General features: G+C 43.7%; 170 protein-coding genes, 2 tRNA genes, 1 pseudogene, 5 riboswitches and 2 other annotated features (1 of these 180 only partly in view). Of the genes and pseudogenes, 47 read left to right on the forward strand and 126 right to left on the reverse strand.

The annotated features are described in order from the left end of the window. The 3 genes from NV379_RS19255 to NV379_RS19265 all read right to left on the reverse strand — a co-directional run. Positions 1–677 carry the 5' portion of a dihydrodipicolinate synthase family protein gene (locus NV379_RS19255; RefSeq protein ID WP_258208963.1) on the reverse strand. It extends 217 nt beyond the left edge of the window, so only the first 677 of its 894 coding nucleotides appear in the window; its start codon is at positions 675–677; its stop codon lies beyond the left edge, outside the window. Between the two features lie 69 nt (positions 678–746). Further along, a complete protein-coding gene (gene rpoN / locus NV379_RS19260; protein WP_258208964.1) occupies positions 747–2,060 on the reverse strand; it encodes an RNA polymerase factor sigma-54 in 1,314 nt (437 codons plus the stop codon). Between the two features lie 100 nt (positions 2,061–2,160). Then, positions 2,161–2,661, reverse strand: a complete 501-nt coding sequence (locus tag NV379_RS19265) for a GyrI-like domain-containing protein (protein ID WP_258208965.1) — start codon at positions 2,659–2,661, stop codon at positions 2,161–2,163. A 292-nt stretch (positions 2,662–2,953) separates the two neighbouring features. Here NV379_RS19265 and NV379_RS19270 point away from each other — a divergent pair, with 292 nt between their 5' ends. Beyond that, positions 2,954–4,360, forward strand: a complete 1,407-nt coding sequence (locus tag NV379_RS19270) for an FAD-binding oxidoreductase (RefSeq protein WP_373426137.1) — start codon at positions 2,954–2,956, stop codon at positions 4,358–4,360. A gap of 292 nt (positions 4,361–4,652) precedes the next feature. Here NV379_RS19270 and NV379_RS19275 read toward each other — a convergent pair whose 3' ends face one another. Next, positions 4,653–6,536 (reverse strand): heavy metal translocating P-type ATPase, encoded by a 1,884-nt coding sequence (locus NV379_RS19275; protein ID WP_258208966.1) that lies wholly within the window; start codon positions 6,534–6,536, stop codon positions 4,653–4,655. A gap of 587 nt (positions 6,537–7,123) precedes the next feature. Between NV379_RS19275 and NV379_RS19280 the strand changes: the two genes are divergently transcribed. Both NV379_RS19280 and infC read left to right on the forward strand, forming a co-directional pair. Beyond that, on the forward strand, positions 7,124–7,618 hold the full coding sequence (locus NV379_RS19280) for a metal-dependent hydrolase (RefSeq protein ID WP_258208967.1): 495 nt from the start codon (positions 7,124–7,126) through the stop codon (positions 7,616–7,618). A 54-nt stretch (positions 7,619–7,672) separates the two neighbouring features. Next, on the forward strand, positions 7,673–8,158 hold the full coding sequence (infC, locus tag NV379_RS19285; protein WP_258208968.1) for a translation initiation factor IF-3: 486 nt from the start codon (positions 7,673–7,675) through the stop codon (positions 8,156–8,158). An 84-nt stretch (positions 8,159–8,242) separates the two neighbouring features. Here infC and NV379_RS19290 read toward each other — a convergent pair whose 3' ends face one another. From NV379_RS19290 to NV379_RS19310, 5 genes are all read right to left on the reverse strand, one after another. After that, the gene (locus NV379_RS19290) at positions 8,243–10,615 is read right to left on the reverse strand and encodes an NPCBM/NEW2 domain-containing protein (protein ID WP_258208969.1); all 2,373 of its coding nucleotides are present in this window, start codon (positions 10,613–10,615) and stop codon (positions 8,243–8,245) included. Between the two features lie 226 nt (positions 10,616–10,841). Continuing rightward, positions 10,842–11,600: an ABC transporter permease gene (locus NV379_RS19295; protein ID WP_258208970.1), complete on the reverse strand. Its 759-nt coding sequence runs from the start codon at positions 11,598–11,600 to the stop codon at positions 10,842–10,844. Continuing rightward, entirely contained in the window at positions 11,593–12,357 is a 765-nt protein-coding gene (locus NV379_RS19300) for an ABC transporter ATP-binding protein (protein ID WP_258208971.1), read from the reverse strand. Before NV379_RS19300 ends, NV379_RS19295 begins: the two co-directional genes overlap by 8 nt. 26 nt (positions 12,358–12,383) lie before the next feature. Continuing rightward, positions 12,384–12,941, reverse strand: a complete 558-nt coding sequence (locus NV379_RS19305; protein WP_258208972.1) for a GNAT family N-acetyltransferase — start codon at positions 12,939–12,941, stop codon at positions 12,384–12,386. Positions 12,942–12,950: 9 nt separating this feature from the next. After that, on the reverse strand, positions 12,951–13,385 hold the full coding sequence (locus tag NV379_RS19310; protein WP_258208973.1) for an RrF2 family transcriptional regulator: 435 nt from the start codon (positions 13,383–13,385) through the stop codon (positions 12,951–12,953). A 177-nt stretch (positions 13,386–13,562) separates the two neighbouring features. Between NV379_RS19310 and hmpA the strand changes: the two genes are divergently transcribed. Beyond that, on the forward strand, positions 13,563–14,774 hold the full coding sequence (gene hmpA / locus NV379_RS19315) for an NO-inducible flavohemoprotein (protein WP_258208974.1): 1,212 nt from the start codon (positions 13,563–13,565) through the stop codon (positions 14,772–14,774). A gap of 60 nt (positions 14,775–14,834) precedes the next feature. Here hmpA and NV379_RS26110 read toward each other — a convergent pair whose 3' ends face one another. Continuing rightward, entirely contained in the window at positions 14,835–15,845 is a 1,011-nt protein-coding gene (locus tag NV379_RS26110; protein ID WP_308860311.1) for a protoglobin domain-containing protein, read from the reverse strand. Between the two features lie 185 nt (positions 15,846–16,030). Between NV379_RS26110 and NV379_RS19330 the strand changes: the two genes are divergently transcribed. Next, the gene (locus NV379_RS19330; protein WP_258208975.1) at positions 16,031–16,246 is read left to right on the forward strand and encodes a hypothetical protein; all 216 of its coding nucleotides are present in this window, start codon (positions 16,031–16,033) and stop codon (positions 16,244–16,246) included. Between the two features lie 87 nt (positions 16,247–16,333). Here NV379_RS19330 and NV379_RS19335 read toward each other — a convergent pair whose 3' ends face one another. Continuing rightward, positions 16,334–17,140, reverse strand: coding sequence for a DUF817 domain-containing protein (locus tag NV379_RS19335; RefSeq protein WP_258208976.1), 807 nt, complete (start codon positions 17,138–17,140; stop codon positions 16,334–16,336). Positions 17,141–17,218: 78 nt separating this feature from the next. Between NV379_RS19335 and NV379_RS19340 the strand changes: the two genes are divergently transcribed. Beyond that, positions 17,219–18,262, forward strand: a complete 1,044-nt coding sequence (locus tag NV379_RS19340; protein ID WP_258208977.1) for a M15 family metallopeptidase — start codon at positions 17,219–17,221, stop codon at positions 18,260–18,262. An 88-nt stretch (positions 18,263–18,350) separates the two neighbouring features. On the opposite strand, the gene NV379_RS19345 is transcribed toward NV379_RS19340, so the two are convergent. The 6 genes from NV379_RS19345 to NV379_RS19370 all read right to left on the reverse strand — a co-directional run bounded on the left by NV379_RS19345 (position 18,351) and on the right by NV379_RS19370 (position 24,846). Beyond that, positions 18,351–19,010: a bifunctional 2-keto-4-hydroxyglutarate aldolase/2-keto-3-deoxy-6-phosphogluconate aldolase gene (locus tag NV379_RS19345; protein WP_258209129.1), complete on the reverse strand. Its 660-nt coding sequence runs from the start codon at positions 19,008–19,010 to the stop codon at positions 18,351–18,353. Positions 19,011–19,032: 22 nt separating this feature from the next. After that, entirely contained in the window at positions 19,033–19,986 is a 954-nt protein-coding gene (locus NV379_RS19350; RefSeq protein WP_258208978.1) for a sugar kinase, read from the reverse strand. A gap of 21 nt (positions 19,987–20,007) precedes the next feature. Then, complete coding sequence (kduD, locus tag NV379_RS19355) at positions 20,008–20,763, reverse strand: 2-dehydro-3-deoxy-D-gluconate 5-dehydrogenase KduD (protein ID WP_258208979.1); 756 nt, start codon at positions 20,761–20,763, stop codon at positions 20,008–20,010. 17 nt (positions 20,764–20,780) lie between these two features. Then, positions 20,781–21,536 (reverse strand): DeoR/GlpR family DNA-binding transcription regulator, encoded by a 756-nt coding sequence (locus NV379_RS19360; protein WP_258208980.1) that lies wholly within the window; start codon positions 21,534–21,536, stop codon positions 20,781–20,783. Beyond that, on the reverse strand, positions 21,536–22,369 hold the full coding sequence (gene kduI, locus NV379_RS19365) for a 5-dehydro-4-deoxy-D-glucuronate isomerase (protein ID WP_258208981.1): 834 nt from the start codon (positions 22,367–22,369) through the stop codon (positions 21,536–21,538). The genes NV379_RS19360 and kduI overlap by 1 nt, the downstream gene beginning before the upstream one ends. A 161-nt stretch (positions 22,370–22,530) precedes the next feature. After that, positions 22,531–24,846, reverse strand: a complete 2,316-nt coding sequence (locus NV379_RS19370) for a glycoside hydrolase (RefSeq protein ID WP_258208982.1) — start codon at positions 24,844–24,846, stop codon at positions 22,531–22,533. A 189-nt stretch (positions 24,847–25,035) separates the two neighbouring features. On the opposite strand from NV379_RS19370, the gene NV379_RS19375 reads away from it, so the two are divergent. Then, the gene (locus NV379_RS19375; protein WP_258208983.1) at positions 25,036–25,818 is read left to right on the forward strand and encodes an S-layer homology domain-containing protein; all 783 of its coding nucleotides are present in this window, start codon (positions 25,036–25,038) and stop codon (positions 25,816–25,818) included. Between the two features lie 65 nt (positions 25,819–25,883). Here the strand turns inward: NV379_RS19375 and NV379_RS19380 are convergent, their stop codons facing one another. Next, positions 25,884–26,324: a hypothetical protein gene (locus NV379_RS19380; RefSeq protein WP_258208984.1), complete on the reverse strand. Its 441-nt coding sequence runs from the start codon at positions 26,322–26,324 to the stop codon at positions 25,884–25,886. 109 nt (positions 26,325–26,433) lie between these two features. Next, positions 26,434–28,329, reverse strand: a complete 1,896-nt coding sequence (locus NV379_RS19385; protein WP_258208985.1) for a PrkA family serine protein kinase — start codon at positions 28,327–28,329, stop codon at positions 26,434–26,436. A gap of 241 nt (positions 28,330–28,570) precedes the next feature. Here NV379_RS19385 and NV379_RS19390 point away from each other — a divergent pair, with 241 nt between their 5' ends. Further along, a complete protein-coding gene (locus NV379_RS19390; protein WP_258208986.1) occupies positions 28,571–29,440 on the forward strand; it encodes a DUF2161 family putative PD-(D/E)XK-type phosphodiesterase in 870 nt (289 codons plus the stop codon). Positions 29,441–29,549: 109 nt separating this feature from the next. On the opposite strand, the gene NV379_RS19395 is transcribed toward NV379_RS19390, so the two are convergent. Next, complete coding sequence (locus tag NV379_RS19395) at positions 29,550–29,714, reverse strand: hypothetical protein (RefSeq protein WP_258208987.1); 165 nt, start codon at positions 29,712–29,714, stop codon at positions 29,550–29,552. 156 nt (positions 29,715–29,870) lie between these two features. On the opposite strand from NV379_RS19395, the gene NV379_RS19400 reads away from it, so the two are divergent. Next, the gene (locus tag NV379_RS19400; protein ID WP_258208988.1) at positions 29,871–30,302 is read left to right on the forward strand and encodes a hypothetical protein; all 432 of its coding nucleotides are present in this window, start codon (positions 29,871–29,873) and stop codon (positions 30,300–30,302) included. Beyond that, positions 30,299–31,369: a phosphodiester glycosidase family protein gene (locus tag NV379_RS19405; RefSeq protein WP_258208989.1), complete on the forward strand. Its 1,071-nt coding sequence runs from the start codon at positions 30,299–30,301 to the stop codon at positions 31,367–31,369. The genes NV379_RS19400 and NV379_RS19405 overlap by 4 nt, the downstream gene beginning before the upstream one ends. 289 nt (positions 31,370–31,658) lie before the next feature. Here NV379_RS19405 and NV379_RS19410 read toward each other — a convergent pair whose 3' ends face one another. Both NV379_RS19410 and trmL read right to left on the reverse strand, forming a co-directional pair. Beyond that, the gene (locus tag NV379_RS19410; RefSeq protein WP_258209130.1) at positions 31,659–31,913 is read right to left on the reverse strand and encodes an AbrB/MazE/SpoVT family DNA-binding domain-containing protein; all 255 of its coding nucleotides are present in this window, start codon (positions 31,911–31,913) and stop codon (positions 31,659–31,661) included. 169 nt (positions 31,914–32,082) lie between these two features. Continuing rightward, positions 32,083–32,547, reverse strand: coding sequence for a tRNA (uridine(34)/cytosine(34)/5-carboxymethylaminomethyluridine(34)-2'-O)-methyltransferase TrmL (gene trmL, locus NV379_RS19415; RefSeq protein ID WP_258208990.1), 465 nt, complete (start codon positions 32,545–32,547; stop codon positions 32,083–32,085). Positions 32,548–32,706: 159 nt separating this feature from the next. On the opposite strand from trmL, the gene NV379_RS19420 reads away from it, so the two are divergent. After that, a complete protein-coding gene (locus NV379_RS19420) occupies positions 32,707–33,432 on the forward strand; it encodes a response regulator transcription factor (protein ID WP_258208991.1) in 726 nt (241 codons plus the stop codon). Positions 33,433–33,506: 74 nt separating this feature from the next. On the opposite strand, the gene serC is transcribed toward NV379_RS19420, so the two are convergent. Further along, positions 33,507–34,595 carry a 3-phosphoserine/phosphohydroxythreonine transaminase gene (gene serC / locus NV379_RS19425; protein ID WP_258208992.1) on the reverse strand — a complete coding sequence of 363 codons (1,089 nt, stop codon included), beginning with the start codon at positions 34,593–34,595 and terminating at the stop codon, positions 33,507–33,509. 175 nt (positions 34,596–34,770) lie between these two features. Between serC and NV379_RS19430 the strand changes: the two genes are divergently transcribed. Further along, positions 34,771–35,208 carry a Dps family protein gene (locus tag NV379_RS19430; RefSeq protein WP_258208993.1) on the forward strand — a complete coding sequence of 146 codons (438 nt, stop codon included), beginning with the start codon at positions 34,771–34,773 and terminating at the stop codon, positions 35,206–35,208. 142 nt (positions 35,209–35,350) lie between these two features. Beyond that, complete coding sequence (locus NV379_RS19435) at positions 35,351–36,496, forward strand: acyltransferase (RefSeq protein ID WP_258208994.1); 1,146 nt, start codon at positions 35,351–35,353, stop codon at positions 36,494–36,496. A gap of 68 nt (positions 36,497–36,564) precedes the next feature. On the opposite strand, the gene NV379_RS19440 is transcribed toward NV379_RS19435, so the two are convergent. The 4 genes from NV379_RS19440 to NV379_RS19455 all read right to left on the reverse strand — a co-directional run bounded on the left by NV379_RS19440 (position 36,565) and on the right by NV379_RS19455 (position 39,641). Beyond that, entirely contained in the window at positions 36,565–37,212 is a 648-nt protein-coding gene (locus NV379_RS19440; protein ID WP_373426138.1) for a response regulator, read from the reverse strand. A gap of 13 nt (positions 37,213–37,225) precedes the next feature. Beyond that, complete coding sequence (locus NV379_RS19445) at positions 37,226–38,482, reverse strand: sensor histidine kinase (protein ID WP_258208996.1); 1,257 nt, start codon at positions 38,480–38,482, stop codon at positions 37,226–37,228. A gap of 145 nt (positions 38,483–38,627) precedes the next feature. Next, positions 38,628–38,990, reverse strand: coding sequence for a CcdC protein domain-containing protein (locus NV379_RS19450; protein ID WP_258208997.1), 363 nt, complete (start codon positions 38,988–38,990; stop codon positions 38,628–38,630). Positions 38,991–39,059: 69 nt separating this feature from the next. Continuing rightward, the gene (locus tag NV379_RS19455) at positions 39,060–39,641 is read right to left on the reverse strand and encodes a nucleotidyltransferase family protein (RefSeq protein WP_258208998.1); all 582 of its coding nucleotides are present in this window, start codon (positions 39,639–39,641) and stop codon (positions 39,060–39,062) included. A gap of 154 nt (positions 39,642–39,795) precedes the next feature. On the opposite strand from NV379_RS19455, the gene NV379_RS19460 reads away from it, so the two are divergent. Beyond that, a complete protein-coding gene (locus tag NV379_RS19460) occupies positions 39,796–40,308 on the forward strand; it encodes a hypothetical protein (RefSeq protein WP_258208999.1) in 513 nt (170 codons plus the stop codon). 49 nt (positions 40,309–40,357) lie between these two features. Here NV379_RS19460 and glnA read toward each other — a convergent pair whose 3' ends face one another. The 25 genes from glnA to metA form a co-directional block, all read right to left on the reverse strand. Beyond that, positions 40,358–41,782, reverse strand: a complete 1,425-nt coding sequence (glnA, locus tag NV379_RS19465; protein WP_258209000.1) for a type I glutamate--ammonia ligase — start codon at positions 41,780–41,782, stop codon at positions 40,358–40,360. A gap of 257 nt (positions 41,783–42,039) precedes the next feature. After that, positions 42,040–43,083, reverse strand: coding sequence for a 3-deoxy-7-phosphoheptulonate synthase (aroF, locus tag NV379_RS19470; RefSeq protein ID WP_258209001.1), 1,044 nt, complete (start codon positions 43,081–43,083; stop codon positions 42,040–42,042). A 151-nt stretch (positions 43,084–43,234) separates the two neighbouring features. Further along, on the reverse strand, positions 43,235–43,768 hold the full coding sequence (locus NV379_RS19475; protein ID WP_258209002.1) for a DUF2062 domain-containing protein: 534 nt from the start codon (positions 43,766–43,768) through the stop codon (positions 43,235–43,237). Between the two features lie 25 nt (positions 43,769–43,793). Further along, a complete protein-coding gene (locus tag NV379_RS19480) occupies positions 43,794–44,747 on the reverse strand; it encodes a 4-hydroxy-3-methylbut-2-enyl diphosphate reductase (RefSeq protein WP_258209003.1) in 954 nt (317 codons plus the stop codon). A gap of 56 nt (positions 44,748–44,803) precedes the next feature. Then, positions 44,804–46,288 carry a sensor histidine kinase gene (locus NV379_RS19485; protein ID WP_258209004.1) on the reverse strand — a complete coding sequence of 495 codons (1,485 nt, stop codon included), beginning with the start codon at positions 46,286–46,288 and terminating at the stop codon, positions 44,804–44,806. A gap of 2 nt (positions 46,289–46,290) precedes the next feature. After that, positions 46,291–46,980: a response regulator transcription factor gene (locus NV379_RS19490; protein ID WP_258209131.1), complete on the reverse strand. Its 690-nt coding sequence runs from the start codon at positions 46,978–46,980 to the stop codon at positions 46,291–46,293. A 161-nt stretch (positions 46,981–47,141) separates the two neighbouring features. Beyond that, a complete protein-coding gene (locus NV379_RS19495; RefSeq protein ID WP_258209005.1) occupies positions 47,142–48,689 on the reverse strand; it encodes a S1C family serine protease in 1,548 nt (515 codons plus the stop codon). A gap of 200 nt (positions 48,690–48,889) precedes the next feature. After that, a complete protein-coding gene (locus NV379_RS19500) occupies positions 48,890–49,018 on the reverse strand; it encodes a hypothetical protein (protein WP_258209006.1) in 129 nt (42 codons plus the stop codon). A gap of 59 nt (positions 49,019–49,077) precedes the next feature. Next, positions 49,078–49,926 (reverse strand): 3D domain-containing protein, encoded by an 849-nt coding sequence (locus NV379_RS19505; RefSeq protein ID WP_373426133.1) that lies wholly within the window; start codon positions 49,924–49,926, stop codon positions 49,078–49,080. A 118-nt stretch (positions 49,927–50,044) separates the two neighbouring features. After that, the gene (locus tag NV379_RS19510; RefSeq protein ID WP_258209007.1) at positions 50,045–50,758 is read right to left on the reverse strand and encodes a KDGP aldolase; all 714 of its coding nucleotides are present in this window, start codon (positions 50,756–50,758) and stop codon (positions 50,045–50,047) included. Further along, positions 50,758–51,870 (reverse strand): DgaE family pyridoxal phosphate-dependent ammonia lyase, encoded by a 1,113-nt coding sequence (locus NV379_RS19515; RefSeq protein WP_258209008.1) that lies wholly within the window; start codon positions 51,868–51,870, stop codon positions 50,758–50,760. Before NV379_RS19515 ends, NV379_RS19510 begins: the two co-directional genes overlap by 1 nt. A 71-nt stretch (positions 51,871–51,941) precedes the next feature. Beyond that, positions 51,942–52,598 (reverse strand): DUF4310 family protein, encoded by a 657-nt coding sequence (locus NV379_RS19520; protein WP_258209009.1) that lies wholly within the window; start codon positions 52,596–52,598, stop codon positions 51,942–51,944. A gap of 1 nt (position 52,599) precedes the next feature. Further along, positions 52,600–53,385: a DUF4311 domain-containing protein gene (locus tag NV379_RS19525; protein WP_258209010.1), complete on the reverse strand. Its 786-nt coding sequence runs from the start codon at positions 53,383–53,385 to the stop codon at positions 52,600–52,602. Between the two features lie 30 nt (positions 53,386–53,415). After that, positions 53,416–53,754, reverse strand: coding sequence for a DUF4312 family protein (locus NV379_RS19530; protein ID WP_258209011.1), 339 nt, complete (start codon positions 53,752–53,754; stop codon positions 53,416–53,418). 12 nt (positions 53,755–53,766) lie between these two features. After that, on the reverse strand, positions 53,767–54,132 hold the full coding sequence (locus NV379_RS19535) for an SFCGS family glycine-rich protein (RefSeq protein WP_258209012.1): 366 nt from the start codon (positions 54,130–54,132) through the stop codon (positions 53,767–53,769). Between the two features lie 24 nt (positions 54,133–54,156). Further along, on the reverse strand, positions 54,157–54,516 hold the full coding sequence (locus tag NV379_RS19540) for a PRD domain-containing protein (RefSeq protein ID WP_258209013.1): 360 nt from the start codon (positions 54,514–54,516) through the stop codon (positions 54,157–54,159). Continuing rightward, complete coding sequence (locus NV379_RS19545) at positions 54,504–55,637, reverse strand: amidohydrolase/deacetylase family metallohydrolase (RefSeq protein ID WP_258209014.1); 1,134 nt, start codon at positions 55,635–55,637, stop codon at positions 54,504–54,506. The genes NV379_RS19540 and NV379_RS19545 overlap by 13 nt, the downstream gene beginning before the upstream one ends. A 49-nt stretch (positions 55,638–55,686) precedes the next feature. Beyond that, entirely contained in the window at positions 55,687–57,585 is a 1,899-nt protein-coding gene (locus NV379_RS19550) for a BglG family transcription antiterminator (protein ID WP_258209015.1), read from the reverse strand. Between the two features lie 258 nt (positions 57,586–57,843). Beyond that, positions 57,844–59,787 (reverse strand): threonine--tRNA ligase, encoded by a 1,944-nt coding sequence (gene thrS, locus NV379_RS19555; protein ID WP_258209016.1) that lies wholly within the window; start codon positions 59,785–59,787, stop codon positions 57,844–57,846. A 498-nt stretch (positions 59,788–60,285) separates the two neighbouring features. Next, entirely contained in the window at positions 60,286–61,224 is a 939-nt protein-coding gene (ytxC, locus tag NV379_RS19560) for a putative sporulation protein YtxC (RefSeq protein WP_258209017.1), read from the reverse strand. A gap of 280 nt (positions 61,225–61,504) precedes the next feature. Continuing rightward, complete coding sequence (gene map / locus NV379_RS19565; protein ID WP_258209018.1) at positions 61,505–62,254, reverse strand: type I methionyl aminopeptidase; 750 nt, start codon at positions 62,252–62,254, stop codon at positions 61,505–61,507. A gap of 182 nt (positions 62,255–62,436) precedes the next feature. Beyond that, entirely contained in the window at positions 62,437–63,570 is a 1,134-nt protein-coding gene (gene mqnC / locus NV379_RS19570) for a cyclic dehypoxanthinyl futalosine synthase (protein ID WP_258209019.1), read from the reverse strand. A gap of 260 nt (positions 63,571–63,830) precedes the next feature. Then, complete coding sequence (locus NV379_RS19575) at positions 63,831–64,985, reverse strand: trans-sulfuration enzyme family protein (protein ID WP_258209020.1); 1,155 nt, start codon at positions 64,983–64,985, stop codon at positions 63,831–63,833. Between the two features lies 1 nt (position 64,986). Beyond that, positions 64,987–66,150, reverse strand: coding sequence for an aminotransferase class I/II-fold pyridoxal phosphate-dependent enzyme (locus NV379_RS19580; protein ID WP_258209021.1), 1,164 nt, complete (start codon positions 66,148–66,150; stop codon positions 64,987–64,989). Next, positions 66,150–67,094, reverse strand: a complete 945-nt coding sequence (gene metA, locus NV379_RS19585; protein ID WP_258209022.1) for a homoserine O-acetyltransferase MetA — start codon at positions 67,092–67,094, stop codon at positions 66,150–66,152. Before metA ends, NV379_RS19580 begins: the two co-directional genes overlap by 1 nt. A gap of 100 nt (positions 67,095–67,194) precedes the next feature. After that, positions 67,195–67,317: riboswitch (SAM riboswitch) on the reverse strand. 313 nt (positions 67,318–67,630) lie between these two features. On the opposite strand from metA, the gene corA reads away from it, so the two are divergent. From corA to NV379_RS19605, 4 genes are all read left to right on the forward strand, one after another. Continuing rightward, a complete protein-coding gene (gene corA / locus NV379_RS19590; RefSeq protein ID WP_258209023.1) occupies positions 67,631–68,569 on the forward strand; it encodes a magnesium/cobalt transporter CorA in 939 nt (312 codons plus the stop codon). Positions 68,570–68,655: 86 nt separating this feature from the next. Continuing rightward, entirely contained in the window at positions 68,656–69,102 is a 447-nt protein-coding gene (locus NV379_RS19595; protein ID WP_258209024.1) for an RrF2 family transcriptional regulator, read from the forward strand. 97 nt (positions 69,103–69,199) lie between these two features. Beyond that, positions 69,200–69,844 carry a nitroreductase family protein gene (locus tag NV379_RS19600; protein WP_258209025.1) on the forward strand — a complete coding sequence of 215 codons (645 nt, stop codon included), beginning with the start codon at positions 69,200–69,202 and terminating at the stop codon, positions 69,842–69,844. 152 nt (positions 69,845–69,996) lie between these two features. Continuing rightward, positions 69,997–70,497 carry a hypothetical protein gene (locus NV379_RS19605; protein ID WP_258209026.1) on the forward strand — a complete coding sequence of 167 codons (501 nt, stop codon included), beginning with the start codon at positions 69,997–69,999 and terminating at the stop codon, positions 70,495–70,497. Positions 70,498–70,602: 105 nt separating this feature from the next. Here NV379_RS19605 and NV379_RS19610 read toward each other — a convergent pair whose 3' ends face one another. Beyond that, on the reverse strand, positions 70,603–71,631 hold the full coding sequence (locus NV379_RS19610; protein ID WP_258209027.1) for an HRDC domain-containing protein: 1,029 nt from the start codon (positions 71,629–71,631) through the stop codon (positions 70,603–70,605). A 224-nt stretch (positions 71,632–71,855) separates the two neighbouring features. Between NV379_RS19610 and NV379_RS19615 the strand changes: the two genes are divergently transcribed. Next, entirely contained in the window at positions 71,856–72,149 is a 294-nt protein-coding gene (locus NV379_RS19615) for a DUF3055 domain-containing protein (RefSeq protein ID WP_258209028.1), read from the forward strand. A gap of 98 nt (positions 72,150–72,247) precedes the next feature. Here NV379_RS19615 and NV379_RS19620 read toward each other — a convergent pair whose 3' ends face one another. The 12 genes from NV379_RS19620 to NV379_RS19675 form a co-directional block, all read right to left on the reverse strand. Then, on the reverse strand, positions 72,248–72,763 hold the full coding sequence (locus tag NV379_RS19620; protein WP_258209029.1) for a phosphatase PAP2 family protein: 516 nt from the start codon (positions 72,761–72,763) through the stop codon (positions 72,248–72,250). Positions 72,764–72,943: 180 nt separating this feature from the next. After that, complete coding sequence (locus NV379_RS19625) at positions 72,944–73,321, reverse strand: RidA family protein (RefSeq protein ID WP_258209030.1); 378 nt, start codon at positions 73,319–73,321, stop codon at positions 72,944–72,946. Positions 73,322–73,374: 53 nt separating this feature from the next. Next, entirely contained in the window at positions 73,375–74,709 is a 1,335-nt protein-coding gene (locus NV379_RS19630) for a CoA-disulfide reductase (RefSeq protein WP_258209031.1), read from the reverse strand. A gap of 16 nt (positions 74,710–74,725) precedes the next feature. Next, positions 74,726–76,129 (reverse strand): L-cystine transporter, encoded by a 1,404-nt coding sequence (locus tag NV379_RS19635; protein ID WP_258209032.1) that lies wholly within the window; start codon positions 76,127–76,129, stop codon positions 74,726–74,728. 77 nt (positions 76,130–76,206) lie between these two features. Beyond that, a complete protein-coding gene (locus tag NV379_RS19640) occupies positions 76,207–77,502 on the reverse strand; it encodes an L-cysteine desulfidase family protein (RefSeq protein WP_258209033.1) in 1,296 nt (431 codons plus the stop codon). Positions 77,503–77,515: 13 nt separating this feature from the next. Continuing rightward, complete coding sequence (locus tag NV379_RS19645) at positions 77,516–78,190, reverse strand: helix-turn-helix transcriptional regulator (protein WP_258209034.1); 675 nt, start codon at positions 78,188–78,190, stop codon at positions 77,516–77,518. 137 nt (positions 78,191–78,327) lie between these two features. Next, positions 78,328–79,383 carry a 4-hydroxy-2-oxovalerate aldolase gene (gene dmpG, locus NV379_RS19650; RefSeq protein WP_258209035.1) on the reverse strand — a complete coding sequence of 352 codons (1,056 nt, stop codon included), beginning with the start codon at positions 79,381–79,383 and terminating at the stop codon, positions 78,328–78,330. Next, a complete protein-coding gene (locus NV379_RS19655) occupies positions 79,376–79,798 on the reverse strand; it encodes a hypothetical protein (protein ID WP_258209036.1) in 423 nt (140 codons plus the stop codon). Before NV379_RS19655 ends, dmpG begins: the two co-directional genes overlap by 8 nt. Positions 79,799–79,879: 81 nt before the next feature. Beyond that, entirely contained in the window at positions 79,880–80,617 is a 738-nt protein-coding gene (locus tag NV379_RS19660) for a 2OG-Fe dioxygenase family protein (RefSeq protein WP_258209037.1), read from the reverse strand. Positions 80,618–80,633: 16 nt separating this feature from the next. Next, entirely contained in the window at positions 80,634–81,830 is a 1,197-nt protein-coding gene (locus NV379_RS19665) for an aminotransferase-like domain-containing protein (protein ID WP_258209038.1), read from the reverse strand. A 270-nt stretch (positions 81,831–82,100) separates the two neighbouring features. Next, positions 82,101–83,195, reverse strand: coding sequence for a hypothetical protein (locus NV379_RS19670; RefSeq protein WP_258209039.1), 1,095 nt, complete (start codon positions 83,193–83,195; stop codon positions 82,101–82,103). A gap of 243 nt (positions 83,196–83,438) precedes the next feature. Next, on the reverse strand, positions 83,439–84,113 hold the full coding sequence (locus tag NV379_RS19675) for a hypothetical protein (RefSeq protein WP_258209040.1): 675 nt from the start codon (positions 84,111–84,113) through the stop codon (positions 83,439–83,441). A 389-nt stretch (positions 84,114–84,502) separates the two neighbouring features. Between NV379_RS19675 and NV379_RS26170 the strand changes: the two are divergent. Further along, positions 84,503–84,622 (forward strand): annotated as a pseudogene (locus NV379_RS26170) (IS3 family transposase); the annotation flags it as partial. Between the two features lie 590 nt (positions 84,623–85,212). On the opposite strand, the gene NV379_RS19685 reads toward NV379_RS26170, so the two are convergent. The 39 genes from NV379_RS19685 to NV379_RS19875 all read right to left on the reverse strand — a co-directional run bounded on the left by NV379_RS19685 (position 85,213) and on the right by NV379_RS19875 (position 130,957). Beyond that, the gene (locus NV379_RS19685) at positions 85,213–85,818 is read right to left on the reverse strand and encodes a hypothetical protein (RefSeq protein WP_258209042.1); all 606 of its coding nucleotides are present in this window, start codon (positions 85,816–85,818) and stop codon (positions 85,213–85,215) included. Positions 85,819–85,839: 21 nt separating this feature from the next. Continuing rightward, complete coding sequence (locus NV379_RS19690) at positions 85,840–86,208, reverse strand: hypothetical protein (RefSeq protein ID WP_258209043.1); 369 nt, start codon at positions 86,206–86,208, stop codon at positions 85,840–85,842. A 38-nt stretch (positions 86,209–86,246) separates the two neighbouring features. Next, on the reverse strand, positions 86,247–87,143 hold the full coding sequence (locus tag NV379_RS19695; RefSeq protein WP_258209044.1) for a LysR family transcriptional regulator: 897 nt from the start codon (positions 87,141–87,143) through the stop codon (positions 86,247–86,249). 52 nt (positions 87,144–87,195) lie between these two features. Continuing rightward, positions 87,196–87,639, reverse strand: a complete 444-nt coding sequence (locus tag NV379_RS19700) for a hypothetical protein (RefSeq protein ID WP_258209045.1) — start codon at positions 87,637–87,639, stop codon at positions 87,196–87,198. Between the two features lie 133 nt (positions 87,640–87,772). Then, a complete protein-coding gene (locus NV379_RS19705; protein WP_258209046.1) occupies positions 87,773–88,180 on the reverse strand; it encodes a GlcG/HbpS family heme-binding protein in 408 nt (135 codons plus the stop codon). A 233-nt stretch (positions 88,181–88,413) separates the two neighbouring features. Further along, entirely contained in the window at positions 88,414–89,289 is an 876-nt protein-coding gene (locus tag NV379_RS19710) for a 5'-3' exonuclease (RefSeq protein ID WP_373426139.1), read from the reverse strand. 81 nt (positions 89,290–89,370) lie between these two features. Next, complete coding sequence (locus NV379_RS19715; RefSeq protein WP_258209048.1) at positions 89,371–90,681, reverse strand: MFS transporter; 1,311 nt, start codon at positions 90,679–90,681, stop codon at positions 89,371–89,373. Between the two features lie 166 nt (positions 90,682–90,847). Next, positions 90,848–94,063 carry a glycosyltransferase family 39 protein gene (locus tag NV379_RS19720; protein WP_258209049.1) on the reverse strand — a complete coding sequence of 1,072 codons (3,216 nt, stop codon included), beginning with the start codon at positions 94,061–94,063 and terminating at the stop codon, positions 90,848–90,850. 166 nt (positions 94,064–94,229) lie between these two features. Continuing rightward, a complete protein-coding gene (locus NV379_RS19725; protein ID WP_258209050.1) occupies positions 94,230–94,379 on the reverse strand; it encodes a DUF3934 domain-containing protein in 150 nt (49 codons plus the stop codon). Positions 94,380–94,522: 143 nt separating this feature from the next. Beyond that, positions 94,523–95,695, reverse strand: a complete 1,173-nt coding sequence (locus NV379_RS19730; protein WP_258209051.1) for a DNA sulfur modification protein DndB — start codon at positions 95,693–95,695, stop codon at positions 94,523–94,525. Further along, the gene (locus NV379_RS19735; protein WP_258209052.1) at positions 95,695–96,831 is read right to left on the reverse strand and encodes a DNA sulfur modification protein DndB; all 1,137 of its coding nucleotides are present in this window, start codon (positions 96,829–96,831) and stop codon (positions 95,695–95,697) included. Before NV379_RS19735 ends, NV379_RS19730 begins: the two co-directional genes overlap by 1 nt. 339 nt (positions 96,832–97,170) lie before the next feature. Then, positions 97,171–98,298 carry a site-2 protease family protein gene (locus tag NV379_RS19740; protein ID WP_258209053.1) on the reverse strand — a complete coding sequence of 376 codons (1,128 nt, stop codon included), beginning with the start codon at positions 98,296–98,298 and terminating at the stop codon, positions 97,171–97,173. 48 nt (positions 98,299–98,346) lie between these two features. Further along, the gene (locus NV379_RS19745; protein WP_258209054.1) at positions 98,347–98,712 is read right to left on the reverse strand and encodes an arsenate reductase family protein; all 366 of its coding nucleotides are present in this window, start codon (positions 98,710–98,712) and stop codon (positions 98,347–98,349) included. After that, entirely contained in the window at positions 98,713–99,675 is a 963-nt protein-coding gene (locus NV379_RS19750) for an RluA family pseudouridine synthase (RefSeq protein ID WP_258209055.1), read from the reverse strand. Next, complete coding sequence (locus NV379_RS19755) at positions 99,672–100,241, reverse strand: cob(I)yrinic acid a,c-diamide adenosyltransferase (protein ID WP_258209056.1); 570 nt, start codon at positions 100,239–100,241, stop codon at positions 99,672–99,674. The genes NV379_RS19750 and NV379_RS19755 overlap by 4 nt, the downstream gene beginning before the upstream one ends. Position 100,242: 1 nt before the next feature. After that, complete coding sequence (locus NV379_RS19760; protein ID WP_258209057.1) at positions 100,243–101,916, reverse strand: cobyric acid synthase; 1,674 nt, start codon at positions 101,914–101,916, stop codon at positions 100,243–100,245. Then, positions 101,913–103,001, reverse strand: coding sequence for a threonine-phosphate decarboxylase CobD (gene cobD / locus NV379_RS19765; RefSeq protein WP_258209058.1), 1,089 nt, complete (start codon positions 102,999–103,001; stop codon positions 101,913–101,915). Before cobD ends, NV379_RS19760 begins: the two co-directional genes overlap by 4 nt. A 44-nt stretch (positions 103,002–103,045) precedes the next feature. Further along, a complete protein-coding gene (gene cobS / locus NV379_RS19770) occupies positions 103,046–103,849 on the reverse strand; it encodes an adenosylcobinamide-GDP ribazoletransferase (protein ID WP_258209059.1) in 804 nt (267 codons plus the stop codon). Beyond that, on the reverse strand, positions 103,834–104,811 hold the full coding sequence (cbiB, locus tag NV379_RS19775; RefSeq protein ID WP_258209060.1) for an adenosylcobinamide-phosphate synthase CbiB: 978 nt from the start codon (positions 104,809–104,811) through the stop codon (positions 103,834–103,836). Before cbiB ends, cobS begins: the two co-directional genes overlap by 16 nt. A 619-nt stretch (positions 104,812–105,430) precedes the next feature. Beyond that, positions 105,431–106,111 carry a bifunctional adenosylcobinamide kinase/adenosylcobinamide-phosphate guanylyltransferase gene (locus tag NV379_RS19780; protein WP_258209061.1) on the reverse strand — a complete coding sequence of 227 codons (681 nt, stop codon included), beginning with the start codon at positions 106,109–106,111 and terminating at the stop codon, positions 105,431–105,433. A 28-nt stretch (positions 106,112–106,139) separates the two neighbouring features. Next, positions 106,140–107,189 (reverse strand): nicotinate-nucleotide--dimethylbenzimidazole phosphoribosyltransferase, encoded by a 1,050-nt coding sequence (gene cobT, locus NV379_RS19785; RefSeq protein WP_258209062.1) that lies wholly within the window; start codon positions 107,187–107,189, stop codon positions 106,140–106,142. Between the two features lie 57 nt (positions 107,190–107,246). After that, complete coding sequence (locus NV379_RS19790; RefSeq protein WP_258209063.1) at positions 107,247–108,041, reverse strand: ABC transporter ATP-binding protein; 795 nt, start codon at positions 108,039–108,041, stop codon at positions 107,247–107,249. A 10-nt stretch (positions 108,042–108,051) separates the two neighbouring features. After that, positions 108,052–109,083: a FecCD family ABC transporter permease gene (locus NV379_RS19795; protein ID WP_258209064.1), complete on the reverse strand. Its 1,032-nt coding sequence runs from the start codon at positions 109,081–109,083 to the stop codon at positions 108,052–108,054. A gap of 3 nt (positions 109,084–109,086) precedes the next feature. Next, positions 109,087–110,079 (reverse strand): ABC transporter substrate-binding protein, encoded by a 993-nt coding sequence (locus NV379_RS19800; RefSeq protein ID WP_258209065.1) that lies wholly within the window; start codon positions 110,077–110,079, stop codon positions 109,087–109,089. Positions 110,080–110,254: 175 nt separating this feature from the next. Next, a riboswitch (cobalamin riboswitch) is annotated at positions 110,255–110,473 on the reverse strand. Between the two features lie 114 nt (positions 110,474–110,587). Further along, positions 110,588–115,213: an S-layer homology domain-containing protein gene (locus NV379_RS19805; protein WP_258209066.1), complete on the reverse strand. Its 4,626-nt coding sequence runs from the start codon at positions 115,211–115,213 to the stop codon at positions 110,588–110,590. Positions 115,214–115,246: 33 nt separating this feature from the next. After that, positions 115,247–116,062 carry a carbohydrate ABC transporter permease gene (locus NV379_RS19810; RefSeq protein ID WP_258209067.1) on the reverse strand — a complete coding sequence of 272 codons (816 nt, stop codon included), beginning with the start codon at positions 116,060–116,062 and terminating at the stop codon, positions 115,247–115,249. Next, the gene (locus NV379_RS19815; protein ID WP_258209133.1) at positions 116,059–116,910 is read right to left on the reverse strand and encodes a carbohydrate ABC transporter permease; all 852 of its coding nucleotides are present in this window, start codon (positions 116,908–116,910) and stop codon (positions 116,059–116,061) included. Before NV379_RS19815 ends, NV379_RS19810 begins: the two co-directional genes overlap by 4 nt. Positions 116,911–117,054: 144 nt before the next feature. Then, positions 117,055–118,371 carry an ABC transporter substrate-binding protein gene (locus NV379_RS19820; protein WP_373426134.1) on the reverse strand — a complete coding sequence of 439 codons (1,317 nt, stop codon included), beginning with the start codon at positions 118,369–118,371 and terminating at the stop codon, positions 117,055–117,057. Positions 118,372–118,691: 320 nt separating this feature from the next. Then, a complete protein-coding gene (locus tag NV379_RS19825; RefSeq protein ID WP_258209069.1) occupies positions 118,692–119,813 on the reverse strand; it encodes a putative sodium/potassium/calcium exchanger in 1,122 nt (373 codons plus the stop codon). Between the two features lie 191 nt (positions 119,814–120,004). Continuing rightward, entirely contained in the window at positions 120,005–121,033 is a 1,029-nt protein-coding gene (locus NV379_RS19830; RefSeq protein ID WP_258209070.1) for a LacI family DNA-binding transcriptional regulator, read from the reverse strand. Positions 121,034–121,154: 121 nt separating this feature from the next. Next, positions 121,155–121,421, reverse strand: coding sequence for an aspartyl-phosphate phosphatase Spo0E family protein (locus NV379_RS19835; RefSeq protein WP_258209071.1), 267 nt, complete (start codon positions 121,419–121,421; stop codon positions 121,155–121,157). Between the two features lie 102 nt (positions 121,422–121,523). After that, the gene (locus tag NV379_RS19840) at positions 121,524–122,711 is read right to left on the reverse strand and encodes an aminotransferase class I/II-fold pyridoxal phosphate-dependent enzyme (protein WP_308860312.1); all 1,188 of its coding nucleotides are present in this window, start codon (positions 122,709–122,711) and stop codon (positions 121,524–121,526) included. Positions 122,712–122,729: 18 nt separating this feature from the next. Beyond that, positions 122,730–123,221: an Lrp/AsnC family transcriptional regulator gene (locus NV379_RS19845; protein ID WP_258209072.1), complete on the reverse strand. Its 492-nt coding sequence runs from the start codon at positions 123,219–123,221 to the stop codon at positions 122,730–122,732. Between the two features lie 113 nt (positions 123,222–123,334). After that, positions 123,335–125,143, reverse strand: a complete 1,809-nt coding sequence (locus tag NV379_RS19850; RefSeq protein WP_308860313.1) for a glycerophosphoryl diester phosphodiesterase membrane domain-containing protein — start codon at positions 125,141–125,143, stop codon at positions 123,335–123,337. A 91-nt stretch (positions 125,144–125,234) separates the two neighbouring features. Beyond that, positions 125,235–126,158 (reverse strand): cysteine synthase A, encoded by a 924-nt coding sequence (gene cysK, locus NV379_RS19855; RefSeq protein WP_258209073.1) that lies wholly within the window; start codon positions 126,156–126,158, stop codon positions 125,235–125,237. 87 nt (positions 126,159–126,245) lie between these two features. Then, the gene (locus tag NV379_RS19860; protein ID WP_258209074.1) at positions 126,246–127,253 is read right to left on the reverse strand and encodes a TDT family transporter; all 1,008 of its coding nucleotides are present in this window, start codon (positions 127,251–127,253) and stop codon (positions 126,246–126,248) included. Between the two features lie 245 nt (positions 127,254–127,498). Next, positions 127,499–128,011, reverse strand: coding sequence for a hypothetical protein (locus NV379_RS19865; protein ID WP_258209075.1), 513 nt, complete (start codon positions 128,009–128,011; stop codon positions 127,499–127,501). 144 nt (positions 128,012–128,155) lie between these two features. Further along, complete coding sequence (locus NV379_RS19870) at positions 128,156–128,563, reverse strand: DUF350 domain-containing protein (protein ID WP_373426135.1); 408 nt, start codon at positions 128,561–128,563, stop codon at positions 128,156–128,158. 27 nt (positions 128,564–128,590) lie between these two features. Next, a complete protein-coding gene (locus NV379_RS19875) occupies positions 128,591–130,957 on the reverse strand; it encodes an endonuclease MutS2 (protein WP_258209077.1) in 2,367 nt (788 codons plus the stop codon). Positions 130,958–131,147: 190 nt separating this feature from the next. Here NV379_RS19875 and NV379_RS19880 point away from each other — a divergent pair, with 190 nt between their 5' ends. Further along, a complete protein-coding gene (locus tag NV379_RS19880; RefSeq protein WP_258209078.1) occupies positions 131,148–131,528 on the forward strand; it encodes a phage holin family protein in 381 nt (126 codons plus the stop codon). A gap of 172 nt (positions 131,529–131,700) precedes the next feature. Beyond that, positions 131,701–132,072 carry a cupredoxin domain-containing protein gene (locus tag NV379_RS19885; RefSeq protein WP_258209079.1) on the forward strand — a complete coding sequence of 124 codons (372 nt, stop codon included), beginning with the start codon at positions 131,701–131,703 and terminating at the stop codon, positions 132,070–132,072. A 79-nt stretch (positions 132,073–132,151) separates the two neighbouring features. On the opposite strand, the gene zapA is transcribed toward NV379_RS19885, so the two are convergent. The 3 genes from zapA to pheS form a co-directional block, all read right to left on the reverse strand. Beyond that, a complete protein-coding gene (zapA, locus tag NV379_RS19890) occupies positions 132,152–134,419 on the reverse strand; it encodes a cell division protein ZapA (protein ID WP_258209080.1) in 2,268 nt (755 codons plus the stop codon). A gap of 109 nt (positions 134,420–134,528) precedes the next feature. Then, positions 134,529–136,976: a phenylalanine--tRNA ligase subunit beta gene (pheT, locus tag NV379_RS19895; protein ID WP_258209081.1), complete on the reverse strand. Its 2,448-nt coding sequence runs from the start codon at positions 136,974–136,976 to the stop codon at positions 134,529–134,531. Between the two features lie 21 nt (positions 136,977–136,997). Continuing rightward, a complete protein-coding gene (gene pheS / locus NV379_RS19900; RefSeq protein WP_258209082.1) occupies positions 136,998–138,032 on the reverse strand; it encodes a phenylalanine--tRNA ligase subunit alpha in 1,035 nt (344 codons plus the stop codon). A gap of 258 nt (positions 138,033–138,290) precedes the next feature. Continuing rightward, positions 138,291–138,567: a binding site (T-box leader), on the reverse strand. Positions 138,568–138,734: 167 nt separating this feature from the next. On the opposite strand from pheS, the gene NV379_RS19905 reads away from it, so the two are divergent. From NV379_RS19905 to NV379_RS19925, 5 genes are all read left to right on the forward strand, one after another. Next, positions 138,735–139,847, forward strand: a complete 1,113-nt coding sequence (locus NV379_RS19905; RefSeq protein ID WP_258209083.1) for a PdaC/SigV domain-containing protein — start codon at positions 138,735–138,737, stop codon at positions 139,845–139,847. A gap of 609 nt (positions 139,848–140,456) precedes the next feature. After that, positions 140,457–140,897: a hypothetical protein gene (locus NV379_RS19910; RefSeq protein ID WP_258209084.1), complete on the forward strand. Its 441-nt coding sequence runs from the start codon at positions 140,457–140,459 to the stop codon at positions 140,895–140,897. 174 nt (positions 140,898–141,071) lie between these two features. Continuing rightward, complete coding sequence (locus NV379_RS19915) at positions 141,072–142,058, forward strand: alpha/beta fold hydrolase (RefSeq protein WP_373426136.1); 987 nt, start codon at positions 141,072–141,074, stop codon at positions 142,056–142,058. 4 nt (positions 142,059–142,062) lie between these two features. Further along, entirely contained in the window at positions 142,063–142,734 is a 672-nt protein-coding gene (locus NV379_RS19920) for a response regulator transcription factor (protein WP_258209085.1), read from the forward strand. Continuing rightward, entirely contained in the window at positions 142,731–143,717 is a 987-nt protein-coding gene (locus NV379_RS19925; RefSeq protein ID WP_258209086.1) for a sensor histidine kinase, read from the forward strand. The genes NV379_RS19920 and NV379_RS19925 overlap by 4 nt, the downstream gene beginning before the upstream one ends. 360 nt (positions 143,718–144,077) lie before the next feature. Here the strand turns inward: NV379_RS19925 and lysS are convergent, their stop codons facing one another. The 4 genes from lysS to NV379_RS19945 all read right to left on the reverse strand — a co-directional run bounded on the left by lysS (position 144,078) and on the right by NV379_RS19945 (position 146,884). Then, positions 144,078–145,538: a lysine--tRNA ligase gene (gene lysS / locus NV379_RS19930; RefSeq protein ID WP_258209087.1), complete on the reverse strand. Its 1,461-nt coding sequence runs from the start codon at positions 145,536–145,538 to the stop codon at positions 144,078–144,080. An 87-nt stretch (positions 145,539–145,625) separates the two neighbouring features. Continuing rightward, positions 145,626–145,893: a binding site (T-box leader), on the reverse strand. Between the two features lie 94 nt (positions 145,894–145,987). Continuing rightward, a complete protein-coding gene (gene pcp / locus NV379_RS19935; protein ID WP_258209088.1) occupies positions 145,988–146,635 on the reverse strand; it encodes a pyroglutamyl-peptidase I in 648 nt (215 codons plus the stop codon). A gap of 71 nt (positions 146,636–146,706) precedes the next feature. Continuing rightward, positions 146,707–146,780 (reverse strand) — tRNA-Gly (locus NV379_RS19940). 27 nt (positions 146,781–146,807) lie between these two features. Continuing rightward, positions 146,808–146,884: transfer RNA gene (locus tag NV379_RS19945), tRNA-Pro, on the reverse strand. Positions 146,885–147,050: 166 nt separating this feature from the next. Here NV379_RS19945 and NV379_RS19950 point away from each other — a divergent pair. The 3 genes from NV379_RS19950 (at position 147,051) to NV379_RS19960 (ending at position 149,553) form a co-directional block, all read left to right on the forward strand. Then, the gene (locus tag NV379_RS19950; protein WP_258209089.1) at positions 147,051–147,971 is read left to right on the forward strand and encodes an aldo/keto reductase; all 921 of its coding nucleotides are present in this window, start codon (positions 147,051–147,053) and stop codon (positions 147,969–147,971) included. A gap of 102 nt (positions 147,972–148,073) precedes the next feature. Next, complete coding sequence (locus tag NV379_RS19955; protein ID WP_258209090.1) at positions 148,074–148,883, forward strand: lipid II flippase Amj family protein; 810 nt, start codon at positions 148,074–148,076, stop codon at positions 148,881–148,883. An 82-nt stretch (positions 148,884–148,965) separates the two neighbouring features. Then, entirely contained in the window at positions 148,966–149,553 is a 588-nt protein-coding gene (locus NV379_RS19960; RefSeq protein WP_258209091.1) for a TVP38/TMEM64 family protein, read from the forward strand. A gap of 98 nt (positions 149,554–149,651) precedes the next feature. Here the strand turns inward: NV379_RS19960 and NV379_RS19965 are convergent, their stop codons facing one another. Continuing rightward, positions 149,652–150,632: an ABC transporter substrate-binding protein gene (locus NV379_RS19965; protein WP_258209092.1), complete on the reverse strand. Its 981-nt coding sequence runs from the start codon at positions 150,630–150,632 to the stop codon at positions 149,652–149,654. A 152-nt stretch (positions 150,633–150,784) separates the two neighbouring features. Here NV379_RS19965 and NV379_RS19970 point away from each other — a divergent pair, with 152 nt between their 5' ends. From NV379_RS19970 to NV379_RS19980, 3 genes are read left to right on the forward strand one after another with little or no spacing between them, the layout of a single operon-like run. Beyond that, the gene (locus NV379_RS19970; RefSeq protein ID WP_258209093.1) at positions 150,785–151,804 is read left to right on the forward strand and encodes a FecCD family ABC transporter permease; all 1,020 of its coding nucleotides are present in this window, start codon (positions 150,785–150,787) and stop codon (positions 151,802–151,804) included. Between the two features lie 3 nt (positions 151,805–151,807). Then, complete coding sequence (locus tag NV379_RS19975) at positions 151,808–152,854, forward strand: FecCD family ABC transporter permease (protein WP_258209094.1); 1,047 nt, start codon at positions 151,808–151,810, stop codon at positions 152,852–152,854. 19 nt (positions 152,855–152,873) lie between these two features. Beyond that, positions 152,874–153,713, forward strand: a complete 840-nt coding sequence (locus NV379_RS19980; RefSeq protein WP_258209095.1) for an ABC transporter ATP-binding protein — start codon at positions 152,874–152,876, stop codon at positions 153,711–153,713. Between the two features lie 67 nt (positions 153,714–153,780). Here the strand turns inward: NV379_RS19980 and NV379_RS19985 are convergent, their stop codons facing one another. The 3 genes from NV379_RS19985 to NV379_RS19995 form a co-directional block, all read right to left on the reverse strand. Next, positions 153,781–154,305, reverse strand: coding sequence for a CcdC protein domain-containing protein (locus NV379_RS19985; protein ID WP_258209096.1), 525 nt, complete (start codon positions 154,303–154,305; stop codon positions 153,781–153,783). Positions 154,306–154,417: 112 nt separating this feature from the next. Beyond that, positions 154,418–156,127 (reverse strand): copper resistance CopC/CopD family protein, encoded by a 1,710-nt coding sequence (locus NV379_RS19990; RefSeq protein WP_258209097.1) that lies wholly within the window; start codon positions 156,125–156,127, stop codon positions 154,418–154,420. Positions 156,128–156,138: 11 nt separating this feature from the next. Then, positions 156,139–156,540, reverse strand: coding sequence for a DUF2203 domain-containing protein (locus NV379_RS19995; RefSeq protein WP_258209098.1), 402 nt, complete (start codon positions 156,538–156,540; stop codon positions 156,139–156,141). 169 nt (positions 156,541–156,709) lie between these two features. On the opposite strand from NV379_RS19995, the gene NV379_RS20000 reads away from it, so the two are divergent. The 5 genes from NV379_RS20000 to NV379_RS20020 all read left to right on the forward strand — a co-directional run bounded on the left by NV379_RS20000 (position 156,710) and on the right by NV379_RS20020 (position 159,760). Beyond that, positions 156,710–157,030 carry a YbjQ family protein gene (locus tag NV379_RS20000; protein ID WP_258209099.1) on the forward strand — a complete coding sequence of 107 codons (321 nt, stop codon included), beginning with the start codon at positions 156,710–156,712 and terminating at the stop codon, positions 157,028–157,030. Further along, positions 157,030–157,272, forward strand: a complete 243-nt coding sequence (locus NV379_RS20005; protein WP_258209100.1) for an HD family phosphohydrolase — start codon at positions 157,030–157,032, stop codon at positions 157,270–157,272. The genes NV379_RS20000 and NV379_RS20005 overlap by 1 nt, the downstream gene beginning before the upstream one ends. A gap of 78 nt (positions 157,273–157,350) precedes the next feature. Then, on the forward strand, positions 157,351–158,154 hold the full coding sequence (locus tag NV379_RS20010) for a sensor histidine kinase (RefSeq protein WP_258209101.1): 804 nt from the start codon (positions 157,351–157,353) through the stop codon (positions 158,152–158,154). Next, positions 158,151–158,831, forward strand: a complete 681-nt coding sequence (locus NV379_RS20015; protein WP_258209102.1) for a response regulator — start codon at positions 158,151–158,153, stop codon at positions 158,829–158,831. Before NV379_RS20010 ends, NV379_RS20015 begins: the two co-directional genes overlap by 4 nt. A gap of 290 nt (positions 158,832–159,121) precedes the next feature. Next, positions 159,122–159,760 carry a YcnI family copper-binding membrane protein gene (locus NV379_RS20020; RefSeq protein ID WP_258209103.1) on the forward strand — a complete coding sequence of 213 codons (639 nt, stop codon included), beginning with the start codon at positions 159,122–159,124 and terminating at the stop codon, positions 159,758–159,760. A gap of 98 nt (positions 159,761–159,858) precedes the next feature. On the opposite strand, the gene NV379_RS20025 is transcribed toward NV379_RS20020, so the two are convergent. The 8 genes from NV379_RS20025 to NV379_RS20055 form a co-directional block, all read right to left on the reverse strand. Then, positions 159,859–160,350: a dihydrofolate reductase gene (locus tag NV379_RS20025; RefSeq protein WP_258209104.1), complete on the reverse strand. Its 492-nt coding sequence runs from the start codon at positions 160,348–160,350 to the stop codon at positions 159,859–159,861. Next, the gene (locus NV379_RS20030) at positions 160,347–161,141 is read right to left on the reverse strand and encodes a thymidylate synthase (RefSeq protein ID WP_258209105.1); all 795 of its coding nucleotides are present in this window, start codon (positions 161,139–161,141) and stop codon (positions 160,347–160,349) included. Before NV379_RS20030 ends, NV379_RS20025 begins: the two co-directional genes overlap by 4 nt. A gap of 51 nt (positions 161,142–161,192) precedes the next feature. After that, positions 161,193–163,526 (reverse strand): histidine kinase, encoded by a 2,334-nt coding sequence (locus NV379_RS20035; RefSeq protein ID WP_258209106.1) that lies wholly within the window; start codon positions 163,524–163,526, stop codon positions 161,193–161,195. Positions 163,527–164,068: 542 nt separating this feature from the next. Next, complete coding sequence (gene kdpC / locus NV379_RS20040) at positions 164,069–164,674, reverse strand: potassium-transporting ATPase subunit KdpC (protein ID WP_258209107.1); 606 nt, start codon at positions 164,672–164,674, stop codon at positions 164,069–164,071. 50 nt (positions 164,675–164,724) lie between these two features. Beyond that, a complete protein-coding gene (kdpB, locus tag NV379_RS20045; protein ID WP_258209108.1) occupies positions 164,725–166,755 on the reverse strand; it encodes a potassium-transporting ATPase subunit KdpB in 2,031 nt (676 codons plus the stop codon). Positions 166,756–166,776: 21 nt separating this feature from the next. Continuing rightward, the gene (kdpA, locus tag NV379_RS20050; protein ID WP_308860315.1) at positions 166,777–168,456 is read right to left on the reverse strand and encodes a potassium-transporting ATPase subunit KdpA; all 1,680 of its coding nucleotides are present in this window, start codon (positions 168,454–168,456) and stop codon (positions 166,777–166,779) included. Between the two features lie 48 nt (positions 168,457–168,504). After that, the gene (gene kdpF / locus NV379_RS26175; RefSeq protein WP_373426140.1) at positions 168,505–168,582 is read right to left on the reverse strand and encodes a K(+)-transporting ATPase subunit F; all 78 of its coding nucleotides are present in this window, start codon (positions 168,580–168,582) and stop codon (positions 168,505–168,507) included. A gap of 146 nt (positions 168,583–168,728) precedes the next feature. Beyond that, positions 168,729–168,928: riboswitch (cyclic di-AMP (ydaO/yuaA leader) on the reverse strand. 27 nt (positions 168,929–168,955) lie between these two features. Beyond that, positions 168,956–169,148, reverse strand: a riboswitch (cyclic di-AMP (ydaO/yuaA leader). A 224-nt stretch (positions 169,149–169,372) separates the two neighbouring features. After that, positions 169,373–169,774 (reverse strand): hypothetical protein, encoded by a 402-nt coding sequence (locus NV379_RS20055; RefSeq protein ID WP_258209109.1) that lies wholly within the window; start codon positions 169,772–169,774, stop codon positions 169,373–169,375. A 14-nt stretch (positions 169,775–169,788) separates the two neighbouring features. Further along, positions 169,789–169,975: riboswitch (cyclic di-AMP (ydaO/yuaA leader) on the reverse strand. A gap of 254 nt (positions 169,976–170,229) precedes the next feature. Between NV379_RS20055 and NV379_RS20060 the strand changes: the two genes are divergently transcribed. Further along, positions 170,230–170,793 carry a hypothetical protein gene (locus tag NV379_RS20060; RefSeq protein ID WP_258209110.1) on the forward strand — a complete coding sequence of 188 codons (564 nt, stop codon included), beginning with the start codon at positions 170,230–170,232 and terminating at the stop codon, positions 170,791–170,793. An 81-nt stretch (positions 170,794–170,874) separates the two neighbouring features. On the opposite strand, the gene NV379_RS20065 is transcribed toward NV379_RS20060, so the two are convergent. Beyond that, entirely contained in the window at positions 170,875–172,047 is a 1,173-nt protein-coding gene (locus tag NV379_RS20065) for an anti-sigma-I factor RsgI family protein (protein ID WP_258209111.1), read from the reverse strand. Beyond that, positions 172,040–172,849 carry an RNA polymerase subunit sigma gene (locus NV379_RS20070; RefSeq protein ID WP_258209112.1) on the reverse strand — a complete coding sequence of 270 codons (810 nt, stop codon included), beginning with the start codon at positions 172,847–172,849 and terminating at the stop codon, positions 172,040–172,042. Before NV379_RS20070 ends, NV379_RS20065 begins: the two co-directional genes overlap by 8 nt. Positions 172,850–173,149: 300 nt before the next feature. On the opposite strand from NV379_RS20070, the gene rsgA reads away from it, so the two are divergent. Beyond that, complete coding sequence (gene rsgA, locus NV379_RS20075; protein WP_258209113.1) at positions 173,150–174,250, forward strand: ribosome small subunit-dependent GTPase A; 1,101 nt, start codon at positions 173,150–173,152, stop codon at positions 174,248–174,250. A 62-nt stretch (positions 174,251–174,312) separates the two neighbouring features. Here the strand turns inward: rsgA and NV379_RS20080 are convergent, their stop codons facing one another. Then, a complete protein-coding gene (locus NV379_RS20080; RefSeq protein WP_258209114.1) occupies positions 174,313–174,774 on the reverse strand; it encodes a hypothetical protein in 462 nt (153 codons plus the stop codon). Positions 174,775–174,968: 194 nt separating this feature from the next. On the opposite strand from NV379_RS20080, the gene NV379_RS20085 reads away from it, so the two are divergent. The 7 genes from NV379_RS20085 (at position 174,969) to NV379_RS20115 (ending at position 183,585) form a co-directional block, all read left to right on the forward strand. Further along, positions 174,969–175,184: a KTSC domain-containing protein gene (locus tag NV379_RS20085; protein ID WP_258209115.1), complete on the forward strand. Its 216-nt coding sequence runs from the start codon at positions 174,969–174,971 to the stop codon at positions 175,182–175,184. Between the two features lie 106 nt (positions 175,185–175,290). Next, positions 175,291–177,189, forward strand: a complete 1,899-nt coding sequence (locus tag NV379_RS20090; protein ID WP_258209116.1) for a glycosyltransferase — start codon at positions 175,291–175,293, stop codon at positions 177,187–177,189. 68 nt (positions 177,190–177,257) lie between these two features. After that, complete coding sequence (locus tag NV379_RS20095) at positions 177,258–179,219, forward strand: glycoside hydrolase family 15 protein (protein ID WP_258209117.1); 1,962 nt, start codon at positions 177,258–177,260, stop codon at positions 179,217–179,219. Between the two features lie 309 nt (positions 179,220–179,528). Further along, positions 179,529–179,825, forward strand: coding sequence for a DUF2089 family protein (locus tag NV379_RS20100; protein ID WP_258209118.1), 297 nt, complete (start codon positions 179,529–179,531; stop codon positions 179,823–179,825). 2 nt (positions 179,826–179,827) lie between these two features. After that, positions 179,828–180,112, forward strand: coding sequence for a hypothetical protein (locus tag NV379_RS20105; protein WP_258209119.1), 285 nt, complete (start codon positions 179,828–179,830; stop codon positions 180,110–180,112). Between the two features lie 434 nt (positions 180,113–180,546). Next, positions 180,547–181,587, forward strand: coding sequence for an IS4 family transposase (locus NV379_RS20110; RefSeq protein WP_258209120.1), 1,041 nt, complete (start codon positions 180,547–180,549; stop codon positions 181,585–181,587). Between the two features lie 546 nt (positions 181,588–182,133). Continuing rightward, positions 182,134–183,585, forward strand: a complete 1,452-nt coding sequence (locus tag NV379_RS20115; protein ID WP_258209121.1) for a serine hydrolase domain-containing protein — start codon at positions 182,134–182,136, stop codon at positions 183,583–183,585. The last annotated feature ends 344 nt before the right edge of the window (positions 183,586–183,929 follow it).

Here is a 183,929-nt window from a genome sequence, read left to right on the forward strand (position 1 = left end):
GGCAATTTACCTTGTTGTGCCCATTCGAATACGTCTACGCTTTCTCTTGGCATCGCATTAACGAAGCCCGCAATCCAACCCGTTGCTCCTGCAATTGCGCCTTCAAGTGCTAGATCATCAACACCTACAAGAACTTCAAGATTCGTCTCACGAATCACATCGTGCATACGGCGAATGTCGCCGGAGAATTCTTTTACCGCAACAATGTTATCGAACTCCGCTAACTTTTTCAGGACACGTGGTGTCAAATCAATTGGATAATCATGCGGATTGTTATACACGATAACTGGCAATCCAACATTTGCTATCGCTTGGTAATGCGCAATAACTTCTGCTTCGTTCGCCTTGTAGTTAATTGGCGGCAATGCCATTACACCTGCAGCACCTTTTTCCATGGAGAAACGAACCCAATCTGTCGCTTGCTTCGTAGATGGAGCCGCAGAACCTACAACAACTGGCACACGTCCAGCCGCAGCTTCAATAGTCGTCTCAATGACTTTCGCGCGCTCTTCTGACGAAAAAGTTGCATATTCCCCTAAAGAACCTGTCGGAATAATTCCGTGTACGCCTTGCTCGATCAGCCAATTCACATGATCATGCAAACCTCTGTAATCGACCTCATAGTCATTTGTAAATGGGGTAATTGTTGCTACATAAACACCTGGAAATTTTGGCATTTGATAATCTCCTCTCAATTATGTGGTGAAACGCTCACCTTCTGTATTGCAAGAAGCATACCTACTTTCTCAAATTGCCTTCATTTTTCGTAAAGAAGAGGATAATATTTTTTCTTCTTCTCGGTATTTGGCGACCGTCCGTCTTGAAATTTCGATTCCACTCTTCTGAAGCATATTCGCAATAATCTGATCCGATAGCGGTTTACGCTTATCTTCCTCATGAATGTATGCACGAATAGTGCTCTTAACAGCCCTTGACGAAATATCTTCACCTTTAGCAGTCTGAATTCCGTTTGAGAAGAAGTACTTCAGCTCATAAATCCCCCTCGGTGTATCAATAAACTTGTTCTTAATCGCACGACTTACTGTCGATTCATGTATGCTTAGCGTGTCAGACAAATGCCTTAGATTCATCGGTCTAAGATTACCATCCTCCCCTTCGAAGAATGCCATCTGCTCCTGTACAATCGCATAGATCACTTTAAAAAGCGTATCATTACGGTACTCCAGACTGCGAATCAACCACTGAGCTGACTTCATTTGATCTTGAATGTAGCTGGCAACTTCCTCGCCTTGAGCGCTTTTGACTAGATCGACATACTCGCGATTAATCGTGACTTTGGAGCAAGTACTTCGTTTCATTTCGATTACTAAATTGTTATTTGCAAAAGAAACTTCTGCATCTACAACGATATTTTCTTTCTCATGACGACCGTAACCAAGTCCTGGACGCGGGTTTAACGTACGAATGTAGTCCAGAATTTTAGGCATATTTTTCTCATTTATGTCTAATTCTTTAGAAATTTTGTCGTATTTACCTTTTGCAAGCTCAGACAAATAGTAAGTTACAACTTCAAGTGCTCCAACCGGCGCATCTTCATCACGCTTGATCTGAATGGTGAGACATTCTTGTAAGTCTCGTCCTCCAATGCCTGCTGGATCGAATGTGTGCAGCTTAGCGAGCGCATTTTCAACATCATCATAAGTGAGATGCAATGCCTTAGCCGTTTCTTCAACCGTTATAGCTAAATACCCCGCATCATTCAAATTTCCTGCAAAATATGAGATCGCCTTGAACTCGGCTAAATTATAGGAAGTCATCCTCAGCTGCTGCATAATCCAATCTTCCAAAGTATCAACATGAACAGCTAAACTACCAAGCGAATCAAGATGGCTATATTTTTCATTAAAGCGCTTACTTTTTATTGAAAAAGGATCTTGCTTCCACTCCACTTCAATCAGTGGATTTTCACTTGCACGTTCTTGCACATAAGCATTCAGTTCTGCGCTTGAGAGTTGAAGAATATGAATAGACTGCTTAAGCTCAGGTGTCATGTATAATTTGATATGCTGTTCCTGACTCAAGCTATACGTCATGTTCATGCGAACTCACCCTTTCTCAGCGTTGTTTAATTCATTATATGCAAGAATCATGCCAAGTTTAACTTGGAAGTTTGCGGATTGTGGAGTGAAACATCGCTTTTTATATCTTTTTCACCGGACAATAAATGTTAACCTCATTCTTCACCGTATCGTTATCCCTGATTGTTAACTCATCGTATCTCTCAAAATAATAAGCAACATCATCATACGCATAGCCATTTTCACTCAACCATTTTGAAGTATAATCATAAGCGGTTCCCGTCAGACTACTAGGTCCCACATAATGGGTTAGTGAATATAGTCGCGGTAGTAAGTGAATATGTACCATGCCGTGAGGCAAATTTAACATCGGTTCCACTTCATAACAACAATAGAAATCAATAACTCTTGTGTTCCCTTTATAGTTTGGCGGGGTTATACCGTAGGTGACAGTCGGGTTCGTTATATGACGGATCTCATCTTTTCTTCGCTCTAGCTCCATGAATGCCTGATTAACACTTTCACCCATGTTAAAAAAATTAGCAGTTGCTCGAATACCTACATAGGTTGTGATTTCTTCGGTATCTATTATTTCGATATGCATCGTAACTACCTCTTTCATCACGACTTCGTTTTAACTAAACCTGTACGCCTGCTCTTCATATTCCTTGCTGCTCGTGCTCCGATCTGTGATGCCTCCAGTCCACTGAAATAATTATCTAGTGCCACTTTGTTGTTAAATTAAATCTTTCTGTTCATAAATGACCTTTTTTAATGTTTATGTAAAATAATACAAGTAATATTCGTGAACCAATTACTTGATCCCTTTTTTAATAGAATAAGAGGTTTCACCTATGCCAACAGGCAGGCGTATGCCGTTACCCGGTCAGCTGTCCCTACATAGGTATAAGCAGATGGGAAAAACGTACGCATTGAACGAGGATGGTGAAAATGAGTTGGTACTAAAGCGAAAGAAACTCGGCACTCAATTGACTGGAAGAATCGTGATACCCGGAAACCCTACTTACAATGCAGCCAGAATGGAGTACAATCGACGGTTTTCTAAATTTCCACGGGTCATCGTTTTTTGTAGACGAAAACAGGATGTGATAAACGCAGTTAAATGGGCTCGTGAGCATGGTGTTCGACTTCGTGCACGCAGCGGTCGACACAGTTATGAGGGGTTTTCAGCTGTTAATGGCGGAATCATCATTGATGTGAGCGAAATGAATAAGATTCAAGTGAATCGCAAGAATAGAATCGCACGCATACAGACAGGCAATCCCCTTGCCCGCGTGTATCAGAAGCTATGGAATAAGCGCCTCGCACTTCCAGCTGGAACAGCTCCTGATGTTGGCGTTGCTGGACTTACCTTAGGTGGCGGGATTGGTCTTTTGACACGTAAATATGGATTAACCTGCGATAATCTCAAACAAGTGGAGATGGTCGTTGCATCCGGGCAGCAAAGCGCGAAGTCGATCGTAGTCAACAAGAACAAACATAGCGACCTCCTCTGGGCCTCCAAAGGTGGCGGAGGAGGAAGTTTCGGCATTGCGACATCGTATACATTTGGCGTGCAACCTATCCAGAATGTTTCAATCTACAGCATTACATGGAAATGGCGTGATCTAGAGAAGGTATTCCCAACTTGGCAGCGCTGGGCACCTTCTGTTACGAATCGCCTAACTTCCACCATAGAGGTAGCCGCTAAGGAAGTAGGGACGATACTTTCTACCGGTCAACTACTAGGCAGTGCAGAGGAACTCCGACAATTAATTAAACCATTGCTTCAAGCAGGAACCCCTGTGAAAGTCATGGTGCGAACCGTATCCTTTATTGAAGCAACTCAATTTTTTGCTGAATCCGACCTCAATCTAGAACCCAAGTTTAAAATATCTGGAGCTTACGGTTATAAGCCCCTGCCACGGGCTGGCGTACAGATCATCCGTGATTCCCTAGCCCATGCGCCCAACAAGCACTCTACCGTATGGTGTCAAAGCTTAGGCGGTGCAGGAAGTGCGGTGAGCCGAATATCTCCGACCGCAACAGCCTATCCGCATCGGAAGGCAGAGACTATCTATGAACTATCCGCACGTTGGCGAAACGAAAACGAAGGACAGAAAAATATAAAGTGGGTCAAGCGATTCCGCAAAGCGCTGCGCCCTTTCGTCATTGGCGATTATGTAAACTTCCCTGATTTGCAGATTAAAAACTGGCCTAGGGCATATTACAGTGTCAACTTCCCAAGACTTAAGCGTGTAAAACGAAAATACGACCCACATAATGTGTTTCGCTTCGCCCAGAGTATACCGGTGAAGTGATTAGTTGACCAGAATTGATACCCCCATAATTAGATATTTAAAGGTTAAAAAAACAAACCCAGTCCTTTTACAGACTGGGTTTGTTTCATTTCTTTTCCTGCCTCCCCACCCAACGTGGTAAGGGGAGCGAAGGAGAATGATGTACCGGAAGAGCGATAGCGGTCGCCTTGATGCCGGAGTGTCCCTACCTATTTACCCTTACATTCAGGGGACACGGAGTCATAGCGACTGAAGGTATATCATTCACCGTAGCGCCACTCCCCCCATATCCCTTCATTCACCGTAGCTTCCCTTACCTAAGCAACCTCAACCCATTCAATATCACCAAGATCGTACTTCCCTCATGTCCAACAACTCCAAGCGGTAGCGGCACACCGATCACGAAGTTCGAGATAATGAGCGATGCAATAATCGTCAGCGCAAAAATCATATTTTGCTTTACAATCTTTTTCAATCGTCTTCCCAATACAATCGCTTCATGGATTTTATTCAAGTCATCATTCATCAGGATAATGTCCGCTGTCTCAAGTGCTGCGTCACTACCCATTACACCCATCGCGATACCAACAGAAGCTGTTGCAAGTGCAGGTGCATCATTCACGCCATCACCGACCATGCCGACTTTGCCATGTTTCGCTTTAAGCTCATTAATTACGTTCAGCTTATCTTCTGGAAGCAGCTCTGCGTACACCATATTCGCGTCAATGCCTGCTTCTTCGGCAATCGCATGTGCTGTCATCTTCTGATCGCCTGTCAGCATCGCTACCCGAACGCCGCTTTCTCTAAGCTTCGCAATAAAGCTTTTTACTTCGGGACGTACACGATCCTGCAATCCAATAATACCCGCAATCCCTTGCGAATTTTGAAGAGCAATAACCGTCTTACCTTGCTTCTCAAGTGTACGAATCTGCTGCATCACTTGCGGATCAGCCTTCAAGTTCTCTTCCACAAAGCCAGGCTTACCAATTTTCCAAGAGTCGATACAATAACTAGCTTCGATCCCCCAACCGGTATGCGATTCAAAGTCCATCGGTCTTCTAATTTCTAGCGACATATCTTTTGCTTTTTGCACAATCGCTTTGGCAATGGGATGCGCGGACAAACTTTCAAGTGACGCCGCAATTTGAATAAATTGTTGCTCTGTATACCCTTGGAAAGTATGAACATCTGTCACGGCAAGCTTACCTTGTGTTAATGTACCTGTCTTATCGAATGCAATCACGTTCACTTGTGCCAAATTCTCAATGTGTGCACCGCCTTTGAACAAGAGACCTTTTCTAGCTCCATTGGAAATTGCGGACAACACGGCCGGCATAATCGATGCGACAAGCGCACAAGGTGATGCAACAACGAGGAATACCATCGCTTTATAGAACGTATCATTCCAGCTCCAACCAAAAACATAGTGCGGCAAGAACATCAATACAGCCGTAACTAGCAAGATCACTCTTGCATAAACACGCTCGAATTTCTCCATGAACACTTGAGATTTCGGCATTTCACTTTGCGCTTCTTGAACCAATTTAATAATTTTCGAAAATAAACTGGACTCACTCGTTTCCTTCACTTCGACGAATAATGCACCTTGACCATTGAGTGTTCCAGCGAACACTTCGCTACCTGCCGTTTTATCTACGGGCAAAGACTCTCCTGTAATGGACGCTTGATCAACCGCAGAAACCCCTTCTTTTACAATCCCATCAGCTGGAATGCGCTCACCTGGTTTTACAATCACAATCTGACCAATCTCTAGGCTGCCAATCGGCACTTCTGTCTCTTTACCATCTTGAAAAAGAATCGCTGTCTCCGGTTTTAATCCCATGAGTGCAGACAAATCCTTGGAACTGCGGTTCATCGTGAATGTCTCAAGCGCACCGCTTAATGCGAAGATGAAGATCAACATCGCACCTTCTGCCCAATAACCGATACATGCAGCACCAACCGCTGCGAGCAGCATCAATAAATTCACGTCGAGGTCTTTCTCTTTCACTAACGTGATCAAACCTTCTTTCGCCTTCACATATCCCCCAATGATATAAGCGGCTAGGTAAATTAGATACACGGGTCCATCTGTATAATGTCCTAGAATCCATGCAATCGCCATGAGCACACCACTTGCTAGTGCGCCTGTAATCTCTCCGTATTGTTCCAAGAAATCTTGTAGTCTTTGTTTCATTGAGACCCCCTCTTCCCTTTTTACTTTTGCTGAGTCATTCATACTGGATACCGTCTGGCTCATCATAATCTCTCCCTGTATTTGAATTTGAATTTGAAGTTAAATGTGAATGATAATCGTTATTAATACCCTAAAAATGGCTCATGCTGTTCCCCCTAAGAGGAACAGCATGATTGAGAATGATATTCATTTTTACGATGGGCATAACTTTTGTATATAGGAAACTTTATAATAATTATTATAATCTAGAAATTACTCTAAATCAATATACATTCGCCTATTCCCCGCAAAATATTCATTCCCCCTTCTAATCCATTAACAATGATAATCGTTATTACTACCCTAAATATAGCTCATGCTGTTCCCCCTAAGAGGAACAGCATGATTGAGAATGATATTCATTGTTGTTTGTATGCATAAATTTTGTGTGTAGGCAACTTATGATAAAAGTATAGGTGACAAACGAATTTCCGTCAACTATTTATTACATGCAATCTCGAATAGATATGAGATCATATGTTTGCTATAATGGATTGTTGCTTCACTTTTGCAAGGCGACAGCTAAGATCAACTTGGAGGAAATCATTATGTTACAGAAAACCCATAGCCTTGCTGGCTTACTTGCGGCTGAAGGTGTCATACTTTCAATGCATGTTCCCTTATTATCTTGGGAATCTGCCGCCGCACTCATGATCGGATGTATCGCTGGCCCAATGGCTGATGTCGATAAACCAGGCTCTATAATGGCTAAAGTATTGTTCCCGCTCGCTAGCTTGCTTCGAGCCATTAAGATACGCCACCGCACAATGACGCATTCCATTTTATTTCTAATTGCAATCGGACTCTTACTTTCACCTGTGCCTGATCTATTCAAGTGGACGTTCTTAATCGCCTATGCATCGCATCCCACACTGGATCTTTTCAATATACAAGGTGTTGCGTTATTATGGCCTATGAAAAAGAAATTTCGCATACTCCCCAAATCTTTATCAATTGAAACAGGCTCCGCGGGGGAACTTATTTTCCGAGGTATTCTCATCGGCTTCATGGTATGGATGCCAAGCAGTCATCTGTTTAATTAAAGGATTAACGACATGTATACTTCTACATAAGAATCCACAGGAGGTCTAGCTCATATGATCATGAATGAGAAAATCAAAGCATCTGAAGTCGCCTTAACTGGTGTAGATGGCGAGGACTTAGGAATTGTAGCAACGACAGAAGCGCTTCGTCTTGCCAAGGAATTGAAGGTCGACCTGGTCTGCCTATCCTTAACTTCAAGCCCTCCTCCTTGTAAGCTCGTTAGCCGCGGTGACTACAAGAATGAGAAGAACAAAGAGAAGCAGCAGGAACGTAAAGCGGCTAAAGGGTTGAAAGTCAAAGAACTCAAGCTCTCTCCATTTATTGAAGACCATGATTATGATACGAAAAAACGCCAAGCTGAGCGCATCTTAAGTGCTGGCGACGCTGTACAACTTATCATTCAAGTAGAGAAGAAAAAGACAGACCCGTCCAAGCAGCTTGCTCAGCAGCTCGTTAACGATCTAGCTCCGTTAGGTAAGACAGAAACAGGACTGCAAATTAGCGGCAAGCATGTCATTGTCGTCATTAAACCAAGCTAGATTTGCCCAGCTTAAAGTACTCAACAAGACCACAAAAGAGGTATCCCTCTACTTCAAGTAGAATGAGATACCTCTTTTTCATGATTAACGGTAAAGCTTCACCTCAGCCCAATCGGCATGATCATTAGTCATATTGTCCCCGCCGTCTGTTACGACTAGCTTCAACTGGGAAGCACCACTTAAATCAACATCGACTTTGCCAGGTGATCCACCACCAACCATTAAACCACTATCATATTGCTTCACACCATCAACGAATACTTGGAAAACGACAGTCCCATATGGACCAACTTCATCATCCACACCAACAATTGAAGTAAAGCGCTTGTACTGTCCGTTTAGTTCATACACAATTTCACTATTTGCGTGTGTACCCAATCCCTTTCCATACGTTGTGCCCTGCAGCTTCAGCGGATGTTGATCCACACTCTTGTCATCAGCAACCGTCCGATACCCAACAGTTGTGGAGATTGGATATCCGTCACTTACATAATGCCATGGATAAATCAATTTAGCATCTGCCCAGTCAGCATGATCCGAATTGATCCCATCGCCGCCATCTGTAGCAACAAGCTTTAACTCATTCACATTGGCTACGCTTACATTTACGAGTTGTGTAGGGCTTGTCGGAGTCATCACACCGCTGTCGAATAGCTTAACCCCATCGCCGTAGACTTGGAATACAACAGTTGATGGGCCTTGATCCTGCACATCATCATCGATACCTACTTCAGCAGTGAAGGACTGATATTGACCATTCAGATTGTAAACGACTTGACTTTTCGCATGCGCGCTGATCCCTTTTGTATACGTCTTCCCGTTTAATTTTATTAAATTCCCTCCATAATTCTTGTCTTTCTGAACGACTCCCGAGTCCGTAGTTGCACTCACCCAATTCAGATCACTTACATAATCCGAGAAGTTAGAAATTACACCTGGTACTTTTACTATTGCTTCACTGCCCGATTGCACAGGAACACTAACATAAGAGATCGCCTTGCCATTCAAATCTTTGTGACTTGCCGGTACACGATTGCCATTAACAATTAACTCATTATAATTGCCATAGAATTGCGCTTCCCATGTCATGGATTCACCAGCATTGTTCTTCAAAGTTGTCTTATTATTCCCATCATGACGAACAGTTAGGTCATTGCCGCCAATGCGTACATGATCCGCTTGAACCCAAGGAACATCATTCACAAGTCTTGGCACTGTGTATACGGTATGGTTCGGTGCATCTGGACGAACCCCCATTAAGCCATTAATCGTATTGGATACAATCATGAATGAAACTTCAGGGTACGTATTTCTGCTATTCATCACATTCACATGCCATTGCCATGCTTTATCGTTCTCGCCATGCATATAGAATAGCTCCGGCAAGTAAGTTGTCGCTTCAATTCCGAGCGGCTGCTGCACAACGGATTGATGAATAAAGTTCAGATACTCTGCTGTCTTCGGACCTTGATCGGTAATGAGCTTCAGCGGCATAAAGATGCTATTCTCATGTCCCCAGCTCGTGAGACCCACTTTGTTGTGATTCGCATCATAATGGAACGCTCGAATGTAACGTCCATCCGCATCTGAATACCAATTCGCTTCAAAATAATTGCGCAGTGCTGCTGCCTTCTGTTCATAAACAGCCGCATTTGCCATATCTCCTCTTGCTTCTAATATCTTCGCATAAGATACCAATGCTTGATACTGACTGCCGATCGAGTCGCCTGCTTCAAATAACTTCAAATTTACATCTTCCCAATACGTAGCTAATTGCTTCGTCTCATCCGCTACCCCATTGTGATCTTCATCTTGCAAATTCATAAAGTTTGTATGAATGTTCTCATAATACGTTAATAATTCCGGGTCATTAATCCACTTCGTGTCACCAGTCCACAAATATTGTTCATACGCTTTCTGCACAATTTCGAAGGGTACTGGAAGCTCACGCCAATCCGAATCCATATAATAAGGATCACCCATGAAATCATAGGACCATTTGGGCCAATACGGGTTCGCAGGATTGTTATTTGCCCCCTTCGCGAATGTACGCAGCATTGAGAATGTCTGCTCATCCATATTTAGTAAATGTCCAGCAGCAGACTGATGTGCAATATCTCGGTCGCAGAATGCTTCTCGATTCGTGTAAGAGCCCCAGTAAGCAGGGATAAGTGGTTTGACAGCGTACTTATCTTTGACTCGCGGATCTTCGCATCCACCTGCTTGCATGCAGCCAATACTTTCTCGAACTGCCTGGATATTATCCGTTGTGACATCCATACCTAATGCTCGGTTCTTCGCCCACTCAAAGGAATCCTGTAATAACTTACTTCCAGAGGTCAAGGTAAGGTTGCTGCTTGCGGCTTCAACCGACTTCGATGGAAAACTTGTGAACAATCCAGCCGATAAAGAGAAGAGCATTAACAATGATTTCGCCTTTTTCGCATTTGGTAACATCGAATAATAGCCTCCTTAGCCAATAATAGGATCAACCTCTGCATCAGTTGAAAGCAAGCCAATCTTTTATGTACACGCTTTCAATTCAGATCCGACACAAGGATTTAGTTAAATTTTACTGAATATTTTAATAATTTGCAATAAGATTTAGTAAATATGTTTTAATTTATACAAAAAGGGTGCCCAAAGTTGGCACCCTTACTTAATCGTGTTAGGACATACATGTCTATGATTTCAACGTCTGTCTGAGTCTTGTATCGGCTGTGAACCACAAGCGATCACTAAGGAAGCTTAAGATCATACTTGCAATTGCAGCAGATGCCGATAGACTAAATACAATCAACAATTGATAGCGGACCGCCTCGACTGGATTTGCCCCTGCAATGATCATTCCCGTCATCATACCCGGGAGTTGAACGATTCCGACTGTTTTCATCGTATCAATTGTAGGGATCATGCTGAACTTTACAGAGCGTTTCATTACAGGATGTATCGCTTGCCGCGTTGTTGCTCCTAGCGCTAAATAGGTCTCAATCTCACCGCGCATCGATTCGACCTCCCGTTTCATCTGGTTTAAGAACAGCCCACAAGCGACCATTGCATTACCGATAATCATCCCACTAAGTGGAATCATATAGCGTGCGGTTGGCTCAATAATTTGCAACACAAGAAGTAAGCCTAACGTAATGATCTCGGTGCACACAATCGCGACCGCAATACGCCAGAATACCCCTGTCACCCCTTTCGCCCGCTGCGCGGCATTCCACGTCGCAACCAAGATCATAACCCCAATGATGACAATAACGAGCAGCACCTGCTCAGTCGCAAACACGAATTGTAAGACATAGCCGACCGCAAGCAATTGCACAGTAGCTCGAATCGTTCCAATGAGAATATCTTTCTCAAGACCAAGCTTTTGCTTCATAGAAAGTAGCATTGTAATACCAACAAAGACCAGCGTTAAGACTAGTGCGAGATTAGACATAATTAATGCCCTCCCCACTCCACTTTCTTTCACGTACACTTTGGATCCCTAGAAACTTTCTTCCTGGTTGCGTCCGTGGCTCTTCGAAGAAATCTACCGTCGATACATCTTCTAGAATTGTCCCCTCCGCCAGAAACCAGAGCCGACTGCTACATTGCCTAGCTTGATCCATATCATGAGTTACCCAGATCAGTGTCGTTTCCTCTTCTTCATGCCAATCCATTAACATCATCTCAATTAACTGCTTACTATGCATATCAAGAGATGACGTCACTTCATCTAATAGTAAAATGGCAGGGCGAAGCAGCATCGACCGTACGAGTGCAAGTCGCTGCTTCTCCCCACCAGATAGATCACTTGCCGGTTTACTCCATGCCATCTCCGTCAGGCCCGCACGCTCCATTAAGCGCTTAGCTAGCTTTTCATCGAATACACTCTGATGCAGTGTACTGACAACGCGTAAGTTATCTTCAATCGTCCCTGCCAACATTACAGGTTGCTGTGCAACATAGCTCGCTTGCTTGCGCCACTCCCGTGGCACCCACTTGCTTCTATCTTTCCCTTGCAGCAGAACCTGCCCCTGATCTTCACGATCCATGAATCCGATGATGCGCAGCAGCGTACTTTTCCCCTGACCTGATGCACCGATCATGCAAATTCGAGTCGGCTCCTCAATCGTAGCGGAGACATGAGCAAATAAAACTTGCTCCTGCTTACCCGAATGCATTTTGCCAAGCTCATCAACTTGTAGTATCACGTATGAATTCTCTCCCCACAACAAAGCTAAACGGGCTTCACCATATGCGTGTACTCATGTTCACAAACGATTAGTTTGCCGTCTGCACGATATCCCATCTTCTCGTAGAGCGCATAAGCACCAAGTTTATCTTTTTCAACAATAAGTGCCACTTTATCATGACCTTCTTCAGCTGCTCGCACTTCAAAAGCTTTCATCAGCTCTTTACCGATGCCCTGGCCTTGGTACGCATCATCCACAGCAAGCGAATCCAGATAGTATTCGTCATCGCGGCATTCTTTTTCCAAGATCACATCTGGATTTCCGGTCACTTCAATTAAATGCTTAATAATCGGCTGATCCAGCTCGTCCATCTTACCACCGTCATAAGAAAGCACGAAGCCAACCACTTTGCCATCTATTTCTTTAACAATGGTATTTCGATAACTTAAACGATTATCCCCCTGTTCGAAAAAGGTTTCTAGCGCCTCGTACATGCGCGCTTCATCATCATATCCTGAAAGCTTATTCGCAATATTATCAATTGCAGAGTGCAATAATGGAATAACTCTTTTACTGTCAGATGCTCTTGCTGCTCGTATCATGCTGCTCACTCACTCCTGTAATAAAATTTGAATGGTAGACGGATCTTCCACAATATCTGCCAATGTGTATTCATTAAGTTTATTTAAATATACTTGAAGTGCAGAAGCAAGTAAGTGTTTAAGTTTACATGATGAAGAGAGCTTGCACGTATTGGTCAACACATCGAAACATTCAACTAGATCAAAGTCCTTCTCTGTTTGGCGCACAATATCTCCAATTCGAACCGACTTCGGGTCAACAGCAAGTTTAATACCGCCACCGCGCCCCCTTGAAGTGGCAATAAGTCCAAGCTTACCAAGCTCATGCACCACTTTGATCAAATGATTCTCCGATATCCCATATGACCTTGCAATGTCTCCAATACTCGATTTCTGACCCTCTTCCAGCACGGCTAAATACATCAGAACGCGAAGCGAATAATCTGTGTAGTACGTCAATCTCATCGGTCATTCCTCCACTCTTCATATAGATTAAGCCATTGCATCCCATTTCACAAATTGTAACACGCTTGCCACATAAGATGTATTAATAATGTATCTTTAAAGGTGTATTTGTGTTATAACTTTAATTGTAAGATCTATTACAACTGATTCATTACAATCGTACGGAGGCGAGTAAACATGCTAGATCAGTACACACGTAACATTATTAAATCGACCGTTCCTGTACTTGAAATGTACGGCAATGAAATTACGAAAACTTTTTACAAACGGTTATTCGAAAAACACCCGGAACTGCTAAATATCTTTAATCAAGCCCATCAAAAAGCAGGTGACCAACCGAAAGCACTAGCTAACACGGTCTATGCAGCTGCTGTTCATATCGATCAATTAGAAGCCATTATCCCTGTCGTGAAGCAAATCGCTCACAAACATGTATCCCTTGGCATCAAAGCTGAGCATTATCCAATCGTTGGAGAAAATTTGCTAGCCGCTATTAAGGAAGTACTTGGCGATGCTGCAACACCTGAAATTATCGAGGCATGGGGCAAAGCATACGGCGTAATCGCCGATATTTTCATTCAAACAGAAGCTAATATGTATAACGAATCTTTACAAAAAGAAGGCGGTTGGAGCGATTTCAGACCCTTTGTTATCGATCGCAAAGTCCGTGAATCAGCAAGTGTATATGCCTTCTATCTCAAACCACAAGATGGTGGGGCTATAGCAAAATTCCTACCTGGTCAATATGTGTCTATCAAAATAAACGATGGTCATTACGATCACATTCGTCAGTATTCCCTTACGTGCTGTCCATGTGACGGCCACTATCGCATTGGTGTGAAGCATGAACGTGGTGGCAATCATGCCGATGGCGTTGTATCCACTTACCTGCATAAACAAGCAGATGTTGGTGATGTCTTACTCTTAACACCGCCACAAGGTGAGTTTGTTCTCGATAAAGAAAGCAAGCGACCTGCTCTTTTATTAGGGGCCGGTATCGGTATTACGCCGCTGCTCTCGATGATACGTCCACTAGCTAAGAAGTCTCGCACAGTTTCCATCGTACATGCGGTGTTAAATGGTGAGCAGCATCCTTTTGCAGCAGAAATTCATGATTACGCTCAAAAAACACCTGATGCTCGTGCCATTACGCTGTATGAACAGCCTACTTCTGAAGATCGTGATGCACAAAACTATGATTATGAAGGTCGCATCACACTTGAGATCTTGGAATCCGCTCTACCTGCAACAGATATTGAAGCTTACATCTGCGGCCCAGTACCGTTTATGGAACAAGCCTGTACGATGCTCAAGGAGCTTGGTGTTCCTGCTGACCAAATTCACTATGAAGTATTCGGTTCTGCTCAAGCATTCGGCAATTTACGTTGATATAAACACACCCCGTCATCCCCCAATTGTTTGGTTCGGATTACGGGGTGTGTTGGTTAATTAAGAAATTCCTTTTAAATTTTCTAAATCAAAAGTTACACGCTCGATCATCGAGACGAAAGAAGCGAGTTCCTCCGAATGAGCTGCCTGATTCCTTGCATTGTTAGCCGTTCCCTCTGACTCTACTTGAACTTGCGCTAACAAAGATGTAATCATCTCTAATTTATCCTGAATTTCAGACAACGCTTTCTTCGAGTGTTTCGCAAGCTTACGAATTTCATTGGCAACCACTTCAAATCCACGACCATCTACACCTGCTCTTGCTGCCTCAATTGCTGCATTAAGACCTAACAGATGAGTCTGATCGGAGATCTCTCTCATTAAATCGCCCATTTCATGAATGTGCCCAACCTCATCGTTAAGGGAGGTCACTAAGTTGTTCGCTTTGTCTTGTGACTCTGCCGTACTCATCGCAGTAGTTGCAATCGATTGGGTATTTACAGTTAATTCAGACATCATGGAAGCTAGTTCTTGAACGGCTGCCGATATCCCTGTTAGCATATGCTGTTTCTCATCGGCAATCCTTTGAATTTTGAGCTTCTCATCACGCTCATACGCTTCAAGTACGAGCTGTGAATCCAGATTGAACATCTTCGTAAGCGCATGAATAACGCCTGGCCACTGATCAGGCAGCAACTTCTTAAATTCAGCAATTGCAATGTCTAGATAAATCATATATGTACCCAGGTACCAATCCGTTGTCAGACCAATTCGGGAATGAATCGCTCCAATATGTAATCTGCGCTCAATAAACGATTCATCAATATTTCCTGTTGCGAGTGAAAGAAAATACCAGACTTGCGTTTCCTTCAAGCGATCCAAGCTGCTATGCTTCTCGATAATGCTGCGAAGCTCGTCCTTCTTAATGATTTGTGCATACAATTCATCTACTACAGCATGTACAATTTTCTTAAAAGTTGCTTCATGACTTTGTAGCAATTGCAGTTCTTGATTCGTAATACCGATATACTGAATTTGTTGCAATCTTCTCTGGTCGATGATTGAGATCATTGTTACTCCTAGCCCCCTATTGACACTGTTTACTAAATATTCACAACTCTTTCATTGTAATTCAGAAGCTAGGTGAATCCAATCCTTAAACCTATGAATATGGATTTGTTTTTGAACATATTATGAACCGCGTAGACATTGACATTTTGTAGCAGTACAATTGGGCTATATTCGCAATTTTCATAATGAAAGGAATGTTCACTTTGGACGCAGCTGTCATTGATCCATCGATTACAATGCCTCAATTTTTCATCATATTAGTATTCGTACTTTTGATCGGTTCCTTGGTCTCCCTTGGAATCCTGAGATTTTTCCAAGCCAATAAAAAGTCAGGAACGACCTTCATTGGATTATCGGCTGTAAGTGCGGCAGTGTTTATATTTGTCGTAAATTTATTTTAACAAACAGCAAAAAGACACCCCTCCGTCACAAAAGCGTACCAAATGGTGCGTTTATAGGTGATAGAGGGGTGTTTTTCTTATGTTTATCTAATTCGACAACTTCCTATTCCTACTGGTAGAATGTTTGATGTGATTCCTATTCTTCACATGCTTGAGATTGGCAACGATGATGAAAGAGACAATCACGAGCAGGAACCAAGACGATATTTTGCTAAATGATACGAGTGCCCAAGCTTCACGTTGATTCGGGTACTGCCATGCGCCAAGCGCTGTCGCGATATTTTCGCCAATCCAGATGAAGAAACCGATGCAGAAGAAGGACGCAATAAGCGGCATTCGAAGCCTTGTCTCTCCCAATTGGAACGACACATACGTGCGGAAGTAGAGAATAAACAAGATACCCGTTAACCACCAGCGCATATCCCAGAGCCAATGGTGGGTCATGAAGTTCAAATATATCGCAATACCGAGTGTCATCGACAAAGCTGGATGCGGATAGCGATGCAGTTCAAGCTTCATTAGTCGCCACGATTGGCACAAGTAACTAGCAACTGAAGCGTACATAAACCCGCTGTATAGCGGCACACCGCCGACTTTCGTCCAAGCTTCTTGTGGATATGACCATGAACCCATATAAACCTTAAACAGTTCGAGTGCAAGTCCGATCAAATGGAATAGACCAATCACTTTCACTTCGTCCCACGACTCGATACCTGTTCGATACAAGATATACTGCGCTAGCAAACATACGATCAGCATCATGTCATAAGTCGATATATACGGCACCTTTACAAATTTAAATAAGAACAGTGCACCAAATATAAGGACAGGGAACAAGCACGACTGCGCTTCCAGCCTTGTAAATGTCCATAATAACTTTATCTTTTGTAGCATTTCATCCTAGCACCTTTCTAAGTCTTACTATTCATTTACAGAATTATATCATACTAGTAAAAATAAGGAGTACACATCATGAACATGAAACATCGAAGACTCGCAATTGCAAGTGGATTACTAGCCTTATCCATCGCTTTAAGCGGCTGTTTTGGCGGCTCATCTAGCGGCGACACAGGAACTGACAAAAGCGTAGAATCTGTTAAGCCAGATAAGCTCAAAGACTTGAACGTAGCGGGCGAACTCATTGTAAGCCCAGGTACCGTGCAATCTTTACTCGTCGAAGGCATTATGACGAATGACAAGAAAGAAAATGTCAGCCAAGCGAAGGGAATCAACTACCAATCGAGCAATCCTGAAGTAATTGCTATAGACGAAACTGGTTTGATGAGAGTATTCGACAAAGATACGAACGGCAAATCCGTCACGATTACCATTTCACTTCATGGAAAAATCAAACAAACCTTCGTGACCGTCAAAGCTTCACTTGAAAGCACAGCTAAAGCAAATGGTAGTAGCTCTGTTGTAACGAACGCAATCGACCGCATGGTCGTTGTAAATAAACAGCGTGCATTGCCAGATGGTTATATCCCACCAGATTTGGTTTACCCGAATGTGCCATTCTCCTTCAACGATAAAATTGAAAAAAGAATGATGCGCAAAGAAGCTGCAACTGCGCTAGAGCAACTATTCGCCGGTGCAGCCAAAGAAAACATTAAGCTCGTAGGTATATCTGCATATCGCTCTTACGAAACGCAAAAAGGTGTATTCGCCCACAATGTGAAGACACAAGGTGAAGCGAAAGCTGCTCAATTCAGTGCACGCCCCGGACAAAGTGAACATCAGACTGGACTTGCAATTGATGTATCCAGTGCAAGTGCCAAATACCAGATTGAGCAATCATTCATAAATACAGTAGAAGGCAAATGGCTTGCGGCTCATGCCCATGAATATGGATTTATTATTCGTTTCCTCAAAGGTAAGGAAAGCATTACAGGTTACGAATATGAACCTTGGCATATCCGCTTCGTCGGTATCGATGCTGCCAAAGAGATTCATGCCAAAGGGTTAACACTGGAAGAATACTTCCAAGATGCAGTGCCTGTTCAAGGTGGGAAATAATACAAACTATATCCTAATAGCATTAAGAAAAAGACTTGTTGCCTCCCTCACGAATGTTAAATTCGTAAGGGACGCATACAAGTCTTTATTATCTATATTTCGCAAACTCAGCCATGTACTGCTCCGCTTTGCGTCTAACATGTGTGTAATCACCTGTTTCCAATGCATCTGCAATAAGGTCTGAGCCAATGCCTACAGCGAATGCACCTGCTTTGATCCACTCGCCTAGATTCACCACATTCACACCACCAGTTGGCATGATGTTCGCATACGGAAGCGGTCCCTTGATGTCCTTAATCGTACGTGGACCATACATATTGCCAGGGAACAACTTCACAACATCCACACCAAGTTCAAGTGCAGTCTGAATGTCTTGAATCGTCATCACACCCGGCATGATTGGCACACGATATCGATTACACAATTGAACCGTTGCCGGATTTAATGAAGGTCCAACGACAAACTCCGCACCTGCCAGTATCGCCATTCGTGCAGTTTCTGGATCAAGTACCGTGCCGACTCCAATAATCGCATAATGCTCAGGTTCTGTCGCTGTACTCGAGTAACGTTCACGTAGCGCTTCAATCGCTTTAAGTGCATGAGGTACAGTCATCGTCACCTCAATCACCTTAATGCCACCTGTTATCGCTTCAACTGACATCTCGACAACTTGCTGCCAATTGTCCCCACGCATCACGGCTACAACACCATGCTCATGTATCGCTTGAATCAATTTCAATTTATGCATATTAGAAGTCCCTTCTTCTTCCTTATCTTTCCACATGCACCGCAAGGTTCAACTTCGCTTGTACTTGCTTCCAAGTAGGCAGTCCTTGCCAATCTCCTTCAACTTGAATAACCATCGACCCAAGAAGATTACCAAGGCGAACGGCTTCCTCAAGGGATTCGCCCTTAAGGAGACCACTTAGAAAGCCTGCGCAGAAGGCGTCCCCCGCTCCAACCGTGTCGATAACATGCTCGACATGGATGTATGGGACAGCGCGCACAGCGCCTTGTTCCACGAGGTACGTCACGTTGTCACCGCCTTTGACAACGGACACATTACCAAGCTCATGCAGCTTGTCGAAGATGACACCTTCATCTTCGGTATCATACAAGAGCTTCAGCTCGTCCATGCCCGGCAGGAAGTAATCCGCTTGCGCTGCCAGCGGGAGCAGCATCTTGCGGGCTTGTTCCACGCTCCAGAGTTTCAGCCTAAGGTTCGGATCAAAGCTGACCCGAACCCCATGCTTCTTCGCTAGGCGAACTGCTTCATACACGAGCTCGCAGCAAGGTTCACTTAATGCAGGCGTAATGCCTGTAATGTGCAATATTTTACAAGAAGCGATATAGGATTCATCCAAGATTGCCTCAGTCATCCGGCTCGCAGCCGAATGCGCCCGATAATAATACACGGAAGATTTTCCTGCTACGACTTCACGTATGATTAATCCAGTTGGAACCGTAGTAGAGAATTGTACTCGAGATACATCCACACCTTCACCACGAATGGTTTTGACAATTTTGGTGCCTATCGGATCTTCACCGAGCTTAGAAAACCAACCCACACGATGCCCAAGTCGAGAAAGGCCAATAGCAACATTGCTCTCCGCTCCGCCAAATGAACATTCCATCGTACTCGTGTATTCGATACCTTTACTGCTAGTCGGCATCATCAGTCCCATCGTTTCGCCGAACGTAATAACCTCTAATAATTGATGCATCGTAAACACATCCTTATCCTCTTATCGGTTCATCCATCCGCCATCCACGCACAGGACATGCCCATGCATATAGTCCGAAGCGTTAGAAGCTAAGAATACGACTGGACCTTGCAAATCCTCCGCTCTTCCCCAGCGCCCTGCAGGAATTCGATCCAAGATCGACTTATTACGATCCTCATCTGCCCGAAGTGCTGCTGTATTGTCCGTTGCCATGTAGCCCGGTGCAATTGCGTTCACATTCACACCTTTACTTGCCCATTCATTTGCCATGGCTTTCGTAATCCCTGCCACTCCATGCTTAGCAGCCGTGTAACCTGGTACATTAATCCCACCTTGGTACGTTAACATGGATGCAATGTTGATGATTTTACCCGAACCTTGCTTGATCATCTCACGACCCGCATATTGACTAAGGAAGAATACACTATTCAGATTCAGATCCAGTACATCGTGCCAATCGGATGCAGCGTGGTCTGCAACTGGTGTACGTCGAATGATCCCTGCATTGTTCACTAGAATATCGATTCGTCCCATTGCTTGAACCGCTTGATCCATTACGCTTTGCAAGATGCTCTCGTCGCTTAAATCTGCTGTGATCGTATAAGCTTCACGACCCCTTGCTTGAATTTGACCCACCACATCGTCCGATGAACTATGTGTCGTCACAACCGTAACATCTGCACCTGCTTCCGCAAGTCCAAGTGCAATTCCCGCTCCAAGACCACGTGCCCCACCTGTCACAACTGCCTTCTTACCACTTAGATCAAATAAGTTCATAACCGTCACCCCGTCGATTATTGTATAGGCACACCTGCACCCTGATAGCGATTACGCATCGCTGCATCCAATCCTGAATCCGTAATGATTGCATCCATTTCTGATAACTGTGCAAATGTCATGAGCGCGTACTTATCGAACTTCGAATGATCCGCAACACAATAACGATATTTCGCGCATTCGATGAGTGCCTGCTTCTGCTCTGCTAGATCAGACGTATAGATCGTCAGACCGTAATCCAAGTGAAGACCTGTCGTCGATATAAACACTTTCTGCACATTTAACTTTTTCAAAAAAGAAAGAGATTCTCCGTTCACAAGCAAGTTTCGCTTCTGATACCCACCCGGAACGACCAAGTGAATCTGGTCTTTATGAACCAATTCACTGATGATAAACAGATCGTTCGTAATAACTGTAAGTGGCGCATTCGGTAAGCGTCTTGCCATCTCAAGTGTTGTACTGCCGCCATCCAGCGCAATAATGTCGCGTGGTTCGATACGCTCTAGCGCCTTGGCTGCCAGCTCACCCTTCTGCTGTAAGCAATTCGTCATTGCTGCGCGACCAGGGAATGAGCCTACATGACCGTCATTCTTCGGAACTGCACCACCGTGTACGCGAGACAATAATCCTTGCTCTTCAAGCTTCTCTAAATCTTCACGAATGGTCTTACCTGTAACACCCATTAACTGACTTAGCCCTGCACTTTTCACTTCTCCATCCTGAAGCAAAAGTTCCATGATTTTCTCGTGTCTCTTAATTACCGATAATGACATTACTTCAAATCCCTCATTGCAACGCCATCCATGTCGCCGAATTCTTGATTTTCACCAGCCATCCCCCAGATGAACGTATAATTGCTCGTACCTACACCGCTATGGATGGACCAACTCGGGGAAATAACAGCTTGTTCATTACGCATCACCACATGGCGCGTCTCTTCAGGTTCACCCATCAAGTGGAACACAGCTCCATCTTCTGGCATGTCAAAATAGAAGTACACTTCCGAGCGACGCAAATGCGTGTGGCACGGCATCGTATTCCACATGTTGTTAGGCTTAAGCAGTGTCATGCCCATTACAAGCTGACAGCTATGCACACCTGCCGTATGGATATACTTATAAATCGTACGTTCATTAGAGGAAGACAATTGACCATTATGTGCGGGTTCTGCCTCTGTGATCGCAACTTTCGTAGTTGGATAAGCTTTATGCGCTGGACAAGAATTGAAGTAGAACTTGGCAGGGGATGACGCATCTTCACTTTGGAAGAAGACTTCTTTCGCACCGAGTCCAATGTACAAGCAATCACGGAATTCCATCATATATGTCTCACCATCGACAAAAACCGTTCCTTTTGCCCCAACGTTAATGATCCCGATTTCGCGACGATTGAGGAAATACTCTTCACCAATGTCTTGCTTACTTGCTTCAAGTTTCACCGATTCTTGGACGGGTAGCACCCCACCTACAATAAAGCGATCTACGTGGGAATAAGTCATCGTTAATTGCTCAGGGACGAATAACGATTCAATCAGGAATTGTTCACGCAATTGTGTTGTATCCATTCCTTTTGTTTCTTTTGGGCTTACTGCATGTCTAATTTGCATGGGGTAACCTCCAAATATATGATTTATTTTAAATATTCAAGTTCCTTTTCTTCTATTTGATTATAATATGAACGTTCATTTATGTACATATATGTTTATTTAATAACACAAAAAAAAGTACTGTCACAACATTTACGTTGCAACAGTACCACAATTTCATCTTAATTGTATTTTTTCACTTCAAATGTTGTCTTACCATCTTTACTGCTAATTAATGCAGACTTCGCCTTTATAGTCTCGCCTTTATAGTCAAAATCTTGATCCGAGAAATTAGCGATTATCGACATGTCATTGCCATACATCGCAATTTGCACTTTGCCATCTTTAGATAGAACTTGATAGCCGGTCATTTCTTTCTTCACCGCTTGTTCATGGAAGGGTGCCCATACTTTAAGATAGTCCGTGATCATCGCTTTGTTCTTCTCCCAATTCTCAGGGTCGAGATGATACATGGGTGGTACATTATACAGCAGTTCTTGCAGCATACGATTGCCTACTTCACCCTTAATCTTGAGGCTATCCCATTCCCAATGGTGTGTCGTAATAACAGAATCGTTGTACACGAGCTTGAACAAAGGAACCGAATACGTCGGATCAATGTAGATCGGCTTGTATGCATCTTTAATCGGCACCTGCTTGCTGTAACGTTCAGGGATACCGCCAGTTGATGAATAATACGCACCTACGAAATACTCACTTTCCTTATTCTTACGCATATCCTCGTCGCCCCACTTAATCACAGGCGTTTCAATGCCATGGGCAAATGCGATGACTGTACTCGCTAGATCATTCCCGCCTTCAGAACCAACGACCATGCCTCTATCTTTGGCAATGTAGTTCATCCGCGCAAGACGGGCTTTCAGATCCTGTGATTGGGTCGTAATGTGGTCTGGCGAGTAATCATCGTAGATTTCTCCTGTCGCATCACAGTCAATGAACCACGAGTTGAAGCTGATGTCATCTTTCATAATTTCATCTAAACGCTGCTTCACACTTGGCATCGACAGCGTCGGGTTGAGCTTGCGGCCTCTTCCTAAGAACCCGCTCACTTTGGTTCCATCTTCCCGACTAACCGTCGCATTTTCATATAAACTAGCATCTTTAAAGTAAGCTGTATTCCACGACTTGTCTTCTTTCTCCTGAATAGAATGATAGGAATCATAAGGTCCAATCAGATAGCCTTCTTTATTTGCAGCATCTACAAATGCTGGATTCATCAGTCCATTCGCCCAGTTTGGCAAGCCAACCCACGCGCGATTGATGCCGGATTTTTTCATATCTGCAACAATAGCAGTTGAATTCGATTTGCCCCATTCAATCACATCACTTGCAGCATCCGACAATAAACTCTTGAGTAATTCTTTATTCAGTTCATACAACTTCTGCTCGCTTAGTTTGTCTACACCTAGATCCACCAGCGACTTCGCTGTCGGACTTAAATAAGTGAACACTTGTGGTTGATATAGCTGTTCTAACTTCAATAGTTGATTGAATGCACGCAGCAGCACTCTTTTCTGATAACGATCGAGGTAGTCCTGCTTCATCGCTTGCTTGGATACCGTATTGAACTCCTGTGCACCATCAGGTGAATACTTCGTTAATAACTCCGATATCCACTTGTTCGTATCTGCATTCAACTTCGTTCGCAGTAATTCCCACTTGATATTATCTTCACGCAGCAGTTCATCGTTCCACAAATAAATGTGAGGCGCACCGAACAACTTCGCAATATCTGGGTTGTCTTTTACTTTGTCCTCAAGCGTTACGAATTCGCCCTTCTGCTTCATATAACTTCGATAAAGCTTCGCAATTTGCACAGGATCATTGTCTGTAACAAACAACTTAAATCCATAACTTTTCTGTTCATTAATCGAGGGGAATTTATGATTGAATTTGAAACTAATCGCTTGGGCCGTGTCGAATTCCAATTCGTTATTAAATGGATTGTCTACGATATACATGAGCGCATAATCCTTCTTATTCAACGCAAAAAAGTTCATCGAGAACGATTCGATCCAAGTCAAAGCCTCATCTTTCAAGAAAGCTTTCCAATGCGGGTCTTGACTCGGAATTTTCTTCCCTTCCCACAGCGGTAACGTGTAAGACTCAGCCGATACCTGTGGCCACATAAATTGTTTAGCTCCTAAGGAATCAATCTGAATATCCAAGTAGTTTTTCTTCTTTTCAATTGTCACTTTTGCCTCATTCGGGTAACTCCATGACACTTTGTTTGCTTCTTTTACATAATCAGATATTTTTGCTTTCGGCAGAGGAAGTGACGCACTTTCCTTTACTCCACCATGTTCAATTGTAATGTCGAACGTCTCTGGGTTTACATCGAACGTAAAGTCTTGTCCCATTTTCTCCAAAGCTTGATCTGAAACTTCGTTCTTCGCTTCTTCTTTCGGTTTCGTACATCCGGTTAACATGCTTGCACAAAGTACTGCAACAAGCGTCCAAATTACCTTTTTCTTCATACCATCACTCCTTGACTCTATCATAAAAGGCGAATGTTACACCAATGTGGCAAAAATAGTGACCAATAGACTATATGAACACCCTTACATTGCCTATAAAATAAGTAAGTTACGTCAAATTGTATGTCTAATGACTCACAGCCATTATTGAAGGAGATGAACCACTTGAAGAAAAAACTATCCTGCATCATGACCATAATCCTAGCGCTATGTACAGTCACTCCTGCTTATGCCGCGTCCGGTGACTCCATGTTCAAATTACCTTCGATGTTCCTCGATGTATCTGATACCCACTGGGCAAAATCTTACATCAATCAAGCTTACATGGATGGCTACATCATCGGTTACAAGACTGGAGAGTTCCAGCCAGAGAAAACGATCAGCAAAGCGGAATTTATGAGCATTCTATCCCGCATTAACAATACAAAAGTGAACGACTCTCAAGAATTAAAAGAAATAGATGGGCACTGGGCAGAGAAAGATATGCTGTCTTTGCTTAACAATGGTATTCTTGTTGACCTGGACATTCTGCACGGATTCAAACCAGATGATCCGATTACACGCAAAGATATTGCGAAGCTAATCGCAAAGTCTCTTGCTTTTAACAACAACACGTTCGTTCGTACGTTAGACAGCTTCAAAGACTCGTTCGTGCCACTTAAAGATTATAAGAAAATCTTAGCGGATGACTACAGCCCGTACATCTCCATTGTGTTCGGGACAGGCATTATGGTCGGTAAAGATGACAACCGCTTTGACCCAGACGGTCTTGTAACACGCGCCGAAGCATCCAAAGTGATTACGGACTTTGTCAAAGCCAAAGGAAAAGCGATGAATGAGTTCCCGAACTTACTTGATCTTAAGCAGCTAAACGATATTCTCAAAGGTAAAGCTCGCTTCGATAAAGACGACAGCAGTGAAACCCTGAAACAATATATGATATTCGCATTTAACGATGCGAAATTAAATTAATTGGGTTCACATTCACATTAAAAAATGGTTGAGCAGGGTCACGTTCCTGTTCAACCATTTTTGTTTTAGTACGGATATGGAGTTGGTGTTGGATATGGGCACAAGTAATTCTGATTCGGATACGGACAAGGATAATATCCTGGTGGATACGGACCACTTGGGTATGGATACGGCACAGGAACATAGTTCGGTTGATTGAACAGGAACGGAGTCAGGAACAAGAACGGCGCTAAATTGCCAAACCCTCCATGATGTCCGTCGAAATGTCCATGTCCACCCGGTGGTGGAACCGGAAGATGGCCACCGCCGCCACCCATGTGTCCTCCTCCACCTCCGATGTGCCCGCCTCCCATATGACCGCCGCCAACCGGGCGCTCGATATACGCATAAGGATCATATGTCGGTTGCTCATAACTGACTTCATTTGACCTCATCGGATAGTTGTTGGGCTGATGATTCTGCATTTGCTGATTTGGCATTAGCTGATTCGCATTCGTAATCGCCATGAAATTGTTCATTCCTCTCCACTTGGGCTAGCCTAACGTTATGCTTTATCTTATGTGCAAGTGCCTAGTTAGGTGAACGCCTAGTGGAAATTTGGGCGGGACAAGCAGCTTATCGATTCAGCAGCGATCCCACATAGCGGAGCAGTTCATTGGCGCAAGCCGGGCAATATCCATGCTCATCAATCAGTTGCTTGGTAACATCATTAATACGCTTGAGTTGTTTCTCATCTGGCGTCTTCGTCGATGTCGTAATCTTCACGATATCCTTCAAATCCATAAATAACTTCTTCTCAATCGCTTCACGCAGACGGTCGTGGGAGCTGTAATCGAATTTCTTTCCTTTGCGCGAATAGGAGGAGATGCGAATTAAGATTTCTTCGCGGAATGCTTTCTTCGCATTTTCCGAGATGCCAATCTGCTCTTCAATCGAGCGCATGAGGCGCTCATCTGGGTCCATGTCTTCACCCGTTAAGGGATCCGTAATGCGTCCCCAGTTGCAATAAGCTTCAATATTATCCAGATAATTGTCAAATAAAGTTCGTGCTGATTCTTCGAAGGAGTACACGAATGCCTTCTGCACTTCTTTCTTCGCAATTTCATCGTATTCTTTGCGCGCCGCCGAGATGAAGTTCAAGTACCGCTCGCGCTCTTCCTTCGTAATTGACGAATGCTGATCGAGGCCGTCTTTAATTGCCCGTAGCACATCCAGTGCATTGATGCATTCCAGATCGTGCCGAATGAGCGCGCTCGAAATCCGGTTAATGACATAACGAGGATCGATCCCTGACATGCCTTCTTCGGAAAACTCGTTCTGCATTTCTTTCAGATCTGATTCCTTATATCCTTCTACAATCTGGCCATCATACATTTGCATCTTCTTGAGCAGATCCATCCCTTGTTTCTTCGAATCTTTCAGCCTTGTTAGGATAGAGAATATCGCAGCTGCCCGCAAAGCATGCGGAGCAATGTGGACATGGGACATGTCACTTTGCGAAATGAGCTTGCCGTAAATTTTCTCCTCTTGTGAAACTTTCAGATTGTAGGGGATATGCATAACGATGATCCGGGATTGGAGGGCTTCATTCTTCTTGTTCGAAATGAACGATTTATATTCGGATTCGTTGGTATGCGCAATAATAATTTCATCCGCCGAAATTAACGCGAATCGACCTGCTTTGAAGTTACCCTCTTGTGTGAGCGACAACAAGTTCCACAAGAACTTCTCATCACACTTCAACATTTCTTGGAACTCCATGATCCCACGGTTCGCTTTGTTTAGTTCACCATCAAACCGGTACGCACGCGGGTCAGACTCGGAGCCGTATTCCGTAATGGTCGAGAAGTCAATCGATCCCGTTAGATCAGCAATATCTTGCGATTTCGGATCAGATGGGGAGAACGTACCAATCCCGATACGCGCTTCCTCGGATACGATAACCCGCTCGATTTCAACTTTTTCAATGTCACCGCCATATTCGGTCTTCAATCGAATTTGGCAAGAAGGGCATAACGTTCCCTCAATACGGATGCCAAGTTCTGCCTCCACTTCAGGTCGCAGGTCATGCGGAATCAAGTGCAAGGGTTCTTCATGCATCGGGCAGCCTTTAATCGCATATACGGCGCCTTCTTCTGTTTTGGAGAATGCCTCTAGACCCCTTTTAAGCATCGTAACAAGTGTCGACTTACCACCACTTACTGGACCCATGAGCAGCAAGATCCGCTTGCGTACATCGAGTCGTCTAGCTGCCGAATGAAAGTACTCCTCCACCAGCTTTTCAATGGAATGATCCAAACCATAAATTTCCTGATCAAAAAAATTGTATTTCCGCTGACCGTTATCCTCATGAATACCATGCGACGCAATCATGTCATAAACACGCGAATGAGCAGTCATCGTCAGACTCGGATTTTCGCGAACCCTATTAATATACTCGGCAAATGTCCCTGACCATGCCAGCTTTTCTTTTTGGTCACGATGCTCTGCGACTCTTCTGAAAATGTCCATGGGTTCCTCCTCTCGCCTGCTGCAAAGTGGTATAGGTATGGCTTGTGATAGCCCTTGCTTGTGTATTACATACCTATGCGCTAATGCGGATGAAGTTTCATAATATTTTAGTTTAGAACAAGCCAAAATAGGCGCACACCGCCTCTATCCTTAGAGCCTAAACGGTTTGACCAAAATGACTGTGGTATAATGAAAATAAAAGTGAAACACGGTTGCACGTTCATGGGAGCAGGTGAAGGAATTGGCGATTAGCAGTGAAACGGAGCTGTACGAGCCGATCAAACAGTTCTGGGAAGCGCGTGGTTATGAGGTGAAAGGGGAAGTTCGACATTGTGATGTCGTCGCGGTACGCGGAGATGAACAGCCTGTCATAATTGAGCTGAAAAAGAGCCTGAATATCCCGTTGCTCGTGCAGGGGATGGGTAGGCTTAAGCTATCGCCACTCGTCTACGTGGCGTTCGAGCTGCCGCCCAAAGGGCGTGCTCCGCACCGCGTCAGCTGGTCCGAGCTGCGCACGATGTGCGGCATGCTCGGGCTAGGGCTGCTGACGGTGCGCTTCTACAAGACAAGGAAGAAGCCCCTTGTCGAAGCGCTTTGCCACCCGCCGGCGCTCAGCGCGGCGGGGGAGTATGCAGCACCACCAGCACAGGGCGCGGTGGTGAGAGAGCCCAGCCCCGCCTATCAAGGGCGGGGCGATGGGGCTGCACCGCAGGCGCCTAGCGCTGCGGTGGAGGCGAAGCTTACGCGCCCCCGCAAAGCCGGGGTGCGCGTAAGCAAGCGGGCCGCCGACAGGCTGGCGGCCGAGTTCGCAAACCGCCACGGTGATTTCAACGTGGGCGGCTCTACCCGCGTGAAGCGCGTGACCGCCTATCGGGAGCGCGCGCTGCTTCTCGCATGGACGCTGCACGAGCATGGGCCGCTTACAACGCGCAAGCTGCGCGAACTAAGCGCCTTCAAAGAAGCGACAAGCTTCATGCAGGCGAACTACTACGGCTGGTACGAACGCGTGGAGCGCGGCGTCTATCGCATTACCGCTGAAGGCGAAGCTGCACTTACGACATTCGCACATGTCGTCGAAGTTATTCGCAAGCAATTGCCCTCGACCAGTTAGCAATTGAATGCTCCTCTCCTAACACACAGCAAGGCAAGCCCACATGAAGATAAGGCTTGCCTTGCTGCTTACTCTCTATCATTTTCCGAGTCGAATGAATCCGATCTCTCTACTGCAAGTTCTCGTCTTCCACAATATTTGTAGGCGCATCTGCATCTTCCGCTTGCAGCTGGGTTGCCCCTTCATTCATCGCTTCTGCACGACTTTCCGCATCAAATTCTGCATTCGTCACGAATGTATTCAAATCTTCTTGTTGTTCTCCGTTATTATTCATATTTGACACCTCCTTTATTACCCGTATCCTTCTATGTAACTACTCTAGTATGAGCCTCAAGCACTTGTTTTATGAACGATTCGACAATTATTTTGTCACCCTACTAATGGATGATGTATACTATTTTTTACAAGATACGAATGAGGTGAACACATCGTGAATACCCCCATCAATGCTTCTACAGATGTCTTACAAGCTCGATCTGCCCCACAAACTAAAGTCAAGAAAAATACATATCGCAAGCTGTTCATCGCGTGGTTAATCTTAATCGTGCTCGGCGGCGGGACTACTTTCTTGTATACAAACTACTTAAAAAAACAGATCGCAAGTGACATTGCACATCAAACTGAGCAGCAGCTCCTAGTCGTACAACAAGACTATCAGAAGCAAGTAACCGACCTGAAAGAAACAGTTAAAGCCGACATGGCGCAAATGCAGGCAAAAGTCGACACACTTAACGAATTGCTCGCTTTTACGAAAGATAGTGCGAACTCCAAGACAGATAACTCGAATCAGCTCTACACCCAGCTTGCCGAAGTGAAGAAGCAATTAGAAGAACTCCAACAAAACTTGGAAGTGCTCAAATGATTAGCCGTGTACAAGGATTAAACCGTGTCATGCTACTCGCTTGTGCTCCATTTCTAGGCATGATGATCTACTTGCTGTTTGCGACTTTTCCCGTGCAGCTTCCAAGTGTATATACGGAGGCTGCAACAAGTACATTTGAACTCGAAAGCTCATCACTTCAGGAGAAATTGGTTACAGCAAACTTAGAAGCCGTACAGACCAAGAGCATCATCGAACGGTTTCATCAGCTCTACCAACAAAGTACAGCAGATGTTGGCCAAATGCTCACTGTAGCAGCAGATAGCTTGCTTCGACCGGGTGTTATCTACGATGAGCGTATTACATCTAAACTTGGACGTGTGACTAGACACGCTTCTTCCGCTAATATCGATCTGAAGCTGTTCCCTTTTCAAGAAAACAATTATCATGGCTATGCGATGAAAGTAACGTTGAAATCCGACAAAGCGATGCGTTTGACACTTGGTAAGGACAAGCTTGGCAGTTCAGAGACTACCTTAGAGGCAGCTCGCCGCTATGGTGCTTTTGCCGGTGTGAACGCGGGTGGATTTGCGGATGAGGGCAGTACGGGGAAACGTTTCCCACTGGAGACGACCATGATCGGCGGTAAATATGTCTACGGTTTCTTCCCTAGCTATGACAATCTAACCTTCATTGGACTAAACAAGGAACGCAAGCTTATCGGAGGGACATTCGGTTCTCAAGCGGAGCTCGACAGTAAGAATCCATTATTCGGCGCTACATTCGTTCCTACATTACTCAAGAATGGTCAGAAGACGACGATCCCAAGCAAGTGGCAAACTACACCAGCACGAGCAGCGCGAACCGTTGTTGGGAACTATAAAGACGATCAACTCGTGTTTATCGTCACAGACGGCAATGATGAGAGTGGGCGCTCAGGTGCAACCCTCGCTGAACTTCAGAACAAGCTGCAAGAATTAGGCGTGCGTGATGCGTACAACCTAGATGGAGGTGGATCATCGACACTCATTTTTGCAGGTGAAGTGATCAATCGACCATCAGATGGCAAAATGAGACCACTTGCGACAAACTTCCTCTTTTTTAAATAATTATGAGTTATGAGATAAATGTCACAGTAAATTCGCTTTTGTTCATTTTCAATTTACTGGGCGAACGATATAATGGATGTATCAATTTTGGATGCGATTACCTTTTAGGAGGGTCTTACATGTCATCAACTTTCTGGATCATGATCACCGTGTTTATTATTTTTATCGTTGCGATCCTTACATCATCTTACAACGAAGACAAGACAAAAGGTCTGTAAGATCAATTCATCGTACAAACAAAGAGGCTGCCGATCCGAATGGATTGGCAGCCTCTTTTGTTAGATGAGCCTTATGCTCTATCTTTTAAATCATGCATTTGCTCTAAGCATTCTAAACAGATATGGCGTTCTTTAAAGTCACTTACTTCGCTCATTGTTCCGCAGAACACGCATTTCGGACGGTATCTTTCCAAAATAATGTGGTCACCTTGTACCAAAATCTCAACCGGATCGCCTTCATTCATTTGATAACGTTTGCGAAGCGATTTCGGAAGAACAATGCGTCCAAGTTGATCTACTTTACGTACAACTCCAGCCGGTTTCATCATCGTCTTTCAATTCCCCCTAGAACATAAACCTTAAACACATAATCGTCTTATTCGTCAAAATTTTTGCAATTCCTTCTTTTTTTGACACGTGTTTAAAAATGTTTCATAGGTTTGAATATCTAGTGAACTTTTTGACGATTTTCCTTAAAAATCTAGTGTTTCAGCGCTATTCCAAACCTGGAAAATCCACTTGACGCAGTGCTTCATACACCATAATTGCGGCAGTATTCGACAAATTCAGCGAACGCACGTTATCTGACATCGGCATACGAATCAGTGTGTCCGGATGCATATCAAGAATCTCTTTGGACAAACCTTTCGTCTCTTTACCGAATACGAAGAAATCCCCGTCGCGGAATTCAAAGTCTGAGTAACGCTTCGTCGCTTTCGTCGTTGCACAGAAGAAGCGTGCTTCAGGATACTTCTGCTTAACCTCTTCGAACGAATCGTGATACTCTAGCTTCACGGAGTGCCAATAATCAAGTCCCGCGCGCTTAAGCGTGCGATCATCTGTGTCGAATCCAAGTGGTCGAACCAAATGTAAATGAGTGCCTGTTGCTGCGCATGTGCGCGAAATGTTGCCTGTGTTAGCCGGAATTTCCGGTTCAACGAGTACAATATGAAAAGCCATGATGTATCTTCACCTCTTCCTTTCATCCTATTATAATTAGCCGTTAAAATCAAAAACTTCTACTTGAATTTTTACATCCTTTTAACAAAAATCGAATATTCACTTGATAGACGCACTGCATAATGCAGTTATAAGAACTTGTAAAGGAGTGCGTCACTCATGAACCCTAAAAAAATACTGGTTGTTGATGATGAACCTTCGATCTCCATGCTCATTGAATTCAATCTCAAGCAAGCAGGCTTTGAAGTACAATGCGTATTCGATGGGGAAGCTGTATTCGAGAAAATTCAATCCTTCCGCCCGGATCTCATCATACTTGACCTTATGTTACCCAAGATGGACGGCTTCCAAGTATGCCGCAAGCTGCGCACCCAGAACAATCTTGTTCCTATTATTATGCTCTCGGCCATGCATGAGCTAGCTGACAAGATAGCCGGACTTGACCATGGTGCAGACGATTACATGACCAAACCTTTTTCACCACAAGAACTCGTATCACGTATCCAAGCAATATTACGAAGAATGAGTGCTCTCCCTGAGCATGTAGATTCCACTTCCATTAGTCTTGGTGACATCGTCGTCTACCCGGCCCAGCGAGAAGTGAAAGTCCATGGAAATCCGGTAGAACTGACTCCCAAAGAATACGAATTGCTGCTTTTCTTATGTAAACACCGCGGTAAAGTACTCAGTCGTCAGCAATTACTCGTCGGTGTATGGGATTACCACTTCCTCGGCGACACTCGCATTGTAGACGTGCATATCTCTCATCTACGTGACAAAATCGAATCCAACACACGCACTCCTGAACATATCGTTACGATACGTAATGTCGGCTATAAGCTAACAGATCCAAGTTCACATAAACATAAAGCCTCTCTCGCATAGTGATCTCCTTCAAATACGCCGCACCAAAAACAACCCTCATCCACATTAGCGGTGAGGGTTGCTCTATATCTCAATTAGCTATTGTTCTTACGGAACTCTTCCATAAACGTTGCTAGCGCCTCGCAAGCTTCAAATGGAACCGCATTGTATGTGGAAGCACGTAGACCGCCAACACTACGGTGACCTTTGAGACCAACAAAGCCTTTTGCCTCTGACTCTTTAATGAATTTCTTCTCCAAGTCTTCATTAGCAAGTCGGAACGTAATATTCATGCGGGAGCGGCTATCTGTATTTACGCATCCTTGATAGAAGCCATCTGAGTGATCAATCGCGTTGTAGATCAAGTTGGTTTTCTCTACATTAATCTTCTCAACTGCTTCTAAACCACCTTGCTCGACAATCCATTTAAGAACTAAGTTCATCATATACACCGAATAAACCGGTGGCGTATTGTATAAAGAATTATTATCTGCGTGAATGCCATAACGCATCATTGTTGGAATGCTCTTCGGCAAATCTTTCAACATATCCTCACGTACGATCACGACTGTAACCCCTGATGGACCTAAGTTTTTCTGAGCGCCTGCATAAATCATGCCAAACATCGACACATCGACAGGACGACTAAGAATATCTGAGGACATATCTACGATTAATGGGATGTCACCAGTTGCTGGATAGCTTGCGAATTGCGCACCGCCAATTGTTTCATTCGAAGTTACGTGTACATAAGCTGCATCTGGGTGAATTTGAATTTCATCCTGAGCAGGCATACGCATGAATTGATCTGCTTCTGTACTTGCTGCTACATGTACCTCGCCGAACAATTTTGCTTCTTTAAGCGCCTTCTCCGCCCATGCGCCTGTATTCACATAGCTACCTACTTTACCAGGACGTAAGAAGTTCATTGGGATCATTGCGAATTGCGAACTTGCTCCGCCTTGTAGGAAAAGAATGTTGTAACCGTCTGGAATTTGATATAGATCCTTCAGCAATTGCTGCGTCTCATTATTAAGTGCTTCGTACTCTTTACTGCGATGTGAAATTTCCATAATGGACATGCCAATACCCTGATATTCCACTAATTGCTCTTGCGCTTTCTGAAGTACACTCAGCGGTAGTGCCGCTGGACCTGCGTTAAAATTGTATGCTCGCTTACTCATCTTTCTCCCACTCCCTTTATTTATTTTGCATAGTTTCGCTAAAGTATTAAAGCTTATAATAGCAATTTTGCAAGTTTCGTTCAAGCAATTTCTGAATGTTATAACAGTCACAGACAGGGATAAGAGACAGGTGCTACTATCGTATTAATTGTTTTTAAAAAAGGAGAGAATACATATGAATCCATCCATAGCTAATATTCTGAATAAACAAATTGCAAACTGGGGAGTTATGTACATCAAGCTCCACCACTACCACTGGTATGTGAAAGGTACTCATTTCTTTACGCTGCATGAAAAGTTTGAAGAATTATATGATGAAGCAAGTGGTCACCTGGATGAGCTAGCTGAGCGTCTTCTAGCAAGTGGTGGTCAGCCGCTATCCCGCTTGAAAGATTTCTTGCAAGTAGCAACAATCCAAGAAGCAGGTGATGAAACAACTGCCGATGGCATGGTTCGTGCCGTTATTAGCGACTTCAACATGTTGATCGAAGAGCTTAAAGAAGGCAACGCTATTGCTGAAGAAGCTGGCGATGATCTATCAGCTGACCTACTACTTTCTATCCGCACAGAGTTAGATAAGCATGTATGGATGCTGAATGCATACTTGGGATAAGGTACTGACGCTTTAAACTTATAAGTTTTCATAAAAATGGGTTGCCATCTAGTGGCAGCTCTTTTTTGGTTATGTAGACAGATTGAATATGTTATAGTAAAAGGATGTGTTACAGCTCATAACTCATAGTAAAGGGGTCTATATGAGAAAACCTAAAATTTACGAGATTGAGTGGATGCGCGCTCTAGCGTTCTTAGCTGTGGTGATGCAGCATACGATTGCACATTATACGTATGTACCTGAAGTGCGGCTCGAAGATGGCGTGATCTTTGCACTACTGCTGCTAGTATCCAAGTTCGCAGTCCCACTTTTTATATTCATATCTGGTTTACTATTATTCTATAATTATGATGCTAACATCCGATATGGCACGTTTATCCGCAAACGGTTCAAAGACATTGTACTCCCGTATTTGCCGTGGGCTGTGTTGTACGCGGTATTGTTCCACGGGCTCGATTTAACGACATTCCCAGCTTGGCAGAAACTTGGACTGCTTGTCCTAACAGGAACTGCATCTTACCACTTGTGGTACGTTGTGATGACGATGCAGCTGTATATCCTTTTCCCATTCATACAGCGCTTATCCATGCCTCTTAGAAAAGTTTCGAGTAAAGTTACATGGGGGGTAATGATTACTCTAGGTGTTCTCTACATCTTGCAAATGACGCAGAATGGATGGATTTACGAGACTGCCTATAAGCTGAACATTCCAATCCTCACAGACTTTTTCACCGAATATCTAGATCGCAATGCCTTTATGTTCTTGTTCTACTTTGTCATGGGAGCAGGTGCGGGTATGCATCTGGAAAAATGGCGTTCTTGGCTCATCAAATACCGCTGGTACATTCTAAGTATTTATGCAGCCGTTGTGATTGGAATGTTAGCCAAAGTCGTGAGCAGCTTCAAGCTAAGCCCTGAGCTTGCGATTAATTATAATGATACCTTACTGCTTCGACCATTAATGGCGGTATTCCTCATCATCTCTGTGCTTGCGATGCATGTCATCTCAATTAGCTTGAGTAAGAAGTCGAATTCAACCGTTAGCAAAATCGTCCTAACCATCGGCTCTTATTCCTATGTGGCTTACCTCGCGCATGCTTTGATGCTTAATATGGCTTATGCCATTTCCGATAGTATTTGGCCCCTAGAAGCCGTTATTGCAAGGAATATGACCACAATTGTCATCGCGACTGTCGCATCAATTGCAGTTGCATATGTGATTCGTCTTGTAGTGAAGCAAATTAAGAATTTAATGAATGCACAAAAAGATAAACCAATGTCCGCATAAATAAAATAAACAGCGCTGCGTAGTGATTTCTACGTAACGCTGTTTATTTTATATGATGAAGATTGGACTTATTGTACCATTCGATTGCGTATCGCATAGACAACCGCTTGTGTGCGATCCTGAACGCCGAATTTTTGCAAAATCCGATGCACATGCGTTTTCACTGTACTCTCACCAATATAGAGCCGCTGCGCAATCTGTTCATTACGCAGTCCGAATGCCATTTGCTGCAAGACTTCAAGTTCGCGTTCTGTAAATGAATCAAGCAGCTGCAATGGTGGATCTGATGGATCGATTGAAGCTCGTGTAGGTTGTAACGCTTGGGATATCACCTTAGCCGCGATCGCAGTTCGGTAAATGGCTTCACCCCGAAAGGCAGCTCGGATCGCATCAAGAAGTTCATTGGGTGCCACATCCTTCAGCAAATACCCTGTAGCCCCCGCACGAATACCTTGATACACATATTCTTCTGTATCGAATGTGGTGAGGATGACGATTTTACTATTCGGTAAGATCGACAAGATTTCACGTGTCGCTTCAATGCCACTTACCTCAGGCATCTGGACATCCATCAGCAGCACATCGGGATGTAACTGACTGGCTAGGTCAATCGCTTCCCGCCCATTAGCTGCCTCACCTACGACTTCCATGTCTTCTTGCGCATTAATAATGTATTTCAGTCCATGTCGAACATACGGCTGATCATCGATAATCATCGTACGAATGGGTTTAAGCGCCACCATATTTCTCTCCTTCCAAGGATCGATGTTGGAGCGGCGCGGTAACGATAACCATAAGCCCATGAGGCTGGCAAGAGTTAAGTTCCAATAATCCGCCAGCACTCTCGCATCTCGCCCGCATACTGGACAATCCAAAACCAGGAGATGGCGGATATTCTTCTGTCCATGTCCCATCGTCTATTACAATCATTGTAACCTGCTCCGTATCTTTATTTTCACGAATAGATACTTTAACCTTCGATGCATTCGCATGACGTATGGTATTCGTTAGCGCTTCTTGTAGAACACGATACATCATTTCAGATAGACCTGACTTCCACTCCGCTTCTACGCCATTTACTTCTAAAGAAATCGCGAGTCCGCTTCTTTCTCCAACCGAAGTGACCAAGCTACGCAGCGCAAGTAGACCGAGACCTTCATCGTCAATCGCCATCTGATGAACGACTGTTCGAACTTCTGTCAGACAACTCTTCGTAATCTCAAGAACATTGGATAGCGATGTTTCCGCATCTTCCTTATTAGCCTTGATCATATAAGGGAGTGCTTGAAGTTGAACGATGACCGACGTTAAATTATGTCCGATGCTATCGTGGATATCACGAGCAATTCGTGTTCTCTCATCCAATACCGCATAACGCAATGATCGAGCGGTATACTCCTCAAGTTCTCTATGCGATTGTTGCAACGCTCGATGGCTTTGCTCTAATTGGTTATGCATCTCAGACAGCTCATGATAGTGCTGTAATCGAATTTCATTGGACTCTCGACGCATTCTCGCTCCCCAACACAATCCATAAATCCCCGCATGAATCATCGTAAACATCAGAATACCATGATTATCAACCAATTGTGTGACATACCAAATTAGCCCGTCGAGTATAAGGATTGAGGTTGCCATAATGATAGATAGCATTCCCGGCAGCCGTAGTGGGATGTAAACAATCATGCAGAACAAGAGCACAATTGATGTATTAAATGACGCGGCATTTAGGTAAAGTGCCAGCGTCAAACTGATCCAGAGTAAGGAGACAGCAACAATGCGTATTCGGTAGGATTTGAGCCACAAGTCAGTCGTCCAGATCAACACCAAATAGGCGAGACAAAGTATGATCTCAATCCCAGCATGGAACAATGACGTTCGATTGATCGTCTGCCCAAGTAAGATCATCAAGATCACACTGAGTATGATCCGCCGAGAATATAATAAAAAGAACTCCTTGCACCGTGAAGACCATTTCAATTTCATTGAAGAAGGCATGGGTCTTTCCACACTTTCACCTCTTGATAAGGGTATTATTTTCTCCGCGCCCCAACTAATCGTTGGTATTTTGTGAAAATCACATAACGTCTCGCACAAACACTTCCGATTGGAATAAAGAGCAGCGCATTACTCAATGATACCAGAGCGTGTTCCTTTCCCCAATACCCTGCCCTACACGAAGTAGTAAGATTGCTATGAATACCAGCGTACCGAATAAAGTACCTTGGGATGTTATTTTACCAGTAGAAGAGTTAATGCCAACTTTTTCCATTGACCCTCTCCATACCCCAATCCCAATCCCTATCGCCAAAAATACGAGATCAAGCAGTAAGCCTAAACCCGTCAACTGAGGGGATTGCGAGATACTCGAAAAACCTAAGAACGCGAACAACGCTGGTGTAATCCACATACGCGAAGGTTGTATCTCTTTTTCCTTGCCTGTTCGTATTAATATAAGCACTAAAACAATCAAATAAATGGCTATTGTATTCATATGGCTCCTCTTTTCTTATCTCTTATCGATAGTATAAGTGTAGGAAAAGCAAGCACACATCGCGTCCATCTACAGGTTGATTTTGATTTCAGCCATTGTTACTTTTGGCCAATAGCTTATCCAATTTTTCTTGTGAATACGTTCTTTATAAATGTCCATCCGCTCTATTGTTTGTTCAAAATAAGGTGTCGGTCTAAGCACAAGGTTTAGCAGGTCTTCGATACCACAAGGTGCGGTAAGAATGACCTGATCCTGTTCATTGATGCTTAACCCCAATGCGGTAACAGTCTCTGGAAATTTGGAGATGGCATCGACTGATGAGGCATAGGGAGGGATGTTGTTTATCACATGCATTCTAGCCTCATTCTTAACCGACCACGGCACATCAGGCATTATACGTATAAGTTTCTGTTCAAATTCCTTCTCTACGGCTTCATCCAGACTCTTAGGATCATAGTAAATCACATCTACATCTTGCATCGGTGTACGCTCCTCAAAGCCATGGAGCACATCCCAAACCTTCGATCGGACAAACCCTGCACACACCCACCAATCAGGCAATTCGAGCGTTCTTGCCGCTTTCAGAATATCCATCATCCATGAATCATCCGTAATCAATTGCACGATATCTTGCTCATTATGTAATTGCATGGGAGCACCTCATTCACCATTTATAAGAACGTATATTCCTATAATATCTGAAAAATAAGTATGCTTCAATCTGGAAATGCTATCATCAAACATTTTTACTCGAGGTGATGTCATGAGACATAAATGGATTGCTATAGTGCTCTTTCTCACGCTAATGCTTCCCAGTAAAATTACGCTCAGCGCTGTTGATCCAACTGATTTGAAGCAAGTGAGTGGTCATACTGACTTTAAGCTATTCGTCCCGCATTACAACAAGCAGCATTGGAAGTTAGAAATCAAAGACCCCTCTCCCATTGATACTAGCAATCCAATCACACTCGTTAGACTGCATTACTTCGATCCTGCAGGACATGACTTGTGGTTTCGAATTGAGCAACATAGTGCTTATGACTACAACTTGAAAAAAACACAAATCTCCGTCGATATGAGTGGCACAAGAGACAACAAATTAGACGAGTATGAAGAAGAGTTTAAATTCGATGATAGTGGAGAGGCTATATCAATCAACGGAGTCATCGCACGATACACACCTGGACATAATCACTCTGCAGGTGGGCACCTGCGCTGGATTCAAGATGAGACTTATATTGATATCGACAGCAGTCGTCTATCTAAATATGACATGATCGAGCTTGCCAAGACCATGCAACCGACGAAAAACCGCTGAGCACATGCCCAGCGGTTTTTTTATGAAAGAAAGTATAAGTACTTTAAGATTAGCAACCGAAGTACAAGGAGTACTCATGCGGGTGAATACGGATATTCACTGCCTTCGCTTCGTCACGCTTGAGTTGAATGTAGTTCTCGATGAAGTCCTTGGAGAATACATCACCTTCAGTCAAGAACTCGTAGTCTGCTGCAAGTGCATCAAGTGCTTCGTCAAGAGTACCTGGAACGGAGCGAATTTCTGCTTTTTCAGCATCAGATAGATCATAGATGTTCTTATCCATTGGACCATAGCCAAGAGCAACTGGATCGATCTTGCGCTTAATACCGTCAAGGCCAGCCATTAACATTGCAGCGAAAGCAAGATATGGATTCGCAGTGGAGTCCGGTGTACGGAACTCAATGCGGCAGCCCTTCGGTGTTACTGCTGCAACTGGAATACGGATCGCTGCAGAACGGTTACCTTTGGAGAATACAAGGTTAACTGGTGCTTCGTAACCTGGAACTAAACGTTTGAACGAGTTCGTGGATGGGTTTGTAATCGCTAAGAGTGCAGGTGCGTGGTACAAGATCCCTCCCAAGTAATGCATCGCAAGTTCACTCATGCTGCCATAAGCGCCTTTTTCATAAAATAACGGCGTGTCGCCGTTGAAAATGGAGGAGTGAACATGCATGCCACTGCCATTGTCGCCAAATAGCGGTTTCGGCATGAAAGTTGCTACTTTTCCGAACTGGCGTGCAGTGTTATGGACAATATATTTATATTTCATTAAGTTATCTGCTGTTTTTGTTAAAGTGTCGAAGCGGAAGTTGATCTCGCCTTGACCTGCTGTTGCAACTTCGTGATGATGACGCTCAATACGAAGACCGCTTTCCATCATGATACGGCACATTTCAGAGCGGATGTCTTGTTGTGTGTCCACCGGTTGAACAGGCACGTAGCCACCTTTTACTGGAACCTTAGAACCTAAGTTACCGCCTTCTTCTTTACGACCCGAGTTCCAAGCACCTTCTTCGGAATCAACGGAGTAGTAAGATGTGTGCATGCTGCTCTCATATCGAACATCATCAAAGATGAAAAATTCTGACTCCGGAGCGAAATAAGCAGCCGTACCTATTCCAGCACTTTGCATATAGCCTTCCGCTTTCTGTGCGATGGAACGTGGATCACGTTCATAACGAACACCATCTGGTGTATAAATATTACACATTACTATTAATGTTGGATGTGCGGTGAAAGGATCTACATATACGGTTTCTGTATCTGGCATCATTACCATATCAGACTCTTCAATACCGCGGAAACCAGGAATGGATGAACCGTCGAAAGCAACACCGTTCACGAAAGTTTCATCGTCTACTTCAACTGCAGGCAACGAAATGTGATGTGCCTTTCCCCCAAGATCTACGAAACGAAAATCGATCCACTCAATGTTTTTCTCTTTAATTAAACTTAAAACGTCCTGCACTGACATCGTTAAGCCCTCCTATTTCCGAACATTAATTGTATAATTTCGGTCTATTGTTTGTTTTCTTCTGATAATTGTTGAAGTTATTATAAATCTAATTATTTTGAAGTGTCAATACTTATGTAAGGTATTTTCGAAATTAATGTTAGATAACCTGACATGAGAAACGAGGCAACCTTTTTCATAACAAAAAAGTCGGGTTCCCTCTAGACGAGAAAACCCAACTCACTTGTACTTACATCATTTTAAAAAAAAGCTTATCATTACGCCATAACGGGCTGTTTCGGTGTATCAAATTTCTTACCACATATCGGTGCTAACTTCTCTAGATCAACAAGCAGATTTGCAAATTGATCTGGGAATAACGATTGTACGCCATCTCCAGTCATCGAATTATCTGGATCTGTATGCATTTCAATAATTAAACCATTCGCACCCGCAGCAACAGATGCCTTCGCCATTGGTTCAACAAGCTCACGACGACCAGTTCCATGACTTGGATCGGAGATAACTGGCAAGTGGCTTAAGGACTGCAATACAGGAATAGCAGCTAAGTCCAGTGTGTTACGCGTGTATGTCTCGAAAGTTCGGATTCCGCGTTCACAGAGCATCACGTTCGGATTACCGCCAGCTAAGATGTATTCTGCCGCATTCAAGAACTCATCGTAAGTTGCACTAAAACCACGCTTTAATAAGACAGGGGTCTGAATGGTACCCAGCTTACGCAGCAAGTCAAAGTTCTGCATGTTACGAGTTCCAACTTGAAGGATATCTGCATGCTCCGCACAAATGTCTACGTATTCGGGTGTCATGACTTCTGTAATCGTAAGTAGTCCATGCTTGCGCCCAGCTTCAGCCATCATCTCTAAGCCCTCAACACCCACGCCTTGGAAGCTGTACGGGCCTGTTCTTGGCTTGAACGCACCACCACGCAGCACTTGACCACCAGCGGCTTTCACCAGACGTGCAATCTCATCAATCTGCTCCGGTGTTTCAACGGCACATGGACCGCCCATTACAACGAGGTTCTCACTACCGATTTCCACACCCTTGATCCGAATAATCGTATCTGCTGGATGAAACTCTCTAGATGCCATTTTGTACGATTTCGAAATCTTCACTACCTGTTCCACACCTTTCATCTGTCGCAATTGATCCGCAAGCTTAGAACCCACTTGTCCGATAATACCAATTACCGTACGTCCTTCTCCACGGGACACATGCGCCTCTGCGCCTTGCTTTTCAATAAATTGCACCAATTCTTGTACTCTATTATCTCCAATTGTGTTCGATGTAATGACGATCATATTTTCCCGCTCCTCTAACGTTTATTATCACTTTCGTGCTTTTATGCTTTCTGGCTTTTATGCTTTTATCTATTAAAGTAAATATAACGACTCTTTGCTTAATCGTCAATACTCTTTTTTATGAAAAAAAGAACCCTTACGGGTCCTTCTCTCAATCTATTATCGGATTTGCTAGCTCAGCCTTGCGCAGTCGCCGTTTTTCTTTCCTACGATTCGCTGTAGTCTTGAGCATATACATCACTGGAAAATAAAAGATAATGCCTAAGATCAGACCATCTGCCATACCACCCACGATTAATTCTAGTGAAAACCGAATAAAGCCCGCTAAGAACGAAGGAAGATGATCGACTAAATAAAATTTAAATGACGTCGGGACGAGCCAAGCACCCACTATTTTGTTCAAAAAGGACATTGGAATGTAGATTACTTTACCGAATACGAATCCGATCAGTGCCCCAACGAGTGATCCTCTAAGCATATATATTAATGGGAAAATGAGAAAAAAAGCGAGTCCTAGCGTCGGTAGAGTAAACATTTCAACAGCAAGTCCAATCGAAAAGCCGATAGCCACATAAGCAGGCCCATTCTTCGCCCGCTGCAACTGCAGCCATTTGTATTTAAACCAACGCTTCGTAGTTGCCCACGTAATATTGCGCTTCTTCGTCATTAACTGCTTGGGCAGCATGGGCTTCCTCTTCCTTCAGTGTAAATTAGATTCCAGCTTGTTTCTGTTTAGGTGTTGGAATTAATCGATCCATATTCACCGTACGTACAATCGGCCAAGTCGTCTCGTCCCTCGGATCGAACTTCTCCAAGTACGTAATCACTTCTTTCGTAATCGGAGTAGGTGTTGAAGCGCCTGAAGTCACCGCGACATTACGAATGTTCATCAGCCACTTCGTATCAATCTCCGAAATATCGGCAATTCGGTATGACTTCACGCCTGCGATTTCTTCAGAAACTTGAGCAAGTCGGTTCGAATTGTTGCTCTTCGGGTCTCCGACTACGATCACAAGATCCGCTTCTTTCGCCTGTTCGGAAACCGCTTCTTGACGAATTTGCGTTGCAAGGCAAATCTCATTATGCACTTCAGCATGCGGGAAACGCTCGAGCAACTTGCTCATAATATGCTTAATGTCCCATTGGCTCATCGTCGTCTGATTCGTAATGAGAATCCGTTCTGCTTGAAGGTTAATCACGTCTACTTCTTCTGGCTTTTCGATCAAGTGAACGTGCTCAGGAGCAATACCGACTGCACCTTCCGGCTCTGGATGACCTTTTTTGCCAATATAGATGACTTTATAACCTTCACTCGTTTTCTCACGAATAAGATCATGTGTCTTCGTTACATCCGGGCATGTCGCATCAACGATTGTAAGCCCCTTCTCTCGAGCACGCTTACGAACTTCTGGAGACACACCATGCGCTGTGAATATAACCGTCCCTTTTTCTACTTGTTCTAGAATCTCAAGACGATTCTCACCATCTAGCGTAATCACTTCTTCTTTTTCAAAAAAATTCGTAACATGCGCGTTATGCACGATCATGCCTAATATATATATGGGCCGCGGTAAATCTAAATTCTTCGCTGTTTGCATGGCAAGCGCCATCGCATCAACAACGCCGTAGCAGTAACCCCGCGGGGAAATTTTGACCACATCCATGGTTGTACACTCCTCTTCCATTCACCTATCTAGAATCATTACATCTTTATTATATCCTATTGCTCAATGACGGGAAAGGAAAGTGGAAGCCATACGATAAAAGTACTGCCTTCATTCTTGCGTGTCATCACTTCAACGGAGCCATGATGTTCATCAATAATCCATTTCGCAATGGATAGTCCAAGTCCAGTACCTGTTGTAATGCCACGCGACACATCCGCACGATAGAAACGATCGAAGATACGCGGCACTTCTTCCTTGTCCATGCCCATCCCCGTATCCACGATGCAAATACCAATCTGATGCTCATGACGCTGGATTTCAAAGCTCACGACACCTTCTTCTGTGTATTTGAATGCATTTTCGATGAAAATGAACATAAGCTGCTGCAGGTAATCGCGATTACCCTTCACATAGATACCTTCTGCATCTTCGATGCTGTAATGCCATTCAGCCGTTCGTGGCAGCATCTGAGCACGTCTAACTACTTCCTCTAAGAGCGGTTTAAGCTCAAGATGCTTCATCTCCATAATTACACCAGCATCTGCGCGTGCGAGTGCAAGCAAGTCATTCACAAGTCGGCTCATCCGCTGTGCTTCCCCTGCAATATCTTGCATCGCTTCAATGGACATATCGAGCCGATCTTCATCGCGAAGACCATCATTCTTCGTCTCACCCTGCATATTCTTCCACATTTTTTCCAATAAATCCACGTTTCCACGAATTGTTGTCAGTGGTGTACGCAATTCATGGGATGCATCCGATACGAATTGGCGCTGTGCGAGGTAGGCTTCATCAAGTTCCGAATACATCGTATTTAGACGCCCCAACATCCCATTGATCGTCTCGACCAAGCGTCCAATTTCATCAGGGGGACCTGCATAGGGAATACGCTTATTCAGATCATTACCTGTGCCAATCGCGTTCGTGGTTTTGATGATCTGATCAATTGGTTTAAGCGCTTTGCGAGATAGGAACATGCCAAGGCTTGCAGCAATTACGATACATAGCCCACCGAGTGTAAACAATATTTTCTTAAAAGCAACGAAGAAACTTTCAAAAGGAGTAATCTCCATCGCAGTTTGAAGAACTGCAGCTGGGCGACCTCTCTCATCTTGCAACGTTACAGTTAGTGGCATATAGTAAACGAGCAAGACATTATTGCCCATCGTAACTTTTTTACTAAATGGTTCGTCTTCCTCTTTAATTCGCTTTATATCATCATCCGTAATCGGTAATGGATTATTTCTCAGATTGGCAGAAAGGCTGTAAGATTTCGCTCTAAAATTGTATACCTGAAAAAAATATAAGCTTTCACGGATGGTTTTTGTGTCTTTAAGCTCAATTTCTGCTTCCATTTTTTGAAAATTATAATTGGTTATCAGGTGTCGATTCATTTGCGCTGTCGTTTCTGCTAAACCTCTCTCCAAGCTATCCATCAGAAAAAAATTCAAGAACATATAAAGCCCCATACCAAATATAAGCATCGTTACTGCCAAGATGCTGGAATACCATAATGTTAGACGCAGACGCAAGGACATGCCTAATGCTCCCCTCTAAGGACGTAACCTGCTCCTCGCACGGTTTGGATCAAGCGCTTATGACCGTATTCTTCGGTCTTCTGGCGTAGTAACGCAATATACACCTCAAGTACATTGGATTCCCCGCTGTAATCGTATCCCCAGATCTTCTCCATAATGACATCACGGGAGAGTACCCGCTTCGGATTTTGTATGAATAAGTGAAGCAGATCGAACTCCTTCGCTGTCAGTTCAACCAATTGCGTTTCTCGGAATACTTCACGCGTATCCACATCAAGTGTCATGTCATCATAACTGAGCTGCTGCGTTGAATTCTCCACTTGCTCAACACGTCTACGCAATAGCACACGAACACGTGCAAGTAACTCTTCAAGTGCAAACGGCTTGACCAAGTAATCATCAGCCCCCGTATCCAGACCCTTCACGCGATCACTAATATCGTCCTTCGCAGTCAACATTAGAATCGGCAGATTACTGCCACTCTCGCGCACACGACGACATACTTCAAGTCCATCTACACTCGGCATCATGACATCGAGAATGAGTAGACTCGGCTCTTCGGTCATCATCGCCTTTAAGCCTTCCATGCCATTATTAGCTGTTGCTACAACATACCCTTCGAATGCTAATGCCCGACGAAGCATGGCTGTAATTTTAGTATCATCATCTACGACTAGAATCTTCTCTCTCAAACGAAACACCGCCTTATTATCGGTAAGTATTACTTTTCATTCCTTCATCAATTGTAACATTATTACCCTTCTACAAAAAGAGAAGCAGAGCGTATAGAGGCAACCGAATTGCCCCTTCGCTCTGCTTCCCATGTCTATGAATGTCACGAGAGACTTCGTGATTATTCTGTACCTTCCACGACGTTACGATCTCCAATTTCGATCTCAACATCGATCTTCTTCCCATCGCGCATTACACCAAGCTTAATCTTCTCACCAACTTTGAACCCGCCGATCTTCGCTTTTAGCTCCGCACTATTCTTAATTGCTTTCCCATTAATATCGACAACAACATCATATGGTCGAATACCCGCTTTAAATGCAGGGCTCTTACGTGTAACATCTGCAACAATTGCACCGTCTGTGCTGCTTAATTTAAGCTCGGATAACCAATCTTTATCGATGTCATTCATACTAATACCAACGAATGGTGCTGGTTCCTTCGGAATCTTCACGTTGTTCTTGAGGTTCTCCAGAACAGATGAGACGACGGAAGTCGGAATAGCGAAGCCAATGCCTTGTGCTTGCTGACTTACTGCCGTATTAATCCCAATTACTTCACCTTTTGTATTCAGAAGCGGACCACCTGAGTTACCAGGATTGATCGCTGCATCGGTTTGAATCAAGTTCTTATATACGTGTGTTGTCTTGCCGTCAGAGATTGGAATCTCACGGCCTTTGGCACTGTATACCCCAACCGTTACCGTATGATCGAATCCATATGGGTTACCGATCGCAATAACCGTATCCCCAGGACTCATCTCGTCAGAATTACCAAGTGGCAATATAGGGAAATCTTCTGTCCCTTCGATCTTCAAACATGCTAAGTCGAGTTCTGGTGAGTTACCCAGTAACTTCGCTACGAAAGGCTTTTCATGTCCTTCTACGATAATGCGAATTTCATCTGCGCCATCAATTACGTGTTGGTTCGTTAAGATATATCCTGATTTCTCAAAAATAAATCCAGTTCCCATACCTGACTTCACCATATCGCCAGAAGATGCATCCTGCTTTTTCTCTTGGCCAGAGTTAGGTGCTTCATCACCGAAAAATTGTTTGAACCAAGGATCATTCAAGAACGGGTTGCTGCCGCTACCGCCACTTGACGTTTTCTTCTTCGTCCACGATTCCACCATGACCACAGCCGGCTGTGCATCGTTCACTATCGATGAGATGTTGTTCGAACCACCTAAGTTCACACCCGCAGGTTTATTCGTGCTCGATCCACTATTCGTGCTGGAGTTGTTCGTTCCTGCAAGTGGCTGATTCGTTCCACCTGTAAACAAGTTCATTTTATCCGCTGTAAACATCAATGCACCAGATACGAGTACCCCTACCAAGAATACCGCTGCATAGCTGCGGAAAGATGATCTTTTTTTCGGAGGCGTCCAAGTCGTATAAGGCGGCATTCCACCTCCACCACTTGCACCCGCATGTCCTGATGATGAATTGCTAAGCAACGGCATCTGACGCATTGGTTGCGGTGGTGTCATCTCCACTGGAGTAGGTTGTTCCTGATTATTTTTATAAGGGCCATAAGAATAGTAAGTAGATGAATCTTTGCTTGGTTCCCCTTCAGGTTCACCGTTATGTTTAAGATCGTTCCGTTTTTCTTCATCAGAGCCCTGTGTATTAAAAAAGTCGTTGTAATCATTACGTTCGTTGCTCATGTTCGTTCCCCCCGATTGTAAATGCTTCACTGTACTTTAGCACTTATATTGTCCTATGCCTATATATTGCACCTGTAACCTTAACTGTACATTAAAAATGACTAAAAGGAATCTAAAAAGTCTAGGCGATAGCCTACTCTATATAAAAATAGCCCAAAACACCTTGATTCATGGTGTTTTGGGCTACGGATGCTCATCAATTATTGATTTGCTTTCTGACTTTGACCTGCTTTAGCTTTGTTCTTGCCTTGAGCTGCGACTTCAGTTGCAAATTCAGTGTCAGCTGTTGCTGCTACACGATTGCGATTCTGTTGCTTGTTCTTAGCCATGTGGAATCACCTCCCCTAAGGAGTAGGATTCGCAGCGATTTTATTTTTTATGACAAAACTTAAGAAGGGTTACTGTTCACTTTCTTACTCGGGGTAAACATTTCGACAGCTAAATCTTTAAAAGCTTGTTTCGTTAATGTGCCGCTACCTTGTTTGACAATGAATACACGGACATTCTTCTTGCCCCATTCACTGAACACTTGCGACTTCGTATCATAATAGAGATCAATCTTATTACCCTTAATCGCACTGCCTGTATCCGCTACAACACCATACCCATAACCGGGTACATAAAGTACAGTCCCTAATGGGAACACACGCGGATCTGCTGCAATTGTAGATAAGCCGCGCTCATTACGCACAACCTTTAGTCCAGAGAAGGTAATGCCATACTCGGGATGCTTCGGGGTCTTACCCGTTGATTCTCTGCCGGCATAATAACCTGTTGCAACCACTTCCATCGCAGGTAACTCGCTTAATTCATGATTGTTGCTTGGTGTTGATTTGTAACTATTCGTAACGGGCTTTGATTTTTGAGCAATAGGCTCGCGCTTCACACCTGGTTTTTCACTTGAAGCCATTACAGTCACGGCTTTGTCAGCTGCAATCTTAGCTTCCACAGCCTCTGCTTGATCACTTTGCATTTGATTTTGCGCCTGAATTTGCTCAGCTACACTTTTCACATCCATTTCAGGTGTAGGTGAAGTAGATATGGCAGTAGAGCTCCACTCACTACTTAGCGGAAGAACTTCCAGCTTCGGTGTAGATTGTGCGACTTCTTGCATCTGTTCAACTTCAACAACTTGATTGCTGCTTGCTACTTGGTGTACGTCTTGTTGTACCAAATCTGCGTCGTGCCCTCCTAAGAAAACTAACGATTTCATCATCGTAAGTACTTTCATCCACATATAATAAAACCTCCCCATACATCCAATTTTGCCCAATAGACGAATCTATTAAACGTGATTGGTTTTTTTAGTATGCGAGAGGTTTATGGTTTTTATGCAAATATTTGTCAGGCTACAATTAGATCATTTTCATCAACGCATGAATGTCTTCGATGTTCGTAAGACCTGTCTCTTTGTTAATGATCGACGTGTATAAATGTGGGATCACGATCTTCGCGCCATTATCTACGCAAGTTTTAACAACTGGAGCGAAGGATTCTAGATCGATACCGCCAGTTGGTTCGAAGATTTCGATACCTGCTTCAGTTGCTGCGCGAACCATTACAGCTACTTCATCAAGTTGAGATTGACCACCGATTGGGTAGAACTTCACAGAGTGAATACCGATCTCAGCAAGCATTGCTGCTGCCGCTTCACAAGTTACTGTTTCCTTGAATTGACGGCTTGTAGGACCAGTTGTTAGGTAAACATGACCCGCTTTACCACTAGGTGTGATTAGTGCGTTCACGATTGTGTGCTCACTGCCCACAGCGCGCATTGCGCCTAGTGTGTAGCCAGCTGCTGGGAATACTTGGTTCACGTGTACAGGCTTTGTTGCAACAGATACGTCTACAACTTCTTTCCATACCGCTGGGTCGCCAGCGCCTAAACCTACGGATACAGGAACGCCTGCTGCTTGGAATTCGTTCACACCTTCAATAGCAGCTGCAACAGTAGGGAAATCTTTCACCATACGGCCGATATATGCATCACCTTGAGCCGCTTCTACGATTTGTTTCGCGTTCTCCAAGTTTTTCGCTAGTACATTTAATTTCACAATTGCTTTCGTCATTAGTTGTTACCCCCTGAAGTTATAATTTGTGCAATGCGCTCTGCAATAATTTGCTCTTGTCCTTTAAGTAGTGGACGTGGATCCACATTAATGATACCAAGGTTGGCATAATGATTACGTGTATAGATTGCTGGGTTACCAGACTCTAGTTCTTTGATAATCTCATAGGCAGATTTACCGATAACTTTCGCGTCAAATGATAGATTCGCACGATAAATAGCACGACCTGCTTCATCTTGTACGATCACACCTTTAACACCCGGCGTATCCTTGAATTGCTCAATGAGCCACTCCATACGAGAACGCTGCTCTTCTGACTCGTCTGGACGATCATAGTAGCGTGTAAGGGCAGTCAGTAAGCCAACAATCGCTTCTTTTCCGACTTTCATCGGACGTCCGACCCCTTTGTATTGCGCTCTGCAAGCTGCCATAAGATCAGCTCGGCCGCATACAAAGCCTGATGTTGGTCCTTCAATCGCTTTACCGCCGCTGTAAATTACAATGTCTGCACCCATTGCAATGTACTTCTTCAAATCGTCTTCCGCTGCCGCATCAATGATGAATGGAATCCCTTTTTCCTTCGAAATAGCAATCATCGTTTCGATGGATTGCATGCCTTTTTGTACCGCGTGGTGAGATTTTACATATAGAAGTGCTGCGGTTTTCTCTGTTACTGCACCTGCTATATGATCACGTTCCACGTGATTCGCTTGCCCAACCTCAACGACTTTACCGCCACCGATCGCAATCATCTGACTGATGGAGCCACCGAAGTGAACCGAATGCCCTTTTTGAATAATAATCTCATTACGTAAACCATCTGTATTCGGAATTCGCTCGATCAAGGACAAGTTCGTTCCTGCAATGACAGCTGCTGTAGAGATTGCGATACCACCAGCTGCGCCGCTAGTCGGACATCCATCTTCTGCACCTGTTACTTCTGCCATTACTTTACCTGCTTGAACCATCAGTTCAGCAATATCGACATAATCCATAGCAGCTTTTCCCATCGCTTCTGCAACAGACGGGTCTACACTACTTGCACCAAGTGCCGTCATTTTACCACTGGCATTGATAACTTGCTTGCAACCGAAATTCTCGTAAATACTCATGCTGCACCCCTCCACTTTGTTAAGATAGGAACAGGGGGTCTTTATGCAAGAGCCCCCTATTGTTTGGGTTATTATTTAACAGGGATCGCGAAGAATGCACCTAGAAGCATTGCACCTAGAATCGCGCCACCTGCAATTGGTTTCTTATAGTAGTAGAAGATCGCTGCACCTGCTGTAGCACCAAGACCTACTGGAATGGAAGCCATACAAGCGGAGATTACGATAAGTGGTCCCAAGAAACGACCTGCTGCGTTACCTGCACCCATCATAATGTCTGCACCGAACGTTGAGTTCGAAGCGTTAATCGTATACTTACGAATACCGATAATGATAAGACCAATAATTGCACCAATCGTTGCACCTGTACCAAGCGCAAGTGGGAAGCTTTCAATTGGAGCAACAATTCCAGCACCTAGTAGTAAAGCAGGGATACCAATACCAACGCCTGTTTGAAGCGCTCCACCGATGTCTAGAATTCCGACTAGCGGACCTTCAAGTACACGAGCGAACAAGAAGCTAGCACCGAATGCTGCTGCTGCACCATAGCTTCCGCCTTCTAAACCAACTTTAAGCATCGCTACTACTGCAATATCGTTAAATGCACCAACTTGATAAACGTAGTACATATGTGTTCCTGCAAAAATACCTGCGGCTGTTAAAGCAACGAACAGTACGAATGACCATTCCGCGAACCAAAAATTCTTTTTTAACTCTAGTGTGTTATCCATACTATTTCACCACCGATCCAAAGAATGCATGTAAGTCTTTCAACCATTCAGGTGTTGCAATGTGGAAGCTGTTAAGAAGCGCTACATCGAATGCACGGAAGAATCCGCTTAGTACGAATAGAAGTACGATTGCCGCTACAAGAATCTTTGTAATACGGTTCCAACCGCTATCGTCAACGCCTTTACCAACTAGAATACCAAGTACGATACCTGGTACAGCATTACCCATTACCAAGTGAGAAAGACCACCAAGTGCAGTTCCCCACATTCCTGTACGTTTACCTGCATCCATTGCTGCCATCCAGAATACGATTGGCATGATCGGGTTGATCAACCAGTTTGCAGCTGGAACGAGTACTTTCGTTGCTACGACTTGCAAGGAAACCGGGATAATCGCAGCTGTGGAGTTAATAACAGCAATAACGATCGCACCTACGATTGCACCTGCAATCGCCATCTTCTTCGGATTGTGAAGTGTTTCTGCCACATTCCTGTTCTTGATCATAATAGATGCTGCTGCCCAGTGCGGGATAATACGGTGTTCAACGTCTTGTGTTAATGCACCCGCACCAACTGCGGACGCCCATGCGTTGAACAAGAATCCAAGTCCGAATGAGAAGTGACCTACCGGGTCCCCTTCACATGCGTTAAGCTCTCCAAATGTACGGAATGCACCCATCCCTTGTACGTTAGGAGCGTGGAACATACGCGCTGCCCCTGCACCAATACCGAAACCCGCTAGAGCACCGATAATGATCGATTTAATAATAATCGTTAACGTAACCATATAATTCACCTCGAATGATAACTTTGATGTTTAGCGCATTTTGAGTACACGCTGAATCGGTGATAACTTCTCTGGTTGCTCTTCAAAATGTACTTCCGACAACTTCACTGTTCGAATGCTCACTGTGATTTTTGCTGTAAGCTCATAACGTGATCTTTGACGTGGGAACAAGAGCCCGAAAAATCTTTCTGTATACGTCGTTACTTTTGCTGAGACAATCTCCACGTCTTTAGGCTCAATGCGAAGCAGAATATCTGGATTGCCTTTGGATAAGTTCGTTTTCACCTGATTAAAAACATGCTGGAATGCCTTGTGCTTCGTCTCGCCGTGTCCTGAAAGTGTTAATACTTGCTCATGTTCCGTGTACATTAGAAATTCCTCCTATTTTTGCTGCAATTTGATGAATTCTTCCGTCAAACGCTTGCCTAGTTCTTCAACATCCATAAAGCCAAAGCCGATTACTTTCTTGCCTGCACGGATTGCTGTTACACCAGCATCGATGGAACGTAGTCCGAATTCCACAGGATACTTGTATTTGTTCGCTGCTGTCAATGCACCTGCACCACCACTACCGCAGAAGGAGATACCGAAATCTGCATTCTCTTGGTTCATTACATCGCCAAGTTTCATATCTGCGCCAACACCTGGAATCACGATTGCGATACCGCCTGCTGCTTCAACACCCTTTGCTACGTTGCTTCCTTTACCAAGACGATCTCCGATAATTACTTTTACTTTGTTTTCCATGTACATACACTCCCTTTAAATTTATTAGTCTCTTGCTGCTTCAAAATGAATCGCTAAGAAGAATACTTCTGCGTCGTCCACAATGTGATTGATTGGCTTGCTGTAGAACTCCAGTACTTCACGACTTGCTTCAATAAACTCTGGTGTTGCTTCATCAATCATGCCTTCGTCTAGCTCAGGTAAATGTTCACCTGATTTAACTCGACGATTAAAAGCGAGTAGATGAACAGCAATCATTACTGCTCGATCTTGTGTTAACGTAAGTCCTAATTGCTTTGTCGTCTCAAGCAGCTTAACAATTAATCCTTGCAGCTCATCAAGCTCTTCTTGTTTGACCGCAATACGATCTGGGATTTCTTTCAAAATACTCTCTAAGGTGCACATGTAATGACCTCTCCCGACTTCACACTATAACGTGCTTTTATAATTTGGTTATATACAACTTGCTCGTGGTCAGAGTCTGTAAGTACAACATCTTCATTGACCACTTGCAAAATCGAAATATCAGCAATTGTACCGACTTGCAGTGTTCCAAGATCATCTGCTCTACGCAATACTTTAGCCGGTGCTACCGTTGACCATTCAATCGCTTGTTCAATGGAATATCCAACCGCTAGCATCTTCGTCATTGTCATGACTAGGCTATGAACAGGCCCATTAAAGTTGCGTGTATAAATGTCTGTTGAAACCGAGTAAGGATCTACGCCAAGCGCCTTGGCACGGCGCATTGTCTTGAAGCTAAAGCTTGCTGTACCGTGTCCAATATCGAATAGTACACCACGTGCTAACGCCGCTCTTGCTTCCGGAATAAGGTCTGTACCCTCTTCCGTCAGAATGCCACCCTTCTTCCCATGGAATGCGTGTGTGACAACATCCCCTTTTTCAAGAAGATCAAGCACTTCTGGCAGTTTAGGAGGCGCATTACCGATGTGAATCATGACTGGCAAGTTCGCTTCTTTCGCTACGCTTTTCGCAATCTTTAGTGGTTCCAATCCACTTTCTTTAATGACCGATCCACTCATTCGAGCTTTCACACCGCAAATTTTATCGGAGTACTCTCGAATCGTATCCAGTGTTGATGTCACGTTTAGCAATTTCAGATCTGCAAGTTCGGATAACCCTTCTGCAAGTCCAGGACCTGAGACGTTGATCCAACCGACAACTTCCGTCTTGCTATCCGCAGCCATGTCCATGAACTCTTTGAAGTTGCTTGCTCCACTACTGCCTGCATCGACAACGGTTGTAACACCTTGTTGAACACCGACTACATCTGGATTAGCTCCGAAGTCGTCTACCCCTTCAAATACATGTACGTGTAAGTCAATCAATCCTGGTGTTACGATGCAGCCTGCAGCGTCGATCTCTTGCTTCACTTGACCGCTATATGAACCTGCAGCCACAACTTCTGCAATGCGTCCATCTCTCACAAGTACATCATAAGTACCTTTCGTACCTGTAGCTGGATCAATGACTGTACCGCCTCGAATGATTAAATCCATTTCCATGATGATCACTCCTTCTCTGATTCTTAAGTTGCGATTATGTCTATAGAGTTCACATGAAGTAACGAAGAATGGCTTGTACTTCACCTTCATTGAGATTAAGATTTCTCTCTTTCAACATCTCGATAATTCCCATCCGAATATCCTTGTTCGGTCCATCAAGTAATGTTGTGTGTTCAAAATTCGTATAGGGCGTACCGAAAGCAAATCGATTCATCATGAGCAAGATGTGAAGGGTTAGCCCTTCTGCCCGCTCTTCTGTCAATTGAGATTTAAATCTCGATCGAAGCGAAGTACTAAGCTCAAACCCTGTCATAATTAAATCTTGTACGAACGGCTCCATCTCGGAGGAATCCGCTTTCAATTTATCCGGCTTGTATTCAAGTGGGGTATTCTCCATGGTCTTGCGATCCTTCTCAATTTGACCCAGAATCGTCTGGATTCTTTGGAAATCATGCTTGGTTGGGATCGGACTTACCGTTACAACGGGACCATCTGTCTGAATCGGGAAAATACTAATGACCAAATCCACCTGTGCCTGCTCCATCACTTTGTTGAGTTCCATGATTGAGCAACATTCCACGACATTTAAATTTTTAATTTTGGTCTCGAGAATTGTTTTCAAAAACTGAGATGTTCCACGCCCTGTTCCACATACGACTAAAGCACGATATTTCAGATCATCTAACTTAATTTCGTACGCGGTTTGGAAATGAAGAACGATAAATCCAATATCTGAATCCGATAGATATACTTGATAGATGCCTAGAATATCGCTGCATGCTCGCTTGACGGCATCGAACATTTTCCGATAAGAGCTTGTAATTTCACCTAAGATTGGATTAGGCTCCACGACACGGTAGCTGTATTTGGTTAGCTTATCCGACATATGGGCGAACAAGTTGTTGAACAGTACCAAGTCATCTTGGAAATCGATCGCGATCATGTCTGTTACTTTGGTGATCAGCTCCGTCGTCACGAGATACGCATCAGGCAAAAGTACATCCTTCGTATCTATTGCATTCGGTGAGGAGGAAGCGCCTCCAATTGCTTGCAAACTTACGAACCAAATACTATCTTCTGTCGGGGTAAACCCGAGGTCGTCTTCCAGTTCAATCAATAGCTCATGGAAAACGCGATAAGTTAAAAAGTTATCTTTTGCAAACGTTTTCGAATATGCCGTTAGTTCAAACATGCTCTCGCATGATTGATGCTGCCTCTGGATGATGATGCAGAGCCTGATGAACACCCCAATAATGATTCGATCCGAAAGTAAGATACCCACTTGTGATTCTGTTTCTCGAACCAATCGATCCGTAATCGCGAACACTTTGCCTACATCCTGTACAGGACTTAGGAAGCGCTCTAGAATTGGACTTAAATATTGCGGCTGTTCGCCTTTCACTACCCCTTGCACGATCTGGAACATATCATTGCCATCTAACAAATCCTGCATCACATTCTCTAGAACATAGCGACGTTGTTTCTCCGATCCAATCATGATAAGACCGAATCTACCGCGTTCTAAGGAAAGCTCTTGTTCCCCAAAAAAGGATTCTACGAGCACGAGATCCGATAAAATCGTATTCCGACTCACATCGTGCTTATTGGTCAAATCGCCAATTGTCATATACGAATCTTGAAGCAATAAATCCAAGATAATATGACGCACGCGTTCTTGCTGATTTAAAAATCCATGCTCTTTCACATTGTCCAGGCTCTCTAGCAGCTTAATTCGAATCGAGTTATCGCATTCAATCCAGATCCCTTTGTTCGGTTTCGATTGCAATTCGATGCCCTGATCGCTTAGCCACAACCTGATATTATCTAAATCGTATTTAATCGTGCGCTCACTGACTTCGAATTCACTTGCAAAGTCTTTGACCCGCTGCGAGTCTTGTGAGTAAACAATCTTTTTAAGAAGAGCACGTGACCGTGTTGATAAAGACATGTGTGTCCACCTCTTTCGCCGTATCCTTGCAATACTTGCACTGTAGGCGCTTACACTGTCATCAGCCTTGCTGCCTCTGACATAACAATAAGCCTTAATCGTGCAATTGAGTAGATGAAACATTCTGCACTATCTATAGTGCGTGAAATTGCAATTAGACAAAATTCACTGATAATTTACATCTGCATAGACAGAAAAAAGGCGGAGATCCTGCGATACAGCCGCATTACCTCTGCCTTTATTCCTTGTCCTACGTTATTACTCTACGCGACCTTTACGTTCAATGTCTGCACGAATCATCGCAACTACATCATCCACTTTATGTGTGCCTAGGTCTCCCTCACCACGTTTACGTACAGAGAAAGAACCTTCGTTCATTTCATTCTCACCCACGACTAGCATGTATGGAATTTTCTCAAGCTGAGCTTCACGGATCTTGTAACCTAGCTTCTCATTGCGGGAATCCGCTTCGGAGCGAATGCCAGCTTGAAGAAGACGATCTGCCATCTCTTTCGCATGCGCTTCATAGTTCGGAGATACCGGAATAACACGAGCTTGAATCGGAGACAACCAAGTTGGAAGTGCTCCTGCATAGTTCTCGATCAAGTAGGCAGTCATACGCTCCATTGTGGAGATAATGCCACGGTGAATTACGACTGGACGGTGTTTCTGACCATCTTCACCTGTGTACTCAAGCTGGAAGCGTTCTGGAAGCAAGAAGTCAAGTTGTGCAGTGGACAACGTCTCTTCTTTCTTCAGTGCAGTCTTGATCTGTACGTCTAGCTTCGGACCGTAGAATGCTGCTTCGCCTTCTGCTTCATAGAACGGCAAGCCCAATTCTTCAACTACTTCACGAAGCATACGTTGGGACATTTCCCACATTGCATCGTCTTGGAAGTACTTCTCTGTATCTTGCGGATCACGGTAAGACAAGCGGAAACGGTAGTCTGTAATACCGAAATCTTCATAAACCGTCGTAATCAATTTCACGCAGCGTGCGAACTCTTCCTTAATCTGATCTGGACGACAGAAAATGTGCGCATCATTCAGAGTCATTGCACGAACGCGGTGTAAACCCGTTAGTGCGCCAGACATCTCGTAACGGTGCATGGTACCAAGCTCCGCAATACGAACTGGCAAGTCACGGTAAGAGTGCATCTCGTTCTTGAACACCATCATGTGATGCGGGCAGTTCATCGGACGAAGAACAAGCTCTTCATTGTCCATTTGCATCGGAGGGAACATATCTTCTTGGTAGTGCTCCCAGTGACCGGAAGTCTTATATAGTTCCACGTTCGCAAGAACTGGTGTATATACGTGCTGGTAGCCTAGTCTCTCTTCAAGGTCTACGATATAGCGCTCAAGTGTACGACGAACCGTTGCACCATTAGGCAACCATAGCGGCAAGCCTTGTCCAACTTCGCGGTTGAATGCGAACATCTTCAGTTCTTTACCTAATTTACGGTGGTCACGTTTCTTCGCTTCTTCAAGCAATACCAAGTGCTCGTCCAATTGCGCTTTCTTCGGGAACGCTGTTCCGTAAATACGTTGAAGCATTTTGTTCTTGGAATCCCCGCGCCAGTAAGCACCTGCAACACTTAGCAATTTGAATGCTTTAATACGACCAGTGGACGGCAAGTGCGGTCCGCGGCATAAGTCAAAGAATTCGCCTTGATCGTAGATGGATAGAACAACATCTTCAGGCAAGTCGTTGATCAAGTCTAACTTAAGTGGATCTTCTAATTGTGTAAAAATAGCAAGTGCTTCTTCGCGTGAAACTTCACGACGAGTAATAGCCAAGTTCTCGCTAGCAATGCGAGTCATTTCTTTCTCGATTTTCACAAGATCCTCAGGTGTAATGGATGTTTCCATATCGATATCGTAGTAGAAGCCATCTTCAATCACAGGACCGATTCCAAGCTTAACAGCTTTCTCGCCATAAATGCGCTTGATCGCTTGTGCCATCAAGTGAGCTGTGGAGTGACGGTACACTTCAAGACCCGCTTCGGAATCTACTGTTAAGATTTCAACGTCTGCATCGGACTCAAGCTTGTGGCTAAGGTCAACTGCTTTACCGTTCACCTTACCTGCGATTGCATTCTTCTTCAGACCCATTGAGATGGATTCTGCAACGCCTTCAATTGTTGTGCCTTGCTCGTACTCGCGTACAGAGCCGTCTGGTAATTTCACTTTGACTGACATGTTTATTATTCCTCCATTTTTTGTGATTGAATGTAAGAGTTAGCTCAAAAAGTTAACGAAGAAGAAAAAATGTATTGTAGGAACGAAGTGTTCGCCTTTGAAATCTTGAAATCACCTTAAAAACCTAATCAGATTTCAAGATTGAGACAGCGACCGGAAGTACTTTTTTATTCGCAGTGACGCAACTTTCTGAGCAAACTATATATATGAATGCAAAAAAAGCGCAGATCATCCCTATAAAAAGGGACGAGCGCGCTTGGTCTCGTGGTTCCACCCTCGTTCGACTTACATACGTAACGTAAATCCTCGTTGGCATTCGTTAACGGGAATGATGCGGTCCAGTATTTCCAATGGACGGCTACAAAGTGGTAAATTCACATGCAATCTGAAGGGGCTTCCAGCCATGTCCCCTATCTCTAATACAGCTGCTTCGTAAATCTGTGTCTTTGGTTATTGCCTCTGCCCCTTATTATATCGAGGCTTGGCTTATTTATCAAGCTATAGTCCGTCTTGTTTAATCCGCTCTCCAAGATAGTGGTGGCAGATCCGACAAGAAGGACATACCTCTGTACGATCCTCAAATATTTGTCGAATGGTCTTAATAATAGATAAGTCCGGCTCCCTTGTATGGATAAATATGGATGCGGGAGATACGGTAATTAACGTCGAGACGATCATATCTTCGAAATTCATGTCTTTCTCAAGATGTTCCATCGTAAGTGTAGACTCGAAATCCGCTGGATTAATCGGCTGCATCAGTTCATTCAATATCTCGAATTCATGCCCACCCTTATGAATTAAATGCGCAATAGGTACTTTCGCTTCCTGAATATAGACGAAATACTTGAGTAAGGATATGAATTCTTGATACTGCTGCTCCATCGTATATTCATCAATCGCATATTCCACGATTTCACGAAGCTCTTCCATGTACTCGCCTAGGCGAAAACGCATGTAGCCATCCAGATTTAAGCTAACATGTTGTTCCATATACTCGTATAGGGACTTGCTGATTTTGGATTTGCGACGATTTCGCGCTTCTGTTGAAACCGCGGTTGTATCTGTATGTTCTCCATTAAGAAATTGCTCACAATACTTCTCAATGGCATCAATGTCCTTCATCTCTTGGTAATGAAACTCCTTGTGGATCATATCCTTGAGAAGCCGTGGCTCTTCTTCAATGAGCAAATGTTCCGCGAGCACACTTGAAACTGCCTGATATACCAAGGGTGACATTTGGAGCAGTTGAAAACCGGGTAATATCGCCTGAATGGCTATTTTGACATACGATTTCGATGATTGATCCTGTCCGCTGATCTGAAGCTGCACGCCATTGTTTTCGTTATGTAAATCGCGAAGCTCTGTCTCAATACGTCCGCATAGATCTCTGACATCGGTTTCGGACCGTGATTTAATATATAGCGATAACAGCTCCATACGCTCACATCCTTTCGGCCAAATAGTTCGTTATCCGTTCACTACTAAAAGTATATGGTCGTACGGAAACGGATATACAACGAACAATTTGGCAAAAAAGATGGAGTTACATTACTTTCGACTAAGTAAGGCACTTCGAAAGAAAGTAATACTTCCGGTCGCTGTCTCAATCGTAAATTTTGAATTTATTATATTGTATTTTTACGATTTCAAAGGCGAACGCTACGCTCCTACAGTACAACTTTCCTTCTCCGTTTATTTATGTCGTTAAGCCATTTAACTAATCTTGATTTGTCAAAATGACTGGACCTTCAGCAGTGATCGCAATCGTATGCTCGTACTGAGCAGACAAGCTGCCATCAACGGTTCTTGCTGTCCAACCGTCCCCGTCGACTTTGGAGTGGTATTCGCCGATATTGATCATGGGCTCGATGGTGATGACCATTCCTTCTTTAAGACGCAAGCCCCGGTTCGGTGGTCCGAAATGTGGGATTTGCGGATCTTCGTGAATGACTTGGCCGATTGCATGACCGACAAAGTCACGTACAACTGAGAAGCCTTCACCTTCGGCATACGTTTGGATCGCATGGGAAATGTCCCCTACGCGATTGCCAACTTTTGCTTCAGCAATACCGCGGTATAACGATTCCTTGGTTACATCAAGTAAACGCTGTGCTTCATCGGAAATGTTACCTACAGCATACGTCCACGCTGAATCAGCGAGCCAACCGTTCAAATTCACAACCATATCAATAGTCACGATATCCCCTTCTTGTAGAGGTGTTTTCCTAGGAAAACCGTGACAAATCTCATCATTTATCGATGCGCAAGTCGCATATTGATAACCGTTGTATCCTTTTTGCTCAGGCGTTGCGCCATGCTTGGATAAATATTTTTCAACAAATTGATCGATTTCCCAAGTTGTTACTCCGGGTTTGATCATCTTTGCGATTTCCTTGTGGCAGTTTACGAGCAATTCACCTGCGTTTCTCATCATCTCAATCTGTTCTTTTGTCTTGATCGTAATCATAGAAGTAGCCCCCCATTTCTGTATCTGTTAACAGATTATACACTAATTCATAAAAACGATTCCAATCTGGGCAAGATTTACAGGAATCATATCGGCATTTACAAATATATAACGCCGACCCTCCAACCTCTAATTGTAAAGGGTTGAACAGTCGGCGCTATAAGGTATTTAACACGTAGTACTTAGTTTTGCATCACAAAGTCACGTGTAACTTTATCCGCGTCACCAAATGTACGGATAATGTTATATTTTGTATCACGCTGTGCAGGAACTTTGCCCGCTTCACGGATTAATTTAAGAATCAAATCAATGTTTACTTTGTGCGTCGTACCTGCTGCAGAAACAACATTCTCTTCCATCATTGTGGAACCGAAGTCGTTACAGCCGTATTGTAAACTCATCTTTCCAACCTCTGGACCCATCGTTACCCAAGAAGATTGGATGTTCGGGATGTTATCTAGCATGAGACGAGAGATTGCTACTGTCTGCAAGTAACGCTCTGGTGAAATATATTCACCTTTCATATTGGTATTCTCAGATTGGAATGTCCAAGGAATGAAAGCTAGGAAGCCTTTCGTATTCCAACCATTGATCGCCACATCATCTTGCGCATCACGTACACGCAGCATATGAAGCGCGCGCTCTTCGAATGACTCGCCAAAGCCGATTACCATCGTAGCTGTTGTGTTCATTCCCACTTGATGAGCCGCTTGCATCACATCCATCCAATCGCGCCATGAACCTTTAAGACGAGAGATCTTACGACGTGTGCGATCATCAAGAATCTCACCGCCACCGCCTGGCAACGAGTCAAGACCGGCCGAATTAAGTTCACGCATCACTTCAACTAGCGAAAGTCCACCAGAAATCTCTCTCATCTTCATGATCTCAGCTGGAGAGAAGGAATGCATCGTGATGTCGAAACGTTTCTTAATCTCACGAAGTAAATCCGTATAGTAAGTGAAAGGCAGCTCTGGATTCACACCACCTTGCATTAAGATCTCCGTACCACCTACATCAATCGTCTCTTGAATCTTCTGGAAAATCACATCATCTGGAAGAACGTAACCTTCTGATGATCCTGGTTTTCTGTAGAAAGCACAGAAACGACAGAACACATCACAGATGTTCGTATAGTTAATATTACGGCCAACAACGAAAGTTGTGACAGGCTCTGGGTGTAAGCGTTGCATGACTTGGTTCGCTGCATGTCCAATTTTCTCAATCTCATCCGATTCATATAATCGAATACAGTCTTCTACGTTCAGACGTCCTCCAGAGACGGCTTTTTGTAAAATGTGATCGATTGTGTTCATCGATTCAACACCTCGCTTTAATTAATTCACATCTACTTTCATCTATAGAACTATTATTTTCAAAATCGCAAGAAAAAACGGTTTCGCAATCTTCAAATTGCTATCCGTTGCTCGTGAAATCTATGATATACTTCCCCCATTTTAACATAAACACGGGTATACCGCTATTACAGAATATACGTTATAATCCATTGGAAAAAAAGGCAAAATGACCGATTAGCCACTTTACAACGCAACGTACGATCATTTTACCTTCTATATTATGCCAATGCTTGCTCTAAATCAGCAATCATATCCTCAATATCTTCAAGTCCAACTGAATAACGAACAAGCCCGTCCGTAATGCCGCGAAGCGCACGCACATCAGCAGGCATCGACGCATGAGACATCATCGCAGGATAGGACAAGATGCTCTCAACAGCACCTAGGGATACCGCTACGAGCGGGATTTGCACCGCACCAAGCAGCTTTCTAGCACGTTCCCCTGAACCGACATCGAATGAAACAATTGCACCGTAACCCTTGGATTGACGTTCATGTACCTCACGCCCTGGGTGATCTGCAAGTCCTGGGTAATAGACTGCTGCAATGTCACTGCGATTTGCAAGCCATTGTGCCAACTTCAACGCGGACTGTTCCGATGCCTCCATCCGAACTTTAAGCGTCTTCATACCGCGCATGAGTAACCATGAATCCTGCATGCCCAGCACATTCCCCATTCCGTTCTGGATCGCTTTAAGTCGTACGCCAAGCTCATCTGTCGCCACTACCGCAAGTCCTGCAAGCACATCACTATGTCCACTTAGAAACTTCGTTGCACTATGTAGAACAATATCGACACCAAGTTCAATCGGACGTTGGTGATACGGCGTCATAAACGAGTTATCTAACATTGTCAGTAAACCATGTTCTCTCGCCCATGCTGTAATTGCTGCTACATCTGTTATACGAAGTGTCGGATTCGATGGCGTTTCCATAAATACAGCCGCTGTGTTCGGTCGCAGTGCAGCTTTCACTTGCTCGATGTCTGTCATATCAACGAATGTTGTCTCAATGTTCATTCGAGTCATGATCGTGCTCAGCAAGCGATATGTTCCACCGTACACATCTTCGGTACAGATTACATGATCGCCCGCGGACAGCATCATGAAACTAGATGAGATAGCCGCCATCCCCGACGAGAATGCGAATCCACGAACCCCGCCTTCAAGTGCTGCAATATACGATTCTACTGCTTCACGAGTTGGATTCCCAGAGCGTGTATAATCATGCTTTGGTGGATTCTCCAAGTCAAAGTGATGGAATGTCGATGCTTGATAAATCGGTGTTGAGGAAGCCCCTGTCACCTCATCTACTGCACCTGTATAATGAAGCAGTTTTGTGCCAAACCCTACTTCTCTCGTGTTATCACTCATCCTACTCGCCTCCTGCAAGCTCAGATGCTGCTGCATCGAACGCACGAGATAAATCTTGGATCAGATCGTCCACATGCTCAATACCAACGGAGTAACGAAGCAAGCGATCATCAACGCCGACTCTCTCACGAATATCAAGCGGTATATCTGCATGCGTCTGAACCGCAGGATAAGTCATTAAGGATTCTACCCCACCCAAGCTTTCCGCGAACGCGATGAGACGAATATGACGCAAGATCGGCTCGATCATGCGAGCTTCTTTCATTTTGAAGGAGAAAATACCGGTATTGCCGCTTGATTGCTTGCTTTGGATCTCATGTCCCGGGTGCGTTTCAAGAGCTGGATAATAAACATCCGATACCATTGGATGCGTAAGAAGCCATTTCGCAATCGCAGTTGCATTCGCTTCATGACGTTCCATACGAAGTGCAAGTGTCTTCATCCCGCGCATTAACAGCCATGAATCTTGAGGACCAAGCACCGCACCAATTGAATTGTGCAAGAAGAACATTTGCTCAGAAAGCTCTTTGCCCTTCGTAATAATGAGTCCCGCGAGCACATCGTTATGACCACCTAAATACTTCGTCGCAGAGTGAGTTACAATATCTGCACCGAGTTCAATTGGACGCTGGAAGTATGGAGTAAGTAATGTGTTATCGACGATTGTAAGAATTCCCTTACCCTTCGCCCATGTCGCAACCGCTTCAATATCTGTCACCATCATAAGCGGATTCGTCGGTGTCTCAATGAAAATACCCTTCGTGCATTCACCATAAGCGTCTTCAATCGCAGCAAGATCATTCGTATCCACATAAGACGCAGTTATACCGAATCGAGACATAATTTGTTCAAGCAAGCGATACGTACCGCCATATAAGTCCAATGAAACAATCAAGTGATCTCCCTGTGAAAATAGGGCGAAAATCGTCTGAAGCGCTGCCATCCCAGAAGAACAGGCAAATCCTGCGTCACCTGACTCTAAATCAGCAATTGCAGATTCAAGCACACTGCGTGTCGGGTTTTTCGTACGCGTGTAATCAAATCCCGTACTTTGACCTAGCTTCGGATGGCGATAAGCGGTTGCGTGATAAATAGGAAAAGTTACTGCACCTGTCTTCGACTCTTCAATTGAACCAATTTGTGCTAATCGACTCTCGATGTTCATTATTTCTTACCTCCGTCTTTTGCTTTTTTGTGAGCTGCAGATAGAACATAGGGTGTTTCTTGGTAGACGTAATAGTTCAGCCAGTTCGAGAAAAACAAGTTCCCATGTGCTCTCCATGAAGTCATTGGATATTTCGACGGATCATCGTTCGGGTAGTAATTTTTCGGAATCGCGATATCAAGACCTTTGCTTACATCACGATCATACTCCCATTTTAATGAAAGAGGGTCGTATTCGGAATGACCTGTCACGAAAATTTGCTTGCCGTTATTCGCAGCGACGATATAAATACCCGCTTCTTCCGACTCTGACAAAATTTCAAGCTCTGAATTTTTCTCAATATCTTCACGACGAACTTCAGTGTGTCTAGATTGAGGTACATAGAACACCTCATCAAATCCACGTAGCAGTTTCACATTGTTCTGATTTAAGACGTGCGGGTATACGCCGAACATCTTCTCATCAAGTGAATATTTCGGAATGCCGAAGTGGTGATACAGACCTGCTTGGGAAGCCCAACATATATGAAGAGTTGAGGTCACATTGTCCACAGACCAGTCCATGATTCCCTTCAGCTCATCCCAATAGTTCACATCTTCAAATTCCATCTGCTCAACTGGCGCGCCTGTAATGATCATGCCATCGAACTGCTCATCTTGAATATCTTCGAATGTTTTATAAAAAAGAGACAAGTGCTCTTCTGACGTATTTTTCGATGAATGTGTCTTCGGGTGGATCAGCACAAATTCAACTTGCAGCGGGCTATTGGATAGAAGACGCAAAATTTGAGTCTCAGTTGTTTCTTTAATTGGCATTAAATTTAATAGCAAAATCCGAAGTGGGCGAATATCTTGATGGTACGCAACAGATTCATCCATTACGAAAATATTTTCTTTTGACAAAATTTCTTTAGCCGGTAAATTGTCCGGAATTTTAATTGGCATCGTACACCACTCCTCAGTTCAAATAGGAATAAAACAAAAATGACCTCTCCCATTGCGCACAATGAGAAAGGCCACGTAAATAAAACTATACGAGTGTCCTCTCTCATCTCTCAAAAGCGCTTAACACACTTCCGCAAGAATTAGCACCGTGCATTTTCCTTAACGGAAAGTGCCGGTTGCCGGGTATCATCGGGCTAGTCCCTCCACCTGCTCTTGATAAGAGTAAAAACAATAATTGATTCAATTTTCATTACTTTCAATGTAATCGAATCGTGCTTTCTCGTCAAGCATATTATCCAATGTATTACCTCATTTTGTAGCTTGAACTGTGGAAAATGTAGGTATATACTATACAAGTAATTCACAAGGTATAAGGGGGGAGAACGCATGGACGGGGACCCAGGGAGTCGCATATTCCATTTAAACTTCATATTCTCGCGAAACTCAGCGGTCGCATGTTGTCCAGCATTCTTAAGTTAAGCCCTTGTGTTGGATGAATGACTGCTGCTTTTCGCTTTTTCGAAAGGGTGGTATTCATGAAAACACGCCTAGTAAAGAACGGCGTTTTTACTATTATTGATAACGTCACCCTCGCTTTGACTCCTCCAGAAGAAGGTTTTTACTGGATTGATGCTACTGTGGATGAAATTGATATTCTCCAATCTCTATTTCACCTTCATGATCTGGCAGTTGAGGATACACTAAGTGAGGAAGAACAACGTCCTAAGCTTGAAATCTATGATGGTCATTATTTTATTGTTGTTAATTCAATTCGATTCGATGACGAGGAGATTTTCCTGCGATCTCTTAATATTTTCTTAGGTAAACACTTCATCGTCACTGTAACTAAACAAAAAATCAACGAAATTCGTGCACTCAAGCCCCTTCTATGGGAAGAAGAAGTCGATTCCCCGGATCGGTTTTTGTATCATCTCATCGATTTAGTTGTCGATAATTACTTCACAGTCGGGGATCGAATCGAAGATAAGATTGAGAAACTCGAAGAAGATATTCTTATGCACACGAAGAAAACGCATCTGAATGAAATCATCGGACTTCGAAGTGAGATCCTATGGCTGAAGAAGGCGCTAGTACCACAACGCGATGTTGTCGGTATGCTGAACAAACGTGATCTGAAGCTGATCTCGACTCCACTCCAAAAATATTTTGGCGACGTTCATGAGAATGCAGTCAAAATTGTTGATACGTTCGATACACTCCGCGATTTGATGGGCAACTTACGAGAAGCTTACCAAGCTGCCGTTGCAAACCGAGCGAATGAAATCATGAGAATTTTTACAGCCATGACAACCATCTTTATGCCGCTGACCCTCATCACAGGGATCTACGGAATGAACTTTAACAATATCGTAGGCATGCTATCTTGGGAGCATGGTGACTTGTACGCCCTTGGATTTATGGCGCTCCTTGGTATTTCGATGTTCGTCTTGTTTAAGAAGAAGGATTGGTTGTAACGACTACAACTGGTATAATGACAGCAGCTCTCCATTCGCATTTCAGCGATAAGAGCTGCTTTTTTTAGAAAAGAGGTGTGTTCACAATGAACATGAATCATACTATGGGTAATAATCCGCCCAAATGGTTCGGTTATGCCGTGCAATCCCTTGTCTATCTTGCAAAATTGGAGGCAAAGTGTGCTTGTCCAAGCGGCAATATTGCAGAGAACATTGATTCGCAAGCAACCCTGCTCCGCCGCGTGTTAGCTGCACTTGCCAGGGCGAATATTGTCCATGCCCAAGAAGGTCGGGTTGGCGGCTATCGCTTGGCAAAGCCGATGTCTGAGATTCTGCTATCGGATGTGTATCTTGCGCTTCAAATTCGAGGACCGCTCTTTACTGGACTCGCAGATACTTTATCAGATGATAAGTGCGGACAAGCACTACAGGAACCTTTTGCACAAATCGTAGGCGATGCAGATGAGCTGCTTCTTCGTTACTTAAGTACAATTACGCTTGAAGATGTTGTAAATCGGGCGATCAAAAAATAATCAATTACCATAAACTATGTTTGACAAAAGCACAGTTTAACAATTATACTGTGCTTAATAATAGCACAATATAGATAATGTGGAGAGGATGTTCCGAATGAACACAATAACTCAAGAACGCTTGCTTGCTGAAGAAGTCATGCGTGCGCGTCATTCTGTTAAGCACTATGATGCTGAATACCAAATGCCAGAGCAAGATTTGAAAGATATTCTAGAGCTTGCAACACTAGCTCCATCATCCAACAACTTGCAGCACTGGCGTTTTCTTGTGATCACAGATCAAGCAGTTAAAGAGAAAGTACTTCCGATCGCATACGGTCAAAAACAAGTCGTAGACTCCTCCGCGGTAGTCGTTGTACTTGGTGATCTTGAAGCTGGCAGCAATGTAGATGCAATCTACGGTCCACTCCTTACTTCCGGTGCAATTAATCAACAAACGCATGACTACTTAGTTGGCGGCGTTAAATCGCTATATGGTAACCCGGATAATGCAGGTGTTATGCGCGACGAGGCGATCCGCAACTCTTCCCTAGCTTCTATGCAGCTCATGCTTGCAGCAAAAGCGAAAGGCTACGACACTTGCCCAATGATGGGCTTCAACTGGAACCAATTGAAAGAAACGCTTAACATTCCAGATCGTTATGTACCTTCCATGATGATTACAATTGGTAAAGCAAAGACTCCAGCTCGTGTATCTTCCCGTTTCACACTTGAGCAAGTTGTAACGCATAATTCTTTCTAAATTTTATTGTAAAATAATAAAATGACCGCTACCCATGTTGAGGCATGGACAGCGGTCATTTTTTTGCGATAAAGGGAATGGTTCTCCTTTTGAAACAATTCACACTTGCACTTCGTTAATAAGAATATACATAAATTAAAGAGGTGCTGTTCATGTTTAAGAAGTCCATAGTCATTGTTTCAAGTCTAGTCATCCTTGCTGGTTGTAGTACGACTGCAAAAGAAGCCCATCCAGAATCACATCAAGCTACACCCACTTCTGCTCCAGTAGTGCCAACTGCCACTCCAGTTCCTACTCCCGCTACAAACAATATGACAATCGATGCGATTAAAAGCGCCCTTAAACAAGGTATGTCCAAAGCTGAAGTCGAAAAACTCTTAGGTCCAAATTACAAAGAACTTCATGGAGAAGACGGTTTAATTTGGCGATATGATGATACAATTAACAATTACAAGTTCGAGTCTCACAGCATTCTTGTGGATGAGGTCGATACGAACGGTTTAAAGAACGGCTCGATGAAACAACAATTCTTCTTCAGCTGGCATGAGGATCAATTGAATAACTTTGCTCTTTACTATCGGAACAAAGACAATAAACTCGAAGAGTATAACGTGTTTGGCAAAGGGGTTGTAAAGACTACACCGTTTGAATAAGCTGAAGATGACCGCTCCTCCAAGATCTACTTGGGAGAGCGGTCATTATTATTAAAGAGGATATGTTGAGGAAAATATTGTGGGGAACTAACCTAATATCAAGGTCTAACTTGCAACAATGAAGCTATCGTTCTGGTCCGTGTCACACTCTGTTAAGACTGCTTTCGCTTTGCGATAACGAATTCGAAGCAGACGCAGCCATTGGTATGTACGGTCAAAATCTAATTCCTTGCGCTCATCTGTTGTAAATACAGCTTCCATGATAGGTTTCAAATAACGATCACCCAGCTGTTCAAATTGCGTCCATGCTTGCTCTTTCAACTCATCTGCCACGTCAGATAACTCATTATCAACTAGTGGGCTCACATCATAGCCATCTGCATCAAGTTCTTCAACCAGCAAGATCGTGTCCCGCTTGGACAGCGACAGCATCGTTCGCATCTCCTCAAGCGGACTGCCCTGCCAGATGGCATCAAGCATATTGCGTTTACGTGTATGACGCTCAAGCTCAGCCTTCGCTTTACGCTCCTTCTGCTCCATTAGCCACTGTTGGAAGCTAGCACGGTCTATCACGTTCAGTACCCAGTTCAGTGGAAAATGTGTCACGCGCTCAGCTGCTTGTGTAATCGCAAATAAACTCTCCCCATATTGGTTCACCTTGCCTAAACCAAAGCCTGGAATCTGCTTCAATTCTTCGGCAGTATGCGGTACAAAAGTCGCGACCATCTCTAACATTCGATTCGTCGCTAATAAGTAAGGAGCTTTGCCTTCTTTCGCAGCGCTCTCTCTCCTCCACTTACGAAGTTTTTCTAATAACTCTTGATTCAAATGCATTTCACTGTAATATTGCAAACTATGCGCCCATCTCGCCCGATCACTAAGTGAATCTATTGGGTCATTCAGCGGTATGCTCACTTGCGGAACATAGCCTTCGGCAAGCTTCGCCATCATGTGATGACGAAAACAGGTCAATACTTCGTCCCAGTGCCTCCCTTCATATAGATGCTCCGCTCTAGTGTGTCCTCCTTCCATCACGGCAGTCCAGATGATCTGCCACGTTCCTTTGCTTTCACCAATACAGATTTGAGCGGTCTGCACACGCTCTTCATCAAGCTTCTTTTCTAATGTGTTCACAAATATAATATTCAGCAGCTTCACCCCCCCAAATTGTTTTATGATTCAAGCTAAAATTATTAAAAGGAATCAAAAAAAGCACCCCTTCTGCGCTACTAACGCTAAAGAGGTGCTTCCCCGTTCATCTTAATTATCCAGATAATACCATGTCGTATGTTTCATTGTCAACTAATAAGTGACTGGCTTATAATAACGTTAGCTACATACGAGAGGAAGAGATACACATGAATGAACTCGACTATTTATACGATCATAAAGAAGAAACAACGACACGCTACGTTTGCTTTGTTGGTAACTCCTTGCACCGTTTTGATCTAGCACTAGTATCAACTACACGTTTTTTCGGTAAAAAAATTGTTATTGATATGCAATCCGGCCGCAGTGCGATCATCGGACCTGATGATTTGAACGAAGAGGGTTACTTGGAATATGTGTTTAAAGTGACAGAAGAGGAAGCACTAGAGCTTCAGGATTTCTTAGCTGAAGTAATCGGAACGGTTCATTTTACAGATATTTAAGTTGAATTAATTGAAAATAAATTTTTGTGAATCAATATCCACTTATTATGCAATTCAAAAAAGAAGGCGGCTACATGCAGGCCTTCTTTTCTTATTTTTCAAGCAATAATAGGCAGTGTGCAGATCGCTGTAGATACACCTAACACGCAGCCAGCAAGACAATCTGTTGGATAATGCAGTCCTAAGTATATGCGAGAAAAGCTAACGAGTAATGCTAGTGGCAGCAGGATAACCGCAAGCCATGCCGATAGGAATAAGAACGGTGTGATGACGGAGAAGATCGCTGTTGTGTGACCCGAAGGGAATGATGCATCTAATAAAATTTTCTTGCCTGTCTTTACTTCAGAAAGAGCTAGAAACGGTCGTATTCTACGAAATTTACGCTTAATTAGTGCAACAATTAAGTGGCTTACGGTGAGCGCAATGAGACTTTGCCAGCCAATTCGACTTAAGGTATTTGGAGCAAAAAGTGCGAACCCTAACGTGAAAGTAATGGTGAAGATCGCGCCGCCTAAATGGGTCAGCACCTCAAATAGTCGATCCAATATCGGCGCATGAATCGCCTTATTGCACCAATAGAACAGCCTTTTTTCAAAAGGAAGCACTTTGCTCATATAATAATGTTTCAATCTCATCACTTCCATTTCATACCAAAATATCCTTACATCCTCAGTGTACACTAAAAGGCTTATTTTTAAATGCTGATAATTGTAAAGTTCATCTGAAGATATTCTTAAGACGCAAAAAAGAAGGCACCCACTTCAAAGTGGATACCCTCTTGAACCCAATTATATTTAAATGACAGCTATAACTTCAATCTCAACTAGCGCACCCTTCGGCAAGCCTGCTGCTTGAACGCAGCTGCGTGCTGGGCAATCGCTTTGGAAGTAGGAAGAGTAAATTTCGTTCACTGTTGCAAAATCTTTGAGATCATGCAAGAACACTAACGTCTTCACCACGTTGTTCATGTTCGTTCCCGCTGCTTCTAGTACGGATTGTACATTCTTAAGTACCTGTTGTGTTTGCTCTTCAACTGTCTCAAACAAATCAGCCGTACCTGGCTTAAATCCTAATTGACCGGAAGTATATACCATACCATTTGCGATAATCGCTTGTGAGTAGGGTCCGATTGCTGCAGGAGCTTTGTCTGTAAATACAATTTGTTTCTTCATAGTGTTTCCCTCCAGATTCTTCTCATTTATCTATGATAATTCTATCTCTATTTCTACTTCGCTACGTTACCCGCTGTGTTCAGCACATCCCATGTTCTTGCAAATGGCGGTGCATAACACAGATCCAGCATGCCTAGCTCTTCTGTCGTCATGCCAGAGTGAATGGCAGCAGCAAGTACATCAACACGCAAGACTGCACCTTGCTTACCGATGATCTGACCACCTAGAATCACTTTCGTGTCTGCATGGTAGATCAATTTCACATGAATATCGACTTGACCAGGGTAGTAGTTCGTCTGGTTCTTATCTTGAATCGTTACCGTCTTGTATGGAATGTTCATCTGCTGCGCTTCACGCTCAGATAATCCCGTACGACCTGCTTCTAGATCCATTACTTTCACACAAGCCGAACCTAAAGTACCTTTGAACTCATTTGCTTGCCCTGCTAGATTCTCACCCACAATACGGCCGATCTTGTTCGCTGTTGTTGCAAGTGGAATGTATACAGGACTTTGCTTGATTAGGTGGTATACCGAAGCACAATCACCCGCTGCATAAATATCAGGAAGTGAAGTCTCGCCTCTGCTGTTAATGATAAGCGCGCCATTACCTAGCATCTCGGCTCCTGTTTCTTTCAGAAATTCTGTATTCGGACGAACACCCGTTGCAACAACGACGATATCTGCTGGGTAGCTGCCCTTGTCCGTTTCTACAGCTTGAACCTTGCCTTCACCAACGAAGCCTTGAACACTCTCACTTAGATGCACATGCACGCCGTGGCTAACAAGCTCTTCTTCCATCCATTTCGTGATTTCCTCGTCGAACGCATCTGGAAGCACACGAGCATCGAGTTGGATCAAGTGCACTTCTTTACCTAGAGCCTTCATTGCTTCAACCACTTCAAGACCGATAAAGCCAGCGCCGATCACGACAACCTGCTTATTCTCTTCTTTAAATGCTGCTTCTTTAAGTGCAACACCATCAGCCATGCTTTTTAATGTGAAAATATTTCCTAAATCGCGATTACGGAAAGGCGGTATTACCGCCCTCGCACCCGTCGCAACCATCATTTTATCGTAATGATCCTCGAAAAGTTCATTCGTGATCATGTTTCTCACTTGAATCGTCTTCTTCTCTGTATCCACGGAAACAACTTGATGTTTCGTGAACATTTGAATACCAGACTGCTCGAATTGTTCCTTCGTACGAGCGATCATGTTATTCGGATCTTCGAAGAAATTGCCTACGAAATAAGGTAATCCACAAGCGCCGAATGATACTTCTTCTGTCATCTCATAAACGGCGATTTCCGCCTGCTTGTCCATACGTCTAGCCTTAGCTGCTGCACTCATGCCGGCTGCAACGCCGCCAATAATTACGATTCTCATAGTAATCCACCTCGCCTTAATCCATGTCTGTATCTGAATTGTTCATTGTATTCGGATTGTTGTATGTGTCTAGATCAATTTCTCCAGTTAACTTGCCTGTTACTGCACCTGCTGTCATGGAACCACTTACGTTAAGTGCTGTACGACCCATGTCAATTAGCGGCTCAATGGAGATTAATAGTCCTGCAAGACCTACTGGCAAGTTCATCGCAGATAGTACGATTAGTGCCGCGAATGTTGCACCGCCACCTACACCAGCTACACCGAAGGAGCTGATCGCTACGATAATTACTAATTGAATGATGAACCCAGGATCAAGTGGGTTAATACCAACTGTAGGCGCGATCATAACCGCAAGCATCGCTGGATAAATACCCGCGCAACCGTTCTGACCAATGGAAGCACCGAATGATGCGGAGAAGTTCGCAACACCATCTGAAATACCCAATTGCTTGGTTTGCGCTTCAACGTTAAGTGGAATTGCACCCGCACTTGTACGGGAAGTAAATGCAAATGTTAAAGTAGGGAAAATCTTCTTCACGAACGTAATTGGATTTAGTCCCACTACAGCAACCATGATCAGATGAATAACGAACATCACGATAATAGCTACATAAGATGCGATTACGAAAGTCGATAGATTGAGAATACCGTCTACATTTGTCTTGGCAATCGTATTCGTCATTAAAGCAAGAACACCATAAGGTGTAAGTCTTAAGATTAACGTTACAATCCGCATAACAACCGCGTATACCGCATTCGTCACTTTCTGGAACATCTCGGCATGCTCTGGTTTCTTCCGTCTAATCTGTAGCGCTGCTACCCCCACGAAGGCTGAGAAAATAACAACCCCTAGTGTTGAAGTAGAACGTGCACCCGTCATATCTTGGAACGGGTTCGTCGGAATGAACTGAAGCACTTTTTGAGGAATTGTCATGTCCTTCACTTGACCTAGACGGTCTTCCATCGCTTCGCCACGCTTCTGCTCAGCTTCACCTGCTTGAATCTGTTCTGCATTAAGCCCGAAGATATTCGCAGCTCCAATACCGACTACTGCTGAAACCATTGTTGTTGCAATAAGTAAACCAATAATCATTGCTGACATCTTACCTAAGCCTTTAGAAGACTTTAGGTTCGTAATTGCCGAGATAATCGAAACCATGATTAGAGGCATAACGATCATTTTCAAAAAGCCAACATAACCATTACCAATAATACTAAACCAATCTGTTGAAGTCTTTACAACCTCTGAATTAGGGTCACACATGAATTGAAGACATAGACCGAAGGCAATACCCATACCAAGACCTGCAAATACACGTTTCGAGAATGAAACGTACTTGGACTGCATGTAGTAAAGTACCCCGATCATCGCTAGCATAAAGACAATGTTAAGAATAACGTATCCGATAGTTCCCATGGTGAGAATTCCTCCTGAATGATATATAAGTATAGTTTTCTAAAGTTGTTTTCAGGGTGCTGCACTTACAGCATGAATTATTTCGTTCGTTTATTCAGCATCATATCCAGCATAAGTTCATCCATCTTGGTCGATCCCTCGTTGCCAAGACGACAGAAGTTATCAATAGTCTCCTCCAACCCCTCCTCAATAATTCCATTCGTTCCAGATACGCGCATACCTGATGTAGCAAGCAACGCAGATTGTACCGCTGCCCCCGAACAGGTTGAAACCTTCATTGCACATCCTGCTTTTGCACCATCACATAGCATGCCTGTTACGTTTCCAATCGTGTTCTGAATCGCAAAGGACATTTGAGATACATTTCCGCCTAATAGATAGGTGATCGCAGCGGCTGCGCTTGCTCCAGCTACCGTCACACCGCATAGGGCAGACAAACGACCAAACTTAGATTTTATCCAAATCGCCAGCAGGTGGCTGAAAGTTACAGCTCTTATCATTGTTTCTTCACTAACTTCAAGCTTTTGCGCTACTGCAACTACAGGCATCGTCACAGCTATTCCTTGATTACCACTTCCAGAGTTCGACATCACTGGAAGCATAATGCCTGCCATCCGTGCATCAGATCCAGCGGAAGTAAGTGCCATTGCGTGGGAGATTACATCGTCGGATAACAACTTTCTCTCTACGTTCTCTTTGAGAATCTTACCTACTTGAAGTCCGTAGCTGTTATTCAGCCCTTCCTCACAAATCGCTAAGTTGAGCTCAATACTCGATTTTACTAGTTCAAGTTCCTCTAGTGGAACGTCTAGCACATACTGATATATGCTTTCAAATGTCAATACATTGTAGATATCCTCTTCTGAATCCACTTTATCGTGAAAACTTTCACATTCCTTGTCCAATAAAATGCGTCCATTTACCTCGATCTTTGAGATATTCGTATGCAAATCCTCAATAATCACTCTTGCAACCTCGTTAGTGGTATGAACGCATATTTCGATATATAACTTCTTAGGTGACTCCGTAAGTGAAATCTTAACTTTCTCTTCCTTGACGATTGCCGCTGCTTGCTCTTCAGCTCCTGCTGGCACTTCCTTCAATACTTCCAATTGGCGATCTGGGTCACCAGCAATAGCTCCAAGTGCAGCTACGAAATCAATACCTGTCTGCTTCATGCCAGGAATTCCAACAGCCATCGCATTCTTCATGACATTGGCACTAATGATCACATCTATCGACGTGATTTCCTCTTTCAAATGACTCTTTGCTACTGCAGCCGCATAAGCAATTGCAATCGGCTCTGTGCATCCAAGTGCAACAACAAGCTCCTTCTGCAATAGCTGTTTCATCTGCTCATTCAAGTTGTTCATGAGCGTATCCCCTCTACTCTTCTTTGATTTTCTGGATGTACCGATAAATAGTTGGTTCTGATGTCTTCAGGTGCTTCGCGACGAGATGTACCCCGCCTTTTAGCTGGAAAGCACCTTGGTGATACAGATGTTTAACAAGGTCCAATTTCTCTTGCAAGGACATTCTATCCCCTGGAACCTTCACGCTCTGCATGGTCTGCTCAATAATGCTTGCTAACACATCATCCGCCTGTCCATGCAGTTGCTCAGATATGTAGCTTGCTTCCTTAGAGGTGGATGGATCTGCCTCAGCAGTCGTTTCATCAAAATTCAAGAAACCATCCATCATTTCACGGATTTTGACAAAGTGCTCTACATCGCTATTCACGCACAGCACGCCGATGAGGTCATTGTTCGGATTTTTGATAAAATAACTCCAAGACCTAAACAGCTTCCCGTTCTTGCCATAAGCTTTATAATTCCCAATAAACGGTTGTTTTAAGTAAGTTTGATCTTGACGAACTTGAAGGATGAGATTTGTCGGAGCGTCACCAACTTTTCTTCCGCTTAGCTGACCGTTCTCAATGGCAATAATCGAGTTATCTTCACCAGATAAGTCATGCAGCACCACTTCAGAGTGTTTACCAACGATTGACGCAATAAATTTCATCATTGGAATGTATCGTTCAATAAGCTCCTTATCATTCATAACCTCACCTCCACCTTTAAAAATAAAAAATTATCACTTAGTAATAATTTATTACCGTGATAATAGTTTATCATGCTCATATAAATTTGACAATCACTTTATTAGCTTTTTTTGCATAAAAATTCAACTTCCGACATTTAGTGAAAATGAACTTGATTCTTATGCTTCACAAGACCTTCTCTATCTAGCTTAGATTGCGCCTTCAGTCTCTCATCAGCAGCTTGCTCGATCTCCGCTTTACTTGCACTTCCCATCACCAAATCGGTAAACAAATCACGCGCATTCACACCATATTTCGTGAGAAGTGGCAGCGTCGTGAAGAGTGAACTTCCTTGTATACCGAGCATTCCTAATGATAACGCCCCCCGCTCCACAAATTGCGGCTTTGGCATAACTCGTTCCAACATATAGTCCGCAGCTTGGATAAGTGCACGTTCATTTACACCTGTCTCATAACCCATCTTATGAAGTGCAGCAACGAGAACTTCTGTCGGTGCATTGCCTGCCCCTGCTCCAAATCCAGATAAGCACCCGTCTACAAGATCTGCGCCTTCCTCCACTGCAACGAGCGTATTACCAACACTAAGCCCTAGATTGTTATGCCCATGGAAACCGATGCGAACCGAGAGATGTTGACGCAATAAACTTACTTTGGTTCGAACTTCATCTAGCGCCATCGCCCCTGCCGAGTCAACCACATACACCGCATCTGCTCCGAACGATTCTAGCTTCTTCGCTTGTTCCAGCAATTGATCAGGTGTGATCATCGAACTGAGCATCAGAAATCCGAAGGCTTCAAGTCCCATTGATTTGGCAGCACGAATGTATGTCTTCGCAAGCCCTGCCTCTGGTGCAATTGTTGCAACCCGAACAGTCTGTAGTCCTGCATCCTTCGCTTCTTCCAGTTCAGATAATCGCCCTACTCCCGGTAATAATATAGATGTGACACGTGCCATCGGAGCTGCCGTAATGACCGTTCGAATCGCTTCTGTATCATTTAATTTACTTTTACCAAAATGAAGCGATGATCCACCTAATCCATCCCCGTGCGACACTTCCATATATCGAATATTCGCTTGCTCTAAATAAGCTGCAATGACGGACAACATCTCTGCCGAGTATTGGTGACCAAGCGGATGACACCCATCTCGCATCGTTGCATCAAAGACCTCAATCTTCCGTTTGTTATGCATCTTGCTCCACCTCCACTTGTACCTCCACCACAAAAGTCAGCACATAATTCACAAATTGGGGTACGTACTTCAATTGTAATTCTGGTCGTAAATCAACAATCTCATTTAATCTTTCACTGACCAATTGATAATGATCAACCGTTTCTGCATGTGAATCAACCTGAACATGGACAATGTATCTTAGAACAGCTTCTTCATCTGGGTTGAAAAAGACGAGCGACTTCGCACGTTTCACCCTACTATCTGCAAGTAGTGCCGTCTCCATACCCTCTATATAATCTTCAAGATGCTCTCGAAAGTGATCGTCCACCATCCTGCTAGGCAAATCGCTGACTACTTCTACTTCTTGAGCTTTCACAAGCATTGCAATTTCTGTAATGATCGATGTGATATCATCCACTCGAATGAGCGTCATGTTATGTACCTCCCTGATTTCTTGTTGTGAAACAAAAGATAAGCTGAGCCCACGTGCCCAGCCTATCCTTATTTAGATGGTTTAGTTTTTCTTCGTGAAAGCAGCTACGAACACATCTCGATATCCATCCACTTGATCTGGCAATATGGAAGTTACACCATGCATGACGTTCTGGTCATCTGCAAAGATCAAATCCATTGGGAGTAGTGTCACATCAATCAGTGGATTACGTTCATTATCATAAATCGTACTCATACCGCCTACTACGTTCTCACGGTTGAAAACCATCATCATAATGTATGTCACGCCATCGCGATGTACGCCTTCAGGTGTCGGTTCACCTTGCTCATCCATTCTCGCTAGAACGCGAATTTGGTGAAGTGTTGTCTCCCAATCGCTTGGTCCTTCTAGCTGCTCTAATGCGTTGTAAGCCCATTGCAACAGACCTCTTAAGAACTGGTTGTTAGCCACGATCTCTTCTTCCATTGGGTCAAAATGTCTTACAATCCCGCCGTTAAGCGAATTAATCTCTGGTGCTTGGAAATACGGACGAGCAAGATCATAGCTGAGAACTCGGTCTATTGTCGAATAATCGAGAGTTGCGAAACGGCGCAGACGATACGTGCCGTTGTCTTTCATATATTTATCAACCGCTAGACGGTTAAAGCTGTCCGCGAATGCGTTCCATTCTTTTTCATCATAAAAATCCGCTTGATTAAAAAATGCACTTCCACAAAAGCAATACCCATTCGCCTTTACCATCGATGCAACAGTGCCCACTTCAAGTGCTGTTTGTAATTCAGTATGAATTGGTTCCATATTCAATCATCGCTCCTTATGAATTAACGTTTATAGAAAGCATTTCTTTCATAGTCGCTACAAGCAGCGGAATTCCTTCTTGAATCTTGTCTTCCGACATATTGGAGAAGTTCAGGCGCAGCGCATTCTCTCTACCTCCATTTGGATAAAAGGAACCACCAGGCACGAACGCAACGCCGCGCTCTAAACTTTTCTCAAGAAGTTCGCGTGTGTTCACTTCTTGCGGAAGCTCTACCCAGATGAACAGCCCACCACCCGGAAGAATAAATCTCGCTTCTTGTGGAAAATGCTGCTTCATTAGATCGAACATGAGATTGCGTCTTGCACGGTACACATCTTTGATCCGGTTCACATTCGCATCCAGATCATACATATCCATGTACGTGTGTAGCACACGCTGACAATACGTCGAGGAATGTGTATCCGCAGCCTGCTTCGCCATCACATACTTCTCCATGAGAAGCGGCGCAGCTTGAAGCCAGCCGATGCGGAAGCCAGGACAGCATATTTTGGAGAATGAACCTAAGAACACAACTTGACCTCTCGTATCCATAGATGCAAGTGAAGGCAGCATGTCACCGTCGTATTGCAATTCGCCGTACGGATTATCTTCAATGACAACAACATCATATTGGCTTACGATTTCCATGAACGCTCTGCGACGCGCAAGCGACCAAGAACGACCCGTTGGATTCTGAAAATCAGGGATCACATAGATCATCTTAACGCGATCTGTCGTCTCCAATAAGTGGATCAGATCGTCCATGATCATCCCTTCATCATCTGTTTCAACTTCCTTAAAAGTTGGTTCATATACACGCAGTGCTTGGAATGCTCCGAGGAACGACGGACTCTCACAGAGAACCACATCTCCTTCATCAAGAAAAAGCTTACCCGACAGCTCGATTCCTTGCTGTGCACCTGTCGTTATGAGAATTTCGTCTACCGTACATGTCTTTGCAAATTTATTTGCCATGCGGTTTACGATTTGTGCTCGAAGTGGTACGTAACCTTCCGTGATCGTATACTGCAAAGCTTCCTTCCCATACTGTGTTAACACATGATCGGAAGCTGCCCTGATTTCTTCTACGGGGAATAGCTCGGGTGCTGGCATTCCTCCAGCGAACGAAATCATCCCGGATTGCGACGTTAATTTGAGAATAGCCCTTATATCTGAGCCTTTTAGCTGCTCCATTCGCTTGGCAAATTTCACTTAGAATCCCTCCCTTATGCGCATGAAGCGTTCGTTAGATGCGGGATAGTATATCGATATGGTTGCGCTTACAATTGTGTGCGGATCGCGCACCAGATAACCCTGAGCCCCATATACAACAATAAAACCCCTTACGTTGAAGAACTGTTACTTCTTCATTGTAAAGGGTTTATTATACATTGGTAAAATATACAAATTGCATGGAAACTATGCGAAAAAGTTATGACGGAACAACAAGCGGCGTATGCTGCTACTATTTTTATATCAATACTAATGTGAGGGTATTAGTATCTTCCCATCAAATGAAATTGTCTGAATTTTTTCAAGATCTGGAAGTTGAAAAATATCCATTTCGTGCGTACCAAATCCCCCTACAAATAACTTATTATTCTCAATAAATACAGATAATGGTTTATAAACCGAGTTTACTTCTCGAACACTATTTTTATTAATATCAATTACCGTAAAAACAGAAGTGTCTGAGGAGTGCCCAATATATATATTACCATTATCATCTATTGCCATGTTTTTCGGAAAATTTTGTTTAAAGTTTATTTGTTTAATTTGTTTTTTCTCCTTAAGATTCCAGATCATCAAATGTGGGTCTAGATCTTTCATTTCATATCTTTTTAGTAATTCTTCCCGTGTTTTGGTTTCAGTTGTTGAAACTCCATTAAATAGAAAATATACAATATCATTGTTTCTCTTATCAACCATCATATAACTTGGTCCTTGAGGTTTATTTTTCATATCAATTAACAATTCTGCATTTCTAATTTGCGAGTCAATACTATAAACCCCTTTACTATCTCCTACAGCTATTGAAGCTAATATTTGATTCTTATTTAATAAAGTAAGGCTTTCATGCGGTCCAGGCATCGATACGGTTCCAGACACTTGGTCCTTTACTGTATCAATAATTAGCAATTCTAAAGTATTCCCTCCCCTAGAAAAACCTGTTTGGACAAAAGCAATTCCATCATTAGTGATACTGATTGAACCTAAATTATTATAGGGTGATTGTATTGTAGACATTTCCCCTGTTTTAGCATTTAAAACCGCAATATAAGAAGATTTATCCCCTGGGCTATTGAGTAGAGGAATGTAAATTTTTCCATTTGGAGCAATTGCATAATCAATCGCCGTTTTTCCCAGTAGTATATTTTTACTCACTTCTAAATTTTTTGTATTTAGTATTGACAATTTTTCTTGAAAAGGGAGCAAGACTATTCTCTCATTTTCGGTAATCGGTACACCAATAATATTAGGTTCTATTTCATGTTCTGATTGTTTCACATTATTTGGGGTGCATCCTAATAGTAGTGTAAAAAATATTAAAAAAATAAGTTTAATGATGTATCTCATTTGTTTGCAACTCCCGAGAAAATTAATAAATTCTAGTTAAGCATCTATACATCACATAGCTTAACTAGAATTTTAGATTTAATAAATATTTACATCCATACTGTTATTGTTCTTGTATTTGCTGACCAGCGAATATCCCCAGGGGTTACAAACCACATCCCATCAGCATCAATGTTTATATTCGTAGCATCTAAAAATGCTCTGTATACTACTTTAGAGCAATACCAACTATTATTATCATCTTTATTGGTCTCTGTTTTGTACGGCCCGGAAAATAATTGAGCAGCCTTTAACTGCCTTTTGCTTTTCTGTATCAGAAGCGGACCAAACAGACATTTCTCGCACTTCATCAAATTTTTTCCAATATAAAGGAGTCTCCCATTGCATACCATCTGTGCCACTAGCATCTTTAACATTTGCTGTTCTAATTGAATAACTAAATTCACTTACATTGCGATCTACGTCAAACAACCCAGCATGACAATAATCACCACTAACTAGCCATGAACACCACCAAGCACTTGTTTCAGAATATCCTAGTAGAACCGCACCTCGGCCAGTCCCTACACCTGTAAAAGAGTTTCCAGCTGATGCAGTAGCTCTAGCTTGATCATTGCTATCACTTCTCTTTTCAGTTAAAAACTTTTCTTGTTCTTTAACTAGATCATCTTCATTTTTTGCCAAAAATTGTGCGTAAGATTTTTCATTTCTCTCTTTAAGTATTTTTTTTGAATCTTCTAAACTCATTCCAGGGGAAGGAACTATTTTCACTCCATCAATTCCCTCATTTAAAGTTGATACCTCTAACTTTGGACTTGAAACTTTTTCCTCTTCCTTTGACTCCGAAGATGCAAATACAGACGACGACATAGAAAATAACAAAATGAAACTGAACATCAATATTACTAATTTCTTCATACTATACCTACCTTTCATTGATATTAGAACACTAATTTATATTACATTATTTTACATAATGTTGTAAATATATTCATATATATTACTTTTTTGTGTTATTTCAACAAAAATTTCAGTGAATATTTTATGCTCTACACCAAAATTAGTACATGAATCTAAAATCGGCTTTAAGCATTCGCCCACAGTTACATTCAACTAATGTGAGTAATGCTTATAATGAGATAATCTTTATCATTAAGTGAGACTTTGCGTTAATTTCATGGTTATATTTGATACTAATTTTCGAACACCAGAAGAGAATCAACTGCTAGCTTTAAGGAAAGAGAACTAGCCTTTAAAGATGGAGAACGATATTTTAAAGTAAGCCGGTTGAAGATAATGTGACGAGTCTAATCATCGAGATATTCAAAAATAACCGTAATGTGTATGGTCCTAGGAAAATCAAATCTGTACTTCACGGACTCGGTATCACAGTGTCCAGACGACGTATAGGACGAATAATGAACGAATAAGGACTTGTTTCTACCTACACGATCGATCAATTTAAGCCACAGAGATCGTCCTGTAACTTGAATTCCTGCTTTATTGATTTGCCATGCAAGCGATGCTTGAACATCAGGGTCTAGAAATACGCGATCTAATGCACTTATTCCTTCTGACGCGTCGTCCATCCTTCTACTTGAAAGTTTCCATTCGGATATACTTACACATAACCACATTGTGACGCAATACCTACTGCTCCTTTACTCCAATACGGGATTTCATCTGCAATACAGCTTGATCCCCTTTACTTGTAAATCTCGTTAGCCTAGCTAGGATCACTACTATCTCATGGTGACTAATTAATTAGTTTTTTGTAAAACAATATTAGGTAATGTTATTTAAACCAACAAAATACGCTTTTCAGATGTGACATTACCTCAACTTTCGGTGCGACCAAACGTAGGTTGAGTTAACCACTAAATATTTCAAACTTTTAAATTATATAAATATAATGCTATTGTTCAAATAGAAAAAAGTGAGAGTATGGGTGTAATTCCCCATACCGTCACTTTTAGTTTAAAATATATTTTTTATTCAGAAAAACTGGTTGAATGAACTAATTTACTTTCTGGACAGCCCCATCTTCTATCGCTGTTGTATATTTCTTTAAAACAGATTCACGAAGAATTTTGAACCTGTCATCATGAGATTCCAACGATATTTCTCGTGTATCTTGACCGTCAATATTAATCTTACCTTGATTCACAGCATGAATCCAATAGGCTTGCCTTTCATTAGACCAATTCAAGAAGAGAATATATTTTTTTCCTGGGATAAGTGGAGTATAACCTTCACCTAGTATTTTTGTTCTCCCTGGATTCAATCCATTATCTACTGTAAAAAATCTTTCAATAACAGCTAAGTTTTCTAATGAGTTTGTATTGTCATTAGAGTTTTTATAAATTTTGTCCACCGTGACATTGGTTATTGTATACGAGTCATTATACTCTCCGCCCTCAAATACTTCTTTATTATCAGTGGTAGGAGTTACTGATACAATTAGTGATACTTCATCAGATAACTTATCTGCATCATCGTATACTGCATGATCATAGAAGATACCTATTTTTTCATCAACAATTCTTTGGTCAGCTATGAAGTAGCTAGCTCCGAGTATTCCTAATGATAAAATGGAATATGCGATCAATTTTTTAGCTTTCATTTCAAGACCCCTTTCTGCTTTCTAATATTTATAAGCTAAGTGTGCTGCATCTTCTGAAGTCGGGTAGGCTAAACTTTTTTGCCCAGATCGCATCCAATGAGCATATTGATGTGGTCTTAAACCTTCCTCAAAATGACCTAATCCAAGTGCATGACCAAATTCATGACCAGTTGTTTTTGTTCTTTCAATCGCAGAATAATTACTATCTGCCATATTACCTGCATCTAATCGAATTCTCGTCATATCATAATTCACACCTGCTTTAACAGAAGATAGACCAATTGGAGTTAATGATCCATTTGATTCTCTTTTAAAAAAATCAGCTGTACCATAAGTTCCAGAACCAAGAGTTCGATTAATAGCATAAACTTTTATTTGTGCTTTTGACATAATTCGGTCACTTCGATGAATAGAAACACAAAGTTCTCCTATTTGGGAACAACAAATGGCGTATGCTGCTGTACATAAGAGATAAAAGCGCGGGCGGCGTAGGATTGGTAACGGTCTTTGCGATAGATGAGTGCCCACTCCCATGCAATATGTGGCTTAGCAATGGGGATTGCATGTACTCGTTTATTGTTCAATTTGGCAGCCATCGATTTGGGAACAAGGGATACGCCGAATTCTGTTGCGACCATCTCACACACCAAATCCCACATTGTGGACATGTATGCGGCCTTTGGCTCAAATCCTGCCTGTCGACATGCTTGCATCGCTACATCATGCAGCGCGAATTCTTCCGAAAACAGAATGAAAGACTCTTCCTGACATTCGATTAGCTCGATTGATTCGCGTCCCGCAAGCCGATGCTTCCGATCTACAATGAGCACGAGTTCTTCCGCATGGAGAAACACAGTTTCAAATATTTCCGTATCAACAGGAAGCACCGTAACACCAAAGTCTATTTCCCCTTTAGCAACATTCGCTTCCACATGCTTGGCACTATATTCGGCAAGCTGAATGTCGATACGGGGAAACTCTTTTTTGAAATTAGCCATAATCTTCGGAAAAAGCAATGCGCCTACAGTCGGCAGCAGTCCCATCTTCACCTTACCACGCTTGACGTGAACCAGCTCATTCACCGAGTCCGACAAGTCGTCCATCGATTGAATAATTCGAACCGCTTGCTCATACACAAGTGCGCCTGCATCGGTCAACTCCACCTCGCGCTCTGAACGATCCAGAAGCTGCACACCTAGCTGATCTTCCAAAGTCTTTATCATCTTACTAATCGAAGGCTGCGAGACGAGCAGCGTCTGCGAAGCTTTCGTAAAGTTCTTCTGTCTGGCTACTTCTACAAAATATTGAAGCTGTCGAATGTCCATGACGTTGACTCCTTATTCCAAGGGGTTAAATTTTATCATTATCCTATTGGATTCAATCATATCGCAAAGCAAAAAATAAAAAAAAAAAAATAGCCAACAATGGAATCACTATCCCTACTGCACCAGCTATTGCGGTCTTCATCCAGAACTTGCGCTCTTTCAGAAACAACCATTCACTATAGCCGTTCTCACCTACCCCATGCAATTGAATCAGCGGTTCCATGTTAAACGCAACAAGTTGAAGTTCCACTCGATTGGATTCCGCATAGTTCTCGAACAACGCTCTCACTTCATCTAGATAAGAGTGGTTCAGATAGACAGTAAGCTTCACAAGTTTGACGTCTGCTTCATCTAGTACATCCATTAATTCCTCTAAGATTTGACTGATTTCAGCTTCAGGATTTTCGATATATTGGTTCGGAGATTGTGTTGGTCCATCTACTAGAATCATCTTTTTTATATGCGTCATTTGAAAATGATACGTTTTATCGTCCATATAGTAATCTCCAACATTCGAATGGATTGAAATTCAATTTATTTCATCCATATTATACCATTACCTCTTAACACCTTACATCCATAATATTAAAAAAAGAGCGCCAACATTGGCACCCTTCACCTCGCTATCTCTACTTCAAGATTTCAATCGCAGCCATTGCGCAGCGAATATCTTGCTCGACCGTACCCCCACTTACACCAATCGCTCCAATTAACCTACCTTCCGAATTTCGAATCGGAACACCGCCACCGAAGATGACCATACGACCACCTAGGTTATATTGTAAGCCATACAATTCTGCACCAGGCGCGCACAATTTCCCAAGCTCATCTGTTCCTACGCGATTGAAGAGCGCCGAATAGGCTTTATCCTGCGCTAAGGTAATGCTTACGATTTCCGCATCACCATGCCGTTTGAATCCACTAAGATAACCTGCTTCATCCACCGTAGCGACGGAAATTCGAATCCCTAATCGATCGCTTTCCGCGATCGCCTCATCTAGCAGCTTTGTAATATCTAGTTCAGTTATTCTCTTCATTCCTAATCACTCCACATCAAAGAAAATCTTAAATAAATTCCTACCTCTCCACTTCAAAATTTTTCATAGCTGCATGGACAAATCATTTTACATAGAGTCAATTTATTCCCATGAATTATTGTACAAAATGTATATCGAATCACATGCAAAAAGAGAGCATCTCAGCGCCTTATCCAAGGCTACTAAAACACTCTCTTACTTGCTTGCAATTACTTATATGTCATGCAATCTACTTAGCCGATCAACTTCATCAAGCTGCCAAACTCAAGCTCTTCAAACTTGCTATGCACGCGCTCTGTATCCACTGCCCATGTGCAACCGTTAAAGTCGCATTCAACTGGAACATCACAGCGTATTGTTGCCAGATCACGAGATAAATGCAGCATATCCAGCTCTGCTTCGATCTTACCTCTTACGCCTTTAGGCAGTAAATGCAAATTCTCCAACATGCCCTCAATCGTTGCATACTCTTGAATCAGCTTCAGCGCTGTCTTCTCCCCGATACCTTTAACACCTGGGTAATTATCGCTCGTATCGCCCATTAGGCCCTTCATATCAATGACTTGACGAGCCGTAAGCCCTTTATCTTCAAGCAAGAACTCCGGTGTATATACCGCGTAGTTGCCTTGACCTTTTTTCATAATAATGACATGAACGTTATCATTTACGAGCTGTAACATATCATGATCACCAGTTAGAATATGCACGTGCGCATGTTCACTATATTGACCAGCAAGTGTACCGATGCAATCATCTGCTTCATAGCCATGTATGCCAACATTCGGAACGCCGAATGCATCAACGACTTCTTTAACAAGATCGAACTGCGGAATGAGGTCTTCTGGAGCGCTTGGACGGTTCGCTTTGTAACCATCGAATTTCTCCGTACGGAAAGTTGTACTGCCCATATCCCAACAACACACAACATGTGTCGGATTGAACGCACCCACCGCATCCATAAAGTAGCGAATAAAGCCATACACCGCATTCGTCGGCATACCTGCCTTCGTCTTACGGATAAAGCCGCCATAGGAATTTGCAAAGTAAGCACGGAATAGAAGTGCCATACCGTCTACTAACAAGATCGATTGTTTATTTTCACTCAAAATGAATCTCTCCTTCGTTTACCTCTTACTATTATATCATAAGGAGAGCTTCCAAAACCTTAGCAGAAATTCCAAGCCATACAATCATGTATCTCCTGTGTCATTAGAAGCATCCACACTTCTTCCCTTCGTGAAATCTTTTAAAAATAACGATATGATAATTGCCACTACTAGCAAAATGAATGGAACTGCACTGATCAAGTACCGGAATGTCGCTTCCGGATTAGGTCCTGGATCATCCCCACTCACATAACCAAAGATCATGCCCACAATCCAGAAGGCAACGACCGAGATCAATCCACTAGAACGTGTAATGAAGCCCCCGACTGCGACATAGATACCTTCCCGACGCTTGCCAGTCTTCTCTGTGTCACGATCAATGATCGTACCCGTTAAGACAGGCGGTGTGACTAAGAATCCTGCTAAACCAAACCCCACGCATACCCCAGCTAGAACACCTGTTAGAAGGTCTGAACTAAACCATAGCGGAATAACAGAAATTGCGTACACAATGATCGCCAGTCTCCAGCTCCGGTACCCGCCAAGCTTCTGAATAATCCAATACCAGACGAACACGAACGGAATGACTGACACAAATACGGATGCTAGTAGATAAGTTATTTCCCCTTCGGAAATACCAAGTACATACTTACCCCAGAATGGAATTGTCGCTGCAAGTAATCCGTTTACTGTCTGAGCGAACGAATTGGAGATATTGAATATCCAAAACTCCTTGTTCTTAAGTGTTTCTCTAAATCCCTCTACTAACTTAATCTTTGGCTCCTTCATTGCCTCTGGATCTTCTTTGATCGCAGACACGCACCATAGCATGAAGATCGCGAATATAACAGCAAACACGACAGACATATAGCTGTAACCAATACTATTTACCAGCGGCAACGTTAAGACAGAAGCAACTAATATCGCAACAATCTGAAAACCGTTCTGAACAGCTGACGCCTTCGCACGAACGCGATCTCCACGGTACAACTCAGGTAATAATGCACCATAGTTGACCCAGATAATCGTCGCGATCGCTTCGAATAATACGATAGCAACTAGAAACCAGATAAATAACCCTGTTCCTTCAATTCCGTTAGGTACAGAGAAAACCATAATAAATGCGAGCATGAATAGTGGCACTGCGCTGACTAACCATGGCTTGCGGCGACCATACTTCGATCGTGTTCGATCTGAATAATAACCGGCCATTGGCTGATTGACAGCATCCCATATCGTGTATACCAATCGTGCAATAGTCGCTAGTCCCAAGCTCAGCCCCAAGACATCCGTATAGTAATAAACATAGAACGTACTAAATGCTTGACTGGGAATCATCATGGCGAGCATACCAAGTGCGTACATGACGGTTGAATTTTGAAATCTCTTGTTCATTCTCATTCCTCCATATTGTTAATGAAAGCGTAATCTAACAAATCTGATGATCTAAATATATGTATACCTAACAACAAATAGAGTCATTTCTATAAATCATTCTGGTGATCAGAAAAGAAGGTGGGACGCCTCATAGCGATCCCACCTATTAACTAACCCAATTGTCTTAGAAGAAATTCCAAGTCGGCAGCCAGCGCAGCCATGTGGAGGAATAACTTTTATCAATGACCATTCCTGATAATATCGGATAGAACATCAAGAACAATAAGAATGCCAGTGCCAGTATGCCGTAAGCTAACCAGCGGCGCTGCTTGTTCTGCTCCGTCCATCTACCGATGAAGTACGTCAACATTAGCGTCAAAAATGGTATTGTTGCAAAGTAGTGATAAATGAACGTTAAGCGCGGTACACCTACCCACGGCAAGTACTGTGCACCGAAGCAGACGAGCAAGAATGCAAGTTTCTTATTACGCTGCTTGATCGTATAATACACAGTTGCAATGAGTGCAATGAAACCACCCCACCAGACGACAGGGTTACCGAACGAGATAATGGATGAAAGCTTGTCTGTTGGTAAGAATTGTCCCGAATAGTACCAGATTGGCATAACCATAAACGGCCATTCATACCACGGCGATCCGAATGGATGCGTCGCGACAAGCTTACTGTGGTAATCATACATATGCTTTTGGTACGTGATCACGTCTTTCAAGCCGTGACCATCACCTGGCACCATCATGAATGGAATGTACGATGCAATATAGATAAGTGCAGGAACGATGACGTACCAGATGACACACCAACCTAGCGTTAATAAAGTCGGACGCCAGAAGGAACGTGCGGCACGCTCAAGATCAGCTCTCTCATCATCCGTTAGGCGCTTCTCATGATCGGACTCGCTGGCAATAAGCTGCGCATCCCCTTGCTTATCATCGGATCGTGCGGCCTGCTTATCTGCAGCAAGCCATACGGCTTCACTCTCAAGTACCCGCTTCGCTTTCCGATGTTCTCGATAGCGTTCGATTAGTACGATTAAGAGCAAGAACGCAAGTCCAATCCCACCATAAATAACAATCCACTTCGAAGCTGCTCCAATCCCGAAGAATAAGCCTGCTAATCCTAGTGGTATTAATGTCTTCCACAGCTTGTCTCGATAGAAGTTCATCTGCATGTAGCGATACATGAAATAGAACATAAGGATTATGAAGAAGACTCCATAGACGTCAATGGTTGCAATTCGAGTCTGGGCAAAGTGCATGAAATCGAACGCGAACAAGAATGCAGCAATGAAGCCGTATCTGGAGCGTCCGAACAACCTTTTACCGAACGCATACATAATAGGAATCATTGCAATACCGAACAAGGTACCAACAATACGCCAGCCGAACGGATTCATGCCGAACAGCCAAATCCCTGCGGAGATAAACACTTTCCCTAGCGGTGGATGGGTATTCTCGTAAGGTTCAATCTTATGAATGTGCTCATACGCTGTGCGCGCATGGTAAATTTCATCAAAGTACGTCCCATCCATATAGGTTGGAGAGTAAGGCACGATGTCTTGCTCATCAATGACAAACTCCGGTTTACCTTCATCCGTAGAAGATAAGCCTTCTCCTTTTACACTTTGAACAGGAAGCGGCTTGTCCGATTTACCATCAAAGAAGGCGACCTCATGCACAGAAAATCCTGTATTAATCTGTTTCACTGTTAGTTTCACATAACGCGCTTGCTGTGTAAGTTCCTTCACATTCCAGACGAACACTTTCGTGTGATCGGACTTCACTTCATACGCATCTTTCCACGAAACACCATCACTAGAGAAAGCATATTCGTAATCCCCATGCCCTGATCCAATATACGTGTGAACCCGATTGAGCGTAGCAGGTTTACCTAGATCAAACACGAGTGAAGAGCCTGTCGTGTGTGGTCTCCAGAATGTCTCAGGCGCTTGGTGCGACCCTAAGTTAATCAGGGCAAATACCGAGTAAACGACCGTAATCCCGAGCGTTAATATCCAATCCTTCTTCTTAAACAAACGTCCCTTCGGACTAGATGTCGCAGCTGCTGTTTCTGCCACCGTCTCATTCGAAGCCAGTAACGAACGCAGCCCTCTATTAACACCGAACAATTTACCGCCAAGAATGACACCATAGATCACGAAACCGACATTCATCGCTGAGATGATTAGCATCAGCACATCCCACTTCGGGATAAAGTTTATGCCTTTCCAAGTCTGACCTAGCACATAGGCAACATTCACGAAATGAGTGAGTGAAAACCCAGCGAAGAGCCACAGAATGCGGCGATCACGGACAAATAACCATGTAATTAGAAGTGGTAGAAGTGCATAGAACAAGTAACGCTCATGCATCTTGATCCCGAATGTAAATACAGCTGCTAAGAATAAGAAGGCGAAATATAAAGCCGAACCTGGCTTTTTACTACTATTCGCATAAGCAAACATACAGTACGCCAGAGATGCGATCATGAGCAGAACGCCCCAAGCTTGGTAAGAGAATCCCCCACCTTCTAGCGCCGCGAAGTTCCCACCTAATAGCGTCATCAAGTTAAACGCATTGAGTGATGCATAGTTATACTGCGCAAGTGTACTGAAGTACAGCTTAAATACGAATGTAATTCCGCTTCCAGACATGAACGGTAATAAGAGTCCAATTACAAGTGCAGCCCCGCTTAATACGGTTTGGATAAATACTTTCCAACTGCGCGTTTGAATCACTGCGATCAATAAGAACGGTCCGAACAGAAGTCCTTGTGGCTTGAGCAAAATAGCAAGCCCGAGCACGACTGCGGAAAGCTGCAGCTTTCCTTTTTGCAACATATATAAGTAAATCGCAATGACAAGCATAAAGATCGAATCCACTTGCCCCCATACCGCGGAGTTCACGAACACCATCGGGTTCAAGGCATATAACGCGGCAATCCCAAGAGAAGCATTCGCCGAAACATACTTCCTTGCCAATCGATACAAGACGAAGGATGTAGCTATATCCGCCAAGATCGCAGGTAATTTAAATAAAATAAGTGTTGCTGAGCTATCCCAAGCAAGTCCTAGTCCATCTCGAATAGTAGCGAGTAAATAAAGCACATACATGTAACCTGGCGGATAATCCAAGAATGCCTGCGTCTTATAGAGGTGCGGCAATCCATCGGTATACGCCATATTCGCCCATGCCATAAAGGTCTGGACATCCGGCTCATACCCTTTCCAAATTGGCGCTAAGATCAGGCGAATCGTAAGCCCTACCAGCAGAATCACCCACAGCCAAATACTTCGCTTGAATGTTTCCTGTTGTTTCTTCTGCTTATGGAGCTGCGTTTGCTTCCCACTTTGCATCTTCCGTTGGTTCACGGATTTAGACATCTACTGCTTCCCCTCTTCTTCATTCATTTCCAGTTCATTTCCTACTCCCTAATATACCAAAGCTTTCGTCTTCTGCCAAAAGCTGTTTGGGCATTTAACCCAAAAAAATAAATCCCCAACGACTATCGTCAGGGATTCATATGCATTGTTTTTCATAAAAGGAAGATTACTTGCTCGTTCGCTTCCCGTTAGCCGCTTCTTTATCGGCATTACTTTTATATGGTTTGGGTGTATTTTTCTTCCGAGTAGCACTTGCCTGCCAGCGGTTCCAACCCTTCTTGTCCGTTCCTCGTCCGGTACCTTTGCTTTTACTCATCTCATCAACTCCAATGCTCCATGAAATATACAACATCTGAAGCTCGATGTACAGCAGAAAGCTCATAAATTCCTTATGATAAGGAGTAAAAAAAGGAAGTATATCAAGCACATACTCCCTTCTGCTCACGATCTATATAAATCCTATGCCATAGAAGCTATATCCCCACTTGTAGGGTCCATACCTTCGAGGAGGAATTTCACAAGCTTGCTATGCTTACGCAGCGACTTCTCATGAATCAAGTTCATTTTACCATTATCCTGTGCACCGAAAATATATAACATCTCTTCGTTCTGATGCGACCAGTCAAATCCATCCAAGATACGTAAGCAGCTAAGCCAATCTGGATTGAACTCCCCATCCTTGAACAAGAATTGATTCGCATACAGCGCAATACTTTCCTGCATCACGCGCGAAGCCGAAATATATTGAGACAAGCCCGGCTGCTCCGGCATTACCGGTAGTAAGGTGTTGAAGAAACCATGCAGTACTTCCACATAGAACGGAATATCTTTGCGTACTGTACGCATGAGCTCATAAGACGGCTGCATTCTGCCAGAGAACAGCATCGTCGTAATTGAATACATCCACGAATAGCATGTGAAGTTGCGGTTAAATGCGGTTAACGAATTACGCTTCTCAACTCCTGCTTCTTTCAGTAACTGGTTGTGATCCCCGATCTGCTGTATGACGAGGTTAATCGGATCAATCGAGTCAAATGAATGACCAAGTTCCTTGGAAACAAGCTGGACTTTGGAGTTAATGTCTCCGAACAACTGCTTCTCCTCTTCTTCATTCAGTCCGATATAGATCTGCACTGCAAGCTCGGTTTCCATGAGGGCAAGACGACGTGCTTCCAACTCCTCAATTAATCCATCCAACTGTTCGATCTCGCGAGCTATCTCGTCGGAATGACCATCTTTGCGCATTTGTAGCTTGAGCGTCACCATACGTCTGGAATGTCTTCGCGCTTCCTTCGTCATCTGCTCACCGACATAACCAAGCGCAAGAATCCGATGCTGACCATCGAGAATGCTAAGCTTAGAACCCTGACGTAGTACCAAGCCCTCATCATCCCTTGCAAAAGAACTCACGTCCCGCAGCGACAAGGTCACTGGACCGAAGAATACTTGATCGAGCTCCCGCTCCTGCAAGTAGTTCGCAATCTTCCTACGCTGCATCATGCTCAGTTTCCGCTGTACCATTGGGTCAATCGTTGTATAGTCGAGCAAATCGCGTACTTTCAGTGCGACCGTAGACATTCCGAATTTTTCACAAAACGGGTAGATTGTCATTTGTAATCGAAGTCCATTCATTAGCCCACATCCTCCCCATCACGAATTAAGAACATATGCTGATCTTGATAAAAGCGAACGAGATGCTGATGCGCTTTCGTAATCCGTGAACGTCTTGGCAAGCGATCCTTCTCTTCACCTTGGTAAATGCCGTCCCAGTTCATATGCGGTAAGATCCGCATCGCATAATTCATCGCATAACGATTGAACTTACCGGTCTTCGTCGCTTCATTGTGGATGAATAGCGCAATCGCAATTTGAATATTTTCCGACCAAGGCAGTGAGCCTTTAACTGGCGCTGGCAAATACTTCAGCATGTTGTGAAAATATTCTTTGGCTAATTCATGGTGTTCTTCCATCATCTTCTCTTCATATCGATACCCATTCTGTCTTGCGCTCGATTTCATCCGTCCCTCGAATAAACCAATTACGATCTCAATGAGCAGGTGGTACGTGAACAAGAACTCTGGTCCTTTGCCACGTTCGGAGTAAATATCCACTGGAATCCGCTCAGTTAATGCTTTCTTCTGAATCAACTCCGTTGCCATTACATGATAATAACGGCGTTGGTCACGAAGTACGGCTAAGTTGCCGCCAATTTTGCGTGGTAATTTATTAATATCCGAGAACAGCTGACGCTCCTGCTTCGCATTGATGTCCATATACACCATGACCGATGCTGGGAATGCGTACAAACGGCCTAGCTTCTGAGAGATCTCTTCCATCTTCTCATATTCACGACGATCCTTCGCTCTTGCCATCTGGCTCTGCAAGCTCTCCATCACCCTGCGAAATGCGGCTAGACGATGCTGACCATCGACGACGTACAATTTTTCAATCGGCTGTAAGCGATACGCTTGCGATTCCTCATCATAATGACCTGCCCCACGCGCTGAGAAAATAATGCCCGGGAAGTAGATCGGTTGATTGTCCTGCAAATATAGCTCAATATAATCGATTAGCTTCGAAAGATTACGAGGGTTAATGGAACGCTGCACTTCAAGATCCACCTCATAAATTGAGAACAGCCTGCTCATCGGCATTGTTGCTGTGAGTGTTTCTTGACCGAACGTGCGACCGATCACACCTGGAATTTCCACGAAATTGCTTGCCCGCCCTTTTGTCCATAAATCAGATAAAGATGAAATAGAATCCATAGTCTTGCCTCCTTCTTGTATTCCAAAATGCCTATTTATTCTCATTCTGAACAAAAATGCGATTGTTAAAACGTAGGGACGAGCATGAAATGCTATTTTTTAAGCAAAAAAAGACTGCATCGCTTATCCAGACGAATCTGGTATAAACGAATGCAGTCTTAAGGGGTGGAGTTATGAGCGTGTTCAAAAAGTTAAACGAAAGAGAAAAAAGCAACTGTAGGAGCGATAGCGTTCGCCTTTGAAATCGTGAAAATACCATTAAACAAATTCAAATTCACGATTGAGAGAGCGACCGGAAGTGCTTTTTTCTCTGTAGTGACCCTACTTTTTGGACTCGCTCTACAATCTTCCCGTTAACTGATGCACGTAAGTCATCATCACACCAAGGAAGGCAGCAAGTCCGATGTAGGCAATGCCGTATTTCCAGCGTGTTGCATTTGATACTTCGTAGTAGCGATCATTCATATGTGCACTTAGCACCATCGTAATCACAACTCGAACGACAGAATCACCGTCTTCATCACGCATACGACTGAATTTCGTCGCATAGACCTGATGCACAACAGCTGACAATTGCAGCTCCACTTTTTCCTTAAATCCGATGCCTTCCCACTCAAACTCTACAACTTGTGTGCCTTCTTTTTCACCTTTTAAAATCGTGTAGGTTGTATAATCCAGCTCTTTGCGGTGCGCTTCACCAGGAATAAAGTAGCCACTGGAGTGGAAGTAATCTTCTGGAATGTAGAACGCAGCGGTTCCTTCGTGCTGCTTATCTTGTAGATCTTGCTTGAAGCGAAGCTCTTTGTACTTCTTGTATAGATCCCATGCGGCAAACAGCCATAGAATGCCGAACAAAACACTCTGCAAATAAATAATAATAGGAATTGCAGCAACAAGTCCGATTGGCCATAACCATCTCGTAACAGCAACCGCAATTTTACCACCATCAAGCATTTGAAGCGGCAATAAGTTAATAAGATTTAAGAAAAATCCGATATACGCGATGGAGTAGAATCCCGGTTCACCAGTCCATACCCCAAGTCCCAGTGTGATGAGCGCACCAATCGTGCCGACAAGTGGCCCACCGAAAGCAATATAAGCTTCTGTCTGCGCATCTTTCGGATTGCGTTTCATACGCACCATCGCACCAATGAACGGGATGAAGAACATGCCCGATACCGGCATCCCCTTACGTTTAGCTGCAATAACATGACCGATCTCATGAATTAATAACATCGCAGCAAGTCCAATTGCAAAATAAAACGGGAACACTATGGCATAAGCCCCGATATATATACCCATGCTGAGTAATGCACTACCGAACTTTCCATATTTCAATAACGCGAGTACGACTTTACCTTTTGCTAGAATAAAGCCGCCGATCGCAACGAGGAAAAACAGTGGATTTCTGCCACTTTTCTTCTCTTGTTTCGATCCTAATTCAGGACCTCCAGGACTTCCATTCATCCCCATTCCACTCCCATACCTATAAAAGCTTCTATCACCTAGCTACACTTACGTATTCTGTCCCCATGCTGCTTCATAATCGGTTTCTTTAAAACCAACTGTCACCTTCGTACCGTCTGTTGCAATTGGACGCTTAATCAAGCGACCGTTAGATGCTAGAAGTGCTAGTTTCTCATCTTCTGACATCGCTGCGAGCTTATCTTTCAAGCCCATTTCTTTATACACTTCACCGGATGTGTTGAAAAACTTCTTAAGTTCATGCCCACTCTTCGCAATCAGATCCCGAAGCTCGTCCACTGTTGGTGGTTGTTCAAACACCGGTACAGTTATAAGCTCATGACCTTTCGCCTTTAAAGATTTCAACGCATTGCGGCACGTCCCGCATTTGCTGTATTCATATACTGTCAGTTTCATCTAAGATAGCTCCTTTACTTGTTCAATTGCTTTTGTCATGTCCTCTGGTAGAGGAGCATCGAACTGAATCCACTCTCTTGTTCTTGGATGGACAAAGCCTAGTCTTGCTGCGTGCAGCGCTTGGCGTTCGATGATCGTGCTATTTGGACAGATTGTATTTAATGATTCAGCTTGTCCACTGTCAGTAGACAATTCCTCTGGTCCGTACATCTTGTCTCCTAGGAGTGGATGCCCGATATATTTCATATGCACCCGAATTTGATGAGTACGACCTGTCTCAAGACGTAGTCGAACGAGCGTCATAATCGCATAACGCTGCTCGACTTTATAATGTGTGACCGCTCGGTAACCTGACTCAATCACGATTCGTATATGCGGTTCATCTGGATTACGATCAATTGGTGCGTCAATCGTACCTTCATCTTGCTCTACAACTCCATGAACAAGTGCTAGGTATTCCTTCTGCACAACATGCGCAATCATCTGCTCGGAGATTTGCTGATGCACGAACGCATTTTTCGCAATCGCAAGCACGCCTGATGTCTCTTGATCGAGCCTGTGAATCGGGCGAAAGCGCACGGTCTCCCCTTTTTCCCTCCAATAATGAACGACACCGTTCGCAATCGTATTCACATAATGACCCTGCGTCGGATGTACAATCATTCCGGCTTTCTTAGCTAGGATCAACAATTCATCATCTTCAAAAATAATGTCCAGAGGCATCTCCTGCGGCATGATGTCTTCCGACTCTTCCAGCTCCATCCGCACTTCGACCAAGTCGCCTGCTGCGACTTTCACCGAAATGTAGACGCGCTCACCATTTAACATAATACCCTTCTCAGTCAGCTTGACGCGTGAAAGGAGCTTGCGAGATACCCCTAGTCTTTTTTGTAAAATCGTCTTCAGCAAAAATCCCTCTTCTTCTGGCGGTACTGCATATTGCAGTGGTTTATAATAACTCATGGCTTAGAACGGAACACCTCAGCAGATCGAATATATTCCACATCTGGCTGTCCTTCACGGAAATTCGCTGTGCGCGCAACCGTAAAGAAGAAGTCAGATAGACGGTTTAAATAACGTAATACTTCATGATTAATTTCTTGCGAAGCAGCCAGTGTTACCACTCTGCGCTCTGCACGACGACACACCGTACGACATACATGTAGTGCCGATGAACCTGCACTTCCACCTGGAAGAATAAATCGCTTAATATCCGGAGTTTCTCCATCATATTTATCAATCCAAGGTTCAAGCGCATCGACCATCTCAGCAGTTACTTTAAACGGTCTTAGCTCGGTTTTGAGTAAGGCAAGGTCTGACCCGCAATCGAACAACTCGTGCTGAATTTGCAATAAATCCTCTAGTAAGTCTGCATATTTAGCCGGGTCGAGATTACCCATCGCAACGCCAACAAAACAATTCAATTCATCCACCGTACCGTATGCCTCAACGCGAATGTCGTCCTTGTTCACACGTCCACCAATGACACCTGTTATACCTTTATCCCCTGTGCGTGTATAAATCCTCATGCTAAATCTCCTCCGTTTCACATGATTGATTTAACCTCATCATCTCATAAATTCGAGTGAGGTCCAAATGTTTTCTAACATGATCAGCAAGTCGATCAAAGGCCGCTTCGCGTTTCTCTTGGTAGCGCAGCTCTGCTTGAAGTGGTTCCAAGCCCTTACGCATACGAATCGTATTGATCCAATTGCGTCTAAAATCATCATTATGCAGAATACCGTGAATATACGTCCCGAAAATGCGACCATCTTGGACAGAAGCACCGTCAAGGAATGTTGCTGCCACAGAAATCGGTTCGGATTCGCTCTGCACATCTGTCCGAATTACAAAGGGGCGATCTACGGGTTCTTCGAACTCCGTGCGTCCCATATGAATCTCGTAACCTGTTATAGGGGTTGTTGTTGGATGCTGTACGAACAATGAAGTTTCCCCAATCACTCGTACTGTACGCTTCTCTGCTGCAAAAATCGTGATTGCAGGTAGCAGCCCTAGTCCGTCCAGCTCCGTATGCTGCGACTCTACTTGATTCGGATCTAGCAATAGCTTCCCTAGCATCTGGTAACCACCGCATATACCAACGACATAGCCAGACTGCTCCTCTGCGAATTGCTTCATTCGCTCGGCAAGATCGGTTTCTTGCAAGAATAGCAAATCCTCCGATGTGTTCTTACTCCCTGGTAAAATAACTGCATCTGGATTTCCCCATTCATTCACATGCGAAATGTAGCGCACATGCAAATCTTTTTCCTCAAATAACGGGTCCATATCCGTGAAATTCGAGATTCGCGGGAAGCGGATGATGGCAATGTCGATCAGATTAGACGAGTTTTCGTCATTAGCGTTCGAAGCCAGCTCCTTGCGAACAAGTTGACGCTTGGAATCTAGCGATGCCGAATCCTCATCTTCAATACCTAGCAGTGGAAGATATGGAATAACACCAAGAACAGGCTTTCCAGTCTTCTCTTCAAGCCAATCGAGACCTGGCTGAAGCAAAGACACATCGCCGCGGAATTTATTAATAATAAAGCCACCAACTCTAGCGCGTTCTTCCGGTTCTAGAATCTCCATCGTTCCAACAATCGACGCGAATACCCCGCCACGATCAATGTCGGCTACGAGTACAACTGGGGCATCACCCCATTTTGCCGCATTCATGTTGACGATGTCGCGAGACTTCAAGTTAATCTCAGCAGGGCTTCCCGCACCTTCCATTACAACCACTTCATAATCAATGCGCAGTCGATTCAGCGCATCTTTGACGATCTTTTCCGCAATAGGCAGATAGGACTCGCGATATGCACGCGCTTCTAAGTCTGCATAAGGAACACCATGCACGACGACCTGCGAAGTCATGTCTCCCTTAGGTTTGAGCAGAATCGGATTCATATCCGTCGTTGCGGGTACGCGGCAAGCATCTGCCTGCACGCCTTGTGCTCTACCAATTTCCTTGCCATCAGGAGTGACATAGGAATTGTTGGACATGTTCTGCGACTTGAATGGTGCCGTGCGCCAGCCATCTTGGGTAAAGATACGGCATAACGCTGCCGTAATAATACTTTTGCCTACATCCGATGCGGTGCCGAGTACCATGAGGGTACGACCAACATCATGAACACTTTTACCGTCAGAATCGGAAGTAGCGGCAAACCCCTTTTTTTGTGAAGGAAAATCATGACTCATGAGTGATAGCCCTCCTTCAGCACTTGCGATAAGGCGGCAATCAAGCGCTCGTTATCCTCTCGCAATCGGATTGCAACTCGGCAATAACGTTTATCTAGCCCCGCGAATAGTGAGGCATCACGTACAAGAATACCACGCTGTCCGAGTTTACTCTGGGCGATTTTGATATCCACATCACCTGAAGCTGGGAAAGCAAACATAATAAAGTTCGTATCACTTGGGGTTACTTGAAGCCCTAGTTCAGTAAGAGCAGTAGTCAGCCACTGCCCTTCTTCAAGCAGCCATTGATGTGTACGCATTGTAAATGCTTGATCTTGCAAGACAGCCGTTCCAATCTCTTGTGCTAGAAAATTCACACTCCACGGAACTTTGTACTGCTTTATTGTATGAATCTGATCGGGATGCGCCACGAGAAAGCCAAGACGAATACCAGGTATCGAATAAAATTTCGTCATCGAGCGGATGACACAGACATTGCGATTCACCGCAGCTTGCCTTATACGACTTACGTCCATTTCGTTCGGAAGAAAATCAACAAACGCCTCATCTAAGATGAGCGGATGACCAGATGAAGTAATGGCATCAATGACTTCGCTTGGGATCAGGCGTCCCGTTGGGTTATTCGGATGACCGAGGAATATGGTGTCCGTCTGCTCAATTACTGCTTCCACATCTGCTTGCTGAAGGACAAAACCATCACGTTCACGCAGTGGAATGTCAATGATATCGCAACCTATTTTCTCAGCTGCTTCCTCATATTCACTAAACGATGGCCGCGCTAAACCAATTGTCTTCGGCTTTGTTACCCGAATGAGCAGATCAATCAATTCTGCCGCACCGTTACCAACTAGAATACTTGCCTCCGGAATGTCATAATGTCTGGCTATGGTTTGAACAAGGTCACGGCAAATCGGATCTGGATATCGAATCACATCGGCCCACTTCGTACGAACCACATCCTCTACACAAGCAGGAGGACCTAGCGGATTCATGTTTGCTGAGAAATCAAGAAATTGATCCTTCCCAAGTCCAAACGCTTCTGCCGCTGTACGTAAATCTCCACCATGTCCGTATCGTTCTAGCATGTATATGTCCTCCTGTCAGGAATAAATAATTCACTTCTCATGATTTAATAAAACAAAACAACTGCTACAAGCAATCCGACCATCTCTAGCAATTCAATTAACGCACCATATGTATCGCCTGTAAGACCGCCAAGCTTACGATTTAAATAGGCAGCGATGAGCCAACCTGCAGTAAGTATCGTGGCTGGGATGAGAATAAAGGTGTATGCATTGTTATCCACGAGTTGATTGCTCAATGTGAACCATAAAACTGCACTTATACTACAAGCAATTCCAACAGTCATCCATACATAAAGAATCGGAGTCCCTTGAAAATAACTCCCTAGTCCTGACTCCTTTCGTGCATAAGGCCAGCCTTTCATTGCAATCGCCATGAAACAACGACTCCAAATTAGACTTAGCGCTAGTGCCGCACAAGTCATCCTCCATCCTAGTGGAAGGATTGTTGCAAGAAGCGCTGCTTTCATCATTAGATGCAGCACACAGACTATAACGCCCATTGCCCCTACTCGGCTGTCTTTCATTATCTCCAGCATTAGCTCACGCGGTCTATGGCTTAGAATACCATCAGCTGTGTCCATTAATCCATCTAGATGCAAGCCGCCAGTCAGTGTCACCCAAATAACGAGAATGATGATGACAACAGGCAAGATTGGCAGTATATCTACGATTAAGGAACTGAATAACGTCAAGATGAGAGAGAGTATGACTCCTACCAGTGGATAAAAGGGAACACTTCGACGGAAGACGTCGTTGTTATACGGTATGTTAATTGGCATTGGGAGTCTAGATAGAAATTGAATAGCAGCAATGAGTCCATGCAGCCAATTTTTTAGAGAAGTGCCCATAGGATGCACAGACCTCCAATCGTTAGAAATGTTGCGCCGTACATCATTCGTACAGCAGACTGTATATCAGATAAATTTAGTTCTCGCAGCGGCCAGCCCATTCGTGCTCGCTCCTGGGGAAAACCGCCGTATATGTTCAGTCCACCCAACTCAATTCCGAGCGCACCTGCTACGGCAGACTCCGGGATACCGCTATTCGGACTTGGATGCTTGCTCGCAAACTTAAAGATTGCAAGTAGTGAGCGTTTCGCAGATTGCTTCGGGATGATGAGTGCAGTGAGAGCAAGTAACAACCCTGTAAGTCTTGCTGGAATCCAGTTCATCACATCGTCCCAGCGTGCGGATGCTCGTCCGAAGTAGATGTATTTCGCGTTGCGGTAGCCGACCATCGAATCCAACGTGTTGGAAGCTCGATACAGCATTGCAAGTGGCGCACCGCCAATGAGTGCATAGATGATCGGAGAAAATACCGCATCCACCGTATTTTCTGCGACCGTCTCCACAACAGCGCGTGATAGTTCGCTTTCAGGAAGTTCCTCTGTGTCTCGTCCCACGATGTAGCCTGTGTATTTACGCGCATCGGCAAGGTTGCCTTCTTGCAGCGGGTGCATGACGAGGTAGGCTGCGTCTTTGAGCCCTTTAATTGCGATGGTTGTCGAGATGAACCAGACGCTTACGATGTAGCCAAGCCATAGATGTATCGTATCTGCAATAAACCAGACCCCATACATGAGGCTTGTTACGAGCAGCAGTGTTAGTCCTGTTAAAATAAATCCCCGCAGCAGCAGTGCTCGGGGTGTTAAGGTATGCTGCTCGGGCATGAGTTTATGCTCCAGCCATTTGATTAAGCGTCCCATCCAGATGACGGGATGGGTTGGCCATTTCGGATCGCCGACTGTAAGGTCGACGATGATTGCGGCGATGACGATGCCGATGATTTCTTGCCATGTATAGAAAAGCATGTTTAATGCTCCTTGTTCTTGAGTGGTAACTGCGTAATTTTCTTGTATTTATTAATTGCGTAAATTCCTTGTGGGAGCGCCTGCGGGTGGACATTATCCTTACGTCGCTATGCTTCCGTGTTCCTTGGATTAGGTTTGATATGACGGTAGGAACACTACGGCATTAAGGCGAACGCTTCGCTCTTCAGGACAATGTCCTCCCTTCGGCTGTTGACTGGAAGATCATTGCCTCTCTTTAGCCCCTCCATAGGAGGTAATGCTTTAAGTATCTTCGTCTTCTCGTAGAAGACCTTGTTATCTCAGAGATGTTATTATAACTTCCATGTCGGACGCCTACGGGTGGACATTATCCTTACGTCGCTATGCTTCCGTGTTCTTGGATTAGGTTTGATATGACGGTAGGAACACTACAGCATCAAGGCGAGCGCTATCGCTCTACAGGACAATGTCCTCCCTTCGACTCTTAGCTGGAAGATCACTGCCCTACTTTAGCTTTCTCATAGGAAGTAATACTCTAATTAACTAATATACTCGCAGAAGAATTCGCTAACTCATTTTATGTAACTTTTCTATTAGAACACCCGCAGTCCAAAACTCAAACCGAATATTTATGTAACCTCTATTTGTTGGGAGTGAAGTTGTCCAAATCGAATGCAATGCTTTTAAGTTCAACTGGGATGCCTGCGGTTACGAGGAACACATGTGAGCAGGCAGCAGCGAGCTGCTGGTTCAGTCTGCCGGCTAGGTCGCGGAACAGCCGACCCAGCGGGGACGGCGGTACGACCCCGTCCCCAACCTCGTTCGTGACGAGGACGAGCGGATACGGGTACGCTGCAACAGCCGCTACCAGATCCGCAATCGCCGCCGTCACGGCAGGCACTACCTCCGGTGAGCCTTCGGCATACCGGAGCAGTTCATTGGACAGCCACAGGGTGAGGCAGTCCACGAGTACAACGACCGCCTCCCTAGGGGCGGTCACAGCAATGCTAGCCGCCGTAGCATCGGCGGCTGTGGAAACCCGCGGCGCGGCAGGCACAGCTGCCTCCGCGCCCAGCCCTACGCCGCCGTGCTCGGCAAGGCGGCGCAGCAATGCTGCCAGCGCGTAGGGCTCTTCCCGTGTCGTCCACGGGAAGGAGCCTTCTTCGCGCTGCGATTGATGCGAGGAGACGCGTTCGCGCATCTCCTCATCGTAGATCTGGGCTGTCGCAATGTACAGCCCCGAATCCCCAAGCTTTGCCGCGAGCTTCTCGGCAAAGCTGCTCTTGCCGCTTCGCGCGCCTCCAGTTACTATTATCGCCACAGTTCTGCCTCCCCCTTGCCTTTACTTCCTATCCCTTTGTAACCCCCGCGCTCTCAAACGTCGCCATCTCTGCCATGATCTTACCCGCTGCATCAATAAGCGAGAACGCGAGCACCGCACCCGTACCTTCACCTAATCGCATGTCCATGTGCAGCATCGGTGTAAGCCCTACCGCACCTAGCATGCGTGCATGACCTTGCTCCATCGATTGATGAGATCCGATCATGTAGCCAACGGAGGCAGGTGCAAGCTTACTTGCAACAAGTGCTGCCGCTGAGGAAATAAACCCATCAATTACGACTGGACATTTACGGCTTGCCGCCCCAAGGACTACTCCGACTAAACCTGCAATCTCTAGACCGCCAACTTTAGCAAGCACATCGATTGGATCGCTTGCATTCGGCTCGTTCACGGCAATCGCACGCTTCACGACTTCGATCTTATGCATCAAGCGCTCATCATTAATGCCAGTTCCTCTACCAACCGTATCTTCAGGCGAAATCTCGCCAAGCACACACAATAGAGCTGCACTTGCTGTTGTGTTTCCAATTCCCATCTCACCTGTTGCAAACAAGGAATAATCTTGATCTGCAAGCTCATGGACAAGCTGTACACCGACCATGACTGCTTGCTCAGCTTCTTCACGAGTCATCGCTGCGCCAACCGCCATATTCGCCGTTCCCATGCGTACTTTACGTGAAATAAGGTCAGGATGCGATAGTTCCGCATTCACACCAATATCTACACACGCTACATCTGCGCCAACGTGACGCGCAAGTACATTGACCGCTGCTCCACCACTCAAGAAGTTCATAACCATCTGTGGAGTGACCTCTTGCGGGAACGCACTAATACCTTCTGCACATACACCATGATCGCCAGCCATTACAATTACTGTCTTTTTATGAAAAACAGGCTTCACTTCGCCTGTAATACCTGCTACTTGACGCGCAATGCTCTCAAGCTTGCCTAGACTTCCCGGAGGCTTCGTTAAGCTGTCCAGATGCTGCTGCGCTGCTTCCATTATGCTTTCATCGATTGGATTGATGTTTGTAAGTACGTCTTGTAAGTTCTTCATCCAAATCCCACCTATCTTTTCATATATAATAATGACGATTCATCCAATAAAAAATTACTATTCACTCATACCCGGCTGCAGTAATATTTGCGGCAATCCATTACTCGGATGTGGCAAAATAACCGGAACCGTCCCATATACCTGTTGGACAAGCTTCTGCGTTAGCACTTCCTGCGGCGAACCATCAGCAATGATCACACCATCATGCAGCACAAGCAATCTTGTACAATATTGAGCCGCAAGATTTAGATCATGTAGGACGGCTACAACCGTCATCTGACACTCTTCCTGCCACTTGCGTATGTAATCCATCATTTGCAGTTGATACCCAATATCTAAGAATGTCGTCGGTTCATCAAGTAGTAGAATCGATGGCTCTTGCGCCATCACTTTACCCAGTGCAACACGCTGACGCTGACCGCCGCTTAGATCATCGACAGATCGCTCACTTAGCTCACGCAATTGCAATTTATCGATAATGTTCTCTACCAATTGTACTCCACCGACTGCTTCCTCACCAAGCCAATTTTGAAAAGGATACCTACCCATCTCGATAATTTCTCGAACGGTAAAACCAATCGGCGGCAGCGCATCCTGCGACAGCACCGCTAAAAATTTCGCGAGTACCTTGCGAGGATAACCTGCAATCTTCTTCCCGCGAATCTGAATATCTCCCGCTCCAGTCGTATCAACGCCTGAGATCAGACGTAGAAGCGTCGTCTTGCCGCTTCCATTTGTTCCAATGATACCGACGAACTCGCCTTGATGAATCTGAAAGCTTACATCTTGTAGAACGGTCTGTTCTCCAAAACTTCTGCTCACATGCTCGACCTTAATCATGTTATCTTCCATGGTAACCTCCTTACAGCGCACGCTTGCGCTTTTTCAATAAGTAGGCGAAGAATGGCGCTCCGAGAAATGCTGTTACAACTCCAAGCGGAATTTCCGTTGGACTCAGCACTGTACGCGCGAGTGTATCCGCAAGCAGAACATAGATCCCGCCGCCTAGCGCGGACAATGGAATAATCAATCGATAATCCGGTCCCACGATTAGTCGTACCAGATGAGGAACGATCAAGCCAACAAATCCAATGACCCCTGCCACCGATACCGCCGCAGCCGTCAGTAATGTCCCAACTGCAAGTACGATGAACTTCGTTCGTTCCACACGAACTCCTAGATAAGCCGCCTGCCGCTCACCAAGTGCGAACAAGTTCAGTGACCTTGCATACCCCATTAGAATCAAGAAACCGATGAGGAAGTAAGGTGCAATAACAAACGTATATATCCAACCTCGCATGGCGAGTGATCCCATTAACCAGAACAAGATTTCATTCACCACTTGCTTGGACATTGCGACCAAGAAGGAGACGAATGCCCCCAAGAATGCCTGCATCACAACACCGGATAAGATCAATGTTTCTTTCTTAAGCTTGCCATCGACTTGTGCCAATTGAAGTACGAGCAGTAACGATAACAGTCCTGTAATGAACGCAACAACAGGGATTGTCCACTGCCCCAAGAACGCAAATTGCAGACCAAAATAAATGAGCACAGCAGCACCAACCGATGCCCCTGAAGACACACCTAATGTATACGGATCAGCGAGTGGATTGCGCAGAACCCCTTGAAAAGCCGCACCCGCTACAGACAGCGCAGCACCAACAAAGATACCTAGAATCACCCTAGGCAGTCGGACATTCATCATGATCTGCTCCGAGGATACATCCCAATCCACAACCATTCCATCACCGATGTAAGGCAGCTTGCTCACAAATATTCGAATGATTTCAATAGGGGACACGTACGTCGTACCGATCATAACCGATACTAGAATGGAAAGAAGGAGGAGCAGTCCCCCTGCGCCTCCCCATAGCCATAGTTTTCGTTTCATTTATTATTTTACCAAATCTGGATAAATGGCTTTTGCAATCTCAAGCAATGCATCCGTCAAGCGTGGACCTGGACGAGAGATCAGATCGTTATCGACTCCGAACATTTGCTTTTTCGCAACTGCATCCATTTGGCTCCAGCCTTTACGCTCACTAATGATAGCTTCTAATGTCTTCTTCGTTTGATCATCAATTAAGCCTTTTGCAAACAAGATCACATTCGGGTTATTCTTGATGATTAACTCTTCATCAACTTTGCTCCAACCCTTCACGCCTGCTTCAGAAGCAACGTTGACTGCACCAGCAATTTGAATCAGTTCATCCAAGAATTCGCCGCCACCTACTGTCCAGCCTGGGGAGAATTCCAGATATACTTTCTTCTTCGCTTCAGGTTTTACTGATTTAACTGCATCTGCTACTTTTTGACGGTCTTGCTTCATCTTGTTTACGACTTTCTCAGCTTGCTCTTGTTTATCTGTAATTTTACCATATAGCAAGATGTTGTTCATCACATCATCAAGTGTTTTGGGTTCAACTTTGAACATTTTGACACCGACATTACGTAATTCTTCAACTGTCGCCGCTTTCATGGAGATACCTGTGAATACGACATCAGCTTTTGCACCAATAACCGCTTCTACGTTCGGTTTCATAATGCTACCCATCTTCGGCTTGGACTTCGCTTCTGCAGGGTATGTATCATAATCGGATACCCCTACGATCTTGTCGCCAAGACCAATTGCATACAATGCTTCTGTTTCAGCAGGTGAAACGGATACGATACGCTCAGGTGCTTTCTCGAATGTAACATCTTTACCTGTTGCATCTTTAACCGTTAACGGATAAGTTGTTTTCTTCGCTGGAGCTTGTGTAGCTGGTGCAGTCGCTGCTGGAGTTGGACTTGGGCTTGCTGCTTTATCTCCACATCCGGACACCGCAATTACAGCTGCTAAAGCAAGCATTCCTAAAGACATTTTTTTCCACAAATTTTTGACCATTTCAATTCTCTCCCTTTGTTTCTGTTTGAAGGAGAAGCCTGAATGTTGATACCCTTTCTACACGAAAACCCCTCTGCTTCACATACGAAACAGAGGGGACGATAAATACGGATTTGGACAAGATTCATTCATCATGCTTTTCCGTTTTTAGCGCGATCCTCTCCTCGAAGGATTTCGTTAGCCGAGTCAATAGGCAGGTTTCCTGACTCCCTAGTTTACAATGCGCTTCTCTTCGCCTTCCCTTCTTTTGTTGATAAAAAGAAAGTGACATTATGAAGATCAGCTCCCAGGTTACAGTGGCGGGACCGCGCCGGATTCGAACCGGCTTCCCTTTTAACCTTGATTCAAAGCAAAGACTGCTTCGCTCCAAGGCACCTATTGGCTAAGGTATTTCATTATTACAAACATTCCGTTCAAGCTTGCCTCTACTTCAAGAATTATATGCTAGCACCCAAGTGATTTACAACACTATTGTTTAAAAATGATCCGCAGGGCGCACCGCATCACCTTATTGCTTCAAGCTTAATTCATACAATAGCACTGCCGCTTCAGCACGTGTCATCATGCCAGTTGGGTTTAACTTGTTGTCATGACCTTTGATTAATCCTTCATGAATGAGTAATCCAGAAGCATCAATTGCATAAGGTGATACTTGCCAACTGTCTTCAAAACGCTTCGTTTCGCTTCCAAATGAATCTTTTCCAGCAATCCCGACAGCTTGCAGCGCTCGTGCTACCATAACCATCATATCTTGTCTAGATATGGATGCCTTCGGATTAAACAGCTGATCCCCAGTTCCTTGAATAATGCCCATATGCTTCGCAAGTGCGATCATATCAGCATGTGTATCACCTGACTTCACATCTGCGAAAGCATCGGTCTTCACGCCATCAGCTTGCAAACCAAGTGTCTTTACGAGTAGCGCGATGAAATCTGCACGCGTTATGGACTGCTGAGGTGCGAACTCACTTTGCGACATGCCTTGGATAATGCCTTTAGCAGCGAGCACTTCAATCGATTTCCTCGCCCACTCTGTTTGCAGAAGATCATTGAATAATCTTGGTGTGTAAGCTAATCCGTAAGTGCCGAAGTTGGACGTTCGGAACCCCATTTCATTTGAACGTGGATCATACTTACTAGAAGGAAGAGTCGATACGATCTGAGTACCTGAACCATCTACTCCTTGTTGTACAACCAAGAACTCGTGATTGTCCCATTCGTCCGTTGTAGGTTTATAAGTAACATACACTTTCATCTGAGCACCACGAAGTTTAGACATCACTTGTTCTCCTGCAAGTGCATCAAGTGTTACCACTGGCTTGCCATTTACCACTTGCACTCCTATTCGAATCTCACTCTTCAATTGTGTATCTGCTTGAAGCGCTTTCCAAGGAACGATGATGCGAGCTTGTGGTGTTCGAACTTCCACCATCAGCTTATCACTATTTGGAATTGCCCCTGTGAAGGATGGAAGTTGCAAGTCATAACGCTGCGCACCCTTCACTTCAGCAAGTGTAATCACGATTTGACTCGACTGTTCAGATGTTTTCGCAGCTTGCTGCAAAAGTTCTTTCCACTTAGCTGCAGTTACCTGCGCAACTGCATGATCCCCTTGTAACTGAGGTGTAACCACTAATTTTGCTGATACATTATTATTGCTCGGTTGTGGTGTACTTAGAGTAGGTGTTTCTGTAACCGGGTTACTTGGTTCTCCTGGATCAGTGGGATTAGTTGGATCAACCGGGTCCGTCGTGCCGTTATCATTACCTTTCAATGATGGAACTGCAACAATCGTCTCTCCTGCTTGCACTTCTACATCCGTGAAACTGATCGTAACCCCATTAACCACTTTCGTGGACGCAGCAATCGCTTTTCCATTTAACCAAATATAAGGGAAACTGCCTGCGAATTGTGCTTCCCAATGGATCGATTCTGCACCTTCGTGATTCGTTAAAGTTGTCTTCTTCGCTCCCTCATGTTTCACATACAAGTCATGTTCACCAACGTTAATGTGATCGAGTGATAACCAGCCAATTGCTTGCGGAAGTCGAGATAACGTCGCTACCTTCTGCTCTGGCGCATTAGGCGTAATTCCCATTAACCCCTCCACCGTATGACTAATTAACGTATAAGATAGCTCAGGGTAATCGCCATTCGTGCCTTGACTGCTTAACTCATGTGGCACATGAAGTCGATCCAGAATATAATTCATCCACTTCCATGCGGTTTCATTTTTTCCATATGGGAAGAAAGTATCTGGCAAGTAGGAGTATGCTTCAATATTCACAGGAGCTTGACCTGGTGTTTCGCTCATTTTATCAATTAAATCAAGGAACTTATTCGTGCGCTCTCCCGCTTCGGTAATGAGCTTCATCGGCATAAACCAGCTGGCTTCCTTACCAAATTCGCTGTACGACTTACCATTTGCTTCATAACCACGCATGTAGCCTTCTGCGATCCCTTTAACGCCCCAGTCTTCATTGAAGTAACGCTTCAGCTCAACTGACTTATCTGCAAAAAGCTGATAAGTCTCCTGATCGCCTCTTGCCTTAGCCATCTCTGCATAAGCAAGGAAGGCTTGATACTGCGAAGCAATCCCATCACCTCCTTCTACAACCGCTTCACCATCACGCTCATTGTAAGACGCCGCACCTTCGAAGATGCCTTGCCCTGTTCCCTCGGCAATACCGTTCGCGAGTTGTTTATCATGAAGTTCAACAAATTCGGTAACTGCCTTCGTGTAGTAGTTCCACAGCGTCTCATCGTTAATGTACGCTTTGTCACCTGTCCATAAATACATCTTATAAGCTTTTTCTACAAGTTCGAATACGGCTGGTACTTCTCTTACGAATGAATTCTCATCGTCATAGTCCAGCTTAAATGTCGATCCGTCAAAGTTAAGCGCCCATACCGGGTACCATTTGTGCAATGCACTTGAAGTTCCTGCGAATGCTGTGAGCATCGATTTGTTCTCTTGATCAAGTCCTAGTAAATGTGCCCCTGCCATCTGGTGCACCATATCCCTTGAATAGAACGCATAACGATGCGCATATCCTGCCCAGTAAGATGGGATGTAATCTTTAATCTCAGGATTGTTGCCCAGATACTCATCCCGATTAATAAGCCCTTGCTTACCCGTTCGCACATATGACTTCGCCTTCGGAATCGCCCAATTGAACGCATCCTTTAGCTTTGTATTCGAAGTATCGATTGTAAGTTGCTTATCAAGCACAACACATTCAACCGTCCACTCCTCTGCAATGCCATTTGAACCTGTAACGATATAAGTCAATGGCGATGTGAAGTTCTGTACACTGCCTGATTGCGGCACTACTGTACTACCTTCAGATACCGTTATTTCCGGGGCAATAGCCTTAAGATCTGTTCCATATGGCATTTGAATAATAACTTTACGCTGCAGAGCATCAATATTCGCAATACCCACCTGCTTTGCAGTTGTTACAGCTAGAATCTGATGCATATCTGGCAGAGAACCATTCCCCATGGATTCTGCATACAATCCCACATTGTCAATCTCCAGCCATTTGCCATTCTTCGGAATACCTGTGAAATACACTTCAACTTGCATCCCTTTTTGCAGCAAAATTTGACCGACACTGTTTACAAATGGTTCATTACCAGCTGGCACTTCACTTCGCGCAATTTCGCTTCCACCTGGATAACGAATGCCGAAGATCCCCCCAGCATCGTCAGAACGATTAAATTGCACTTCATACTTGTAATATCCTGTGCTTGGAATCGTAATTTGCTGGGATAAGAATGTGACAGGACCAGGATCAAGCTTCGCGATTTTCTCCGTCCCCTTTTTATAAATAAAGGCTCCGTCATAAGACCAGCCATGCTTCTCATCATCAAAGCTTCCATTCACAACTAAGTTACCAGCAATCGGACCAACAGCTTCGCTTGTGTACACCTCGCCTGCTTGACCGAAAATATCAACTGGTATAACTGCAAACTTGATGTACTTACCCGCATAATCAGCCGTAAGCTTCAATTGTTTGCCGTGTTCACTTGGCATTATGGTGTAAGCACCATCAGCTGAATCTGCTACCATCCAATTATACGTAGTCAAACCTTCTCGATGATTCTCCGCATCTTGATACTTATAATGTCCTGTTAGACTCTGCCCTGTCCACAGTAGCCCTGTTGCAGCAACATCCGTTGCAGTGGAAGGGGAGTTATCAAAGTGTACAAAGTCAAATTCGAGCTTCACTTGAGCAACCTTAAGCGTATTCTCACCGGACGAAATGAACACTTCCACCTCGCTACCTGCTTGAAGTACGACTTCCTCCAAACTACGTTGTTCATTAACACTAGTTGTAATATCCAATTGTTCAATGACTGTCCCTGTAGCATCCCTTACACCAAAACTTCCTCCATCACCTTCTGTTTGAAGAAGTAGCGATAGACGATATTTCCCTGTAAGTGGGACTGAGATTTTTTGTGAAATCGATTGATTAGGGTTAATTTGAGCTGCTTTTATCGGTTTAGAATCCACTTCAATTGTTGCCATCGATACCCCTTCTGTCGTCTGCCAGTTAGAGAGTTCACTCTTAAATTCGCCGTTTACAATAAGGTTAGCCACGGCGGCATCATCTCGGATCAATTCGACATCCTCAATATGAGACCAAGAATCCCCATAGCCATAGTACACTTGAACCTGATCACCTTCAGTTAGTAAGATACCCGGCACTTCCTCACGCTTGCCTACCATCGTATTCTTCATCGGTATGATAATACTTGCAAGTGCTGTGCCATCTGGTTTACGAATCCCGAATTGAGTATCATTCCCCTTACCCCTCGCATTAGCAGATAGCTTATACATACCGGTAGTCGGAATTGTTACTTCTTGATAAATCGCTTTATTAGGTTGTGTCCACCCAAATCTAGTACCCGTTATCGCTTCACTAGCTGATGTCCACCCATTAATTGAGTCGTTCATATTCCAATAGCGTGCATCACGCCCATCTTTCCCTTCTAACTCTTCAAAGCTTGGGTTCTTAAGTATATTCTGTGAATTGGCTTGTGCCAGCGAAATCGGACCAATTACACCGAATACATTCGTGAATATGAATGTTACGATGAATAATATCGTAAGGAGCCTTTTCCTCATCAGAATCTATCCTCTCTGCTAATGCTTGATTAATTACCCCTTAATCGCACCTTGCGCCATCCCTTGGATGAAATATCGCTGTAGGAATAAATAAACAACTGTAATCGGAATTGCACTTAATAAAGAACCTGCTGCCACCCAACCAATATTGCTGTTATATTTACCGAAGAAAGCCGACAAGGCGACGGTAATCGTATGCGTTTCTGGCTTTTGCAGGAAAAAGACAGACAAAGAATAATCGTTCCAAATATAGACACCTGTCAGAATAATAACAGTCGCTGTGATCGGCGTTAATAAGGGCAGCAAGATACGATAGAACAGCGTAATTCGACCTGCTCCATCCATCATCGCTGCTTCATCCAGCTCTCTTGGAATCGAGTCGATAAATCCGGTATATAAGAAGATTGTGATTGGCAAGTAGAAGGTCACATGGAGCATCATAATCCCCCACACATGATTCACCCCCCCGAAATCAACCATCACTTTATAAAGCGGTACGAGAATCGTAAGTGGCGGAATAATTAAGCATGAGATAAACAGCGTGTAGATAAACTTGTTCCATTTACTCCGGTTTCTTGAGAGTGGGTATGCCGCAATCGAACCCAGAACGATAATCAGCACTTGAGCAAGGACCGTAATGAGAATGTTATTCATAAATGTTCGTCCCAAATTTGCTTCTGTCCATGCATTCATAAAGTTATCGAGATACAGATAGCCCGGCCACTGCCACTTTGAGCTTAGGTCATCTCCTGCCTTGAATGACGAGGTACATAAAATATAGAACGGTAAGATATGAATCAAGCTAACCACAATTGCGACAATATTAATGACAATCTTCTTTATTCTCATGATGTAACCTCCCGACGTCGTAGCATAATGAGCGCTGCAATGCTAATGATTGAGATAATCACGAACATCAAGTTGCCGATTGCAGCTGCATAGCCCGCATCCTGTCTACCGAAGTAGAGCTGATACATCAGCGTTGATAAGGAAGCAGAAGAGTATCCAGGACCGCTATTCGTCATCGCTGTAACAACATCGAACAATTTCAATCCACCAATTAAGTTCAAGACGATGTTGATTGTAAAAGATGGGGCTAGAAGCGGCCACGTAATATGAGCAAATCTCGACCAAGCCCCTGCTCCGTCGATCTTCGCAGCGTCATAATACTCTTTGGAGATCGTCTGAAGTCCAGCTAAGTAAATGACCATCGCAACTCCGACATATTGATAGGTGTTTACGAATGTAATAATCCAGACATTGATATTGGGATTGCCTAATAGATTAATAGGCTCTGATCCAAATAACTGAATAACATCATTAATTGCCCCGCCATTATATTGGAAAAAGAAATACCAAATGTACCCCATAATGAGTGGGGATATAATAACCGGTAAATAAATGATCGTACGGGTGAGTCCTTTAAGACGAAAACTCATATTTAAGAACAGAGCGTAAATAAGCCCGATAATATTCTGAAATAATGTACTGCCTATTCCGTAAATAAACGTATTGCGCGTCACAGTGCCCATATCAGGATCTGTGAATAAACGCTTGTAATTGCTAATGCCGATCCATTTGAAGTTTTGCGAATATCCGTCCCAATTCGTGAATGAAATCTGGATGCCTTTCACAAATGGATACAGAATAAATACGGCAAAGAGGATCAAAGCAGGCACATACATGATGTTGATCATGCCCAGCGAGTTCTTCCACCGCGTGATGATACTGCGCTCTTCTCTTACTTTTAACGAATCAGACAAGCTTGTTCTCGGATTCATCAGCTATCCCCTTTTCTTTCAAGTAAAGAAGGGAGAAAGAATCTCCCTCCCTTGCATGCTTTATTTGCGCAGTCGCTCTACTTCTTGTTTCATCTTGTCAGAGAATTGAGCTGGCGATACGCCCCCACTTAACATTGAAGTCGCTGTCTTACACATGACATCCCACATCCCATTAGGCAAATACACACGATCGAAGTAAGGGAACACACGAATTGATGCATATTTATTGTAATACTCAGAGAATTCATGGTTAGACTCGATACCTTTCAGTCCGGCAGGCAGCTTCGTCGTATTCGCAATCTTACTCATATTCTCTTTGCGAGCGAAGAAAGCAACGACTTTCTTAGAAGCCTCTAACTGCTTACTATCCTTAAATACCCCCATCGTATAACGCTCACCACCGGAGAAGTTAGGCTCGTCGCCTTGTACCATCGAAGGAACTGGCATAAAGCCAATTTTCGTATCTGCTTTCACTTTGTGAACTTCATCGGCAATGGATGGACCTTGCAGAGCAAATGCTACTTTTCCTTGTGCGAACAATTGTGGTAAGTCGCTATATTTCGCAGTAATAACGTCCTTGTTCATGTAACCTTTCTTGAACATATCCAAGAACTTCTGCGATAGTCCATCCCACTTTCTCCAGTCAAAAGTTCCATCTAGCAAGCTCTTCGCATCGTTGTCCTTCGGACTGATGTAAGCAGAAGTTGCAAAGTAATCGAAGTATTGACCAATTAACCAATCATCCACACCAGAGAAGTAGAATGGCGTTACTTCACCCTTACTATCTAGCTTCAATTTCTCTGCTGCTGCCATCAATTCGTCGAATGTTTTTGGTGGCTCAATGTTGTATTTCTTGAGCACATCGACGTTATAAGTAAGACCATCCTTCGCTTCTGCAAGTACGAGCGCATACACTTTGCCATTCTTATCTGTTACAACATCTTTAATCGTGTCTGTCATCTCTTTCGCCCATGGCTCTGCTTGCAGATCTGCTAAGTAGTTGCCATAGCGAATTTGCGCCCAACCGTGCGTATCGAATATATCTGGCAAGTCGTTCGCTGCCATCTTCACCTTCAATAAATTCTCATAGCCTGAGCCAGGGAATTGAAGATCAACCTCAATATCTGCGTTATCCTTGGAGAAATCAGTTGCAATCTGACGATATACGTCTTGGATCGATTTGAGCGTTACGCTGCTATATACCGTTACTTTCTTCTTGTTACCTGAATCTCCCGATTTAGCTGTCGGAGTTGGAACTGTCGTAGCTTCCGACTTTGTTGTGCTTGCGGTTTCAGAACGCTGTGAACAACCAACTAATGTAAATGAGAGCAATAATGACATGGAGATGAGACTTACACCTATCTTTTTCAAAAACATGCACCCCTTTTTATTTACTGAATTTTCAATTAATAAAATAGACAAATCCCTCTATCCGAGCCTGATAATACTTAGCTCTACACCTCCCCATCTCATTAAGGGTAGTTTGGCTCTTACAGCCGTTCATTGATTTGTGTGCGCTTACAAAAAAGTTGAATATTCTAATTACAGTTATACTTTACTAAACGAAACCCTAAATTTCAATATAAATTTACTAAATATTTAGATATAATTACGTAAATTAATAGTATAAATTACTAAATAAAATAAAGAAACTGCCCCCAGCTGGAGACAGTTACTTATTCGTTCTTCGTTCAAGATTAATCCACTAATTTTTGGTGTTCTTTCTCTCGAGTTGCATCACGAGACTCTGAACTCTCACTCTTTTCTTCCTTTTCTTCGGATTCCGTTTCCTCATCTGACGATGCCCGAGAATCCTTTTGATCTTCTCCACTCGTATCTGCGTGTTCCTCCGAATGCCCTTCTTCCTTCACTACCTCATGAGAACCTTTATGTGCATGTTCACTGCTTTCTCTGCGAGAACCACTTTCCTCATGGGTGTCCCCTTCTTCATGATCATCTGCATGGGAATGTGCATGTGCTTCTTCATGAGCATCTGCATGAGAACGAGCTTTTGCTTCTTCATGGGAGTCAGACAAGGAATGTCCGGATGCAACATCATGACCTTCATTATGTGCATTTTCATGGGATTCCCCATGTGTGTGCGCACTGGATTCACTATGTGCTCCTGCATTCGAATGACGATTGGATTCGCTGTGTGATTCTCCATGACCGGATTTCTTAATCTTTTCGGTGATTCTCTCGGTTACTCGCTCTTCCGTAATTTTCTCTCGAATGATCTCTTTAAAATTCGTAATATAGTGCTCATGCTCATGCTCAGCAGTGGAAGTATGCTCCCTACTGCTCACTTTTTCTTGATTAGCCCCATTCTCACTATGGCTATTGTTTACTTGTCCTCGATCATCGAGTTTTTCATGTTGACGCTCATACTCATCTTGATGGGCTTCATTGCTAGATGCTTCGTGACCGTTCTTACTTCCGCCCTCCATATGACGATTATGCTCCGCTTCAGATCCTCGATTGTTGGATTCATCATACTCGGCGTTTGCGTTTTTTTGCTCATGATTATTATGCTCAGCTTGATTGCCTTGTTTGTTAAATTCCTTATGACCTTCTTTATTCTCATGCTCTTGATCTTTGTGACTAGCATGTTCCTGCTCGCTCTTTGCAGAGGTTTGTTGATGCTCTTTCTCACTCTCACGATGCTGCTCAGACTCACGACTGCTTTGTTTATTTGACTCTCCCGCTTTTTCTTCTTCTAATTTTTCTTTTCTTACGGTGTCATGCTTATCACCCTTACCATTTTTAACCAGGTCCGAATGTTGATCTCGATCCTTCATTTTTCCTCCGCTTTTATCCAATGAATAAGCCTCCACTCTCATGATATTGATCTGTACACGACTAACTGCTCAAAGAACAGACATATTGTAACCAACATCATTCGGATAATATTCGACTATCAAAAGTAAAAAAACGCCAAAAAGGGCTGTAACAGCCTGCCCATCGGCAACCTATTGCAGCCCCCAAACTTTATTCCACAATGTCTTTAGAGTCACTTACCAAAATCTATTTTATCGCCGCTGCTATCGCGCACGATTAGTTCAGTTGGAATGCTTACATGCATCGGATAATCGCGACCATTTATGCGATCTACCAATAATTTCACCGCTGTCATTCCCATCTCTTCCGTCAACACGCGAACGGTCGTAAGCGGCGGGGTCACATAGGATGCAAGTGGAATATCATCAAAGCTTGCAATGGCAATATCTTGCGGAACTCTTAGACCTAACTCATGAATTGCTTTAAGTGCTGCTATCGCCATCGTATCGCTTCCAATCAGAAACGCTGTCGGGCGTAGTTTCAACTCGAGTGCTTTCTTCATCAGTTGATACCCTTGCTCCGTTCTCCATTCATCCACAAATACATAATCAGGATCATAAAGGCCATGTTCACGCATAATCGTCTCGAATTCTTTTTCCCGAGCATCCACCGTATGTATACGTCCTTCTGGCATAAAGACATAGCTAATTCCACCAATATAGCCAATGCGCTGATGCCCGAGGCTTAACAAGTGATTAAGCGCCTGCCTTGTTGCTTTACCCAGATCAAACACAACAGAATCGTGAGCATCATCTAACGCGTAATCAATAGAAACGATATGATCGGTCTGCGTCATCTGCTGCACAAGATTGATATGAACCTTCCCGATAACAATAATTCCATCCAAATCAAGTCTTGGAATATTCGATTCTAATTCATCTAAGAAGATCACACGGCTTACGTCAATACCTTGTTTCGCGCATTCTTTAACAACACCTTGACGAATGAAAATGAAATAAGGATCTGAGGATTCTAATTGTTCCGACCCCCAGATGACTAGCCCGATCCGATGAGTGCTTGCATCATCACTCACTTTAAGTGCACGTGATTTCGTTTTCTTATATTGAAGTTGTTCAGCCGCATCGAATATACGCCGTCTCGTCTCTTCCGCTACCTGCAAAGTTCGATCACCATTCAATACACGTGATACTGTAGCGCTCGAAACTTCTGCTTTCTTCGCAACATCCTTAATGGTTACCATCCGTTTGCACATTTCCCCAATCCACAACACCTATTTACTAAATATTGTACAAGTTTATGAAAGCTGTCGCAACCTAATAAAAGGCAAATGGCATGTTCCTTGCAAATGAAAAACCCGCCCCCTACTCGGAACGGATTTCCTTATTCATGTATTCGATTATTTTTAAATCCAATTGCATGCTTGTCTCAATCACTTCACTAGAAGTCATCTCATGGCCTTCTTGAACGAGTTTCTCAAGTTTCCGACGCAACGCATGGATCTGCTCTTCTAACTCTTGTTGGGTGGCTGTGTGAATGATTTTTTTGAACAACCAACGTTTCTTTGCATCTGAATCGCGAACGAAGTTGTAACCTGTCGACTGAGAAAGTTGATATTCTAAAAATGCCATCTACGTCCCCTCCAACCTTTCTTTATCTATCAATTTCTTACAAATTATTTAGTCTATATTACCATTTATTAGTGGGTTTGAAAACTACTAATATTCTATATTTCACAATTTTGTAAGAAACTTACCGACTCGTTCGATCGCCTCATTTAGTTGACTAACGGACGTCGCATAGGAACAACGAATAAAGCCTTCGCCACCTTTACCGAACACATCACCAGGTACCGCAGCGACTTTACCTTCAAGCAATAGACGAGAAGCAAATTCATTAGATGTAAGACCTGTTGAAGCAATGGATGGGAACGCGTAGAACGCCCCTTGCGGCTCATGACAAGTAAGTCCGAGTTCACGGAAACCATTCACAACTAGACGGCGACGTTGATTATAAGATTCAACCATCTTATCCTTCTCATCCATCCCGTTGCGAAGCGCTTCTAGCGCCGCCACTTGCCCCATGATTGGTGCACACATTACCGTGTATTGGTGGATTTTGAGCATCGCTGCAATCAGGTCAGGGTGACCACAAGCATAGCCCATTCTCCAACCTGTCATCGCAAACGCCTTCGAGAACCCAGATACGAGAATCGTACGATCCTTCATTCCTGGCATCTCTGCAAACGAAACGTGCTTCTGTCCATAGGTGAGCTCCGCATAAATTTCATCGGAAATCACAATCAGATCGTTCTCTTCTACAATTTTCGCAATCGGCGCCCAATCCTCACGCGTCATAATACCGCCTGTTGGGTTACTCGGGTAACATAGGATAAGAACCTTTGAACGAGGTGTAATCGCCGCTTTAAGCGCCTCTGGAGTCAGTTTAAAGTTGTCCTTAGCGAATGTTTCAATACCTACCGGAACTGCACCACTAATCGTTGTAATCGGAGAATAAGAGATATAGCACGGCTCTGGTACTAGAATTTCATCCCCAGGCTCAATTAACGCGCGCAGGGCAAGGTCAATGGCTTCCGAACCACCAACTGTCACTAGAACCTCACTAGATGGCTCATAGTACACATGAAACTGACGATGCAAGTAAGCCGCAATTTCCTCTCTTAACTCCAGTAAGCCTGCATTCGGCGTATAGTACGTCATCCCCTTCTCAAGTGCATACACACAAGATTCACGTACATGCCAAGGCGTCACAAAGTCAGGTTCACCCACACCTAGCGAGATAATATCTTTGGAGCCTGCTGCTAAATCAAAAAATTTACGGATTCCTGAAGGTGGAATATCACGAACTAGTGGTGATAAGTAGTCCGTCATTGGCTTCGTACGAGATACAGTTTGATCCATTGTCAAAACCCACCCTTCCTACGGCGCAAATGGCATGCGATGATCATCTTCTTTATCTTCAAAAATGATACCGTTCTGCTTGTATTTTTTTAGAATAAAATGCGTTTTGGTTGATAGTACACGATCAATTGGAGATAGTTTATTAGAAACGAATGAAGCGACTTCATTCAAGGTACGACCTTCAATTTCAACAAGTAAATCATAGGCACCTGACATCAAGTACACCGATTTTACTTCTGGAAATAAATAAATGCGCTCCGCAATAGAATCGAATCCATGCCCGCGCTCCGGTGTAATTTGAACTTCGATCAAGGCTGTAACCTTGTCCTTGTCCACTTTGCCCCAGTTAATGACTGATGCATATTTCACGATAACTTTGTCATGCTCTAGTTCCTTGATCGCTTGTGATACCTGTGCAACTGGCACATCTAGCATCGTGGAAATAACCTCTGGTGTATGTCTAGCATCTTCTTTCAAAATATCCAAAATCTTGTGTTTCATATCTTCCATTGTTGTTCCTCCTCGTACCTTCCGTACATGTTCCTGTATGAAGTTTACTTAATGCCTGTTAAGTTGTTTTACTTATCTTACAACGGTTACCCATTTGGATTCAACTAGGAGGGTCACTTTCTTAATTGATTTACAATGTCTTGAGCTATATCGGGAATATCCGTAATTATCCCATCTGCGCCCATGTTATAGTACTTCTCTATATTGGATGTATCATTTACGGTCCATACGTACAATGGTTTATTTAACATTTTGGCAGAAGAAATTGCTTCCTCTGTTACCATATATTCTTCGAGTACAATGAAATCTGCATGAACCCACGACAGCATACCCGTACTTGCAAATACGATATATCCTGTCTTAATCGCAGGCTCTTCGTCTTGAACTTGTTTTACTACTTCACGATCTAGCGATTGAACCACATATTCTTCAACAACCTTATACTTACGCAGAAGATCAACTACCATTTTCACAATATCGCCTTGTTCACTTCCATGCAGTTTAATCTCAATATTTAGCTTAATTTTGCCTTTGGACTTTTGAATAAAATCTTCAAGTGAATGAATGCGGCCTGTAAAGTTGCCTTGAGACAACTCTAGTTCACGAAGCTCATCCATCGTCAGTTCATATACAGACGCATTCCGACCTGTTAGCCGTTTTAAGTTGGTATCATGAATAACCGCCAGTTGACCATCTTTCGTCAATTGTACATCAATCTCCGCATAGTCTGCTTTAGCATCGATTGCACCTTGCAGCGCCTCTAAAGAATTTTCAACCCCCATTGTTATATCCCCGCGATGCGCCATTATCATAAAGGAGTCGGACTTCAATCGCGCAGCATTATTGAGTGGATACAACAATAAGGTAACCGCAATTACAATTGATGCGAAGAGAACTAACTTACCAGCATATGCTCTCACCAAACTTCGATTTTCTTTCGCATAAAAGTTTTTAGTCTGATCCCAGTCCAAATGTCGAATAGCAGCGTCGTAAGGATTCGCTTTTTCTAAATAAAAAGTGGTAAGCGTATGGATAAAAAATGGCGAAGCGATAAAAGAAGCAATGAAAATGGACAATACGATAATCGACACGATTATTTTATTAAATAGTGGATGGTCCATTAATATTTCGAATTGGACAAAGAATGATATCGCGAACACCAGAAGGATTAAAATTACAATAAGAATCAACGTAAGCAATAAGAACAGGAGCAATCCATACAAGAGTGTTAAAATCATCTTCCAATATGACTTACGCATCATACGAACACTTTTACGTGAAGATTCAATGAAACCCTCCTTGCCTTCAATTACAATCATGTGCAGAGACATCATCCATCGTATATTCAATATGGCCACAACAACAATCAACACCACTGAAAGAATCATACCCCAACTGGTCTTTAACAGTTCTCCCGAAACAAAATTAGGAATTTGAAGACTCGGTAACAAAGAAGAGGATAAACCTAAATTAAGCAGTGGCATAATGAGCAGAAAGTACACGATCCAACCCACAAAACCATATCGAAACAAGGAAGGCAAATGAGATATTGCCTGCAAAAAGGCTGGCATTAACTTAATGATCTTCCGCTGATGCCCATAATATGAAATGAGAATGAGGACGGAAAACTCAACAAATATAATGACCGTAGCAAAACAAATGATAAACAAAATGCATACAATCCCAACAGGATTGTATGCAAACTTCAATAATTCATAATTGGTTGCCCCTGCATGTCCACTTATGTGGATTGCCTGACGAAACACAAAAGATATCAATGGGACGAAAACCGTAAACGTAAGCATTTTATATATGATTTCAAATATTATCGATTGCCAAAACGTAAATTTAAAGGACTTTAATGTATGCATCAATAACTGATGTACCGAACTATTGCGATTGTAATATGTATGCACCAACATGCTCTCCTTAATCAACAATAGATAAAGTGTAACATTATCGTGCCCTTAATTCTAATTTACAAATATAGATAAAACCGTAACTAGCATGGACCTAGAACACGTCCATGCTGAGGTACCGCTCGCCCGTGTCAGGGGCGATGCAGATCACGCGCTTGCCGACGCCAAGCGCCCGAGCCACTCGCAAGGCGGTCCAGACGGACGCGCCTGCGGAGGGGCCGACAAGGATGCCCTCTTCACTCGCCAAGCGGCGAGTCGTCTCTATGGCATCCTCGTCGGCTACCTGCACGACCTCGTCATAGACGGTCGTGTTCAAGATCTGCGGCACGAAGCCCGGACTCGTGCCGACGAGCTTGTGCGGCCCCGGCTGGCCGCCAGAGAGTACGGGCGAGCCCTTCGGCTCAACGACATAGATCTGCACGTCAGGAAGCTGCGCGCGTAGCGCTTCCCCTGTTCCTGTTATCGTGCCGCCTGTCCCTGCCGTTGCAACGAAGGCATCGAGCTTCCCGTCCATCTGCTCGATAATTTCAAGTGCTGTCGTCGTCCGGTGGATATCCGGATTCGCTGGATTCTCGAACTGCTGCGGAATGAAGCTGTGCGGAATTCCTTCGCTTAATTCAATCGCTTTGCGTATCGCTCCCGGCATACGTTCAGCTGCTGGTGTCAGTACCACTTCTGCGCCATAGGCACGCAGCAGATTAATCCGCTCAAGTGTCATATTATCTGGCATCACAAGAATCGCGCTATACCCTTTGGCTGCGGCATTCATCGCAAGACCGATTCCCGTATTCCCACTTGTCGGTTCAATGATGGTCGCCCCCGGCACAAGTACACCTGCTTGTTCCGCTTGCACAATCATATTGTAAGCCGCGCGATCCTTGACCGAGCCACTTGGATTAAAGTACTCCAGCTTCACATACACTTCCGCATCCTGCTCGCCTACCAATCGATTCAAACGCACAGCAGGGGTATTTCCGATTAACTCCGTGATGGATCCGTACATTTTGCAAGCTGCCATATAAGAATATCACTCCAGTTCGATAACAAGAATAAGACTTCCATTTCATTACTTGTATCATAATTCCAACCATTCTTATTGGCAATCTTATATTTTAATTTTGATTCCTTGTTCTTCTTTCTTCAAGAGCTTACCGAGCCCCGGGTGAAGGGCTTTAACGAACATTTTTATAAAGTTAAGTAGAATAAACAATACAACATATGTTGCAATGAAAATCTCCATATCCCCTAGCACTTTGAAAAATTGCGCCCAACCCTCATGACCTATGGACATGCTGTAATCCTGCAATTTATAAGCTGCGAATGTGGAGATCGCGAGTGGAAAAGTAAATGCTGCGTATCCAGGTTTGAACCCTTCCTTGAACAGCTTTAATATATATCCGTACACGACAAAAAGAAGAACCGTACCAGTAATGAACAGCCATGCGAGCATATAAAAGTTCGGATTGGGTTCAATCGTTAGTATTCCCACAACACCAAGTGGTGCAGGTGAACAAATAATGCCTATCGTTGGTAACTGATGATCCTTTAACTTCTTACTACGAAAGACAATATAGAGAACCAAAGGTAATAGAATCGTATAGAAAATAAATCCGAACATCAGCATAAAGTGAGCAATATCAGGAATCTGGGGAATCACACCATCCATACCTTTACTTGCAACACTGCCTGTAATCATCCCTGTGTACACGATAAAGCAAGTCGGCATGATGTTACTAAACTGACGTTCCTTGACCCGAATAATCGTATAGAACACGACTATGAAATAATGATAGATTGCAGCAGAAATCCATAAATAGCTGCAAAGTGTGGGTAGATAAGGATATAAAGTGCCCGATACGAGCCAAATTACCATCCCCATTGTCGGATAAAAAGTACCTGTGACGGGATTCTTTAGTTCCGCATACATCACTTTAGGAAATTTGATCAATCGAATGAACATCAGTAGCAGCATCCCGATTGCAAGTGTAATGGCAATAGGCTTCAGAAAATCAATCCCGTACACTTTCCATGCATTACTTAATGTTATGAATGCGAGGCATGTACCGCTAATGCCAATTGGCATTCTCTCTAGTTTATTTAATTGTTGATTCATATTCATATCAATAGGTCACCTCTTCATCTTGTAGCATAGTCATTGCATGATAGTGGATTCGGTGAATTATAGCGATCCCTTGCTTTTATTGTATGACGCTGCGCTTCCGATTGGAAATCCGACTTTTTGATGCGATTCATAAGAAAACCTTATTTCCGTTAAAATATGCAAAAAAGCCAGTCACCCGCTGATTTGGCAGCAAGGAAACTAACTTCTCTCACATCCCTATTACTTATGAACGCCTACTATTTTTTCGCAGTTAAACGCTCAATCATCGTCTTGCGATCATGATCGCTCAATAAGTGCTCTACACGGAAGCATGATGGACATACATATACATGGTACTCAAATGGACCGGTTAAGAACGGCACACCAAGTGCTTGTGGAACAATCGGTGTAAAGTGCTTGTTCTTCACGTTCTGTGTACCTGCAAACAGCATCAATTCACGGCAAGCTGCACAATCTGGCGCTTCTAACTGCGTATCCATGCATTGATTCACCATATCACGGTAAGCATCGTCTCCTGCAGGAGCATCATCCCACAGATCTTCGTTGCTTAGCGGAAGGTTGCTAGGTGCAGTCGTCGCCTCTTCATCATGCTCACCTTCGTTATCAGACCCATCCACATCTATACTCAAGCTGCGATATTCGCTAAGTTCATTAAAGCAATGCGGACATTCTTCCTCAGGTCCAATTTCCGGGTCCCATACAATTTCAGTCTGACACCACGGACAAAATGTTTGTTCTTTCTCTTCCATTACGTAAACAACTCCTCATGTAACTATCTTAATCGAATTCCGATTATTTCATAACATAATAAATGCCAACTATCAGAAATATAGCAGCTAGTGCGAACAATGATCCCCATAAATACTTCATGAGCCTACTCCCCTATCTACATTCTAAGACACACACGCTCCGATTACAAAAGAGATCGAAACAGAGAGTATCATCGATAAGAAACCGACCGCGCGATTATCACGCTGAATCTCTTGATCAACTTTAATATTCGGTGTAAGAAATTCAAATATGAAATAGGAAACCATAAGTAGAACAAAGCCAAATACTGACCAGACAATGGATTGACCGAAAGTATCATGATTCTGGATTGCATATCGAATGATATTACATATCCCGAACACTTTACCCCCAGTTGCCATCGCTACAGAGACATTACCCTTCTTAATCTCTTCCCAATCATTATATTTCGTCACAATCTCAAATATCGTCAAGAACACCACTAACAAGATAACTGTAACGGAGAAAAATCCGATCGTCGATAAATAGCGGTTCTCCGTCCAAAAACTCATATTATCCATGATACGTCCCCAGCCTTCCTACTGCAATTCAACGACAGTTACACCCGTTCCGCCTTCGTTGTAGTTCCCGATTCTGAACGATTTCACACGGCGGTGACGACGTAAATAATCTTGAATACCTGTACGAAGCACCCCTGTACCCTTACCATGAATGAGGTACACTTGATTCAAATTCGACATAATCGATTCATCAATGAATCGATCCGCTTCCATTAAACCTTCTTCCACATTCATACCCCGCATATCTAGCTCCATACGGACATTCTCATCACGTGTACGTTTGATGCTTGCCGCTGGAACTTGGGTACGCTTTTGCTGTACGGCATGAGTTGTGACAAGCTCTAGATCAGACTTTGCCACTTTAATTTTCATTAGCCCAAGCTGCACAAGTGCTTCGGTTTTGGATACGATCTCCACGACATGACCTTTTTGACCAAGGTGGATAACCCGAACCTCGTCACCTGCTCCAATCTCAACTGGCTTAGACGCAGCTCGTGCCACACGCTTCTTCTCACGTAATTGTGGACTTGCTTGATCCAATCTACGCTTCGCATCGATCAGCTTATGGTCTTTGATATGTCCTGCTTCTTCACGCGCAATACGGCGAAGTTCAGTAATAACCTCATCCGCTTCACGTTTTGCCTTCGCAACCGCATCTGCTGCTTCGCGCTCTGCTTTTTCTAGCATTTTATCGCGCTGCTGCTCAAATTTATCTTGCTGAGCTTCAAGCTCTTTTTTCATTTTTTCAATTTCACGACGCATGTCTTCCGCACTTTGACGCTCTTCTTCCGCGATAAGACGGTTCTCCTCAAGGGATGCAATCATCGATTCAATGTGTTGATCCTCTTCGCCAACATGACCGCGTGCTTGATCAATAATCGTCTTCGCTAGACCCAGACGCTCCGCAATTGCGAATGCATTACTTCGACCAGGCACCCCGACAAGCAGTCGATACGTCGGAGATAGCGTTGCAACATCAAATTCCATCGAAGCGTTCATAACGCCTTCACGTTCATACGCATACGCTTTAAGCTCGCTATAGTGCGTAGTTGCAAGAATGCGGCAACCCATACGATGGATGTAATCGAGCAAGGAGATCGCAAGCGCAGAACCTTCAGCAGGATCTGTACCCGCTCCTAATTCATCGAACAACACCAGGCTTTTTGGCGTCATATCACGCAAGATCGAGATAATATTCGTCATATGGGAAGAGAACGTACTCAAGTTCTGCTCAATACTTTGCTCATCCCCAATGTCCGCATAAATGCCATCAAATACGCATAGCTCAGAACCTTCTTCAGCAGGTACGAATAAGCCTGACATCGCCATTAAGGATAGCAAGCCAACCGTCTTCAAAGAAACCGTCTTACCACCTGTATTCGGACCCGTCACGATAATCGAAGTGAAGCCTTTACCTAATTCCAGGTCAAGTGGCACCACAACATCGGATGCAATCAACGGATGACGACCCTTCTTGAGCTTAATGTAGCCTTTATCATTCAAGACAGGAAGTGTCGCTTTGAGTGCACGAGCAAGTCCGGCTTTAGCAAAAATAAAATCAAGCTGCGCAATGATCCCAACATCGGACAACAATAAATCCGCGACTTCTGCAACATCCACAGTCAGCATAAGGAGAATACGCTCTACTTCTGCTTCTTCTTTCAGTTTGAGTTCACGAATTTTGTTATTTAACGTCATGACTGCTTCCGGCTCGATAAATAAAGTCGCACCAGATGCGGACTGATCATGCACCATACCGCCAAAGTGACTGCGGTACTCCGCCTTAACAGGAATCACATAACGATCATTACGGATTGTCACCAGAATATCCTGCAACATTTTCTGCGTCGAACTGTTCCGAATCATATCCTCCAAGCGTTCACGTACGCGGGATTCACTGCTCTTAAGCTCACTGCGGATCTTAGCAAGCGCCATGCTTGCACTGTCTACCACATAGGCATTATCGTCGATACAGCTCTTAATGCGATCCTCAAGACCCTTCTGGTCCGTCATTAGCTCAACCATGCCTGCGATCCATTCAATTGGGAATTCCTCATGGACATTATCCAAGAACCGCTTTAAGCGGCGGCCACCATAAATGGTGTTGGCAATATCGAGTAATTCAGTGCTGTTTAGCATACTACCAATTCTGGCACGATGGATGCTTGGTTCGATATCTCGAATGCCACCGAATGGCACATTGCCTTTCAATCGCTCTACATCAACTGCTTCACTTGTCGCCTTTAGACGACGCGTCACTTCAATGTAATCTCCACTTGGCAGCATCGCAAGAACGGCACGCTTGCCGAGGGAGGTTTGCGCGTGATTTTCTAATTTATGAGTAATTTTTTGATATTCTAAGGTTTTTAACACTTTCCCCTTCAAAACTTTCACTGTCCTCTCGTTCACAATATCATTATTATACCCAAGGAATGCACAAGATGCGAACCTCAACTTACACACCATGTAATTACATACTTAGCTTAATGGTCATAATTTCCTTCGTACTTTCTTTAAAGCTGGATACATTATGTACTACTACACATCTCGAACTTTCACTAAGGAGGTTACACATATGAGTTTTCTTGGAACAGTAGTCCGATTTATCGTATCTGCTTTCGTGCTTATGTTAGTATCTTGGTTTGTTAAAGGCTTCTCCGTCGGCGGTTTTACGAGTGCACTCCTGCTAGCCCTTGCGATTGCAGTAATTGCCTTTATCGTCGAGAGCATGTTCGGAAGGCGAATCACACCGTTTGGTCGTGGTGTCGTCGGTTTCCTTACAAGTGCAGTTATTATCTGGGTTGCCCAATTCATCGTACCGGGTGTAACAGCAACTGTACTTGGTGCTATACTCTCCGCTCTAGTCATCGGCTTGATTGATCTGTTCATTCCGATGAAAACCCCATTTGAGATGGGCAGCGACTGGTCAGGTAAAGATAAAGAGCCGCATAAATAAGGGATTATATCCGTTATTGTCCATAACCGTTATACCTGATTTTTTTCAATCGGTATAGCGGTTATTTTATTTTTTAACTTATAGTTTCACTTGATCGACACATCCCAAAGGTTATGATCATGATAGAATACTTCTTAGTTACCTGAATAAACTCAAGGAGGATTTTATCTATATGAAAAAATGGTTTGCTTTACTCGTAGCTAGTGCTGCCATGCTTATTACATTAACAGCATGTGGCGCAGAAACTGCTAATACATTTGCTGAAACGAAAGATCCTGCTAAGCAAGAATTGAAAATTATTGCGACAAACTTCCAGTTCGATCAACCGGAATACCGCGTTAAGCAAGGTGAGCCGTTCACAATCAACTTCGAAAGCAAAGAAGGCGTTCACGGTGTGCGTATTGAAGGCATCGACGGAAGCTTCAATAAGTCCAACAATACGAAGACTGTTGTAGCATCGAAGCCAGGCACTTACTCGATCATTTGTAATATCTCTTGTGGTACAGGCCACTCCAAGATGACTGCGAAATTAATTGTGGAATAATTCGATTCTATCATACAAATAAAAGACCGCTAACCCCCACCTAATATTGGGACGATAGCGGTCTTTATTATATTCAGAGCTACTTCTCTTTCCCCTCTTGGGACATGACAAGTTCAATCCACTCGTTATACTCCGTTTGCAACTTCGTGTACTCACCCATTAGCTTGTTATAATCGTGCTTTACTTGCACAAGCTCCGTGTCATCCTCTTTACTTGCACTTACTTGCTTAAAGGATGTACGCAAGCTATCACGAAGTTTTTCGATTTCCTCATCCTTCTGAATCGATTGACGCAATACTTTATCGAATGCAAGCTGTTGATCATTCAATCGTTTATCAATAGCGCTGAATTCTGCCGCTGCATGTCCCGAAACTTCAACAAGTGATTCCAGCTGCTTACACGCGGCATCACGTTCCCCCGCAATCTGACGTGCGGACTCACGCTCTGCCTCTAACTGAGTTAAGGCTTGATCAAGTAGCCTTTGTGCGGTATATGAAGCTGCAGATAAGTTATCCTGTTCAGAAAGTGATGCTTCTTTCTCACGTTTAAGTGCATGGTTCTCTTCTTGGAGCTCGACCAATTCTAATTCAAAGCGATCTGCTTTTGCAGTGAGATCTGCAAGCTCAGCTTCATGCTGCTTCAAGAGCGTACCATCACGATCATCATAATCCGCTTGTTGAGCAGCAAGTGCTCGTGTATGTTCTTCCGCATTTCTCTGACGAATCTCTTGAAGGTTCTTAATGTCAGCTAATAACTCAGCTTGCGCTACTTCAGCTTCTTCGCGTGCTTGAATAAGCTCTGCTTGATACTGCTCACCTGCTTGCATGAGCTCCAATCGGTTCTGTTCACGGATTTTACGTACTGTACCTTCTTGTTGATCACGTTGGTGGCGGATCGCAACGTCGTGTTCCAGTTTCAGTCGCTCCATTTCCTTCTCATACCGATTGTGTATGTTCGCTTCTGCTTGCGTCTGCTGATCCAATTGTTCTTGCAAGTTACGAAGCTGCTCTTGCTCCGATCTATGCTTCAATTGAATAGCTTCAAGTGTTTGTGCGTGCTGAGATTGCTTATCCGCAAGCTCAGAAGCATAGCGTACTTCTTGATCCAGAAGCGCCGCTTCATGATTGGATTGCTGCTCCTCTAATACCTCAATACGTGTTGCTTTCTCTTCATCTAAAGCAGCTTCATATTGCGATCTTTGCTCAACAAGCGCTAACTCTGAAGTCGATTGCAGCTCCTCGACCATTTTGTCATGACTAGTGGACTGATCTTTCACAGCTACCGCATGCTCTTCACGCAACTGAAGAATGAACGCAAGGTGTTCTTCTTCTAACAACTTCGTCATCGTTCCATGTTCAGTTTTCACTTGCTGCAATTCAAGCTTGTACTTCTCTTGCAGCTTGTTCAGATCCGTGGCAAGTGTATCTTGCGCTTCCAACAGTTCAAGCGTTAAATCCTCATTCTGCTTAGATAGAACCTCCTGCTTATCTTGCTCTGCTTGAAGGTCTAGGGCATGCTTCTCTCTTAGCTTCTGCAAGGAGGCTTCTAGCTTCGCTTGACCTTCTGCTGACAGACGGTCTTGCTTTTCTTGTGCCTCTGTAAGCAGGCGGTCTTGCTCTTCTTGCGCTTGTGTAAGTAGACGGTCTTGTTCTTCTTGGGCTTGTATAAATAGAAGCTCCTGCTCCTCTTGGGCTTGTTTAAGTTCTGACTCAAGCTTTTCACACTGTTCCTGTAAGCTATGCAAGTTCACTTCTTGATGCTTACGTTCGGACTGCATGCGTGAATCAAGTTCAGATAATTTACGCTCGTATTCCGTTTCTAGCCGCTGACGTTCTTCTTGGATCGCTTCTTCACGAACTTCATCGATCATCTGAAGGGAAGCGTCACGCTCTTCCGTTAATATTTTTAAGGCAGCAGCATGTTCTCCAGTCAACTTGTCAATCGTTGTATCACGTTCGATTTGAAGGGTCTGCAGTTCACTTTCATATTGTTCCTTCTGAGTAGCAAGCTGCGTATCTTGATTGGATTTAATCTCGTTATATTCGACTTGCAGCGCACTTAATTGTGCCTGCAATTGTTCACTTTGCTGTTGACTTGCATTCTTAGCGCGCTGCAGCGGATCAATCTCGGATGCCAACCGCAAATTCTGGTCTACGACATGAAATGCAGTAAGTACTGCAATGCGCTGTCCATCTAGACGATTATTCGTCTTTGCAATCTGACTCATTTGGTCATTCACTTCTGCTGCAATGCGTTTTACATAGCTTGGGCTTGTATTACCATCAGCTGTAATCTTGTACTGACTTCCATATATGTCAACGTTAATTCGTGTACGATCTTCACTCACAGGTTCGTCCTCCCTTTACATAACAAAAAAGGCTTGCGTATCAACCTTCGATACGTCAAGCCCCTTTTCCTGCTACCAAAGCTCTTTTCAAATAATTACCTGTAATTTATTATTTGCGAAGCTCTGCTTCAAATGTTTGTTGCAGCACTTCAACCACGTTGCCGTGAACAGAAGTTACTTCTTCATCTTGCAGAGTACGCTCTGGATGACGGTATACAAGCGCTAATGCAACGCTCTTCTTGCCATTTCCTAGACGCTCACCTGTGTAAATATCGAACACGCGAATGGATTCAAGCAGTTCGCCTGCTGTTTCGCGCACTTTTTGCTCCATAAGACCAACTGGAACCTCACTACTTACGACAAGTGCCATGTCACGACCCATAGCTGGGTAACGCGGAAGCATAGAGTACTCAATCGTGGAGTTAGCAAGCTCGATAAGCGGCTCTACTTCCACTTCAAGCACGTACGTATCTTCCAAGTCCTTCTGGTTCTGTAGAGATGGATGCAATTGACCCATACGACCAATTACACGTTTCGCACCGTCTTGACCTACTACTGTAATTGCAGCCGTACGACCTGGGTGGAAACCTTCTGGTTGTGCAGCTTCAAGTGTAATGTTCGTGATACCCAGATAAGAAATCACACGCTCGAACACACCTTTAAGATCATAGAAGTCCACTTTAGCCGGCTTTTGCAACCAGTGATCGGAATGACGCTTACCAGTCATGACGACTGCAAGCATGAGCTTCTCTTGTGGAAGCACAGTAAGCTCAGTTTCTTCTGTTACGAACACTTTGCCTAGCTCAAATAGTGCCAAATCATCGTTGTTACGGTTACGGTTGTAAATCACCGTCTCAATCATGTTCGGAAGCAAAGACGTACGAAGTGCGGAGCGATCTTCACTCATTGGCATTGCAAGAGGGATATGCTTCGCTGTCGCATACAAGCCCGGAAGCTGCTCATTCTGATTCGGATGACCGAGGGAATAAGTGATCACTTCATCAAGTCCGCTTTGTGACAAAATGTTGCGCATCGTGCGGCGAATTTGCTGTTCATGAGTCAGTGAACCCGGTGTCGTAACGCCCGACATAAGCGTCGTTGGGATATTGTCATAGCCATATAGACGAGCTACTTCTTCGATCAAGTCTACATCACGTGTGATGTCGCCGCGACGACTTGGAACATGAACGAGGATCGATTCGCTGCTTACTTCTTCATAGGAGAAGTTAAGGCGTCCCATAATGTCTGTTACTTGAGCAAGCGCAAGCTCAGTTCCCAAGTAGTCGTTCACTCTGTTTAAGGAAATCTCGATAGATACTGGCATATGGTCTGCTGTACGCGCTTCTGCGATGCCTTCAGCAATTGTGCCGCCAGCAAGCTGAGTGATTAACGCTGCTGCACGATTCAGAGCTGGAATAACTGCTTCTGGATTCACTTCTTTTTCAAAACGCATGCTTGCTTCCGAACGCAGTCCCAACTGACGGGACGTACGACGAACCGAGCTGCCGGAGAACTTCGCAGATTCAAGCAAGATACGACTTGTGCTGCTGGACACTTCGCTGTTCGCGCCCCCCATCACACCAGCAAGTGCAATTGGCTTCTCAATATCAGCAATAAGCAGCATATGTGGCTCTAAATCACGTTCTACATCATCCAGTGTCATTAGCTTCTCACCCGGCTCAGCCAGACGAACATCGATACGATCACCTGCAATTTTATCTGCATCAAAGGCATGAAGCGGTTGACCGTATTCAAGCATTACATAGTTCGTAATGTCTACGATTGTGTTGATCGGACGAATGCCTGCAGCCATCAAGCGATTTTGTAACCATAATGGAGACGATGTCACATGTACACCTTCAACAAGGCGTGCTGTATAGTGAGAACACAGATCAACGGAAGCGATTGTTACCGCTACTTTATCTGCTGTCTTTACTTGGCTCGTGCATGCTGCACCTTCAGAACTTGGAAGCTTCACTTCACGTCCGATAATTGCTGCGATCTCATAGGCTGCACCCAGCATGCTTAGCGCATCCGAACGGTTCGGTGTAAGGTCTAGTTCAAGCACTTTATCATCGATTGCAAGCACTTCAAGGATGGATGCTCCGATTTCCGTATCTTCAGGAAGAACGAGAATACCATCTTGCTGCTCTTTCGGAAGCATTTTTTCATTTAAGCCAAGCTCTTTTGCGGAGCAGATCATGCCTTGGGATTCTACACCACGAAGCTTCGCACGCTTAATTTTGAAATCGCCAGGAAGAACTGCACCAACAACCGCTACAGGTACTTTCTGTCCTGCATCTACGTTCTTCGCTCCGCACACGATTTGCAAGTCTTCACCTTGACCCACATCTAGTGTACATACGCTAAGCTTGTCAGCGTCAGGGTGCTTCTCTCTTGTTTTTACATAACCAACAACTACGCCAGTTACACCTTGATTACGATCTTCCACAACATCTACTTCAATACCTGAACGCGTCAGCTTCTCTGCAAGCTCTTCCGCTGTGTAGCCGCTCACGTCTACATATTCAGACAACCATTTATATGATACTTTCATGTCTCGATTCCTCCTTCGATCCTACAGATGTACGAACTGCTTCAAGAAACGTAAATCATTTGTATAAAAATGACGGATGTCTTCGATGCCGTATTTCAACATCGCAATACGCTCAACACCCATACCAAATGCGAATCCTCTGTATTCTTTCGGGTCATAACCCGCCATCTCAAGTACACGTGGGTGAACCATACCGGAACCCAAGATTTCTAACCAACCTGTTTGCTTACATACACGACAGCCATCGCCTTTACACATGCTACAAGTTACGTCTACTTCCGCACTTGGCTCTGTGAATGGGAAGAAGCTTGGACGAAGGCGAATTTCTGTCTCTGGTCCGAACATCTCACGTACGAATTGAAGAAGTGTACCTTTCAGGTCACTCATACGAATGTTGCGATCAATAACTAGACCTTCGATTTGCGTGAACTGATGGGAATGTGTTGCATCGTCATCATCACGACGGTATACGCGGCCTGGGCAGATGATCTTAACTGGAACTTCACCTTGCAGCTTCTCCATCGTACGAACTTGTACGGGGGATGTTTGCGTACGAAGCAATACTTCCTCTGTAATATAGAAAGAATCCTGCATATCACGCGCAGGGTGATCCTTCGGCAAGTTTAGCGCCTCGAAGTTGTAGTAGTCACGTTCAACCTCTGGACCTTCTGCAACCGTGTAACCCATACCGATAAAGATATCTTCGATATCTTGAATCACTTTATTAAGCGGGTGAACTGCACCTTGTGTGGACGGTCTGCCTGGTAATGTTACATCCAGTGTCTCAGCCGACAAGCGGCCTTCTGTCTCCAACTGCTCGAAGTGCTCTGACTTCTTCGCGATCAAAGCCGCAATTGCTTCGCGCACCTCATTAGCTACTTGACCAATAATCGGACGCTCTTCTGCACTAAGTGCACCCATTCCACGAAGAACCTCCGTGAGTGGACCTTTCTTACCCAAATATTTCACTCGAAGGTCATTCAATTCTTGCGGGCTCATTACTTCTGACAATAGCGCAAGCGCATCAGCCTTTAACGCTTCTAAACGTTCTTTCATACATTTCCCTCCTTAAAAAATAAACCGATCTTTTTTATTTGTGAGTTTGTTCAAAACGATAGCGGAGGAGAAAAGATGCACTTATGCTTTCGAAGTACTTTTCCTTCGGAAAGTTTGAGTTCGCCTTTGAAGACGTGTCCTAACCAACTAACCTAATCAAGAGGACACGGATTCAACAGCGACCGGAAGTGTTTCTTTTCTCAGCAGCGCCCACGTTTGGAACAAGCTCAAACAGCAAAAAGAGCTTACCCATCCCACAAAAGGGACGAGCAAGCTCGCGGTACCACCCTGATTAGATACTTTTTTTGGCACATAGCAAAAATAAGCATCTCTCTTCATTCATGATCATAACGGATTGTCATCCGGTTCCCTCTAGTGGAGTGACCTCATTTTCATAATAAAAATAAGTCGTTCTCGTTCAAAGGACTGCTCAGGAGCGAACTTCAACAGCCTGTTTCCCTGGGTACGCTCTCAATCTGCGGCGTAACCTCCCTGTTAGGATGTACTGTATACTTTTCTCCGTCAACGCATTTTGTATATGGAATTCATAGTTATTGCAACATATCTAATGACAACTATTATATGCAAAAGGAATCCCGGACGCAAGTGGTGAATGCAATCAGTAATATTAACCAATTTGTAATCTATCCTTCCCATATTAGGTACATAATAAAAGCATCAACCAACATTGGAGGGAAATTTATGAAAATGCCATTCAAATTATTATCACTAAGTCTTGCAGGTTGCTGTCTACTTGCTGCCGCTTCTCCGACAACTTGGGCTAGCAGCACACCTCCATCAACAGATCAGAAAGCGGTGACTCCAATCTCTGCGAAAGAACAACAACAATCTGTTAAAGTAACAACGAAATCCGTTAAAGAAAAAACAGAAACTCTCGAAGTTAACCTACAAATTCCGGTTGTTAGCGGAATGAAAGATAAAAAATATCAAGATCAGCTTAACGACATCATTGAACGTACAGCGATGAGAGGCTTAGAAGACATCAAGAAACAAGCTACAGCAGATTTTGCCGAGTTCAAAAAAGAAGGCATCAAGGTGCAGCCCTATACGTTTGACTCCATCTATGAAGTTAAAGCAGATGGCAATGCAGCCGACAACAACATCCTATCCCTTCGCTTAGTAACAAGTGAATACACAGGTGGTGCTCACGGTAATCCGCGTGTGGATACATATAATGTGTTAAATGCTGATGAAGCGAAGCTAGTTGAGCTCCAAGACTTACTTGGTGCAAACTACAAGCAAACCGTAGATGCTCATATTAAAGCAGAGATTGCAAAAGCACCTGATAACTATTTTGCAGGAGATATGGGATTTAAGGGTATTAGCGACACACAGCTATTCTTCGTGAACAAAGGCGATGCTGTTATTACATTTAACGTGTACGAAATTGCGCCTTACTCATCAGGAACACCTGAATTCCGCATTCCGATTGCAAAAGAAACCAGCGGTGCAAACCAGCTAATTGTCAGTGGTAAGGCAGTATCTAAAGAAGAAGCTGCCATTTTCGTGAATGATAAAGGTGTTACGATGGTTCCTCTACGCGCTGTTGCTTCCAAGCTTGGTTTCGCACTTAACTGGAATCCAGATAAAGAAAGCACTGATCTACACAAAGACGCGATCTGGACATCGCTAACGAAAGATGTGGATGCTTACATCATTGGTAAAATGGCTCCGTTCCCACTAGGAACTGCTCCAACAATTGTTGAAGGTAAAATGTTCGTTCCACTTGCATTCTTCTCTGATGTATTAAAAGCAGACGTGAAGGTGAGCGGCGGTTCGATTAGCATTATGTAAATAAGATTATTGCGGAAAGCCTCAGCGATGAGGCTTTTTTGCTATTTTCAGGGCATATACAAGAAGGAGTTGAATTACATTTTATTGAATTTGTTATAAACAGATGTCACTACTATCAAGGAGAATTTTTATGAGCCATATATATCGGATTAAGAATCCGTTAGCGTTCAAGACTATGACTGCAACGATGTTTTTTTCATTCACTTCCTATCGGGATATAGTCCGATTCACAAGGGTAAATGAAAAAGGTTTAATGTACTATCTTGTCATTGTGATAGGAATTGTATGTCTATCTGTTCTATTCATAACGATATTTCGTATGTTCATGAGGCCAGCGTCAATCGAAATCCTACCTCATTCCCTAATCATAAAAGGCATCCAAATCGAACCACAATCTATCCAAAGAATCAAAATAGATCCTGAATTTAAAACTTCTATCGGTATCCAACTAGTTGGTAAAAGACTTGTTCCTATTAAATATTGTTTCCGTTTCGTGGATAAGGACGAGGTTGCCCTCCAAAACCTTCGGGCTTGGGCAGACGATAATCATATTGAGATCAAAGAAGGATCTTTTATGAGATGGATGTAAGGGAAAATTATATGGAAAATGTGTATCAGGTTAAAAACCCATCAGAGATACCTATGGTTATTCTAACGACGTTTCAATTAGGTTTGTTCTCATACTTTTGGTACACGATTGATAATATTGGATTCATGTATTACCTCAACATTGGATTCAGAGTGTTTATACTGATCTATTTAATTCTATTAATCATCCGTATGATTAGACAGCAAAAAGAAATCCGAATCACACCTGATAAACTAGTTGTTAGAGGCACACAGCTAGAACCTAGCTCCATCAAGAGAATTAAGATACATACAGTCTTTAACACAAGAATCGGTATACAACCCATCGGTAAACAATTTATTCCCACAAAATATTATTTTCAATTCAAGCATAGTGAGGATGATGCTATTAAAGCGCTTCGCACTTGGGCTAATGAGAATCAGGTTGAAGTCAAAGAAGGTCATTTTTTAGCTTGGTGGTAATTCTTAATTATGACTTAATTTAAATAATACCCATAGACTAGACACTTTAAAAAGTGTCTAGTCTATGGGTATTTTTGAATTCACTATTAAAAATTACATATTATTAACTAGAAATTTATTTTTCTATCGTATCCTCTCAAATAAGAAGTTAAGAAGCTAAAGGAGAGAATAACGATGAATACATCACTTCAAATACTTAAAAGAATCGGAATTACAATGCTTGTCCTTGTGTTAGTAACAACCCTTACAGTTATGATTAATAACAAAGTTCAACTTAATAAAGAGGCTGAGCTCTTAAAAGCTAACGGAACGATCACCTCTATTAATGGAAACAAAATTCATGTATATGAGGAAGGAAGTGGCGCGGACACCTATGTGTTCATGTCGGGATCCGGCATAGCATCTCCGATGTACGAACTGAAAGGACTCTACCGCAAATTCTCACAACAAAACAAGATTGCAGTTGTTGAGCGTGCTGGTTATGGATATAGCGATGTGTCAAGCGATAATCGAGACATCGCTATAATATTAGAACAGACAAGAGCTGCACTTACACAGAGTGGAAATACGCCACCTTATATCCTAATACCCCATTCGATATCTGGTATCGAGGCAATTTATTGGGCACAGAAATACCCACAAGAAATCAAGGGTATCATCGCCCTAGATATTGGTCTGCCTGAGCAGTATGTCTCCCATCCATTAGGATTTATAGATTCGATTATAGTTCGGGGAGAACGATTATTAACTGAACTAGGATTTCATCGATTTGCACCTGAAATGGTTTACAACCCTGAAGTCATTCGGCAATCATTTCTGACGGAATCTGAGAAGAACTTGTACAAGGCAATATCATACAAACAAATTTTCAATCGAGATATGGAGCAAGAGCTGCTGCAGAGCTACAATAACAGTATAAAATCAACACTGCTTCCCTATCCGCAGGACACACCCATCCTGTTCTTAGATGCAGTTGCAGATCAATATAAGGACTCCATATACACGATTCAAAGACAAAAAGACTATAAAGCATTCGCAGCGAAGCTTCGCTTATCTGATGTCAGAACACTTCGTGGGACACACAGCATTTATCTCTATACTCCCGACGAGATCTACCAGCTAGCGAGCGAATTTATCAAGAAAACGAATCAGAAAGGCTGAAACAATGAGAAGTTATAATGTTTTATTAGTAGAAGATGACACTGCCATTGGAGATATCATGCAGAGAATTTTAAAACGAGAAGGATACAATGTTTGTTGGAAGACCGATGGAACTACCGTGCTTCAAGAGATCCGAGAAATGGATTTGATTATCATGGATGTGATGCTGCCGGGTGAAGATGGCTATCAACTCTCGAAACGAATCAAACAACTCGGATTACAGATTCCAATTATTTTCTTATCTGCTCGAAGCGACATGGATAGCAAATTGCAGGGACTAACAATCGGAGAGGATTATATGGTCAAGCCCTTTGATCCAAGAGAACTGCTACTTCGAATGAAGAAGATGCTAGATTATCATTATGGTACATTCACTCAAATTAACCATGTCTACATCGATGCCGAAAGGCGCAGAGTTTTCCTAATGGACTTGCAGCATGAGGTTGAATTTACAGCTATTGAAAGGAAAATATTTTTCTACCTTTACGATAATCGGGATCGGATCTTGACCAAAGATCATTTCCTCGAACATCTATGGCAATTAGAAGACAGAAGTCCAAATATCGTAATTGTGCATATCAAAAACATTCGAGCAAAAATTCAGGATACCGAAGGAGAAGTCATTCAGAATCTATACGGAGAAGGGTATCGACTTAATACCTACAAGAAAAAATGAAATTAAAGAAAAAATACCAACTACTCTTATTATCCGCTGTTGTGAGCGTACCTTTATTACTGCTATCTATTGGCGTATTGACGAGTGTCATTTACAATCTATACTTTAAATCGCAAAATAATGATATCCCATTTCATGCTTCCTTTGCATACCCAGCTATGTTAGTTGTATTTGGCTTATCCTTATTATTACTATCCGTTCTATTCTCGCGATCAATTAGTGCGTTATTGAATCAAATCAATCTTTTGAATCGAACAATTCGAAATCTGGCCAGTCATGAAAAAATCCCGAACAAAATCAATATACACAGCGACGATGAAATGGGAGCTCTCATTCGATCCGTTAATCTATTGATTGATCGTACAACCTATCGAGAGCTTGAACTGAAGCAACAACAGGACATGCAAAAAGAGCTTCTTCAAAAGCTACGACATGATATTAGTACGCCACTGACGGCTGTTCGTTTGCAGTTGTTTGATATGGAAGCGCAGCACGAATGTCAATGTACGAATATCGAATCGCTAAGTCAACAGATTCAATATATTGCGGAGCTAACCAAGGAGATTCATATCCAATCCACGGAAACATTAGATAGTTCCTATATCCTGAGTGAAAATATGAATGTCCTTGACGTACTTGAGACGGTGGTTCGAAAGTGGGGCTATTTGTACAACATGAATGAAATCGAACTGCACTTCCATCCTGTTGATAAAACATTGATTTGGAACTGCAATGTGCTATGGACACAAAGGCTCTTTGATAATATTTTACAGAATACGTTACGCCATTCAAAGGCAACGATGCTGGATGTAGTGATCGAGCATGGTGTAGTATCGATTCGCGACAATGGAATTGGTTTCGATAAGAACAACCATCCTAAAGGGCTAGGGTTAAAGATCATTGAGGACATCGCCCGTCTGTTTCAGATCGAATATACACTGAAATCCAATGAACATGGAACTCTGTTCCGATTACAACAGTAAAAAAGTACACATCTACACAAAGATTCAGTTAATAAAAGGCAAAGCTCTCAAATTCAGAGAGCCTTGCCTTCTCATTTGATAGTTATCTGATCAGGGTAAACTCAGTGCGTCGTACCCCCGCCCTCACGAATATCCACTTTACTCTCTAGACTCGCTTGTATCGCCAAGGTCAGACCCTACACAATCGTATCCATACTCATACTAGGCTGTCCGGGATGAGCTGCCGCTTTCTAAATTAACAAAAGTAGGTCGATCCTCTTATTTATTACGCCTCTTCTTACTTATTCTTGTTCGTGGATAGAGGTTAATGAAAACCTCTAAATCCCCATCCATCTCTTCGAATGTGCTCAAGATTAAACTCTAAAGTTTTTTAGTCAACGGAAACAATACACAATCTTTAATCGTATCACTATCTGTCAGCACCATTAACAAGCGTTCAACGCCAAATCCCCAACCCGAAATAGGGGGCATCCCATATTCCATCGCCACTAAATAATCTTCATCCATCTCCATAGCTTCTAAGTCTCCATTGCTTTTAAGAAGAGCTTGATCCTCTAGCCTTCTTCTTTGCTCTAATGGGTCAACCAGCTCAGAATAGGCATTAATTATTTCCGCTCCATTCACCACCAATTGGAACCGATCTGTAAGAGCAGGATTCTGATCATTACCTCTAGCCAATGGGGATAATTCGATCGGATGTTGAACTAAAAAAGTCGGTTTGATCAGCTGAGGTCGGCACATTTTCTTGTATAGAAGATCAATGAAATTACCTCTGCCTAAAGATTCAACTTCCGATTGTTCGAACTGGATGTTATGCCGCTGGGTCTCTTGGTATAAATCTTTCACATCAGGATAAAGGTCTATATCAATACCAGTATCTCTGAAGATTAGATCTCTAAAGGAGACAATGTCCCAATCTAATGAAAAATCAATGATATGATCATTCATTGTTATGGTAGTTGTATGGAAGGTTCGATCCAGTATATACAAGACCATATCTCGCATTAATTTCATCGTATCCAGATAGTTCCAATATGCGGCATATCCTTCAACCATCGTGAATTCTTGAAGATGCTGAGGACTGATCCCTTCATTTCGAAAGCACTTTGCAAATTCAAATACTTTGGTAAACCCCCCTACAATTAATCTTTTCAAATAAGTTTCAGGGGCAATCCGTAAGTTTAATTCTGTGTCTAAGGAGTTATGATAGGTTCGAAAAGGTTTAGCAATTGCACCCGAGGAAGTATGCTGTAAGACTGGTGTTTCAACTTCCAGGAAATTATGATCCTCAAAAAATCTCCGAATGGCACTTACCATTTTCGTTCTAGCTAGTAACCGGGCTTGGGTTTCCTTTGTCATGATTAAATCCAAGTAACGTTGTCTATACCTTGTTTCAATGGACGTTAATCCGTGCCATTTTTCCGGCAAAGTACGCAGAGCTTTCCCAAGAAATTCACAGCTATTAATTCGAAGTGTTTTCTCATTCGTCTTGGTCGTATACATATGACCTTCAACACCGATAAAATCTCCAATGTCGATGAATTTATCAAATTGATTATAAGATACCTCACTAACCTCTTCCTTGCTCAAAAGAAGTTGTAAACTCCCTTCAATGTTCGCTACGGTAATAAACATAAATTTACTGAACTTGCGAATACCCATTATTCTCCCAGCAACTCGTACACCGGATGTTCTATCTTTAAGCAGGGCTGCCTCATCAAGCTCAGCGTTTATCGTAAATTTATCAGGATACAACAGGATTCCCTGAGATCTTAAATCCTCTAATTTCTCTAACCGAAGGTTCATTTGTTCATTACTCATGCTTATTCAATCCAATTTTTTTCGGGATTTATATACACATATACAACTCTAAACAACAAAAAAACTCTCACCCCCAAGATTATTCATCTTGAGGACGAGAGTTGTTAGCTTCGTGGTACCACCTCAGTTTTATTGATACGTTACCATATCAATCTCTTCGGGTACGGCAATATGTAATTGATTATACCCTATCTCAATAACGGGAGAACCCGTCGCAGCATCACTAAGCATAACATCTTAGATCCGTGCGAAGCTCTGAGCCTTTTTTCATTAAGATTATTTATACTCCTTCACACCAAACAGGAGCTCTCTGCAAATAATTAATCAAAATTACTTTTCTCATCGTCGCCGCATATTATTTTTGTTGAAAATTAAAAATATTTTAGCAAAATTTTATTATGAAGTCAAATTTTTCCCATAATCCATAGCTACCTTAAACTAAATAAAACTCAGTGCGTCGTACCCCCACCCTCGCGAATATCCACTTTACTCTCTAGACTCGCTTGAATCGCCAAGGTCAGACCCTGCACAATCGTATCCATACTCATACTAGACTGTCCGGGATGTGCTACTGCTTGTTCAGGTAAAAAGGGAATATGTATGAATCCGCCTCGCGTATGATTGCCTCCCATTTCAAGGGAATGCATCAGACCGTAAAACAAATGATTACACACGAACGTCCCTGCTGTATGGGAAACGGATGCTGGAACGTTGTTATCACGCAACTTCTTAACGATCGCTTTAATCGGTAGCGTAGACCAATAAGCAGTCGGACCCTCTGGTACAATCGGTTCGTCAATTGGCTGATTACCTGCATTGTCAGGAATACGCGCATCATCTATGTTAATCGCAACCCGCTCCACGGTAATATCCACTCTGCCCCCTCCTTGTCCAACACAGATGATGAGTGCTGGTTTCACTTCCACCAGACAGTCATTCAATCGCTTTAATGACTCCCCAAACACAGTCGGAATCATCCGAGACACAACCGTATAACCATCGATATGAAGTCCATCTAGTCGCTTGACCCCTTCCAGTGCAGGATTAATTTTCTCCCCACCGAATGGATCAAACCCCGTCAATAGAATGTTTGGCATGCTCATACCCCCATGGATTCAAAATAAGCATTAAAAAAAGCCTCATGACTGAGGCTTATTAGTTGTAAATTTGGAGCGGGTGATGGGAATCGAACCCACGCTATTAGCTTGGAAGGCTAAAGTTCTACCATTGAACTACACCCGCATATGAAGTTAGTAACAGAATAGAAAATGGTCGGGACGACACGATTTGAACATGCGACCCCCTGGACCCAAACCAGGTGCTCTACCAAGCTGAGCTACGTCCCGTTAAAAAAATCTGTTATGTAATTACGATGAACACAAGGAATATCTTAACATGATTTCAGTTACTTCGCAACACTAAATATCCGTCCAAATGTTTACAATTTGATTTTGACAGGCTTACCTAATTAGCGTTTAATGAACATAGAATATAGAAGAAGGAGTGGTAAAGATGATCTATCGTAGACTCGGTAAAACTGGTCTTAAAATATCTGTAATTGGTGTTGGCACATGGCAATTCGGCGGTGAATGGGGACAATCCTTCTCCCAAGACGAAGTCGATGCCATTCTTGATCGTGCTGGTGAGCTTGGTATCAACTTCATCGATACAGCAGAATGCTATGGCGATCACTTGTCTGAGAAGCTAATCGGTGATTATTTATCACGCCGCAAGCGTGAAGATTGGGTTGTGGCAACGAAGTTCGGGCACCATTTTACAAATATGTTCGAACGTACGCAAGAATGGACAGCAGAGCAAGTGTTGAAGCAGCTGGATGACTCTCTACTCGCCCTTCGCACGGATTATATCGACTTGTATCAGTTCCATTCTGGGACAGACGAAATGTTCAATAATGATGAGCTGTGGACAGTGCTAGATAAGCAGAAGCAAGCAGGCAAAATTCGTCATCTAGGAACGTCAATTGGCAGTAATGCGAATCTGTATCAGACGGCTTCCTCTACTAAAGTCGGATCTGAATCGATTCAAGTGGTATATAACCGCCTAGATCGGGTACCTGAAGAGCAAGTATTCCCTTCTTGTCAGGAACAAGATCTTGGCGTGCTCGCTCGTGTGCCGCTCGCTAGTGGCTTCCTAAGCGGAAAATATAAACCTGGTACCGTGTTCGATAGCTCGGATGTACGTAATCGTAAAGATGCGGAGCTTGTGAACAATCAATTAGTAATGGCGCAGCAAGTTCAAGAGCAAGAAGTGCCTGCTGGCATGGATATGGCGACATGGGCGCTTGCTTGGTGCCTCAAGCATCCTGCTGTAACGTCTGTTATCCCAGGCTGCAAGAATCCTGCACAAGTCGAAGCGAACGCTGCTGCTGCCAAGTATGTAGCAAGCAACCATCCGCAAGCTTGGAAGGAATAACTGATCTCCCTCTTAACCAAACAACGATAACTATCACTGCTGTACGTCATCTACTCCTTAGTGCAAGTTCACTTCTCATGTGACGTAAAAAGGAGAATTACATTGAGCCAGGAAATACTCATAATTGCCCTGTTTACAATGCTTGTACATGCCATTGATACCTCATCTTATGCAATCCGCCTAGCAGGGATTCGGATCAGCAAAATTGCTGTTTCCCTATCCCTTGCCGGGGTTGTTGTCATCTTATCTCGTACTTCGAACCTGTTCCAAGGTGTATTTACAGCTGGAATCTTTGATGATGCCAGAGCAGGTAGAATTGACGACATTATCTCACCGCTGCGCACAATCCTATTCTCTGCCTCAGCCGGTACACTACTCGCCATATTGCTATTTCCAACACTCGTATTCATCTCTGCCCGATTAATTGCCAAGCTTGAACTGACAGGCTCTGTCTTTGAGATGATTCGTCTGACTGTCACGTTCGGCAACATTAAACGGATTAAGAAGCTTGTGCGTATACCTAAACTTCAGATGCTCGCACGTCTGCGTGTCGGCGGACTACCGAAGCGACTATTACTCCTCAACTGCCTTGTTACAGCAATCTATACAGTCGGTGTGCTTGCCGCCATGTATTCAGGTGTCCTTATTCCCGAGCATCTAACAAGAGCTAATATGTCATCCGGACTCATTAATGGCGTAGCGACGATTATCTTCGCGATGTTCGTTGATCCACAGCTTGCGGTTGCTACCGATCGTGCGCTTGCAGGCAAGACTAACATTGAGACTTTGAACAAAATGTTCGGACTTATTCTTATCTCTAGATTAGTAGGAACTTTGCTTGCTCAACTGCTGCTTATCCCTGCTGCATATACGATCAAATGGTTCATTCTTACCTTTTTTGCCACTAATTAATGCTTCGCCATACGGTCATTCATGGTATTCTAGTATTCTATATACATGTAGAAGTAGGTTATAGAGGAGGCTCCTAGCCCACATGGAGATGGCGCAAAGCTTTTTTACAGAAGAAAATTTTCAAACACTCCTAGAGAGCTATCGTTCCTTAGGTCCTTTCCCAGCACTTCTCGCTGGTTTTCTTAAAGCATTCATCCCTCCGCTCCCCTTCTTTGCTATCATTGCATTTAATGCAGCGGCATTCGGATTGTGGCAGGGTTTTATCTTTTCGTGGATTGGCGCGATCAGCGGCGCATTCGTCGGTTTTCTCCTTTTCCGAAAAATAGCCGGACATCGTCTCGCCAAAAAAATCGCTCAAAAGCCAAAAGTACAAAAAAGCATTCACTGGATTCAGCAAAATGCATTCAATTACGTGTTCATTCTATGCTGCTTCCCAATTGGTCCCTCTGCGACTATTAATTTTGCAGCTGGTATCGCTCGGATGCCTGTACGGTCTTTCTTTATTGCAATGTCATTCGGTAAGGCAGTCATGGTGTTCATGCTCTCTTACGTCGGTGCAGATATAATGAACTTGTTCCAAAATCCAATGAAAATAACCGTGATCGTCTTGATCATCGCGGCAATGTGGCTTACAAGTAAGAAATTAAATGCTCTCCTTGCAACAAGGTAAGAGCATTTTTTGTATGCAAAAAAACCTTCGAGCAGTGCTGTCACACGAATGTGATCTTGCATAGCCCGAAGGTTTAATCATTTACTTTTATCAAAAAACTACTTTTGAATCTCGTAGATTTTGTACAAGTCATCCAGCATGATGTTAGCTGCCATTACGCCACCAGCAGTGTTCCACGTTGCATCATTAACTTTGTAAGCACGGCCTTCTTTCACTGCACTTAGGTTCTTCCATAGCGGATCATTCAAGAATAACTCTTCTTGCTTGCTCGCTTTGTTGTCACCAATCTCATACGTGAAGTAGAACAAACGGTGTGCATCCATGTCTGGAATACGCTCTTTGGTTACTTCTTCAGCGAATGTTTCTGTAGATTTCTTCGGAGTACGTGCAAGTCCTAGCTCTTTAAAAATAATACCTGTGAACGTTTCTTCGTGGTAAATACGTGTTTTACCACCCATGAAGCGAACAACGGATACTGTATCCTTCACCTTGTCGCCAGCTTTCGTACGGAAATCGACGATACGCTTATCGAATGCAGCGATCACTTTCGCGCCTTCTTCCTTCTTGTTCACCGCTTCTGCGTATAAGGAGAAGTTATTCTTCCACTCGCCACGAAGTGTTTCGGAATATACCGTTGGAGCGATTGCTTTCAATTGCTCGTACACTTTCTCGTGACGCATTTTGTTCCCGATAATTAGATCTGGCTTAAGACTTGCGATAATTTCAATGTTCGGCTGACCTTCGCCGCCAAGCTCTGTTACGCCATCCATCTTATCTGCAATGTGCTCGTACCAAGGTGTACCTGTCCAAGACTTTACTGCACCAACAGGTTTAATGCCAAGTTCTAGTAATGCTTCTGTTCCTTCGTTCGTTAGAACAACGACACGTTGAGGTGTACCTTTAATTTCCGTTTCACCCATAGCATGTTTCACCACACGTGATGTTGCATCACCTTGAGGTGCTGGTGTTGCTGCGCTATCTGTTTTACCGCCGCATCCTGCAACGACAAATAGAGCTGTTACGATTAACATAAGTATGATTTGACGAGAGATCGTCTTTGCTTCTAATCTTGCTTTCATCGTACAAATACCTCCATTTTTACCCAATTGATAATGATTTTCAATAGCATGCCTTTGAATATACAGATGACTTAAACATTTGTCAATGCTATAATGAGAACGATTTTCAGTTAATAAATCATGATGATAACTTCTAATGTAGTGAGGTCCCTATGAACACCAATAATTATTCACTCAGACGCTATACCGTATATAAGCTACTCGGACTATTGGGGCTATTCATGTTCCTGCTCATTTCCATCTGTGCCGGTATTCTATTCGGTGTCACACATGTCCCTCTAAGAACGCTAATAGAGTCATTCACGAACTTTGATGGATCTAACGCTCATCTCATTATTCGTACCACTCGAGTACCAAGGGTTCTCATTGCTGCTATTGTTGGCGGTTCACTTGCAGCAGCAGGTGCGGTGATGCAGGCAATTACACGTAATCCACTTGCTTCACCGAGTATATTCGGAATTAATGCTGGTGCAGCATTCTTCATCGTCGTTGCTTCTGCTTACTTCGGAGCTGAAAGTATGAATCAATTCATATGGCTTGCATTAATTGGCGCTTGTATCACCGTATTCGTCGTATATGGACTAGGTTCGATCGGCTCGGACGGCTTAACACCGATTAAGATTACTTTAGCTGGATCAGCGATTACAGCTCTATTCATGTCCTTTACCCAAGGCATCTTGCTGACAAGCGGGAAGGCATTCGATCAGGTATTGCCTTGGCTTGTAGGTTCTGTCTCAGGTAAAGATCTAGATATGCTCGTCAAAGTACTTCCTTACTTCATCATCGGCTGGATAACAGCACTAATCTTATCCCGTCACTTGAATGTACTGGCAATGGGGGAAGATATGGCACGTGGTCTCGGTCAGAAGACAGGCTACATCAAGCTTGCTTGTGCTCTACTCATTGTTCTTCTTGCGGGAAGCTCCGTTGCGATTGCAGGTCCGATTGCCTTCATCGGAATCATGATCCCACATGCAGCGCGTTATCTCGTCGGTGCTGATTATCGTTGGATCATTCCGTATTGTTTCGTTCTTGGTGCATTACTGCTCGTACTTGCTGATCTAGGTTCTCGATTTGTTGCAATGCCTAAGGAAGTACCAGTCGGCGTGTTAACAGCCATTATCGGGGTTCCATTCTTCGTCTTCATCGCTCGCAAAGGAGGTCAGAGATAAATCATGAACAAACAACATCTTCTTCTGCGAAACAATAAGCTGGGTTTATCTATCCTAATCGAGCGCAAGACTTTGCGTGTAATCAGCATTCTTCTACTGCTACTAATCGTCGTGTGTGTGTTTGCAATTGGTGCAGGCTCACTACCCATTCATCCATGGAGTGTAATTCAAGCCCTGTTCGGGCAAGGTGACGAGACACATCGCGTTATTATTAACACGTTCCGTTTACCTAGGGTGTACACAGCCATAATGGTCGGCGGATCTCTTGCGGTTGCAGGTGCGATCCTGCAAGGCATGATCCGTAATCCACTTGCTTCACCTGACTTAATCGGGATTACAGGCGGCGCTTCTACCGGAGCGGTTACATTCTTGTTCTTCTTCGGCGGCTCTGTATCGATTCACTATTTACCCATTGCAGCCGTACTTGGCGCATTCATCGTAACCCTGCTCATTTACCTGCTTGCTTGGAAACGAGGCGTCACCCCGCTTCGACTTGTCTTGATCGGAATTGGTTTCTCTGCTGCGCTTAGTTCCTTAACATATATGATGTTAATTTCAGGCCCCCCTTATTTAGCAACGAAAGCTTTAGCGTTTATGACTGGAAGTATTTATGGTGCCTCTTGGAAAAATGATGTGTTCGTGCTCTTACCATGGGTAATCGTCTTACTGCCACTCGTCTGGATCTTATCGAGCAAGCTCAATATCCAACAGCTAGGTGATGAAATTGCCAAAGGGATCGGCAGTCGTGTTCAATTGGATCGCTTATTCCTACTCATTCTTGCTGTTGCATTAGCTGGGGTTGCAGTCGCCATCGGTGGCGCTATCGCCTTCATTGGACTCATGGCTCCCCATCTAGCACGTAAGTTAGTCGGCCCTTCCTTCGGTGGATTAATTCCTGTCGCCGCCTTGGTCGGTGCGATCATTCTCTTACTTGCTGATCTTGCAGCTCGCACCTTATTCGTACCGCTAGATATACCTGCCGGCGTCTTTACAGCTGGAATTGGCGCACCGTTCTTCATTTACATGCTGTATCACAATCGTCAACGCTAAGAAAGGAGCGGTTTAAACTATGTTTACAATCGAAGCCAAAGATGTCTCATTATCATATGGAGACAAAATTATTTTTCAAGACTTAAACTTATCGATCCCTCGTGGAAAAATATCCGTTCTCATCGGAGCCAACGGCTGCGGTAAATCGACTATTCTTCGCTCCTTATCGCGTGTTATGCAGCCGCAGAAAGGTGAAGTCATTCTAGATGGCGCCGACATTGCTAAGATGTCAACGAAGGATGTCGCGAAGAAGATGGCAATCCTACCGCAAACACCTGTTGCACCAGAAGGACTTACGGTACTCGGACTTGTTCGTCAAGGCCGGTATCCGTATCAGAACTGGTTCAAGCAATGGTCACAAGAAGATGAAGAGAAAGTACGTTTCGCCTTACAAGCATCTGGTCTTGAAGATTTGCAGAATCGTACAGTCGATTCCTTATCAGGTGGTCAGCGCCAGCGTGCATGGATTGCCCTGACACTCGCACAGGATACGGATATTCTACTGCTGGATGAACCAACGACTTACTTGGATTTAACGCATCAGATTGAAGTACTCGATCTGCTCTATGATCTCAATGAACGCGAAGGTCGCACCATTGTCATGGTGCTGCATGATATTAATCTTGCTTGTCGTTATGCGCATCACATCTTAGCGATTAAGGAAGGAAAGCTCTGGGCGGAAGGTCCGCCGGAAGACATCGTGGATGAGAAACTGCTCTGCGAAGTATTCGGTCTTCAGTGCCAAGTTGGACGTGATCCGATCTTCGGCACGCCGGTCTGTATCCCAGGTGGAAGAGGACGCTTCGTAGGTCCGAATTGTGAAGGATGTGTACGTGACAACCACGACGGTTGTCAATAAATAAAAAAGGATGATGCCAAGTTTCAAGCTTGGCGCCATCCTTTTTCTATATCCTTTTGAACCTAAATTAAGATTTGATATTGGAGATCGGTCTAGATCCTTCCTTGCTCTCCTCAAGAATCTTAAGAAATTTAATAAACGAAGCGATGCGCCACGGCACGAGGTAACAGATCCCCATGATAAGCACGATTGCGAAGAAATTCTGAGCATCCAGTTCTTGAATATAACTTCTTAAGAAGAAACGCAGGGACAAGATGATTAAGAAAGTCACAAAGAATGCGATGCTTTTCTTCGAATAAATATGACCGTCTTCACGAATTTCGTAGCTCGTTGTGAGTATGAGTGGGATCGACATCACAAATCCAATCAATGCTGGATACACAATCTCATTTACACTTAAGTGTGCTATTGTACCCTCTAGGAACAATAGACCAGGTATTAAGAACAATAGCGGAGTCAAGATCCGAATTGGATTGCGTGACATCGGTCTATACATGGACTTCGTTCTTCTCCATAAGATAAGAATTGCAACGACCACAATAATGCTAATTGACGCTGACCCCATACTACTTGTATCGAACTGAACATCCATCTCCAACACTCCGCTTCACATATATACTTAACTTATAAATTAAGTATAGCCAAACTGGAAATAATATACTAGATGATCAAATTCACTTCTTCACATGAAGATTCTCATGTTCTTAATAGACTTGCACTTCCATCTGGTACACTTTCTCATCGTCGGTCACGCGCATAACTCGAATCTCTAGCAACCATTTGCCACGGAACGGTAGATAAGAACCTTCTGCCTTATAATCATAGCGCTTGAAGCCATTGAATAGCTCCGCTGCAGTTGGGTCACTAAATGATTCAATCGGTACTTCAATAGCTGCAAGATCCGGCTGATCTTGATTACGAAGCAGCATCTGCACACGCTTAGGTGCGCCTTCATTTTCCGGAACCCATACTTTAGTAAGGAAAGTGTTATCCCCAACATTCAGCGGCGTAATGCGGCTAGTCATATGAATCGTCTCGCCCATCTCATGCCAATTGAGCGGTTTATTCGTAGGTGTTGGAGATAAGTACGTAATGAAACCAACTAACAATGCAATGATCAGCATGAAACTAAAGTCGATTTTGATCCAGCGTGAAAGCGATGCTTCTTGGGAGCGTTTCATCGCGATACGCACCATCAGGGCAGTTACTGCAACAAGCACAACAACCCCTGCTTTTATTAGCATTAGAATACCCCATTGGGTATAAATGATATATTCGATACTTGGCAAAAAGAGTACCACTGAAGCGAGTCCAGTTACAGCGAGCATTAAGAATGATACGAATGCAAAAGTCGAGAATGAGTGCAAGAATGAAGCGACTTGTTCACGCGCTTTTTTCCACATGACAAGAGCAAGTAACAAACCACCCGCCCAAATAGCCGCTGCAAGCAAATGAACGAAATTCAAGCCAACTGTTGCCCATTTCGGATCCATTGCAGCTGCATGTCCAGTTAAGCTTTTGCCAAACAATAATGCGATGATCCATACATAATCAAACCAAGCCCAGCGTCCTATGAGCCAGAATCCGATTAAGGACAAGGCGAGCGCAGCCAGCCAGAATAAACCGACACTTGTCGAGAAGAACACCGCTTGTAATTGATCAAATCCACTATCTCCAAGTAAATCTTCCAAATGGGTGAAAATTACGATAACTGTGGATAGAAACAGTACGCGCTGTAAATTAAGCGTCCAACCTGATAGCTTGGATGCAAGACCTGCTCGCGCTGCAATCGGCATCCGCAACCAGAATATCCAACCTGCTGTAAGTAACATCATCACGTACCACAAACCGCGACTTAGAAAAATACTAAGTGTAGACATGCTCATATTCGTTGATATTTGCATCTCATGTTCATGGCCACTCATTGCATCAGATGTTGAAGGGTTAGCTGCTCCCCCCTCACTTTCCCCGATTGTAAAAGGAAAACTTCCGCCTACTGGATGCCCATCAGCTGAGATAACGTGATAAGAAACCAGATACAAGCCATCCGCAAGCTTCGGTACCTGCACTTCAATACCTGTCTGATCTTCTAGCATAATCGGTTTGTTATCCGATACGATTTTCCCTTTATCATCGATTAGTTTTATGTAGAACGCTCCGTCTTCCAGTCGCTCATTGAACGTAATCGAGATCTTAGGTGGTGACTGCACAAGCTGAGCATTCGACTCTGGCACCGTCTTCAGCACAACTGCATGAGCAGATACTCCTTGCGGCAGAATCATACCCATACAAGCCAATATAAACATGAGAATCGCACACTTCATCCATGTGCCTAAACCTCTTCTTAACCTAAATTGATACACAATTTTCCCCTCTTCCTCGTCTACACTATTCGTATCTCCTCTGCCCAGCACTTACCATTTCACTACTCTGGCAATCTTCTTCTCCCTGCGAACCCATCTTCTTTGCTATGATAAAAAGCGATTCGCTGCTCTCCCTGACGCCAGCATAGTAAAACATCTTCTCCATCTAATTGAGCTGGAAAATCAATTAATCCAAGATCCACATCCTTCACTTCTACTCCCAATCGATAGAAGTTGTCCATGTACGATCTTGCTTCAATCTGGATAAAATCAAGTTCACACTCCAGCATGAACTGCTCCTCATATCTAGCACCAATCTTCGGTGTGGAGATTGCTGTTAAACGGCGTAAACGCGTGTATTTCTCCCTAAACTCCATTTTAACATTCTGAATATATTGCAGCTGCTTGTCCAATTCTGGAAGCATATGATTCGCTTCTTCCAGTGTGAAATACTTAGTTCCCATGGGTGAACCTTCCTCCCTCTTTCATGCTGTGGCATCATTTTAACAAAAATAATCAGACAAGCCAAAATTAAAAATGACAATTGTGATACAATACCATTATAGGAACTTCGATATAAGTTCTAAACCAAAGCTGCAGTAATGCTGTAAGTATGAGGAGGATGAATATACAATGATGATCTCAACAACAGAAGGTCTTGCTGGATATGAAGTCACAGAGGTACTCGGTACAACATTTGGCGTAGTCGTTCGTGCACGTGGACTAGGTGGAGACATTATGGCTTCACTTAAAGGTTTAGTTGGCGGTGAGGTTAAACAATATACCCAAATGATTGAAGATGCTCGAAAACAAGCAATCGATCGCATGGTTCAGAATGCTGCTGAAATGGGTGGTAATGCCGTTATCATGATGCGCTTTGACTCGGGTGATATTGGACAGAACATGAGTGAGATTGTTGCTTACGGCACAGCAGTTCGAGTGAGAAAAGTGTAATGACTTTTTTCTCGGGCTGGACCTACATCAACATTCTTATCGCTGTGGTCGTGATTTTACTTGGATGGCTTATCTTCGATAAACGTTACAAGAAGCCGAGCGACGCGAATGAAAAGATACCCTTTGGCTATGAACCAACCAAAGAAGTATTCATTGATCCGAAGGACGGACTAAGATACCGAGTGTATTATAGCGCTAGAACTGGCGAACGTCGTTATGTACAAGAAGATCTGAATTCATAAGAATAATCAAGCGGTTGAACTGGGAGATGTCCTAGCTCAACCGTTTTTATAAGTTTATGCATAGAGAGGTACCACCTTATGTCCTTACGTATGTTGAAATTATTAACGATCCTGCTTCCTCCCCTCCTGATCGGTGGATTCGAGTACATCCGTCATGAATTTCTCCTTAATCATTTATCGATGGAAGCCGGCAATTTCTTTATGACCTTGTTAACTTTAGTGTTGTCTTATGTGTTTGCAACGTGGATGTTCAAATCCATTGAAACCTCACGCAACAAGCTGGCTGAAGAACAGGCAAAGCATGCTGTCTATGAAGAACGGGAACGCCTTGCACGTGAACTGCATGATAATTTAGCGCAGACCTTATTCTTCCTCAATGTCAAATTAAAGCAAGGCCAACTGGATGAAGCCAAGGAAGCGGTATCTGACATCGATAACAACCTCAGACAAGCCATATTTAACTTGCGAACTTCACCAGAGGAAGGCACTACATTTAGTGAGCGATTACACAAATGGCTTCGCGATTGGGAGAAGATGACTGGCGTCGAACTTACGAGCAATATTCAAGTTGAGACGGATAGGTTATCCCACAATGAAGAAGTCAATTTATTCGGTATTATTCAAGAGGCGTTCACGAATATTCGCAAACATTCACTAGCCGAATCAGCTACTATCGAGCTTTTCGTAACGCGTGATTCATGGAACCTGATGATCTGTGATGATGGGACAGGTATTTCCTCCGCTAACGAACAACCGACGCAATACGGTATCAGCTTAATGCGCAAGCGCGCCCATGAACTTGGAGCAACGATTGAACTACAGCCTGATCCGCTTGGCGGCACAAGGCTTACCTTAACAACTGCAAGGAGGCAGACCCCATGACCAAACCCCATTATCGGGTGCTTATTGTTGACGATCATCCCCTTGCGCGCAAAGCGGTACAATCGATGCTAGCGGTGGATTCAGCATTCTATGTAATCGGTGAAGCCTATGACGGTAGTGAGGCTGTACTGTTAAGCGGTGAGTTACAACCCGATCTCATTCTGATGGACATTCATATGTCGCCAGTTGACGGACTAGAAGCTACGCGCCAGATCAAATCCTTGCACCCGCACATTCGAATTGTCATGCTTACGGTATCGGATGATGTGGCAGACTTATTTACAGCTATTCAATTCGGCGCACAAGGTTATTTACTGAAGAATATGGACCCCGACGAATGGCTCAGCTATCTCCATGCTCTACTCGATGATAACTCGGAGGTCGCAAGACAAATGGCCGATTCGATGTTTAGAAGGTTTCGTTCGGTGAGTGGAGCTGGTGGGAATCAGAAACTTAAGTCAACTACTGATCCCTTAACGAATCGTGAAAAAGAAATCGTTCGTCGCGTCGCCACTGGTGACAACAACCGAATCATTGCGGAGAAGCTGCAAATTTCGGAAAATACAGTGAAGAATCACATGAAGAATATTTTGGATAAATTAGGACTCGATAATCGCGTGCAATTGACGGCTTATGCGATTTCGCATGGTTTGTCACAAAACGAACATACTTCTTAGGTGAAAATAGCCCAGGTGGGTCATTTTGCTTGTGACATTTTTCATATAGGATAAGAGCAGGTTCAAAGCGGTTATCAAAAAAAAGAGGTCACTACGTAGAAATAAGTACTTCCGGTCGCTGTCTCAATCGTGAATTTTGAATTGATTTTATAGTATTTTCACGATTTCAAAGGCGAACGCTACGCTCCTCCAGCACTTATTTCCACTTCGTTTCACTTTTTTGGACGCGCGTGAACGCGCTCTAATATTAGAAAAATATCACTTTTATACAAGAAGGATGGTTTACTCCCATGAGAAAAATGACGCTAAGCTTATTTACTATGATGTTATGTATGCTGCTATTTGCAGGGATTGCAAGTGCGCATGTGACGGTTATGCCAAGTACGTCCACACAAGGGGCTTATGAGAAGTTTACGGTACGTGTACCGGTTGAGAAGGAAATACCTACGACGAAGGTGGAAGTGAAGTTTGCACTAGATTCTGTGTCGGTTTCTCGAGTTGAGCCGAAAGCGGATTGGAAATATGAAGTAGCAAAAGATGCTTCTGGTAAGATCACAGGTATTACTTGGACGACAACAGGAGAAGGACTTAAGAACGGTGAATTCGCAGAGTTCAATATGCAAGGTAAAGTAAGCGACACGGCGACAGCAATTACATGGAAAGCTTACCAAACTTACAAAGATGGTTCTGTTGTCGAGTGGACAGGTGCTGAAGGCTCAGATAAGCCAGCATCTATTACGAAAGTGAATCCGAAAGCTGCTAACGCCAGCAAGGACAGTCATGGCAATGTAACTGCAGACGCTAAGACTCCTGCAAAGGCAGAGACAACTGAGCAAGAGACTTCTCAGCTTCCACTTTACCTTTCTATAGCAGCATTAGCACTTGGTGCTCTTGCGTTGATTCTTACTTTGGTTCGTAAGAAAGCATAATCGCAATAACAGAGTTCGGATACGCATCCTATACGAAAACAAGCTCAGCACTTTCAAGTGCTGAGCTTGTTTTATTTCAGAACTATTTTCAAAACCAATTAGGCATGAACACGTTCGTACACTTCAAAGAAGTAATCATACGGATTCTTCTCATCCTTCACGCCTTGCTCACTGCTAACTTTACGCCACTTGGAAGCATCCAACTCAGGGAAATACGTATCTGCTTCAAATTCATGATCAATGCGCGTGATGTACAGTTTATCCGCATCGTCCATGAATAATTTGAACAGCTCCGCGCCACCGATCATGAACAGCTCGTCCACATTCGCATATCGAGTCTTCACTTCTTCTACCGTATGCACGATCTCGCAGCCCTCTACCATATAATCGCGGTTCTGTGTCATAACAACATTCGTACGACCTGGTAGTGGCTTGCCGATGGATTCATAAGTTTTGCGACCCATGAGGATCGTATGTCCGAGAGTCGTCTTTTTGAAAAACTTCAAATCCGCAGGCAAATGCCACGGCAACTGGTTATTATGACCGATCGCGCGGTTGCGATCCATCGCTACAATATAGGAAAGTATCATACTGCAACCACACCTTTAATCATAGGATGCGGATCATAACCAGACAACGTAAAGTCTTCAAATTTAAAGTCGAAAATCGACTTCACATCAGGATTAATCGTCATTGTCGGAAGCGCACGCAGCTCACGACTTAATTGCAAGTCGATTTGCTCCATGTGATTGCTGTAAATATGCGCATCGCCGAACGTGTGCACGAAGTCACCCGCTTGAAGTCCGCACACTTGTGCAAGCATCATTGTAAGCAAAGCATAGGAAGCAATATTAAATGGAACACCTAGGAAAATATCCGCACTACGCTGGTACAATTGGCAAGAAAGTTTGCCATCTGCTACGTAGAACTGGAATAGACAGTGACATGGTGCAAGTGCCATCTCCGGTATGTCTGCAACATTCCATGCGCTAATGATCATACGACGAGAATCTGGATTGTTCTTAATGGTGTGTACAAGCTCTGTGATCTGGTCAATCACTTCTCCATTTGGAGTTGACCATGAACGCCATTGCTTGCCGTACACGGGACCTAAATCACCGTTCTCATCGGCCCATTCATCCCAAATGCGCACACCGTTTTCTTTTAGATAGCTAATATTCGTATCGCCATTTAAGAACCAAAGCAATTCATGAATAATCGATTTCAAATGTAGTTTCTTTGTCGTAACTAATGGAAATCCTTCGGATAGATCGAATCGCATCTGGTAGCCAAATACGGAGCGAGTTCCTGTTCCAGTACGATCTTGTTTATCTGTGCCATGTTCAAGGACATGCTGACATAATTGTAAATACTGCTTCATTACGAAACCTCCAAGGAAACAAACATAATACGAAGTATTATAACACAGTCCTTAGCGAATCGAATTCTTAAAATTTGGATCGAAGTCCGCTACGACGAGTACGTCCATATGTCGTGCACTCCGAAGTACTTGTTGAACAACCGAACCTTTACCGAAGCTGTCTTTAATATTTGGCCTCGATTGCCCGATAATGACCTGCGTGCTTTTATATCGATTCGCCTGCTCAACGAGCAAGGGTGGAATTTGCTTGGCATGCTGCGCGGGCAAGATCTCGAAGGTTCCTCCGAGTCTAGTCGTCAGTTCACGGAGTGCGTCAATCCTTTTGCAATAATCATCGGTTTCATCTGGATTAGGGTTGATGTAAGTCACGTACCAAGGCGCTTTCAAGCGATGTGCAATACGAAAACCACGCCGAATAAGCCGCTCCGCATTCGAACTGGTCGTCACACCGACGAATATCACTTCTTCTCTACGCCAAGGTCCGCGAAGCGAGTTCTTCCGCTCGGAAGCTTCTAATCGTTCATCGACCTCATCGGCAATTTCTCTTAAAGCTAGCTCGCGCAGAGCAATTAAATTTCCTGTTTTGAAAAAATGTCCGAGTGCTTGATCCACTTTATCCATCGCATAGATTCGACCTTCACGCATGCGCTGCTGCAATGATTTTGGCGCGACATCAATAAGTTCAAGATCATCGGTTAATCGCAAAATGCTATCTGGCACCGTCTCTCGCACACGTACTCCTGTAATCTGCTCAACGGCATCGTTCAAACTCTCCAAATGCTGCACATTCATAGTTGAAATAACAGAGATGCCGGCATCCAGAACTTCGAGAACATCTTCATAACGCTTTTTATTACGGCTACCAGGCATGTTCGTATGCGCAAGTTCATCGATTAAGACAACCTCGGGATTACGAGCAATGATTGCAGGAACATCCATTTCTTCTAAACTAGCACCACGATAATCAAAAATGTTACGAGGAACGATTGGGAGTAAGCCGACCTGTGCCATCGTTTCTTTACGACCATGGGTTTCTAGTAAACCGATGACAGCATCGATGCCTTTCTTCATTAGGTCATTGCCCTCACGCAGCATCGTATACGTCTTCCCAACACCTGGGGCGGCGCCGATATACACTTTGAACTTCCCACGCTTGATGCGTTCGATCTTCTGATCAACTTCTTTACTACTTAATCTGCGGTACACTTCTTTGTGAGGCGTATCTTTTCTTTTCGTAGGGAGAATACGCTCGCCATCACGATCTGCACGATCGGCTACGATGAAGACATCCACATTCTGCGTGTGCTCAAGAATACCATTAACGACGGAACCTCGCCAAAACTCTTGCCACCTTGTCTGTTTAGAATGCCCTAGAATGATGCGAGTCACATTGTGATTCACAGCATAGTGAACGAGTTGACGGGCAATGGATCGTACCGATTGAAAAGGAAGCTCTTCAAAAGTACCATCCACTTTCTCGACTAATTTGACGATGGCTCGCTTAAAAGTTACTGCTTCTTTCGTAAGAGGATTGCGCGGATTGACAAAACAGACTGCCATCAAGTCGCCATTTAGCCGCTTCGCAATCTGTTGTCCGCGTCTGATATAGATCGAACCATTCCAGTGATACTGTGTGGACACAAGCACCCGCTCAGCTGCACCTGATGGACCGACAAGTCCTTCTTCCTCTCTGTGTTTCTCTAACGTTTCATTCACATCTTCTGCGACCAGACGCAGAGCAAGCTCACGAAGTACCCCTAGATTGCCGCGTTTAAATAAAGTCGTGTCCTTACGATCTGCAAGATGACCTTCAGACAGGCGCTGCAGCACCGTTTCTGGTGACACATCAATAAGTCGAACTTCGTCAGCCAGTTCAAGCGTTTCAAGCGGAACCACATCCGTACAGCCCACACCTGTTAACTTGTGTGCGATCTGATTGAATCCTTCGAGTTCATATACATTCACGGTAGTGATTACACTTATGCCGTGACTCACCAAGTACTTAATGTCCTCTAACCTCGTGGCAAATTGTGCACCTTCTCGATTGCGATGAGCAAGGCTATCTACGAGTACGACTTCTGGATTGCGCTGAATCAGCGCTTCAAGGTTCAAATCCTTCTGTTCCACACCATTTCGCAACCAATGAATACTGGGTACACGCTCCAAGTCACCAATCTGCTCCACTGTCTCAGGCCGTTGCATTGTAGACACTGCGCAGATCACAACATCGATCCCCTGCTCCTTAAGCGATTGCCCTTCGCGCAGCATATGATACGTCTTCCCTGATCCACTTACAGCACCAATGTAAATCTTAATGCGCCCGCGATGTAGCTTAGATATGGACAGCAGTATTTCCTCTGGTGTCTTCCGCTTGAAGCTTGTCATGGGTTACCTCCTTCCTGCTAAGCTTAGTAAGTACAAGATCTCTGATTTGGTACAACTGTAAGACTGAGACATACATTGCGGGTCGGACTGCGGGTAAATAGGCATTGCCCCTAGCTCAAACATCTTGTTTTTAAAAACTTGATTATATTTCTATTGGTAGATTTCAAAAGCCAAAACTCGCGGTCAATGCCTTTTTACCCCCCGCCCCTCTGGATGCGGAGCTGCATAGCTTATGCTCCGAAGCAATTCAGCTCATATGCAAGCCAATAAAAGGCGAGCACTGATTCCTTCTTATTTCCTATAAATACGTGGAGTGAAGCGATTCATGTCCACTCCGAGTAGACTAAGAAAGTAAAGCACTGCCCCTTGACCAAGCCGAAGTGTGGAGGTTGCCCTGGAAAGCGATAGCGGTCGCCTTGATGACATAGTGTTCCTACCACCATCTCTTACCTAATACAAGGAACACGGCGTCATAGCGATGGAAGGGCAATTTCCACACGTAGGCGATCTCTCAAGGGCTTTGCTTCTCACAGTCGCTCCCCTTACTTCATCATCGTCGCAAGATCCATGTTCAACTTCAACACATTGACCCGCTCCTCACCAAACAACCCCAAGTCTCTACCTTCCGTATGCTTACTCACCAATGCTTTAAGTTGCTCCTCAGACACTCCAGTAAGCTTGCTAATCCGCGGAATCTGAACTTCTGCCGAAGCAGGCGTAATATGCGGATCAAGCCCAGATCCCGAGTTCGTAATCAAGTCAACCGGCAAGCGATCAATTGGCACATCTGGATTAGCGGCTTTCCACGCTTCAATCGACTCCTGCGTACGTTTCAACAAATCTGGATTGGATGGCCCATAGTTGTTCGAGCCTGATGCTTCGGCTTTGTACTCAATACTCGACACCCTGCCGCTGAAATACTTCGGATCCGTAAAGTTCTGCCCGATAAGTTCCGATCCGACCGCCTTACCTCCCGCATCCTTCAACAAGCTGCCATTGGCTTGACTTGGCATAAATACCTGCGCAATTCCTGTACTCGCCAGCGGGTAAATAAGTCCGCATAAGACGATCAATACCGCACACATCCGCACAATTGTCCATATATAGGAACCCCCACTTTGAGGGGCTACTTCGCTACCGTTCTTCATCCTTTTTCATCCTCTTTCTTCTATATATATGTCTCTATAAATCCAAAACCCTAAATCCAAATATGAACGACAAGATCAATTAGCTTAATCCCGATAAAAGGAACAATGATACCACCTAAACCATATACGAATAAGTTCCGACTTAATAACTTTCCTGAACTCATCGGCTTGTAAGATACACCCTTCATTGCAAGTGGTATCAAGAGTGGAATAATTACTGCATTAAAGATTAGTGCTGACAGAATCGCAGACAATGGCGTTCCCAAATTCATAATATTGAGTACTTCCATCTGCGGAATCGCAAGCGTGAAAATCGCTGGGATAATGGCAAAATATTTGGCTACATCGTTCGCGATACTAAATGTCGTAAGCGCACCACGCGTCATAAGCAACTGCTTACCAATCGCAACCACTTCAATAATTTTGGAAGGATCAGAGTCCAGATCGACCATGTTCGCAGCTTCTTTCGCTGCAATCGTCCCGCTGTTCATCGCAAGCCCTACGTCAGCTTGAGCAAGTGCTGGTGCATCGTTCGTTCCGTCACCGGTCATTGCTACAAGCTTACCCTCTGCCTGCTCTCTGCGAATCACTGCAATTTTATCTTCAGGTGTGCTTTCTGCGATAAAATCATCTACACCCGCTTCGCGTGCAATCGTTGCTGCTGTTAGTGGGTTATCCCCTGTACACATGATCGTCTTAATCCCCATCGAACGAAGTTCAGCAAACCGCTCTCTCATGCCGGGTTTTACAGTATCTTTTAAATAAATAAGTCCTACAATTTCTCCGTCAAAAGCAACCGCAAGCGGTGTACCACCCTGTGATGCTATCTCATTGCCTTTGGAATCCAAGTCCACAGGAATAGCTCCACCTTGCGCACTTACCCAGCGTTTAACTGCATCGACAGAGCCTTTACGCACCTTAACGCCATTCACTAGATCGATCCCACTCATGCGCGTTTCTGCTTTAAACTCAATAAACACAGCACCTTCTGCTAAATCCTCTGGGTAAGCCAAATCTAACTTTTTCATCAATTCAAGAACAGAACGACCTTCTGGTGTCTCATCTTTCAATGAACTAATTGCTGCCCACATACCAACAGTCGCCATGGACGCATTACCAACAGGGATAAATTCGCTCGCCATCCGGTTTCCGTATGTGATCGTTCCTGTCTTATCAAGAATCATCGTATTGATGTCACCCGCAGCTTCAACCGCTTTACCGGACATCGCAAGAACATTAAATTGGGTCACACGGTCCATCCCTGCAATCCCGATAGCAGATAACAAACCGCCAATAGTCGTTGGAATTAAACATACCAATAAAGAAATCAATACAGGAATCGTTAATTCAATCTCTAGATACTTCGCAATCGGAGCAAGTGTCACGACTACGATGAGGAAAATAATCGTTAAAGTCGTCAATAGCGTATTAAGCGCAATCTCATTTGGCGTCTTCTGACGCTGTGCGCCTTCTACTAATGAAATCATGCGATCAATGAATGACTCACCAGGATCGCTCGTAATTCGAACCTTGATCCGGTCACTGACTACTCTCGTACCACCCGTTACCGAGCTAAAGTCACCACCCGCTTCTTTAATAACGGGAGCAGATTCACCCGTAATTGCTGATTCATCGACGGATGCTAAACCTTCAACAATCTCACCGTCACCAGGGATCATTTCCCCTTGCGAGACTACGACAAGATCGCCCTTGCGAAGTTCCGTGGAGGAAACAACCTTAATGCTGTCCCCAACCACCTTGTTAGCTGTAATTTCTTTCTTTGATTTTTTCAATGAATCTGCTTGTGCTTTCCCTCTGCCCTCTGCTAACGCCTCAGCAAAGTTCGCGAATAACACCGTGAATAATAAGATAATAAAGACCGTTATATTAAATCCAATCGCCTCTTCTGTGCCAAAATAGTTCGGAAGCAGCGTCATGAGCAACACGACGAATGTGCCGACTTCTACGACAAACATAACTGGATTTTTCATCATTGTAATTGGATTTAATTTAAAGAAACTTTCTTTTAACGCCTGACCTATTATTTGGCCATCCATATTCGATTTACGATTGTCTCGCATCGTTACCTCATCCTCTATTCCTTAGCGAATTGTCAAATATTCAGCAATCGGTCCTAGCGCAAGTACAGGCAAGAACGTCAATGCTCCAATAATGATCACCGTTCCGACGAGAATTCCCATAAACAGCTTATTATCTGTTCTGAACGTCCCGATCGTCTCAGGTACCCATTGCTTGCGAACAAGCGAACCTGCAACTCCAAGCAAGGCAATGATCGATACATAACGTCCTAAGAACATCACAATTCCCGTCGTTATGTTCCAGAATGGCGTATTATCCGCCAAACCTTCAAAGCCTGAACCGTTATTCGCTGCCGATGATGTGTACTCATAGATCACTTGAGATACGCCATGGAACCCAGGATTCGTTATTGCGCCTTTACCTAGCTCCGTAACAAAAGCAAGTGCCGACGGCGCTAATATAATAAGCGGATGGATCAGAATGGCAATCGCAATCAGCTTCATCTCTGCTGCTTCAATCTTGCGTCCCAGAAACTCAGGTGTACGACCTACCATAAGTCCCGCCAAGAATACAGCTAATATCGCATACATGAGCATGTTCACAAGCCCCACACCATCGCCGCCGAACACCACGTTCAGCATCATAAGCGACATTGGTACTAATCCACCAAGTGGTGTAAGCGTATCATGCATATTGTTAACTGACCCTGTCGTTGCAGAAGTCGTCACCGTTGTGAAGAGAGTCGATTGCGGGATTCCGAAGCGAACTTCCTTCCCTTCCATACTTCCTTGCGAAGCATCAATACCGAGTCTATTAATCACTGGATTTCCAGCCGTTTCGCTATAGTACGCAAGCGATAAGAACATCACGAACAAGATACTCATCGCTCCAAAAATCATCCAGCCTTGCTTCCTGTTTTTCGCAAACCGTCCGAACGTGTACGTGAGTGCCGCTGGAATACACCACATGCTTAAAATTTCGATCACATTCGTAAGTGGACTTGGATTCTCAAAAGGATGTGACGAGTTCGCACCGAAGAATCCGCCGCCATTCGTGCCTAAATGCTTAATTGATACCAGAGATGCGACAGGTCCAATTGCGATCTGCTGCGTCTCCCCCTGCAAGGTCGTCACTTGCATGGTCGGCTCTAGCGTCTGTGGCACCTTAAGTCCTACAAGTACGAGCGTTATTATAATCGCACCGGGAATCAAGAGCCGCGTATGAGCTTTCACAAAATCTACGAAGAAATTACCAAGCGTAGTCCCTTTGGACGTAATCCCTCTAATAAATGCAATGGCGACTACAAGCCCTGTCGCTGCCGACGTAAACATCATCATCATGATGACGATCATTTGGGACAAATAGCTTAACCCTGTTTCCCCACTGTAATGCTGTAAGTTCGTATTGGTCATAAAGCTGATAATCGTATTGAAAATAAGCGTAGGCTCCATATTGGCAATACCATTTGGATTAAACGGCAAACCATTCTGAATAGCCAGAATAATAAACCCGAAGATCATCAAAACAAAATTCATAAGTACCAAGGTTAACGCGTATTTCTTCCATGTCATTCCTGAGCGATCTTTGACACCCATTACAGCAAACAACACTTTCTCTATTGGACCAAAGATGCGATCCGTCCGATTCGGTTCATTCGAAAATATATGGTAAATATAGCTGCCGAGCGGCTTTACTAGCAGCACCAGCAGTACAATTACAACTGCGATTTGAACAATGCCCATCATGGCAATTTCCTCCCTGTACAACCTCAATCTAAATGGATGATTTCATTAAAATTTTTCCGGATAAATCAGTGCGTAAACGAGATATATAAATATTAGAGATGTGAACACTAGCACGATCGTCATTCACTGTCGCCTCCTGCTATCAATCTTGCAAACAATTTATAATTTTTCAAAAATAGGCAACAAAAAAGAAGCCTGCTCGAAGAGGAACTCTTCTCGCGGGCTTCTAGACATGGCGAAAGAAAACACCATGTTAAAGCGCGATACTCGTCGCCTCTCTCTGTACGCTTACGAGGTTAGCTGTCGGATTCGGGCGCTTGAGAGTCGCCCTACCTTGCTCACTAAGCTGTGATATAACCACAGCCTGCTTACAAGGATTCACCCCATGAGAATTGAATGAACATCATTCGTTCCCGTTGGTTCCCCCGCTTCATGCTTTACTTAAGCAAGAACTCAGCGATAAAGACATCAATCTATGAACTATAAGCTTTCATCTTCCTCTCCCAGTCAACGCTTACGAAGTTAGCTGACGGATTCGGGCGGTGAGAGTCGCCCTACCTTACAAGCTGCTTTGGGCAGCATGCTTAGATTCACCCCGTTTGCTATACCGATCTGACTCTCACATCGGATCAAGTACAGCAAAGTTTGGTTCCCCCGTTTTCCTGTTGGAAATTCAGCGAATAAGAACTGAAAACATTTTAATTACTAAATCATGAATCGAATCATACGCCCCATCCAGATTTTTGTAAAGCGCAAGAAAATCATGAAAATGAACCTGCTTGACAAGGATAACGCTTTCTTTCAGTTCGATCTCCCGAATGCTCCCCATATCTATCATTTTCGCATAATTTCATACTTTTCTTATCTTTTCGCCAATTCTAAGCCTTTTGAAGTTCGAAAATAAGTAGATCACCTATTCCGCTAGCAAAAATGTTACATCATCACTATGTGAATGAATGACATAATTAGCCCCGAGTCCCCTATATATAAGTCGTGGCCGCAACTGTTTCGTGATTACATAGATCGGCTGATTTGTCCATGAGCGGCAAATTTGAATAAACCTGCAACACAGCGGTAAGCTTTGTTCAAAGACATACACTTGCTGATAATGATGCTCGGGCACTAGCCATGTGCTATGCTCCGATGTGTCTATCCGCACAATGTTTGCTATGCCGGACTTGAGCATCTTCTTCTGCTCGACTTTGTTATTGGTTAATACCACGAAAGGTTTATTTAACCGCTGCAGCTCTTTCATAAAAAACTCGCTTGCCTCTGTATGACCGACAATTAATATGAATTCCTCTTGACTACCCACTACTTACTCCATCCCCTGTCTCCTACTATTGCTTACGAGGTTAGCTGTCGGATTCGGACGGTGAGAGTCGCCCTATCTTGCGTGCACACAAGAATTCACCCCATGACCATACAAGCAGTCGGCTCTCACACCGACCTACCCTATGATCTTTGTTATTGGTTCCCCCGCTCTCTCCTAGAAGAGATTCAGCATCTTTCAACACAGAATACTACGCTAGCGAAATTTGGTTGTAAAGATTAACCAGATGCAGCAAACACGCATATTTTGTGAAAACACCTAACTTTTCTATACCTTAGCTTAATCTTACTCTCTCCATCTATCTCGTTCTTCCATTTCCATATGGCAGTGCCTTTCCATACTTCTTCAATAGCTATGAACCTATCATGTATGCTAAAATAAAAGATGTTGAGTTTTTTTGTAGAATAAGATATTATCCTGACAGGTGGTGAATAACATTGCAGAAAAAGAACTATATATGGTTATATGTGTCGATTGTTGCATTTATCGCACTTTGCGGGCTCGCATTCGTCTTCCAATCGATCTACTTTATTTATGCCGCTAGTGCAGTCCCAATTATCATTGTGTTATTCATGCCAGATATGAACGGTGTGCAATGGATTAAACCTGATAAAAGCAAAAATAACGTACTCATTTATAAAGTACAATCTGGTGATCCTTCTGAGGCGGATCGCGTTATCATATCGTTCGAGCCTGGCTTTGTGAAATGGAATAAACGCCATTTGTACTTTTCGTTAGATCGCATTCCTTCTTTGCCACAAGCACAAGCTGAGGAATTTATCACGAACTTATCCGTACTCGCTTCTGATCTTCATATGCACAAACGCAAATCCGGTTTTGTTGGAATTACCATTCCTAATCTGATCGAACGTTCCAAATCAATGCCGTTTACAACGAACGAAGTGAACCGTTTCACCATTCGACTGTCTGATTTACAGCGTGTTGCATCAAGTCGTAAATTAAAACCAACCGTTGGTACTCGTAGATCACTCCGCGCTTAACCTCGTTATAAATGTTATAAAGACAGACATAACGAAAGCCGCCTCCCAATTGGGAAGGCGGCTTTTTTATTATGCGCTAGACTAACCTCCAGTAGGGGAATTGGTTGGTTTCCCGCTTTGTGGTGCACGATTCTCTCCATTGCCATTACCGTTTCCGTTAGGATCTGATGGATTGGTCGTTGGCTTCGGTGTAGGAGTCGGCTTAGGTGTTGTCGTTGGCTTATTCGAACCTTCTGGTTCTTTTGTCGGTTTGTCAGTTGGTTTCGGTGTTGTTGTCGGTTTATTCGATGGCTTATTAGACGGCGTCGGCGATGGTGTTGGCTTTGATGACGGCGTCGGCGTTGAAGTTGGTTTCTTCGTTCCCGCCGGCTTCTTCGTAGCTTCATTCTTCTGCTGATCCGCTAACTTCTGATCTAACTTACCTGACTTCTCATCTTCAAGGAGCTGATTCAATTCCATTTTGTTAAAAGATGTATTGGAAGCAAGTAAACTCTTGATCGTTGCGTATTCTTTAGCAAGAGCCGTTAACGACTTCGCTTTATAATCTTCCAAGGAAACTTTCGTTCCCGCATCTTTAAGCTTCAAGAATACGGCGAATTTACCCATGGATATTCCCTTGCTAATCGCGGCTTGTCTCATTTCAGGAGAAACTGCAAACCAGAGTACGGAGAAACCATCAGCATCCTTCGCATGTAATTTCTGAATATGCTTCACGACTTGCCCTTTAACTTTCGTTGCAAGGACAATATCACTTAACTTGGAATTCTCTTTAAGCACCGTTGCAGATACAACAATATCCGCTTCTTTCGCTGCAAGAACACCTTTCTCCGCTTGATCCAGTACCAATTGAGTTACTTCTTCAAGCGTCTTGCCTTGATACTTCATGTTAGTGATCAATTTCTCACCATCTGCATTTAAGCCCTTCATGACGCGAACTTGATCGCTCTCGTCTACCCCCATCTCAACACTTGGGTTAATATCAAGGGATACATAAGCAACAACTTCATCACTAGAAGAAAGTCCTAACAGCTTAATAACAATAAAGAATGTCGCAACAAGTGCAACGGCAAGCCCTGAAATAGCAATAACAAGCCCTTTAACCGAAGAGTTCGTTGTTGGAGCTTTATCGGAATACACAATCTCATCACCAATTTGGCAATTACGCCCATCATTCGTAATGCGATCAAATTGACCTGTTGGGAGCAGAATGACAATTTCCTTGTCACTTATTTGAACCACAATCCCTTTATTCATAACGATCTCCCCTTTCTTGCGGAGATGACTCTTGCTTCATCCGTAAGTATTCGCGAACATATGGGAATGGTCCATTATAAATAAGTGCTATTGCCGTAATATACTCCTGGTGTCGGTTTAATATTTTGCGTGAAACATTCACATGCCCTTGAAGTTCCTTGACTGGTAGCTTGCGCTCGCTAAGTAGCAATCGCATTAACCCTGGATCATTCGCTAGTATTCGACCAATCCCATAGAACATCTTGCGAGAATCTGTGTCCTCCGGGGATTGTTCCACAAGATCATTGAAGTCCATATTAAACTTCTCGAGGACTTGTTCCAAATCCTGAATCTCACTTTGACGTTCATTACGACCTGGTGGCGTATCAAATACACTTGTACTCGCATCGAATACATTTGTATAGGAAGCAACATCATCCGTACCGCGTGACTCCGAAGAGCTATAGCCCATCTTATCTGAATATCGCGAATCCATTTGGATATAATCAAATAGACGGCGTTCGATCAAACCTTCCGCGTACGAAAGAAACGCACGATCTGAATGTGTATTAAACTCATCAATCGCTTCATTAAAGGCAGCCAAAGCCACTGTAAACTCATCATTTTTTGCAGGATCTATATATCTTTTGCAATAACGGCTTGCGACCTTCCCCACGTACTCCTGATATTCAGCGATAAAAGTATTACGCAAGGTTTCGTCGCCAACCTGAATTTGTGCAACGATTTGTTCTGGCCATTTGGCCCCTGAATCCGTAGTTTTGTCTGGTTTATTTCCAAATAGCTTTTTAAAAAGCACAAGCAACAATCTTTCCACCTCACCATAGTATTTCAGTATGCAAACTTATCTAGGAGCCAAGACGCTCGCGTATTATTATAGCACAGACACATTAGGTAGTCGCAATTTTCATAGGAAAATGTTAGAATGAGGTAGTTATACCAAAACATAATTTGGAGGGATGTTTTATGACAAATTTAATTGTATTAGACGCAGCGGTAAAGAAAGGATCACAGAATACCCTCTAAAGATAACGTTGTTACCGTTTCAAACACGTAAGCGATTATTCTAATGAGGGTTCCTCTGTGGTCATAAGGTAAAACCATTATGATAACCACATTGGAGGAATTTGAGTTGACGAATAACACATTAGAAACATTAGGTTGGAGTTCATTTTATAATCAATCCGGGGAATCCTATATAAAAGAAGGTTTCACATTCGGTCGTGTTGCACTTGAGCATAAACATATGTACCGTTTGTACACCGAACAAGGCGATTTACTAGCGGAAATTACCGGAAAATTAAGACATCTAGCGGATGGTCGTGAAGACTATCCTGCAGTTGGAGATTGGGTTGCCATCTCTGCTCGCCCTCTGGAAGGTCGTGCATCCATTCACGGTATTCTTTCACGCAAAAGTAAATTCTCTCGTAAAGTAGCAGGATCCATTCCAGATGAGCAAATCGTTGCTGCAAATGTAGACTCGATTTTCCTCGTCAACGCGCTAAATAACGACTTTAATATCCGCAGGCTTGAACGCTATCTCATTCTAGCTTGGGAAAGTGGCGCACAGCCCGTAATCATTCTCAGCAAATCTGATCTATGCAGCGATATAGACAGCAAAATAGCTGAAGTGGAGAGCGTCGCAATCGGTGTCCCGATTCTTGTCATTTCTTCGCTAGTTGATGAAGGGATGGATCAGCTTGCACCCTATTTAGCACAAGGGCAGACCGTTGCCTTACTAGGCTCATCAGGTGCTGGTAAATCGTCCATCGTGAATCGACTATCTGGACAGACCATGATGGATGTCCAAGAGGTACGCGAAGGTGATGATCGAGGTCGTCATACGACTACACACCGCGAACTGGTTATGTTGCCAAATGGCGGAATGATTATCGATACACCCGGGATGCGTGAACTTGGACTTTGGGATGGAGAATCCGGTATTCAAGAGGCATTCGAGGATATTGAGACGTATGCAGAGCAGTGTCGGTTCAGTGATTGTCTGCATAAGAATGAACCTGGCTGCGCCATTCGTGCTGCAATTCGCGATGGTTCCATTACACAAGAACGCTATAACAGCTATCTTAAGTTGCAAAAAGAGATTGCTTTTCTCGAACGTAAAACCAATCGACAAGCGCGAGCAGCGGAAAAAGATAGATGGAAAAAAATCACACAATCTGTTAAAGCCTCTAAGCGTAAGATTTAATGTTATGAATAAAAACCCATTGCTACATTCTAATTGAATGTTAGCAATGGGTTTATTGTATGTTAGCCGTTCGGCTTTATGGATGTTCCTGGTGATGAAGTTTTGACAATCGGTGAATCTTTCTTGAGCAGTCTTCCGCGCCGTACACTAAGAGCAGATAAACGCTTCTTGAGTTGTTCCTCCCACTCTTCGTCCTTCAAATTCTTGGCGACCGACAATAAATCGAGTGCCATATCAATTTGGTTCTGAACGACTAAGATCGGATCTTCATCTTCGTGACTGACGCAGTTCTCAAACATAATTTCTTCTTCTTCTGGGTCTACATACTCGACAAAATCAACTTCATAAGCACCGTCACTATGAGCATACTCTGACAAAACTTCATACTCATGTTCAACCATGTAGTGCACTTCGACACGATGGCAAACTGGACAAAAAACGATAGGCACATTGTGAATATGAGTCCGAAGGTGTTTAAGTGTTCCCTTAGCTCCGATCATGCTTGCTCCACAGCAAAAGCTCATGTGATTCCCTCCTCGTCATAACAGCCATTATTAATGCGAAAGCTTATAAAAGAGTATGGTTTTTTTTAATTAGTTTACAGGAATCGTATTCGAGACAACAATGGAAAATTCCTCTTTTTAGGGAGACAATTCTAAATAGTTAATTAATGGCATATATTTGGGTAGGCATTTGACTTACATAAAGGAGGGTCCCTATGCAGATGATCCCCATTGTATCGAAGCAAATTGCATGCGTGCAGTACGATGAAGAGTCCTCGAAAATGATCGTCCAGTATCACACGGGTCTGACCCAAATCTACGATAATGTGCAATTAACCGATTATGAAGCAATCCTAACATCTACGAATGTGTACGATTCACTAGTTCGGATGACCAAACTCCCACTTCACATGAATCAAACACCAACATAAAATTTAAAGAACGTCCAAAAGATCAACCTGCTGCTCAAGTAGGTGGGTCTTTTTTCGTTATAGCTATGTTAAAATAGACAAAAATAACCATTCAGGTGATAGCATAATGATCAACCTTGTATCTACTCATTCTCGCACAACCACAATCAATTGGGATCTTCCACGGTCGATGATCAATTGTATCGAAATGCACTATCAGACAAGCCTAGATTCAATATGTCCTACTATTCGCTTGTACGATGTTACGGATTGTATAGATTCCCCTCCTCGCTCATTTCTTATGAAAGAGTATCGAAGTATAGCCGCAACGGGTCATTTGCAGGTGGAACAACTGTATAACGGTCGATGTTATGTTGCGGACTTAGGCGTATTTCCAAGAGAAAGTGTGTTTGTAAGCTTGCTGCGCTCTGCGATTGTGCGTGTTGGCAGTGATGAATTTATCCTCCCGGTTGAAGGATATCCGAATGATCCCTTCGAGGCGATGGTGCAGTCGTGTAAGGGTGCTGCTCTGTTCTCGGGGTATACGGTTTATGGGGATGTGAAGGTGGGGCAAATCACGCAAGAAGGTCCTATTGGAGAAAATGATCGTGATGGTTGTGATGAGCAAGTTTATTCTGTTAAACGTGGTCGATTTATCGAGAAAGCTGAACGAGGAGAGCAAAATGTTCAGGATGATCTTAGGGAGCAATTTCCCCCTTCATTGTGGAACGAGCAGGAGGTTCAGAGTTTGTGTGAGGTGTCAGCGCACAGCTCCCCCCCTGCCGCTTTGCCACAGCGACAGCCTAGGCAAAACCCGCTTCGCATTGCGATGCTCGCGTGGGAGTACCCGCCGCACATCGTCGGCGGGTTAGGCCGCGCGGTCGAAGGCCTCGCGCGGCACCTCGCGGGGCTAGGTCACACCGTGCATGTATTCACATGCACGGGTAGCGACTCCCCCGCGGAGGAGCTCTTGGACGGCGTGCACGTTCACCGCGTCCAGGCACTTGCAGCACCCGATCCCATCCACTTCTGGGATCGGGTGCTGCAGGTGAACTTCGCGATTGCCGAGCGGATCGCGAAGCTGGGCATGGATGAGGGAGCCTTCGACCTCATCCATGCCCATGACTGGCTGGTGCTTCACGCAGCCAGTCAATCAGCGGGAGCGCTGCAGCTCCCGCTGATCGCTACCGTCCATGCCACGGAACATGGACGCAGGTTCGGCAGGCTGGAACCTGGCCTGCCCGCATTCATCCATGAGCTGGAATGCCAGCTCATGCGAAGGGCTGCACACGTCATCGTGTGCAGCAAGTCCATGTGGACGGAGGTGACGACCGTCCACGGTGTGCCGCCGCAGAAGGTGACGGTAATCCCGTGCGGGATTGACGTCCCATCGGTCGCTGCGCATGCTGCCGCGCCAAAAGCGAAGCTGGGCGCGAACATCCCTGCATCATATCCGAGCAACAAAGCTCTCGCTCCACCACATCCCAACCTCTTATTTATCGGCAGGTTGGTCTATGAGAAAGGCGTCCATATCCTAATTGACGCTATATCGCAATTAATTCCTTCCATTCCCGATCTCCACCTTCGCATCGCAGGTGTCGGACCCATGGAAGCGGAGCTTCGAGAACTTGCGAGACCATTTTCCAAACATATTACCTTTGTAGGGTGGGCAAATGAGCATACGAAACATCACTTGTTCCAAACCTCATCCCTATGCATCGTTCCATCGCTATATGAGCCGCTGGGAATTGTCGCGCTTGAAGCCATGTCTTACGGTGTTCCGTTAGTTGCAAGTCATGTCGGTGGACTAAGTGAAATGATTACCCATAGTGTTGATGGCTGGCTCGTCCCTGCTGGTAATAGCACGATGCTTGCAGCAGCAATTCAACATTTACTCACGCATCCTGTCACATTTTTGGAATTGCACCAAGTTGCCTTACATACCATACAATATCGGTATGTGTGGTCACATTTCGCTAGACAGACCGCTAACTTGTACGAAGACCACCTTCCAATCACCTACTAAACGTTTAATATGATCGCCATATGGAAATCATAGTTTCATAGGATCGATGATAGCGAGGACGTGATATTTTGCCGAGACATTTCGTAATTGGTAATGGAAAACTATTAATTAATCTAGATCGCAATACGTATATGCGTGATTTATACTACCCTTATGTGGGGCAGCTCAATCATATTGGTGGGTATCAATGCCGAGTTGGTGTGTGGGTCGATGGCGCATTCTCATGGCTGAATGACCCCGAATGGCATTTTCAATTGTCATATATCGAAGATTCCCTTGTCACAGATGTAACCGCTACGAACAATCAGCTTGGACTTACACTCAACATCCAAGATGGCGTGCATCAACGGGATCATATCTATATTAAACGGATCACTTTGCACAACCATCACAACGCGCAGCGAGAAGTACGTCTCTTCTTCAATCAAGATTTACTCATTAATGAGACGGAGATCGGCGATACAGCTGCCTACTACCCGTACAACAATACGATTTTTCATTATAAAAAAGACAACTACTTCATGTTCAACGGCTCCACAGGCAGTGAAGGCATCTTCCAATACACAACTGGAGTCAAACGCTTCTATAACGCCGAAGGAACTTGGCGAGATGCGGAAGACGGACACCTTATGATGAATACGATTGCACAAGGATCAGTCGACTCGACCCTATCTTTGCGAATGCAGCTTCCCTCCAAGGGTGAACATACCGTCTACTATTGGATGACAGCGGGTAGCACATTAGAAGATGTGAAGAAACTTGATTCCTACGTCAAAGAAAATCACCCCGGCAAACTACTGGACCGCGTCGCAATCTTCTGGCAGCGCTGGTCGAACAAAGAATCGCGCAACTATGGCAATCTCACGCCTGACATTATTGGTCTGTTCAAACACAGCTTGCTCATCGTACGTACCCAGACGAATACAGACGGTGCAATCATTGCTGCGAACGACTCCGATATTATGCAGAGTAATCGAGATCACTACTCGTACATGTGGCCAAGAGATGGAGCCTTAATTGCCTATGCCATGTCCAAAGCAGGCTATTCAGGTATGGTTACACCTTTCTACCTGTTTTGTGCCAATGCGTTATCCAGTGAAGGTTACTTGCATCACAAATACAATCCAGATGGTACGGTTGGTTCCTCCTGGCATCCATTTGTTCATGGAGGTCAGCCACGACTGCCCATTCAAGAAGACGAGACTGCCCTTGTGCTCTTTGCATTATGGGAAGATTATCAGCAGCATGGTTCCATCGAGCTTGCGCAATCGCTATATCACAGCTTAGTACGTAAGTCAGCGAGCTTTCTAGCCGAGTATGTGAACCAAGAATTGAATTTACCGAATCCGAGCTATGACTTGTGGGAAGAGCGATACGGTATTTACACGTTCACTGTCTCCGCAGTTTATGGCGGATTACTTGCCGCTTCTAACTTCTGCGCTTTATTCGGAGACGATGAGCGCAGCAACCGATACAAGCATACAGCCGAGCGATTGAAATCTGGTTTGCTTCAGCATTTATGGGATGAGCAGGCGGGTCGCTTCGTACGCGGATTGTACTATGAAGATAGCAAATGGGTGAAAGACATGACGCTTGAGAGCTCGATGTACGGTTTATTTGAATTTGGCGTACTTCCAGCGAATGATGCACGTGTCGTCGCCACGATGAAAGCGATTAAAGCGGGACTTACGATACAGACCGAAGTTGGCGGTATTGCTCGTTATTCCCATGATTATTACTTCCAACGTTCATCGGATATTGAGCGTATCCCCGGCAATCCATGGATCATCTGTACCCTCTGGCTAGCAGAGTGGGAAATTGAATGTGCGCAGTCTATTGCAGATCTCGATTCACCTAAACGTACCTTGGAATGGGTCTGTAGGCATGCAATGGAAAGCGGTATCTTACCTGAACAGCTCGATCCACTTACAGGAGATCCTGTATCAGTCGCTCCACTCACATGGTCACATGCTACATTCGTGCTAACCGTCGTGAAGTACATGAATAAATACGAGCAGCTTTTAAAATAGTCTTGTTCACAGCAAAAAACTCTTGGATTGTGTCCAAGAGTTTTTGTGTTGCTATTATTTAATCACTTTGCTATTCAACTATGCCCCAAGATTCTTCCTATACCCATAAAAGGTATGCGACGACTGACTTGCCAGCATTATTAAGCGTCTCCATTCTCTTCAACTTCAAAAAAAATGAAGTAAATATAACTTATATACTAATATAAATGAAATAATAATTAATATTTATATTAAATATTATTTATCTTTTATTTGATTTAATTAAACTGGTGTGTTACAGTATTAATGAAAAAGGAGGGGAAACATGCCATGGATTTAAAAAATGTGCCTAACTGGATATTATCCTTAGAAAATGAGGACTTAGAATTCATAAAGAATTTTGTTCTCAAATCAGGTTCTTTGAAAGAAATCGCAAAAGTATATGAAGTATCATATCCAACAGTAAGGATTAAGCTCGATAGATTGATCGAGAAAATAAAAATCAATGACGCTATAGATAATGAGGACTTCATCAAATTCATCAAAAATCTATCGATTGATGATCGCATAAGCGTTGAGGACGCAAAACTGATCATTGAAAAATATAAACAAGAAAGGAAAGAATAATAATGGATGATACATACAGACTTTTGATTGTAGTGGGGATATTAGCAGTTCAATATTTTTTTTCAACCAGGAACAACGTTTATTGGGGATCAGTTATCCCAGTAGCCTATATTGTGTTTTTAATATGGATGTTTGTTACTAGTCGTATCGAAAGCAATTTAGGTTTTATCCTTTATCTACTATTTGGGTTGCTTTTCCTTATTGCAGAATGGAGTGCAGGAAGAAAGTCCCTTAGCCAGAAGAGAAAAAAAGAATTGGATAAGATAAAAACTCATGACTTAAAATAGTTAATATTCAGAAGAAATCAAAGAATGGTCATTCTTATCATGTAAATTCAACTATCCTGCCCGTTAGCGCAACGCGGCTACCGATCCATGTCGGCAGCCGCGTTTTGTTAATTATTTAGCTATAGTTCCTCGTTAGCTTAATTAATTACCGGTGCAATTCTAATGGCCAACCTGCGTCTTTTCTGCAAAATTGCACCAAAGTTTACTCAAGTTTAGCAATACTAATGAATGTATCGATTAGATGATGGATAATAAATTTATGAACAAGGTATATATGTTGAGGATTAAAGATTGTATGTATAATCACTAGCGTTGCATTAATTTAATCTGAACACTCGAAATATTAAGTAATTAACAGCATAAAATAAAAAGATCCTTTATAATGGAATGGCAGGTAGTTCCTGTCCATAATCCATTAAAAAAGGACCAATCTCATGGACAAGAATACACTATTTTCGTCATTCGGTAAATGGCTTCCTCCTATTTGCGTTAAGAAATTTGCAAAACGCGTATATGAGACCGATCAAGATAAGTACGTAAAGAAGTTAACGACACTTTCCTACCTTAAACTGTTCTTGCATGCCCAGCTTCATCCGCGTGATGGTTTACGTGAAATCGCAGATGACTTGCTATCTAAGGGTTTTCAGAAAGAGCTTGGCATCACATCTATCTCCGCTTCTCAATTAAGCCGAAAACATAATCAGGTCGATCCGTCATTACTTGAAAAGATGTTTAGCGATCTAGTACTTCGGATTCGTGAGCATGCTGCACCATCTTCTTCACGACGAGATTTTCGAATTATCGATTCTACGACCATCAGACTTTGTTTGCAGAAGTATAAGTGGGCCGAGTTTCGTAAGACCGTGGCCGGTATCAAATTACACTTGCGGTTAGCCTACATATACGATGCAGCAACCATTCCAGAGAAAGTCCTGATGACAACGGCGAAGAAGAACGATCGCAGTCATATGGAACATCTGGTAGATGAGATTGGTATGACCTATGTCTTTGATCGCGGCTACATCGACTATGAGAGGTTCGACGATTATTGCGAACGGGGCATTTTTTTCGTTACACGCACGAAGAAGAATACCGTTATACGCGTGGCACATACCTTCTCGTTGCCAGAGGAAAGTCAGGTTCTATCCGATGAGATGGTATACATCGGCACCCCGCAGAAGCGAATAGAAAACATCCTACGACTCATTCATGCACAAGATTCCGAAAGAAATAGGGTCGCCATCTTGAAAATTCGTTTCGACCTGGAGGCCGATGAAATCAGCCAGATTTACCTGGAACGTTGGGCAATAGAAACTTTCTTCAAATGGATGAAGCAACATGTACGAATCAAGACCTTTTATGGAACAAGTGAGCAAGCGGTTATGAACCAAGTTTGGATCGCTCTCATTGCATTCTGTTTGTTGGTTTTAGTAAAGATGGAGACTGAAACAAAGCACGGCCTGCTCACCCTTTAACGATGGCTAAAAGTGGTTATGTTGGGATTGTACAGAAACATGGCTTGAGCGGATCTACCGAAAGCCAAGCCGTTCATCTGTAGGTAGGCGAAAGAAAACCTAAATAGTTCAGTTAACCAGTGTTGAAACAGTATAATTTTACCAAATGTATAGACTACCTCTAACCCGTAATCGACCTTTTGACTTAGGAGGAAATAATATATTTCTGAATATTCACTTAAAAATTGACTACAGGTTTAATGCAACGCTAGTGATGTATAATATTATAAATAAATAGGATTTTGTAACGAAACAGATTGAAGAGATCCAGTTAACCTTTGATGAGAACGTTGGGATTACTTTCAGACAATTGACCCTTCTGCTGATGAAGCAGATGTGTCTTTTTCTGTTCCTAAAAATAATATCCATAAGAATGTGAAGTTTACAATAGTAATCTGATCATTGAACATCTGGTATTAAATATAGTGAAATGACACATTTTGCAGATAAAGCGTACTACGGGTTGTTTATATTATCCTCGCATAATTTTTTTGAAATGGAGAGTTTATGAAAAAGACTATTGTTTTTGTATTAACGATACTTATATTATTCTCAGGATTCGCAACACAAAGTTATGCGTCGTTGTCAGATACGCAATCTGCGGCAATACAAGCGTTGCTGGATGATGCCCGTCGTATATCAGGTGTGCCGGGAATGTCAATCTCAATACTTGCTGATGATGAAGTGTTCTACTTTTCTTCCGGGTATGCAGACCGTGAGAATGGGTTGTCTGCAAGTGAAAATACACTATATGAGTTGGCCTCGGTCAGTAAAGCTTTTACCGGCATGGGTATTCTGCTGTTGGAAGAGCAAGGACTGCTGTCAATGACTGACACTGTCCAAAAATATTTACCTTGGTTTACGTTAAAGTATCAAGGGAAACCTGTTGATATGCAAAGCTTTACACTCAATAACTTTCTTCACCATACTAGCGGCCTAACAAATGGTAGGCATACTCAAAATATTCCACAAGGCAATACGCCAGATTTGCTACAAAAGACTGTGGAAATGCTGGTAGATGCTGAGTTGGAGTTCCCTCCCGGTGAACAGTATAACTATGGAACCGTTAATTATGACGTATTGGGTTTGGTTATTGAGATTGTGTCGGGACAAAGCTATGAGGACTTTATGAGGGAACAGGTATTTCAGCCGTTAGGTCTTCACCAGACGTATGTTTATAAAGAAGATGCTCAAACCACCGGACAGTTGGCACAGGGCTACCGTTCTTCCTTTTTTATGACAACTCCATATAACGCGCCGGATTATTCCGGGAATAAACCCGCAGGCTACATTATTTCTTGTACAAAAGATATGGCGCGTTGGATGGGCATACAGATGGGTATTGTGCAGGACATACCCGAAATATTCCATATGGTTATCGAAAAATCACATCAGGGTGATATGTCTGTTCCGGCTGTCAACGAAATGTATTATGCGGCGGGCTGGTCGGTAAACGCCAACCAAACGATTATAGAGCACCCAGGGGGCAATCCCAATTTCGGAACCGAAGTGGCCATACTGCCAAATGAACGAACAGCCGTCTGCTTGCTGACCAACGGCGCAAATATCAATAGAAGCATGGTACTAAAAGTTAAAGATATATTAGACGGCAATCTAACGCAGTCATATGAAATAAGCGGTACACAGCTTCTGGACATCATTTTATCGTCTACCACAATTATTCTTTGCCTATTGGCCGTTCTGTTCTTTCTCTTAGGATTACGCAGAAGGAAAACGAATGAGCGGCAGCCAATGACAAAAAAGCGAATAATTGTTACAGCTATTTTGCTGATTGCTACGATTGCCCTGTGTATAATGTGCTGTGCATTAGATTGGTCAACGATACTTATTTGGCAAACATATAGTATTCTTACAGCTTTGATTTCGTCGGCATTATTAACAGCAAGCATTACATGGTTTGTATACACTCACCGATATAATGCCTTGCTCCGAGAATAAGCATTTTGTTCGTTCGCCTTATTGGCATAATGTGAAGTAAACATTTGATAAGATACAATACCAGCTAGAAGGGAGTGCCCGAGCACTCCCTATTTTTCGCCGTTACTTATGGTAGGATTCACCGCAAATGATCTCAAACTATCCTGCCAGTTAGCGCAAAACCGCTGCCAATCCATGTCGACAGCCGCGTTTTAGTTTATTATTGAGCTATCGTGTCCCGTTAGATTCCTGTAATACGATTAATTCTGAGCTTTGAAAAAAAACGAGCGCCTCGGTACGATGGGGTTATGCACGGGATCATTGTCCCAAAAACCCATCATCCAGGAGGTCGCTCTACTATGAAG

Origin of the sequence: Paenibacillus radicibacter, assembly GCF_024721995.1 — a bacterium.
Classification (GTDB): domain Bacteria; phylum Bacillota; class Bacilli; order Paenibacillales; family NBRC-103111; genus Paenibacillus_AM; species Paenibacillus_AM radicibacter.

Bases quoted from the DNA above. Each gene is read 5' to 3' on its own strand.
- pheT (WP_258209081.1), bottom strand. From the start codon at position 136,976: ATGAAAGTATCATATAAATGGTTGTCTGAATATGTAGACGTGAGCGGC.
- NV379_RS19995 (WP_258209098.1), bottom strand. From the start codon at position 156,540: ATGGGAACTAAGTATTTCACACTGGAAGAAGCGAATCATATGCTTCCA.
- NV379_RS19525 (WP_258209010.1), bottom strand. From the start codon at position 53,385: ATGGTTACGTTAACGATTATTATTAAATCGATCATTATCGGTGCTCTA.
- NV379_RS19475 (WP_258209002.1), bottom strand. From the start codon at position 43,768: ATGCTGCCCAAGCAGTTAATGACGAAGAAGCGCAATATTACGTGGGCA.
- cysK (WP_258209073.1), bottom strand. From the start codon at position 126,158: ATGGCAGCTTGCAAAATGTACGGATCCATCACGGAGTTAATCGGAAAT.
- NV379_RS20005 (WP_258209100.1), top strand. From the start codon at position 157,030: ATGACTTTTTTCTCGGGCTGGACCTACATCAACATTCTTATCGCTGTG.
- NV379_RS20035 (WP_258209106.1), bottom strand. From the start codon at position 163,526: ATGACAAGCTTCAAGCGGAAGACACCAGAGGAAATACTGCTGTCCATA.
- NV379_RS19510 (WP_258209007.1), bottom strand. From the start codon at position 50,758: ATGACGAAAGCAATTGTGAAATTAAATGTACTAGCGAAAAACTTGGAG.
- NV379_RS19275 (WP_258208966.1), bottom strand. From the start codon at position 6,536: ATGAAACAAAGACTACAAGATTTCTTGGAACAATACGGAGAGATTACA.
- NV379_RS19660 (WP_258209037.1), bottom strand. From the start codon at position 80,617: ATGGAACCAATTCATACTGAATTACAAACAGCACTTGAAGTGGGCACT.
- NV379_RS19745 (WP_258209054.1), bottom strand. From the start codon at position 98,712: ATGAAACTGACAGTATATGAATACAGCAAATGCGGGACGTGCCGCAAT.
- NV379_RS19430 (WP_258208993.1), top strand. From the start codon at position 34,771: ATGAATCCATCCATAGCTAATATTCTGAATAAACAAATTGCAAACTGG.
- NV379_RS19810 (WP_258209067.1), bottom strand. From the start codon at position 116,062: ATGAGAATAAAGAAGATTGTCATTAATATTGTCGCAATTGTGGTTAGC.
- NV379_RS19295 (WP_258208970.1), bottom strand. From the start codon at position 11,600: ATGTCTAATCTCGCACTAGTCTTAACGCTGGTCTTTGTTGGTATTACA.
- NV379_RS20080 (WP_258209114.1), bottom strand. From the start codon at position 174,774: ATGAGCTTTTGCTGTGGAGCAAGCATGATCGGAGCTAAGGGAACACTT.
- NV379_RS20065 (WP_258209111.1), bottom strand. From the start codon at position 172,047: ATGAATAAAGGGATTGTGGTTCAAATAAGTGACAAGGAAATTGTCATT.
- NV379_RS19615 (WP_258209028.1), top strand. From the start codon at position 71,856: ATGAATGAACTCGACTATTTATACGATCATAAAGAAGAAACAACGACA.
- NV379_RS19805 (WP_258209066.1), bottom strand. From the start codon at position 115,213: ATGAGGAAAAGGCTCCTTACGATATTATTCATCGTAACATTCATATTC.
- NV379_RS19330 (WP_258208975.1), top strand. From the start codon at position 16,031: ATGAAAGGAATGTTCACTTTGGACGCAGCTGTCATTGATCCATCGATT.
- NV379_RS19830 (WP_258209070.1), bottom strand. From the start codon at position 121,033: ATGGTAACCATTAAGGATGTTGCGAAGAAAGCAGAAGTTTCGAGCGCT.
- NV379_RS19915 (WP_373426136.1), top strand. From the start codon at position 141,072: ATGAATACATCACTTCAAATACTTAAAAGAATCGGAATTACAATGCTT.
- NV379_RS26110 (WP_308860311.1), bottom strand. From the start codon at position 15,845: ATGATCTCAATCATCGACCAGAGAAGATTGCAACAAATTCAGTATATC.
- NV379_RS19950 (WP_258209089.1), top strand. From the start codon at position 147,051: ATGATCTATCGTAGACTCGGTAAAACTGGTCTTAAAATATCTGTAATT.
- dmpG (WP_258209035.1), bottom strand. From the start codon at position 79,383: ATGCATAACAAACGGAAGATTGAGGTCTTTGATGCAACGATGCGAGAT.
- NV379_RS19485 (WP_258209004.1), bottom strand. From the start codon at position 46,288: ATGTCCTTGCGTCTGCGTCTAACATTATGGTATTCCAGCATCTTGGCA.
- NV379_RS19445 (WP_258208996.1), bottom strand. From the start codon at position 38,482: ATGAAATTGAAATGGTCTTCACGGTGCAAGGAGTTCTTTTTATTATAT.
- NV379_RS19550 (WP_258209015.1), bottom strand. From the start codon at position 57,585: ATGTCTTTATCAACACGGTCACGTGCTCTTCTTAAAAAGATTGTTTAC.
- NV379_RS19440 (WP_373426138.1), bottom strand. From the start codon at position 37,212: ATGATTATCGATGATCAGCCGTATGTTCGACATGGACTGAAATACATT.
- NV379_RS19395 (WP_258208987.1), bottom strand. From the start codon at position 29,714: ATGAATAATAACGGAGAACAACAAGAAGATTTGAATACATTCGTGACG.
- NV379_RS19640 (WP_258209033.1), bottom strand. From the start codon at position 77,502: ATGAACAACTTGAATGAGCAGATGAAACAGCTATTGCAGAAGGAGCTT.
- NV379_RS19530 (WP_258209011.1), bottom strand. From the start codon at position 53,754: ATGTACACGGAACATGAGCAAGTATTAACACTTTCAGGACACGGCGAG.
- NV379_RS19755 (WP_258209056.1), bottom strand. From the start codon at position 100,241: ATGAGGATTTATACACGCACAGGGGATAAAGGTATAACAGGTGTCATT.
- ytxC (WP_258209017.1), bottom strand. From the start codon at position 61,224: ATGGAGCTGTTATCGCTATATATTAAATCACGGTCCGAAACCGATGTC.
- NV379_RS19575 (WP_258209020.1), bottom strand. From the start codon at position 64,985: ATGAGTGATAACACGAGAGAAGTAGGGTTTGGCACAAAACTGCTTCAT.
- corA (WP_258209023.1), top strand. From the start codon at position 67,631: ATGAAAACACGCCTAGTAAAGAACGGCGTTTTTACTATTATTGATAAC.
- NV379_RS19820 (WP_373426134.1), bottom strand. From the start codon at position 118,371: ATGTTTTTGAAAAAGATAGGTGTAAGTCTCATCTCCATGTCATTATTG.
- NV379_RS19280 (WP_258208967.1), top strand. From the start codon at position 7,124: ATGTTACAGAAAACCCATAGCCTTGCTGGCTTACTTGCGGCTGAAGGT.
- NV379_RS19980 (WP_258209095.1), top strand. From the start codon at position 152,874: ATGTTTACAATCGAAGCCAAAGATGTCTCATTATCATATGGAGACAAA.
- NV379_RS19645 (WP_258209034.1), bottom strand. From the start codon at position 78,190: ATGAATGATAAGGAGCTTATTGAACGATACATTCCAATGATGAAATTT.
- kdpB (WP_258209108.1), bottom strand. From the start codon at position 166,755: ATGCGAGACAATCGTAAATCGAATATGGATGGCCAAATAATAGGTCAG.
- NV379_RS20090 (WP_258209116.1), top strand. From the start codon at position 175,291: ATGATCAACCTTGTATCTACTCATTCTCGCACAACCACAATCAATTGG.
- NV379_RS19720 (WP_258209049.1), bottom strand. From the start codon at position 94,063: ATGTCTAAATCCGTGAACCAACGGAAGATGCAAAGTGGGAAGCAAACG.
- NV379_RS19420 (WP_258208991.1), top strand. From the start codon at position 32,707: ATGAACCCTAAAAAAATACTGGTTGTTGATGATGAACCTTCGATCTCC.
- NV379_RS19580 (WP_258209021.1), bottom strand. From the start codon at position 66,150: ATGAACATCGAGAGTCGATTAGCACAAATTGGTTCAATTGAAGAGTCG.
- NV379_RS19670 (WP_258209039.1), bottom strand. From the start codon at position 83,195: ATGAGATACATCATTAAACTTATTTTTTTAATATTTTTTACACTACTA.
- NV379_RS19655 (WP_258209036.1), bottom strand. From the start codon at position 79,798: ATGACGCTCATTCGAGTGGATGATATCACATCGATCATTACAGAAATT.
- NV379_RS19965 (WP_258209092.1), bottom strand. From the start codon at position 150,632: ATGAAAGCAAGATTAGAAGCAAAGACGATCTCTCGTCAAATCATACTT.
- NV379_RS19880 (WP_258209078.1), top strand. From the start codon at position 131,148: ATGAGTTTTCTTGGAACAGTAGTCCGATTTATCGTATCTGCTTTCGTG.
- NV379_RS19595 (WP_258209024.1), top strand. From the start codon at position 68,656: ATGAACATGAATCATACTATGGGTAATAATCCGCCCAAATGGTTCGGT.
- kdpA (WP_308860315.1), bottom strand. From the start codon at position 168,456: ATGGGCATTGTTCAAATCGCAGTTGTAATTGTACTGCTGGTGCTGCTA.
- trmL (WP_258208990.1), bottom strand. From the start codon at position 32,547: ATGGCTTTTCATATTGTACTCGTTGAACCGGAAATTCCGGCTAACACA.
- NV379_RS19265 (WP_258208965.1), bottom strand. From the start codon at position 2,661: ATGAAAGAGGTAGTTACGATGCATATCGAAATAATAGATACCGAAGAA.
- rpoN (WP_258208964.1), bottom strand. From the start codon at position 2,060: ATGAACATGACGTATAGCTTGAGTCAGGAACAGCATATCAAATTATAC.
- NV379_RS19715 (WP_258209048.1), bottom strand. From the start codon at position 90,681: ATGAACAAGAGATTTCAAAATTCAACCGTCATGTACGCACTTGGTATG.
- NV379_RS19625 (WP_258209030.1), bottom strand. From the start codon at position 73,321: ATGAAGAAACAAATTGTATTTACAGACAAAGCTCCTGCAGCAATCGGA.
- NV379_RS19725 (WP_258209050.1), bottom strand. From the start codon at position 94,379: ATGAGTAAAAGCAAAGGTACCGGACGAGGAACGGACAAGAAGGGTTGG.
- NV379_RS19545 (WP_258209014.1), bottom strand. From the start codon at position 55,637: ATGGAAATGGATTTAATCATTCGAGGCGGTACAGTCATTGATCCAGCT.
- NV379_RS19310 (WP_258208973.1), bottom strand. From the start codon at position 13,385: ATGAGATTGACGTACTACACAGATTATTCGCTTCGCGTTCTGATGTAT.
- kduI (WP_258208981.1), bottom strand. From the start codon at position 22,369: ATGCAAATTAGACATGCAGTAAGCCCAAAAGAAACAAAAGGAATGGAT.
- NV379_RS19360 (WP_258208980.1), bottom strand. From the start codon at position 21,536: ATGTCATTATCGGTAATTAAGAGACACGAGAAAATCATGGAACTTTTG.
- NV379_RS20100 (WP_258209118.1), top strand. From the start codon at position 179,529: ATGGATTTAAAAAATGTGCCTAACTGGATATTATCCTTAGAAAATGAG.
- NV379_RS19600 (WP_258209025.1), top strand. From the start codon at position 69,200: ATGAACACAATAACTCAAGAACGCTTGCTTGCTGAAGAAGTCATGCGT.
- NV379_RS19290 (WP_258208969.1), bottom strand. From the start codon at position 10,615: ATGTTACCAAATGCGAAAAAGGCGAAATCATTGTTAATGCTCTTCTCT.
- NV379_RS19800 (WP_258209065.1), bottom strand. From the start codon at position 110,079: ATGGTCAAAAATTTGTGGAAAAAAATGTCTTTAGGAATGCTTGCTTTA.
- NV379_RS19840 (WP_308860312.1), bottom strand. From the start codon at position 122,711: ATGGATCAAACTGTATCTCGTACGAAGCCAATGACGGACTACTTATCA.
- NV379_RS19370 (WP_258208982.1), bottom strand. From the start codon at position 24,846: ATGAAGAAAAAGGTAATTTGGACGCTTGTTGCAGTACTTTGTGCAAGC.
- NV379_RS19905 (WP_258209083.1), top strand. From the start codon at position 138,735: ATGAAAATGCCATTCAAATTATTATCACTAAGTCTTGCAGGTTGCTGT.
- lysS (WP_258209087.1), bottom strand. From the start codon at position 145,538: ATGAGTAATGAACAAATGAACCTTCGGTTAGAGAAATTAGAGGATTTA.
- NV379_RS19515 (WP_258209008.1), bottom strand. From the start codon at position 51,870: ATGAGTATTTACGAGAATTTCGGTTGCAAGCAAGTTATCAATGCCAGT.
- NV379_RS19835 (WP_258209071.1), bottom strand. From the start codon at position 121,421: ATGGCATTTTTAGAATATCAACTTTCTCAGTCGACAGGTTACAACTTC.
- NV379_RS19380 (WP_258208984.1), bottom strand. From the start codon at position 26,324: ATGGCGATTACGAATGCGAATCAGCTAATGCCAAATCAGCAAATGCAG.
- NV379_RS19790 (WP_258209063.1), bottom strand. From the start codon at position 108,041: ATGGAAGATAACATGATTAAGGTCGAGCATGTGAGCAGAAGTTTTGGA.
- cobT (WP_258209062.1), bottom strand. From the start codon at position 107,189: ATGAAGAACTTACAAGACGTACTTACAAACATCAATCCAATCGATGAA.
- NV379_RS19685 (WP_258209042.1), bottom strand. From the start codon at position 85,818: ATGAAAGCTAAAAAATTGATCGCATATTCCATTTTATCATTAGGAATA.
- NV379_RS19620 (WP_258209029.1), bottom strand. From the start codon at position 72,763: ATGAGCAAAGTGCTTCCTTTTGAAAAAAGGCTGTTCTATTGGTGCAAT.
- infC (WP_258208968.1), top strand. From the start codon at position 7,673: ATGATCATGAATGAGAAAATCAAAGCATCTGAAGTCGCCTTAACTGGT.
- NV379_RS19815 (WP_258209133.1), bottom strand. From the start codon at position 116,910: ATGATCAACATCATGTATGTGCCTGCTTTGATCCTCTTTGCCGTATTT.
- NV379_RS19500 (WP_258209006.1), bottom strand. From the start codon at position 49,018: ATGGCTAAGAACAAGCAACAGAATCGCAATCGTGTAGCAGCAACAGCT.
- NV379_RS19975 (WP_258209094.1), top strand. From the start codon at position 151,808: ATGAACAAACAACATCTTCTTCTGCGAAACAATAAGCTGGGTTTATCT.
- NV379_RS19760 (WP_258209057.1), bottom strand. From the start codon at position 101,916: ATGAGTCATGATTTTCCTTCACAAAAAAAGGGGTTTGCCGCTACTTCC.
- NV379_RS20085 (WP_258209115.1), top strand. From the start codon at position 174,969: ATGCAGATGATCCCCATTGTATCGAAGCAAATTGCATGCGTGCAGTAC.
- NV379_RS19795 (WP_258209064.1), bottom strand. From the start codon at position 109,083: ATGAAACGAAAACTATGGCTATGGGGAGGCGCAGGGGGACTGCTCCTC.
- NV379_RS19920 (WP_258209085.1), top strand. From the start codon at position 142,063: ATGAGAAGTTATAATGTTTTATTAGTAGAAGATGACACTGCCATTGGA.
- NV379_RS19495 (WP_258209005.1), bottom strand. From the start codon at position 48,689: ATGAGCAACGAACGTAATGATTACAACGACTTTTTTAATACACAGGGC.
- NV379_RS19405 (WP_258208989.1), top strand. From the start codon at position 30,299: ATGATTAGCCGTGTACAAGGATTAAACCGTGTCATGCTACTCGCTTGT.
- NV379_RS19730 (WP_258209051.1), bottom strand. From the start codon at position 95,695: ATGAATGGACTTCGATTACAAATGACAATCTACCCGTTTTGTGAAAAA.
- NV379_RS19410 (WP_258209130.1), bottom strand. From the start codon at position 31,913: ATGAAACCGGCTGGAGTTGTACGTAAAGTAGATCAACTTGGACGCATT.
- pheS (WP_258209082.1), bottom strand. From the start codon at position 138,032: ATGAAAGAACGTTTAGAAGCGTTAAAGGCTGATGCGCTTGCGCTATTG.
- kdpF (WP_373426140.1), bottom strand. From the start codon at position 168,582: ATGACGATCGTGCTAGTGTTCACATCTCTAATATTTATATATCTCGTT.
- NV379_RS19540 (WP_258209013.1), bottom strand. From the start codon at position 54,516: ATGTGCACCTTAGAGAGTATTTTGAAAGAAATCCCAGATCGTATTGCG.
- NV379_RS19270 (WP_373426137.1), top strand. From the start codon at position 2,954: ATGGGAAAAACGTACGCATTGAACGAGGATGGTGAAAATGAGTTGGTA.
- NV379_RS20000 (WP_258209099.1), top strand. From the start codon at position 156,710: ATGATGATCTCAACAACAGAAGGTCTTGCTGGATATGAAGTCACAGAG.
- NV379_RS19690 (WP_258209043.1), bottom strand. From the start codon at position 86,208: ATGTCAAAAGCACAAATAAAAGTTTATGCTATTAATCGAACTCTTGGT.
- rsgA (WP_258209113.1), top strand. From the start codon at position 173,150: ATGATAACCACATTGGAGGAATTTGAGTTGACGAATAACACATTAGAA.
- NV379_RS19850 (WP_308860313.1), bottom strand. From the start codon at position 125,143: ATGTTGGTGCATACATATTACAATCGCAATAGTTCGGTACATCAGTTA.
- NV379_RS19860 (WP_258209074.1), bottom strand. From the start codon at position 127,253: ATGAATCAACAATTAAATAAACTAGAGAGAATGCCAATTGGCATTAGC.
- thrS (WP_258209016.1), bottom strand. From the start codon at position 59,787: ATGTCAGTCAAAGTGAAATTACCAGACGGCTCTGTACGCGAGTACGAG.
- NV379_RS19735 (WP_258209052.1), bottom strand. From the start codon at position 96,831: ATGGATTCTATTTCATCTTTATCTGATTTATGGACAAAAGGGCGGGCA.
- NV379_RS19865 (WP_258209075.1), bottom strand. From the start codon at position 128,011: ATGGAAGAGAAAGAACAAACATTTTGTCCGTGGTGTCAGACTGAAATT.
- NV379_RS20115 (WP_258209121.1), top strand. From the start codon at position 182,134: ATGAAAAAGACTATTGTTTTTGTATTAACGATACTTATATTATTCTCA.
- NV379_RS19375 (WP_258208983.1), top strand. From the start codon at position 25,036: ATGACCATAATCCTAGCGCTATGTACAGTCACTCCTGCTTATGCCGCG.
- kdpC (WP_258209107.1), bottom strand. From the start codon at position 164,674: ATGAAGAACGGTAGCGAAGTAGCCCCTCAAAGTGGGGGTTCCTATATA.
- NV379_RS20110 (WP_258209120.1), top strand. From the start codon at position 180,547: ATGGACAAGAATACACTATTTTCGTCATTCGGTAAATGGCTTCCTCCT.
- NV379_RS19630 (WP_258209031.1), bottom strand. From the start codon at position 74,709: ATGAGAATCGTAATTATTGGCGGCGTTGCAGCCGGCATGAGTGCAGCA.
- NV379_RS19970 (WP_258209093.1), top strand. From the start codon at position 150,785: ATGAACACCAATAATTATTCACTCAGACGCTATACCGTATATAAGCTA.
- NV379_RS19460 (WP_258208999.1), top strand. From the start codon at position 39,796: ATGCTTCCCAGTAAAATTACGCTCAGCGCTGTTGATCCAACTGATTTG.
- NV379_RS19705 (WP_258209046.1), bottom strand. From the start codon at position 88,180: ATGAAGAGAATAACTGAACTAGATATTACAAAGCTGCTAGATGAGGCG.
- NV379_RS19960 (WP_258209091.1), top strand. From the start codon at position 148,966: ATGGAGATGGCGCAAAGCTTTTTTACAGAAGAAAATTTTCAAACACTC.
- NV379_RS19450 (WP_258208997.1), bottom strand. From the start codon at position 38,990: ATGAATACAATAGCCATTTATTTGATTGTTTTAGTGCTTATATTAATA.
- NV379_RS19675 (WP_258209040.1), bottom strand. From the start codon at position 84,113: ATGAAGAAATTAGTAATATTGATGTTCAGTTTCATTTTGTTATTTTCT.
- NV379_RS20025 (WP_258209104.1), bottom strand. From the start codon at position 160,350: ATGATACTTTCCTATATTGTAGCGATGGATCGCAACCGCGCGATCGGT.
- NV379_RS20010 (WP_258209101.1), top strand. From the start codon at position 157,351: ATGTCCTTACGTATGTTGAAATTATTAACGATCCTGCTTCCTCCCCTC.
- NV379_RS20020 (WP_258209103.1), top strand. From the start codon at position 159,122: ATGAGAAAAATGACGCTAAGCTTATTTACTATGATGTTATGTATGCTG.
- cobD (WP_258209058.1), bottom strand. From the start codon at position 103,001: ATGCTAGAACGATACGGACATGGTGGAGATTTACGTACAGCGGCAGAA.
- mqnC (WP_258209019.1), bottom strand. From the start codon at position 63,570: ATGAACACAATCGATCACATTTTACAAAAAGCCGTCTCTGGAGGACGT.
- NV379_RS19605 (WP_258209026.1), top strand. From the start codon at position 69,997: ATGTTTAAGAAGTCCATAGTCATTGTTTCAAGTCTAGTCATCCTTGCT.
- NV379_RS19345 (WP_258209129.1), bottom strand. From the start codon at position 19,010: ATGCATAAATTGAAATTGATTCAAGCGATACATGAGCATGGTGTTGTA.
- NV379_RS19700 (WP_258209045.1), bottom strand. From the start codon at position 87,639: ATGGACGATAAAACGTATCATTTTCAAATGACGCATATAAAAAAGATG.
- cobS (WP_258209059.1), bottom strand. From the start codon at position 103,849: ATGGGCACTTCTCTAAAAAATTGGCTGCATGGACTCATTGCTGCTATT.
- NV379_RS19335 (WP_258208976.1), bottom strand. From the start codon at position 17,140: ATGCTACAAAAGATAAAGTTATTATGGACATTTACAAGGCTGGAAGCG.
- pcp (WP_258209088.1), bottom strand. From the start codon at position 146,635: ATGCCAAACATTCTATTGACGGGGTTTGATCCATTCGGTGGGGAGAAA.
- NV379_RS19750 (WP_258209055.1), bottom strand. From the start codon at position 99,675: ATGAGTTATTATAAACCACTGCAATATGCAGTACCGCCAGAAGAAGAG.
- NV379_RS19695 (WP_258209044.1), bottom strand. From the start codon at position 87,143: ATGGACATTCGACAGCTTCAATATTTTGTAGAAGTAGCCAGACAGAAG.
- NV379_RS19740 (WP_258209053.1), bottom strand. From the start codon at position 98,298: ATGAATGGAAGTCCTGGAGGTCCTGAATTAGGATCGAAACAAGAGAAG.
- NV379_RS20030 (WP_258209105.1), bottom strand. From the start codon at position 161,141: ATGAAGCAGTATTTACAATTATGTCAGCATGTCCTTGAACATGGCACA.
- NV379_RS19350 (WP_258208978.1), bottom strand. From the start codon at position 19,986: ATGCATCAATTATTAGAGGTTATTACGTTCGGCGAAACGATGGGACTG.
- NV379_RS19985 (WP_258209096.1), bottom strand. From the start codon at position 154,305: ATGGATGTTCAGTTCGATACAAGTAGTATGGGGTCAGCGTCAATTAGC.
- NV379_RS19535 (WP_258209012.1), bottom strand. From the start codon at position 54,132: ATGGAAAACAAAGTAAAAGTAATTATCGGAGATCGTCTTGGTAAAGGA.
- NV379_RS19480 (WP_258209003.1), bottom strand. From the start codon at position 44,747: ATGGATGTGGTCAAAATTTCCCCGCGGGGTTACTGCTACGGCGTTGTT.
- NV379_RS20105 (WP_258209119.1), top strand. From the start codon at position 179,828: ATGGATGATACATACAGACTTTTGATTGTAGTGGGGATATTAGCAGTT.
- NV379_RS20015 (WP_258209102.1), top strand. From the start codon at position 158,151: ATGACCAAACCCCATTATCGGGTGCTTATTGTTGACGATCATCCCCTT.
- NV379_RS19845 (WP_258209072.1), bottom strand. From the start codon at position 123,221: ATGGAAGATATGAAACACAAGATTTTGGATATTTTGAAAGAAGATGCT.
- hmpA (WP_258208974.1), top strand. From the start codon at position 13,563: ATGCTAGATCAGTACACACGTAACATTATTAAATCGACCGTTCCTGTA.
- NV379_RS19435 (WP_258208994.1), top strand. From the start codon at position 35,351: ATGAGAAAACCTAAAATTTACGAGATTGAGTGGATGCGCGCTCTAGCG.
- metA (WP_258209022.1), bottom strand. From the start codon at position 67,094: ATGCCAATTAAAATTCCGGACAATTTACCGGCTAAAGAAATTTTGTCA.
- NV379_RS19870 (WP_373426135.1), bottom strand. From the start codon at position 128,563: ATGAGTTTTTGGACGGAGAACCGCTATTTATCGACGATCGGATTTTTC.
- NV379_RS19520 (WP_258209009.1), bottom strand. From the start codon at position 52,598: ATGGATAACACACTAGAGTTAAAAAAGAATTTTTGGTTCGCGGAATGG.
- NV379_RS19455 (WP_258208998.1), bottom strand. From the start codon at position 39,641: ATGCAATTACATAATGAGCAAGATATCGTGCAATTGATTACGGATGAT.
- map (WP_258209018.1), bottom strand. From the start codon at position 62,254: ATGATTACGATCAAGACAAAAGAACAGATTGAGATGATGAGAAACGCA.
- NV379_RS19635 (WP_258209032.1), bottom strand. From the start codon at position 76,129: ATGGGAACTATCGGATACGTTATTCTTAACATTGTCTTTATGCTAGCG.
- NV379_RS19340 (WP_258208977.1), top strand. From the start codon at position 17,219: ATGAACATGAAACATCGAAGACTCGCAATTGCAAGTGGATTACTAGCC.
- NV379_RS19385 (WP_258208985.1), bottom strand. From the start codon at position 28,329: ATGGACATTTTCAGAAGAGTCGCAGAGCATCGTGACCAAAAAGAAAAG.
- glnA (WP_258209000.1), bottom strand. From the start codon at position 41,782: ATGTCAGTGCAGGACGTTTTAAGTTTAATTAAAGAGAAAAACATTGAG.
- NV379_RS19925 (WP_258209086.1), top strand. From the start codon at position 142,731: ATGAAATTAAAGAAAAAATACCAACTACTCTTATTATCCGCTGTTGTG.
- NV379_RS19505 (WP_373426133.1), bottom strand. From the start codon at position 49,926: ATGTGGATGAAAGTACTTACGATGATGAAATCGTTAGTTTTCTTAGGA.
- NV379_RS19305 (WP_258208972.1), bottom strand. From the start codon at position 12,941: ATGATACGAGCAGCAAGAGCATCTGACAGTAAAAGAGTTATTCCATTA.
- serC (WP_258208992.1), bottom strand. From the start codon at position 34,595: ATGAGTAAGCGAGCATACAATTTTAACGCAGGTCCAGCGGCACTACCG.
- NV379_RS19885 (WP_258209079.1), top strand. From the start codon at position 131,701: ATGAAAAAATGGTTTGCTTTACTCGTAGCTAGTGCTGCCATGCTTATT.
- kduD (WP_258208979.1), bottom strand. From the start codon at position 20,763: ATGAACTTATTTGATCTAAGTGGTAAGAAGGCAGTTGTGACAGGTGGG.
- aroF (WP_258209001.1), bottom strand. From the start codon at position 43,083: ATGATCGTCATTACATCGAACACAATTGGAGATAATAGAGTACAAGAA.
- cbiB (WP_258209060.1), bottom strand. From the start codon at position 104,811: ATGCTTTTCTATACATGGCAAGAAATCATCGGCATCGTCATCGCCGCA.